General features: G+C 57.1%; 185 protein-coding genes, 7 tRNA genes, 1 other RNA gene and 2 pseudogenes (1 of these 195 running past the window's edge). 131 read left to right on the forward strand and 64 right to left on the reverse strand.

Features of this window, described 5'->3' with window-relative positions; translation table 11 throughout:
- Positions 1–1,429, forward strand: the 3' portion of a protein-coding gene (locus QP400_RS04055; protein WP_004807346.1) for a S1C family serine protease. The gene continues 56 nt to the left of window position 1, outside the view; the window shows 1,429 of its 1,485 coding nt (coding positions 57–1,485); its start codon lies off the left edge, out of view; it ends in the stop codon at positions 1,427–1,429.
- Here the strand turns inward: QP400_RS04055 and QP400_RS04060 are convergent.
- Positions 1,426–2,682, reverse strand: a complete 1,257-nt coding sequence (locus QP400_RS04060; protein ID WP_004807347.1) for an isochorismate synthase — start codon at positions 2,680–2,682, stop codon at positions 1,426–1,428. The two genes, QP400_RS04055 and QP400_RS04060, sit on opposite strands and share 4 nt — an antisense overlap.
- 52 nt (positions 2,683–2,734) lie before the next feature.
- Here QP400_RS04060 and QP400_RS04065 point away from each other — a divergent pair, with 52 nt between their 5' ends.
- From QP400_RS04065 to QP400_RS04165, 21 genes are all read left to right on the forward strand, one after another.
- Positions 2,735–3,520 carry a demethylmenaquinone methyltransferase gene (locus QP400_RS04065; protein WP_004807349.1) on the forward strand — a complete coding sequence of 262 codons (786 nt, stop codon included), beginning with the start codon at positions 2,735–2,737 and terminating at the stop codon, positions 3,518–3,520.
- Positions 3,521–3,748: 228 nt separating this feature from the next.
- Complete coding sequence (locus QP400_RS04070) at positions 3,749–5,149, forward strand: FAD-dependent oxidoreductase (RefSeq protein ID WP_004807350.1); 1,401 nt, start codon at positions 3,749–3,751, stop codon at positions 5,147–5,149.
- Positions 5,150–5,240: 91 nt separating this feature from the next.
- Positions 5,241–5,621 (forward strand): NADH-quinone oxidoreductase subunit A, encoded by a 381-nt coding sequence (gene ndhC, locus QP400_RS04075; RefSeq protein ID WP_004807352.1) that lies wholly within the window; start codon positions 5,241–5,243, stop codon positions 5,619–5,621.
- A gap of 13 nt (positions 5,622–5,634) precedes the next feature.
- On the forward strand, positions 5,635–6,219 hold the full coding sequence (locus QP400_RS04080) for an NADH-quinone oxidoreductase subunit B (RefSeq protein WP_004807354.1): 585 nt from the start codon (positions 5,635–5,637) through the stop codon (positions 6,217–6,219).
- A complete protein-coding gene (locus QP400_RS04085; RefSeq protein WP_004807356.1) occupies positions 6,216–6,938 on the forward strand; it encodes an NADH-quinone oxidoreductase subunit C in 723 nt (240 codons plus the stop codon). Before QP400_RS04080 ends, QP400_RS04085 begins: the two co-directional genes overlap by 4 nt.
- A complete protein-coding gene (locus tag QP400_RS04090; RefSeq protein ID WP_004807357.1) occupies positions 6,938–8,305 on the forward strand; it encodes an NADH-quinone oxidoreductase subunit D in 1,368 nt (455 codons plus the stop codon). Before QP400_RS04085 ends, QP400_RS04090 begins: the two co-directional genes overlap by 1 nt.
- Positions 8,305–9,036, forward strand: a complete 732-nt coding sequence (nuoE, locus tag QP400_RS04095) for an NADH-quinone oxidoreductase subunit NuoE (RefSeq protein ID WP_004807359.1) — start codon at positions 8,305–8,307, stop codon at positions 9,034–9,036. The genes QP400_RS04090 and nuoE overlap by 1 nt, the downstream gene beginning before the upstream one ends.
- On the forward strand, positions 9,033–10,331 hold the full coding sequence (nuoF, locus tag QP400_RS04100; RefSeq protein WP_004807360.1) for an NADH-quinone oxidoreductase subunit NuoF: 1,299 nt from the start codon (positions 9,033–9,035) through the stop codon (positions 10,329–10,331). Before nuoE ends, nuoF begins: the two co-directional genes overlap by 4 nt.
- Entirely contained in the window at positions 10,328–12,892 is a 2,565-nt protein-coding gene (locus tag QP400_RS04105) for an NADH-quinone oxidoreductase subunit G (protein WP_004807362.1), read from the forward strand. Before nuoF ends, QP400_RS04105 begins: the two co-directional genes overlap by 4 nt.
- Before the next feature lie 11 nt (positions 12,893–12,903).
- Complete coding sequence (gene nuoH / locus QP400_RS04110) at positions 12,904–14,211, forward strand: NADH-quinone oxidoreductase subunit NuoH (RefSeq protein ID WP_040315340.1); 1,308 nt, start codon at positions 12,904–12,906, stop codon at positions 14,209–14,211.
- On the forward strand, positions 14,195–14,860 hold the full coding sequence (nuoI, locus tag QP400_RS04115) for an NADH-quinone oxidoreductase subunit NuoI (RefSeq protein ID WP_004807365.1): 666 nt from the start codon (positions 14,195–14,197) through the stop codon (positions 14,858–14,860). The genes nuoH and nuoI overlap by 17 nt, the downstream gene beginning before the upstream one ends.
- Entirely contained in the window at positions 14,857–15,828 is a 972-nt protein-coding gene (locus QP400_RS04120) for an NADH-quinone oxidoreductase subunit J (protein WP_004807368.1), read from the forward strand. The genes nuoI and QP400_RS04120 overlap by 4 nt, the downstream gene beginning before the upstream one ends.
- Positions 15,825–16,124, forward strand: a complete 300-nt coding sequence (gene nuoK / locus QP400_RS04125; RefSeq protein WP_004807370.1) for an NADH-quinone oxidoreductase subunit NuoK — start codon at positions 15,825–15,827, stop codon at positions 16,122–16,124. The genes QP400_RS04120 and nuoK overlap by 4 nt, the downstream gene beginning before the upstream one ends.
- A 13-nt stretch (positions 16,125–16,137) precedes the next feature.
- Positions 16,138–18,084, forward strand: a complete 1,947-nt coding sequence (nuoL, locus tag QP400_RS04130) for an NADH-quinone oxidoreductase subunit L (RefSeq protein ID WP_004807371.1) — start codon at positions 16,138–16,140, stop codon at positions 18,082–18,084.
- A 15-nt stretch (positions 18,085–18,099) separates the two neighbouring features.
- Positions 18,100–19,635, forward strand: a complete 1,536-nt coding sequence (locus QP400_RS04135; RefSeq protein ID WP_004807373.1) for an NADH-quinone oxidoreductase subunit M — start codon at positions 18,100–18,102, stop codon at positions 19,633–19,635.
- 1 nt (position 19,636) lies between these two features.
- Complete coding sequence (gene nuoN / locus QP400_RS04140) at positions 19,637–21,196, forward strand: NADH-quinone oxidoreductase subunit NuoN (protein WP_004807375.1); 1,560 nt, start codon at positions 19,637–19,639, stop codon at positions 21,194–21,196.
- Positions 21,193–22,206 (forward strand): polyprenyl synthetase family protein, encoded by a 1,014-nt coding sequence (locus tag QP400_RS04145; RefSeq protein ID WP_004807377.1) that lies wholly within the window; start codon positions 21,193–21,195, stop codon positions 22,204–22,206. The genes nuoN and QP400_RS04145 overlap by 4 nt, the downstream gene beginning before the upstream one ends.
- Positions 22,207–22,320: 114 nt before the next feature.
- Positions 22,321–23,517: an MFS transporter gene (locus QP400_RS04150; RefSeq protein ID WP_082149271.1), complete on the forward strand. Its 1,197-nt coding sequence runs from the start codon at positions 22,321–22,323 to the stop codon at positions 23,515–23,517.
- A gap of 16 nt (positions 23,518–23,533) precedes the next feature.
- Complete coding sequence (gene rarD / locus QP400_RS04155; protein ID WP_004807380.1) at positions 23,534–24,532, forward strand: EamA family transporter RarD; 999 nt, start codon at positions 23,534–23,536, stop codon at positions 24,530–24,532.
- A gap of 27 nt (positions 24,533–24,559) precedes the next feature.
- The gene (locus QP400_RS04160; protein ID WP_004807382.1) at positions 24,560–24,775 is read left to right on the forward strand and encodes a hypothetical protein; all 216 of its coding nucleotides are present in this window, start codon (positions 24,560–24,562) and stop codon (positions 24,773–24,775) included.
- A gap of 86 nt (positions 24,776–24,861) precedes the next feature.
- Positions 24,862–26,304, forward strand: coding sequence for an FAD-dependent oxidoreductase (locus QP400_RS04165; protein WP_004807383.1), 1,443 nt, complete (start codon positions 24,862–24,864; stop codon positions 26,302–26,304).
- Between the two features lie 52 nt (positions 26,305–26,356).
- Here the strand turns inward: QP400_RS04165 and QP400_RS04170 are convergent, their stop codons facing one another.
- A complete protein-coding gene (locus QP400_RS04170; RefSeq protein ID WP_004807386.1) occupies positions 26,357–26,854 on the reverse strand; it encodes a YajQ family cyclic di-GMP-binding protein in 498 nt (165 codons plus the stop codon).
- Between the two features lie 166 nt (positions 26,855–27,020).
- On the opposite strand from QP400_RS04170, the gene QP400_RS04175 reads away from it, so the two are divergent.
- From QP400_RS04175 to QP400_RS04195, 5 genes are all read left to right on the forward strand, one after another.
- Positions 27,021–27,103 (forward strand) — tRNA-Tyr (locus tag QP400_RS04175).
- 91 nt (positions 27,104–27,194) lie between these two features.
- Positions 27,195–27,267, forward strand: a tRNA-Thr gene (locus QP400_RS04180).
- A gap of 21 nt (positions 27,268–27,288) precedes the next feature.
- Positions 27,289–27,362 (forward strand) — tRNA-Met (locus QP400_RS04185).
- 52 nt (positions 27,363–27,414) lie between these two features.
- Positions 27,415–27,585 (forward strand): 50S ribosomal protein L33, encoded by a 171-nt coding sequence (gene rpmG, locus QP400_RS04190; protein WP_004807388.1) that lies wholly within the window; start codon positions 27,415–27,417, stop codon positions 27,583–27,585.
- Positions 27,586–27,694: 109 nt separating this feature from the next.
- Complete coding sequence (locus QP400_RS04195; protein ID WP_004807389.1) at positions 27,695–28,927, forward strand: UDP-N-acetylmuramate dehydrogenase; 1,233 nt, start codon at positions 27,695–27,697, stop codon at positions 28,925–28,927.
- Positions 28,928–28,929: 2 nt separating this feature from the next.
- Here QP400_RS04195 and QP400_RS04200 read toward each other — a convergent pair whose 3' ends face one another.
- From QP400_RS04200 to QP400_RS04220, 5 genes are read right to left on the reverse strand one after another with little or no spacing between them, the layout of a single operon-like run.
- Entirely contained in the window at positions 28,930–30,597 is a 1,668-nt protein-coding gene (locus QP400_RS04200; RefSeq protein ID WP_004807391.1) for an alpha/beta hydrolase, read from the reverse strand.
- A gap of 41 nt (positions 30,598–30,638) precedes the next feature.
- A complete protein-coding gene (locus QP400_RS04205) occupies positions 30,639–31,310 on the reverse strand; it encodes a response regulator transcription factor (RefSeq protein ID WP_004807393.1) in 672 nt (223 codons plus the stop codon).
- Positions 31,307–32,857, reverse strand: coding sequence for a sensor histidine kinase (locus QP400_RS04210; protein WP_004807395.1), 1,551 nt, complete (start codon positions 32,855–32,857; stop codon positions 31,307–31,309). Before QP400_RS04210 ends, QP400_RS04205 begins: the two co-directional genes overlap by 4 nt.
- 3 nt (positions 32,858–32,860) lie before the next feature.
- Positions 32,861–33,001, reverse strand: coding sequence for a hypothetical protein (locus QP400_RS04215; protein WP_004807396.1), 141 nt, complete (start codon positions 32,999–33,001; stop codon positions 32,861–32,863).
- Between the two features lie 8 nt (positions 33,002–33,009).
- The gene (locus QP400_RS04220; RefSeq protein WP_004807398.1) at positions 33,010–34,218 is read right to left on the reverse strand and encodes a pyridoxal phosphate-dependent aminotransferase; all 1,209 of its coding nucleotides are present in this window, start codon (positions 34,216–34,218) and stop codon (positions 33,010–33,012) included.
- A 204-nt stretch (positions 34,219–34,422) separates the two neighbouring features.
- On the opposite strand from QP400_RS04220, the gene QP400_RS04225 reads away from it, so the two are divergent.
- The 11 genes from QP400_RS04225 (at position 34,423) to QP400_RS04275 (ending at position 42,957) form a co-directional block, all read left to right on the forward strand.
- A tRNA-Trp gene (locus QP400_RS04225) sits at positions 34,423–34,498 on the forward strand.
- A gap of 91 nt (positions 34,499–34,589) precedes the next feature.
- Positions 34,590–34,814, forward strand: coding sequence for a preprotein translocase subunit SecE (gene secE / locus QP400_RS04230; protein WP_004807399.1), 225 nt, complete (start codon positions 34,590–34,592; stop codon positions 34,812–34,814).
- A 19-nt stretch (positions 34,815–34,833) separates the two neighbouring features.
- The gene (gene nusG / locus QP400_RS04235; RefSeq protein ID WP_004807400.1) at positions 34,834–35,685 is read left to right on the forward strand and encodes a transcription termination/antitermination protein NusG; all 852 of its coding nucleotides are present in this window, start codon (positions 34,834–34,836) and stop codon (positions 35,683–35,685) included.
- A gap of 151 nt (positions 35,686–35,836) precedes the next feature.
- Positions 35,837–36,271, forward strand: coding sequence for a 50S ribosomal protein L11 (rplK, locus tag QP400_RS04240; protein ID WP_004807402.1), 435 nt, complete (start codon positions 35,837–35,839; stop codon positions 36,269–36,271).
- Between the two features lie 76 nt (positions 36,272–36,347).
- The gene (rplA, locus tag QP400_RS04245; protein ID WP_004807404.1) at positions 36,348–37,058 is read left to right on the forward strand and encodes a 50S ribosomal protein L1; all 711 of its coding nucleotides are present in this window, start codon (positions 36,348–36,350) and stop codon (positions 37,056–37,058) included.
- 141 nt (positions 37,059–37,199) lie between these two features.
- Complete coding sequence (locus QP400_RS04250) at positions 37,200–37,970, forward strand: TSUP family transporter (protein ID WP_196793462.1); 771 nt, start codon at positions 37,200–37,202, stop codon at positions 37,968–37,970.
- Between the two features lie 231 nt (positions 37,971–38,201).
- On the forward strand, positions 38,202–38,723 hold the full coding sequence (gene rplJ, locus QP400_RS04255; protein WP_004807409.1) for a 50S ribosomal protein L10: 522 nt from the start codon (positions 38,202–38,204) through the stop codon (positions 38,721–38,723).
- A 78-nt stretch (positions 38,724–38,801) separates the two neighbouring features.
- Complete coding sequence (gene rplL, locus QP400_RS04260; RefSeq protein WP_004807411.1) at positions 38,802–39,185, forward strand: 50S ribosomal protein L7/L12; 384 nt, start codon at positions 38,802–38,804, stop codon at positions 39,183–39,185.
- 104 nt (positions 39,186–39,289) lie between these two features.
- Complete coding sequence (gene rsmA, locus QP400_RS04265; protein ID WP_004807413.1) at positions 39,290–40,201, forward strand: 16S rRNA (adenine(1518)-N(6)/adenine(1519)-N(6))-dimethyltransferase RsmA; 912 nt, start codon at positions 39,290–39,292, stop codon at positions 40,199–40,201.
- Positions 40,198–41,136 (forward strand): GHMP family kinase ATP-binding protein, encoded by a 939-nt coding sequence (locus QP400_RS04270; RefSeq protein WP_004807415.1) that lies wholly within the window; start codon positions 40,198–40,200, stop codon positions 41,134–41,136. The genes rsmA and QP400_RS04270 overlap by 4 nt, the downstream gene beginning before the upstream one ends.
- Positions 41,137–42,957, forward strand: a complete 1,821-nt coding sequence (locus tag QP400_RS04275) for an ABC-F family ATP-binding cassette domain-containing protein (RefSeq protein WP_004807416.1) — start codon at positions 41,137–41,139, stop codon at positions 42,955–42,957.
- Here the strand turns inward: QP400_RS04275 and QP400_RS04280 are convergent.
- Positions 42,954–43,562, reverse strand: a complete 609-nt coding sequence (locus tag QP400_RS04280; protein WP_040315344.1) for a TetR/AcrR family transcriptional regulator — start codon at positions 43,560–43,562, stop codon at positions 42,954–42,956. The genes QP400_RS04275 and QP400_RS04280 overlap by 4 nt on opposite strands.
- A 94-nt stretch (positions 43,563–43,656) precedes the next feature.
- Between QP400_RS04280 and QP400_RS04285 the strand changes: the two genes are divergently transcribed.
- From QP400_RS04285 to QP400_RS04380, 21 genes and pseudogenes are all read left to right on the forward strand, one after another.
- Positions 43,657–43,727 (forward strand) — tRNA-Gln (locus tag QP400_RS04285).
- Between the two features lie 16 nt (positions 43,728–43,743).
- Entirely contained in the window at positions 43,744–44,532 is a 789-nt protein-coding gene (locus tag QP400_RS04290; protein ID WP_419636448.1) for a sugar phosphate nucleotidyltransferase, read from the forward strand.
- A 38-nt stretch (positions 44,533–44,570) separates the two neighbouring features.
- Entirely contained in the window at positions 44,571–45,560 is a 990-nt protein-coding gene (locus QP400_RS04295; protein WP_004807422.1) for a ribose-phosphate diphosphokinase, read from the forward strand.
- A 199-nt stretch (positions 45,561–45,759) separates the two neighbouring features.
- Positions 45,760–46,395, forward strand: a complete 636-nt coding sequence (locus QP400_RS04300; protein WP_004807424.1) for a 50S ribosomal protein L25/general stress protein Ctc — start codon at positions 45,760–45,762, stop codon at positions 46,393–46,395.
- A gap of 66 nt (positions 46,396–46,461) precedes the next feature.
- Entirely contained in the window at positions 46,462–47,052 is a 591-nt protein-coding gene (pth, locus tag QP400_RS04305; RefSeq protein WP_004807426.1) for an aminoacyl-tRNA hydrolase, read from the forward strand.
- A gap of 5 nt (positions 47,053–47,057) precedes the next feature.
- A complete protein-coding gene (gene mfd / locus QP400_RS04310; protein ID WP_004807427.1) occupies positions 47,058–50,624 on the forward strand; it encodes a transcription-repair coupling factor in 3,567 nt (1,188 codons plus the stop codon).
- 234 nt (positions 50,625–50,858) lie between these two features.
- Positions 50,859–51,155, forward strand: a complete 297-nt coding sequence (locus QP400_RS04315; RefSeq protein WP_141740547.1) for an ammonia-forming cytochrome c nitrite reductase subunit c552 — start codon at positions 50,859–50,861, stop codon at positions 51,153–51,155.
- A 92-nt stretch (positions 51,156–51,247) separates the two neighbouring features.
- Positions 51,248–51,910, forward strand: a complete 663-nt coding sequence (locus QP400_RS04320) for a tetratricopeptide repeat protein (RefSeq protein ID WP_004807432.1) — start codon at positions 51,248–51,250, stop codon at positions 51,908–51,910.
- Positions 51,911–51,917: 7 nt separating this feature from the next.
- A complete protein-coding gene (locus QP400_RS04325) occupies positions 51,918–52,628 on the forward strand; it encodes a cytochrome c biogenesis CcdA family protein (RefSeq protein ID WP_040315285.1) in 711 nt (236 codons plus the stop codon).
- Positions 52,625–52,786: a hypothetical protein gene (locus tag QP400_RS04330; RefSeq protein ID WP_004807436.1), complete on the forward strand. Its 162-nt coding sequence runs from the start codon at positions 52,625–52,627 to the stop codon at positions 52,784–52,786. Before QP400_RS04325 ends, QP400_RS04330 begins: the two co-directional genes overlap by 4 nt.
- Before the next feature lie 133 nt (positions 52,787–52,919).
- A pseudogene (locus QP400_RS10465) lies at positions 52,920–53,153 on the forward strand (cytochrome c biogenesis ResB family protein); the annotation flags it as partial.
- A gap of 56 nt (positions 53,154–53,209) precedes the next feature.
- Positions 53,210–53,437, forward strand: coding sequence for a hypothetical protein (locus QP400_RS04335; protein WP_040315286.1), 228 nt, complete (start codon positions 53,210–53,212; stop codon positions 53,435–53,437).
- Between the two features lie 21 nt (positions 53,438–53,458).
- Positions 53,459–53,782, forward strand: a complete 324-nt coding sequence (locus QP400_RS04340) for a cytochrome c biogenesis ResB family protein (RefSeq protein ID WP_004807440.1) — start codon at positions 53,459–53,461, stop codon at positions 53,780–53,782.
- A complete protein-coding gene (locus QP400_RS04345; RefSeq protein ID WP_004807442.1) occupies positions 53,782–53,970 on the forward strand; it encodes a hypothetical protein in 189 nt (62 codons plus the stop codon). Before QP400_RS04340 ends, QP400_RS04345 begins: the two co-directional genes overlap by 1 nt.
- A 135-nt stretch (positions 53,971–54,105) precedes the next feature.
- A complete protein-coding gene (gene ccsA, locus QP400_RS04350; protein ID WP_004807445.1) occupies positions 54,106–54,615 on the forward strand; it encodes a cytochrome c biogenesis protein CcsA in 510 nt (169 codons plus the stop codon).
- A gap of 58 nt (positions 54,616–54,673) precedes the next feature.
- Positions 54,674–55,291, forward strand: coding sequence for a TlpA family protein disulfide reductase (locus QP400_RS04355; RefSeq protein WP_004807446.1), 618 nt, complete (start codon positions 54,674–54,676; stop codon positions 55,289–55,291).
- A gap of 53 nt (positions 55,292–55,344) precedes the next feature.
- Positions 55,345–55,857: a hypothetical protein gene (locus tag QP400_RS04360; RefSeq protein ID WP_070425068.1), complete on the forward strand. Its 513-nt coding sequence runs from the start codon at positions 55,345–55,347 to the stop codon at positions 55,855–55,857.
- Positions 55,858–56,019: 162 nt separating this feature from the next.
- Entirely contained in the window at positions 56,020–57,300 is a 1,281-nt protein-coding gene (gene eno, locus QP400_RS04365; RefSeq protein ID WP_004807450.1) for a phosphopyruvate hydratase, read from the forward strand.
- 120 nt (positions 57,301–57,420) lie between these two features.
- Positions 57,421–58,263: an FtsB family cell division protein gene (locus tag QP400_RS04370; protein ID WP_081499190.1), complete on the forward strand. Its 843-nt coding sequence runs from the start codon at positions 57,421–57,423 to the stop codon at positions 58,261–58,263.
- On the forward strand, positions 58,260–58,781 hold the full coding sequence (locus QP400_RS04375) for a DUF501 domain-containing protein (RefSeq protein WP_004807453.1): 522 nt from the start codon (positions 58,260–58,262) through the stop codon (positions 58,779–58,781). Before QP400_RS04370 ends, QP400_RS04375 begins: the two co-directional genes overlap by 4 nt.
- Complete coding sequence (locus tag QP400_RS04380; RefSeq protein WP_004807455.1) at positions 58,774–59,703, forward strand: Ppx/GppA phosphatase family protein; 930 nt, start codon at positions 58,774–58,776, stop codon at positions 59,701–59,703. The genes QP400_RS04375 and QP400_RS04380 overlap by 8 nt, the downstream gene beginning before the upstream one ends.
- On the opposite strand, the gene nhaA is transcribed toward QP400_RS04380, so the two are convergent.
- Positions 59,689–60,960, reverse strand: a complete 1,272-nt coding sequence (gene nhaA, locus QP400_RS04385; protein WP_285462540.1) for a Na+/H+ antiporter NhaA — start codon at positions 60,958–60,960, stop codon at positions 59,689–59,691. The genes QP400_RS04380 and nhaA overlap by 15 nt on opposite strands.
- Positions 60,961–61,106: 146 nt before the next feature.
- Here nhaA and QP400_RS04390 point away from each other — a divergent pair.
- Positions 61,107–61,183 (forward strand) — tRNA-Leu (locus QP400_RS04390).
- A 23-nt stretch (positions 61,184–61,206) separates the two neighbouring features.
- On the opposite strand, the gene QP400_RS04395 is transcribed toward QP400_RS04390, so the two are convergent.
- Positions 61,207–62,445, reverse strand: a complete 1,239-nt coding sequence (locus tag QP400_RS04395) for a metal-dependent hydrolase family protein (RefSeq protein ID WP_004807458.1) — start codon at positions 62,443–62,445, stop codon at positions 61,207–61,209.
- Positions 62,446–62,679: 234 nt separating this feature from the next.
- A pseudogene (locus QP400_RS04400) lies at positions 62,680–62,963 on the reverse strand (pyrimidine dimer DNA glycosylase/endonuclease V).
- Between the two features lie 532 nt (positions 62,964–63,495).
- Here QP400_RS04400 and QP400_RS04405 point away from each other — a divergent pair.
- Positions 63,496–64,359, forward strand: coding sequence for a hypothetical protein (locus QP400_RS04405; RefSeq protein ID WP_004807460.1), 864 nt, complete (start codon positions 63,496–63,498; stop codon positions 64,357–64,359).
- A 135-nt stretch (positions 64,360–64,494) separates the two neighbouring features.
- On the opposite strand, the gene QP400_RS04410 is transcribed toward QP400_RS04405, so the two are convergent.
- Entirely contained in the window at positions 64,495–65,004 is a 510-nt protein-coding gene (locus tag QP400_RS04410; RefSeq protein ID WP_004807461.1) for a helix-turn-helix domain-containing protein, read from the reverse strand.
- Between the two features lie 344 nt (positions 65,005–65,348).
- On the opposite strand from QP400_RS04410, the gene QP400_RS04415 reads away from it, so the two are divergent.
- Together QP400_RS04415 and QP400_RS04420 are read left to right on the forward strand one after the other, a co-directional pair.
- A complete protein-coding gene (locus tag QP400_RS04415) occupies positions 65,349–66,221 on the forward strand; it encodes a Bax inhibitor-1/YccA family protein (RefSeq protein WP_004807463.1) in 873 nt (290 codons plus the stop codon).
- Positions 66,222–66,284: 63 nt separating this feature from the next.
- The gene (locus QP400_RS04420) at positions 66,285–66,692 is read left to right on the forward strand and encodes an FKBP-type peptidyl-prolyl cis-trans isomerase (protein ID WP_004807464.1); all 408 of its coding nucleotides are present in this window, start codon (positions 66,285–66,287) and stop codon (positions 66,690–66,692) included.
- Positions 66,693–66,735: 43 nt separating this feature from the next.
- Here QP400_RS04420 and msrA read toward each other — a convergent pair whose 3' ends face one another.
- Complete coding sequence (msrA, locus tag QP400_RS04425) at positions 66,736–67,350, reverse strand: peptide-methionine (S)-S-oxide reductase MsrA (protein ID WP_004807466.1); 615 nt, start codon at positions 67,348–67,350, stop codon at positions 66,736–66,738.
- A 92-nt stretch (positions 67,351–67,442) separates the two neighbouring features.
- On the opposite strand from msrA, the gene QP400_RS04430 reads away from it, so the two are divergent.
- Positions 67,443–68,924 (forward strand): AI-2E family transporter, encoded by a 1,482-nt coding sequence (locus QP400_RS04430; protein WP_141740549.1) that lies wholly within the window; start codon positions 67,443–67,445, stop codon positions 68,922–68,924.
- A 51-nt stretch (positions 68,925–68,975) separates the two neighbouring features.
- Here the strand turns inward: QP400_RS04430 and greA are convergent, their stop codons facing one another.
- A complete protein-coding gene (gene greA / locus QP400_RS04435) occupies positions 68,976–69,455 on the reverse strand; it encodes a transcription elongation factor GreA (protein ID WP_004807469.1) in 480 nt (159 codons plus the stop codon).
- Positions 69,456–69,560: 105 nt separating this feature from the next.
- Entirely contained in the window at positions 69,561–70,193 is a 633-nt protein-coding gene (gene trhA, locus QP400_RS04440; protein WP_051004235.1) for a PAQR family membrane homeostasis protein TrhA, read from the reverse strand.
- Positions 70,194–70,426: 233 nt separating this feature from the next.
- On the opposite strand from trhA, the gene QP400_RS04445 reads away from it, so the two are divergent.
- Complete coding sequence (locus QP400_RS04445) at positions 70,427–71,185, forward strand: isoprenyl transferase (protein WP_004807472.1); 759 nt, start codon at positions 70,427–70,429, stop codon at positions 71,183–71,185.
- Here the strand turns inward: QP400_RS04445 and QP400_RS04450 are convergent.
- Both QP400_RS04450 and xseA read right to left on the reverse strand, forming a co-directional pair.
- Positions 71,182–71,406, reverse strand: coding sequence for an exodeoxyribonuclease VII small subunit (locus QP400_RS04450; RefSeq protein ID WP_196793463.1), 225 nt, complete (start codon positions 71,404–71,406; stop codon positions 71,182–71,184). The two genes, QP400_RS04445 and QP400_RS04450, sit on opposite strands and share 4 nt — an antisense overlap.
- Positions 71,393–72,661, reverse strand: a complete 1,269-nt coding sequence (gene xseA, locus QP400_RS04455; RefSeq protein ID WP_004807475.1) for an exodeoxyribonuclease VII large subunit — start codon at positions 72,659–72,661, stop codon at positions 71,393–71,395. The genes QP400_RS04450 and xseA overlap by 14 nt, the downstream gene beginning before the upstream one ends.
- Before the next feature lie 139 nt (positions 72,662–72,800).
- Between xseA and QP400_RS04460 the strand changes: the two genes are divergently transcribed.
- Entirely contained in the window at positions 72,801–73,808 is a 1,008-nt protein-coding gene (locus tag QP400_RS04460) for a 4-hydroxy-3-methylbut-2-enyl diphosphate reductase (RefSeq protein WP_004807477.1), read from the forward strand.
- Between the two features lie 52 nt (positions 73,809–73,860).
- Positions 73,861–74,946: a redox-regulated ATPase YchF gene (gene ychF, locus QP400_RS04465; protein WP_004807479.1), complete on the forward strand. Its 1,086-nt coding sequence runs from the start codon at positions 73,861–73,863 to the stop codon at positions 74,944–74,946.
- A gap of 53 nt (positions 74,947–74,999) precedes the next feature.
- Here the strand turns inward: ychF and QP400_RS04470 are convergent, their stop codons facing one another.
- From QP400_RS04470 to QP400_RS04485, 4 genes are all read right to left on the reverse strand, one after another.
- The gene (locus QP400_RS04470; RefSeq protein ID WP_048706832.1) at positions 75,000–75,644 is read right to left on the reverse strand and encodes an MOSC domain-containing protein; all 645 of its coding nucleotides are present in this window, start codon (positions 75,642–75,644) and stop codon (positions 75,000–75,002) included.
- 112 nt (positions 75,645–75,756) lie between these two features.
- Positions 75,757–76,203 carry a PACE efflux transporter gene (locus QP400_RS04475; protein WP_004807485.1) on the reverse strand — a complete coding sequence of 149 codons (447 nt, stop codon included), beginning with the start codon at positions 76,201–76,203 and terminating at the stop codon, positions 75,757–75,759.
- A gap of 102 nt (positions 76,204–76,305) precedes the next feature.
- Positions 76,306–76,839 (reverse strand): type 1 glutamine amidotransferase domain-containing protein, encoded by a 534-nt coding sequence (locus QP400_RS04480; RefSeq protein ID WP_004807486.1) that lies wholly within the window; start codon positions 76,837–76,839, stop codon positions 76,306–76,308.
- A 58-nt stretch (positions 76,840–76,897) separates the two neighbouring features.
- Positions 76,898–77,902, reverse strand: coding sequence for an amidohydrolase family protein (locus QP400_RS04485; protein ID WP_004807488.1), 1,005 nt, complete (start codon positions 77,900–77,902; stop codon positions 76,898–76,900).
- Positions 77,903–77,990: 88 nt separating this feature from the next.
- Between QP400_RS04485 and QP400_RS04490 the strand changes: the two genes are divergently transcribed.
- Positions 77,991–80,015 (forward strand): Na+/H+ antiporter, encoded by a 2,025-nt coding sequence (locus QP400_RS04490; protein WP_004807489.1) that lies wholly within the window; start codon positions 77,991–77,993, stop codon positions 80,013–80,015.
- On the opposite strand, the gene QP400_RS04495 is transcribed toward QP400_RS04490, so the two are convergent.
- Both QP400_RS04495 and QP400_RS04500 read right to left on the reverse strand, forming a co-directional pair.
- A complete protein-coding gene (locus QP400_RS04495) occupies positions 80,012–81,130 on the reverse strand; it encodes a glycosyltransferase (RefSeq protein WP_004807492.1) in 1,119 nt (372 codons plus the stop codon). The two genes, QP400_RS04490 and QP400_RS04495, sit on opposite strands and share 4 nt — an antisense overlap.
- Positions 81,131–81,796: a glycosyltransferase family protein gene (locus QP400_RS04500; RefSeq protein WP_231288197.1), complete on the reverse strand. Its 666-nt coding sequence runs from the start codon at positions 81,794–81,796 to the stop codon at positions 81,131–81,133.
- Between the two features lie 538 nt (positions 81,797–82,334).
- On the opposite strand from QP400_RS04500, the gene wecB reads away from it, so the two are divergent.
- Together wecB and QP400_RS04510 are read left to right on the forward strand one after the other, a co-directional pair.
- A complete protein-coding gene (gene wecB / locus QP400_RS04505) occupies positions 82,335–83,417 on the forward strand; it encodes a non-hydrolyzing UDP-N-acetylglucosamine 2-epimerase (protein WP_040315357.1) in 1,083 nt (360 codons plus the stop codon).
- 9 nt (positions 83,418–83,426) lie between these two features.
- Positions 83,427–84,572 carry a glycosyltransferase gene (locus tag QP400_RS04510; RefSeq protein WP_004807499.1) on the forward strand — a complete coding sequence of 382 codons (1,146 nt, stop codon included), beginning with the start codon at positions 83,427–83,429 and terminating at the stop codon, positions 84,570–84,572.
- On the opposite strand, the gene QP400_RS04515 is transcribed toward QP400_RS04510, so the two are convergent.
- Entirely contained in the window at positions 84,569–85,855 is a 1,287-nt protein-coding gene (locus QP400_RS04515) for an oligosaccharide flippase family protein (RefSeq protein ID WP_004807501.1), read from the reverse strand. The genes QP400_RS04510 and QP400_RS04515 overlap by 4 nt on opposite strands.
- Positions 85,856–85,979: 124 nt before the next feature.
- On the opposite strand from QP400_RS04515, the gene QP400_RS04520 reads away from it, so the two are divergent.
- Entirely contained in the window at positions 85,980–87,557 is a 1,578-nt protein-coding gene (locus tag QP400_RS04520; protein ID WP_004807503.1) for an asparagine synthase-related protein, read from the forward strand.
- Here QP400_RS04520 and QP400_RS04525 read toward each other — a convergent pair.
- The 4 genes from QP400_RS04525 to mgtE form a co-directional block, all read right to left on the reverse strand.
- Positions 87,554–88,402, reverse strand: a complete 849-nt coding sequence (locus QP400_RS04525) for a DNA-methyltransferase (protein WP_004807505.1) — start codon at positions 88,400–88,402, stop codon at positions 87,554–87,556. The genes QP400_RS04520 and QP400_RS04525 overlap by 4 nt on opposite strands.
- Before the next feature lie 106 nt (positions 88,403–88,508).
- Entirely contained in the window at positions 88,509–89,903 is a 1,395-nt protein-coding gene (locus QP400_RS04530) for an L-serine ammonia-lyase (RefSeq protein WP_004807507.1), read from the reverse strand.
- A 33-nt stretch (positions 89,904–89,936) separates the two neighbouring features.
- Positions 89,937–91,229: an SLC5/6 family protein gene (locus tag QP400_RS04535; RefSeq protein WP_004807509.1), complete on the reverse strand. Its 1,293-nt coding sequence runs from the start codon at positions 91,227–91,229 to the stop codon at positions 89,937–89,939.
- Between the two features lie 440 nt (positions 91,230–91,669).
- Positions 91,670–93,013 (reverse strand): magnesium transporter, encoded by a 1,344-nt coding sequence (gene mgtE / locus QP400_RS04540; RefSeq protein WP_004807513.1) that lies wholly within the window; start codon positions 93,011–93,013, stop codon positions 91,670–91,672.
- A 59-nt stretch (positions 93,014–93,072) separates the two neighbouring features.
- Between mgtE and QP400_RS04545 the strand changes: the two genes are divergently transcribed.
- Complete coding sequence (locus tag QP400_RS04545; protein ID WP_040315288.1) at positions 93,073–93,843, forward strand: Fpg/Nei family DNA glycosylase; 771 nt, start codon at positions 93,073–93,075, stop codon at positions 93,841–93,843.
- Here the strand turns inward: QP400_RS04545 and QP400_RS04550 are convergent.
- The 3 genes from QP400_RS04550 to QP400_RS04560 form a co-directional block, all read right to left on the reverse strand.
- Entirely contained in the window at positions 93,840–94,442 is a 603-nt protein-coding gene (locus QP400_RS04550; RefSeq protein ID WP_004807517.1) for a lysophospholipid acyltransferase family protein, read from the reverse strand. The two genes, QP400_RS04545 and QP400_RS04550, sit on opposite strands and share 4 nt — an antisense overlap.
- 52 nt (positions 94,443–94,494) lie before the next feature.
- A complete protein-coding gene (gene glpK / locus QP400_RS04555) occupies positions 94,495–96,021 on the reverse strand; it encodes a glycerol kinase GlpK (protein ID WP_004807519.1) in 1,527 nt (508 codons plus the stop codon).
- Between the two features lie 162 nt (positions 96,022–96,183).
- Complete coding sequence (locus tag QP400_RS04560; protein WP_004807522.1) at positions 96,184–97,926, reverse strand: glycerol-3-phosphate dehydrogenase/oxidase; 1,743 nt, start codon at positions 97,924–97,926, stop codon at positions 96,184–96,186.
- A 108-nt stretch (positions 97,927–98,034) separates the two neighbouring features.
- On the opposite strand from QP400_RS04560, the gene QP400_RS04565 reads away from it, so the two are divergent.
- The 6 genes from QP400_RS04565 to QP400_RS04590 all read left to right on the forward strand — a co-directional run bounded on the left by QP400_RS04565 (position 98,035) and on the right by QP400_RS04590 (position 106,333).
- Positions 98,035–99,036 carry a sugar-binding transcriptional regulator gene (locus QP400_RS04565; RefSeq protein ID WP_231288198.1) on the forward strand — a complete coding sequence of 334 codons (1,002 nt, stop codon included), beginning with the start codon at positions 98,035–98,037 and terminating at the stop codon, positions 99,034–99,036.
- A 128-nt stretch (positions 99,037–99,164) separates the two neighbouring features.
- Positions 99,165–100,628 carry an amino acid permease gene (locus tag QP400_RS04570; RefSeq protein WP_004807525.1) on the forward strand — a complete coding sequence of 488 codons (1,464 nt, stop codon included), beginning with the start codon at positions 99,165–99,167 and terminating at the stop codon, positions 100,626–100,628.
- 395 nt (positions 100,629–101,023) lie between these two features.
- Positions 101,024–102,664, forward strand: a complete 1,641-nt coding sequence (locus QP400_RS04575; protein ID WP_004807527.1) for a peptide ABC transporter substrate-binding protein — start codon at positions 101,024–101,026, stop codon at positions 102,662–102,664.
- A 60-nt stretch (positions 102,665–102,724) separates the two neighbouring features.
- Positions 102,725–103,651, forward strand: a complete 927-nt coding sequence (locus tag QP400_RS04580) for an ABC transporter permease (protein WP_040315289.1) — start codon at positions 102,725–102,727, stop codon at positions 103,649–103,651.
- Complete coding sequence (locus tag QP400_RS04585; protein WP_004807531.1) at positions 103,644–104,585, forward strand: ABC transporter permease; 942 nt, start codon at positions 103,644–103,646, stop codon at positions 104,583–104,585. Before QP400_RS04580 ends, QP400_RS04585 begins: the two co-directional genes overlap by 8 nt.
- Positions 104,585–106,333, forward strand: coding sequence for a dipeptide ABC transporter ATP-binding protein (locus tag QP400_RS04590; protein WP_004807533.1), 1,749 nt, complete (start codon positions 104,585–104,587; stop codon positions 106,331–106,333). Before QP400_RS04585 ends, QP400_RS04590 begins: the two co-directional genes overlap by 1 nt.
- A 67-nt stretch (positions 106,334–106,400) precedes the next feature.
- Here the strand turns inward: QP400_RS04590 and QP400_RS04595 are convergent, their stop codons facing one another.
- Positions 106,401–107,981, reverse strand: coding sequence for an aminopeptidase P family protein (locus QP400_RS04595; RefSeq protein ID WP_004807535.1), 1,581 nt, complete (start codon positions 107,979–107,981; stop codon positions 106,401–106,403).
- 50 nt (positions 107,982–108,031) lie between these two features.
- Between QP400_RS04595 and QP400_RS04600 the strand changes: the two genes are divergently transcribed.
- Entirely contained in the window at positions 108,032–108,874 is an 843-nt protein-coding gene (locus QP400_RS04600; protein WP_004807537.1) for a PHP domain-containing protein, read from the forward strand.
- Between the two features lie 17 nt (positions 108,875–108,891).
- Here the strand turns inward: QP400_RS04600 and QP400_RS04605 are convergent, their stop codons facing one another.
- Positions 108,892–110,439 carry a DEAD/DEAH box helicase gene (locus tag QP400_RS04605; protein WP_004807540.1) on the reverse strand — a complete coding sequence of 516 codons (1,548 nt, stop codon included), beginning with the start codon at positions 110,437–110,439 and terminating at the stop codon, positions 108,892–108,894.
- A 170-nt stretch (positions 110,440–110,609) separates the two neighbouring features.
- Here QP400_RS04605 and QP400_RS04610 point away from each other — a divergent pair, with 170 nt between their 5' ends.
- Positions 110,610–111,227, forward strand: coding sequence for a ferritin-like fold-containing protein (locus QP400_RS04610; RefSeq protein ID WP_081499191.1), 618 nt, complete (start codon positions 110,610–110,612; stop codon positions 111,225–111,227).
- Here QP400_RS04610 and QP400_RS04615 read toward each other — a convergent pair.
- A complete protein-coding gene (locus tag QP400_RS04615) occupies positions 111,224–111,445 on the reverse strand; it encodes a DUF3107 domain-containing protein (protein ID WP_004807545.1) in 222 nt (73 codons plus the stop codon). The genes QP400_RS04610 and QP400_RS04615 overlap by 4 nt on opposite strands.
- A 113-nt stretch (positions 111,446–111,558) precedes the next feature.
- Here QP400_RS04615 and QP400_RS04620 point away from each other — a divergent pair, with 113 nt between their 5' ends.
- Both QP400_RS04620 and QP400_RS04625 read left to right on the forward strand, forming a co-directional pair.
- Complete coding sequence (locus QP400_RS04620; RefSeq protein WP_285462543.1) at positions 111,559–114,576, forward strand: PD-(D/E)XK nuclease family protein; 3,018 nt, start codon at positions 111,559–111,561, stop codon at positions 114,574–114,576.
- Complete coding sequence (locus QP400_RS04625; RefSeq protein WP_004807548.1) at positions 114,573–117,725, forward strand: ATP-dependent helicase; 3,153 nt, start codon at positions 114,573–114,575, stop codon at positions 117,723–117,725. Before QP400_RS04620 ends, QP400_RS04625 begins: the two co-directional genes overlap by 4 nt.
- Here the strand turns inward: QP400_RS04625 and QP400_RS04630 are convergent.
- Positions 117,712–117,918, reverse strand: a complete 207-nt coding sequence (locus tag QP400_RS04630; RefSeq protein WP_004807550.1) for a hypothetical protein — start codon at positions 117,916–117,918, stop codon at positions 117,712–117,714. The genes QP400_RS04625 and QP400_RS04630 overlap by 14 nt on opposite strands.
- 132 nt (positions 117,919–118,050) lie before the next feature.
- Positions 118,051–119,124, reverse strand: coding sequence for a phosphotransferase (locus QP400_RS04635; protein ID WP_004807552.1), 1,074 nt, complete (start codon positions 119,122–119,124; stop codon positions 118,051–118,053).
- Between the two features lie 275 nt (positions 119,125–119,399).
- On the opposite strand from QP400_RS04635, the gene QP400_RS04640 reads away from it, so the two are divergent.
- The 17 genes from QP400_RS04640 to QP400_RS04720 all read left to right on the forward strand — a co-directional run bounded on the left by QP400_RS04640 (position 119,400) and on the right by QP400_RS04720 (position 132,950).
- Positions 119,400–120,581 carry a TadA family conjugal transfer-associated ATPase gene (locus QP400_RS04640; RefSeq protein ID WP_040315291.1) on the forward strand — a complete coding sequence of 394 codons (1,182 nt, stop codon included), beginning with the start codon at positions 119,400–119,402 and terminating at the stop codon, positions 120,579–120,581.
- Entirely contained in the window at positions 120,582–121,430 is an 849-nt protein-coding gene (locus QP400_RS04645) for a type II secretion system F family protein (protein WP_004807556.1), read from the forward strand.
- Entirely contained in the window at positions 121,427–122,311 is an 885-nt protein-coding gene (locus QP400_RS04650; RefSeq protein WP_004807557.1) for a type II secretion system F family protein, read from the forward strand. Before QP400_RS04645 ends, QP400_RS04650 begins: the two co-directional genes overlap by 4 nt.
- Before the next feature lie 3 nt (positions 122,312–122,314).
- On the forward strand, positions 122,315–122,491 hold the full coding sequence (locus QP400_RS04655) for a hypothetical protein (RefSeq protein WP_004807559.1): 177 nt from the start codon (positions 122,315–122,317) through the stop codon (positions 122,489–122,491).
- Positions 122,484–122,891 carry a hypothetical protein gene (locus tag QP400_RS04660; RefSeq protein ID WP_040315292.1) on the forward strand — a complete coding sequence of 136 codons (408 nt, stop codon included), beginning with the start codon at positions 122,484–122,486 and terminating at the stop codon, positions 122,889–122,891. The genes QP400_RS04655 and QP400_RS04660 overlap by 8 nt, the downstream gene beginning before the upstream one ends.
- Entirely contained in the window at positions 122,881–123,291 is a 411-nt protein-coding gene (locus QP400_RS04665) for a hypothetical protein (RefSeq protein WP_004807564.1), read from the forward strand. Before QP400_RS04660 ends, QP400_RS04665 begins: the two co-directional genes overlap by 11 nt.
- Positions 123,291–123,737 carry a pilus assembly protein TadG-related protein gene (locus QP400_RS04670; RefSeq protein WP_004807566.1) on the forward strand — a complete coding sequence of 149 codons (447 nt, stop codon included), beginning with the start codon at positions 123,291–123,293 and terminating at the stop codon, positions 123,735–123,737. Before QP400_RS04665 ends, QP400_RS04670 begins: the two co-directional genes overlap by 1 nt.
- A 36-nt stretch (positions 123,738–123,773) precedes the next feature.
- Positions 123,774–124,889 (forward strand): peptide chain release factor 2, encoded by a 1,116-nt coding sequence (prfB, locus tag QP400_RS04675; protein ID WP_040315293.1) that lies wholly within the window; start codon positions 123,774–123,776, stop codon positions 124,887–124,889.
- Between the two features lie 110 nt (positions 124,890–124,999).
- Positions 125,000–125,689, forward strand: coding sequence for a cell division ATP-binding protein FtsE (ftsE, locus tag QP400_RS04680; RefSeq protein ID WP_004807570.1), 690 nt, complete (start codon positions 125,000–125,002; stop codon positions 125,687–125,689).
- 2 nt (positions 125,690–125,691) lie between these two features.
- The gene (gene ftsX, locus QP400_RS04685; protein ID WP_004807572.1) at positions 125,692–126,606 is read left to right on the forward strand and encodes a permease-like cell division protein FtsX; all 915 of its coding nucleotides are present in this window, start codon (positions 125,692–125,694) and stop codon (positions 126,604–126,606) included.
- Positions 126,607–127,857: a murein hydrolase activator EnvC family protein gene (locus QP400_RS04690; RefSeq protein WP_004807574.1), complete on the forward strand. Its 1,251-nt coding sequence runs from the start codon at positions 126,607–126,609 to the stop codon at positions 127,855–127,857. It begins immediately after the preceding gene.
- 41 nt (positions 127,858–127,898) lie between these two features.
- Entirely contained in the window at positions 127,899–128,429 is a 531-nt protein-coding gene (smpB, locus tag QP400_RS04695) for an SsrA-binding protein SmpB (protein ID WP_004807576.1), read from the forward strand.
- A 69-nt stretch (positions 128,430–128,498) separates the two neighbouring features.
- Positions 128,499–128,867: a transfer-messenger RNA gene (gene ssrA, locus QP400_RS04700) on the forward strand.
- 715 nt (positions 128,868–129,582) lie between these two features.
- Positions 129,583–129,867 carry an HU family DNA-binding protein gene (locus QP400_RS04705; RefSeq protein ID WP_004807577.1) on the forward strand — a complete coding sequence of 95 codons (285 nt, stop codon included), beginning with the start codon at positions 129,583–129,585 and terminating at the stop codon, positions 129,865–129,867.
- A 164-nt stretch (positions 129,868–130,031) separates the two neighbouring features.
- The gene (locus QP400_RS04710) at positions 130,032–130,349 is read left to right on the forward strand and encodes a DUF3039 domain-containing protein (protein ID WP_231288199.1); all 318 of its coding nucleotides are present in this window, start codon (positions 130,032–130,034) and stop codon (positions 130,347–130,349) included.
- 35 nt (positions 130,350–130,384) lie between these two features.
- A complete protein-coding gene (locus QP400_RS04715; protein ID WP_048706893.1) occupies positions 130,385–132,148 on the forward strand; it encodes a DEAD/DEAH box helicase in 1,764 nt (587 codons plus the stop codon).
- Positions 132,149–132,203: 55 nt separating this feature from the next.
- The gene (locus tag QP400_RS04720) at positions 132,204–132,950 is read left to right on the forward strand and encodes a sugar phosphate isomerase/epimerase family protein (RefSeq protein WP_004807582.1); all 747 of its coding nucleotides are present in this window, start codon (positions 132,204–132,206) and stop codon (positions 132,948–132,950) included.
- Here the strand turns inward: QP400_RS04720 and QP400_RS04725 are convergent.
- Entirely contained in the window at positions 132,947–134,299 is a 1,353-nt protein-coding gene (locus tag QP400_RS04725) for a nicotinate phosphoribosyltransferase (protein ID WP_004807583.1), read from the reverse strand. The two genes, QP400_RS04720 and QP400_RS04725, sit on opposite strands and share 4 nt — an antisense overlap.
- A gap of 118 nt (positions 134,300–134,417) precedes the next feature.
- Between QP400_RS04725 and QP400_RS04730 the strand changes: the two genes are divergently transcribed.
- From QP400_RS04730 to QP400_RS04745, 4 genes are read left to right on the forward strand one after another with little or no spacing between them, the layout of a single operon-like run.
- Positions 134,418–134,699: an ATP-dependent Clp protease adaptor ClpS gene (locus tag QP400_RS04730; RefSeq protein ID WP_040315294.1), complete on the forward strand. Its 282-nt coding sequence runs from the start codon at positions 134,418–134,420 to the stop codon at positions 134,697–134,699.
- 1 nt (position 134,700) lies between these two features.
- Positions 134,701–135,300 carry a DUF2017 family protein gene (locus tag QP400_RS04735; RefSeq protein WP_004807587.1) on the forward strand — a complete coding sequence of 200 codons (600 nt, stop codon included), beginning with the start codon at positions 134,701–134,703 and terminating at the stop codon, positions 135,298–135,300.
- A gap of 9 nt (positions 135,301–135,309) precedes the next feature.
- Positions 135,310–136,113, forward strand: coding sequence for a glutamate racemase (gene murI / locus QP400_RS04740; RefSeq protein WP_040315295.1), 804 nt, complete (start codon positions 135,310–135,312; stop codon positions 136,111–136,113).
- A 10-nt stretch (positions 136,114–136,123) separates the two neighbouring features.
- Positions 136,124–136,927 carry an MBL fold metallo-hydrolase gene (locus QP400_RS04745; RefSeq protein WP_004807593.1) on the forward strand — a complete coding sequence of 268 codons (804 nt, stop codon included), beginning with the start codon at positions 136,124–136,126 and terminating at the stop codon, positions 136,925–136,927.
- A 3-nt stretch (positions 136,928–136,930) separates the two neighbouring features.
- On the opposite strand, the gene rdgB is transcribed toward QP400_RS04745, so the two are convergent.
- The gene (rdgB, locus tag QP400_RS04750; RefSeq protein ID WP_004807595.1) at positions 136,931–137,554 is read right to left on the reverse strand and encodes an RdgB/HAM1 family non-canonical purine NTP pyrophosphatase; all 624 of its coding nucleotides are present in this window, start codon (positions 137,552–137,554) and stop codon (positions 136,931–136,933) included.
- Positions 137,547–138,281 carry a ribonuclease PH gene (gene rph, locus QP400_RS04755; RefSeq protein ID WP_040315296.1) on the reverse strand — a complete coding sequence of 245 codons (735 nt, stop codon included), beginning with the start codon at positions 138,279–138,281 and terminating at the stop codon, positions 137,547–137,549. Before rph ends, rdgB begins: the two co-directional genes overlap by 8 nt.
- 58 nt (positions 138,282–138,339) lie before the next feature.
- Here rph and nudC point away from each other — a divergent pair, with 58 nt between their 5' ends.
- A complete protein-coding gene (nudC, locus tag QP400_RS04760) occupies positions 138,340–139,290 on the forward strand; it encodes an NAD(+) diphosphatase (protein ID WP_048706849.1) in 951 nt (316 codons plus the stop codon).
- A gap of 20 nt (positions 139,291–139,310) precedes the next feature.
- Positions 139,311–141,371 carry an ATP-dependent helicase gene (locus QP400_RS04765; RefSeq protein WP_004807600.1) on the forward strand — a complete coding sequence of 687 codons (2,061 nt, stop codon included), beginning with the start codon at positions 139,311–139,313 and terminating at the stop codon, positions 141,369–141,371.
- Here QP400_RS04765 and QP400_RS04770 read toward each other — a convergent pair.
- From QP400_RS04770 to QP400_RS04790, 6 genes are all read right to left on the reverse strand, one after another.
- On the reverse strand, positions 141,349–142,302 hold the full coding sequence (locus QP400_RS04770) for a hypothetical protein (protein ID WP_004807601.1): 954 nt from the start codon (positions 142,300–142,302) through the stop codon (positions 141,349–141,351). The genes QP400_RS04765 and QP400_RS04770 overlap by 23 nt on opposite strands.
- An 85-nt stretch (positions 142,303–142,387) precedes the next feature.
- The gene (locus QP400_RS04775) at positions 142,388–143,902 is read right to left on the reverse strand and encodes a zinc-dependent metalloprotease (protein WP_004807603.1); all 1,515 of its coding nucleotides are present in this window, start codon (positions 143,900–143,902) and stop codon (positions 142,388–142,390) included.
- Positions 143,903–144,100: 198 nt separating this feature from the next.
- The gene (locus tag QP400_RS04780) at positions 144,101–144,934 is read right to left on the reverse strand and encodes a hypothetical protein (protein WP_004807605.1); all 834 of its coding nucleotides are present in this window, start codon (positions 144,932–144,934) and stop codon (positions 144,101–144,103) included.
- On the reverse strand, positions 144,921–145,517 hold the full coding sequence (locus tag QP400_RS04785) for a DUF6318 family protein (RefSeq protein WP_004807607.1): 597 nt from the start codon (positions 145,515–145,517) through the stop codon (positions 144,921–144,923). Before QP400_RS04785 ends, QP400_RS04780 begins: the two co-directional genes overlap by 14 nt.
- A gap of 421 nt (positions 145,518–145,938) precedes the next feature.
- Positions 145,939–146,049 (reverse strand): DUF6318 family protein, encoded by a 111-nt coding sequence (locus QP400_RS10470; protein WP_219722209.1) that lies wholly within the window; start codon positions 146,047–146,049, stop codon positions 145,939–145,941.
- Positions 146,050–146,109: 60 nt separating this feature from the next.
- Complete coding sequence (locus tag QP400_RS04790) at positions 146,110–146,811, reverse strand: DUF6318 family protein (RefSeq protein WP_040315297.1); 702 nt, start codon at positions 146,809–146,811, stop codon at positions 146,110–146,112.
- Positions 146,812–146,919: 108 nt separating this feature from the next.
- Between QP400_RS04790 and QP400_RS04795 the strand changes: the two genes are divergently transcribed.
- On the forward strand, positions 146,920–147,996 hold the full coding sequence (locus QP400_RS04795; RefSeq protein WP_004807612.1) for a YlbL family protein: 1,077 nt from the start codon (positions 146,920–146,922) through the stop codon (positions 147,994–147,996).
- A gap of 3 nt (positions 147,997–147,999) precedes the next feature.
- On the opposite strand, the gene QP400_RS04800 is transcribed toward QP400_RS04795, so the two are convergent.
- Positions 148,000–148,539 carry a PPA1309 family protein gene (locus QP400_RS04800; protein ID WP_004807614.1) on the reverse strand — a complete coding sequence of 180 codons (540 nt, stop codon included), beginning with the start codon at positions 148,537–148,539 and terminating at the stop codon, positions 148,000–148,002.
- A gap of 146 nt (positions 148,540–148,685) precedes the next feature.
- Here QP400_RS04800 and QP400_RS04805 point away from each other — a divergent pair, with 146 nt between their 5' ends.
- Entirely contained in the window at positions 148,686–151,679 is a 2,994-nt protein-coding gene (locus QP400_RS04805; protein ID WP_004807616.1) for a UPF0182 family membrane protein, read from the forward strand.
- A 72-nt stretch (positions 151,680–151,751) separates the two neighbouring features.
- On the opposite strand, the gene QP400_RS04810 is transcribed toward QP400_RS04805, so the two are convergent.
- Together QP400_RS04810 and QP400_RS04815 are read right to left on the reverse strand one after the other, a co-directional pair.
- Complete coding sequence (locus QP400_RS04810) at positions 151,752–152,129, reverse strand: fluoride efflux transporter FluC (protein ID WP_004807619.1); 378 nt, start codon at positions 152,127–152,129, stop codon at positions 151,752–151,754.
- 1 nt (position 152,130) lies between these two features.
- Positions 152,131–152,592, reverse strand: coding sequence for a fluoride efflux transporter FluC (locus QP400_RS04815; protein WP_004807622.1), 462 nt, complete (start codon positions 152,590–152,592; stop codon positions 152,131–152,133).
- A gap of 33 nt (positions 152,593–152,625) precedes the next feature.
- Between QP400_RS04815 and aroD the strand changes: the two genes are divergently transcribed.
- The 10 genes from aroD to QP400_RS04865 all read left to right on the forward strand — a co-directional run bounded on the left by aroD (position 152,626) and on the right by QP400_RS04865 (position 169,901).
- Positions 152,626–153,315 carry a type I 3-dehydroquinate dehydratase gene (aroD, locus tag QP400_RS04820; RefSeq protein WP_048706855.1) on the forward strand — a complete coding sequence of 230 codons (690 nt, stop codon included), beginning with the start codon at positions 152,626–152,628 and terminating at the stop codon, positions 153,313–153,315.
- A 47-nt stretch (positions 153,316–153,362) separates the two neighbouring features.
- Complete coding sequence (locus QP400_RS04825; protein ID WP_004807625.1) at positions 153,363–154,199, forward strand: inositol monophosphatase family protein; 837 nt, start codon at positions 153,363–153,365, stop codon at positions 154,197–154,199.
- A 2-nt stretch (positions 154,200–154,201) separates the two neighbouring features.
- The gene (locus tag QP400_RS04830; RefSeq protein WP_004807627.1) at positions 154,202–154,825 is read left to right on the forward strand and encodes a TetR/AcrR family transcriptional regulator; all 624 of its coding nucleotides are present in this window, start codon (positions 154,202–154,204) and stop codon (positions 154,823–154,825) included.
- 82 nt (positions 154,826–154,907) lie between these two features.
- The gene (locus QP400_RS04835) at positions 154,908–155,678 is read left to right on the forward strand and encodes a biotin--[acetyl-CoA-carboxylase] ligase (protein ID WP_146002920.1); all 771 of its coding nucleotides are present in this window, start codon (positions 154,908–154,910) and stop codon (positions 155,676–155,678) included.
- Positions 155,675–157,429: an acetyl/propionyl/methylcrotonyl-CoA carboxylase subunit alpha gene (locus QP400_RS04840; RefSeq protein WP_004807630.1), complete on the forward strand. Its 1,755-nt coding sequence runs from the start codon at positions 155,675–155,677 to the stop codon at positions 157,427–157,429. Before QP400_RS04835 ends, QP400_RS04840 begins: the two co-directional genes overlap by 4 nt.
- A complete protein-coding gene (locus tag QP400_RS04845) occupies positions 157,426–158,985 on the forward strand; it encodes an acyl-CoA carboxylase subunit beta (RefSeq protein ID WP_004807632.1) in 1,560 nt (519 codons plus the stop codon). Before QP400_RS04840 ends, QP400_RS04845 begins: the two co-directional genes overlap by 4 nt.
- A gap of 20 nt (positions 158,986–159,005) precedes the next feature.
- The gene (locus tag QP400_RS04850) at positions 159,006–168,020 is read left to right on the forward strand and encodes a type I polyketide synthase (protein WP_048706857.1); all 9,015 of its coding nucleotides are present in this window, start codon (positions 159,006–159,008) and stop codon (positions 168,018–168,020) included.
- Complete coding sequence (locus QP400_RS04855; RefSeq protein ID WP_004807639.1) at positions 168,020–168,487, forward strand: holo-ACP synthase; 468 nt, start codon at positions 168,020–168,022, stop codon at positions 168,485–168,487. The genes QP400_RS04850 and QP400_RS04855 overlap by 1 nt, the downstream gene beginning before the upstream one ends.
- Positions 168,484–169,083, forward strand: a complete 600-nt coding sequence (locus QP400_RS04860) for a biotin transporter BioY (RefSeq protein ID WP_004807641.1) — start codon at positions 168,484–168,486, stop codon at positions 169,081–169,083. Before QP400_RS04855 ends, QP400_RS04860 begins: the two co-directional genes overlap by 4 nt.
- Positions 169,084–169,133: 50 nt before the next feature.
- A complete protein-coding gene (locus QP400_RS04865; RefSeq protein WP_004807642.1) occupies positions 169,134–169,901 on the forward strand; it encodes a glutathione binding-like protein in 768 nt (255 codons plus the stop codon).
- Positions 169,902–169,955: 54 nt separating this feature from the next.
- Here the strand turns inward: QP400_RS04865 and QP400_RS04870 are convergent, their stop codons facing one another.
- On the reverse strand, positions 169,956–171,446 hold the full coding sequence (locus tag QP400_RS04870) for a DUF1846 domain-containing protein (RefSeq protein ID WP_004807644.1): 1,491 nt from the start codon (positions 171,444–171,446) through the stop codon (positions 169,956–169,958).
- Between the two features lie 295 nt (positions 171,447–171,741).
- On the reverse strand, positions 171,742–172,578 hold the full coding sequence (locus tag QP400_RS04875) for an aldo/keto reductase (RefSeq protein WP_004807646.1): 837 nt from the start codon (positions 172,576–172,578) through the stop codon (positions 171,742–171,744).
- 171 nt (positions 172,579–172,749) lie between these two features.
- On the opposite strand from QP400_RS04875, the gene QP400_RS04880 reads away from it, so the two are divergent.
- A complete protein-coding gene (locus QP400_RS04880) occupies positions 172,750–173,994 on the forward strand; it encodes an EndoS/ChiA family endoglycosidase (RefSeq protein ID WP_004807648.1) in 1,245 nt (414 codons plus the stop codon).
- Here the strand turns inward: QP400_RS04880 and QP400_RS04885 are convergent.
- Positions 173,975–174,973 carry a LacI family DNA-binding transcriptional regulator gene (locus QP400_RS04885; RefSeq protein WP_160309218.1) on the reverse strand — a complete coding sequence of 333 codons (999 nt, stop codon included), beginning with the start codon at positions 174,971–174,973 and terminating at the stop codon, positions 173,975–173,977. The genes QP400_RS04880 and QP400_RS04885 overlap by 20 nt on opposite strands.
- A gap of 181 nt (positions 174,974–175,154) precedes the next feature.
- On the opposite strand from QP400_RS04885, the gene QP400_RS04890 reads away from it, so the two are divergent.
- Genes QP400_RS04890 through QP400_RS04915 form a run of 6 tightly spaced genes read left to right on the forward strand, consistent with a single transcriptional unit; the run spans position 175,155 to position 183,702 of the window.
- Positions 175,155–178,145 (forward strand): alpha-mannosidase, encoded by a 2,991-nt coding sequence (locus QP400_RS04890; protein ID WP_004807651.1) that lies wholly within the window; start codon positions 175,155–175,157, stop codon positions 178,143–178,145.
- Positions 178,145–179,302: a glycoside hydrolase 5 family protein gene (locus QP400_RS04895; RefSeq protein ID WP_004807653.1), complete on the forward strand. Its 1,158-nt coding sequence runs from the start codon at positions 178,145–178,147 to the stop codon at positions 179,300–179,302. The genes QP400_RS04890 and QP400_RS04895 overlap by 1 nt, the downstream gene beginning before the upstream one ends.
- Positions 179,292–180,560, forward strand: a complete 1,269-nt coding sequence (locus tag QP400_RS04900) for a family 20 glycosylhydrolase (protein WP_004807654.1) — start codon at positions 179,292–179,294, stop codon at positions 180,558–180,560. The genes QP400_RS04895 and QP400_RS04900 overlap by 11 nt, the downstream gene beginning before the upstream one ends.
- Positions 180,561–180,580: 20 nt before the next feature.
- A complete protein-coding gene (locus tag QP400_RS04905; protein ID WP_004807655.1) occupies positions 180,581–181,891 on the forward strand; it encodes an ABC transporter substrate-binding protein in 1,311 nt (436 codons plus the stop codon).
- A gap of 18 nt (positions 181,892–181,909) precedes the next feature.
- Positions 181,910–182,830, forward strand: coding sequence for a carbohydrate ABC transporter permease (locus QP400_RS04910; RefSeq protein WP_004807657.1), 921 nt, complete (start codon positions 181,910–181,912; stop codon positions 182,828–182,830).
- Positions 182,827–183,702 carry a carbohydrate ABC transporter permease gene (locus QP400_RS04915; RefSeq protein ID WP_004807658.1) on the forward strand — a complete coding sequence of 292 codons (876 nt, stop codon included), beginning with the start codon at positions 182,827–182,829 and terminating at the stop codon, positions 183,700–183,702. The genes QP400_RS04910 and QP400_RS04915 overlap by 4 nt, the downstream gene beginning before the upstream one ends.
- On the opposite strand, the gene QP400_RS04920 is transcribed toward QP400_RS04915, so the two are convergent.
- Positions 183,699–184,682 (reverse strand): S41 family peptidase, encoded by a 984-nt coding sequence (locus QP400_RS04920; protein ID WP_004807661.1) that lies wholly within the window; start codon positions 184,680–184,682, stop codon positions 183,699–183,701. The two genes, QP400_RS04915 and QP400_RS04920, sit on opposite strands and share 4 nt — an antisense overlap.
- 211 nt (positions 184,683–184,893) lie before the next feature.
- Here QP400_RS04920 and QP400_RS04925 point away from each other — a divergent pair, with 211 nt between their 5' ends.
- Complete coding sequence (locus tag QP400_RS04925; RefSeq protein ID WP_004807662.1) at positions 184,894–186,270, forward strand: NAD-dependent succinate-semialdehyde dehydrogenase; 1,377 nt, start codon at positions 184,894–184,896, stop codon at positions 186,268–186,270.
- A 53-nt stretch (positions 186,271–186,323) separates the two neighbouring features.
- Here QP400_RS04925 and QP400_RS04930 read toward each other — a convergent pair whose 3' ends face one another.
- From QP400_RS04930 to QP400_RS04970, 9 genes are all read right to left on the reverse strand, one after another.
- A complete protein-coding gene (locus QP400_RS04930; RefSeq protein ID WP_004807665.1) occupies positions 186,324–187,841 on the reverse strand; it encodes an MFS transporter in 1,518 nt (505 codons plus the stop codon).
- A gap of 195 nt (positions 187,842–188,036) precedes the next feature.
- Entirely contained in the window at positions 188,037–188,921 is an 885-nt protein-coding gene (locus QP400_RS04935) for a YsnF/AvaK domain-containing protein (RefSeq protein ID WP_048706859.1), read from the reverse strand.
- A gap of 516 nt (positions 188,922–189,437) precedes the next feature.
- A tRNA-Met gene (locus QP400_RS04940) sits at positions 189,438–189,511 on the reverse strand.
- 55 nt (positions 189,512–189,566) lie between these two features.
- The gene (locus tag QP400_RS04945; RefSeq protein ID WP_285462546.1) at positions 189,567–190,088 is read right to left on the reverse strand and encodes a dihydrofolate reductase; all 522 of its coding nucleotides are present in this window, start codon (positions 190,086–190,088) and stop codon (positions 189,567–189,569) included.
- Between the two features lie 5 nt (positions 190,089–190,093).
- A complete protein-coding gene (locus QP400_RS04950) occupies positions 190,094–190,909 on the reverse strand; it encodes a thymidylate synthase (protein WP_004807671.1) in 816 nt (271 codons plus the stop codon).
- A gap of 2 nt (positions 190,910–190,911) precedes the next feature.
- Positions 190,912–191,679: an HMG-box domain-containing protein gene (locus tag QP400_RS04955; RefSeq protein ID WP_004807674.1), complete on the reverse strand. Its 768-nt coding sequence runs from the start codon at positions 191,677–191,679 to the stop codon at positions 190,912–190,914.
- A 2-nt stretch (positions 191,680–191,681) separates the two neighbouring features.
- Complete coding sequence (locus tag QP400_RS04960; protein WP_004807677.1) at positions 191,682–192,092, reverse strand: OsmC family protein; 411 nt, start codon at positions 192,090–192,092, stop codon at positions 191,682–191,684.
- Between the two features lie 27 nt (positions 192,093–192,119).
- Entirely contained in the window at positions 192,120–192,614 is a 495-nt protein-coding gene (locus QP400_RS04965) for a YdcF family protein (protein WP_004807679.1), read from the reverse strand.
- A complete protein-coding gene (locus QP400_RS04970; protein ID WP_040315298.1) occupies positions 192,611–193,099 on the reverse strand; it encodes a DUF2505 domain-containing protein in 489 nt (162 codons plus the stop codon). The genes QP400_RS04965 and QP400_RS04970 overlap by 4 nt, the downstream gene beginning before the upstream one ends.
- A gap of 65 nt (positions 193,100–193,164) precedes the next feature.
- On the opposite strand from QP400_RS04970, the gene QP400_RS04975 reads away from it, so the two are divergent.
- The gene (locus QP400_RS04975) at positions 193,165–194,628 is read left to right on the forward strand and encodes a sensor histidine kinase (RefSeq protein WP_040315299.1); all 1,464 of its coding nucleotides are present in this window, start codon (positions 193,165–193,167) and stop codon (positions 194,626–194,628) included.
- Positions 194,629–194,687: 59 nt separating this feature from the next.
- Here QP400_RS04975 and QP400_RS04980 read toward each other — a convergent pair whose 3' ends face one another.
- Together QP400_RS04980 and QP400_RS04985 are read right to left on the reverse strand one after the other, a co-directional pair.
- A complete protein-coding gene (locus QP400_RS04980; RefSeq protein WP_004807683.1) occupies positions 194,688–194,936 on the reverse strand; it encodes a WhiB family transcriptional regulator in 249 nt (82 codons plus the stop codon).
- 147 nt (positions 194,937–195,083) lie between these two features.
- Positions 195,084–197,876 carry an FtsK/SpoIIIE domain-containing protein gene (locus QP400_RS04985; RefSeq protein WP_004807685.1) on the reverse strand — a complete coding sequence of 931 codons (2,793 nt, stop codon included), beginning with the start codon at positions 197,874–197,876 and terminating at the stop codon, positions 195,084–195,086.
- A 99-nt stretch (positions 197,877–197,975) separates the two neighbouring features.
- Here QP400_RS04985 and ligA point away from each other — a divergent pair, with 99 nt between their 5' ends.
- Positions 197,976–200,375 carry an NAD-dependent DNA ligase LigA gene (ligA, locus tag QP400_RS04990; protein ID WP_004807687.1) on the forward strand — a complete coding sequence of 800 codons (2,400 nt, stop codon included), beginning with the start codon at positions 197,976–197,978 and terminating at the stop codon, positions 200,373–200,375.
- Here the strand turns inward: ligA and QP400_RS04995 are convergent.
- A complete protein-coding gene (locus QP400_RS04995) occupies positions 200,346–201,602 on the reverse strand; it encodes a phospholipase D-like domain-containing protein (protein WP_004807689.1) in 1,257 nt (418 codons plus the stop codon). The genes ligA and QP400_RS04995 overlap by 30 nt on opposite strands.
- A 76-nt stretch (positions 201,603–201,678) precedes the next feature.
- Between QP400_RS04995 and gatC the strand changes: the two genes are divergently transcribed.
- Genes gatC through QP400_RS05015 form a run of 4 tightly spaced genes read left to right on the forward strand, consistent with a single transcriptional unit; the run spans position 201,679 to position 206,401 of the window.
- The gene (gene gatC, locus QP400_RS05000) at positions 201,679–201,975 is read left to right on the forward strand and encodes an Asp-tRNA(Asn)/Glu-tRNA(Gln) amidotransferase subunit GatC (RefSeq protein ID WP_004807690.1); all 297 of its coding nucleotides are present in this window, start codon (positions 201,679–201,681) and stop codon (positions 201,973–201,975) included.
- Positions 201,976–203,478, forward strand: coding sequence for an Asp-tRNA(Asn)/Glu-tRNA(Gln) amidotransferase subunit GatA (gene gatA / locus QP400_RS05005; RefSeq protein WP_004807692.1), 1,503 nt, complete (start codon positions 201,976–201,978; stop codon positions 203,476–203,478).
- Positions 203,475–204,974 (forward strand): Asp-tRNA(Asn)/Glu-tRNA(Gln) amidotransferase subunit GatB, encoded by a 1,500-nt coding sequence (gatB, locus tag QP400_RS05010; protein ID WP_004807693.1) that lies wholly within the window; start codon positions 203,475–203,477, stop codon positions 204,972–204,974. The genes gatA and gatB overlap by 4 nt, the downstream gene beginning before the upstream one ends.
- 2 nt (positions 204,975–204,976) lie before the next feature.
- Positions 204,977–206,401: an NAD-dependent malic enzyme gene (locus tag QP400_RS05015; RefSeq protein WP_004807695.1), complete on the forward strand. Its 1,425-nt coding sequence runs from the start codon at positions 204,977–204,979 to the stop codon at positions 206,399–206,401.
- Positions 206,402–206,738: the final 337 nt, after the last annotated feature.

Raw genomic sequence — 206,738 nt, forward strand, 5'->3', positions numbered from 1 at the left:
GGCCAACTATTCGGCGGGCGAACAGCACCAGAACTACTCCGACGGGCAGCAGACGCGCCGGTACAACTTCGGGACAAACGAGACCCCCGGGCAGGCAGACGCTTCGGCGGAGAGGCCGCAAGAACAGCAAGAGCAGCAGGAGCAGGCTAACTACCAGGGCCAAAGCACCTATGGTTACCAGCAGGGCGCGCAGTACCAGAGCCCCTACCAGCAGCGGCCATACCAGCAGGGCTCCCAGCCTCTTCCAGGCGGAGTGAGCGGCCAATACCAGCCTTCCCAACAGTTTGCCCAACCTGGCGCCGCGGCTAAGCGAAGGTCGTCCCGACCCGGCTGGGGAGCCCTGATTACCACCGGCGTCATCGCCGCGATGGTAGGGGGCATCGGAGCCGTGGGCATCACGCAACTTACCTCCAGCTCGCTGGGAAGCTCGGTAGCAACCCAGGCGCCGGTGACCCAGGCGAAGAACACGAAAGCTACCGACTGGGAGACGGTGGCAAAGAAGGTTACGCCCGCGGTTGTTGCAATCCAGGTATCCGATGGCCAGTCCGCTGCGGATGGCTCTGGCGTGATTTTTGATTCCGCCGGCCACATCCTTACTAACCATCATGTGATTGCTAGTGCCGCCAAGGGCGGGCGGATAGCAATAACCACCGCCTCCGGCGAGATCTTTGAGGCCGAAGTCGTAGGCACCGACCCCACCACCGACCTAGCTGTACTTCGGCCTATCGACCCCCCGAAGAACCTGCAAATGGCGAAACTGGGAGATTCTTCATCGTTGACCGTCGGTTCGCCGGTGGCCGCGATCGGCAACCCGCTCGGCTATTCCTCAACGATGACCACGGGTGTTATTTCCGCCCTCGACAGGCCAGTGTCGGTGCAGCAAGAATCTTCGGGATTCCAGCGCGGCGAACAGGTGGTTACGAACGCTATCCAGGTTGATGCTGCGGTAAATCCGGGTAACTCCGGCGGGCCGCTGTTCAATTCTTCCGGTGAAGTAATCGGCATCAACTCCTCGATTGCCTCCCTGTCCGATGGGGCGGGTGAAAGTACCGGTTCAATTGGCCTAGGGTTTGCCATCCCGATCGATTTGGCTAAGCAGGTGGCCAGCCAGCTGCTGGAAAACGGCAAGGTACGCCACGCCTACATCGGTGTAATGGTGACCAATGGCAGTGCCCGGGTCGACGGAACTATCCGCGCCGGCGCGAAGATCGCCGAAGTGATTAAGGGGGAGGCCGCCTCCAAGGCAGATGTGAAGGCAGGCGACGTTGTAGTGGCGGTAGACGGTAAGTCCGTCTCGTCAGGCAATTCCCTAATCGGGTATGTGCGTCGCTACGCTCCCGGCGACAAGGTGAAGCTGACGCTTGTGCGCGATTCCCAAAAGAAGGATGTCGAGGTAACGCTGGGATCGCAGGATGCCACGCAGCGCTAGCTTATAGAGCGCAAAGCTTGCATCATCGGCTGCATCTTTGCTTCTGTTTCGGCAAGCTCAATTTGTGGTACTGAATCGCCCATGATTCCGGCGCCCGCATAGATTCTTATCTGGCGGGCGTCGGCGCTTATCTGGCCGCCGCGAAGGGCAATGCCGAACGCGCCATTTCCGGCCGCGTCAACCCAGCCGACCGGCCCGGCGTAGCGGCCGCGCTCCATACGTTCTGCCTCGGTCAAAATCTGCCGTGCCACCGGCGTTGGGGTACCACACACCGCGGCGGTGGGGTGAAGCGCGCCGGCAGCTGCCAGCGCCGACCTATCAGTGAGACCATGCACGTCGGTGGCCAGGTGGCACACGTTGGGTAGCCGCAAAATACTGGGCGAGTCGGGTATTTCCAATTCGGTGGTGATAGGGGAAAGAGCTGTCCTGACCGATTCCACCGCAACTTGGTGTTCCCGCTGGTCTTTGGCGGAGTTTAGGAGCTGGCGCGTTTCGGTAGGGCCGGCTGTGCCAGCCAGCACTCGACAAAAGAGGCGGCCACCGCTGGCAGAAGCCAGCAGCTCCGGGGTGGCTCCCACCAGATTTTCTACCGCGTACACCCAGCAGGTGGGGTAGGCAGAAAAGAGGGCGGCACATAGTTTGCGCTGGTCGATCGGATTGAGGCTGGCAATGGTCTTGTCCCTGGCAAGGACCACCTTCTTGGCCTCGCCGTGCCTGATTTGCTCACTAACCCTGCCTACCGCCTCGGCCCACTCGGCTGGAGGCAACGCCCCTTCGCCCTCGGCCAAAGTGCCCAATGCGGGCAACTGCGCCAGGCGAGCCGCCCCTTCCTGTCTAAACTCGGCGGGCGTAGCCGTCCACGGCGCAAAGAGAGGGCGCAGATCCTGCCCCGACAGCGAGATCAGCCAGGTAGCAGTTGGGGTTGCTACCAGCAGGTTCTCGGGAACCTCAAGGACTCCGCCCCGAGCAAAGCCGAACGACCCAAAGGCGACGGGCAGATGAACGGGCAGCTCCTCGGTAGCTACCGCCTCAGCGGTGGCCTCCTGCCAAAGCACGTCAGCATGCTTAAGGGCGTCCTCGCCCTCTTCCGTTACGGAAAAATTTTGCCCCCACCCGAGCAGGGCCAGATCGGCTCCCACCCACGCGCTCAGCCGGGCAGTAGGAATGAAACCAAAAATTTCCGGGCAAATTGGCACCTGCTTTGCCAGCCTTTGCACGTTGGGTTTCGTGTCCGGCAATGTTAGGGGCGCCAATGTTACCTCCGCTTGTTACTAATGTGGTCCGCGAACATACTACGCAGTAAACATGACATTGTCCGCAACGGGTGCCAAAATAAAACCCATGACCTACAGCTTCAAGCGCGCATTTTCGTCCTCTGCCACTACGCCCGAAGGCGAGGTAGCGGCAGACCTAGCCAAAGATCCCAAGACTGTGGCTTCCATGTTTGACCAGGTGGCACGCCGCTACGACATTACTAACGATCTGATGTCGGTGGGTCAGGATCGACTGTGGCGGCTGCAGACGCGTAAGAAGCTAAACCCCAGGGAGGGCGAACAGATTCTGGATTTGGCGGCGGGCACCGGCACGTCCACCGTCGAATATGTAAAGAGCGGTGCGGATGTAGTGGCCTGCGACTTTTCAATCGGCATGGTTACCGAGGGCAAACGCCGTCACCCGGACATAGATTTTGTTGCCGGTGACGCGACCGCGCTGCCTTTTGCGGACAATAGTTTTGACGCGGTGACTATTAGCTTCGGGCTGCGCAATGTCAACGACACGGTCAAGGCGCTGTCCGAGATGCGGCGTGTGACTCGCCCTGGTGGGCGCATCGTGATCTGCGAATTCTCTAGGCCCACCCTTGGAGGGTTCCGCCAGCTCTACAACTGGTATCTGCGGCACGTCCTGGTGCGCATTGCGAAGAGGGCGGGATCGAATAACCCGGCCTATGCCTACCTTGCCGATTCGATTATTGATTGGCACGACCAGCCGACGCTGGCGCGGCTGATGCGCGAGGCCGGATGGGAGAACCCGCAGTGGAAGAACCTCACCCTTGGCATCGTGGCCTTGCATTCAGCTGTAAATCCGGCGTAGTTATTGCTGCTATTTCGCAGTATTTCGAAAATCTAAAAACCTCTAATAAACAACATCGCCCTTGCATAAAGTGGGCAAGTGTGCTGGGGGTGGGCACTCTATCAGGGGCCTGTTAACAGGGCATACGCCCACCCGGGGCGGCCAAAGAAGCTTCCGAGTAATCTGACAGCTGATATTTGCGCATTTTCGCAGATATTGGCTAGGAAAGATTAGACAAAGGAAACTACTTTGGGGTTGAACAAGAACCGCGTCCAAGCTGACGCAGTTGTTGTGGGCGCCGGCCCGGCAGGGGCATCGGCAGCGTTTTATCTCTCGCGCGCCGGCCTTAATGTAATTGTTCTGGAACGCGCGGTATTTCCTCGCGACAAGACCTGTGGTGACGGCCTCACCCCGGCCGCCGTGGTGGAGCTTTTGCGCATGGGCATTAATCCGCGCAAGAGCCCTGGCTATCAAACGAACGAAGGCCTGGTAGTTATAGGGGCCGAAAATAGGGTAGAGCTGCCGTGGCCCGAGCAGGCAAGCAGGCCGGGATTTGGTTCATCGCGGCCGCGCATCTCTTTAGACCAGTCCCTTGCAATGCATGCGCGTACCCAGGGGGCCAAGGTTTGGGAAGGGTGCAACGTCACCGGCCCAATTGTCGAGGGCGGACGCGTAGTGGGCGTGCAGGTTGCCCGAAAGGCGGATCCGCTTGCGGGGCCTACCGCAAAAGATCAGGAACTCTTTGAGGCGCTCACTCCTAAAGAAGCTTGGCCTAGCGAGGGCGAGCGCCAAGCTGCCACTGCTGATCGGGAGCAGGTGAGCCAGCTTCCCACCGAGTTTGAGGTGCGGGCGCGCCTGGTTGTAGATTGCGGTGGCGTCGCTGCGAAACTTGCCACCAGGGCAGGGCGAATCAAACTCGAAAACCGGCCAATGGGGGTTGCCGCGCGTACCTACTACCGCAGTGAGCGCGCCAAAGAAGCCAATATGGAATCCCAACTCGAACTCTGGGATGGCAAGCCGGGCGAATCCAACCTGCTGCCCGGCTACGGGTGGATGTTCCCGCTAGCTGGCGGCGTCGTAAACGTGGGCCTCGGATCCGTGTCATCGACCTCGGCCGCCACGAAGCTGCCCTACAAACAGATCTTTAAATCCTGGACGGCTGCTACGCCCTCGCAGTGGGGCTACAACAGCGAAAACCAGATTGGGCAAATGAAGTCTGCGGCCCTGCCCATGGCGTTCAACCGCAAGCCGCAATATCAAGGTGGGCTGGCCCTGATTGGGGACGCGGCCGGAATGGTAAGTCCATTTAATGGCGAGGGCATCGCCCCTGCTCTTGCTGCCGGACGGATGCTCGCCGACGCGGCAACGCAAGCCTTTGCTCGGACCGGCGAAGCGGCCTTCGATTCGGCCATGGAAGCATTTGTGCAACACATGAGTGACGAATGGGGCGGGTACTACCGTCTCGGAACCGTGTTTGTGAGACTAATTGAACGTCCAAAAATTATGCAGGCGTGTACTCGCTATGGACTGCCCGTAGACCGCCTTATGGTCGCAGTTCACAAGCTTTTGTCTGACGGATACGAACGGCATGGCGGCTCAATCGACGATCGAGTAATTGCTTTTTTGGCAAGGCTGGTGCCGAAAGTATGACGTGTATGATTTACCCTCGAATAAAAGACGCATGCGTACGAGTCTGCGAGCTCGCTGTGCATGAACTGTCGCGAATAAAGATGGAGGCAAGATGTCGCAGTTTCTGATCATGGCTGCCGCTGCGCTAGTACTAGCAATCGGTGGTCTGGTGCTGTCGGCTTTCCTGGGAACGAAGAAGTTTTCGCGCACTAAGGAACAAACGTACGAATGCGGCATCGATCCGATCGCTGCAAAATCAGCCCACGAAGGTAGATTCCCGATTAAGTACTACTTCGTGGCAATGACCTACATCGTGTTCGACATCGAAGTCGTCTTCCTTTACCCGTGGGCAGTTTCGCTGAACAAGTTCGGTGCCCTGCCCGATGGGCAACGCCTGGGGCTGATCTCCCTGGCCGCAATGATGATCTTCCTAATACTGCTCGTGGTTCCCTACATTTACGAATGGCGCCGCGGCGGACTTGACTGGGACTAGGAAAGGGTTGAAAATGGCTGAAATTGGTGGCCGCCGCGAGCAGATGGAAAATGATCTGCCGAACGGTTTCGCAATTACCTCAATGGAGCGCCTGGTAGGCCTAGCCCGGAAAGCATCGGTATGGCCCGTCACTATGGGCCTCGCCTGCTGCGCGATTGAAATGATGTCTGCGGGCACCCCGCGCTACGACATCTCTAGGTTTGGCATGGAGGTCTTCCGTGCTTCGCCCCGCCACGCAGACCTAATGATCGTTTCTGGACGAGTAGCCCACAAGATGGCGCCTATTATTCGCAACGTCTACGATTCGATGCCCGAACCGAAGTGGGTTATCTCTATGGGCGCGTGTGCCTCCACCGGCGGCATGTTCAACAATTACGCGGTAATTCAGGGCTGCGACCACGTGGTTCCCGTGGATGTGTATTTGCCCGGCTGCCCGCCGCGGCCAGAGGCGCTGATCAATGCGATCTTGGTTCTTCACGATCAGATCCACTACCAGGAGCCGCTTACTGAGAAGCGTCGCCGCGAAGTAGCCCGGTTGGCCGAACAGGCCGCCCTCGAAGCTACCCCCACTCACATGCAGAAGGGACTGCTGGCATGAGCGAAAACAATATTGTTCCCTCCTCGGAGCAGGCAGGCGCAGAGCGCGCCAAGCCCGGTCCGGAACTGGTGGGCACCAGGCAGGGGTTATTCCACGTAGCCGACGCCGGCGACACCACCGGCTTTGGGGGCCTGGAACAGAAGATCTTCCTTCCCGGCGAATCTGCTCGGCCCTACGGTGGCTGGTTCGATGCCGCCGTCGACGCCCTTGAAGAAGACATCCGCGAGGCCGGACTGGAAGTTGGCAAGGTTATAGAGCGCGTTGTTGTCGATCGCGACGAACTGACCCTCTTCATCAGCAAGGAACACATCGTCCAGGTGTGCAAGATGTTGCGTGACGACCAGGATCTGCGCTTCGAAATGTGTCTAGGCGTCAACGGAGTGCACTACCCGGCCGATGCTGGCAGGGAACTACACGCCTGCTACATGCTCCTGTCCTTCACCCACGGCAGGCAGCTCCGTCTGGAAGTCACCTGCTCCGAAGAAGATCCGACCATCCCTTCGGTGGTTTCGGTGTACCCCGGCAACGACTGGCACGAGCGCGAAACTTGGGACCTTATGGGCATCGTGTTCACCGGTCACCCGTCTCTTACTCGCACGGCGCTGCCCGATGATTGGGTAGGTCATCCCCAGCGCAAGGATTATCCACTAGGCGGCATCCCGGTTCAGTACAAGGGCGCCACCGTTCCGCCCGCGGACGTACGGAGGTCTTACAACTAATGTCGCATTCAACACCTCTTTACCAGGCTGCTCCTCCCGTCATTGATGACGAGGAACTGCCAGAGTTCACTTCCTCTGGTGGCGACTGGGACGAAGTTACCCAGCAGATTGAACAGCAGTCTTTACACGAGAAGCTGGTAAACGAACGCATCGTTGTGAACCTAGGCCCGGTTCACCCCTCCACCCACGGGGTGCTTCGTCTGATCGTCGAAATTGATGGCGAGATCGTGCGCAAGGTACACGTGGGCACCGGATACCTACACACCGGCATCGAAAAGAACATGGAATACCGCACGTGGGCGCAAGGTTCCACCTTCTGCACGCGTATGGACTATGTGGCGTCGATGCTGAACGAGGCGGCCTATGTGATGGCGGTCGAAAAGCTGATGGGCATCACCGATCAAATTTCGGAGCGCGCCCGGTTAATTCGCGTGCTGATGATGGAGCTCACCCGAGCGGCCTCGCACATCGTGGCCATCGGCACTACCGGTAACGAGCTGGGTGGCACCACGCTAATGACCATCGCTTTCCGTGGCCGCGAAGAGATCTTCCGCATCTTCGAACGCGTCACCGGGTTGCGTATGAACAACGCGTATCTGCGCGTAGGCGGGGTGGCCCAGGACCTGCCCGCTGGTACTACAGAATATGTGCGCGATCAGCTTCCGAAGGTGCGCCGCGATCTTGGCGAGCTGGAAGACTTAATCATGGATAACCCGATTTTCAAGTCGCGTTTCCAGGGCGTTTCTTACATCTCCCCGGAGGCAATCTTCGCTATGGGCCTTACCGGTCCGTCCTTGCGCGCCGCAGGTTTTGCCTATGACGTGCGCAAAATGATGCCTTACAGCGGCTATGAAACGCTCGATTTTGATGTGTGCACGCAGGAAACCTCTGATGCCTACGGTCGTGTGCGCGTGCGTTTCGACGAGTGCTACCAGTCCTTCCGCATCATTGAGCAGGTGCTCGATCGGCTGGATCAGTGCGAGGGCGAGCGCGTGATGGTAGAGGACAAAGCAATTGCTTGGCCGTCGCAGCTCTCGGTGGCAGCCGATGGGCAGGGCAACTCGCTCGAGCACATCCGACACATCATGGGAACCTCCATGGAGGCTCTAATCCATCACTTCAAGCTGGTTACTGAGGGCTTCAAAGTCCCGGCTGGACAGGCCACCCAGATCATTGAACACGCGAAGGGCATCATGGGTTGCCACGTGGTTTCGAATGGCGGCACTCGCCCGTATAGAGTCCACTTCCGCGAACCCTCCTTCTCGAATCTGCAGTCACTTTCGTTGCTTGCCGAGGGCGGCATGATTTCCGACCTCATCGTTTCGCTGGCATCGCTAGATCCGGTATTGGGAGGGGTTGACCGCTAATGAGTAAGTATTCATCCGAGGTCGAAGAAAGGCTGCGGCGTGAGGCCCAGCAGATCATGGACCGTTACCCAAAGGGGCACCAGCAGTCGGCGTTGATCCCGATGCTGCACTTGGTTCAGTCCGAGGACGGGTTTGTTAGTGCCGATGGCATTGCTTTTTGCGCGCAGATGCTAGAGCTCTCGCGCAGCGAGGTTTCGGCGGTTGCCACCTTCTACACGCAGTTCAAGCGTCACCCTGCCGGCAAATATAACGTTGGCATTTGCACTAACGCTCTGTGCGCGGTGCTGGGCGGGGATGCCATTTACGAGGCGGTCTCGTCGCAGCTGGGAATCGGCACTGACGAGACTACTGAAGATGGAAAGATCACGTTGGAAGCAATCGAGTGTAATGCTGCTTGCGATTATGCTCCGGTGGTCATGGTCAATTGGGAGTTCTTCGACAACCAGACACCGCAGTCCGCATTGGACCTGGTTGAAGACATCAAGGCAGATCGACCGCTTCATCCCACTCGCGGCCCGGAGGTGTGCCCGACTTTCAAAGAGAACGAACACCTGTTGGCGGGGTTCTTGGATGGCCACCAGCACGAAGGTCCTTCGGCTGGGGAACCTTCCACGTTGGGCCTTCGCATTGCCCGGCAGAAGGGCTGGAAGGCGCCGGACAATCAGCAGGCAATTGCCGCTGCTGAGGCGGAGCGAGCCAAGGCTGAAAAAGAAGGGGAAGAGGACAAGTGAACGGCATAACCACTGACACTCTGACGCCTATCCTCACCGAACATTGGGGCGAGGACCGGTCGTGGACCCTTGAGCACTACCTGGCTCACGGGGGTTATGAGGGGCTGAAGAAGGCCCGGACAATGAAGCCCGAGGACGTGGTGAGCGCGGTAAAGTCCTCCGGTCTGGCCGGCCGTGGCGGCGCAGGCTTCCCGGCGGGCATGAAGTGGTCCTTCTTGCCTCCTGACGACGGCGGCCCGCGGTACCTAGTAGTAAACGGCGACGAATCGGAGCCGGGCACTTGCAAGGACATGCCGCAGATCATGGCCAATCCGCACTGTCTGGTAGAGGGCATGGCCATTACTTCCCATGCTATTGGGTGTAAGCAGGCCTTCTTGTACTTGCGTGGCGAGGTAGCCCATGTGTACCGGCGCATCCTGTCGGCGATTGCCGAGGCTGAAGCTGCCGGCATTCTTGGGGAGCTGAAGATCGTGGCGCACGCCGGTGCGGGCGCTTACATCTGCGGCGAGGAAACTGCGCTGTTGGATTCTTTGGAAGGAAGACGCGGTCACCCAAGGCTGAAGCCGCCCTTCCCGGCCGTTTCGGGCCTCTACTCGCGCCCGACTGTGGTGAACAATGTCGAGACCATCTCGCAGGTTCCCGGCGTCTTCAAGAACTCGGTTGACTGGTACGCCTGCATGGGCACCGAAAAGTCCCGTGGGCATGGCATCTTCTCGATCTCCGGGCACGTGAAGAACCCGGGCCAGTTTGAGGCTCCGCTGGGTATCACCATGCGCGAGATGCTAGAGATGTGCGGGGGAGTACGCGAGGGCCACGAACTGAAGTTCTGGGCCGTTGGCGGTTCTTCGGCTCCAATTTTCACGCCTGAACAGCTAGACGTGCCGTTGACCTACCAAGATGTGGCGGCTGCTGGTTCGATGCTGGCAACCCGTGCAATTCAGGTCTTTGACGAGACGGTATCTGTGGTTCGCGTAATCGCGCAGTGGATCGATTTCTACCAGCATGAATCTTGCGGTAAGTGCACGCCGTGTCGCGAGGGCACTTACTGGCTGAAGCAGATTATGCACCGCCTGTTGGAAGGCAAGGGGCGCCCCGGCGATATCGAGCTGATGGAAGACATCTGTTCAAACATCGGCGGTAGGTCTTTCTGCGCCCTCGGTGATGCGGCCGCTACCCCAATCCCGAAGTCCCTCAAGTACTTCCGGGAAGAATTCGAGGCCGGCTACCGCACTCCCGCCTGGGAGCTTTTCCCCTACGAAGCATCCACCAAGTTCAGTGAAGGAGGCGCCCGATGAGTGAAGCGAGCGAGTTGATCACTATCCAGATCGACGGGCAGAGCGTCGAAGTCCCCAAGGGGACGCTGATTATCAGGGCTGCTGAAAAACTTGGGATTCACATTCCTCGTTTCTGTGACCATCCGCTGCTAGACCCGGCTGGTGCCTGCCGGCAGTGTCTTGTAGAGGTGGCAATGCCGAACCGGTCTGGCGAAGTTTCAAAGATGCCTAAGCCGCAGCCGGCTTGCACCATGACGGTGGCTCCAAAAATGGAGGTTTTCACCCAGCGCACTTCTGACGTGGCCAAGAAGGCCCAGCACGGAATTATGGAGTTCCTGCTGATCAACCACCCCTTGGACTGTCCAATCTGCGATAAGGGCGGCGAGTGCCCATTGCAGAACCAGGCAATGTCGCATGGGCAAGGAGAATCGCGTTTCGGCGAAGCTAAGCGAACCTTCCCCAAGCCGGTGTCGCTGTCGTCTACTGTGTTGCTAGACCGCGACCGCTGTATTCTGTGCCAGCGCTGCGTCCGGTTCCAGAAGCAGATTGCGGGCGACCCGTTTATTGACTTGCAGGGGCGCGGCGGCGGTTCCTCCCCGCGCGATCACCATGTGTTCATGGGGGAGCAGATCGGCCGCTTTGATACCAAGAGCCTCGGCATCGCTTCCGAGGATTGCTGTGGTTCCACTGCTGCGAATGCTTCCAAGATTTCTGGTCCTAGCGGGCAGGCTGGTGCCGCCCAGGGCTTCCACACGGGTCAGATCGTACCGGCTGACGAAGATCAGTCGGGTCGCCGTTTCTCTAGTTACTTCGCCGGCAACGTCATCCAGATTTGCCCGGTGGGTGCGCTGACTTCTGCCACCTACCGGTTCAGGGCTCGCCCCTTCGACCTGGTTTCCACGCCAGCTGTTACCGAGCACGACGCTTCCGGTGCGGTCATCCGCAACGACGTAAGGCGCGGCAACATCGTCCGCCGCTTGGCGGGGCGCGATATGGACGTAAACGAGGAATGGATTTCTGACAAGGACCGTTTTGCCTACCAGTGGCAGTTTGGCGAGAACCGCCTGTCCATGCCGCTAGTGCGCGAGGACGGAAAGCTAGTTCCGACCTCGTGGGCAGATGCTTTCGACAGGGCCGCCCAAGGTTTGGCTAAGGCAAAGAACCCGGCATTGCTGCCAGGTGGCCGCCTGACCTTCGAGGATGCCTTCGCGTGGAGCAAATTCGCCCGCGTCGCACTGCGCACTAACAACGTTGATGCCCGATTCCGCACTACCGGGGCCGAAGAAGAAGCATTCTTGGCTTCCAGCATTGCGGGCAGCGGCCTGGACGTAACTTACGCCGACATCGACAAGTCCGAACAGGTGCTTCTTGTAGGGCTGGAGCCCGAAGATGAGTGCGCCACCTTGTTCCTGCGCTTGCGCAAGGCATCCCGCAAGGGACTGAAGGTCGCAACCGTGGCGCCGATCTTTACCAATGGCTCGGCCAAGATGGGGGCTGTGCACGTTCCTGCCGCTCCTGGCACGGAACCGGAAGTGCTTGCTTCTATACAGAAGGACGCGGAAGGTGACCAGTCGCATATCGCGGAAGGTCTTACTAATGGCGTCATCTTCGTAGGCGAACGCGCCGCCCAGGTTCCCGGATTGCTAACCGAAACCGTCAAATTGGCCGAACGTACCGGCGCAAAGCTTGCGTGGGTACCTCGCCGAGCCGGGGAAAGGGGCGCTTTGGAGGCTGGACTCGTGCCTTCGATGCTTCCCTTCGGACGCGCAGTCGCCGATCCGGCAGCGCGCGCTTCGCTAGAGCAGCTGTGGGATGAGGTACCGGCAGGTGAAGGCCTTGATTTGGCCGGAATCTTGCAGGGCGCATCGACCGGCGAGGTCGACGCCCTCGTAGTGGGCGGGGTAGATACCCGCGACCTGCCCGGCGATGCTTTGGCAGCCATCAAGAATGCCGGCTTCGTCGTAAGCCTCGAGGTGCTGCAGACTCCTGTTACCCAGATTGCCGACGTGGTTTTGCCCGTGGCACCGGTTGCCGAGAAGGCTGGCACGTTCATCAACTGGGAAGGTCGACTGCGGCCGTTCGGACAGGCACTGTCCACCCCTGCGATGAGCGATAGGGAAGTGCTAGACCAGTTGGCCACCGAGCTGGAACGGCCAATTGCTTTTGCTTCCCTGCGCGACGTGCACGCCGAAGCTAACCAGTTGATGAACTGGGAAGGCAAGAGGGCGCTGCGCCCGCATCAGGCGCCAGCGGCGCTGGCGGCTCCCGGTGCTGGTCAGGCCGTGCTGGCAACGCACAAGCCGCTGCTCGACCACGGTGTGCTGCTAACCGGCAACCCTGCCTTGGCAGGAAGCGCCCGCCGCTCTGTGGCATGGGTACCGAAGTCGTTCGGCATTGCCGAGGGCGCACGGGTAGACATCTCTACCGAAGCGGGAACCATCACCCTGCCAGCGCACGTGTGCGACATGGTTGATCGCGTGGTCTGGTTGCCGCAGTGCTCTGACCGCTCCCACGTATACGAAACCTTAGGCGTCGGAAGCGGCGCTGTAGTAAGCGTTACTGCCTCGGAGGTGACCCGGTGAACGCTCTAACAATGTTCTCGACGGCAGGCCATGAGGTCCAGCCGGCAGATTTTAGCCAAGAGACATGGTGGCTGACTCTTATCAAAGCGGTCTTCATCATTGTGTTCTTGCTGATCACAGTCATTATGGCGCTGTGGGTGGAAAGGCGTGGTCTTGCTCGCATGCAGACTCGTCCTGGCCCAAACGTCCACGGTCCGCTGGGCTTGCTCCAGGCAGTGGCAGACGCGGTGAAACTGCTAGTCAAGGAAGACTTCAATAAGCAGGGCGTGGATCGAATCCTGTATCTGGTTGGTCCGTTGGTTGCGGCATTTAGCGCCTTCATGGTGCTAGCGGTAATCCCGTTCGGCCCCAACGTGAATATTCTTGGCCACTCCACTCCGTTGCAGCTGATGGATCCGTCGATCGGCGGCCTTTACATTCTGGCCATTGCCTCATTGGGGGTGTACGGCATTATTCTGGGCGGCTGGTCTTCTAAGGGCACCCTGCCACTGCTAGGCGCAATGCGTTCGTCGGCTCAGGTCATCAGCTACGAACTAGGCATGGGCATGGCGATGGTGACGGTATTCATCGTCTCTGGTTCCATGCGCACCTCGCAGATCGTGGCGGCCCAATCGCCAGTGTGGTGGATCTTCGCCCTCATTCCGGCAGCATGCATCTATTTCATCTCCTCGGTTGCCGAGATCAACCGTCTGCCGTTCGACCTTCCCGAATGTGAGGGCGAGCTGGTAGCCGGCCACGAAACGGAATATTCCTCGATGAAGTTCGCCTGGTACTACCTGGCCGAATACATCAATATGTTCAACGTCTCGTGCGTGTTTACCACCCTGTTCCTGGGCGGTTGGCGATTCCCGTTCGGCGACCACATTCTTGGCGGCGTACTAAACACCGGCTTCTTCCCAATGATCTGGTTCATCACCAAGATGTGGGCCGTGGCCTTCTGCATCATTTGGGTTCGCGCAACTTTGGTGCGTGTGCGCTACGACCAGCTGATGAATCTGGGTTGGAAGGTGCTTCTGCCCATTTCGCTTGGTTGGCTAGTAATCGTGGCGCTGATGCGCGGAATCAGCTTGTACGCGAACGTCACCCTTACCCAGCTGCTCATCGGTATCGCCGTAATATTCCTGATCGCGCTGGTCATCATCGGATTTACCGGGCGCGAAAAGAGGGCGGATACCGGTCCCGAGAAGCCATTTGATCCGATGGCAGGAGGCTATCCGGTGCCGCCGCGCCTAGGCCAACAAATGCCTGTCAGCCCGCGTGCCGGTCGCGCAGAAGTAGCCCTTGCTACCGCAGGGAAGGAAGATGAACCCAGTGAGTAAACGAAATCCAACCCGCGAGGACATGCGTTACGAGCATGATCCTAAGGGCCCACTAGGGAAGCTGTTTTCGCCATGGGCAGGATTCGGAGTAACCATCTCCTCGTTCTTCCGCCCCACGGTAACGGAACAGTACCCATTCGAGGGACCTTATGTGCAACCTCGTTTCCACGGCAGGCACCGCCTAAATAGGTATGCCGACGGCCTAGAAAAGTGCATCGGTTGTGAATTGTGTGCATGGGCATGCCCAGCCGACGCCATCTTGGTCGAAGCCGCGGTAAACCGGCCCGACGCGCAGTATTCGCCCGGGGAACGCTATGGGCGCGTTTACCAGGTGAACTACCTCAGGTGCATTTTCTGCGGCTACTGCATAGAGGCATGCCCCACTCGAGCACTCACCATGAGTAATGACTTCGAGCTGGCAGAACAGCACCGCGATCGGTTGATCTACGAAAAGGATCAGCTGCTGGCTCCGATGCAGGAAGGCATGCTCGCTGCTCCGCACCCGATGGTCGAAGGTACTACCGACTCGGACTACTACAAGGGAGCCGTCTCCGGTCCGACTCAGGCACAGATCCAGTGGGTAGAGCAGAAGCGCCCTGACGATCCCACACTCAAGACTGCTAAGGCGGTAAAGGAGGAAGCACTGTGAACACGCTCTTACCGCTAGCGGCGCAGTCCATCAGCACCGGCGAGACGGTGATGTTTTGGGTTGCTGCACCACTGCTGGTGCTTGCGGCCCTAGGGGTGGCCCTATGTCGCAAGGCAGTCCACTCGGCAATTTGTATGGTGGCAGCAATGCTGATTCTGGCTTTGCTCTACATCGAGCAGGGCGGACTCTTCCTGGGTGTCGTCCAAGTAGTTGTCTACACGGGCGCAATCATGATGATGATCTTGTTCGTGGTCATGATGGTGGGCGTGTCGGCCTCCGATAACTACCGAAAGTCTACGGCTTCATTGAGGTGGTTCGCATACTTGGCCGGTGCAGTCCTAATTGCGCTACTCACTTGCGCGATCGTCGCCTCGAAACTTCCGGCGGTGGGCCATCTTGCCGATGCTAACGGAGCCGATAATCCGGTCGCGGTTGGCATCTCAATCTTTACCCAGCACACTCACACGTTGGTACTCGCCGACGTGCTGCTGATTACCGCGGTGGTTGGTTCGATGTTGCTGAACCACGCAGATCGACTGGCTCCCAAGGCAGACCAGCGGCACACGTTGGCAGCACGCTGGAACGCATGGCGTACCCGCGGCACCCACATCGGTCAGTTGCCCGCGCCTGGCGTTTACGCCTCCACTAACGCGGTGGACGTACCTGCGATCTCCGGTGAAACCGGCGAGCCCATTGAGGCGTCGGTATCGCGCGTGCTGCGTGCCCGTGGGGAAGCTAGGACCCTTTCAACTGTTGAACCTTCCGCCTCGACCGCGCTGCGCGAACAGCGGCACGGCGACAAGGCAAAGGGTCTGCACGGACGCGAAGCCACTCAGGCCGTGGGTCGCTCTGGAGCCTGGGGGATGCCTGGGCAGTCAGCTCCCACAGGTCTTATGCAGCCCGGTAAGCGCGAGGTCGAAAAGGCCCACTCGCAAACCGTCGAGGGAAAGGAAGGTGAAGACAAGTGAGTCTCACCAACTACATCGTCCTGGCGATAGTCCTATTTGCCATTGGCGCTGTCACCGTGCTTACTCGACGCACCGCACTGATCGCCCTCATGGGGGTCGAACTGATGCTCAATTCGGTGAATCTTATGCTCGTCACTTTTGCGCGCATGCACAACAACATCGAAGGCCAGACAATGGCGTTCTTCGTGATGGTTGTTGCTGCTGCCGAAGTAGTGGTCGGGTTGTCCATTGTCGTATCGATCTTCAAGACCAGGCGCACCACTTCCGTTGATGCGCTGAACTTGATGAAGAACTAGGAGGCTAGCTCAAATGAATGCTATGGCACCTGGGGTAGCCACCGGTGCGGCCGCCTACGCGTGGCTGATGATCGCGCTCCCGCTAGTGAGCGCCGGAGTCCTGCTGCTCCTAGGACGGGCAAGCGACCGCTGGGGGCACTGGATTGGCGTAGTTGCCTCCTGGGCTTCTTTCGTCGTCGGATTGCTCGTCATCTTGCAGCTGTACGGCATGGAACCTGGTTCGAGGGCGTTGCGCACGCACCTGTTTGAATGGGCGGGCCTCGGCTCCGACCACGCGATCGATCTGGGACTGCTTCTCGATCCGCTCTCGATGACCTTCGTAATGCTGGTGACTTTCGTCGGCTCGCTTATCCATGTCTACGCAGTGGCGTACATGGAACACGATGCTGACAGGCGCCGGTTCTTCGCCTACTTGAACTTCTTCATCGCGGCCATGCTCACCCTGGTGCTGGCCGATTCCTACCTGCTGCTGTTCTTCGGTTGGGAAGGCGTAGGCCTTGCCTCCTACTTGCTGATCGGCTTCTGGAACCACGTGCCGGAAAACGCCACTGCTGCGAAGAAGGCATTCGTCATGAACCGTGTTGGCGACATGGGCCTGCTGCTGGCAATGATGGCGATGTTCAAGGTAACCAACTCCTTTGCCTACTCCGACGTGCTGGGGGCTGCGGCCGACGGCTCGATGGGGCGGCACTGGGCAACCATTATCGGAATCTTCCTATTGGTAGCTGCCTGTGGTAAATCCGCGCAGTTCCCGTTGCAAGCATGGCTTGGCGACGCAATGGCCGGTCCGACACCGGTGTCTGCACTGATCCACGCCGCCACCATGGTGACCGCGGGCGTCTACCTGATGGTACGCTCGGGCGGTATTTACTCTGCAGCTCCTACAGCGCAGCTGCTGGTGGCAATCGTCGGGGCAATCACGTTGCTGTTCGGCGCCATCGTCGGTTGTGCCAAGGACGACATGAAGAAGGTGCTGGCCGCATCTACCATGTCCCAGATCGGTTACATGATGCTGGCCGCCGGGCTCGGCCCGATTGGCTGGGCCTTCGCAATCTTGCACCTGGTTGGTCACGGCTTCTTCAAGGCGCTGATGTTCCTGGGAGCCGGCTCGATCATGCACGCAATGAACGAACAGGTGAACATGAGGCGCTTTGGTGCCCTGTCTAAGGTCATGAAGGTAACCTGGCTGACCTTCATGATGGGGTGGCTGGCGATCCTCGGCATCCCGCCATTCACCGGTTTCTTCACCAAGGATCCGATTATCGAATCCGCCTTCGTGCCGGAAGCATTCGGCACCACTGGCGCCTGGATCTTCGGCCTCATTGCGTTGATTGGCGCGGGAATCACCGCCTTCTACATGTCCAGGCTGTTCTTCATGACATTCCACGGCAAGGCCCGGTGGACTACCGTCAACGACGGTGGCCAGGTGCACCCGCACGAATCCGGTCCGCTCATGACTGTGCCGATGATCATCCTGGCAATTTTCGCAATCGGATTTGGTATAGCGGTTGCTCCGACCGGATTCTTCGCCAAGTGGCTGGAACCGGTTACCGGGCACCACGCGCACGGTGAACCGGTAATTCCGGCGCTGGCAATTACCATCTGCACACTGGCAGTAGTACTAATCGGAGCTGTTCTGGCCTGGGTCAGGTACGGGCGCAACTCCGTTCCCAAGATTGCTCCGGCCGCCAACCCGATGGTGGTGGCTGCCCGCAACGATCTGTACCAAGACTCGATCAACGAATCGCTGTTCATGCACCCGGGCATCGCCCTCACCAAGGGCGTCACTCTTGCCGACAAGGGTGGCATCGACGGCATCGTGGGCGGACTCGGCAAGGGCTCGCTCGGGCTTGGCAATTTCATCCGCAGAATCCAAAACGGCCACATCCGCTCTTACGCGGCTTACATCGCCTTCGGTGTGCTGCTCGCGCTTGTCGCTGTGTTCGGAACCAGGCTCTGAGGCGGTAGGTAAGATATGCAAGTTATAAACGCAACGTTCCCGCTACTTACTCTGTTAGTAGCAATCCCCGCGCTCGCAGCCCTGCTGCTGTGGCTGGTGCCCTCCTTGCGAAAGAGCGGCAGACTGATTGGTGTGCTCACCTCCGGTGTAGTACTTATCGGTGCCATAGCCGCAGCCGCCAGTTTCGACTTTGGCAAGTCGGGCGCATACCAGTGGGCAGAAACCTACTCCTGGATTCAACAGCTGGGCGTTTCTTGGGCACTGGGCGTAAATGGGCTCGGCCTGGTAATGGTCCTGCTGTCGGCCCTGCTCACCCTGCTGGTGATCCTCGCTTCCGGCAACGAAGGAGGCTTCTACAACTCCTCCGAATCCTCCGAGGGCGGATACATCGCCCTCATCCTGGCTACGGAAGCTTTCATGGTGCTGATATTCAGCGCTCGCGACGTGTTCCTGTTCTACCTGGCATTCGAGGCCATGCTGATCCCGGTCTACTTCATGATTGGTAGGTATGGTCGGGGCGGACGGGCCGCAGCCCTGAAGTTCCTGCTGTACTCGTTGGCAGGCGGATTGGTCATGCTAGCCGGCGTAATCGGCCTGTACGTGGTGGCTCCGAATGGGCGCGGTACCTTCCTTATCGAGAACCTGGCCGGACAGCTGCACACTAGTGCGGGTGTCGAGATGGCACTATTCTTGAGCTTCTTCGCCGCGTTTGCTGTGAAGGCTCCAATGGTTCCCGTCCACACCTGGCTACCCGATGCAGCAGAAGTGGCCCGCCCGGGCACCTCGACACTGCTAGTTGGCGTCCTGGACAAGATCGGTACCTTCGGAATGATCACCATGTGTCTGGCAATCTTCCCGGGAGCTTCTCACAGAGCAGCGCTACCGATCGTAATCGTTGCGGTCATCTCGGTGCTGTGGGGCGGAATTGCCGCGATCGGGCAAAAGGACCTGATGCGACTGATTTCCTTCACCTCGGTGTCCCACTTCGGGCTGATGGTTATGGCCATCTTCATTGGTAACCAGACCGCCTTAATCGGCGCCATGGTGTACATGGTCGCCCACGGCCTATCTATCGCGGGCATGTTCCTGATCTCGGGCTTCATGACCCAGCAGGCACACACCCAGAAGATCGCCGAATTTGGTGGGTTGCAGCGGATCACCCCCGTGCTCGCAGGCACGTGGCTGATCTCGGCCTTGGCCGCCATCGCGTTGCCCGGCCTATCGGGCTTCCCCGCAGAATTCATGGTCTTCGTAGGCACCTACAAGGTGCAGCCGGTGATTGCCTTCTTCGCAGTATTCGGCGTGATCTTGGCAGTGCTTTACGCGCTGATTCCATACCAGCGAATCTTCACCGGCCCGCCGAACCCGGAACGCAAATCCATGGTCGATCTGACCGGATCGCAAAAGTGCGTAGTCGGTGTTTTGATTGCCGCCATGCTCGTACTTGGGTTCTTCCCCAAGGGCGTTACCACCATGGTCGAACCCACTGCCTCCCAGGTTGTGCCTGCTCCAGTGCAGGTAGGCGCCGGGGCAGATACGGAAGGGAAGTAACATGCAAGCAACCCAGTTCAGTCAGTGGCTAATCTTGTCCCCGCTAATGGTGCTGTTGGCAGGGGCCATTGTTGGTGTGCTTATTGAAGCATTCGTTCCCGCCGGCGCAAGGCGCAAGGTGCAGGTGGTGTGGTCCGTGATCTCGGTCCTAGCGGCTGCAGTAGCCCTAACCATCGTCGGCATCGAAACCTACGGCAAGATGCCCCAGACGGTTGGCGCGGGCGAATACAACGCGGACGGGCTCACCTTCGGCGCCCAGGCCATCATGCTGATTATCGGCCTGCTTTCCATCTTGGTGATGGCCGATCAAACAGAGCACGGGGACGGCTCGTTCGCGGGCCAGCCCGCGGATGTACCCGGTTCCAGGGCAGAAGAGATGACCCAGCACCTTGGCTACCAGCGTTCCGAGATGTTCCCGCTAGCACTGTTCAGCCTCATTGGCCTAATGGTGTTCCCGGCAGCGAACTCGCTGCTCACCCTGTTCATTGCTCTTGAGGCATTCTCGCTGCCGTTCTACATCCTTTGTGCCACCGCAAGGCGCAGGAGGCGTATCAGCCAGGAATCGGCTATCAAGTACTTCGTCTTGGGAGCCTTCTCTTCAGGCTTCTTCCTGATGGGCGAAGCAATGCTCTTCGGCTACTCCGGCACCTTGACACTGAGCGACATTGCCAAGGCGGTCTCCTCTAAGGGAGGCAACCTTGACTGGCTACTTCTTGCCGGCGTAGTGCTGATGACGGTAGGCCTCCTATTCAAGGTCGGAGCGGCTCCGTTCCACGCCTGGACCCCAGACGTCTACCAGGGCGCGCCAACCCCAATCTCGGGATTCATGGCTGCCGGAGTGAAGGCAGCGGCGTTCCTGGCAATGGCACGCTTCTACTTCACTGTGGCAGGGCAGCTGGGATGGAACCTCGTGATCTTCATGTGGATTGTGGCAATCCTGACCATGTTCGTCGGCACCTTCTGGGGCCTGGTACAGGAAGACATCAAGCGGATGCTTGCCTTCTCGTCCATCGCTCACGCAGGCTTTATTTTGATCGCCGTGATTGCAATGGATAACCAGTCCACCTCGGCCATCATGTTCTACCTGCTGTCCTACGCGATCGCGACCGTTGGTGCCTTTGCCGCCATCACGCTCGTTCGCCAGACGGATGCCGAGGGCAACATCCTTGGCGAAGCTAACCAGATCGACGCGTGGGCCGGGCTGGGACGCAAGTCTCCGCTACTGGCAGGGTGCATGTTGGTGTTCCTGCTTTCGTTCGCAGGCATCCCGCTAACTGCCGGATTCATCGGTAAGTTCGTCCTGTTTGCAACCGGCTTGAGGGCCGGGCTGTGGCCACTCGTGGTAATCGCAGTTGCAGCATCCGCAATCACCGCCTTCTACTACTTCAACCTGGCCCGCACCATGTTCATGGACGAGCCAGCCAGCACTTCGAAGGCAGTGAAATCGCAGGGTATTACCATGCCAGTAGTGGTCATCTGTGCCATTTTGACCGTGCTACTTGGCGTTCTCCCCGCGCCGGTCCTGAATTTCCTGACAAATGCGACTATCTTCGTTCCGTGAGCCAAACTGCAGTAACACTAAAATCAGCTGACTTGCAGAGCGAATTAGAAGAAGCTCTGGAAGAGGTCGAGCGTCGCCTCCGCGATTCTGTCGTGGGGGCACGCGGCCTAGTTGACGACCTGACCGCACATCTGATGGCAGCCGGGGGCAAGCGCATGCGCCCGATGCTGGTACTCCTCTGCGCCCAACTAGGGTCGCCTTCGCGCCGCAGCGCGAACGACGTGCTAGACGCAGCAGTAGTGGTAGAGCTGACCCACCTGGCAACGCTGTACCACGACGATGTGATGGACTCGGCGCCCTCAAGAAGGGGAGCGCCTGCGGCACAGCGCATCTGGGGCAACAACCGCGCCATCCTGGCCGGAGACGTGCTCTTCTCCAGGGCATCGCGGCGAGTAGCGAAGCTCGGCCCCGAGGCAGTGGCACAACACGCCACTACCTTTGAGAGACTGTGCATGGGCCAGTTGAACGAAACCTTCGGTCCCGCCGAGGACGAGGACGCGGTTGCGTTCTATCTGCAAGTTCTTGCCGATAAGACCGGGTCACTAGTGGCCCAGTCTGCCCGCTACGGTGCGGAAATGAGTGGGGCAGGACCCGAGGTTGCCAACTATGTTGCCGAGTACGGCGAAAAGGTGGGCGTAGCCTTCCAGATAGCCGATGACGTGATTGATTTGGCCTCTGACCCGAAGACCTCTGGAAAGACGCCCGGTACCGATTTGCGCGAGGGCGTGGACACGCTGCCCACTCTGCTGTTGAAGGCCCAGGCTGCCAACGGTGAGATTGACGAGGCCGGAGAGCGCATTCTGCACCTGCTGGAGCAGGATCTGAGCGACGACGCCGCCCTCGCTGAAGTGGTGTCCGCGCTGCGTGAGCACCCCGTGCTGGAACAGACTCGGCAGATGGCCAGGGAATGGGCGGCCGAAGCAAAACAGATCCTGGACGCGCTTCCCAAATCTGATGCGCATGCAGCGCTGTGCGAGTTTGCCGATCTGCTAGTAGATCGCATGTCGTAGCAGGATAGCTAAACCCGTTAGACAGAGGCGCCGGCAACGGTGCCTCTGTCTGTTAAGCCTCAAATAGCTTCCTCGCCTTGGAATTCATATGTGAATCCCTATACTGGGCAGGGTATGAGTAAATCGAATCTTTCCCCCAGACTATTTACCCCATCGTTCATAGCCCTTACCTTTTCGTCATTCTGTGTAATGTCGACCATGTACTTCCTAATGGCTACGATGGTGGGCTACGCTGCCGCCGAATTTGGGGCAGGTTCCTCGGCTGCTGGACTAACGTCCGGCATTTTTATTTTTGGAGGCTGCTTCGGCCGCATCATTGCGGGTCGAGCCCTGGAGAGATTCGGCGAGCGCGGCCCTGCAGCCGTCTCCTTTGCCCTGTTCGTGCTGAGCGCCGGGGCATATTTTTTGGCGTCCTCGCTAATGTCTTTGCTGATAATTAGGCTGATCCACGGTGTTTGCTTCGGCGTCACCGCTACGATACTTGCCGGCGCTGCCATGCGCACTGTCCCGGCAGCAAGACGCGGCGAAGGTTCGGGCTGGTTTTCTACGGGAACCTCCCTTGCCACAGGTGTCGCCCCGTTCGTAGGGATGCTGCTAGCTAGTATGAAGAACGGGTACCAGATCCAATTCGCCGTATCCACGGGGATCGCTGCAGCCGCGACTATCTTGGCGCTGGGCTGCTGGAAACACCTTTCTGTAGCTGAGCCGCGCAACAAGGTTTCTACAGAGCACGGGATCAACAAGTGGGTAGCACCGAAGGCGCTGCCGATCGCACTGGTGATTTCCTGTTGCTCCGCTCCGTACGGTTTCCTGCTTTCCTTCCTGCAGCCGTATTCCGAGCAGCGCGGCCTGGAAGGGCCGGCCCGCTGGTATTTCGTGGTCTATGCGATCGTGATCCTGCTGTCGCGTCCTATAGGCGGAGTAATGCAAGACTGCCGTGGCGACGACGTGGTAATCATCCCCACCCTGGTGTGCTTTACCTGCGGCTACCTGCTATCTGCCAACGCTACCAGCGGGCTGACGTTGCTGATAGGAGCCGGGCTGCTGGGGCTGGGCTACGGCACCGGCATCTCGGCATGCCAAGCCACCGCGGTGGCAAAGACCGCCCAGCGGCGGGCGGGCATGGCAGTGTCTAGCTATTACCTGCTGGTCGACCTGGCTACGGGCGTCGGCCCCTTTATAATCGGTGGCCTGGTTAGCATACTGGGATACCACCTGACTTTCTCAGTTGCTGGCTTCCTCGCCCTCGTTGGCCTTGCCTTGTACCTAACATGGGCGCGAGGCATCCCAGATGCAAAAAACGTTCTCTAACCGGAAGAAAAGGTAAATGTCCGAGCAAGTTCGGCAAATCGACAAAACAGGCTACCTGGTAGGAATAGCCGCCTACATAATTTGGGGAATGTTCCCCTTGTATTTTATCTGGCTGGCGCAGGCCGATGCTGTAGAGGTCGTATTCTACAGGGCGGTCTGGGGCCTGGTTGCGGTGATGGCATTCCTAGCAGTTACCCGCAAGATGGGGGATTTGCGGAGGACCTTGCGAAATAAGAGGACGGTGCTCACCCTTGCAATTGCCGGTCTGCTGGTAGCAGGAAACTGGACCATCTACGTCTACGCGGTGAATTCCGGTAGAACCGTAGATGCCGCCCTCGGCTACTTCATCAACCCCATCATGACCGTGGCTCTGGGAATTATTGTGCTGCAGGAAAAGGTCTCGAAACTGCAGGGTGCGGCTATCGCCTGCGGCATGCTGTCCATCATCGTGATGGTCGTGGGCATGGGCTACCTACCGTGGATCGCCATTGCCCTGCCACTCTGCTTTGCCTTCTATTCGCTGGCCAAGAAACAGGTAGCTACCTCCGCCCCGCCGGTAGCAGGCATGGTTATAGAGACAGCCGCAATAGTGCCGCCACTGGGACTGTACGTGTGGTACCTGGCAGCGCAGAGCAAAGACGTATTCGCAAAGATTCACGCCGCTGGCGGGGGAGCGACCGAAGTGTGGATCATGATCGCCCTCCTGGCCGGTAGCGGCATCGTCACCATCGTGCCGCAAACCATGTTCGCGTGGGTATCTACCCGCCTGCCCTTAGGCGTGCTGGGGATGATCCAATATTTCTCGCCCGTCATGCAGCTGATCATTGGCGTGTTCATCTTCCATGAGCACATGCCGCTGGCCAGGTGGATCGGTACTGGAATCGTCTGGATTGCCCTGATCTTCCTAACTGCAGACATGATGGTGGCTTCCCGCCGCACCAACCGGATGCTGGCAGCAGCCACGCGGGGAACCGCTCCGGACACTAAAGGTGGGAAGGGCAATCTGGCGCACTGACCGGTAGGGTAGAGCGCGGGAGGAAAAATGGGTAGTTTTGGGCGCAGGCCGGCATTCATACTATTTTGCGTAGCGATAGGGCTGTTCCTACTCGCCAAAATCAGCCAGGCTTACATCAATCACACCCTGGCAGTTGTTTGTGGCGTCGCCGCCCTCGTTGCTGCCGTGGCAGGGTTGCTCATGGCGATCTTCTGGAGACCTCCCACCGATCCAGATCAACTGTGGTGGTCACGTCGTGGCTAAGCCCACTATTGGTACATTCGGCCCCATTAGTGCACTAAACTGACGAATTAGTGAAATAAGCAAGACATATCTATCGAAAGGCTCGTATGAGTGAGCGTCCGCTAAGCGTTGCTGTAATTGGCGCCGGCCCGGCCGGCATCTATGCCTCTGACATCCTGGCCAAGTCCGGGTTAGACGTACAGATCGACTTGTTTGAACGCCTTCCCGCCCCCTACGGGCTGGTTCGCTACGGGGTGGCTCCTGACCACCCGCGCATCAAGCAGATCATCCTGGCTCTGTTCCGGATTCTGCAGCGGGGAGACATTCGCATGTTCGCCAACGTCAACATTGGCGAGGACGTAACCGTGCAGGACCTGCAGGAACACTACGACGCGGTGATCATGGCTACCGGTTCTGACCGCGATCGCCCGCTGGATATTCCCGGCGTGGATCTGCCGCAGTCCTATGGTGCCGCAGATTTTGTGTCCTGGTATGACGGCAATCCGGATTACCCGCGCCAGTGGCCGCTTGAGGCCGAAGAGATCGCGGTCATCGGTGTTGGCAACGTCGCCCTCGACGTGGCTCGCGTGCTTGCCAAGCATGCCGAGGACATGCTGGTAACCGAGATCCCCGAAAATGTTTATGAGGGGCTGAAGAAGAACCCGGTCAAGACTGTGCACGTGTTTGGGCGGCGCGGTCCCGCGCAGGTGAAGTTCACTCCTTTGGAGCTGCGCGAGCTGGGCAAGCAGCCTGACGTGGACGTGATTGTTGACGAGAAGGACTTTGACTTCGACGAGGGCTCGCAGCAGCAGTTGAAGGCCTCTAACCAGGCCCGCCAGGTGGTAAAGACCCTTACTAACTACGCGATGACGGATCCATCGGAGCATACCGCTTCCAGGCGCATCCACATTCACCTGTTCGAAGCCCCCTCCGAGATTCTGGCGGACGAGGACGGCAACGTGAAGGCGTTCCGTACCGAACGTACCAAGTTGAACGGCGACGGCACGGTGTCGGGCACTGGCGAATTCACCGACTGGCCGGTCCAGGCCGTATACCGGGCAGTGGGCTACTTCTCTTCCCCGATCGAGGGGCTGCCCTTCGATCAGGTGCGCGGGATTATTCCGAACGTGGAAGGGCGCGTCATTGGAGCCGACGGGCAGGCGCTGCCGGGCATTTACGCTACCGGTTGGGTAAAGCGTGGCCCGGTTGGGCTGATCGGTTCCACCAAGTCGGATGCGCAACAGACCATCTCGCATCTTGTGGAAGATTTCAACGAGGGCAAGCTGCATGCCGGAGACGAGAAGGCGGTTGGCCATGACGCCATGGTGCACCTGCTCGAGGACCGCAATGTCCGCTTCACCACCTGGCAGGGCTGGGAGCTGCTGAACGCTTACGAGGAGCAGCTAGGCAAGGACTTTGGCGAAGTCGAGGGCGGCAGGGGAGCGCGTGAACGCGTCAAGGTCGTCTCTAGGGAAGCTATGACCCGCATTTCGCGCGATGAGCTCTCGAAGGACGAGGTGCTAGATCTGATCGGCGATATCGACAAGTAACACCAGATAGCGTAAAGAACAGGCCTGGGCAGTGACCCGGGCCTGTTCTGTTTTATCGGTAGTTCACGAACTGCAGTGCAACTTCAACGTCGGCTCCTTTTAGGAGCGCGATGGTTGCCTGGAGGTCGTCACGAGACTTCGAGGAAACGCGAAGCTCGTCACTTTGGATCTGGGCCTTTACGGATTTGGGGCCCTCGTCGCGGATTAGCTTTGACAGCTTCTTAGCAACGTCCTGGGGGATGCCTTCGCGAAGTGAGCCGGTGAGCCGGTAGATCTTTCCGGACGGTTTTGCTTCCTTGTCGCCAAAGTCGACTGCCTTGAGCGAGACGCCGCGGCGGAACAGCTTCGACTCTAGAATGTCGATGATCGCAGCTACTCGCTCGGCGGTATTTGCTTCCAGGGTGATCGTGTCCCCATTCAGCTTCACGAGGGCGTCCACGCCCCTAAAGTCGTAGCGGTTTGCCACCTCTTTTGCGCACTGGTTGACCGCGTTATCTACTTCCTGTCGGTCTACCTTTGAGACCACATCAAATGAGGACTGACCAGCCATAACTTCCTCCTAATCTAGCTGTAAGATAAGCCTAGTTTTGAACTGCAAATTACCCTTTTATTTCGACAGTGGCAACTGTCACGTCCTGGAGATTAGCGTTTAGGGGTTTAACTTTGCTATTCTTTCGGGGCACCGTTCGTTACGGCGCAAGCGTGAAAATCGCTTCGGCGGGTTACCAAAGCGGCCAAATGGACCTGACTGTAAATCAGATGGCTTTCGCCTTCGGGGGTTCGAATCCCTCACCCGCCACGGTCAGTAGCTAGCTGCTGATTTGTGTGACGAGCCTCGCAAGGCCCGGTCTTGCTCTTGCAAGGTTGGCAGGCTAAGCTTGTTCACTGTTGCCCCGATAGCTCAGGCGGTAGAGCGCATCCTTGGTAAGGATGAGGTCACGAGTTCAAATCTCGTTCGGGGCTCAGGTTCTTTTTAGAACCAGTGGCGAGGTAGCTCAGCCGGTCAGAGCGCACGACTCATAATCGTGAGGTCGGGAGTTCGAGTCTCCCCCTCGCTACTATAAAAGTTAGCCATCCGCTCCGGCGGTCAAGCGAAAAGAGGAATGAATCGTGGCAAGCAAGTCATCGGACGTGCGCCCTAAGATCACTCTGGCCTGCACGGAGTGTAAAGAGCGCAACTACATCACCAAGAAGAACCGTCGTAACACGCCGGATCGCCTAGAACTTTCCAAGTTCTGCCCGCGTTGCCGCAAGGCCACTACGCACCGCGAAACGCGCTAAGTAAAAAGCTTTTCAGAAACTCCTCGCCGATTCGGCGAGGAGTTTTTGCATTGGTGAGCAGGCGCCCATGGGGTGCGATGCTGCCGGTTTATCCCTGTAAGGTTGAAGCATGGAATTTGTTGATTCGTGTGGCCCCATCCCATCTGTTCAAGAAACGGAGCGCCCTGCTCCTGTGCCATGGTGCGCAGCTGGTAGGCAGAAGGCGGTTGAGGCGGGCAGTGCTGCCCTAGCAGACCTAACGACAATGGGCGTTGGCGGGCCTATCGCCGAACTGGTGGTCGCGGACACCGAAGAACAGATAATAGACACTGTGCAGGCGGCTGACGCTGCCGAACAGCCGTTGCTCGTTGTTGGGGGCGGTTCGAATATTGTTGCCGGCGATGAGCCCTTTGAGGGAGTTGTCCTGATTGATGATCGCCGTGGCATTACCGTGCCGGACGAATCTGCTTGCGGTGGTGCCACCGTTTCGGTGGTCGGCGGTCACCCGTGGGACGACTTTGTCTGCGAGGCCGTTTCGCGGGGTTGGGCTGGCGCAGAAGCCATGTCGGGCATCCCCGGCTCAGTAGGAGCAGCTCCAGTGCAAAATATTGGCGCCTACGGGGCAGAGGCAGCGGACATCCTGGCCTTGGTAACCGTGTGGGATCGTGCCCGCAGTGTCCGCCGGGTGCTGCCGCTAGCTGACCTAAAGTTGGGCTACCGTACTTCGGTGCTGAAGCGTTCCCTAACCGATCCTGAGGCCGGAGGAGGGCGCACCTGGGGCCCCACTGGCCGGTACGTGGTCTTAGAGGTGCAATTCCAGATGCAGCATGCCACCCGTTCCGCGCCGATCCGCTATGGCCAGCTTGCTGGACACCTGGGGGTCGAGGTCGGAGACCGGGTGCCGGCGATTCGCTTGCGGGAAGCAGTGCTGGAGTTGCGCCGTTCCAAGGGGATGGTGCTAGATCCTGCGGACCCGGATTCCGTAAGTGCAGGGTCGTTCTTTACCAACCCGATTATGTCTGCCGAGCAGGCGAAGACGCTGCCAGAAGAAGCGCCGCGTTTTGCTGTGCAGGACCATTCTTTGATTAGCCCTGTCAGCGGGCAGGGGCCAACTGTGGAAGGGCTGGTCAAGTCCTCGGCGGCTTGGCTCATTGACCACGCTGGAGTGGCGAAGGGAAGTGTAGCCCCCGGTTCTAATGGCAGGGCAGCTATCTCTAGCAAACACGTATTGGCCCTAACTAACCGCGGGGGCGCGACGGGAGCAGATATTGCCCGTCTCAGCGAGTACGTGCGCGACCAGGTCCGCAAGACCTACGGCGTTAACTTGGTGCCGGAACCGGTTGCTGTTGGAGTAGACCTGTAGTTTCAGCTGCGCGGGGTAGCGATGCCGGTGAGCACTTTCATGAGCATCGCCCTCGAATCCTCGGATGTTAGCAGGCGCATATGTCCCACAGCTTTTGAGACGAGGTTGTGGGCGCCAGCCAGCTTCGTGCGGGGCACGTGTTCGTCCCACCGGGCGCTGATGGTAGTGATGCGTTCATCTACCTGGGGGAGTCGCTGGCTTTGCCATTCTGCTTCGGCAGCGCTTGGCCGCAGGTCGGAGGTGTGGGAAGCCCTCCCAAGTATCCCGTTTGCCAGGGGACTGCCTTCGAAAGGTGTCCCAAGGGTGACCATGGCTTTTACGCGGTGCCCCTGCGGGCCTGCCATGACCCGCCTACCTACCAGGCCACCTTTAGAGTGAGCAACCAGCACCACGTCTTTAGCATCCCGCTCCTCTAACCGGTCCTCGACGATTTTGGCGAGCTCTGGTACGGGCCCCATCATGTTTCCCAGTCTGGGTAGCATCCTCACTCCGCCGCCGCGGGCCACAATGTCTTCCGCAATTGCGGACATGGCCATGGGCTGTTCCCACACGCCCGGAATCGTCCAGCATTCCAGCCCTGACAAGGGTCCGCGCAAAGGGATCTTGGAGGTGGTTTTGGCTACCTCGTCATCATCCGAAAAATCGGCTGCAATGGCCCTTGGCACGGCAATGAAGGCTCCCAGCGTGTAGTCGGTGATCATCTCGATTGCCTGGCGGAGCCGGTGCAGGGGTGGTAGTTCCCCGTCCTCGGTAATCTCGTATTCACCTACGCGCAGCTGGATCCAGGGCGAGGGCGAATCTGTGGCCCACTTGTCCGCCCTCTTCTTGACCTTTCCCAGTTGGGCAAGCTCGTCGGCAACTACGTCCGCATACTTGTAGATGACAGAGTGGGCTCCACCGGAGACCTCTACCAACCGAGTGCGTCCGTCCTGCCCCCGGGAAGTACACAGTTCTGCGAGCCACCTGCGCGGGGCAATGGAATCGTATTCGCCTCTAGAGATGACCAGGTCGCCCCTATATTCTTCGATTCGGTCCTCTATGGCGAAGTGCATCATGGCCGGCAGGGTCTCTAAGAACCAGGCCACCCCGCTGAGCAGGTAGGCGCGGGCAGCAATGAGGCCCAGTTTGATTGGCTCGTGAGCGCTGGACTGAAGGAAGCGCAGTGCCGCCTCGTGCAGAGACCGTTCGCGCGCATTGACCGGAGCCCCCTGAAGCATGACCCCATCGATCAGTGTCGGTTCGATGTGCGCCAGTTCCATAGCCACCTGCGCGCCCATCGAATGGCCCAGCACAATGACCTGCCCGGACAAGCGGCCCTCTTTAGCCAGAGTCGTAAGCGTCCGCGCGACCGTGCGCGCGAACGCCTTGATATTCATAGGTTCGTTCGGCTTGGGCAGACCACCAAATCCGGGAAGATCAAACAGGATCGCGTCCCCATACTTGGACAGCTCATGTGCAAGCGGCACAAAATACCTGGCAGACACGCCAATTCCGTGAATAAGCACGAAGGTAGGCAATCCCACCTTGCGTTCCTTAGCAGCAATTAGGTGGTAGCGGACGAATACTCCGTCGATGCGGCGCACAGAAACCATAGAGGTGCCCGCCTGCTCGTTGGCATGGTCTACTACCCACGAATCAAGTACTACTTTATGGCGACGCTTGCTTATCATTTTTCCAGCCTACCCAACTAATGCAGGCTGTAGCTAACTTCTTAGATAGTCGCGAGTCGGTAGCCCATCCCGCGGACGGTAACAATGCGCTTCGCACCGATCTTGCGGCGCAGATAGCGAACGTAGACGTCAATCACGTTGGAACCCGGGTCAAACCCGTAGCCCCACACCATTTCTAAGAGTTGACTGCGCGAAAGCACCTGGTCGGGGTGTTCCATGAATGCGCGCAGCATGGTGAATTCGCGTGAGGAGAGCTCCACCGGCTTGGAATCGACCACAGCCTGCCGCCGCCTGGTATCCAATTCCAGGTTGCCCACCTGAATAATGTGGGAAGGCTTATCCGAACCGCCCCCGGACTGCTTGATGCGCAGTTTGATGCGGGCCACCAGCTCCTCGAAGCGGAAAGGCTTCGGCATGTAGTCGTCTGCCCCGCCCTCGAGCCCAGCAACCGTATCTTCTACCGAGGAACGGGCGGTCAGAATGATTACGGGCATAGAGGCACCCTGCCCGCGGATCTGTTTGAGTACCTCGAAGCCGTCCATATCGGGCAGGCCGATGTCGAGGATGACCAGGTCGAATTCAGATTCCAGTACCTGCTCCACGGCAGCGCTGCCGGTTGCGGCGACTACGGCCTCCATGCCCTCTTCGGCAAGGCCCTGGGCGATGAAGGAAGAAATGCCTGCTTCATCTTCTACAACGAGTATTTTGCTCACTCGTCCTCGTTCCCTTCAATGTCGGCGGTTGACGTGTCGGTAGGCAATGCGATTGCAAAGACTGACCCGGCCCCTTCCCTGGAGCGAAGCTCAAGGAAGCCCCCGTGTGCAGTAGCAATAGCAGTTACGACGGCTAGCCCGAGCCCAGATCCTGGCCTCGACGAATCGGCTCGCATGTAGCGTTCGAAAACGCGGCTCTGCGAGTCTTCTGGGATGCCGATGCCATTATCACGGACCCAAAGTCGCATTATTCCACAATTTTCGTGCACATGTGTCGGCCAGGTGGGGTTTGCCCCGTTCTTGGAATTCGAACGCCTTATGACCTTAGTGGAGATTTCCTGGCCTGATTCATCCAAAAGTGGGGGGCAAGAGGAAGTGGTGAGACCGATTTCTATGGTGGAGCTGTCTTCGGAGTACTTCACCGCGTTCGATACCAGAGCCATCCATGCCTGCTGGATGCGTTGCCCGTCGCCGATGTAGACCAAGGGGGTGATTTCGCCAAGCTTCCACTTGCGTTTTCCGAGCACTTTGGCGCCCTGATAGACGTTCATAGCCAGGTCGAACATGTCTATTGGTTCGGATTTGAAATAGCCCGTCCGCCCGGCTGCGGCCATGGTGGTCACGTCGTTAGTCAGGCGCTCCATGCGGGATAGTTCTTCGAGGGCGAGCTCCTTCACCCGCTCGATCTGCGCCGGGTCGTGCGAATTCATAACTTGCAGGTGTCCCGAAACAACGGTGATGGGGGTACGCAATTCATGGCCCACGTCGTCCATCAGGTTGCGCTGCGATTCCAGCGAGGTCTCGAGTCGGTCAAGCATCTGGTTGAACGAGGAGGCCACGATGGACAGTTCGGTGGTTGAAGAGACGGGCATGCGCTGGGTCAGGTCGTCCTTGTCTGTTGCCTGCGAGACCTTCACCATCTGTTCCAGCGAACCCAGCATGACCCCGGCCATGATTCTGGTGCCGATATAGAGCAGGATGATCGAAAGAGCTGCGAAGCCACAGTACAACCAGAGGAATTTGAGGGATTCCCACAGGCGAGCGTTGCGGTCTTGGACCAGCACGAGGGCGCCGGGCTGGTCGCCTTTTACCTGCAGCGGCAGCACGGTAACTAGGTACTGGGTGCGAGTGGTCTTTACGACTTGCGTGGTGCCGCGCCGGGCGGGCAGGTAGTCGTGAAGAGCTGCCAGCAACTGTTTGTCGGTGTAGGCGGGGATACCCCATTTGCCTTGGTGAGCGTCCAAGGCGCCGTTGTAAAAGCCCAAGTAGGCAGAGTAGTCGAAGGGGTTTCGCCTAGAGAGGTAGCCGTAGACGGCATTGGAAGTGCCCGGGAATTTGGCGTCGTCTAGGAAGGTGTGGACTGATTCGCTGAAGGTGTCGGCGTTTTGGAATTCCCGCGAGGACGCGGTGGCCATAGCCGAAAGCATCAGGGTTAGCCCAAGAAATGCCACGCACACCGTTGCCACTGACACGGTCAGGGTGGTGATGCGGGAGCGGAAGTTACTTAGAGGGCGGGGAGGGCGCAGCGTGCGGGGCTTGTGGCTCACTTACTATTCCGCCCGGTCGATGACGATGATCTGGCCCTCGTCGCGCGGGTCAGGGTTGCGAATATCTGCGTAGGTGAATCCGAGTACGCACAGCGCGACCGTCACCAGGATGGTGGCGATCGCCGCTGCAGTGCGTACCCTCAAGAGTTTCCTTACTTAGTGCCGATCAGCTTTTGCACTCTAGAAATGCCTTCTACCAGGTCCTCGTCGCCGAGGGCGTAGGAGAAGCGCAGGTAGCCGGAGGGGCCAAAGGCTTCGCCGGGAACGGCGGCTACTTCAGCCTCGTGCAAAATAATCTGGGCGAGTTCGGCGGAGGTGTGGGCCACCTGGCCAGCAATCTCGCGACCCAACACGTCTTTAACGGAGGCGTAGACGTAGAAGGCTCCCTGCGGGGTGGGCACGGTGAAGCCGTCGATCTGGTTCAGCATCTTCACCATGGTGCGCCGGCGCCTATCAAATGCCTCCCGCATCTCTTCGACCGCGGTAAGTGGTCCAGAAACCGCTTCGAGGGCGGCGCGCTGAGCCACGTTGCACACGTTTGAGGTCAGGTGCGACTGCAGGTTGGCTGCGGCGGTGATTACATCCTTGGGGCCAATCATCCAGCCGACGCGCCATCCGGTCATCGCGTAGGTCTTGGCGACGCCGTTGATCACTACCGTTTGGTCGGCGAGCTCGGGCACCTCTTTTACGATGTGTGCCGGTTCGGCGCCGTCGTAGAGCAGGTGTTCGTAGATCTCGTCTGCGATTACCCATACTCCCTTTTCGAGCGCCCACTGGCCGATTTTACGCAGTTCGGCAGGAGTGTAGACAGCGCCGGTCGGGTTGGTTGGGCTACATATCAGTACGGCTTTGGTTTTGTCTGTCCGCTTTTCTTCCAGCTGGGCAACGGTGATCTTGAAGTTCTGCTCAGCATCTGCGAACACGGGAACAGTGACGCCCCCGGAAAGACTGATTACTTCGGGGTAGGTCGTCCAGTAGGGAGTGGGCATTAGCACTTCGTCGCCCGGGTCCAGCAGGGTGGCGAAGGTTTGGGTGACGGCCTGTTTGGCGCCGTTGGTGACTAGAACGTTTGCCGGGTCCACCTCGTATCCAGAGTCGCGCAAGGTCTTTTTCGCAATAGCTTCCCTGAGCTCTGGAAGGCCGCGGCCGGGCGAGTACTTGTGGTTTTCGGGATCCTTAGCGGCAGCCACAGCCGCTTCGACAATGTAGTCGGGGGTGGGGAAATCTGGTTCGCCAGCGCCGAAGCCGATGACGGGCTTGCCCTGGGCCTTTAGTTCTTTCGCCTTGTTAGATACTGCCAAGGTGGCAGAGGTGGCGATGGCGCCAATCCGTTTGGAGACGCGGGAGGTTACGTTTGCCATGTCCCTCATTCTGCCACGAATCTAATCTGTCCACCTGGTGCGCAATATTGGTCTTTGCGTTCTCAGTGAGAATATTTTGGGCAAAATTTACTTTTGCGCTGCCGCCTGGTAGGGGAAAGGTCACAGTTTACCGTAGGGATTTTGAATAGAGGCTACCACTCAGCTAGAGTAAACGAGCTAGTTAGTTACGTAAGGCTGACTAATAGGGCAGTGGCGCAATTGGTAGCGCACCGGTCTCCAAAACCGGCGGTTGTGGGTTCGAGTCCCTCCTGCCCTGCCACTCAGGCAGGTTCCCGGGTAAGCTGGGAGCAGTTGGAAAGTGAAAATCCGGCTCCCACCTGTATAGCGGAGTCGATACCAGTGAGGTGAACGTGGCCGAAACAGCTAAGGGGACCGAGCAGCAGAAGACGGGAATCTTCGCCCGTATTGCGCTGTTCCTTCGCCAGGTTATTGCAGAACTCAAGAAGGTTGTCTACCCCTCTCGCGAGGAGCTGTGGACGTACTTCCTGGTAGTAATCATCTTCGTCGTCTCGATTATGGCGTTCATTGCCCTGGTAGACTTCGGATTTTCCGCCCTCGTAAAGCTTATCTTTTAGCGTCTAGGAGTGTAATTTCGTGTCAGTAGAAAACGAAGTTCCCGAAGAGGAGACCGTTTCGCAGGTAGACCAGGTCGAGCAGGCCCCGGCAGAAGAAGCTCAGGTGGAAGCTCCGGTCCAGGCCGAAGAGGACGCGCCAGCTCCTGCCGCAGAGGGCGAAGAAGAGGCTCCGGTTTCGGAAGAGGTCGAAGAGGCTCCTGCTCAGGCTGAAGAGCAGGCTCCTGCCGACGCCAGCCAGGATGCAGCCGAGGCTGCCAAGCAGCTGCGTGAAGAGCTCGAATTCCTGCCCGGTTACTGGTACGTGCTGCACACCTACTCCGGTTACGAACGCCGCGTGAAGGCAAACCTGGAGCAGCGTATCCAGACTTTCAACATGGAAGATTTCATCTACCAGGTGGAAGTACCCATGGAGAAGGTCATCGAGATCAAGAACACCAACCGCAAGGTGGTTGACCGGGTTCGTATCCCGGGCTACGCCCTCGTGCGTATGGAATTGGTCGAGGAAAACCCCGACGCATGGCGCGTAGTTAAAGACACTCCGGCCGTTACTGGATTCGTGGGGGATCGCCAGGCTCCGGTGCCGCTCATGCTTGACGAGGCCGTGAACCTGCTCGCGCCTACACCCGAGTCCCAGGCTGCCGCCGAATTCGAGGCCGGCCAGGCCAAGCCTAAGAAGGAAGAACCCCTTCCCATCAAGGTCGACTACGAAGTTGGCGAATCCGTCACCGTTATCGACGGGCCATTCGCCACCATGCAGGGCACTATTTCCGAGATCATGCCCGAAAACCAGAAGCTCAAGGTGCTCGTTGTAATCTTCGAACGCGAGACCCCTGTCGAGCTTGGCTTCAACCAGGTAATGAAGTCGGCCTAACCCAAGTCTTTGCGTGAACTCACTCACGCAAGTCGCATTTTGGCGCCCTCGGGCGCTAAGATCGGTGTTTGTGCCCATCGCCAGGGCACGAATTGTAATCACATGAAGCGGGGCAACCCGCTTTACGCAATCAGATTGAGAAGGACCCAAAATGGCACCTAAGAAGAAGGTTGTCGGCCTGATCAAACTGCAGATCCAGGCAGGCGCCGCAAACCCGGCTCCTCCCGTCGGCCCGGCCCTAGGCCAGCACGGCGTGAACATCATGGAATTCTGCAAGGCCTATAACGCCGCTACTGAATCTCTCCGTGGCAACATCGTTCCCGTCGAAATCACCGTTTACGAGGATCGCTCGTTCACGTTCATCACCAAGACCCCGCCGGCTTCCCAGATGATCAAGAAGGCTGCGGGCCTCGACAAGGGTTCGGGCACCCCGAACACTGTCAAGGTGGGCAAGGTCACCATGGATCAGATCCGGGAAATTGCCCAGACCAAGAAGGAAGACCTGAACGCAAACGATCTGGATGCCGCATGCAAGATCATTGCTGGCACCGCTCGTTCCATGGGCATCACCGTCGAAGGTAAGTAGCCCCACTGAAAGATCCCGTAAAGGGGAGTGGAAGAGGTAGAGCACCTCGTTCACCACAACTGCAAGGAGAAGCAGAATGAAACGCTCTAAGAGCTACCGTTCCGCAGCTGAGAAGGTCCACAAGGGAGAGCTGTACGCCCCCCTCGAGGCCATGAAGCTGGCTAAAGAAACGTCCACCACTAAGTTCGATGCGACCGTCGAAGTTGTCATGCGTTTAGGTGTTGACCCGCGCAAGGCTGACCAGGCGGTTCGCGGCACTGTGTCCCTGCCGCACGGCACTGGCAAGACCCAGCGGGTCCTGGTCTTTGCTGCTGGCGAGCGTGCGCAGCAGGCTATCGATGCCGGCGCCGACGAAGTTGGCGCAGAAGAACTTATCGAAAAGGTTCAGAAGGGCTACACCGATTTTGACGTCGCTGTTGCCACTCCCGACATGATGGGCAAGGTCGGCCGCCTAGGCCGCGTGCTTGGTCCGCGTGGGCTCATGCCTAACCCGAAGACCGGCACTGTCACCATGAATGTCGAGAAGGCTGTCAAGGAAATTAAGGCTGGCCGTATCGAATACCGCGTTGACAAGCACTCCAACCTGGCATTCGCAATCGGCAAGGTCTCCTTCACCGCCGAGCAGCTGACCGAGAACTACGCGACCGTGCTGGATGAAATCCTGCGCGCGAAGCCGGCCTCCTCCAAGGGCCGTTACATCATCAAGGCCACCGTGTCCACCACCATGGGCCCCGGTATCCCGCTTGATGCTTCGCTAACTCGCGACCTGCTAGGCGACGCTCACTGAGCCTAACTAGCTGAAGAATGCCCCGGAGCTAGCCTCCGGGGCATTCGTATATCTATGGGTTCTTCTATCTATCGAATCTGCCGAGAGCTCTTACCGGGTAGGGTTTCCCCTAAGTTAGGTACTGCCGTATGATGTGTGGCCGTGAGTATTTCGCTGTGGGCCCTTATGTTGGCAGGATCGGCTGTAGCCGGTTGGATAGACGCGCTAATCGGTGGCGGTGGGCTGGTGCTGATACCGCTGATCATGTCTGCCATGCCGCAGCTGGCACCGGCGGTGGCATTGGCGTCGAATAAGCTGGCGGCCGTGTGCGGCACCGCCTCGGCGGCGGTGTCCCTGACGCGCAACGTGGGGGTTTCCAGGCAGCAGTTGATCAAATACGTGCCGATTGCCCTGATTTGCTCTGGGATTGGGGCGGCCGCAGCTTCCGCTATCAACTCCGACTACATGCGGCCCATAGTTATTGTGCTATTGCTGGCTTCAGGCACTTTCGTGGCACTGAAGCCCTCCTTCGGAAAAGAGATAGAAGGCGCTAGGAAGGCGAGCAAGAAAGGTCGCGTCCTCGCCCTAGTGCTGGTAGGCGTAGTAGGCGCCTACGACGGGCTTTTTGGTCCCGGAACCGGCATGTTCCTAATCATGGGTTTCACCGCTCTGCTCAGCCAGAGCTTCCTGAAGTCTGCCGCGCTAGCTAAGGTTGTAAACACCTGCACCAACATCGGGGGACTAATCGTTTTTGCCCTCGCCGGGCACATCTGGTGGACGCTGGGGCTCACCTTGGCCGTGGCCAACGTCATCGGCGCCCAAATTGGCGCGCGCACGGTAGTGAAAGGCGGCACCAGGCTGATCCGTTTTGCGCTGCTAACCATGGTCATAGTCATGTCCTGCTATCTCGGCTACCAACAGTGGCTAATGTAGCCTTGCGCACAAAGAAGCCCTACTCCTTGGAAGAGGTAGGTCAAGCTGCTACCCTAATAACTGCCCAAGACCGCAGGTGTCCGCAAAGCGTGGACTCAAATCCGGATGGAGCCGGCGTAGGTGACCTAGAAGCAACATAGCTTACTGCAGTTATTTGCCCCCGGCGCCTATGCCCGGGGTTTTTCTTTTACCCCCGAACTCCGGCCTGTGGCACGATCGGAAGGAGGGCCTATGGCAAGGCCTGAAAAGTCTGCGGCAATCGCCGAACTAGAGGAACTGTTCCGTTCCTCTAACGCGGTGCTGCTGACGGAATACCGTGGGCTTTCCGTGGAGCAGCTCAAGACGCTGCGCCGCTCGCTTACTGGTATTGCTACCTACTCCGTCGTGAAGAACACGCTTGCCCGTATCGCAGCCAAGAATGCTGGCGTGGAAGGCCTTAGCGAGGATCTGGTTGGTCCGACCGCTATTGCTTTCGTCAGCGGTGAAGCCGTAGATGCGGCAAAGGCACTGCGTGACTTCGCGAAGGAAAACGAAGCACTCGTAATCAAGAACGGTGTCATGGATGGCGCTGCTCTTACTGTTGAAGACGTCAAGAAGCTCGCTGACCTCGAGTCTCGCGAGGTTCTGCTGGCCAAGGCTGCCGGGGTCCTCAAGGCTCCTATCGCCAAGGCTGCGCAAGTCTTCAACGCGCCCGCCCTCAAGACGGTGCGCACCATCGATGCCCTGCGCGAGAAGCAGGAAAAGGCAGCCTAGTCTGCTACACCCCGACCTGAATAGGTCAAAAAAGAAAACCTCTGCTCGCGAAGCAGGACAAACCGAAAGGATGCCAAAATGGCTAAGCTCACTACCGACGAGCTACTCGATGCTTTCAAGGAAATGACCCTCATCGAAATCTCCGAATTCGTCAAGAAGTTCGAAGAAGAATTCGATGTTGAAGCTGCTGCTCCGGCCGCCGTTGCCGTTGCTGCTCCGGGTGCAGGCGATGCCCCCGCAGCCGAAGAGAAGACCGAATTCGACGTCGTCCTCGAATCCGCTGGCGACAAGAAGATCGCCGTCATCAAGGCTGTTCGCGCCGCTACTTCGCTCGGCCTGAAGGAAGCCAAGGACCTGGTTGACTCCGCTCCTAAGGCCATCCTGGAAGGCGCCCCGAAGGACAAGGCTGAAGAGCTCAAGGCTGCTCTGGAAGAGGCTGGCGGCACCGTCACCCTGAAGTAGTTTTCCTAAAAACTGCAAGCGTTCTGGTTGGCACCCTGCTTTGGCAGGGTGCCGCCTTGCGTTAACCGTGACTTTTCTTTGCTGGTAAGGCGGCGTGTAACCTTATGCATGTGAACAACTCTTCCCTAGAAGCCGGCCTGCTGGGGCCCGCAGAAGTACGTGACATCTGTGCCGCCTTGGGCGTGCAACCAACCAAAGTGTTGGGACAAAATTTTGTTCACGATGCCTCCACCGTACGTAAGATCGTGCGTGCGGCAGGTGACGTAGCTGGGATGCACGTGCTCGAGGTTGGTCCGGGCCTGGGCTCCTTGACACTGGCGCTGCTCGAGGCCGGAGCCGCGGTTACAGCAGTGGAAATCGATGCCCGCCTTGCTACCGCGTTGCCGCAGACGGTCTTGGCCCGGCAAAAGGAGGCGGCTGACAGGCTGCGCATCCTGCGCTCGGATGCCATGGAAGTAACCGAGCCACAGAAACTGTCGGCGGCTGTGCCGGTGGGGGATGCGCCCTCGGAAATATTTGATGAGCCGCCCACGTACATCGTGGCGAACCTGCCCTATAACGTGGCGGTGCCTGTACTGCTCACGCTGCTTGAAGCGTTGCCGACGGTGCAGACCGTGTTGGTAATGGTCCAGGCAGAGGTTGCAGATAGACTCGCTGCCGGGCCGGGAAGCCGCACCTACGGGGTGCCCTCGGTGAAGGCTGCCTGGTATGGGGACGTGGAGCGTGCCGGAACAGTCGGCCGCGGCGTATTTTGGCCCGTGCCGAACGTGGATTCTGCCCTTGTGCGGATCAGCCGCAAGCCCAGTCCAAAGGCGGATCGCTCGGCAGTGTTTGCACTGGTAGATGCCGCCTTCAACCAGCGGCGCAAGACACTGCGCCAAGCGCTCAAAAACTACTTCGGATCGGCAGCTAAGGCGGCAGAGGTATTAGAGAAGACGGGCATAGACCCGTCCCGGCGCGGAGAGACCCTGACCGTTGCCGATTTTGTGAAGATCTCGCAAGAGGCGGATTCGTGAAGGCTTCCGCACCCGGAAAACTAAACGTCACCCTTGCCTGCTCCAGCCCCGACGAGCGGGGCTACCATCCGCTGCGCACAGTGTTCATGGCAGTGGGCCTTCGCGAGGAAGTTGAGGTTATTCCTGCAGATAGGTGGAGCCTGCAGACCACCATGGTGGACAGTGCTGGAAATGAAATGCCGCTGCCCGCGGAACTATCCGCCCTCGCCCCGCAGGAAAACCTTGCTGTCAGGGCTGCTTCGGCCCTCTTGCAAAAAGCGGGCATCCGTGGGGCGGCACAGCTGCGGATCACCAAACGAGTGCCAGTCGCCGGGGGAATGGCCGGCGGTTCAGCCGATGCTGCCGCCGCGCTCGTGGCAACGGCAGCTACCTTTGCCATTGACCAGGATTACTCGGACCTAGCCCGGCAGCTGGGAGCCGATGTGCCCTTTGCGCTGGCTGGGAATGTCGCCCTCGGCACCGGCTATGGGGATCGGCTACAACCGATTGGGCAGGCGGCCGCGCGACATTGGGTGTTTGCGTCCGCGGCGGGGCAGGGGCTGTCCACGCCCACGGTGTTCCGCCGTTTTGACATGATGGGCCAGCCGCACACCCCGCCGTGGGCGCTGCCGGGAACCGCGGCAGGTCCCCTCGAAGAACAGTTGGCGAGCGCGCTAGCGGATCCGGATCCCCGCCCACTCGGGCAGCTGATGTTCAACGATCTACAGCCGGCCGCATTGGCGGAACGGCCCGCGCTGGCTCAGGTGATTGAGGTAGCCCGCGATAGCGGCGCACTGGGGGCGCAGGTATCCGGTTCCGGCCCAACAGTAGTGGCCCTGGCAGAAAATGGGGAGCAAGCCCGCAAGATTGGTTCAGCTTTAGAATCTTTGCCCCAGGTGGGACGCGTGGTCGTGATTACTGGTCCGGCTGGCGGCGCAAGGATTGAAAGGGAGTAGATGGCTCACTTATTAGGAGTGCAAGACGCAGGAACGCTAGCGGGGTCCCGCAAGATCCTCGCCGATTTTACGGCTGGAATTGCCGATGGGGACCGCATCGGCGTGCTGGGCCCGAACGGCGCTGGAAAATCTACGCTGCTGCGCTTGCTTGCCGGAACCCAGGAACTGGAGCAGGGGCTGCGCACCGTTACCGAGGGCGTCGACTTGCGCCTAGTAGGCCAGGTCGACCAGCCCGACCCGCAGGCGAGCGTTCGTGAGGTATTGCATGGCGATAGCCCGGAATATAAGTGGGCTTCTGATCCCGATGTGCGCTCGATCCATGAGGGGCTACTTTCTGGGATTTCGCTGCAGGCCCGCACCGGGGAGCTTTCTGGCGGGCAAAGGCGCCGGGTATGCCTAGCGGCCGCCCTCGTAGCGAAGCCTACGATTTTGCTGCTGGACGAGCCGACCAACCATTTGGATGTCGAGGGCGTAGCTTGGCTGGCCCAGTACTTGCGCAACCATCGTTCCAATACCGGAGCACTGGTGGTAGTCACCCACGATAGGTGGTTCCTAGACGCTGTCTGCTCCTACATTTGGGAGGTCGTTCCCGGCGTCGATCCGGGCTACGGTAAACCGCAGATCCCCGGGCACGTAGAAATCTACGAGGGCTCCTATGCCGCCTACATTTTGGCCAGGGAGGAACGTGCTCACTCGGCGCAGGTTGCCGCTGAAAAGAGGCAGAACGCCTTGCGCAAGGAGCTGGCATGGTTGCGCCGAGGAGCCCCGGCCCGCACTTCCAAACCGAAATTTCGCATTGAGGCTGCCGAGGCACTGATCGCGAACGTCCCGCCGCCCCGCGACAAGGTGGAGCTGGTATCCATGGCCACCTCCCGCCTGGGCAAGCGGGTCATCGATCTAGAGGACGTGTCGTTCGCCTACCCGGATTCCGAACCGATCATCAAAGATGTCACCTGGCGGCTGGCTCCAGGGGAGCGCGTAGGGATCGTTGGCGTGAACGGCGCCGGGAAGACCACTTTGCTGCGGCTACTTAGAGGCGAATTGGAACCTACCAGTGGGCACATTCGCCGCGGGAAAACAGTCCAGCTTGCCACGTTGTCGCAGGCCACCCACGAACTGGATGCGTTGGCGGAGCGGCGCGTGGTCGAAGCAGTAGCGGATGTAAAACAGTCCATTCAAGTGGCAGGCAAGGAAGTAACCGCCACCCAGCTAGTAGAGCGACTGGGCTTTACCAGGGAACGGGCTTGGACGCGCATCGCAGAAATTTCAGGTGGGGAGCGCCGCCGCCTGCAGCTGATGCGACTACTGATGGCCGAACCGAATGTGCTGCTACTGGACGAGCCCACTAACGACTTGGATACTGACACGCTCGCCCAGATGGAGGACCTGCTGGACTCCTTCCCGGGCACCCTAGTAGTGGTTTCCCACGATCGCTACCTGCTCGAGCGAGCCACCGACCACCAGATGGCACTCCTACCTTCGGGAGCGCTCGCGGATCTGCCAGGGGGAGTGGAACAGTATTTGGCGATGCGCGAGGGGCAGGTGGAAAAGCAGGCGCCCGCGCCGAAGAAGCAGAATACGGATGCGGCAGCCCAGTACGCGGCACGCAAACAGGCGCGTTCGCTAGAGCGAAAACTGGATAAGTCCCGCGCACAAATAGCCAAGGTGGAGCAGGAAATGGCTGCCTTGTCGGCCTCTCTGTCCCCGCAGGACGTGGCAAAGCTAGCCGAGCTCAACAAGAAGTTGCAGCAGATGCAGGCGGGCCAGGATCAGCTGGAAGAAGAGTGGTTGGAGGCTGCCGAGAAGGCCGAAGGTAACTAGTCCGTTTCAGTTACCGTCACCAGCTTCGGGTCGGGGCGCATCCCGCGCAACCCATACCAGGCCAGGTTGATGACGTGCGCGGCGACGGTCTGTTTGTCGGCGCTGCGCTCTTCTAACCACCACTGGCCGACCTGCGAGACGATTCCGACCAGCATTTGCGCGTACATTGGCGAGGGTGTGGGGTCTAGTCCCACCGCCTCTAGGGTTTGCGCCAGCAGGTACTCGGCCTTTACCGCAACGTCTCCCATGATCGAAGAATAGGGTCCGGTCGACTGCGACACTGGTGAGTCGCGCATCAGCAGGCGGAATCCGTCCTCGTTGTCTTCAATGTAGGTGAGTAGGGCGATGGTGGAAGATTCGACCATGGCCCGCGGCGAGGTAGCAGACTCTAGCGCCCCAATGATTGCTTTGGTTAAAGAGGAGACCTCGCGGTCAACGATCACCGCGTACAGCCCTTCTTTGCCGCCGAAGTGCTCGTAGATAACTGGTTTGGAGACCTTAGCCGCGGCAGCGACCTCTTCTACCGAGGTGGCCTGAAAGCCGCGCGAGGCGAAAATGGGGCGGGCGATAGAGATAAGTTGTTCGCGCCTTTCCAGACCGGTCATGCGCGCCTTCGACACCAAAATTCCGCCCTCCCAAGAGTGTGACTTTAGTCCAGCAGTTTTTACTATAGAGAAAAACATGGCATGCTTGAACCATTCCGCCCTAGTGTAATGGCAGCACGCGGGTTTTTGGTACCTACAGTCCGGGTTCGAGTCCTGGGGGCGGAGCTGCCAGCAAATGCTGGTGCTGCAAAGCAAAAAATCGGGGGACAACGTGGAACGCACGGTAATCATTTTGGCCGCCGGCCAGGGCAAACGAATGCGCTCAGCCCTACCAAAAGTTCTCCACGAAATGGGTGACAAAACACTGCTGGGACATGCCGTAGCCGCAGCCCAGGGAATCAATCCAGATCGACTTTGTGTGGTGGTACGCCACGAGCGCGACCAGGTAGTCGCACACATCAACCAGATTGCACCCGAGGCCGTAGTAGCCGACCAAGACGAAATCCCAGGCACCGGTCGAGCCGTGGCCTGCGCCCTCGAAAAACTTGCTGAAACCAAACCTGTCACCGGTACCTGCGTGGTCACCTCGGGGGACGTGCCCCTCTTAGAATCGCAGACGCTTTCCGCTTTGGTTGCCGCCCATGAAGAGGCCGGCGCAGCGGTTACCCTGCTTTCCACAAAAGTCGCAGACCCCACCGGATACGGACGCATCCTGCGCGATGCAGACGGCAATGTGAAGGGAATCGTAGAACACCGCGATGCCAGCTCCGCGCAGCTGGTAATAAACGAGATAAATGCGGGAATATACGCTTTTGATGCCGAATTCCTTCAGGCCGCATTACAGAACTTGGACACGGATAACGACCAGGGCGAGGTTTACTTGACGGATACCGTCGCAATCGCCGTGAAAGACGGATTGGGGGCGGCGGCCCACATCCTTGCAGATTCGGTCCAAGCAGAAGGCGTCAATACACCCGAACAGCTGGGTGCTTTGGCTAAGATTTATGCGGAGCGGCGTTCGCGCCGCTAGGCAGGGCAAGGCAACAAAACTTTAGAAGGGACCAGTCGATGACAGGCATCATCTCCTCCGGCGAGAAACGACTAGTAGTTGTTTCAGGACGGGCTTACCCGGAATTGGCGGAGGCAGTGGCAAAGGAGCTGAAAACTGAACTGCTTCCCACCACGGCATACGACTTCGCGAACGGGGAAATTTACGTTCGTTTCAACGAATCGGTGCGCGGTGCGGACGCGTTCGTAATTCAGTCCTACACCCAGGATTTGAACAAGTGGCTGGTTGAGCAGCTGATCATGGTTGACGCCCTTAAGCGTGCTTCCGCGAAGCGCATTACCGTGGTGGCGCCCTCTTACCCCTATGCCCGCCAGGACAAGAAGCATCAGGGCCGCGAACCTATTTCCGCCCGCCTGGTCGCTGACCTGTTCAAGACGGCAGGCGCCGACCGCATCATGTCGGTGGATCTGCACGCCTCGCAGTCGCAGGGCTTCTTCAACGGCCCGCTGGACCACCTCTATGCCATGCCCGTACTGGTCGACTACGTGAAGACTCGCGTTGGCGCCGACAAGGATAAGATCACCGTTGTGTCCCCGGATGCCGGCCGCGTTCGCGTTGCCGAGAAGTGGGCAAATCGCCTGGGCGGTTGCTCGTTGGCGTTCGTGCACAAGACTCGCGACACCACCAAGCCGAATCATGCAGTAGCTAACCGAGTTGTAGGCGAGGTCGAAGGCAAGCACTGCGTGCTGGTCGACGACATGATCGATACCGGCGGCACCATCGCCGAGGCGGTCAAGGTGCTGCTGGCCTCCGGTGCAGCAGATGTGATCGTTGCTGCTACGCACGGCATCCTGTCGGATCCGGCTACGCAGCGGCTATCTGAGTGCGGCGCCCGCGAAGTGGTAGTTACCAACACCCTGCCGATCGAGGGCTCCAAGCGTTTCGACAAGCTCACTGTCCTGTCGATTGCCCCGTTGCTGGCGCGTGCGATCAAGGAAGTTTTCGACGACGGTTCGGTCACCTCGTTGTTCGACGGCCCCGTAGCTTAGTTTTAGGTTGCTGCCCTCCCCGCCAAGGGGAGGGCAGCGGCGTTTAATGTGAGACTGCCCGCGCTCGTTGCTTCGGTGGCCACCAGCAAGTTAGACTATGTGAGTTGCCTCGGCGAGGGAGGTCAGTTGACACTCCGTTATCGACGCGGCCGCAGGAAACCCTGCGTCCTCCGGGGCCACTACTACCCGAAAGGACATCATGGCTGAAAACAAGCTTGAAGCTACCGTTCGCTCTGACTTTGGTAAGGGCTACGCCCGCCGCGCCCGTGCAGCCGGCCGTATTCCCGCCGTCATCTACGGTGGCAAGGATAAGAAGACCACTCACGTGAGCCTGCCGGCACACGAGACCTTCCTGATCGTGAAGGACAACGCCAACGCTCTGGTCGAACTCGATATCGATGGCACCGAGCAGCTGGCACTGGTTAAGGACATTCAGCGTCACCCGGTTCGCTGGGATATCCTTCACCTGGATCTGCTCGCCGTTACCCGCGACGAGAAGGTTAACGTTGAGGTTCCGCTCGAAGTCGAGGGCGAGCCGGCTCCCGGCCTCACCCACGTGCAGGAAACCTTCGAACTGCCCGTCATTGCTCCGGCTATCGCAATTCCGGAGTACTTGGTTGTCAACATCGAGGGCCTGGAAGCCGACGTCACTGTTCGCGCAGAAGACATCAAGCTGCCCGAGGGCGTCGAGCTTGACATTGAACCTGATGCCGAGATCCTGACCGTTCGCGAGCCCGAGGAAGTTGACATTCCCGAGCCCGAGGCCGGCGAGGAGTCCGAAGGCGAAGCTGAGGGCGAGTCCGAAGGCGAAGCTGAGGGCGAATCCGAAGAATAAGAATCGCGATAGAATCCGGGGCGGGGGACTGCCCCGGATTTTTGTTGCCCTGGGAGGGAAAGAATTATGACTTGGTTGGTTGTTGGGCTTGGCAATCCCGGGCAAAAGTATGAGCGGACGCGCCATTCTGTTGGCCACATGGTGATAAATGCGGCAGCTGAAAAGTTTGGCGGCACTTTGAAGAAGCATCGCGCCGGCGCATTCTTGGCTGAGCCGCGCGTGGGCACTATGCCCGGGGGCGCGCCCGGTCCGAAGACGATGCTGGCTACCCTTACCTGTTTCATGAACGTGTCGGGCGGGCCGGTGGCTCAGCTATGCAAGTACTACGATGTGCCGGCGGACAAGCTGCTTGTGGTACATGACGATCTGGACTTGCCGGATGGGCAGTTGCGTCTGAAGGTTGGCGGTGGCGAGGGCGGCCACAACGGCCTGCGTTCTATTTCGAAATCTTTGGGAACGAAGCACTATGCCAGGTTGCGCGTTGGTATTGGCCGGCCGCAGGGCAGGCAAGATCCTGCCGACTACGTGTTGGCTCCCGTAGCGGGGAAGGCTCTTACGGAGCTCGAGGTGACGGTCGCTCGGGCTGTTGATGTAATAGAAGATATTGTGACCACTGATTTTTTGGGGGCGCAGATGCGTCTTCACTCTAATGGCTAGGTTTTATGAGTATTTCTAAGTCGCGTCTTGCAGGGGTTCGTCAGCAGGTAGCCGGGCTTGTTCCGGAGTTGGATACTAACTACCCGCATTTTGTGCTAACCGCGCCTAAGGGGGTCCGTCCTCCGTTGGTGGATTTGTTAGCGCGGCGCAATGAGTCTTTGACCGTGGTGGTTACCGCTTCGGGCAGGGATGCCGAGGTACTTGAGGCACAGCTGGGCAACTACACCGATGGGGTGGCGGTGTTTCCATCCTGGGAGACTTTGCCACACGAACAGCTCTCTCCTAGATCTGACACTATGGCCAAGAGGGCGCAGGTGTTGCGGCGGCTGCTGCACCCGATCCAGGGCGACCCGCACACCCCGCCGGTGAAGATTTTGTTGCTGCCGGTGCGGGCGCTGCTGCAGCCGCTCACTAAGAGCCTTGCCGAGGTGGAACCGGTTGTGGTGCACGAGGGCGATAGCGTTTCCCCGGCAGCTTTGGTGGCACGGCTGCTGGAGCTGGGCTATACCCGCACTGATCTGGTGGAACGTCGCGGCGAGGTGGCCGTGCGCGGCGGTTTGGTAGACGTTTTTCCTCCTACCGAATCACATCCGCTGCGACTGGAGTTTTTTGGCGACGACGTAGACGAGATCCGCACTTTCGCGGTGTCGGATCAGCGCACTATCGAGAAGGCTGCATCAGGGTTATGGGCACCGCCGTGCCGCGAATTGCTGTTGACTGAATCGGTACGGGAGCGGGCGGCATCGCTGCAGAATTCGCTGCCGGGTTTCGCCGAGATGTTGGAGCGGCTGAGCCAGGGCACCGCAACTGAGGGCATGGAAGTACTTATGCCCGTGTTGAAGGATGACATGACGCCGCTGGCCAAGTTGTTGCCAGAAGATGCACTATTTATTGCGGACGATCCGGAGCGCATTGAGGCGCGTAGTACGGACCTGCTGAAGATGACTGCCGAATTCATGGAGGCAGCCTGGTCCTCGGCGGCGGCGGGCGGCAAGGTGCCGTTTTCGGTTCGCGAGCTTCCATTCGAAAATATCGAGGACACGAAGGAATTGATCCTGCAGCGAGGCATGCGCTGGTGGGAGCTCACTTCGCTGCGCGCTTCCGGAGACGATGGGATCCCTACCGCCGAGGTCGCAGCTACAGAACCAGCTGCGTATCGGGGCGATGCGCGCAAGCTGGGTAAGGATTTGAAGGAATGGATCTCTAGTGGGTGGCAGGTAGTGTGTGCCACTCCGGGCGCTGGCGGTGCCGCTAGGTTGCAGGCGCGCCTTGCCGAGATCCAGATCCCGGCGCGCATGGTAGAGCAGATTGATGCCGAGCCGTTTACCGAACCTGTGGTTCGGGTGATCCCCGCCGCGGTGCAAAATGGTTTCGTTTCGGAAAAAGCCCATTTCGTGCTGCTTTCCGAGGCCGACATCACGGGTAAGTCCCGGGCGAATGTAGGGGTAAAGAACAAGGTTCCGGCCCGCCGAAAGAAGGGTGTGGATCCGCTTGCGCTGCAGGCAGGCGACTACATTGTGCACGAGCAGCACGGAGTGGGCCGCTTCATCGAATTGGCAACGCGCACAATGGGCCGGGGCAAGGATCAGGTTACGCGCGAATACCTGGTAGTCGAGTATGCGCCCTCGAAAAAGGGAAGGCCCACAGACCGCCTGTGGGTGCCTACTGATTCGCTGGATCTGGTTAGTAAGTACACCGGAGGCGAGACCCCGCAGCTGTCCAAGATGGGCGGCTCTGATTGGGCCAAGACCAAGGCGAAGGCGCGGAAGGCAACGCGCAAGATTGCTGCGGAGCTGATTCGTCTCTACGCTGCTAGGCAGGCTACGAAGGGGCACGCATTTGCTCCGGATACGCCGTGGCAGCATCAGCTCGAAGATTCTTTCGAATATGTTGAAACCCCTGATCAGCTGACGGTGATTGACGAGATAAAGGCCGACATGGAAAAGCCTGCGCCGATGGACAGGTTGCTGTCCGGAGACGTGGGCTACGGCAAAACTGAGATTGCTATTAGGGCGGCTTTCAAGGCGGTACAGGATTCGAAGCAGGTGGCGGTGCTGGTGCCCACCACCTTACTGGTGCAGCAGCATTTCGAGACTTTTTCAGAACGCTATGCGGGCTTCCCGGTGAAGGTGGCTGCGCTGTCGCGGTTTACGTCGAAGAAAGAGGCCGAACATATTAAGGATGACCTGCTTGCGGGCAAGATTGACGTGGTGATCGGCACGCATTCGCTGGTTACCGGCCAGGTGCGTTTCAAGGACCTGGGGCTGGTGATCATCGACGAGGAACAGCGCTTTGGTGTCGAACACAAAGAGACTCTGAAGCAGCTGCGCACTAACGTGGATGTGCTGTCTATGTCGGCAACTCCGATTCCGCGCACGCTAGAAATGGCGGTCACCGGGATCCGCGAGATGTCTACCCTTGCTACTCCTCCCGAGGAACGCCACCCGGTGCTTACCTATGTTGGGCGGTATACCAATAGCCAGGTGAAGGCCGCGATTAGACGCGAGATGTTGCGTGACGGGCAGACTTTCTTTGTGCATAATCGAGTGGATTCCATTTCTAAGGTGGCTGCCGATATTGCCGAGTTGGTGCCTGAGGCACGGGTTGGCATTGCCCACGGCAAGATGTCAGAGAGCCAGCTGGAATCGGTCATCATGGACTTTTGGAATCGCGATTTGGATGTGCTGGTTTGCACTACGATTGTCGAAACCGGGCTGGATATTTCTAACGCCAACACGCTGATTGTGGACCGTGCTGACCGGATGGGACTGTCGCAATTGCACCAGCTGCGCGGCCGCGTAGGACGAGGGCGGGAACGCGCTTACGCCTACTTCTTGTATCCGGGGGATAAGCCGCTTACAGAGACGGCGCATCAGCGGCTTTCTACTATTGCGGCTAACACGGACCTGGGTGCCGGTACGGCAGTGGCAATGAAGGATTTGGAGATCCGAGGTGCGGGCAACCTGTTGGGTGGGGAGCAGTCTGGCCATATTGCCGGCATTGGTTTTGACCTGTACGTGCGGATGGTTTCCGAGGCTGTTGCGGAATTCCGCGGAGAGGAGAGCGCTCCGAAGGAAGAGGTCAAGATCGAGGTGCCGATCGACGCTCACGTGCCCGAGGATTACGTGCAGGGCGAGCGGCTGCGCATGGAGATCTATGCCAAGCTTGCCTCTGCGCAGAACGCGGAGGAGCGGCAGAGCGTGCGGGCCGAATTGGAAGACCGCTATGGTCCGCTGCCGGCTCCCGTACTTCGGCTGTTTGCCGTGGCGCAGCTTCGCGAGAAGGCACGCCAGGCGGGCGTCAGCGATATTGCCATGCAGGGCAAGTACGTGCGGTTCGCCCCGGTAGAGCTGGCAGATTCGCAGATGATGCGGCTTCGCCGAATCCATCCGGGGACGGTCATGAAGCCCGCTGTCCGGCAGGTGTTAGTGCCCGCTCCGACCGACGGCAAGATTGGCGGTTCCAAGATCGTGGGCTTGCAGTTGCTCGAATGGATTGAGCAGGTGCTGGTGTTGGTATCGACCAAGGTCTCGACGCTGAATGCTGACCCGAACACGGGAGCAAAAGACTGACGGAAATTAGGTACACGATCCTTTTGTGATTAGGGCGTGCATCTATGCTGTTTTGGTTCTTTTGCGAAATTACGAGGGCGAATTTTTCGGGTTCACTATGCCCGAAACACAATTTTTGTGACAATATGTCTCAAAAAAATTGCCCGCTCTGAAGAAGCTGAAAGTGTAGGGCATAAATCCCGGTTCTACTGTGTGGTCGGGCAGACACTTGGCTCGTAACCATGTATTCGAGCAATGGATTCGTTGGTGACTTTGATTCACGGTATGGAGAAGTTGAAGGCAGAGGATCCGGAGTCGCCTCAGCTGGCCCTTGCTGGAAAGTATCAGCGCAAAGCCAGCATCTACTTGTACTACATCTATTCCGAGAACTCGCACGGTGCTCACGCTCCTTACTATGCCCAAGAAATCTTGAATAAGTCCTTGGATGCATCCGGGAAGGGGCAGCTGGCACTGAATAGGGCAAGCGAATCCCACCTAGCAGCTTCCGAGGTTGCTCAACGCCATAGCAAGGAAATAGCTAATCGTAAATGAACAGTCAGGACGACGCGTCGCGAGCATCTTTGAAACTCGATCCTGAACAAAGACAGGATTTACAGGAACTGATGGAGTAGGCCCCGCCCTCGTTGGAAGGGTGGGTACGCCAGCAGAGGAGGCAGTATCTGAACCCGGCCCCTAGGAAGGTTGAGCAAGCTCCCGAGGATTTTGCGGCCGCGGAGCTTGGCGAAGATATAGATAAGCCGGTGCTGCGGCGGAAGAACAAGCCCAAGAGCGCTACCCGCAAGGTGGGTGCTGTACCCAAGGTGCTTCTTTCCCTGATCCTTGTAGCAGGGATAGTAACGGGAGTGTACTGGATAGGCCATCCAGGCTCTTCCACGCAGACCCCGCACGCCGGCATGTCGAATGTTCATGCGCAAAGCCAAGGCAAGAGCGAAGCGCAAAAGAAGGCCGACCTGGATCGAGTACAGCAGCTAAAGGTGGGCCTACTCGACAAGCCGAATGACGCGGACGCACTGCTGGAACTCGGAGTGCTGCAGCTCGGATTGAACGACCCCGATGGGGCCCGAGAAGCATGGAAGAAGGTGTTGAAGATAGACCCGAACCGGGTCGAGGCTTTCTATAATTTGGGCTTCTATTACATGTTGCAAACTCCGCCGCAGACTATCAAGGCAGAGCAGATGTGGCAAAAGGTAATCCAGAAGGCGCCGGATTTTGACATGGCGGCTACCATCAAGATGCACAGGAAATACCTGGGGCAAAATGGTTCGCAATCTATTAAAGAAAACTAAGCCTTACATGGACGTATCAATTCCCGCCGCATTGCTAGCTGGCATGCTCGCCTTTGTATCCCCTTGTTTTTTGCCGATAGTGCCGGTGTTCGCCGCTTACATGACTGGCATGGAAGTAGAACGAGGCCGCCGCCAACGGATTAGGGCCGCCTCTCATGCAGTGGTGTTCGTAAGCTGCTTTTCAGCGGTATTCATTTTGGTGTGGGTGCTCATAGGAACCCTGGGGTATGTAGTTGCTGACTACCGCAACATTGTCCGGATTGCCGGAGGGGCAATCCTGATCTTCTTGGGGCTGCAGGTAGCGGGGCTAATTAGAATCCCGGTCCTGGAACGGACCATCCGCATGCGGGTAGACGCAGATGTTTCGCAGGCCCCCTCTTATCGCCGGTCAGCTGTATTGGGACTGGCCTTTGGAGCTGGGTGGACCCCCTGCATTGGGCCGATCCTAGGGGCAGTTATAGGGCTGGCTTCATTTTCTGGAACCCTCGCCAGGGGAATCTTACTGATGGTCATCTTCTGTATCGGACTGGGCACGCCAATCGTGCTGGTAGCCGTTGGCTCCGCCATGATCAGTCGGCAGATCGACTGGTTTAAGAATCATTACCGCCTTACCACCGGGGTAGCAGGCGGGGGCCTGGTCATTGTCGGATTCTTGATGATCATGAATCTTTTTGCACGCATAGGTGGATTATTTCCTGAGTTAGTTGGTGGATTATGACGCAGTCGGGCTCAACGGCATCCCAAGAAGAACCGGTAGAGGTGGGGCTGAAAGATTTCCTCGCCAGGATCTACCGCCTGTTCTACAACAAGTCCTTTGGGCTGGTCCCCATCATGGTGATGGCAGCGCTCACCATGATGGGAACACTGATTGAGTAGGCTCCTCCGGGAGCAATGGCGGACCCTGCCAGCAAAGAACAGTTTCTTGCCAGCGCGCGGCAAACCTATGGCGGCTGGGTCTCAGTATTCTCGGCGCTGGGCGTGTTCAATATGTTCTCCTCGCCGCTTCGAAATGACTACCTATGCCGGAGTCGAAGAGGCGCACAAGTCCGCGAAAGGCGTGTTTGTTCGGCGCCGCTATCGCGTACTCAATGATGAGGCCGCTCCGCACAGTTTTTATGCGGGCCATTTCGCATGGGGCCCCTTCGGCACCGTGATTGCCCACCTCGCATTTGTGCTCATATTGATGGCGTTAGTAGTGAGCACTTACACCTCTTTCGAGCAAAACGTGAACATTGGGGTAGGGGACAAAGCGGGCGCGTCAACGAACTGCTGCGGTATGACGGCTATCGCTTCCACCAAATGTCATTCGGAATCGCCGCGCGGATCAAAGTCACTTACCAGAGCGGAAAAGCACTCTTTGCCGGGGCAGTACCACTGCGGTGGAAATCTGCCGACGAAACCAACAGTATTGGTAAAATTACCCCGCCAAAGACAGGCAAAGAAAACTTGATCGTGGCTCCCGCCTCGGGCGCGCAATCAGAAATTCCCGCCGGCAGCGTGCAGGTGGAAGTCTATGCCAACGGGTAGGACCAACCTTCCCAAGTCTTCATGCTCGATCCCGGCAAGAGCGGTAAGGCAGAAGGGCTCACCGTACTTTTTGGTCGCGAGATGCAATACGCCGGCGTGAGCGTTCGCAAAGACCCGGGGGCCGTGCTCATCTGGATCGGGACCGCTCTAATCATGGTGGGACTAATCATGACCTTTGCCTACATACATCGGCGGATGTGGGGGCGAGTGGATGAAACCGAAGAGGGCACCAGGAATCGCGTTGCCTTCGCCGATAAAACTTCCAGCTTGTCCACTGCGCCCTTCGCGAAGATGGCTAGGGCGCTGTACAACGACCCCAACAATGACGTTAGAAAGGCAGACTGATGCTGCAAACGCTTGAATACATTCTGATTGGTGCCATTGTGGTGCTCGCACTGGCACTTATCTGCTACGTTGTGGTTGTGACTGCGCGAAAGCGGGGTGTGCCCGTAAACGAGCGTGCCAGGAAGCACGAAGCTGACCACTCTGCGGTGAAGGTGTCGACCGTGGCATTGGAATCCAAAGGACCATAGCAGAAGCGGATGGCCCTCTACGGAACCGCCCTCACCCTAACTGCCTTCGTTCTTACTACCTTGTACTTGGCAATGCGCTGATACCTGTCCGGGCACGGTCCCTTCGAAAACCAACATGAGATCGCAGTCTCGTTCGTGTGGGGAGCCCTGCTGGCTTACCTAGTCTTCGAATGGCGCTTCTCGGTACGCATGCTTACCCTGGTCGTGCTGCTTTTTTCGCTGACAATGCTGCTGTACGCCATGAGCCAGCAATCGGGTATTGAACCACTTATCCCGGCGTTGCAGAACAATCTGCTACTGCCTCTTCACGTCACCTTCGCAATTCTTGTCTACGGCGCCGCCTGCGTCTCTTTTGCTGTCGCCGTGCTGTACCTGCTTCGCCCTCTGCTAGGCGACCGCATCCGCGCCTACCCGTCGGCACGCGTGCTGGACGAACTGGGCTACAAGGCTGGCGTCATCCCACTACTAACCCTGATGATTTTGCTGGGCGCAATGTGGGCGAACGTGGCCTGGGGCAGGTACTGGAGCTGGGATCCGAAGGAAACCGCAGCCCTGGTAACTTGGTTGGCCTACGGAGCAAACCTACACGCGCGAGTCGTAGCTAAGTGGCGCGGAAAGCGCGCCGCCTGGCTGCTGGTTATATGATTCATTACGATCCTTATTGCCTACTTCGGCAACCACTTCTTTGGGGGGCTACATTCCTATGGCGTCTGAACATCCAATTGATCGGATTCGCAACTCTTCCATGGGCAACCTTGTGGTTATTGCAATAGCGGCCGTTGCCATTGTGGGGGCGGTAGTGTTCTTCGCTACCGGATTCGGCAGCGACAAGGCCCAGGAAAATAAGGCAGGCTCCAACATGGCCCAGGTGCAGGCAAAGAAAAAGCCTCTCGGTCCCGCACCCAAGCTGAACGAACAAGCTCCGAAGTTCCAAGCTAAAGATCTGGACGGCAAGGACATTTCCTTGGCTGAACTGCGTGGCAAACCCGTATGGCTGGTATTTGGTGCCAGCTGGTGTGCTGCCTGCAGGGCGGAAGCTCCCGATATAAACGAGGCCGCCAAACGCTACGGCAATAAAGTCAATTTCGTTTCCATCAATGCTGAAAGCGCAAAAGATGCCAGTGACTACGCGAAGAAGCTGGGCCTGGCCTACCCGGTGATTGCGGACGAGGATACACAGCTATCGGCCAGCTACAGGGTCTCGGGAATCCCCGCGCATTTCGTTATTGATGCGCAGGGGAAACTGGTTGCCACCCCAATCGGCGCGGTGGGGCCGGAACAGATTGCCCGAAACGTCGCCCTCGCCCAGGGAGCCCGGTGAAGGCACATTTAGATACACTGAAGTAGATTACGCGAGGAAGGTAGAAACTAGCAGTGAAGTTATCGAAGTTTTTAGCCCTGGGAGCCGGTGCCGCCCTGGCACTGTCCGCCTGCTCGGCTCACCCAGGAGCAGCCCTAACCATTGATGGCAAGCAGTACTCTGACGCGCAGATCTCGCAGACTGCGCAGCAGCTGTCAGAGCTGACCGGGCAGAAGCTGAACAATCTTTACGTAGCTCAGTTCCTGTCCATCTCGCCCGGCGTGCAAGATGTAGTCAAGCAGCAGAAGCTGCCCGCTACGGATTCGCAGATTCGCTCGCAGATCGCTAAACAGCAGCAGGCTGGCCAGCTGAAGAAGATGGATGTTTCTGACCTGTCCGTGCGGTTCTTGCAAACCATGACGGTGATGAATGGGCTGGGGCAGAAGTCGGGGCTGGTTTTTGACAGCAATGCCAAGCACGATGTCTCGCTCAGCCCCCGCTACGGGAAGATGCGCTCTGACGGCAGGCCGGGAAATGCCCTGCCGGCCAACGTGGTTACCGCGCCTAACATGGGGGCGGCTCAGTAGCGTAGACCACAATTTCGCTGGGACTTATGTCAGCGCCTTCTACCATGTTGGCGCCCTGTAAGCTCCCAGCGATCTTTTTTGTGGGATCGTTAATGCAACTTGGCTCACTTCCAGACTAGGCTAGAGGTGTATTAGCGGCCAACAGAATGATTGGAGTATCACGTGGCAAGCATCATTAACGTAAGCGCACGCGAGATCTTGGATTCGCGCGGCAATCCCACCGTCGAGGTAGACGTTCTTCTCGAGGACGGGGTTTCTGCCCGTGCAGCGGTTCCATCCGGAGCTTCTACCGGCGCTTTCGAAGCCGTGGAGCGTCGCGATGACGACGAGAAGCGCTACCAGGGCAAGGGCGTGCAGGATGCCGTCGAGGCCGTTGTAGATGTGATTGGCCCCGAGATCCGTGGCGAGGATGCTGAGGACCAGCGCCGTATTGACCAGATCATGCTGGATCTGGACGGCACTGACAACAAGGGTAAGCTGGGCGCCAACGCCATCCTGGGTGTTTCCCTAGCCGTTGCGAAGGCTGCTGCCGAATCCGCAATGTTGCCCCTGTACCGTTACATTGGTGGGCCGAACGCGCACGTTCTGCCCGTCCCCATGATGAACATCCTGAACGGTGGTTCCCACGCGGATTCCAACGTCGACATTCAGGAATTCATGATTGCTCCTATTGGGGCTTCTTCCTTCGCTGAAGCACTGCGTTGGGGCGCCGAGACTTACCACACCCTGAAGAAGGTCATCAAGGACCGCGGTCTTTCCACCGGTCTTGGTGACGAGGGCGGCTTCGCACCGAACCTGGAATCCAACGCTGCTGCGCTGGATCTAATTGTCGAGGCAATCGAGAAGGCTGGCTTCAAGCCCGGCCAGGATATTGCTCTGGCACTGGACGTTGCTTCCTCTGAGTTCTTCGAGAACGGCAAGTACAACTTCGAAGGCGAAGCACGCGACACCGAGTACATGGTCAACTACTACGATCAGCTGATCGACAAGTACCCGCTCGTGTCCATCGAGGATCCACTTTCCGAGGACGAATGGGAAGACTGGGCGAAGCTGACCAAGCATGTCGGTGACAAGGTGCAGCTGGTTGGCGATGACCTGTTCGTCACCAACCCCGAGCGTCTGGCCAGGGGCATCAAGCAGGGCGTTGCTAACGCACTGCTGGTGAAGGTAAACCAGATCGGTACTCTAACCGAGACCCTGGATGCTGTAGAGAACGCTCACCGCAGCGGCTACGCCACCATGACTTCGCACCGCAGTGGCGAGACGGAAGACACCACTATTGCTGATCTGGCAGTTGCTACCAACTCCGGTCAGATCAAGACTGGTGCACCGGCTCGTTCTGAGCGCGTTGCCAAGTACAATCAGCTGCTGCGCATCGAGTCGCAGCTGGGCGACGCAGCCGTATATGCAGGCCGCAACGCTTTCCCGCGTTTCCAGGCCTAAGGGCTAACTGAAGACTGGGCTTACCCGAAATAGGTAAGCCCAGTTTTATTTTTGTCTCAACTGGGCGGCAGGCCCGCAGTGAAGAACGAAAGTTTGTCACTTTGCTGGCATGATTGAACCATGGGAACTAGACGGCCGCCGCAACGAGCGCAAAGGCGCTCTTCAGCTGCGCCTACCCGCGAACCGCATAGCCCAACTGCTGCGGCAGCATCTTCTAAAACTGTGCGTAGCGGAAAACCACAGCCGAGGCCGCCAAAGTTCGTGCGCAGGAGCGCTGCGGCAGCGAAACCGGCAAAGAGCGGGCGCGCTGGCAGGTCGACCTCCCGGCAGGCTGAAAGCGGTAGGGGAAGCAAGGTTGCTGCTAAGCCGTCAGCAGTTAAACGCCCGGGAAAGTCGCCCTCAAGATTTCGGCGGACCTCGTCCTCGGCGGTAGAAGAAGCGAAGCAGACAGGGGCAAAAAAGGCAAGGAACGCCCACGTCCTCTCGCTAGGATTCAAGCGCGGACCGCGTCTGCGCGTGTCGGTGGTGGCCCTCCTTGGAATCATTGCACTGGTGGGGGCTTTTATTGTCCCGCCCGTGTTTAACCTGTTGGATCAGATTGGGCAGGCTCGGGCGTTGCATTCGAAACTAGAGCAGGCAAAGGATGAAAATGTAGACCTGCGGCGGCAGGTGAAAAGGTGGTCTGATCCGGCTTTTATGGCTTCGCAGGCCCGCGAACGCCTGGGTTATGTGAAGAAGGGCGAAACCCAGTACGTGGTAATGGATCCGGGCAAGAAGTACCAGCAGAAGGCACAGATCGAGTCCCATAAGGGGCCGAAGGAACCGTGGTTTATGATCATGTCTCAGACCACGAAAACTGCAGGGAAGGCCTCTAAAGCTAAGGCCGGAAAGCAAAGCAGTAAGGGAAGTCCGCAAGAGGGCGCCACGCAAGTGCCAAAGGAAAAAGAGGAACAGGACAATTGAACATTACCAAGGCAACTGAGGCAGATCTGGAAGAACTGGAACGGCAGCTAGGGCGCATTCCCCGAGGCGTGGTGGGAATTGCGGCACGTTGTGTGTGCTCGAAGCCGCTGGTGGTTGCTACCGCGCCAGTACTAGAGAACGGGGAACCGTTTCCCACTGTCTTCTACCTGTCCCACCCGGCAATTGTGAAAGCTGCTTCCAGGCTCGAGGCAGACAAGCAGATGGAAACCTACCAGGACATGCTGGCTGATCTAGACTTCGCTGCCCGCTACAAGAAGGCTTATGAAACTTACTTGCGCCAGCGCGAACAGGTGGCGCTTCAAGCTGGCGTCGAGGTGCCAGAGGCCATCGCGAAAGTGGCCGCTGGGGGACTACCTACCAGGGTCAAGTGCTTGCATGCCTTGATCGGGCATTCCTTGGCTTCCGGGCCGGGCGTGAATCCGGTGGGGGATTTGGCATTGGAGCAGATAGCCCAGAGCGGCGAGTGGGACGCTAAGAAGTGCTACTGCAATGCGTAAAGTTGCGGGAATTGATTGTGGGACCAATTCCATCCGCCTGATATTAGCCGAGGGCGAGGACGGCAAGATCTTCCGTTCTACGAAGACCATGAAGGTGATCCGGCTAGGCGAGAATCTGGATGCGACTGGCCAAATCAGTGAGGCTGCCCTGCAACGGGCCTTCGCGGCAACACAAGAATATGCGAAAAAAATAGCGGATTTCGGAGCCGAGAAAGTTCGTTTTGTGGCCACGTCGGCCTCGCGCGATGCAAAGAACGCGGAAGTTTTTGTGGGCGGCATTAAGCAGATTCTGGGCCAGAGCCCGCAGGTGATTCCGGGAAGTGTAGAGGCGAGCCTGTCCTTCCAGGGCGCCCTCAGTGGCAATGTGCCACCTTTGCCCGCGCTGATCGTCGACATTGGCGGTGGCTCCACCGAATTTATTTTGGGTGATGAACAAGAGCAGAAATGCCTCTCGACCCCTATGGGCTCGGTACGTTTTACTGAAAGGTATTTTCCGGGCGAGGACGGGATCGACCTTGCATCGCCGGCGAACGCGCGCGCTAGCGAACAGGCGCGGAAGCTGATTGCTCAGGCTGATGCCGCCGTCAGCTTGAAGAATACAAAGGCTCTGGTGGGGGTTGCCGGCACCTCGAACACGGTAATGGCTATGGCCTTGGGACTCAGCTATGACAACCAGCAGGCCTTAGACAGCGCCGTCCTTAGCTGCGAGGAGATGATCGCAGCATGCGAAAAGATGGCCACCATGACGGTCGCGGAGCGGGCCCGATTGCCCTACATGCCCAGTGGGCGCGAGGACGTAATTGGTGCGGGCGCCCTCATCTGGAAAGAAATTGTCGCGGCCGTAGCGGACGCTTCAGGCATTAGCCAGGTGCGTTGCTCCAGCCGCGACATTTTGGATGGGATCGCGCTAAGCCTTCTGTGAGCCGCGGGTCGGATTAGAAACCCGGCGCCGCAGTAACAGGGCCCCGATCAGCGCGGATATGGCAGTGCCCAGTACTACGCCCAACCGGCCGGCCTCGGTGAATTCCCCGCTGGCGGAGAATGCTAGCGACGCAATCAGTAGAGCCACGGTGAAGCCGATGCCCGCCACAAAGGCGATGGGCAGTATGTCCGCATAATCCACGCCGCCTCCCAGGCGCAGCGGCGTCAGCTTCGTAAGGGCAAGCACGGACCCGAAAATTCCGAGGCATTTGCCCAGCGGGAGCGCAATCATCACGGCGACTGCTACAGGGTGGGTAAGCATGGCTGCAGCCCCGCCCTCAGTATCCACAATGTTTACCCCCGCGGCGAAGAACGCAAAGATGGGTACGGCCACTCCAGCTGAATAAGGAGTGACCTTCTTTTCCATGCTGTGCGTGAGCGATTCTTCCTCACCTGCCCGACGTTTTGCGGGCACTACCATGCCCAGGCCAACCCCAGCGATGGTGGCGTGGATGCCGGAGCGATACATGAAATACCAGGCTAAGACTGCGAGCGGAAGCAGCAAATACCATCTGCCGAGCCGCAGCTGGGCCAAGGCCCCGAAGGCCGCGATTGCCAGCAAACACAGACCGAGGTCGACAAAGCTTAGGGCGCCCTGCGGATAGAAAATGGCAATGACTAGTATTCCCAGCAGATCGTCAACGACTGCCAAAGTCAGTAGAAAGGTGCGGGCGGCAGGCGGTAGCCCCTTCCCGAATATCGCCAGAATAGCCATGGCGAAAGCGATATCAGTAGCTGCCGGTATTGCCCACCCACTGGCAGCGGTGGGGGCTCCCTGCAGGAATACCAGCGTAGTGTAAAGCGCAGCAGGCCCAACCATCCCAAAGATGGCAGCCAGCATTGGCAGCGCGGCCTGTTTAGGCTCACGCAGTGAACCTGTTACAAATTCCTGCTTTAGTTCCAGGCCAACCACAAAGAAGAAAACAGTTAGCAGACCATCTTGGGCCCAATGCGTCACCGACATGTTTAGCCCGAGGTTAGCTGGCCCCAGATGGGCCTCACTTATCGCCTCATATAGGTGCCGAAGAGGGGAATTAGCCCAGGCCAGTGCCAATGCGGCAGCAGCCATCAAGAGTAACCCAGCTGCGGAATCATTTTGCAGTTTGTGGGCGATTGTTCGTAGTCGGGAAAGATTAGAGTTCGTCTTTTGCACGGACATCCTGTCCTTTGGTAAATCGTTGCGCTCGCGGTTTGCCATGTGCCACTTTGTAGGTGGCGCGAACATTCCTAGTTGTCTGTCCCGGTCAGTGTAACCATAAGAACGGGAAACATCCACGTTGGAACTTTGTGACAATGCGCGGATGATTTAGAGAATGCGCCCAGATAGGCTAATCTGTACTAGCTGCCCCCATAGCCCAATTGGCAGAGGCAATCGACTTAAAATCGATGTGTTGTGGGTTCGAGTCCCACTGGGGGCACCACTCGCGGCAGCGCCCAGACCTTTCTATTTTTGGGTTACTACCTCGCCCTCTTTCATGATCAGTTCCATGTTGGCAACGTTCAAGTTGCGAATGTCTTGCAGTGGATCGGCAGTAAGTACTAGCAGATCGGCACTCTTGCCGGCCTCGAGTGTGCCGGTCACATCGTCAACTCCCAGCATTTGGGCGCCATTTTTCGTGGCGCAGGTGAGGGCGAAGAGCGGATCGAATCCCACTTTCTCTACAAAGGAATAGACCTCGCCGATCAGCGTAGTGCCGTACGGGGTAAGGGAAGAGCAAAATGAGTCCGAACCAGTGGTAAGCACGATGCCCTTGTCGCGGGCCTTTCGAAGATTGTCGTAGACGCGGGCTAGTTCCCGTTCGGTACGGGTCTGCCCCGGATAGTTGTCCTGCTGCGGATTGTATTCCGGCGGGTAGGTCTTAAACCACTGCTCTAGGAACTGAATAGTGGGGCAGAAGTAGATGCCTTTTTCTGCCATTATGTCCAAAGTTTCCTCGTTCAAAGTCTGCCCATGGATGATCAGGTGTACCCCGGCTTTAGCAGCGGCTAGTGCCCCTTCGTATCCCTCGCAGTGAGCCCATACCGGCACGTGCACCATGTTGCCTTCATCCACTACGGCCTGGATTTCCTCGTCCGTGTAGTGCTGCAGCAGCTTGTCGTCGTGACGCCAGATGCCGCCCCCAGTGGCCCAGATCTTGATTGCATCGACGTCTTCACGCAACCTAGTTCGAACAGCCTTTCGGAGCGGCCACGGCCCGTCGACGCGCTGTGCCCAGGGATGGGAACAGTTGTTGTATTCCAGCGGCAGCTTGTGGGAATCGCCATGGCCGCCAGTGCGGCAAAAGCCCATGCCGGTGCACACCATGCGCGGCCCCTGCATAATGCCCGCATTGATAGCGTTGCGAATCTGCACCCCCGCACGCGATATTTCTGCAACGGTCGTTAGCCCTGATTCGAGTGCGTCGCGAGCTTGCTGAACTGCTACCACCGTCTTGTAGATGGGATCGTCTAGAACCCACTGTGTATCGTCATCAGATTCGTTGCCGGTGAAGTGGAGGTGCGAATCTACCAATCCGGGCATGACGGTCTTCCCGGAGCAATCGACCACCGGATAGCCGTCGGGGATATCTGTGGCGGGGCCGGCGTAGGTGATTTTGCCTTCGGAAATAAGAAGGGTGGCATCATCCAGTACGGATCCGGTGCCGTCAATTAGGTGGCTACCTGTCAGGGCGAGGGTACTCATGTGAGCTCTGTTCTTCCTTGGTAATAGAAGGGGGACTGCTTTGTCTTAGCTCATGCTAACGCGTATGGGCTAAGAGTGTGCCTTATTTCTTGGTTTGTTCCCAGTTAGCAACAGGGCCGGAGACTGCAGCAAATAGTGGGTGGCAGGGAGCAATCGGAGGAGTCAAGCTAAGCCTGTACATCTCTTCGGGAGCGCGGGCGGCAACCTTGGCGCGCAAGTGTTCTAACTCGAAGGTTAGCTGCCCGACGCGAGTGGGATGGTTTCTTCGGTTGGGGGAGCCAGAATGAGTGTGGTGTTGAAGGTGTAACCGCGCTTAGTTGCCTCTTCCGCTAGTCCGTTAAGAAAAGCAGCAATTGCGCTAGGTGGGGCGGAGCGGTTGCGGAATCGCTGTAATTGTGGGTGGTTTCTATATCCCTTTGTTCTTACCGCAAGCACTTTTGCGCTAATAATGCTTCTCTCCAGCAGGCTACCAGTGCCCTCCGGTCCAGTAGAGAGGGCGAGAGCGACCAGAGTCTCATAAACACCACCTTTTCTACTGCGAATAGCTTGCAATCTACCAGTGATGATGCGCGGACGCAGGAGCAGCGCTGCCTGGGAAAACAAGATGTGAGGCGCAGTAAATACCGGCGAGTAGCTAATAAATTCTTTCTATAAAAAAATCCTTGCCGTATTTAATGTGCTTAAATAGCAAAAAATTAACATTGCTCCTCTATTGCTTTTATGTGCGAGCTTTAGTTGCGTGAAACAGAAATTGCTGACTCCTAGAACTAAGACATGCTGGAGAGTTGGAGCGTGCTGGGGAGGTTGGAGGGGAAAATGTGGGTAAAACTGCGCCATATTGTGGGTTTTGGGGCAACGAAGCTGTTGAATTGTGAACGTAGATGACAATAAATGGCAAATTACGTATTTAGTAAAAATAATTTGACGAAAAATTATTGACGGTGGGCGCTAGTAAATAATTTTTCGCAGTTACTGGAGTTTGGAAAATGTGCTAAATTAAATCCAACGCGCGTGAGTTCTCAACAATATAAATCTCGAAAAGAGGATAAAATGCGGAAAACTACTAAAGTGTGCGCAACTGGTGTTCTAGCGCTGATGCTAGGCGGCATGGTGCAGCTGCCAGCTATGGCAGCAGATGCTCCGGCCACCGACGCCGCCCACAATCACACTGCGCCTGCGCCGGCTACTCACAATGCTGGTACCGGACACGAAGGTGACCACGCCAATCACGCTGCCACTCCGACCCCTGCCGAGACTAAGCCTGCCGAGAAGGCTGAGGAAAACGACTACGGCCACACTGGCAATGTAGATAAGAAGATGCGGGAAACTCGTGAGAAGCTGGAAAACTACAAGAACGCGCTTACTGATAAGGTTCCGGCTGGTTATGAGGAGTGGGCAAAGAGCAAGGATGTTCAGGATGCTCGTGCCAAGGCTAAGAAGGAATACAGCGACGCGCTAAGTCCAGAAAAGTTGTCTCGTGACGACATGAAGCTTGTTGTCGCCTACAACGAGGGTAAGGTTAAGTACCTGCCTAAGAAGCTGTGGAAGTACTCCCAGAAGGCTCAGCTGGAGAAGCCTGCTGAGGCTCCCGCAAAGCCGGCACCTGCTAAGAAGGCTGAGAAGCAGAAGTCTCCAGCAGCTCATCTGACTGCAGCTAACAAGGCGGGCGCTAAGAAGACTGCCAAGACCGACGGCAAGAAGGTCGTCGTCAAGAAGGTCGTCGTGAAGAAGACCGCCAAGACTGGTGTGGCTGATAAGGCCACCAAGAAGGGTGCTTCTGGTGCGACTGTTTCGGCCAAGAGCGATACCGCATTGGCTCACACCGGTACCACCGCTGGAGTGGTCGGGGGAGTTTCCCTTGCCCTGCTGCTAGCGGGCGGCGGCGTATGCCTCGCTACGCGTAAGCGCGCCTAGTTTTAGGCAATAAACAAGTTGGGGGGATGGCTCTTCGGAGCCTCCCCCCAATTGTTTAAGCGGCCTGTGGGGCGGACCGGCCGTGCCTATAAAAAACTGGCACCTTCTTAGAAGGTGCCAGCAAACGGTGTGAAGCTAGTCGTCCTGTCTGTTCTGCCGAACTAGATCGGAAGCCTTCTGGGGATCTTCTTCAAAAGCTCGCACTAAATTTATGGCATCCACTTTGGGGGCTGTGAGCCGATGCTCTTCTTTTAAGGATTTATTCAGATAGTCGATCACATCGGCTAAATATAGCTTACGGTATTTATTTACGACATGGTAGGGCAATTCGCCTTTTTTGCAAAGCTCTGCCACCGTGTAGCGTGATACGCCAAGTAAATCAGCAGCGTCCTGAAAAGAGATCAATTTTTCGTGAGGGCAGATTGTCACTGGTTGCCATGTAGCTAGTATTGTCGCCGCATTTATGAGGATTTCTCCAAGAGGGGAAGGGAGGTCTACCACTTCGGAGTTTACTACCAGCTCAGCTTTGCATCTGCCAGTAAAATTCTCGACAGTGCGGGCAACATGTCGATAGCTATTCTCCATTTCTTCCCGGTTGTGATTGTCGTCGGGGAAAAACGTCTTGTTCTGTGCTTGTAAACTCATGTCCCTTCTTTCGCTGCAAAAGTTGCGTCAAGTGGAGAATGTAATTCCCGGAGCCTCTCCATGTAGTGAGGAGCGCGCTATTGCTGTTGGAGCATGCTTTCCTACGATGACGTCGTTGTTCGTTTTTCTCTGCTACTAGATAATAATATTTTTTGAAGAAGTAAAACTAATTTACAAAAGAATGATTTTAGATTTATATAGCTTATAGTTATCGTAGGCGAACGCTACTTCAGGGAGCGGAGTAGATATTGCTTTGCGTGAAAACCTTGGTATCCACAGTGCATTCTTAGACTCAGGCAATACAATGGCGGTGAAACGCAACTCATACGTTAAGGAAGAAACTGATGGCAAACCCTGTAATCAACGGCGTTGAACAGGACCTGAGCAAGGGGCGCGTCGCTCAACAAGGCTACGTTCCGCCTCAGCAGGGCCAGTTCACGCAGCACTCTGGCTACGGCACACAATCGGGCCATTTTTCTCAGCAGGCTCCCTATGGCACTGGCCAGGGCCAGTACGTTGGTGCACCCGATCGCGCTATCACTTACGAGGACGTCATAAACAAGTCGGGCATCATGCTGGGGCTGCTGTTCCTGGCAGGATTGGGTACGGCCGTGGCCAGCCAGTACATCCCGCAACTAGGGGGAATGGCAGCCTCCATTGGTGCCATTGGCGCCTTAATTGTGTCCATGTTCTGCATCTTCAAGCGCACGGTTAGCCCCGGGCTCTTCGTCGCCTACTCTCTGCTAGAGGGCGCGGCCCTAGGTGGAATCTCATATTCCTTTGAGTATTCGTTCCCCGGTGTTGTAATGCAGGCCCTAGTGGGTACCGCCGCCATCTTTGGGGTCACCTTGGTCCTGTTCCGTTCGGGCTACGTGCGCGGCAGCTCCAAGATGATGAAGTTCGCCCTCATTTCGCTGATCGGCATCCTGGTGTATTCGATCGCCTCCTGGCTGCTCACAATGTTCGGGGTCATTTCGAACCCGGTGGGCCTTGACTCCGTAAGGGTCATGGGCATTCCGTTGGGCGTCCTGGTAGGGCTGTTCGCGGTGATCGTCGGCGCTATTTGCCTAATTCTGGACTTTGAGGTTGCCCGTCAGGCAGTAGAAACTGGCGCGCAGCGCTCCCTAGCCTGGAGGATTGCTTTCGGTATCGTCCTCGACACTGTGTACATATACATTCACCTGCTCCGCGTTTTAGCATCCATGCGAAATGACTAGCAGGACAGCATAAACGCTAATAGAAAACGCGCCCTCGGGCGCGTTTTCTATTACCCTAAGACCATGAGTGAACAAGAACTGCCACAGGTGCAAGGTAGCTTTGGCCAGAAGCCGAAGCTAGTCTTTTCCGGCCAGCAGGCTCCTGCCGAGCTGGAAGTTTCCGTAATCAAGGAAGGCGATGGGCAAGTCGTTGAAGAAGGCGACTACATCGCCTGTAACTATCTAGGTCAGGTTTGGGACGGCAACGTCTTCGACAATTCCTACGACCGGGGCCAGGCGCTCAGCTTCCAAGTGGGCGTCGGCCAGGTTATTGCGGGATGGGATAGTGCACTGGTGGGGCTGAAGGTCGGTACCCGCGTGCTGCTGTCCATCCCGCCGGAACTGGGATACGGCGAGCGAGGCGTACCGCAGGCAGGAATTAAGGGTGGCGACACCCTAGTCTTCGTAACTGACGTACTTGGAATTCTTTAGCCCAAACTAAAAGTGGCCCGGCGCTGCCGGGCCACTTTTACATTTACAGGACTCCCGTCGGACACGAGAAGCCGTTAGGTCCGTGCATGCAATATCCATCCGGATTCTTGAATAGGTACGCCTGATGTTCTTCCTCGGCAGGGTAGAACACCAGGTCCTCGCTGGGCTCGTGAATCTCGGTTACAATCTGGCCTTTTCCGGCTTCGGCAAGTACTTTCCCGAAGGCTTCTTTGGTAGCGACAGCTGCGCTGTACTGCCCGTCTGTAGTAGTAAAAATCGCGCTTCGGTATTGCCTACCGCGATCGTTACCCTGGCGGTTTAACGTGGTCGGGTCATGGTTTTCCCAGAAAACCTTTAGTACGCCCTCGTCAGAGATGGCGGTAGGATCGTAGATCACCTTGACTGTTTCGGCGTGGCCAGTGGTGTTAGTGCAAACCAGTTTGTAAGACGGGTTGGCAACCGTGCCTCCCTGAAAACCAACGGAGGTGTTGAGCACTCCGGGAGTATTCCAGAAGATCCTTTCGGCGCCCCAGAAACATCCCATCGCTAGATAGATCGTGCGGACGTTCTTGTCGAATGGCCCGTCTGGCGAGGTACCTAGTACAGGGTGACGTCCGGCCACAGTGGGAACTGTGTTAGCGGTAGGGAAGAAAACCATAATACCTCCAGTAATGAAAGAGTATTCAGGCACTATTTTAGGGTAGATGTTCTATAGCCGATAAGGTTGATCCAGAACTCGAACAAGGAAGAATGATGGCTACAGAGGAAAGTAAACGTGTCCCGGATTTTGCCGGTGCGGTTAGACGAGCATTAGACAAGATCAAGGATGCTCGCCAGGATAAGCAGACAACAAGGTGGAAGCCGCGCAAGCATGTGGCGGAGGCGCCCGTCGAACTCGAGGACGCAGCCCAGGCTGTGTCGCCAACGTTGCGGGTGGTAGCCGCATGGTCTTGGCGGTTGCTGCTGGTTGGCATCGCTACTGCAGCTGTGCTTTGGCTGCTATCGAAACTGACTGTGGTGGTTATTCCGCTGTTGATTGCGCTGCTGCTAACGGTACTGCTCGAACCGATTGTGAGGCTGTTCCCGGCGACGCCGCTATGGCGCACGGTGGGTACGGTAGTAGCCCTCTTAGTTGGACTGGGCCTGGTAGGTGGTCTGCTTTATCTATCTTCTAGCCAAATTGTGGCCAATATCGGTCCTCTCGCCGCTAAAGCTAGAGGTGGCCTGGATGACGCAGTAGATTGGATTGCGAATGGCCCGCTGAAACTGGATCAGGGGCAGATAGAAGAGTATGTGCGCAAGATGCAAAACGAGATCGGTTCGTTTGTGCAGTCTAATGGTTCGCGTATTGCCTCCGGGGCGCTCGCTATCACCTCTTCCATTACCAATATTGTTACCTCGGCTTTAATGGTGCTGTTCTGCGTGTTCTTCTTCCTAAAGGACGGCCGGAAGATCTGGCAGTTCTTTGTTCGGTGCATGCCGAAGGCTGCTCGTAACCCCGCGAACGAGGCCTCGATCCGCGGTTGGGTAACTATTTCTTCTTACGCCCGTGCCCAGATGGAAGTTGCTGCGATCGACGCGGTCGGCATCGGCATCTCGGCGGCGGTGCTTGGGGTTCCGCTTGCCCTGCCCATTGCGGTGCTCGTGTTCTTGGGCGCGTTCATTCCGATTGTTGGTGCTATTGCCACGGGCGCCATTGCCGTGTTGGTCGCGCTGGTGGACCAGGGCCTAACAGTTGCATTGCTTATGTTGGTCGCCATTTTGGTAGTGCAGCAGATCGAATCGAACTTGTTGCAGCCCCTGCTTATGTCGAACGCGGTCTCGCTGCACCCGCTCGCGGTGTTATTGGCTGTTGCTGCAGGCGGGTTCACCATGGGGATCGCTGGAGCCATGTTCTCGGTTCCGCTCATGGCGTTTGTCAACACCGTGGTCATGTACCTGCACGGCTACGATCCGTTCCTGCGGTTGGTCTACGACCCGAAGCGACCTGGGGGAGCTCCCGGCACGCTGGATGAGGAAATTGCCAGGTCGCTAGAGCCGAAGGCTAATAACTTGAAGCAGGCGGCCGAAGCGCGCAATAAGTACCAAGGCGGCCCAGGTGCGCCCAAGGACGTAGATATAGAGGTCGTGGCCGCTGCGGAAGCCCAAAAGGCAGTTGGCGAGGACGATGAGGCTAGCATCACCCAGCGCGCTCAGGTTGAGCAGGCTGTGCGCAGCCAGCTAGACGATTAGCTTAAAATCTGTGGGGGCAGCAATCGCCGCCCCCACAAATTTATATACGCCTTAGGCAGTGTACGGCTTTACTTCTCCAATCTGGACTTTGATGTCCTTGCCGTTAGGAGCCGTGTAGGTTACGGTTTCGCCGCTCTTGTGCCCCATGAGGGCCTTGCCGATGGGTGCATCAGGAGAGAATACCTCGATTCCGAGGCCTTCAGAGGCTTCGCGGGTACCTAGCAGGAATTTGATGTCGCGTCCTGCCATCTTCACGTTCACGATCATGCCGGGTTCTACGATCCCGTCGTCGGCAGGGGTTTCTCCGACTTCGGCGTTTTCGAGCAGTTCTTCAAGTTGGGCGATGCGCGTTTCGTTCATTGACTGCGCTTCGCGGGCTGCGTGGTATCCGCCGTTTTCTTTCAGGTCGCCCTCTTGGCGAGCCAGGTCAATGCGCCTGACGATATCTGGACGCTGCACGTCGCGGCGATCGTTCAGCTCCTCGACGAGCTTGTCATAAGCTTCCTTCGTAAGCCAGGTAGTGTCTGCCATAGCATCCTCCATTACTAAAACATGGTGCCCGGGATGGCCCGGGCACATATGCCGCCTAGAATACCAGCTTCGCCACCCCAGCTACAGTTAGGGGCGGCAAAGTCACTAACCTAATAGCGCAAAATAGGCGGCAATGCAGTGGCATACCCAACCGGCCAGGGTGAAGGCGTGGAATAGTTCGTGGAAGCCAAAGTAGCGGGGCGAGAAGTCGGGCCACTTGAAGCCGTAGACGATTGCGCCGATCGTGTAACAGATGCCACCGGCTGCTAGTAGCCAGGTGAATGCTAGCCCGCCGAAGTGGGCTAGTTCTGGTAGGTACCAGACGGCCACCCAGCCCAACACCACGTAGATAGGGGTGTAAACCCAGCGAGGGGCAGAGGGCCACAGCCATTGCAGTGCAATACCTGCCCCTGCTCCAATCCATACAACTAGTAGCAGCACTAGGATGTCGTGGGTTGGCAGCACCCCAACCGCCATTGGTGTGTAGGTGCCTGCTATCAGCAGGAAGATGTTTGAGTGATCCCAGTTCCGCAAGAACTTATCTGCCAGGCGCCCCCAGTAATGGCGGTGGTAGAAACCGGATATACCGAACAGCATGAGCGAGGTAAGCAGGAATACCGAGGCTGCGGCGCGCCCTGCCACTGTGGGGGTGAGGACGATGAGTACCAGTAGCGCAGCCATTGAAACTGGGGTGGCTACCGTGTGGAACCAACCTCGCAGCAGAGGCTTTTTCACCACGGATTCTAGATGCCGCGGATCTAACCGGTGCCATGAAGAACGTTCGCTCGCGTGCAAGGGGCCCCCTAACCGTACGTGTCCGTAACTTATGTTAGCGTAGGTTTAATGCTTTGGCCAGAATGAAAAGGCTCGTGCCACTAACAACATTTGTTACCAATCGCAAAATGTCTGCCAGATAAGTTTTACTGCAGACAAGGCCCGGCATGTGCATTACATTATTTAGAGGAGGTGCCATGGCCTACAACGTTTTATATGAGGTATACGAACGGCGACTAGTCGGCGAGATCGATACCGCCAACATGCCCCGCCACATAGGTGTCATTCTTGATGGCAACCGGCGTTGGGCAAAATCTGTTGGTATTGAAGCCAGTGCCGGTCACAGGCGAGGCGCCTCGAAGATTGAAGAATTCCTTGGTTGGGCGGACGAAGTAGGCACTGAGGTAGTTACCTTGTGGATGCTTTCTACTGACAACCTAAAACGCGACCCGGAAGAACTGGCAGCTCTTTTCGAGATCATCGCTGACGCGGTGGAGCACATTGCCCAGGTCGGCAAATGGCAGATTCGCGTAGTAGGAGCGAAAGACGTACTCCCAGAGAAATTTGCTGCCCGCCTACGTGCCACCGAAGCACAGACCGCCAGCTGCAGAGGGATGCAGGTAAATGTTGCCATAGGCTACGGGGGCCGCGAAGAGATAGCCGACGCTGTGCGGGCAATCCTCCGCGAACAAGCCCAAGCAGGCAAGAGCTTAGAAGAGGTAGCTGACGGCCTCACCGTGCGCGACATTACCGAGCACTTGTACACCAAGGGACAACCGGATCCTGACCTGGTCATCCGCACCTCAGGCGAACAGCGGCTATCAGGTTTTCTGCTGTGGCAAAGTGCCCATTCAGAATTCTATTTCTGCGAAGCTTACTGGCCCGATTTTCGCCGCGTCGACTTCCTGCGTGCCCTGCGCGATTACTCCCAACGCGAGCGGCGCCTGGGACGCTAATCCTGCGGCTGTTGCGGAGCAGCCGCGTCTAGCCGCTGCTTGGCCGAATCCAAGAAGGCCTGGCAGTGCTTTGCCAGCTCCTCGCCTCGTTCCCACATCTTGAGGGCGTCCTCGAGCGGCACCTGCCCGCCCTCAAGCTGACGAACAGTGGCCACCAGCTGATCGCGGGCCTGTTCGTAGCTTAGTTCCTGAACCGGGGGTAGATTGTCAGTCATTTTCATCCTTCTTTGTTGGCAAAGTGGCGCCCACAACCTGGGTTACCATCCGGCCTTCTGCTAGTAGGCCTTCAAGTAGATCGCCCTTCTTAATCTGGCTGGCGGAGGTAATAATTTGCCCGCTGGGACCTCGCAACACGCTGAAGCCGCGTTCCAAGATTCCCTGCGGCGAAAGTGCCCTAAGAGTTTGGCGGGCGCTATCTACCTGACCCTGCGCCATATCCACTAGGGAGCGGGTGCGCAGCCGCAGGCGCTCGCGGGCGCCACTGAGCCTTTCGGCCTCGACATCGAACATGGCCGAGGGGCGAGACATGACGGGGCGGGCGCGCAGATTCGAAAGGCCGGTGAGCTCAGTGTTGATGCGCTGGCGCAGCAGGTGCTGCATCCGCGTGCGCGCATCGGTGAGCAAGACTTCCTGCTCGGCCACATCGGGCACAATCTTGCGGGCAGCATCTGTGGGGGTGGAGGCGCGGTAATCCGAAACCAGATCCAGTAGGGGAGCATCGGTTTCGTGGCCGATAGCTGAAACCAAGGGGGTAGTAGCATCCGCTGCTGCTCGCACTATTGCCTCGTCGCTGAACGGCAATAGGTCTTCTACCGACCCGCCGCCGCGTGCAATCACTATCACGTCTACTTGGGCAAGCTGATCCAATTCTGCGAGGGCGGCAGCCACCTCGGGAACGCAGCGTTTGCCCTGGACTGCTACCTCGCGGATCTCGAAACGCGTGGAAGGCCAGCGGGCCTGCGCATTTACTATCACGTCGTGTTTTGCTTTTGCATTGCGCCCGCAAATCAACCCCACGACGCGGGGGAGGAATGGCAGTGGCTTTTTGCGTTCGGATGCAAATAATCCCTCTGCCGCTAGTCGTTTGCGCAGCATTTCAATCTGCGCCAGTAGATCGCCCAAGCCGGAAGTGTGAATGTCGTGGGCGAATAGTGACAGCGAGCCATTGACCTCGTAGTAATCCGGCTTCGCGTTGACTACAACGCGGGCGCCCTCGTCAAAACCGGGACCTGCCTTGTCTACTACTCCGGCGAACGCCTTCACTGTCATCGACACGTTCTGGTGAAGATCGCGGATGGTGAAGAACGCCATGCGGGTGCCGGGGCGGCGCTTGTATTCGACTACCTGCCCCTCGACCCAAAGGGCGGACATGCGGTCGACATATTTCTTGATGTTGGTCGACAGTAACGCCAGCGGCCACGGGTTATCGCGGGTAGTAAGAGAGGCTCGCGGAGCCAAGTTCGAATTCGCGTTCACCCCCTAAGCTTTACATATTTTGCGCGAAGGCTGTTTTATATCCACAGCTTTGCCGCCGGCTTGGGGCGCAAGGCTAGCCCAAAGCGAAATATTTCTCACGAACGGGGCGGGAACAATAAAGAGTAGGTACATTAGGGGCGTGAGCGAAAAGAAGAAGATCCTGCTGGCCGCACCTCGCGGCTACTGCGCCGGGGTAGACCGGGCGGTAGACGCTGTCGAAAAAGCTCTGGAACTTTATGGGGCTCCCATATACGTTCGCAAAGAGATCGTGCACAACAAGTATGTCGTCGAAACCCTAAGCAAGCGGGGAGCAATCTTCGTTTCAGAAACAGACGAGGTACCTGCCGGCGCTCGCGTGGTCTTTTCTGCTCACGGGGTGTCCCCTGCAGTACACGCATCGGCCGAGGCACGGCAGTTGCAAACCATCGATGCCACCTGTCCGCTAGTTACCAAGGTGCACCGGCAGGCGGTCCGCTTCGCGAAGGACGATTACGACATTGTGCTCGTAGGCCACGAAGGCCACGAAGAGGTCGAAGGTACCCAGGGGGAGGCCCCCGACCACATCCAGGTCATCGACGGGCCAGACGAGATTGACCAGTTGCAAGTGCGCGACCCCGACAAGGTCGTGTGGCTATCTCAGACCACCCTGTCGGTAGACGAAACTAAAGCGACCGTAGAAAAACTGAGGGAAAAGTTCCCGAATCTAATCGACCCGCCCTCGGGCGACATTTGCTATGCCACCCAGAACCGCCAGGGCGCGGTAAAACAGATTGGCAAGCAGGCTGACGTCATGATCGTGGTGGGGTCTGCCAACTCCTCAAACTCAGTGCGCTTAGTAGAGGTCGCCCTCGAAGCGGGCGCCGGGGCTGCCCATCGCATCGACAAGGCGGATGAACTGCAAGAAGAATGGTTCGAGGGCGCCACCACAGTGGGGCTTACCTCCGGGGCATCTGTGCCGGACATCCTGGTTCGAGACGTAATTACGTGGCTAGGCCAGCGCGGCTTCGACACGGTAGAAAAGGTGCGCACGGTAGAAGAATCCGTTACCTTCTCGCTGCCGAAGAACCTTCGGGCCGACCTGATGCAGGCGGGCAAGCTAGACCCGAAAGACCGCAAACGCAGGCCGGGCCCAGATCACACCTGCTAACAGAACATCCCTACAGATTTGGTTAGTACTGCCAAGCAGCTAGACTGTATGCGTGGCTTTGACAATTGGTATCGCAGGACTGCCCAACGTAGGCAAATCGACTCTGTTCAACGCACTTACCCGCGCGACCGTACTGGCAGCGAACTACCCGTTCGCCACCATTGAACCGAACGTGGGGGTCGTGCCCCTACCAGATTCGCGGCTAAACGAGCTGGCCAAGCTGTACGATTCTCAGAAGATCGTGCCCGCCACCGTATCTTTCGTGGACATTGCGGGGATTGTGCGTGGCGCTTCCGAGGGAGAAGGGCTGGGCAACCAGTTCCTTGCGAACATTCGCGAAGCCGATGCTATCTGCCAGGTGACCCGCGCATTCGAAGACCCTGACGTGGTGCACGTGGACGGCAAGGTCGATCCGGCCTCGGACATCGATACGATCACCACCGAATTGGTGTTGGCAGACTTGCAGACGCTGGAAAAGATGATTCCGCGTCTGGAAAAGGAAGTGCGCGGCAAGAAGACCGAGCAGGTAGTGCTCGACACCGCGCTGGAAGCACAGAAGATCCTCGAGGACGGCAAGACCATCTCTTCCGTGTCGGGCGATCGCGACCTGGATCCGGACGTGCTGAAGTCCTTCCAGCTGATGACTTCCAAGCCGTTCATCTATGTGTTCAACATGGACAGCGCCGGCATGGAGGATAAAGACAAGCAGGCCGAGCTAGCCAAGATTGTGGCCCCCGCTGAAGCAGTGTTCCTTGACGCTGGGTTCGAGGCCGAATTGGTTGAGCTTGACGAGGACGAGGCCCGCGAGATGCTGCAGGAAGCAGGCCAGGAGGAATCCGGCCTGGACAAGCTGGCCCGCGTTGGCTTTGACACTCTTGGGCTGCAGACCTTCCTTACTGCCGGAGAGAAGGAGTCGCGGGCGTGGACTATCCACAAGGGTGATACTGCCCCGCAGGCGGCAGGCGTAATTCACACCGACTTTGAACGCGGGTTCATTAAGGCAGAGATCATCAGCTACGACGAACTGATGGAATACGGTTCCATGCACGAGGCGCGCGAACACGGCAAGGTGCGCATGGAAGGCAAGGACTACGTCATGCAGGATGGCGACATCGTAGACTTCAAGTTCAACGTCTAAGATTTTTTACCGGTGGGCGCGGGCAGTTTTTCCTGCTCGCGCCCTAAGTTTATCTAGCCCAGCAGTTTTACCAGCTTATTGTGGTGGTGTGCTGGCAGGCAGGCGGCGGCAACCACTTTCGCTGCGGCCTCTTTGTTGCCCATTTTTGCTGCGAATGCTTGCCCCATTGTAATGCCATGGGTAGGGGAGGGCTCGAAATGGATCTGATCTCCGGGGCAGATTGTGCCCGCCGTTAGGACACGGAAGTAGCAGCCACAGTCGCCGCGTTCGGTAAAGGTTTTCACCCAGCCGCGCTCGTTGAGCCATACCGCGAAAGTGCGGCAGGGCGTGCGCGGCACCGACACCTGCAAAAGGGCGGATCCCACCCGCAGTTTTTGGTTGATTATCGCGCGGGCCCAGCAGATGCCTTCGGTGGTCAGGTTTTCCCCGAAGTATCCGTCGGGCAGCGTCCGGCCGAGGCGCCTTCCCCAAAAGTCCAACTCTTCGCGCGCGTAGGCGTAGACAGCTTTATCGGCGCCGCCATGATGCTTGTCATCGCCAATAAAATCGCCGGTAACTCCGGAACCATCCCCGTAATTTGGGCCGGGCGCAAACACGTCTATGCTCTGGCGCGGTAGCTTCTCGATTCCGGTGCGGGAACCCTTCCTTGCGGGATTGTCATGAGGGCGGGCAACACAGGTAGACAGGACAATTGGCATGGTTCAAGCCTACCTGCCCTGGTTCCGGCCCCTTTGAGTGGGAGCAGATTTGTACGCCGCCGCGCTGCCGAGGGCGCCGCTCTTTTTCCGCCTGCCGGTGGCGCTAAGGGGTTCAGTGAATACTTGCGGAGGCTTTCTGTTCCACCGGCGGGGCACACACGTAGTGGTCGAATACCCAAGAGAAGGCGTAGGTGTAGAACAGGAAGAAGACTAGTTGTCCGGCCTCTAAGGCCAGAGCCGTTAGCAGGGAAACGTTCAGTATCCAGGCCTCGATGGGGGTAAGCCACAGTGCCAGTCCGCCCTCGAAACCTATGGCCTGGACCGCGCGGCGCAGGGGGGTGCGCGGGCCGGCATCTGTACGCTCTTCCCACGTTTCTAAAAGCAGATTCCACAGGAAATTCCAGATGACTGCTACGGTCGAAGAAATGACGCCCATCAGTAAGGAGCCGGAGGCGCCGAAGTTGAAAACTAAAAGGAAGGCGGCAGTTGCAAAGACGGCTATGACCTCGTAACTGAGCGAATAAACGATTCGTCGCCGTCTTGGAGTTAGGTTGAGCATTTGCCCCCTTCCACCTGTCACGATACTTACCTGGACCTTCGCTGGGCAAATTACAAAAAGGTGGCTGGGGAATTTCTCCCCAGCCACCGGAAAAACGATTGCTCAGTGCTTGCCCTCGGCAAACTCTTCTACCAGCTTGGCGTTGAAAGCGGGCAGATCATCTGGAGTCCTGGAGGAAACTAGACCCTGGTCGCAGACCACCTCCTGGTCAGTCCAAATGGCACCTGCGTTGATCAGGTCGGTCTTTAGAGACGGGTAGGAGGTGAGAGTGCGCTCTTCTAGCACTTCGGCATCGGTCAGGATCCACGCGCCGTGGCAGATAGCTCCGAGCGGCATGCCGGCCTCGACGTGCTTCTTCACAATTGTGACGGCGGCTTCGTCCATGCGAATGTGGTCGGCGTTAGTGGTGCCGCCGGGCAGAATAATGCCGTCGAAGCTTGCTTCCACCGAGTCTGCGGTGGTGGCGTCCACGTCTACCTTGGTGCCCTTCTTGCCTTCGATCTGGCCCGCTTCGGGAGCTAGAACGACAACCTCGGCGCCGGCCTCTTTTACGGCCTGTGCGGGGGAGGTCAGCTCGGAATCTTCAAAACCGTCAGTAGCGATGACGGCGATCTTCTTTCCAGTCAGTTCACTCATGTCGATCCTTTCTAAGGCTCGTCTATAACGCTAACAAGATGCCCGGACCGCTTCTAGGTCACAGTCCCAAAAGCGTCTCGGCGTTGCGGTGGGCAATCTTTTCCCGATCGCCCTCATTGAGGTCCGCCTCATCGAGGAAAGTGCGAATGTTCTTGCACTTGATGTAGGGGATGTCTTCGCTCCACAGAATGTGGTCGGCACCTACTTGGGCAATAGCCAGATTTAGTTGCGCAGGCGTCAGTATTCCCGAGGGCGTAATCCACACTTGCTCGCGGTAGGTCTGCGAGAAGGGGCGCTCTAGGTAGGTGGCAGCAATCCCGATCTGGTCGTCGAACCGCTCCAGGTAGGCGGGAAGGGTTTCGCCCCAGTGCCCCGAGAGGATCCTGAGGTTAGGCAGTTCGTCAAACACGCCGGCGGCGATAAGGCGCAGTACCTGTACCCCCGCGTCCACGTGCCAGCCAAAGCCGGAAGAGGCAAGCATGTAGTCGACCTTGGCGGGCCAGGTGCCGCCCGAATAGTAGGCGTTCGCCACCGAATCCATGATCGGGCCGGGGTGAATGTACAGGGGGACGTTCAGCTCCGCGTGTGCCTTCAAGATGGGCCTAAATCGCGGGTGATCTAAGAACAGGTCCTGGTAGCGCCCTAATACTAGGGAACCGTGGAATCCCAGTTCGCTAACGCAGCGGTGCAATTCGTCTACTGCGGCCGCGGGATCGATAAGAGGCAGCGTGGCAAAACCTGCAAACCGGTCGGGTACCTCGCTGATCATCTTTGCAAGCCGGTCGTTTACCTCCTTACACATGTCCACTGCGGCGGGGTGGGCTAGCTGGCCGGGAGAGCCGTGCCCGTGCGAGACGACTTGGACGTCCACGCCCTCTTCATCCATCAGTTCTAGACGGCGGCCGGTCAGCGAATCCCAGCCTTGCACACCCTCGAAATAGCCGCCAAGGAATTCTTGCAGTTCCGGGTCCATCCGCTTGGGACGGGCAGGATCCAACTCGCGTACCTTGGCGAAGATGTCCTCGTAAGTGATGTGTTCTTCGACGGTGATCAGCTTGTCCATGATTCTCCTAACGCTGCTCCATTCCATCCTAGAGTGAATGTGCCGTCCTGTCTGAGTAGAATCTGGGTGGCTACCTGGAAGGAACAACGTGCAGACTCTCCATTTCGTTATCCTGCTCGCAACCATCGTGTTGCTATCGTCCGTGTTCGATCAGTTCCTGCCCCGACTAGCTTTGCCGCTAGTACAGATCGTCCTAGGCGCAGTGGGGGCACTTTTCCTTTCCCAACCGCTTAGCTTGGGGCTGGACCCCGACCTGTTCTTGGTCCTGTTTATTGCGCCGCTACTATTCGACGAATCGAAGCATGTTTCGAAAAGGGCTTTAGCAAAGAACATGGGCGGCATCTTGTCACTTGCGATCGCCCTGGTCTTCGCCTCCGTACTGGCGGTGGGATTCCTGCTGCACTGGGCCTCGCCCTCGGTCCCCTTGGCGGCAGCCTTCGCGTTGGGGGCCGCGCTTGGGCCCACCGATGCGGTTGCCACCTCGGCGCTGTCTCCCTCAGTGGCACTGGACGAAAGGCAGAACGCGCTCCTTTCGGGCGAGGCACTGATCAACGACGCCTCTGGAATCGTGTCTTTCCAATTCGCGGTGGCCGCCGCGGTAACCGGTCTCTTTTCGGTGGCGGACGCCTCTAGCGCCTTCGCGAAGACTTTCCTAGGCGGGTTGGGAATCGGCATAGTGCTGGGAATTGTCTCGCTGATCCTATTGGGGATAGTCCGTCTGATCGGGCTTGAATCTACCGTTTTCCACGTGACCTTCGAACTGCTCAGCCCCTTCGTGATCTACCTGCTGGCCGAATCTTTGCACGTGAGCGGCATCCTGGCGGTAGTTGCCGCAGGGCTTACCACCACGTTATTCACCCCGCGGGTAGGCACCTCTTACTCCGCCAGGGTTAGGCTGGTGTCGTCCTCGGTGTGGGAAGTGCTCACTTTCGTGCTGAACGGGGTTGTGTTCGTCTTGCTGGGCACCCAATTCCCCTCGGTCATGCGTAGTTCATGGCGCCGCGAAGGAAGTGGCCTGACCATGGTGGGGCTCGTCTTCTTGTTGTCCTTCGCCCTCATCGTCCTGCGTTTCGTGTGGATTTACGTGATGGAAGCACTCCGAGGGCGAACATGGCGCGTTCCGCTGCGCAAGGCTGCCACCACAACGCTTGCAGGCCCTAAGGGGGCCGTGACGCTGTCGATCATGTTCACGCTGCCCCAAATGGCCTCTAACGCCAAACCGTTTCCGGCTAGGGACGAACTAATCTTTCTAGCCTCTGGGATCATTCTGGTTACCTTGCTGCTAGCGAATTTTCTGCTACCGGTGCTGTCCCCGAAGAAGGGGGATGCGAAAGAAGAATCGCGAATGCGCTGGGGAGAGGCGGAAGTGCTTCGCCGCACCATCAGTGCGTTGCGCAGTAGGCACGGCACCTCTGCGCCCCTCGCTGTTGCGGCGCTGACCAGGCGGTACAATCGCGAAATTAGGGAATTGGAAGAGGCCGGCACCTACGCCGAGCAGATTCGCCAGGCCCGGCTCCAAGTTGTCACTGGCCAGCTGAATCATGCCGCCGCCTTGCGGGAAGAAGAAAAGATCACCGAAGCAACATTTAGGCAGTTGCAGATGATCCTGTCGCGCACGAAGGAAGGGCTAATTCGCCGGGGCAAAACAAAACGCAGGCTGCTAAAAACGCTGCCGCGCCTGTTCCAGCGTTTGCTACTTGGCTTCCAGCGGCGAAACCGCGCCGGAAGTGAGCAGATAGATCCGCATCAAATCCTGGCTGCCCGGGTATTGCTGGAAAAGAAAACTCTGGCTGAACTGGCCGAGCGCAAAGCTAACGGGGACGAGGCCGCAGCCCACCTGGTAGGGGAACATCAAGAACTGGCAGACCTGCTCAGGGAACGCCTAGAGGCATACCAGATGCGTACGCAGCGCCGGCCGATGGACGGAGACCGCACAAAGCAAAAGCAGGAGCTGTCGGCTTCGATGGAAGCTTTAGAAGCAGAGGCCCTGCGGCTGCGCCTGGGCTACGTCGGGGAGCTGCGCGAGGAAGGCCGCATCACCGACCAAATAGCAAATGCCTTGCGTGATGACGTGTACCTGCTGCAGATGAACCTTTCAGGGGCAACTCTCTAGTTTGCAGTAAGGGCCTGGTAGATCTCTTCGAGCTGCGCGCACGAACGGGCGAGGCTGCGTTCTTTTACTACGAAGTTCCGCCCTCGGGTGCCCATGTCTGCCCGCTCGGCAGCGCTCATAGACAGCAGCACCCGTAGCTGCGCTGCCATGTCAGAAGCGTTGCCCCGTTGCGCGGTGAGGCCTGTTTCGCCATCTACCAGCATCTCTGGGGCACCCCCGGATCGGTTCACAAGTACGGGAGTAGCGCAGGCTTGCGCCTCCAGCGTCACTAGTCCTGCTGCTTCCTCCCGATTACCATTCTTTTCGGTTGCGAGGACGAAAATATCTGCCGCCCGCATGGCCTCGCGCACGCCGAGGCGACTCTGGCTGCCCAGGTAGTGCACTTGGGGGTGAGAACGGGCAAAGTCCTTCACGAAGCCAACCAGTGGGCCGGCCCCCACCAGCTGTAATTGGTGGGGGAATTCGTCCTCGATAAGTGCCGATGCCGCAAGTAGGCGGGGGATGCCTTTTGCCTCGCTGATGGCGCCCACGTGCAAAATAGTGGGAACTTCATTTTCAACAGGTTGTGAGGGCGGGGTGAAGAAATCCGTGTTGATGCCCTGGTAGTGGACGTGAATCTTCTTCTTTTTCACGCCGGCCTGGGCAGCCTTGTCAGCTAGGAACTTACTGACCGGCAATACCTTAGCGGCAGTGGAAGTGGCCGTATCGAAGTTCAGGTGGTGCCACCTTTGCATAAGGGTGCTAGGTGGGGCTAACCGCAGGAAAACATCAAAACCGTGCAGGGTTACCACCATAGGGATGCCAGACTTCCGGGCGGCTCTGGCAGCAGGCCGAGACCACACCCCGAAGTGCTGGTGGATGATATCTGGGTGCCACCTTCGAATCATGTTGGAAAGATGAGGCAAAAAGGCGGGCTCTAAATATTCGCGCATTCGGAAAGGAAGACGCCCACCTATCGATGGAACAGCCGCCTTGAATGGGATAGAAATCGAAGCGTCGTGTTTTTCGAGTACCAACCCAAATAGAGCAGCATCATTGTCCATCAACTCCGCGTGCTGGACAGTGAAGTAAGTCGGAGGGCACTTACTGATGCCCACGGTGTAGGCGACGCGCATCTACTTACTCTTCCCGGTTAGCGTATCGGCTACCGTGCGAGCCCGGTCAGCCCAGGTATTTACCTTCGCAGCCGAGACCGCGTTGGCTGCCTTGGCTTGAACCTCGGCACGATTACCCTGCAACCGCCGCAAAGTAGCGGCAATAGCCTCCGCCGTGTACGGGACAACCCAGCCGGCATTAAAACTACTAACTATCCGGGCAGCTTCGGTTCCCTCCGTCACCAGGATCGGTCGGCCCCTGGAAAGGTACTCGAAGAGCTTTAGAGGCACTGCGAAGCGGCGATAGTCCGAAGGCTCAACCGCCAACACTCCAATGTGGCTTTGTGCGTAAAGATCATCTAGCTCGTTGGCGTTTAGGTGATATGGATGAATTTGGGGCGACTGGAAGGTGGGGTAGGAAGCTATGGCTTCGTCCCATTGCTTCTTTCTGGTGACAAGATTTACCCGAATTTGCGGTATCGACCTTGCCGCATCTATGAATGCATTCAGCTTGTAGTGTGCGCCGATACCGCCTACATAGAAGAGTGTCAGAGCGGAGTCTGGCAACGGTAAGACTTGGTTGGAGTCCCCGGCCGGAGGCAGCGCGGAATAGCTAGTTTTTTCCGGCAGATCCAGGTACTCCGCCATTTGCTCTGAGGGCAGGAAGAAATGCGTGTGTGCTTTCAAGTACCCTTTCATGTCTAGCTTGTGGAAGGTAGGGGATAGCCGGGCGAGCAGGCCGTTTTTTTCTGATGAGAATTTCCAATAAATATCTCGATAAAACATTCCGACCGGGATTTTCGAGTTATTGGCCATCCGCATTATGCGGGTGTCCAATGTGGGGGCGAAGCCGTCCCGAATCGTTGTGGAAAAAACATTCGGTTGTGTAGAATTTTCGCTATATAAAAAGTCCGGCTTTTTTCCTGATCTCAATAGCTCCTTTAGGTGCTTCATGCTGGCTTTCCGTTGTGGGGTGCTGCCGGAAAGATCTACCACGTCATAGCCTATTTGCTTGAAAGCTTCACGCATTCGCAGAGGGCGCAATCTGGATGCTGAAGTTGGGTTAAGCTCCATGGGGTATGGAGCGTGGAATATCATCGATGCGCTCAAAATAAACCTCTTTGAATGGAAAATTAATATAGTAATTGCAACAGGTGAATTATACCTATTTGGGTGTTAAAAACAGTCAATAAGTAAGTACTGAGGAGCATTGTATTATGTGATTATGCGAGTTGTTTCAGTTGTAGGGGCAAGGCCGCAGTTCGTGAAGCTTGCGCCCATTGCTCACGCCTTCGCTAAGGCGGGAATAGAACATCAAATAATTCATACAGGACAGCATTATGATCCGATGCTTTCCGACGTATTCTTTGCCGATTTAAATATCCCGGCTCCGGATATTCATCTGGGAGTTGGTTCTGGTTCTCATGGGGTGCAAACTGGGCGCATCCTTGCTGCAATGGATGACGCATATGCAAGACTGAAGCCGGATTGGGTGCTAGTTTACGGTGATACAAATTCCACCCTGGCTGGTGCGCTAAGTGCTGTAAAACTGCACTACAAGGTTGCTCACTTAGAGGCCGGGCTGCGTTCTTACAACCGCGCTATGCCCGAGGAAATAAATCGGATAATGACCGACCACGCGGCCGACCTCCTGCTTACCCCGACCGCCGAGGGCGCCGCGCACCTAAAGGAAGAAGGACTGGCAGATAGGACGCGTATCGTCGGCGACGTGATGGGCGACATTCTCCTGCAAGTGCGCGACCAGGTAGCAGGCTCGCCCTCGCCCGTGATGCAGGAGTTTGCAATAGCGGAAAAGTCGTATTCGCTCGCAACTATTCATCGTGCGGAAAACACGGACGATCCGGCAAGGTTGCGAGCCATTCTGACTTCCCTGTCCCAGGTGTCCCACAAGGTGGTGCTGCTGGCTCATCCGCGACTCGTCGCAAAGTGCGAGGAGCACGGGATTGACCTGTATGGCATTGGAGGCAACCTGGCCTTGCATAAGCCCCTTGCCTACCCAGAGCTAATAGCTTCGGCGCTACACGCTAGGGGAGTGCTCACGGATTCGGGTGGGTTGCAGAAGGAAGCATTCATGCTCAGGGTGCCCTGTACTACTGTTCGCCCCCAAACGGAATGGGTCGAGACGGTAAAGCTGGGATGGAACGTCCTGGTAGAGCCGGGCGAAGAACTAGTGCGGGCAGCGCAGCGGGAACTACCTGCCGAACCGCCGGCAGAATTGGCTCACCCATATGGGGATGGCGCCGCTGCCGAAAAGGTGGCGCAGGTACTGCTCGCCGAGCAAAGGTAGGACAAGAGCATGCAGAAACGGTTGCACGTATTGTGGGTTCCTTCTTGGTATCCGAACGAAAAGAGCCCCTTCAACGGCTCTTTCTTCCGGGAACAGGTGGCCATGCTGCGGGCAGCCGGAATGAAGGTTGGGGTGCTGGCTCTGGACGCGGTTAAGCCGTGGGAGGTCGACCTGACGCTGCGGCCAACTATCGAGGACGGAATTCGGGTCATCCGGGGAGCCGTTGCAGGCATGCCTCACGAGCGGCTGCCGCTAGAATCCGCGATGTTCAAAGTCCAGTGTCAGCGGGCATTGCGTGAGTATGAGCGATTGGAAGGCGTGCCGGACATAGTCCATGCGCACTCGGTGTACCCGGCTATTACCATTGCCGCTAGCGCCTCCCGCAAGTGGGCGGTTCCTTACTGCCTCACCGAGCATCGCCCGTCCTCGACCAACCGGAATGTGCGGGTAGGGCGCGGCAAACATATCTACAAAGAGGTGCGGGCGGCCGGTGCGCGGGCGACGGTGTCCCAGCCCTTTGCCGACGTGTTGGCAGAGTACTACCGCACTGCTCCGTGGCAGGTCATTGCCCTGCCCGTGCCGCAGGAAGCTTTTGATGCCCCCATGCAATCGGGGGAGGGCTTCACCCTCTTGCACGTTTCCCACTTGGGCGAAAACAAAAGGCCCAAGCTGCTTCTTTCAACCTTTGCGAAAGCGCGCGAGCAACTGCCGGAACTTCGCCTGCGGATTGGCGGCAAGGGGCAGCCCGGCGAAATCGACCAGCTACAGGATTACGCCCGGACCCTGGGCGTGGACGCCGCGGTGGAGTTCCTAGGTGCCGTAGAGCGCGACCAGGTATTTGCGCTGATGGGTAGCGCTGACGCCTTCGTGCTTGCCAGTGCTGTGGAGGCCGGCGGCACAGTTCTGGCTGAGGCACAAGCTTGCGGCCTGCCATGCATTGCCACGCGCACCTGGGCGGGCAAGTTCATGGTGCCACCGGAGGCAGGGATAACCGTGCCTATCGACAACGCGGAGGCACTCGCGCACGCCATGGTGCAAGTGGCCGAGGCCGGCAGGTTCGACCGGCAGCAGATTCGCTCCCACGCCCACGAACGTTTCAGCGAAGCCGCTTTTACCAGGGCGAACCTCGCCCTCTACAAAGAGGCGCTCGGCTAGGCGCGCTTGTCGTAGCGGGCGGCGCAGCACCAGGCCATAACCAGCTGTACGACCAGTAAGAATGCCATCAGGGCGCCCAAGACAAATATAGACGGCAGCAGAGCTAGCGGTGAGAACCAGAGCCACGCTAGCGGCACCACGCAGTAGAAAATGGCGAATACCAGCATTTGTTTCTGGTTCTCGGTGACCACAAAGATGTTAGAAATGGGCGAAGTCAGCACCGTCATGTAGAGCCAAGGCGTGAGCGCCTGGGCGAAGTAGCCCGCCTGATCCCACTGCGCGCCAAATAGGAACGGGAACAGCCAGGGGGCTACCACGAAGAGGGCGGCGAAAGGCACTACCGCCACCATCGCGGCCCGGACCAGCGTAAAACGTACTAGGGTGCGCATCTTGCCGGGTTCGGTCACCGCCAACTTTTTCAGGAAGACCTGCGAGACTGACCCAGCGATGAGCGCAATTGGCACCTGCATGATTGCCCAGGCCAGCTGGAACTGGCCCAACGCGGCAACCGCAACGGAGCCGATGAGCAGGTTGATGCCCATGTTCCTAATCGAATCGACAAGCACGTTCGGGCCGTTTAGCAGAGGCATGTTCTTGTAGCGCACTAACATCGAGCGCATCGAGGGCGCGTCTTCGGGAAGCGGGCGGCGCAGCTCCGGAGTGCGAATGTGGATGGCGATGAATGCAATAAGCTGGCCGGCCATTGTGCCAATTACCAAGCCGGTCAAAGACCCGTGTAGCACCAACCCCATGACAAGCTGCAAAACTACGATAGAGACGGTCTGTAGCACCCTGTTAGAGGCCAGCTCTCCGAAGCGCTCCTGGCGCGTAAGCCAATATTGGATATTGGTTATTTCGGCTAGCAAGAACACGGTAATGCCACTTACCATAAGCCATTTAGCTAGCTCAGGGGAATGGTGATAGTGATCCGTTAGCGCCTTCGAAAAGACAATGCAGAATAGGGAAGTAAGTAAGGAACTAACTACGATAGATCGCGTAGCAAGTTTCTTAAGCACTCTTGCAGAAACATTGTCTTTCGGCAGTATTAAGGTGATATCGAAACGCAAGGCAGCCACGGCGATCACAAAAGTAGTGATTGTGCCGTAGATTCCGAATAGGCCCTTTTCATAGTCGGTATAGATCCGGTTAATAAAGATCTGGAAGATGAAGGTTACAACCTGCGACAACATGGTGCCGGACATCAGAGTAAGGATAGCGGCAAGAATGGGACTCTTCTTTTTTTGAATCTGTACCCATTTTGCAGTGCGCTCGCGGAAATTCATTGGGGCGCCCTTTCCTTCTGCCTAGTTCTGGACTAGTTTATACCAGCCAGTTTTCATTCCCCCACTGCGGCGAAGGATAGAATACACGCAGATATCACTTCTACAATGCAGCCAGTGAGGGAAAATGGGCTATGAATTGGCGTTAACTAGCGGGAATTGGGTTAGTGACGAAAGTGGAAAATTACATTTGTGGACTCCGCTATCGACCTCGGCTGAAACTCTTAAACTCCTTCGCGGCGACCTGACGGACGAGGCGCTTTCCGCTATTGCCGGGCAGTGGATGGTAGTAGATCGGCGTGCGGACAAGCTCGTGGTGGCCAGCGACAGAGTGCGTTCGCATCCGCTTCTATACGCCTGGGATGGGCGCAAGTGGATCATTACTGACGATGTAGAGCTATTTCGGAGCCGAAACCTGTGGCACCTGAGTAGGGCGGACGCGCAGCTGTTTGCGCACATGGCGTTTGTGCTCGCCGATCGCACTTTGCTAGACGGGGTGTATTCCTTGCAAGCGGGCACCAAGGTGACCTTAGAAGAGAACGGAGAGCGTCGCGTCAGCCCGTACTTCACCTACGCCTTCGATCCAGAACCGATCACTGACGAGGGCGAATACCACGCACTCTTTGAAGAGGCGCTGACCACCTCGCTGCAGCGAGTATTGGACCAGGCTGGTTCCCGGCAGTTGGTGGTGCCACTTTCCGGTGGGCTGGATTCTAGGCTTATGGCAGCGTTGCTAAAAAAGCTTGGTGCTGCCAATATCCTCACCTTCACCTATGGTAAGGAAAACTCCCCAGAAAGTGGCATATCGAAGGCGGTAGCCGATGATCTAGGGCTGCCATGGATATATGTGCCCATGCCGGTGGAAGAGGTGCAGCAGGCATGGCATTCGGAAGAAGGACACCGCTTCGTCGCGCAGACGTGGAAGGGAACGTCGCTGCCGCACGTGCAGGACTTCTTTGCCCTGACCCAGATGCGCGAGCAGGAACTGGTCGCCCCTGATGCCGTCTTCTTGCCCGGGCATACCATCGTGGGAAACATGCACGATGAACAGATCCTTGAGCATCGTCCTAGCGGCCAGGAGCTGAATCTAATCTTGGCTAGCCATCACGCCTCCCAGCAGGGGAGGGCTAGAAGTGTATGCGCGAACCCGCTCTGGCTGGAATCTGTCCGCGCAGTCGCCAGCCAGGTAGGCCTCGGCCACGCCAACCGGGATTTGCAGGCATATTTGGAATGGTTCAACCTGATCGAGCGGCAGGCAAAATACATCAACAATTCCATGTGTGGCTATGAGTTCTTCGGCTACAGCTGGGCGCTGCCGATGCTTGACCTTCCCATGTGGCAGGCGTGGCTAGCTGGCAGCGAAGCACTGACTGCAACCAGAGCGTGGTATGCGCGTTTTACTGCCGATATCTACTATCAGATAACGGGCAAAGAGATGGGGCTGTTTGCCCCAAGGTCCACACAAATGAACGCCTCGCTAAAGGCTAGGCTATTGGCAGGTATGCGGCTGGTAGGAGCCGACAAGGCGCTCTCTAAGTACCGGTCAATCCGCACGATGCTCAACCATCCCATGTCTTTTGAGGCGTTTGCCAGCACAGATAAGGTGCACCAGTTGGGAAGCTACCTAGCCGGCGCAACGCAGATGGGCCTTTGGGCAGATGAATTCCTGACCGGGCGTTGGGGGGATGTGCTTCCCCGCAGCTAGCGGAAATCTACCTGCTGGTCCGCAAACCTGGTCTGCATCGTTTCTATGGCAGCCGGGTTTTGGTCGACCAGTACGAAATGGCGTCCCAGTTCGCTGGCTGCAGCCCCTGTTGTACCCGAGCCGGCGAAGAAATCCAGCACCCAATCGTCCTTTGCCGAAGAGGCCGCCACTATCCGCCGAAGTACCCCCAAGGGCTTTTGGGTGGCATAGCCAGTTTTCTCTTTGCCAGTAGGGGACACGATCGTATGCCACCACACGTCGGTGGGGAGTTTGCCGCGCTCGCGCTTTTCCGGGGTAACCAGGCCGGGAGCCATGTAAGGTTCGCGGTCGACCTCGGCATTGTTGAAATAGTAGGCCGTTGGGTCTTTTACGTACACCAAAATGTTGTCGTGCTTGGCCGGCCACTTTCGTTTAGCACGGGCACCGTAGTCGTAAGCCCAAATAATTTCGTTCAGGAAGCAGGAGCGCCCAAAGAGGGCATCCAACAGCACTTTTGCGTAGTGGACTTCCCGAAAATCTAGGTGAAGATACAGGGTGCCGGAGGGTTTTAATAGCCGCCAGGCTTCCTGCAGCCTGGGGTAGAGGAACTCCCAGTAGTCCGCAAAGGAATCGTTGTAGGAATAGATCCTGCCGCGCACTTCCTTATAGCTTTGCCCCTTGAAACCGATGCGCCCACCATCTTCTGCCGCGACGGTCTTTAGAGACTGGCGTTTTTGCACCTTGCCAGTATTGAATGGGGGATCTATGTAGATGAGTTGGAAAGACTCGGAGGGCAGATGGCCCAGCACGTCCATATTGTCCGCATGAAAGACGGTATCGGCTGTGACGGTCCAAGTGTGTTCCATGCCAATAGCTTATAGGCACGCACGTACCGAAGGAAAAGCAGCCGGGCATTTCCCATTAAAAGAAGATGTCCCCGGCACAGGCCGGGGACATCTAAAAGCTAGCGTCCTAACATTCGACTACCGTCACAGCAAGACCGCCAAGGGCAGTCTCTTTGTACTTGTTCGACATGTCGGCACCCGTTTCCTTCATGGTCTTCACAACGGCGTCCAAGGAAACCATTGCCGAATCGCCATCATCGAACAGGGCCATGCGGGCCGCATTCACAGCCGTGGCGGCTGCAATAGCGTTGCGCTCGATGCACGGAACCTGTACCAGACCACCAACGGGATCGCAGGTGAGCCCCAAGTGGTGTTCCATCGCGATTTCGCCCGCATTCATCACCTGGGTGGGGGTTCCGCCCATCACCTCGGCAAGTCCGGCAGCAGCCATCGAAGACGCAGATCCGACCTCGCCTTGGCAGCCGACCTCGGCACCCGAGATGGAGGACTGTTCCTTGATCACGGAACCTACCGCGCCAGCAGCAAGAAGGAAGTCGCAGATGATGGAACGACGCGCCTCGTCAGTGTCCTCTTTCGCCCGGTCCGTGTAGTGCAGGGCGTAGAACAGTACAGCTGGGATAATCCCCGCAGCACCGTTAGTAGGAGCGGTGACAATGCGTCCGCCCGAGGCGTTTTCTTCGTTGACTGCAAGCGCAATCAAGTTGACCCATTCGAGCCAGTGGCCCACGTCGTGGTTCGGGTCGATGCGCTTCAGCCGCTCGTACCACTTGGGGGCACGCCGTTGGGTCTTTAGCCCGCCAGGCAGAACGCCCTTACGGGTGAGGGAGTGCTTGGCGCATTCGTCCATGACGCTCGCGATCTCTAGAAGACGCTCGACAACCTCTTCCTTCGAAGAGCGCGCAGACTCGTTAGCCATGCCGACCTCAGAGATGCGCATGCCCGTCTCTTTGCAGTGGCGAGCCAGATCTTCCCCCGAAGTGTATTCGTAGGGCAGCTTGGCGCCATCTTGCACAATGGCAGTGGCATCCTCGCCATCGTGTACTACGAACCCGCCGCCGATTGAATACGAGTAGCGGTCGAACAGGTTGTTTCCGGCGGCATCAAAGGCCTGGAAGCGCATGCCGTTGGCGTGCCTAGGAAGCACGGTCAACGGCCGCTTGATCAGGTCGTCAATCCCGTATTTGATCGACGGGCCGTCCCCACCCAGACGAAGTGGGGACCCGTCCGCGATCTCGGCTAGGCGACCGTCGACCTCGTCGGGGCCAATCTTTTGAGGGCGGTTGCCCTCTAGCCCTAGCAGCACGGCACCGAAAGTGCCGTGGCCAAGGCCGGTGGCAGCAAGTGAACCAAACAAGTCGACCTGGATATTCGCCACCTTGTGCAAATAGCCGTCCTCGCGAAGTTTGTCAATGAAATCGGCAGCGGCCGCCATTGGACCCACGGTGTGGGAAGAGGAGGGGCCGATCCCGATGCTGAACAGATCAAAAACGCTAACCGTCATGATTCTACTTTCTGCCGTTGGCCTTGATGGAACTTATGCGACGAGCTTGAAGATAATCGCGCTTACCGCAAGGAGTCCCATCACGATAACAAAGATGTTGGATGCGCGATGGCGATACTTCTTGAGCGAGGGAACCGTGTAGAAGGCAACCATCGGCATCAGGTACAGGATCGAAGCGATGACCGGGCCGGACAGCGATTCGATGAGGTCCAAGATGGATGGGTTGAAGATCGCAACGATCCAGGTGAACAGGAATACGAACACGGCTACGTAACCGTAGATGCGGCGTTCGCCGACCCTGCCTACGTAGGAAGGAGCAACCTGACGGACGATGCCGACAGCGCCCTCAGCAGCGCCTAGGTAGTGGCCGAAGAAGGAAGAAACAATTGCCGCAATAGCGATTGCTGGGCCGAGGTATTCAATTACTGGGGTGTGCAGCACGTTCGCCAAGTAAGACAGCACCGGAAGGTTGGTGGAACGAGCCTTTGACAGGCCGTCCTCGCCAAGAGTGAGCACGCAAGACCACACGAACAGCATGGTGAAGACCACCAGCATACACGTGGTGTACAGCAGTACGCGCGAAGCCTTCTTTGTTGCCTTCTCGCCGTAAATACGCTGCATAGCTAGCGAGAACTGCGAAATGGCGGGGGAGTGGTTGAATGCGAAAACCAGTACGGGGATCGAAATCCAGATGTACTTCAAAAGGTTTCCGAACGAAGGGAACTCACCTAGACCACCCGAGAAATTCCAGTGCGGAATCAGGTATAGCGAAATGCCGAACAGGCACAGGATCAGCGGGTAAACCAGGGCAGAAGTGACGATGAGCATCAGCTTTTGGCCCAAAACCATAACCAGCATCATGGCGCCAATTAGCACGCCGGAAAGGAGCCAGCGCGGCCACGGGGACATGTGCAGCTGGTTTACCATCAGCGAATCTACCGCGTTGGTGATGGAGACGCCGTAAATCAAAACGATGGGGAAAATTGCAAGGAAGTATAGGGCAGTAATGAAACGGCCCCAGCCAAGCCCAAAGTAGCCTTCTGCCACCTTGGTGATGTCCTCGCCCTTGCGGGGAGAATCACAAACAAAGTGGGACAAGGCCCTGTGAGCGAAATAGGTCATTGGCCCAATCAGGATCGTGACGATCAGCAAGGGCCAGAGGCCGTTTGCACCAGCGTTGATGGGGAGGAACAAAATGCCTGCGCCCACCGCGGTGCCGAAGAGGCTAATTGCCCAAGTGATATCGGTGCCGGTACCAGGCTTCTGCACATCCTTACTGGAGCCGGGATCGGAAGTCGGTTTCTTCTCAACTCTTGAATTGGACATCGGTGTCCTTTGCTAGGCGGATACGGAACTTACGAGGCTCACCCGAAGGTGAGCGTACCTATGGAGGGTACCTTGAATCTGACAAAAATCGCAGTTTGTAAAAGAAAAATGAGTAAAGAGAAAGTAAGGCAATATGTGGCCTAACGCAAAATAATAGTAGGTCTTAACGGTGGGGGAGAGTAGTTTATTAATTTTTCCAGCTTTATTGCATGTGACAGTGGTCTCTGTGGTGCCTAATGGCGCAGAAGTTTTCCGGGGCCCACCGCCTGGTTTGTTTTCGTACGGGGCTTTAGTCCCGCCAAGCTAAGAGGAAATTATCTATAAGGTGCCTAATGTAGGTGTTGTTTACTTTCGCAGCCCCGTGCGGACCGTTTAGAGACGAAGATCTCATTTCAGATTAAAGCGTCCTAAGGTATGTGTGCTAGCTCGCGCTGGCGGGACTAAAGGCCGAGCAGTGTTTTGGCAACCATGAAGTAGACCAGCAGGCCGGTAGCGTCGCAGAACGTAGAGATAAACGGGGTCGAAAAAACTGCCGGATCAACCTTGCAGGCTTTAGCAACCAGTGGAATTACGCCACCGACGGTAGCGGCAATTGGGCAATTCAAGATCAGGGTTAGCCCAATTACGCTGCCAATATCGATGCCGTAAACCAGGGAGGCAATTATTAGTGCCACTACCGCTAACAATGCGCCTACCAGTAGTCCGGTGCGTACTTCCTTGAAGGCCACTTTGCCAACGTCGCGAATGCCGATCTCGCCGGTGGCGAGGGCGCGAGTGACGGTAGTTGCGGCCTGCGAGCCGGTATTGCCCCCAATGCCAATCAGTAGGGGAATAAATAAAGATAGCGCGATCTTCTGAGACAGGGTCGCCTCGAATACCTCTAGTACCTGCACGGTCAAAGTGGCCGAAATGCCCAATACCAGTAGCCATACGATACGGGAGCGAGCCACCTTAAAAACAGAAGTGAGTAAGTAAGGCCTGCGCAGTGGTTCAGCTGCACCTGCGCGAGCGTGGTCCTCTTCGGCTGCCTGGTAGTCAATGCGGGCCGCGTCCAACAGGGGAACGATACCTACCAGTCGCTTCTCGGAATCCACTATGGGGTGGATCAGCTCACCGTGACGCAAAATCTCGCGCGCCACCTTTTCTTCGTCCTCGTAAGTGAAAGAGTAGAACGGGTCGATCACCATCAGATCGCCCACCTGGGTCTCAGGTGGAGCCGACAGCAGCGATTTCAATTCCACTTTGCCTACCAGTTTGCGGTCGGTAGTGAGCACCGGAATTTCAGACAGAATGTCGTTGTCTGCGTCGTGAGCGCCAATGCGCTCCAGCAGGCCCGCGGCAGTTTCGGAAGGATTCGACCGCAATTCCTGGGGCGACATGCGCCGGCCAATAGAATCGCGCCTATAGCCCAGAAGATTCATAGTGTCTTCGACTTCGGCCGGATCCAGGCTGGAAACAATTTGCTTGGCAACCTTAGAAGGCACCTCGTCAAGGAGCCAGGTCTGATCTTCTGGATCCAAAGAGCGGAAGATGTCGAGGACTTGGCTACGCGAGAGTTGGCTGATCAAATCCGCCTGGGTGGGCTGGTCCAATTCCTCGAAGGCCTTCAGCGACATGTTCTTCTCTAGAAGCCGGAAGACAACCGCGGCCTCTTTCAAAGGAAGCTCGGACAGCACCCTAACGGTGCGGTTAGTAGAAAGCCCACGTACCAGCGCCGCCAGCGAGGTGAGGTCGCGATGGTCAATGAGGTCCCGAATCTTGGCGGTGCTTACGTCGTCTTGCAAAGGAGCCTCCTGGTAGGGGAACTGGCCTAAACTAGGATAGTTGACTTTAGGGGGAAAGGGTGCCTGAAGGCCATAAGATTCATCGACAGGCGCGGATGCTCGAGGAACTATTCCGGGGGAGGCCGGTAGCGGCCTCCTCGCCGCAAGGACGCTTCGTCTCCCAGGCAGCACGGATCAACGGGCAGGTGCTGCAGGAGGCCTTCGCCTGGGGAAAACATCTATTTCTGCACTTCAGCGACCTCTACGTGCACGTTCACCTTGGGCTATACGGGGACTGGCGGAGCAGCGGCGGGCCGAATGTGCGGCTGGCGCTTTCAAGTGGATCCAACAGCGCGTACCTGTCTGGTCCGAACACCTGTGAATTATTAGACGAAACAGGCGTGCGTGCCGTGATAGGCCGCCTCGGCCCCGACCCGCTGCGCGCCGATCCGCAGGGCAAAGAGCGTTTTTGCCTGGCGATCAAGAAGAAGGCGGTGCCCATCGGCAAACTGGTCATGGATCAGAAGGTGGTGTCCGGGCCGGGGAACATCTATCGCGCCGAGTGCCTCTTTCGCGTGGGCATTTCGCCGTTTCGAAAAGGCCAGAACGTGGCGGTGCCCAGACTAGAAAGGTTGTGGGATGACCTGGCCTGTGCAATGGGGCAAGGCCTACAAAGCGGAATCATCGACACCTTAGAAAGCAAATACAAGAGGGCGGGCGCCGACGAGGTAGATACCCGCTTCGCCGTCTACCACCGGACTGGGCGGGCCTGCCCGAGGTGTGGGACCACCGTAAAAGAAACCCTGATGGGCGGGCGCAGGCTGTTTTGGTGCCCCGGCTGCCAGCGCTAGTTGGTAAGCAAACTCCTGGCCCGCAACAGGAAAGAAGCAGGCGAGTCCGTGCTCCGCAAGACAAGCGGAGGCAGGAAAGCAACTGTTGCCCTGTGCAAAGACGGAACATGCTGGCCCTTTGGCAGAATCCTAGCAAGATTGCGCAATCGGATAGGAACCACCGGTACGTCCGGGTTCTGCTTCGCCAAGAAATATAACCCGCGGTGGAATCGGCCTAGGGTTCGTCCATCGCCCCGGGTGCCCTCGGGAAAAATGAGGATCGAATCGCCTGCTGCCAGCACCTGACTCATGCCCTTCACCTGGTTTCTTCTGCCCCGACCGCCCCGATCGACCAGGTAGGCGTGAAAAAAGCGAGCGGGTGCCGAGCGGGGAAATACCTGCCAGTAGTCTTTGGCCGCCACGGGATGCAGTTGCCCGCGAAGCGGCAACAGCGTCCAAATCAGCAAGAAATCTAGGTGAGAAGTGTGGTTCGCGTAAAAGATAGTTGGGGAAGAAAAGCTCTTCGGGGAAAGGCTCTCTTCTTCTAGCCGCACCCGACCAATTTTTACGAGGGCGTAGGCTAAGCCGGAACGGAGCGACTTGCTTAGCAGGTTGGCCATAACAAAAGGCTAGCCCAAGGCAAAACCTTGGGCTAGCCGGAACAAACTGGGATTACTCGGTTGCTACGTCCTTGTCAACCCATTCGAAGGTGCGCGTTACAGCCTTCTTCCACAGCCTGTAGGTGCGATCGTATTCTTCGCGATCCTCGCCAGGATTCCATTCGTCCTTCTTGGCCCAGTTGGCTTCCACGTCGGATTCGCCCTCCCAGAAACCAACCGCGATGCCCGCAGCATAGGCCGCACCGAGCGCGGTAGTCTCCATGACCTTCGGGCGCACAATCTTGCATCCGAGCTGATCAGCCTGGAACTGCATGAGCAGGTTGTCATTAGTCATGCCGCCGTCCACACGCAGCTCGGTCAGCTCCACGCCAGAATCAGCATTCATGGCCTCGAGCACCTCGCGCGTCTGGAAAGCCGTAGCCTCCAATGCCGCCCGGGCAATGTGTGCCTTGGTGTTGTACCGAGTCAGGCCCACAATCACGCCGCGAGCATCATCCTTCCAGTACGGGGCAAACAGACCCGAGAAAGCGGGAACGAAGTAGACGCCCCCATTGTCCTCGACGCTGGAAGCCAGCTCTTCGACCTCGGAAGAAGAAGAAATAATTCCCAAATTGTCCCGCAGCCACTGAATCAGCGATCCGGTAACCGCGATCGAACCCTCGAGCGCGTAAGAAGGCTCCTGGTCGCCAATCTTGTAAGCAACGGTGGTCAGCAGACCGTTCTCGGAGAAGACGGGCTCCTTACCCGTATTGATCAGGGTGAAGCAGCCGGTGCCGTAAGTATTCTTAGCCATGCCCTTCTTGAAACACGCCTGCCCGAAAGTAGCCGCCTGCTGATCGCCCAAAATACCCGCAACAGGAGTATCGATCAGCAGACCATTCTTCCTACCGTAGCCGTAAATTTCCGAAGACGAGCAAATCTCGGGAAGCATCTTCATAGGAATGCCGAAATCCTTGCACACGTCCTCGCGCCACTTCAGCGTCCTAATATCCATCAGCATCGTACGCGAAGCGTTAGTGACGTCAGTCTTGTGCACGCCACCGTTGACCCCACCAGTTAGATTCCACAGCACCCAAGTGTCCGTGTTACCAAACAGCAGCTCCCCGGCCTCCGCGCGCTCGCGGGCACCCTCGACATTGTCCAAAATCCACTTCAGCTCCGGGCCGGAATAGTAAGTGGACAGGTCGAGGCCGCAAATGTTGCGGTACTTAGACAGCCCGTCCTCGCCGGCAAGCTCGCGAATAATCTTGGAGGTACGAGTATCCTGCCAGACGATTGCGTTGTAAACGGGCTCGCCAGTGTTCTTATCCCAAACGACTACGGTTTCACGCTGGTTCGTAATGCCTACCGCTGCAATCGCGTGCCTATTGATCTGTGCCTGTTGCAAAGTAGATGCCACGCAGTAACGCACGTTGTCCCAAATCTCGATGGGATTGTGCTCTACCCAGCCTGGCTTCGGGAAGATCTGTTCGTGTTCCTTCTGTGCCGAAGCCACAATGTCGCCACTATGGTTGAACAAAATAGCGCGCGAAGAGGTAGTCCCCTGGTCGATAGCTAGTACATAATCTTTGTCAGTCATCATTGTCCTCCAGATTAATATGCGAGATACAGCCGGCATCTCAATGGCAATCGTACCCTGGCATGCCGGCCCATCTGGGCCGATTCGTCTTTGAACCGACCGAAGTATAAAGATCCCCCGCCGGGAGAACCAACCAGTTCCCGAAGCGGCGGGGGAAAATGTTTAGTTTTCGCTCTTCAGCGGGTAGAAGTCAGTCACGTCGCCAATGTGGTCGCGAATTGCCTGCGAGGAGGCATCGTCGGTGGCGGTGCGTGCCTTTTCTTCGGACTGCACCCGAGCGGTGTAGGAATCGATCTCGAACTTCTTCTTCTTGTCGTCCCAGCCGAGCAGCTGCGCCATGATCGAGGCGATCTCCTCGAGGGCGGACAAGCCGTGATCCCTATGCTCATAGGTGAGGCGGATGCGGTGGCACAGCACGTCCTCGAGGTGCATGGCGCCCTCGTGGGTGACTGCGAAAGCAACTTCGGCGCGCAGATATTCAGGAGCGCCCTGCAGTTCCTTAGCCAGCGATTCGTCTTCCTTGATCGAAGCCAGAACCAGCTCGATATCCGAGCCGTAGCGGTCCAGCATATCTTCGATGTGCTCTACCGACAGTCCAGAGTCGGATGCCAATGCGCGCCTGCGGTTCCACAGTGCGTGGTAGCCCTCGGCGCCACGAAGCGGGGTAGTGGCCGTCAGCGACTTCAGCGACTTGGCACGATCGCCAAGGGCAAAGTCAACTGCATCCTCCGCCATCGGGCGGTAGGTGGTCAGCTTGCCACCGGCAATGACAACCAGGCCGGGGGCTGCCTCGGTCACGGTGTGCTCGCGCGAAACCTTTGTGGACTTAGCAGAATCGCCGTCCTTGGTGCCCGGCTGCAGCAGCGGGCGCAGGCCTGCGTAGACGCCAATAATGTCGTCGTGGGTGAGCGGGTCGTTCAGAACCTTGTTCGCCTGGTCCAGTACATAGTCGATATCGGTCTTGTTGGCGACCGGGTTGCGCAGGTCCTCGACGTACTTGGTGTCGGTGGTGCCGATGATCCAGTAGCGCTTCCACGGGATGATGAACAGCACGGACTTTTCAGTACGCACGAACATGCCGGTCTTGCCCTTGATACGTTCCTTGGGAACAACGATGTGAATGCCCTTGGAGGCCAGTACCTTCAGGCCGCCCTCGGTGCCGCCCATTGCCTCGGTCTTTTCGGTCCAGACGCCGGAAGCGTTGATGATGGTGCGGGCGCGAACCTGGTATTCCTTGTCATTTTCCAGATCGCGGATGGTGGCGCCAGTGACGCGTCCGGTTGCATCCTTGGACATGTCAGTGACCATGGTGCGCGAAGCGGCAAGTGCGCCGTAGTCGACCGCGGAACGGACCAGGTTTACAACCAGGCGAGCGTCGTCAACGCGAGCGTCGTAGTAAACCATTGCGCCGATCAGGGAATCGCGCCTTAGGTCGGGGACCAGCTCGAGGGCGCCCTTGCGGGTGACGTGCCGCTGGATTGGTACGGAGCCGCGGTGGGCCATCTGGGCCATTGCGTCGTACATGCCGACACCGACGGTGGAGTAGGCGCGCTCGATAACGGGAGTCTTGAAAGGCCACAGTAGCGGAAGCTTCTTCACCAAGTGCGGAGCGGTGGTTTCGAGCAGCAGGCCACGTTCGGTCAGTGCTTCGTGGACCAGCTTGAAATCAAGCTGGTAGAGGTAACGGAGACCGCCGTGAACCAGCTTGGAAGAACGGGAGGACGTGCCGGATGCCCAGTCCTGTGCCTCAACGATGCCGACGCGCAGGCCGCGCAGCGCCGCGTCATAAGCAATGCCCGCGCCAGTTACGCCGCCGCCGAGAACGAGGATGTCCAGCTCTTCACCATTTGCCATTTCTTCAAGTGCCTGTTGGCGGTGCTGAAGATTTAGCGCACCTTCTGTCATTACTAACTCCTTTGTTGGGTGAGTCACTGTTGCAGCTTTTTTCCATTGTTTCGGACCTAGGTCATATGTGCAATCTATTTGCACATATGTGCAGCTATACTTTGAAGTATGAATAAAATGTCTGGTCAGCATGCGTTGGTGACTGAGGGGAAGGCCAAGGCCGAGGCTGCGCGCAAGGCGGCAGTGTTGTACTATGCCGAATCTCAGACAATGGCGGCTATTTCTAAGAAGTTGGGTGTTTCTCGCTCTACCGTCTCCAGGCTGCTTGCCTATGCCCGAAAGAGCGGGATTGTACAGATTACGATTCGCCCTCCTTTTTCCTCCGAATCGGTTTTGACAATGAAACTCAAGCAACGCTTCCACGTAGACGTGCAAATCGTCGACGTGGAATCCACTCTTAGCCAGAATCGCCTGCTGCAAGTGGTTTCTAAGGTGGCCGCGGGCGCGCTAGACCAGATGGTGCAAAGTGGGGACACGGTGGGGATTGCCTGGGGCAACACCACCTCGGAAGTGGTCCAGCACCTGCCCTCGCGCGACCTCGGGGGTGTATCCGTGGTGCAGCTGAATGGTGCGGTCTCCACTACTAGTTCCGGCAGTGCCCATGTTGGCTTCATCCTGTCGCAGGCGGCTGACCGGTGGAATGCCAACGTAATCCACTTTCCGGTGCCCGCTTTCTTCGACAAAGCAGACACAAAGAAAGCCATGTGGCAGGAAAGCGCCGTCAAGCGCGTGCTTGAGTATCAGCGGAAGACCTCCGTTGCCGTTTTTGGGGTGGGGGCGTTTAAAGGGGAAATGCCTTCCCACGTCTATTCGGCCGGCTACCTTTCGACTAAAGAGGTATACAGCCTTTCAAAAGGCGGGGTAGTAGGGGACGTGTGTACCGTGCTCCTAAAGAAGGATGGCACGTGGCGCAACATAGAACTCAATAAGAGGGCGTCCGGGCCAAACCCTGCGATGCTCGCCCGCATTCCGCGCCGCCTGTGTGTAGTGGCTGGGCCTGCGAAAGCGGAGGCGCTGCTGGCCGCGTTGAATGCTGGAGTGATGACCGACCTGGTTTGTGATCGCCCTACGGCTGAACTGGTATGGAAGCTCGCGAACAGGGCTAAATGATATTTTTGTGGAAGATATGTCTCAGTTTGGCAACGGTATCGACTAAGGCTTTGAATCTGCGGCAGAATGCTCTTATGCTCGATTGGATCTAGCAATTCTAAATCGATAGATGTGTTTTGAGGTGGACTATGGCGGACATTGAAGCAGCTGCAAGCGGCAGCACTGACTTGCAGCGATCCCTCAGAGCTCGACACCTAAATATGATCGCCATTGGCGGGGCTATTGGCACCGGCCTCTTTGTCGCATCTGGTGCAACCATTTCTGACGCGGGCCCGGGAGGGGCTCTGCTGGCCTACGCACTGATCGGGATCATGGTGTACCTGCTCATGCAGTCGCTGGGCGAGATGGCAACGTATATTCCTACAACGGGTTCCTTTGAAGACTATGGAACCCGTTTTATTAGCCCTTCCTTCGGTTTCGCTATCGGGTGGAACTACTGGTACAACTGGGCGATCACGGTGGCCGCTGAGCTCGTCGCAGCGGCGTTGGTGATGAAGTATTGGGCCCCCAATGTGCCGTCCTGGATATGGTCTGCGATCTTCCTAGCGTTGCTTGTAGTACTGAATTCTGTCTCTGCCCGAGCATATGGCGAGGGCGAGTTCTGGTTCGCTACCATCAAGGTGGTTACCGTCTGCGTGTTCTTAGTGCTCGGACTGGGGATGATTTTGGGCATTATGGGATCGCCCTCCCCAGGTTTTAAGAACTGGACAGTTGGAGATGCGCCCTTCGTTAACGGGGGAATGGGCGTGCTCTCGGTATTCATGATTGCCGGCTTTTCGTTTCAAGGCACTGAACTGGTCGGGGTCGCGGCGGGGGAGGCCGAAAACCCCAGCGAAACGATTCCGCGTGCAATCCGTTCTATTTTTTGGCGAATCTTGCTGTTTTACATTGGCGCCATTGCAGTAATCGGCTTCCTTATTCCGTATACCAACCCGGATCTCTTGAACGCCGACGTCGACAACTTGTCAGTGAGCCCCTTTACCCTCGTATTCCACAACGCCGGTATTGCGGCGGCAGCAGCGGTGATGAACGCCGTCATCTTGACCTCGGTTCTGTCGGCAGGAAACTCCGGGCTCTACGCCTCTACGCGCATGCTCTACGCGCTAGCCAAGTCTGGCAAGGCTCCGCGCGTATTCGCCTCGACCTCTTCCCATGGGGTACCGGTGCCCGCACTAATTGCAACCACCATGGTGGGAGCGGCATGCTTCCTCACCTCTCTTATCGGAGACGGGGGAGCCTACACCTGGCTCGTTAATGCCTCCGGTCTGGCTGGTTTTATTACTTGGGTGGCGGTTGCATGGTCCCACCTGCGCTTCCGGAAAGCATTCCTAGCGCAGGGGCACTCTCTAGACGAATTGCCGTACAAGTCGTCCTTTTTCCCGCTTGGGCCGATTATTGCCCTCATCATGTGCATCGTCGTGATACTCGGGCAAAACTACGAAGCCTTGCTAGGGCGCGGTGACTTTACGACCCTGCTTACTAGCTACATTGGCTTGCCTATCTTCTTGGCAATTTGGGCAATTCATAAGCTGGTTACTCGGGCGCCAGCGGTGAGTCCCAAGGAGGCTGACCTAAGCAGACCGGAACGCTAAATCAACGAATCAATCTCTAGCGGGGAGGAGCGATGCCTCCCCGCTTTTGTATGCCATATCGGGCGGTACTAGTCGCTGCAACGCTTCTAGGTGGGGAAAGTCCCGCAAAAAGGGGTTTGCCCGACTAAAAGTTCTAGAAATGGGACTTTTGTGAGTTCTTGAAATACTCATTAGGAAATTCTTTAGGAACTTTGTGTCCATACTGTGAGATATCGCAAAAGCCTTGATCGGCGCGGAAAAGGAGCGGCCAAGGAGGGGATACATTGGAGAAATCTAATCTGGATTTGGAAAAGCCTTTACCTTCGTTAGTAGAATAAACCAACGGAGACCTCCGGTGGAGTAAAAATCCCTTTACCCCACTTGCAGGGGCGCTCCGGCCTATCCCGGAGGAAATAGTGAAAAATAAGCGCATTCTTGCCCTAGTTTCCGCCGCCGCGTTAACGCTGACCCTTTCCGCATGTGGCGGGTCAGGTTCCGGTTCAAACGCAGGTGGCGACGGGGCGCAGGTCGTTACTGCAAACATTTCTGAACCCCAGAATCCTCTCATCCCCTCCGCAACAAACGAAGTAGGTGGCGGCCGAGTCTTGACGAACATTAACGCGGGACTGGTCTACTACACCAAGGACGGGAAGACCGAAAACGAACTAGCCGATTCTATTGAACACAACGGTGACTTCACCAAGTTCACTTTCAAACTAAAGAAGGGGCTCAAGTTCTCTGACGGCTCGGATCTGAAGGCGAAGAACTTCGTCGACGCGTGGAACTGGTCGGCCAATCCGAAGAATGCGCAGACGCAAGCCCCCTTCTTTGAAGCAATCAAGGGCTACACTGCGGCTCCCGAAAAAGAAGGTGCCCAAGCCCCAGACGTTCCAAAAATGGACGGCTTGAAAGTAGTAGATGACACTACCTTTACTGCGGAACTAAATGGGTCGACGCCTGACTTTGCCGACCGACTCGGCTACCAGGCATTTGCCCCGCTTCCTGATGTGGCTTACAAGGACATGAAGGCGTTCGGCCAGAATCCGGTCTGCTCAGGCCCCTATAAGTTGGCCGAAAAAGATGGGTGGGTACACAACGAAAAGATTGATTTGGTACCCAACGAAAACTACGACGGACCGCGCAAGCCTAAGAACAAGGGCATCAGCTTCCAGGTATTCGCTCAGCAGGATGCTGCATACCAGAAGTTGCTGAGCGATGAAATCGACGTCATCGACGCTATTCCGGATTCCGCCTTCGAGTCGTACCAGAAGGATCTTGGAGATCGAGCTGTAAACCAGCCCGCCGCCGTGTTCCAGAACTTCACAATTGATGTGAACGCTCCGCACTTCGGCATGGATGAGGAAGGCCGCCTGCGCCGAGCAGCACTTTCTAAAGCTATCGACCGTGAAGAAATCACCAAGACTATCTTCAAATCCACCCGCACCCCGGCCAAGGACTTCACCTCTCCGACTGTTGACGGCTACAATGAAAACCTACCTGGCAACGACGTACTGAAATTCGACGCCAAGGCCGCTAAGGATCTGTGGCAGAAGGCAGATGCCATCAAGAAGTACGACGGCACATTCGAACTCGCCTACAACTCTGACGGCGGACACCAGGCATGGGTAGATGCAGTCTGCAACCAGCTGAAGAACAACCTCGGCATCAATGCCCAGGGCAAGGCATACCCCGACTTCAAGTCCATGCGTGACGACGTTACCAACCACGCCTTGCAGTCCGGTTTCCGTGCCGGCTGGCAGGCCGACTACCCGGGGGTGTTCAACTTCCTGGCCCCGGTCTTCAAGACTGGCGCTCCCTCGAACGACGCTCGCTACTCCAACAAGGATTTTGACCGTCTAGTCACCGAAGGCTCGCTACAGTCCGATAAGGCCAAGGCCAACAAGAAGTATGATGAGGCTCAGGGGATCCTGCTCAAGGATCTTCCAGCCATCCCGCTCTGGTACTCGAACGTCAACGGCGGCTACTCCACGAAGGTTACAAACGTCGAATTTGGTTGGGACTCCTTCCCGCTGTACTACCAGATCGAAAAGAAGTAACTATCAGTAGGTTTGATGCGGGGCCCGGTGGCCCCGCATCGTCCTGTCATGAGGAACAGAATGGGAAAATACATACTTAGGCGCCTCCTCCAGGCAATTCCGGTATTCTTCGGCGCCACACTCTTGATATATGCGATGGTCTTCCTTATGCCTGGTGACCCGGTTGCCGCCCTTGGCGGAGACCGAGGCCTAAACCCGGCCATTGCAGCGCAAATCCGAGCTGAATACAACCTCGACAAGCCCTTAATCGTGCAATACCTGCTGTACTTGAAGGGCATCCTCACCCTAGACTTCGGCACCACCTTCTCGGGACGTCCCGTCCTCGACGTGATGGCCGGTGCCTTTCCGGTAACAATCCAACTTGCCGTTATGGCACTGATCTTCGAAGCCGTCCTCGGCATAGGCTTCGGTGTATTCGCTGGCATACGCCGCGGCGGCATCTTCGACTCGACCGTCCTGGTCATGTCCCTGATTGTTATCTCGGTCCCCACCTTCGTAATCGGCTTCGTGCTGCAGTTCCTCTTCGGTGTAAAACTCGGAGTGCTTCCAATCACTGTTGGCTCAAACGTCACCTTCACCTCCCTACTGCTACCCGCTATCGTGCTGGGGGCAGTATCGTTCGCCTACGTGCTGCGACTAACCCGCCAGTCTGTCAGCGAACACCTAAGCAGGGACTACGTCCGCACCGCCCGGGCTAAGGGCCTAGATAATGGCGCAGTAATGCGACGCCACATCCTACGCAATTCACTCATCCCTGTCATAACGTTCCTCGGTGCAGACCTCGGATCGCTGATGGGCGGCGCAATTGTCACCGAAGGTATCTTTGCCATCAACGGTGTCGGTGGCACGCTCTACCAGGCAATTATCAAAGGCGAACCATCCACCGTGGTTTCATTCACCACCGTGCTCGTCCTGGTGTACATTGTGGCCAACCTGCTAGTTGACCTCCTCTACGCAGCTCTAGACCCAAGGATTCGCTATGTCTAACATCTACCCCGAACAGGCACACCAAGTAAGCGAAATAGACGAAACTGGTCTGGGCGCCGTGGACGCAGTAGCAGACGAGAGCGCGCCCTCGTCCATGTGGGGCGAAGCATGGCGCTACCTCCGTAGGCGCCCGCTGTTCTGGGTGTCGGCAGTCATCATCGCAATTGTGCTGATCGTAGCCGCCTTCCCTGGACTCTTCTCGTCCGTCGACCCAAACTTCTGCGAACTCTCCAAGTCCTCGGCCGCCTCCGCGCCGGGGCACCCCTTCGGCTTCGATCGGCAGGGTTGTGACGTATACTCGCGCGTCATCCACGGCGCCCGCACCTCGGTGCTGGTCGGTGTGCTCACCACCATAGTCGTGTCCGTCCTCGGCGTTATCTTTGGCGCCCTTGCCGGTTACTTCGGCGGCTGGATTGACACCCTCCTCTCCCGCGTCACCGACATCTTCTTCGCGATCCCGTTCATCCTGGCAGCCATCGTAATCATGCAGCTGTTTAAAGAACACCGCACAGTGTGGATGGTCGTAATGATCCTGGCGGCCTTCGGCTGGCCACAAATTGCGCGCATCACCCGCGGTAGCGTGATGACTGTCAAGAACGAAGAATTCGTAACCGCCGCCAGAGCCCTTGGGGTGTCCGGCTGGAAGATTCTGACCAAGCATATCCTGCCCAACTCCGCAGCCCCAGTGATCGTATATGCGACCGTGGCACTCGGTACCTTCATCGTTACCGAAGCAACCCTGTCCTTCCTGGGAGTGGGTCTGCCCACCAACGTGGTCTCCTGGGGCGGAGACATTGCAAAGGCACAGATGTCGCTGCGCACCAACCCAATGATCCTGTTCTACCCGTCCATCGCGCTGGCAATTACCGTACTGTCCTTCATCATGATGGGCGACGTAGTGCGTGATGCTCTGGATCCGAAGGCGAGGAAGTAATGAGTAACTCCAAAGTTCAATTCACGCCCACCACCGGCGGGCCGGGACAGCCGCTACTTCGAGTCACCGACCTAGAGGTCGCCTTCCGATCCTCCACGGGAATGGTACCTGCCGTCCGCAAAGCCAACCTGACCATCTACCCCGGTCAGTCGATCGCAATCGTGGGCGAGTCGGGATCCGGGAAATCCACCACCGCGGCAGCGCTCATCGGGTTACTTCCCGGCACCGGCAAGGTAACCGGCGGCACCATCGAGTTCGATGGCAGGGACATCACCAACCTGTCCGAAAAAGAACTGATCAAGCTGCGTGGCAGCCAGATCGGCATGGTGCCCCAAGATCCCATGAGCAACCTAAACCCGGTATGGCGAATTGGCACCCAGGTTGCCGAAGGTCTGCACGCCAACAAGACGGTACCGGACAAAGACATAAAGAAGCGGACCGTCGAGATCTTGGAAGAGGCTGGCTTGCCGGACGCCGACCGGCGCGCCGGACAGTTCCCGCACGAATTCTCAGGCGGCATGCGCCAGCGCGCACTGATCGGCATAGGCCTTTCCTCAGAACCTAAGCTGCTGATCGCTGACGAACCTACTTCCGCCCTCGACGTGACCGTACAGGCACGCATCCTGGATCACCTAGAGAAGCTGACCAAGGAATACGGCACCGCTGTACTATTCATCACCCACGACCTCGGCCTAGCAGCCGAGCGGGCATCACACCTTGTAGTAATGCACCGTGGGCGCGTGGTCGAGTCTGGTCCGTCAAAGGAAATTCTGACCAACCCGACCCACCCCTACACGCAGCGACTAGTAAAGGCAGCGCCCTCGCTGGCATCGCACCGCATTCAAAGTGCGCACGCAGCCGGACACGACTCGGAAGAGGAACTGCTTGGCGCCCACGCCGGCTCAAAGGCAAAAGAAGAAGTTATCCGCGTCGAAAACCTAACCAAGATCTTCGACGTGCGCGGCGCCAAGGGAGAAGACAAGATACTGAAGGCCGTAGACAACGTGTCCTTCGCCGTCCGACGCGGCACCACCACCGCCGTGGTAGGCGAGTCCGGCTCCGGTAAGTCCACGGTCGCCAACATCATCCTGAACCTGATCGATCCCACCGAAGGCAAGGTCTACTACAAGGGGACCGACCTATCGACCCTGGGGCGCAAGGAACTGTTCGACATGCGGCGCAAGCTTGCCGTCGTCTTCCAGAACCCCTACGGATCTTTGGACCCGATGTATTCGGTCTACCGCTGCATCGAAGAGCCACTGATCACCCACAAGCTGGGGAACAGGAAAGAACGTGAAGCCCGCGTAGCAAGACTGCTAGACCTAGTAGCCCTACCGAAGTCGGCAATGCGTAGGTACCCCAACGAGCTCTCTGGCGGACAGCGCCAGCGCGTAGCCATCGCTAGGGCACTCGCGTTGCAGCCCGAAGTGGTCGTCCTCGACGAGGCCGTATCCGCCCTCGACGTGTTGGTACAGGATCAGATCCTGCACCTACTAAACGATCTGCAGGCACAGATGAACCTAACCTACCTGTTCATCACCCACGACCTTGCTGTAGTGCGCGAAAACGCCGACGACATCGTGGTGATGGAATCGGGCAAGGTTGTCGAGCAGGGGCCTGCCGACAACATCTTCGACAACCCCTCCACGCAGTACACCCGCGAGCTGATCGAAGCCGTCCCAGGCGGTTCGCTGTTGGCCGGCCGTACCGACTACGTGGAAGCAATCATGGGTAACAAAACCAAATAGGCTAGGCAAGAAGATGGCCCCCAAGGAATCCTTGGGGGCCATTTCTATATCGGCTTACTTGCCTGGGCTACTTGCCTTGCACATCGGCTATCCAGGCCTCTACGGCCTCGACTGTGCGGGGAATGTCCTCGCTTAGCCGCTGCGCCTTGCCGTCGGCGGTAATGACAATGTCGTCCTCAATGCGCACGCCAATGCCTCGTAGCTCTTCAGGAACTGCCAGATCGTCCTGGTTGAAGTAGAGGCCAGGTTCGATCGTGAACACCATGCCGGGCTTCAGCTCGGCATCCAAGTACAATTCCTTCTTCGCCTGGGCGCAATCGTGGACGTCCAGTCCAAGGTGGTGACTAGTGCCGTGAGGCATCCACCTGCGGTGCTGCTGGCCTTCTTCCGAGATCGCCTCCTCGACAGAGACCGGCAACATGCCCCATTCGTCTAGGTGGTGAGCCAAGACCTCCATGGCGGCGTCATGGACGTCGCGGAACAGCGCGCCGGGTTCGTTAGCCTTGGCCAGAGCGGCCTCGCAGGCATCCAGTACCGCGTTGTAAACCTTGGCCTGCTCGGGCGAGAACTTGCCCGAGATAGGTAGGGTACGCGTGATGTCGGCGGTGTACAAAGAATCAGCTTCGATGCCTGCGTCCACAAGCACAAGTTCGCCCTCGTTCACCTTGCCGTCGTTGTCGATCCAGTGCAAGGTATTGGCGTGGTTGCCGGCTGCAGCGATGGTGTCGTAGCCGAGGCCGTTGCCTTCTTCGCGAGCAACCGCACCGAAAGCGCCCTCAATCACGCGCTCGCCGCGCCAGTGCTTGGTGGCTCGGGGAAGGGACTTGATGATCTCTTCAAAACCGCGCTTGGTCATTGCAATGGAGTGGCGCAGCTCGTCCAGTTCGTAATCATCTTTTTGCAGGCGGATCGTGGAAGTAGCCTCTTCAAGGGCGTCATCGAGCGACTTCGCCTCGGCTCCATGAGCCAGGCCGGCGCTCTGGCGAACCTGATTCACCTGGGCGTCCACGTTCGTGTCCTGGCCCGCGATGACTCGCAGCGAGATCTGGCCTGCATCCTTTGCAAGCGCGTCCGCAAAGGAGTCGATATGTGCACACTGCAGACCGGTAGCTGCTTCCATGTCTTCCAGCGACGGGCGGGCCCCAACCCAGAATTCGCCGTAGCGCGAATCGGCGTAGAACTCTTCAGAGCTACGCGGTGCCCTGGGCTTGAAGTAGAGGACGCCGACGTGAGTGGCATCTTCCGGGTAGCCCTCAGGAATTTCCCTACCGGCAAGCAGATTGCCCTCTTTGTCGGTCAGTGGTTCCAATACCAGCACTGCGTCGGGTTCCTGCTCGCCACCAAGGCCAGTCAGGTGTGCAAACGCCGAGTGAGCACGGAACCGGTAGTCGCAATCGTTATTGCGGACCTTGTACTGGCCGGCCGGAATGACTAGGCGTTCGCCCCTGAATTCCTTGCCAAGCTTCGTGTGGCGGGCAGGCAGATAATCGGCTGCCCCGCCCCTTTCCGGTTTCTGAGTTGAACGCGGTGCCCACTGGGTTCCAATGAACTCCCGAAAAGCAATGGAATCTGCGCGCCTGGACCTATTGTTGACGCGGTCGGACAATTCCTGTTTATCTTCGTTAATTACGTCTTCTTTTTCGGTCATAACCTCATTGTGCCACGCACAATAATTTTGGTGAACTGTATTCTGAAAGTATGAAAATCGATCCGCATACCCATTCCCTTCGTTCCGATGGCACGGATAAGCCAGCTGAACTGATGCGCAAAGGCGCCGCGTGCGGAATTGATGTGCTCGGTTTGACCGACCATGACACGCAAGCTGGTTGGGAGGAAGCAGCAGACTGCGTAGCCGAAACAGGGGTGGCACTGTTGCGGGGGACCGAGATAAGTTGCGCGGCATCAGGGCGCACAGTTCATCTGTTGGCTTATTTATTTGACCCCGCAGATGCCACCTTGCAGGGGTTCTTTAAGAAGTGCCGCGACTCGCGGCTTCACCGGGCAGAACGGATCGTACAGAATCTGGCTGCGGACTTTCCTATTACCTGGCAGCAGGTGGCCGCGCTTGCCCCCGAGGGCGGAGTCGTGGGGCGTCCTCACATTGCCGATGCGCTGGTGGCTATAGGAGCTTTTGCAAATCGAACGGAAGCTTTCCAAAAGGTACTGCACCCAAGCCACAAGTACTACGTCCAGCACTGGGCCCCGGATCCAGTAGAGGCAACTGCGGCCATCCGGCGGGCAGGGGGAGTGCCGGTATGGGCGCACCCGCGCGCCACCTCCAGGCAGAAGCTGGTGCCAACCACGGTATTAGCCAACATGGTAGAGGCCGGCCTATTTGCTTTGGAAGCCAACCATCGCGACCACACTCCAGAGATGCGGCAAGCAGTAATCACAATGGCGCAGCACTACGGGTTGGAAATAACCGGTTCCTCTGACTACCACGGCACCGGCAAGCCTAATCAGCTAGCGGAAAATACTACCGCCGAAGCGGTGCTGGAAAAGATAGAGGCGCAGGGGGTACTACCCATCCTGCGCCCCTAACCGTCCGGCTCTAAAAGCTAGTCTTCGCTGCGGCGCGAACGTGAGCGATTGCGGCGCCGGCGAGCCCGCTTTGGCTTTTCCCCAGTGCTCTTTTCCGAGCGCTTTTGATTCTTGGAACGACCGGTAGAGCGGCGACGCGAGCCAGAGCTGCGCCTCGACCGCCTGCGGCCGCGCCCGCCGGAACGTTGCCCGGTTTCGCCTAGGTCTTCGACCTCTTCCGCATCCAACCCGGCTCGCGTGCGCTGCGACCGAGGAAGACGACCGGTAACCTCGGGATCGATGTCCAGGTCGGTGTAGAGGTGCGGCGAGGTGTGGTAGGTCTCGAGCGGCGTATCGACGCCCAAGTTCAGGGCCTTTGAAATTAGCTTCCACCTGGGAACATCATCCCAGTCGACAAAGGTGATTGCGGTGCCCGAAGCACCTGCGCGGCCAGTCCTGCCGATGCGGTGTAGGTAGATCTTCTCGTCTTCCGGGCACTGGTAGTTGATCACGTGGGTAACGTCATCGACGTCAATGCCACGGGCTGCCACATCGGTAGCCACCAGGACGTCCACCTTGCCTTTGCGGAAGGCGCGCATGGCCTGTTCGCGCGCCCCCTGCCCCAAATCTCCGTGTAGCGCTGCGGCAGCAAAACCGCGATCGGACAAATCATCCGCCAACCGGGCGGCAGTGCGCTTAGTGCGAGTAAAGATGATGGACAGGCCGCGTCCCTTTGCCTGCAGGATGCGCGAGACCACTTCCAATTTATTCATTGCGTGGCAGCGGTAGACTACCTGCTTAACAGAATTGACCGTGGCGTTCTGATCTGCGGGATCCTGCGCCCTGATATGGGTCGGGTGGCTCATGTAACGCCTAGCAAGCGCAATTACCTCGCCTGGCATGGTGGCACTAAACAACATCGTGTGCCGGCCCGCCGGCGTGCGCGACAGAAGAGTCTCCACATCTGGCAGGAAGCCCAGATCTAGCATCTCGTCGGCCTCGTCAAGTACCACTACTTTGACGCCAGAAAGCTTCAGCTTTCCGTGCTTCAGCAGATCGATTAGGCGCCCGGGAGTGCCCACCACCAGATCCGTGCCCTTCTCAAGAGCCTTCAGCTGCGGTTCAAAGGCAACCCCGCCGTAGATCTGAGTGATCCTTACCGAGCGATTCTTTGCCGCCACCTTCAAATCGCGCGCGACCTGCTTAGCCAGCTCCCTTGTAGGCAGGATGATCAGTGCCTGGGGGCAGCCGGCGTTCAGCAGCTTCTCGTAGCCGTCCTCTTGTGGGCCAACGATCTGTTCCAGCGCCGGAATGCCAAAGCCTAAAGTCTTGCCTGTGCCGGTCTTTGCCTGCCCGATAATGTCGTTGCCTTTGAGGGCGACCGGGAGCGTTAGCGCCTGAATCGGGAAAGGATGGGTGATGCCTTCTTCAGCCAGTGCCTGGCAGATCGAGGCAGAAACGCCAAAATCGGCGAAAGTCTTTTTGTGCAGTTCTAACGCTTCGCCCTCGTCAGTAATGTCAGCTTGCACGTCTTCTTTGGGGGCGATTGCGTTTTCAATTTTTACTACTGCAGCAGAGTCAGTCATATTAGCCTTTCTATGCGGCGGAGACGGACGTCTCGACGCCGACTAGCCGATCGTGATGAGGAGCGGAACCCTTCCGCGAAACTTACTAACGTGACGACCGGGCTGTACTTAGTCTAACTGTTGAGAGTTCGCGCGCATACTTTAGTCCCGTACGCGATAGAGTGGGATTCATGACTACCTCTGATCCCCGCATTGTTTCGTTGCTCGGTTCCCTCTGCCTTTCCAGGCAAGGGCGGTTAGGAAAAGACATGACGCTCGCCCCGAATATGGAGCAGAAAGTGGCACTGGCTGCTATGAGCGCGCAGGGCTACGCCATGTTCCGGCGGATCGAGGAAGTATGTGGAATGAGCGACGAGCAGATGGCTCAGCTCATGGAGCCCACCATTTCGATAGTCGACGATCTGGAGGCAAGGCTGCGTCCAGGCGATTGGTGGGAGCGCCTAGTAAAGTCATTCATCCTGATCGGAGTTCTTTCGGACCTGTCAATCGAGATCTCTAGGTTGCATGCTAGTGAGCTACTGGATCAGATCGGCCCAGAAAACTATGACGGCGGCCATGGCAAGTGGGCTGCAGCCATCATCAAACAGGGAGCTGAGGCCGATCCACAGCTGGAATCCCGCCTGTCGCTGTGGGGCAGGCGCGTGGTCGGTGAGGCTTTAGGCGTGGCCCGGAAAGTCGCGCGTATTTACGATGAACAGCTGGATTTGGACATTGCCAGTGCCGTGGGCCTACACCCTCTGTTGGCCCGCCATGGCCAGCGGATGGCCAAGGCGGGATTGAAAGCTTAGAGGCCGAAGCCAACCTTGCGGGGTTCTTCGGTCACAACCTGTACGTAGGCAATCCCGGTTGCGGGCAGGATAACCGTGTCCTGCTTTTCGGCTTCGAAAACGAGGGCGCGCGCTTCTTTTGCCGCCGCCGAAATCTCTTGGGCTAAGGCCTGGGCGTCCAAGTCGGTTTTTACAATTAGTTCCCGTGAATTTTCGCGTAGGCCAATCTTGATCTTCATACCGCTCCTTTATAGCTATGTAGTAGAAACAATAGCGGCTTTAGAAGCGGAGGTGGGTTCAAGCTTCGGGAGTTCGCCATCAGATGACAGAGGTCGCCTATATGGTATTTGGTATGGAACAAACCCCTATGCTGGTCCTGCCCGAGCCACTTCTGGATAGCTATCACCCCACCGCGGAACAGGCGCGGGTGCTTACGGCTTTGGCAGCCGGAAACAGCGTGGGTGTCCTGGGGGCAGCAGGAACCGGAAAATCTAGGGTGGCGCTGCAGGCGCTAGCTGATTTTGATGGGGAAGGGCAAGCCGTATTCCTTACTCCTACCAGAGCTCGCGCCGATCAGCTGCTAGATGAGGCTACTGCAATCAGCGCGCGCGGTATTAGGCCGGTGCGTACCCCCGCATCGCTGGCTTTCGCTATTTTGGCTGGCCATGGCGCTCCCACCTTGCTTACGGGATCCGACGAACAAGCTTTGGTGGCCGAACTAATAGCGCACACGGACTGGCCAGATATCGTGCCTGCCGAATCGCTAGCCCTAGAGGCCTTCCAAAATGAAGTACGCAGTTTCCTAGCGCGCGCTGGCGAATTCGACATTTCTGCCGAACAGGTGCGGCAGTGGAACGCGAATCCGCTGTGGGAAACTCTGGCTGGGCTGCTCCAGGAATACCAGGATCGGTTGGATCAGTTGGGACTTGTTGACTCCGCTAGGGCGCAACGCAAAGCGGCTGACGTGCTCGCCAAAGCAGGCTCGCCATACTCACTTGTGCTAATCGACGACTGCCAGGACATGACGCACGCAAGTGGCGCCCTCATCAGGGCCCTGGCCCAAGGCGGGGCTACCGTGGGGCTATTTGCCAACCCGGACGTGGCAGTGGAATCCTACCGCGGCGGGGACCACCTCTTGCCTGCCCGACTCATGGAAGAATTATCGTTGCGTCCCTGCCAGCTCACGCGCCAGCAGCGCAGTGCAGCGCAGGTAGTGCAGGTAAGTCAGCGTTTTGTTCAGGGCATCGGCACCTCGGGCATAAGTAGCAGAGAAAATGAGGCCCAGCCGTATAAAAAGGACCTGCCCTGCGGAGTACGCCTTAGGGTGTCGGCGTCTTTCACAGACGAAGTCTTGCAGGTAGCCAATATGCTTCGTACTGAACACCTGTTACACGGCACCCCGTGGCAAGAAATGGCGGTAATCTGCCGTTCTGAGGCTCTGGCTGATTCCTGGAGGCAAATGCTGTCCGGTAGGGGCGTGCCGTTGGCTGCTACCTCGCGTCCCCTGGCGCTGGGGCTGGATCCGATTACTTCAAATCTTGCCCGCCTCCTGCAAGTAGAAGCGCAACTGCAAGATATGCCGGAAGCTCCGGCCGCCCTGGGGCTGATCGGGCAGAAATGCCTGCAGATTCTTCGCTCCCCACTGATGGGGGTGGATTCTCTTGCCTGGATTGCGCTGTCACGCCATTTTCAAGGCGACCCGCACCAGGAACTAGCCAAGCTGGTCAGCGATCCGCTGCTGGCCAAGTCCTTTTCCACCGCGTTGAAAGATTTTGCTGCTCACCGCTACTGCGAGCCTCTGCTCCGGCTGGCGCATGCCATTGCCCAAGTGCGCGCTGAACAGGGTATTTCTACTAGATTGTGGGCTGCGTGGCAGGGCATTGGAGTAGCGGATGAGTGGGCCAAGGCAGCCTTAGCCGATTCGAAATACGACGACTATTTGGATGCGGCATTGGCGCTTTTCCGTTTCGCTGACGTTTACACGCAACGCAACCCGGAAGCATCTGAAAGCCAGTTCTTGCAAGAGGTACTGGAACAGACCCTTCCTACCGACCACTTAGCAGTAGCTGGGCAGCGCCCGGCCGGGGTAAGGGTGGCCACTGCTGCCGCCCTCGCTGGCATGCACTATCAGGTGGTAGCGATTGTGGGGGTAAATCAGGACGTTTGGCCAGACATGAGGATGCGCGATTCCTTCCTTGGGGCAGGTCTGCTGGCCGACCTAGCCAAGGGACGAGCCAGCTTTGGAAACGATGGCAAGGTCATGGCCGATCCGGATCCTTTTACTTCGATTCGATACGACGAGGCACGCATGTTTGCCTGCGCGCTCAGCCGCGCAAGTCGGTTTGTGCTAGTTACTGCCACCTCTGATACGGATGCTGGCCCGTCTGCATTTATGACCACGCTGCTTTCAGCAGGCGCACAGGGCAGCGTCGATCCAGAGGGGAACCTGGTTACTGATCCGGGGGCCAGTGCGCTGGATTTGCGAGGCTACGTGGGCACACTCCGCCACGACGCCATAGAAGGGGACCAGGATGCCGTAGCACTGCTGGGTTATTTAGCAGCCCAGGGAGTCCCTGCCGCCAACCCGCAGTACTGGTCGGCAGGACCCATTTCTACAGACAGTCCACTGGTTCTACCAGGGCAATTGGTAACGGTAAGCCCCTCGTCTTTGGAAGCCGCCCTGGATTGCCCCCTGAAGTGGCTCCTGACCCAACATGGTGGCAATCCGCCCTCTTCTGGGGAACAGCAGCTAGGCACTCTTATCCACCAGATTGCCTATGAGCATCCAGAGGCAGATCTGCAAACGCTAGAGGCGGCCCTCGCTGCCAAGATTGACTCTCTTGAACTACCAGACACGTTTTGGGGGCGGCTCGAGGTCGAGCGCGCCTATCAGATGGTCCGCAAGCTAGCTATGTGGTTTGCCGATGGAAGGGAACTAGTCAAGGAAGAAGCCGAATTTAGGCAGGTAGTCGGCGAAGTCAGACTGCGGGGATCAATCGACCGGGTAGAGCGCACAGAGGACGGCAATATTGCAATTGTCGATTTTAAGACTGGGCGTACTCCCAAATCCGCTAAAGAGGTAAAAGAAAATCCGCAACTAGCTGCTTATCAGGTGGCCTACCAGGCCATGACCGGCAAGGCAATAGAGACCGCGCAGCTGGTGTACCTAGGCGCCGATGGCGATAAATATAAGGCTCGTTCACAAGATGGGATCGGGGAAGATACCGCCAGCTTTGCCCACGAATTGGTTGCAATGGGGGCAACTGCCATGCGCGGCCCTGCCTATCAGGCAGTGGAAGGAACAGGGTGTAGAACCTGCCCGGTAAAGTCCTCTTGTCCTGCAATGACCGAAGGGAAAAAGTTGCTATGAGCTATACCCCAGCCCAGGTTGCGGAACTCTCGGGTATGGATTTTGCTCCGGGACCGCAGCAGGAATCCATCATTGCCCATCCCATGTCACCACTGCTAGTGGTAGCTGGTGCGGGAGCCGGCAAAACCGCCACTATCGCTGCCAGGGCAGTGTACTTGGCAGTAAATCAGCAGGTTGAGCCCGGCCGCATCCTGGGGCTTACCTTTACCCGCAAGGCCGCCCTCGAGATGAGGCAGCGGATTATCGCCAATCTAGCAACAGCTATCAAAGCGGGCGCTAGCACCGATAGCGACGTTAAGGTTGCGCTGCAAAAGCTGCAGGCGGCCCCGCCCACCGTCACCACTTACAACGCCTTTGCCGGGCAGATATGCCGTGATTACGGGTTGCGGATTGGGATAGATCCCCAGGCCAGGCTCATCACCGAAGCGGAGCGCTGGCAGATCATGAACCAGATCGTAATGGACTGGAAAGAGGACCTGAATACTACTAAGAGGCCCTCTTCGGTGGTCAGCTACGCACTCTCGTTAGCCGGAAAACTGATTGATAATTCCCTGTCGGTTTCGCAAGCCAAGGAAGAACTGCTAGTCGATGCTGCCGATATTTTGGACTCGGTTCCGGCCCCTAGGAAGAAGACTCCTTACAAAAGTGCCTTGGATTTGGCCGAATCATTGCGAGTTCGCGCTGGCTACATGGATTTGGTGCAGGCATATGAGGATTTCAAGAAAGCCAATTCTTTGATGGATTTTGCCGACCAGATTGGGGGAGCCCGCAGAATCGTTAGTAGCTGTCCTGATGTGCGCGACCTCTTAAGACTGCAATACCAGAAGGTTTTTCTAGACGAATTCCAGGATACTTCCGCCAATCAGATCGATTTCCTAAGTGACCTGTTTGCCGGCCATCCCGTTACCGCCGTCGGTGATCCAAACCAGGCAATTTACGAATGGCGCGGAGCCTCCCGACTAGCGTTGGATTCTTTTGCCGCAAGATTTGCGCCCACGCAAGGGGCACAGGTGAAGCCGCTGACCACTGCGTGGCGTAATCCCACCCAGGTGCTGCAGGCGGCAAATATATCGGTAGATAGATTGGCCGTTCCCGCCCAGTACTTGCCCAAAACTGATTTTGAACCGGTCAACCTGCCAAAGTTGACTGCTGCGCCGGGAGCAAAAACGGGGGCTGTGCTCGGCGCCTATTTTGCTACGGACCAGCAAGAGGCCGAGGCACTAGCGGAATGGTTCGCAAAACACTGGAATCAGACCAGCACAGCGGCGGTCCTATGCCGAAACCGAGCTTCGATGCCCCTGATTTACCAGGAACTTACTAAGGCAGGTGTACAGGCAGCAATCATTGGTGCTGGTGGACTAATTGAATCAGCAGGGGTAGCGGACTTGATCGCGGCGTTGGCGGTGGCTCATGACGGTGCTCGAGGCGACGCGATGATGCGGCTCCTTAACGCCAACAATCTAGGGGCCACCGACATTAGCGCGCTGTGGGCTGCGGCTAGGAGCATCGCCCGGGAGGTAAACAAGGAAGGCCACCCCGATGCGTATTTAGCCGAGGCCGTAGAGGCGCTTCGCCTAGGCAGGAAAATTCCCGATCTGTCTGCAACAGGGCAGCAGCGGGTGCTACGACTTGCTCAGCGGCTGGCGGCAATCCGTGCGCTCCTGGGCGGGTCGCTGAACTCGTTATTGCATCAGAGCATCCAGATCATGGATTTGGATTTGGACGTTGCCCTGCACGGAGAAGACTCGATGGGAGCACTCTCTCTGTCGCAATTCTTGGCGATAGGTGCCGAGTTCGCCTCACGCGGAGGAACACTGGAAGATTTTCTTTCCTGGCTCGAAGCTGCTGCCACTGAAGAACGCGGCATTTCGATGCCCGAAGTGCCGGCTCAGGAGGGAGTCGTCCAGATTCTTACCATCCACGCCGCTAAGGGGCTGGAATGGGACAGTGTTGCCGTTGTGGCATTAAGCGAGGGCGTGCTGCCCGGCACAGCCCCACGCAAAGACGGTTCTCGCGCCTCCTCCCGCTGGCTTACCGACCAAGGAGAGCTGCCCGCTTCGATGCGGGCTGACGCAGTAACCCTGCCGAACCTGCAGCTGTTCGCAGGAGCAACACATAAAGATGTGGACGAAGCAATCGCAGAGCTGAAGAAGAATAATGGCGAAGCTGATCTGATCGAAGACCGTAGGCTTGTATACGTGGCCTTCACCAGGGCGAAACAGAACCTGTTAGTAACCGGGGCGGCTTTGCGCGGAAGCAACATAAAACCAGCGCCGCCCTCGATGTTCTTCACGGAACTGGTAAAAGCAGAAGCAATAAAGCCGCTGCCGGGCGTGGAGGTGCCTTTCCCAAGTCCAGCACAGTTAGATGAATTGGTTGAGGAATCCCCACGGGTAGAAACCGAGGTGCTCTGGCCGCCAGAGCAAAGCAAACTGAACGTAGAGCTACAGAGGCTAGGCAAACAGGTCGCCTCCCTCTCGCAGAGCAAAGATCCTGCTCAGGGCATCAGTGAAAAGGCACTGCATTGGGCAAAACTACTCGTTGCCGAATCGCGTCAGGAAGTGGTCACCGAAGTGAAGCTGCCGCGACACATGGCAGCCACCACCGTGCAGAAGCTGGGACCCGATCTGGCTATGCAATTGCGCCGGCCCGTACCCACCCAGCCCTCTGACTCTGCATACTTGGGCACTCTTTTCCACGCCTGGGTAGAGGCACTACTATCGAACCGCAGCGAGCCTCCAGTAGCTGACCTGGATGAAGATGCCCTAAAGAAATTGCATAAGTGGCAACACAACTGGAAGAACTTTGACTTCCTTCGTAACTACCAGGTCATAGAGGCAGAAGCCGAACGAGACATCATCGTGTCAGGGGTGCGCATCATTGCCCGTATCGACGCCGTCATGCAGGCAAAGGACAGCGGGCGAGTACACATCATGGACTGGAAAACAGGCCGCGTCCCAGTCGGTGAAAACCTAGACGCGGCCAAAGTGCAACTTGAACTGTATCGCCTAGCCTGGGCCAAATCAGAAGGAATCGATCCGGCTGACATAGACGCATCATTGGTCTATGTAAACAGCGGCAAGATCGTTTCTTTGCAGAGTGCGGCCTGGACTAGCGAACAGGTTGCAAGGATCTTTAAGCGGCTTTAGAAAGCTGCAGACCCAGGTAAGACAGGGCGGCCTCGCGCTTAGATTCGTCAGTCAGGTGCGCAATCGCCCTCATAGTCTTTGCATCTGCGGTTTCGGCGAACCAAGGCCGAACCGCCTCGGCAAGGTTATCTAGGCGCAGGTAGTTGGCCTGGCGGGAACCTTGCAGATCACGAATGTTGTAGAACTTATTCAATTTAGATACTCCTCTTTCCTATATTCGGAAGGGGCCTCGTTGTTTGGGCCGGGACTTCCTGGTTGAACCCATGTCCAACCACAAGCAGTCTACTATAGTTCTATTGAGGGCGCAGCGTCAAGGGAGACTGGTTTAGTCTTGGTCACTTTCGGGTTCTATGTGGCCCTCTTCAACTAGCTGTTCAAAGGGGATCACGGTGGTATCGGCGCCGGCTTCCTTCGGTGCCTCCTCCTCAACGACAGGCGTGCCGATTACGGGGGAAGCGTCCTCGAAAGCTGCCGAAACTGATTCGCGCGGGTCAGGATTGTCCAGCACCAAATCGGCAAGGTCGCGAAGCATCTGCCGAGCGTCCTCAATTACCTGGATATCCTTCCTGTGCATGCCATGGAGCAACCACCGCACCAACGCCAGCTCGGAATCTAAGTCTGCGCGCTCGCGGAAGTGCGGGTCAGGGGTGGCGCCTCGGTATGCGGCAAGAGCTACCTCGTTTTGCTGTTCCGAAGCTATGGCGCTAAGCCAGGAAAAGTCACGCGCCGGGTCCCCGACATGGGCGGCGGAGAGATCTTGCATGGCGCTAATGCGGCCGCCCTCGAAAAGAAGGGAATCAGGACCGAGTGAGCCATGCACGAAGCGGGGAGTGAAGCGCCACCAAGAAACGTTCTCTAGCATCTCTTCCCAGCGGTGCCAGAGTCGTTTTGGCACGACTCTGGCGGGGGCTGCTTCGTCGAGGTCGGCAAGTAGCCGATTGCGGCATTCCTCAGCCGTGAAAGTTGGTAACCCCTGCGCCGTGAACAGGCTTGTCGGCAGCTGATGAAGCTGCGCGATGGCGTCTCCGAAGGCTTTCGCCTGCTCGTCAGAAAGATTGGCTTCGTCCAGGTGGGCGCCCTCGAAAGCAGGGTAAATGACTGCTTTCCCGCCGCTTAGTAGCGGTGCCCATCCGGCTGGAGCGGGGACGGCAAAAGATATCTTTCCTTCTTTTTTCGCCTCGAGTAGAAGCTGTAAGACCGAGAGTTGGCCAATGATTTCTGCGCCTGCGGCCTCGGTGTCCGGGCGAGCCAGAGTCCACTTGGCGCCGGTGGAGTCAACGACGTTGACCCTAGTTATGTCGCCACTGGATACAGCTTGCCCGCTTACCGCCACAAAATCGCGGTCGGGCAAGGCAGCCGTAGCAAGGGCAGCCAGGGTAAGTCGTACTCGCTCGTTCACGGCTTCTACCTTACGCGAAGGCGCCTTCCAAAGCAGCGATTGAAACGGCTAATGAAAGAGGTTGTGCCTGCAAAGGTTGCGATAAATGTTAAAGCAAAATGAAAAATTTGTGAAGATAAAATTAGAAGTACATATGCGCGTTATCGGGCAAAATAAAAAGTTATCCACAGATTTTGTCATCTCTCGTGAAAAATCATAATGTGTAAAGTATTCTCTGAACGTAAAGCAATTCCTACAGGAATGAGTTTGTGGTGACAACGGTGCCAACTGCTCTCATGAAGCAGGTGCAACAGGCCCTCTCAGATTCTGCGGTCGATCCTGCTGCGGATTTCGAGGGCGCCCGCAAGATCATCGAAATCCAGGTTGATAATTGTGAAAACGTTCTTCCGGAAGACCATGACGACCTGGTAGAACAGCTAATAGATAAGTTCTGCGGAATTGGGCCACTACAAAAATTCTTAGATGATCCAACTGTCGAAGAAATATGGATTGACTCGCCCTCTAGAGTGTTTGTGGCTAAGGACGGAAAGTCCGAACTAACAACGGTAATTCTTACGGACGCAGAAGTACGTGAACTGGTAGAACGAATGCTCCGCGCTTCTGGGCGTCGCCTGGATCTGTCTTCCCCGTTTGTGGATGCGCAGCTTTCATCTGGGGAAAGGCTGCACGCAGTGATCCCGCCGGTTGCGGCGCATCACTGGTCGGTGAACATCCGTAAACACGTAGCCAAAGCGCGCCGAATCAACGAATTGGTAAAACTAGGGATGCTCACCCCGCAGGTGGCCCAGTTTCTAGACGCAGCTGTCTTGTCCGGCATGAACATCCTCGTCTCGGGTGCGGTGGGCGCGGGTAAAACCACGGTACTTCGAGCGTTGGCTGGCGGCATGCCTGCGACCGCGCGGGTAGTTACCTGCGAAGAAGTTTTTGAGTTGGACCTGTCAGCCCGAGACTGCGTTGCCATGCAAACTCGCCCAGCAAACTTGGATGGCTCTGGCGAGGTCACGCTACGGCACCTAGTAAAAGAGGCGCTGCGTATGCGCCCCACGAATTTAATCATTGGCGAGGTGCGCTCTGCGGAAGCCCTCGACTTGCTAATCGCCCTCAATTCCGGCATTCCCGGCATGTGTACGATCCACGCCAACTCTGCTCGCGAAGCCCTGTCGAAACTAACGGTTCTGCCACTGCTGGCGGGCCCTAACGTTACCGAAGGATTCGTGGTGCCCACAGTTGCCAAGGCTTTGGACTTGGTGGTGCACGTAGCAATGGACCACAAAGGAGTCCGCCGAATCGACCACATCGATGCCGTTACCGGTCGTGTTGAGGGCGGCGTCGTAGAAGCAAACACGCTCTTTGCCTTGCGTGGCGGGCGCCTTAGCCGCGCAAACGGTACTTTAGATGCACACGAGCGATTTGCTGCCGCAGGTTTAGACCTCTCTTCGCTATTGGCGGTGGCGTAGATGGGAGTGGTGGTTGGCTTCTTTCTAGGGGTAGGCATAATCCTGGTCTATCTATCGCAAACTACTGCATTGCCGAAGAGGCAGAAACATAACGGGAAAGTCGCACAACTACTCAAGGCTGCCGAAATAAGAAACGTCAGCTCCACCCAATACATTCTTGCCTGCCTCGGCGCTGGCCTTGCAGTCTTGATCCTGGTTGCGGCCCTGACTCAGACGTGGATCGTAGCGCTCATCATTGCGCTCGGCGTTGGCGGGCTTCCCACGTTCTTGCTGCGATTGCGTAGCAAGCGGATTCAAGCTGCGCGTCGCGCGGTGTGGCCGGACGTTATCGACGACATGATCTCGGGCATCAGTGCCGGAATGGCGCTGCCTGATACCTTGATCGCCCTCGGGAGCAAGGGCCCCGAAGTGCTGCGTCCCTACATGGAAGCTTTTGCTTCTGACCTGGCCGCGAGCGGCAAATTCGACGAGGCGCTGACCCTGCTAAAAGAGCGGTTGGCAGATCCGGTTGGGGATCGAATCGTCGAGGCCTTGCGCATATCCCACACAGTTGGCGGATCTGACCTATCTGAATTGTTGCGGTCACTGGCCCACCTGCTTCGCGAGGACTCGCGAACCCGTGGCGAACTAGAGGCACGGCAATCATGGACGGTTAATGGGGCTCGATTAGCCGTAGTGGCGCCCTGGATAGTGGTCGCCCTCATGTGCTTAGAACCGAGCGCTGCGCACGCCTATCAAAGCGCTAAAGGGGCAGCGGTGCTGGTCGCCGGTGCGCTCATGTCGGCGTTGGCGTATTGGGCCATGGTAAAGATCGCGGCACTGCCAAAAGATCAGAGGACGCTCGCATGAGCTCGGGGGTAGCAGTAGGCATCGCATTTGCCTTGGGAACCATCTGCCTGTGGTGGTGGTACGAGGCCGGAAGGGCCACGCTGATGTCTCGGGTCAGTGCCTACCTGTCGCCCTCAAAGAAGAATGCCAGCTTCCTTACACAGCTTCTCTACGCAGCCGGGGAGTGGGCTAAATCCCTACTGAACAGCGCCGGCTCCACCAACCAGTCGGTGACGCGGCGGCTGAGGCAGCTCGGAGGCCGTCAGACGTTGGCATCTTTTCGACGCAGCCAAGGCCTTTGGGCAGGGTGCGGGGCAGCGCTGGGTATGGGTGTCGCGATCGCGGCGGTCACCCTTCGCAGGGTTCCCATTCCGTTTTCAATATTGTTTATAGCCTTGGGCGCGATCGGCGGAGGACTAGCCCGGGACCGATACCTGACTAGCCAGGCGAAAAACTACCAGCGCCTGCTCAACATGCAGCTGCCCGATGCTGCCGAGCTGCTTGCCCTTGCCGTAGGAGCAGGGGAGGGGTTGGCTGCGGCGCTAGAGAGGGTAGCTGCTTCCGCCTCCGGCATCGTCGGCCAGGAATTTGGGCGGGCAACGCGAGCCGTGAAGGCGGGCCTACCCATGTCGAGGGCGCTCTCTCAGATCTCAGCAGCCAATGACTCGCAGCCGCTTTCCAGACTGGTTGACGCCACCATTACCGCGGTAGAACGTGGCACTCCACTTGCTCCTGTGTTGCGCGCGCAGGCGGCAGATTGCCGTGCTCAGTCCAGAAAAATGCTTCTGGAAGAGGGCGGAAAACGAGAGATCGCAATGCTGCTCCCCGTGGTGTTTGTGATCCTTCCCCAAGTTGTCCTATTTGCCCTTTACCCGGGGCTACTAGCACTCAGATTGGAATAGAAAATGGGAACTAGAAAATTCAAGAACTTGCGCCCGTGGCGGAGCGAGCGAGGCGACGTGCCCGGCTGGGTTATGGTCACCGTGATGACTGCCGGATTAGTCATGATGATCTGGGGGCTGGCTGGACCGCAGCTAAAGGCCCTCTTTGAGCGCGCCATTTCTATGATCACAATTGGCTAGTTTCCCAACGGATCGTGAGCAAGGGTCAGCTATTGCTTCCTTTGTGATGATCAGCGCCTTACTACTCGCAGTTGTCTTTGCGCTGTTGCAATTGGCACTCGTATTGCACGTCCGTGCAATTGGTATAGATGCGGCGGGCGAAGGGGCACGGAGGGCGGCCCTGTACGGTGCTTCTTCCGCTGAAGGCGAGATGCGGGTGCGGCAAATGCTCCAAATGGGAGCACCTGGAGTGCGCGTCTCAAAGGTTTCTTTTTCGAAGCAGGCCGCTCCAGTTGCGGGCAGACGGATGATAGTGGCTAAGGTGCGGGTCGCTTTGCCGCTGATTGGCCCCTGGGGACCATCCGCTGGCATGACCCTCACCGGGCGCTCACTGGTAGAGGAGCCCGTGCATGTGTTCTGAAAGAGGAGACGTAACAATCGAGTTCATTGGGGTCACGCTCGTATTGCTGCTGCCGCTCATCCAATTGATCTTGATCGTTGCCACGCTGGAAAGCGCGTCTTTTGCTGCGGAATCTTCGGTCCGGGAAGTTTCGCGCGCCCTGGCAGTAGGCGCTGGCAAGGCGGGTGAGCTCGAGGCAGTAGCGAAGATGGCATTCGGGGATCAGGGATTGAAGGCTCGTCCTCAGGTAGTTGTTGCCTGCGAGGACGGGCAGTGTCGCCCAGGAAAGACAGCCAGTGTGAAGGTGAGCGCCCGCGTAACACTGCCTGGGGTCCCCGCCATTATTGGGAAGGCAATCGATACCAGTGTGCCGGTCTCGGCCGGTGGCAGCGTGTCAATCCCTAGGGATGGGTACGAATAATGCGTCGGCAACGCGAAGAGGGACGCATCCTTGTGCTGTCGATAGGCTTTGCGGTTCTGATCATGCTGGTAATTTTTGGAACGGCCTCCGTCTCTACCCTGTACTTGCAGCAAAAACAGCTGGTAGCCGCGGCCGACACGTTGGCTTCCAGTTCTACCCAGAGCGTTTCCGCCTCGGAGTACTACCAGGGACGCAACCCAGGGCGTCCTGTATTGTCGCGACAGCTAGTGCGGGCACGAGTGATGAGGCAGGCAAAGGCAGAGTTTGCGCTGCGCACCCGCCTACGTCGCCCTCGGGTTCTAGATGTAGACCTGCCAGAACCAGAGCTAGCCCGAGTGCACCTATCAGCCCAAGGCGAGTTGAGGTTTTTACCACCTGCGCTTAGAAATATTGCCCCGACAGTCAGGCTAAATGCCACTTCGACTGCGAGGATTGTTTCTGATTGATGCGGCTTTTTGGCAGTTGTGCTTTACCCTGGAGGGGTGGCTATTGATTATTCTGAAGAACTAGAGAAACTGCGGCACAAGCTTGGCGAGATCGAGGCGGTTACCGACCTCGACGCGTTGCGTGCCAAAATAGCCAAGCTTTCCGAGGAAGCGGCGGCTCCGGATCTTTGGGATGACCAAGAGAAGGCGCAGGCAGTCACTTCGAAGCTGTCGCATGCGCAGTCAGAATTGGAGCGGGTGCAAAAGATGGAACACCGGCTCGAAGATACTCAGGCAATGTTCGAACTTGCCGAAGAATCCGAGGGCGAAGAACGCCAGCTGCTCCACGAGGAGGCCCAGGCAGATCTTGCCGCCTTGGATAAGGACCTTAGCGAGCTGGAAATCCGCACGCTCATGTCTGGCGAATACGACGAACGTTCGGCGGTGGTAACCATCCGCTCTGGTGCGGGCGGTGTTGACGCTGCTGATTTTGCTCAGATGCTGCTACGCATGTACACCCGGTGGGCGGAACGGCACGGCTATTCCTACAAGGTGATGGATACTTCCTACGCCGAAGAAGCTGGCATTAAGTCCGCTACCTTCCAAGTCAATGAGCCATACGCGTACGGGCGTCTTTCTGTTGAGGGCGGCACCCACCGCCTGGTGCGCATTAGCCCCTTTGACAACCAAGGCAGGCGGCAGACCTCGTTTGCTGCGGTGGAAGTCATTCCTTTGATTGAATCTACTGACCACATTGACATTCCTGATTCGGACTTGAAGGTGGATGTCTTCCGCTCCTCCGGGCCGGGCGGCCAGTCGGTGAACACTACTGACTCAGCGGTCCGCATGACGCACTTGCCGACGGGCATCGTCGTGTCAATGCAAGACGAGAAATCGCAGATTCAGAATAGGGCTTCGGCTTTGCGGGTGTTGCAGTCCCGCCTGCTAGCGCTACGCCAGGAAGAGGAAAAGGCGAAACGCGATGAATTGAAGGGGGATGTGAAGGCTTCCTGGGGCGACCAGATGCGTTCCTACGTTTTGCAGCCCTTCCAGATGGTCAAGGATCTGCGCACCAACTACGAGTCGGGTAATCCCACCAGCGTCTTTGACGGAGACCTAGATGGTTTCATCGATGCGGGGATTCGCTGGCGTAAAGGACAGAAGTCCGAATAATCATCCTGTTAGATCTGCTTCGGAATCTGCGATACCTGCGTGTCTAAGGCATAAAGCGAGACTTGCGCTTTAGCCTAGATGCGTCAGTGCCGTCAACGAACCGGAGACCAATGATTACCTTCGACAATGTCTCGATGGTCTATAAGCGTGGTGCAAGGCCAGCTTTGGATGACATTTCGGTGCAGATCGACAAGGGCGAGTTTGTCTTTCTTGTGGGCCAGTCCGGCTCTGGCAAATCTACGTTCCTGAACCTGGTTCTGCGTTCTTTGCGCCCCACTTCGGGGCACCTGTTCGTGGCAGGTAAGGATGTTACTACTCTTTCTAGCTGGCGGGTGCCGCAGTTGCGCCGCCAGATCGGCACGGTGTTCCAGGATTTCGCCCTCTTGGATAACAAGACCGTCTTCGACAATGTTGCGCTTGCACTGCAGGTGATTGGCAAGCCGCGCCACACCGTTAAGACCGAGGTCCCCGAAGTGCTAGAGATGGTTGGCTTGGAAGGTAAAGGCAAGCGGTATCCGCACCAGCTTTCCGGTGGCGAACAGCAGCGTGTGGCTATAGCGAGGGCGATGGTCAACCGTCCGCTGCTACTGCTAGCAGACGAGCCCACGGGCAACCTGGATCCGACTACGTCCATTGGAATTATGCGATTGCTGGATCGCATCAACCGCACGGGCACCACGGTAGTGATGGCAACCCACGACGACGAGATCGTGGACGCGCTGCGTAAACGAGTAATCGAATTGGTCGATGGGAAGATTGTGCGCGATCAGCTCCACGGCGTTTACGGAGCTACGAGGTAAAAATGCGTTTCTGGTTAGTAGTTTCTGAGGCTTTCAAAGGTATTTTCCGCAACTGGGTTATGACTGTTTCGGTCATCCTGGTCACGTTCGTGTCGCTGCTGTTCGTAGGCGCTGGGGCGCTGTCCCAGGTGCAGGTAAACCGCATGTCGAAGCAGTGGTATTCAAAGGTTGAGGTCACCGTTTCGATGTGTGCCCAGTCTGATACCGCTGAGGGGTGCGGCGGGCAGGCGGCTTCTACTGAGCAGATCGACAAGGTGAAAGAACGGCTGAACTCTGCCGAAATGCAGAAGCTCATCCAGCATGTTGACTACGTCGATCAGCAGCAGGCGTTGAAGGAATTCCGCCAGCAGCTTGGGGATACCCCGCTTGGCGAGGCAACTACCGCCGATATGCTGCCCGTTTCCTTCCGAGTCAAGCTGAAGGATCCACGCCAGTACCAGGTTATTGCTGACGAACTTACCGGTCAGCCGGGGGTACAGTCGGTTCAGGACCAGCGCCAGGTGGTAGAGCCACTGTTCAACGTTCTAAACAAGGCGACCATCTTGTCGTGGGGGCTAGCTGGCATCATGTCGTTGGCGGCTGTACTGCTCATTGCCACCACGATTCGAGTAAGCGCGTTGCTGCGGCAAAAACGCACCGAGATCATGCGTTTGGTTGGCGCATCTAACCTGTTCATCCAGTTGCCGTTCATGCTCGAGGGCGCGATCGCTGCCATCATCGGTGCGATCTTGGCTGTGGGAGCTCTGGCAGCTGGCGTGCAATTCTTCATCCAGGGATGGCTCCGTGAGTCCTTCCGCTGGGTAGACCTAATTACAACTCACGATGTGCTGTGGATTTCCCCCTGGCTGCTACTGTCGGCCATCGTGGTCACCGCGCTCGCATCGCTCGGTTCGCTTGCTAGGTACACGAGGATCTAAATGAAGAAATTTCTTGCGGCATCTTTGGCTATTGCTCTGAGCGCGGGAGCAACCACTTTTGCTATGGCCGATGAGCGCGATGATGCTGTGCATGGACGCGACAGTGCGGCTCAGCGCGAAGCGAAGGCCCGCAGCGCCCTCGAAGGCATCAATGCGGATCTGTCAAAGTCCGCCCTCGAGCTGGATAAGGTGAATTCGCAGCTGCCCGGAGCGCAAAAGCAACTAGCTTCCGCCCAGGCAGAATATGGTGCTGCACAGCGTAAATACCAGCAGGTATCGGATCAGCTGGAAGTGGCCAAGGCGGAACAGCGTCGGCTCGCCGACAAGATCACTTCCTCGAAGGAGGAGGCAGAGCAGACGGCTGGAAAGATTGCTGCAGTGGCTGCAAAGGCATACCGCCAAAATGGACATTCGGCAACGTTGAAGTTGGCTATGACTTCGGCAACCACCGAACAGTTCTCGAAGGCTAGTGCTGCGGCTGATCAGGTGTCCAGGGCCGAGTCAGCCAATCTTGCCAAAGTACAGGCCGAGCTTGCCAGTACCCGCAATGCTCAGGACCGTCAGAACGCGCTGACAGACCAGATTGCCGGTCTTGAGGCGGAGGCGAAGAAGACCGCCGATTCGGCGGAGGCAGCGCAAAAAGCACAGCAGAAGCGGCTAAGCGACTTGAATGCGCTGAAGGCCAAGAATGAGGCTCTTAGCAAGGAGCTGTCTTCGCGCAAGGGCGAGGCGCAGAAGGATCTGGATGCCGCGTCTAAGGATGTGGCTAAATATCAAGGCAAGATCGACAAGCTAGATCAGAAGAATCGGGCCGCCGGTGGCGGGGGAGTGCCAGCTCCCGCGAAGGGAATCTTTGCCCACCCTGTTTCCGGGCCTTTGGTAGTTACTTCTCCTTGGGGTTACCGGACCCACCCAATTCTTGGTACGGCTATCCTGCACGAGGGCGTCGATCTGGGTAACGCCTGTGGCACACCGCAGTACGCCACCGCCAATGGCACTGTTGCTGAGGTCGGAGATTACGTTACCGGCGGCAATGGCGTCATGATCAACCATGGCGTCATCGGGGGCAGCTCGTGGGTGACCATGCACTTGCATCTGCAGCAGTACGTGGTGTCTCCGGGCCAGCAGGTAAAGCAGGGGCAGCTAATTGGTTACACCGGAGCGACGGGCCGCGTCACCGGATGCCACGTTCACTATGAGGTGCACCAGAACGGGCAGACCATTGATCCGATGTCTCTACCCGGTTTTTAGCAACCGTGTACAATAGCTAGCGCACTTTTTGGGGGTGAGTTATGGCTAAGGAATGGAAGAAGCAGAAGCAGAGCGCGGCACAAAAGGCTAAGGCGGAAGCTGACGCGGTGAAGGTGATTGCGCGTAATAAGAAGGCGCGTCACGATTATTTCATTGAAGACACGTACGAAGCGGGCCTTTCTCTTATGGGAACTGAGGTAAAGGCACTTCGCATGGGCCGAGCCTCCATTGGCGAGGCGTGGGTAGAACTGGACCGCGGGGAAGCATGGCTGCAGGGAGCGATGATTCCCGAATATCTGTCGGGGTCGTGGACGAATCATTCTCCGCGTAGGAAGCGGAAGTTGCTTTTGCATAAGCGGCAGATAGAAAAGCTGGCCATGGACGTGCAGGCAAAGGGATACACGGTAGTCCCGTTGGAACTGTACTTCGTCCGAGGGCGGGTAAAAGTGCAGATAGCACTGGCTCGCGGTAAACAGGACTGGGATAAGCGACAGGCCCTGCGGGAGGCACAGGATAAGAGAGAATCGTTGCGGGCCATGCGTGAATACGAGCGCACTGGCAACTGGGATTAACTCTTGCCTGGCCTGAACGGGCGATGCTAATATGTTTTCTTGCAGTTTTTGCTGTTTGAAAACTACATAGGGGATGATCGGTTTCGACGGTGGTCGTCGGTTTAGAGGAAGCGGGCCGAGGATGTGAAGTCCACTCGCTAACGCTCTTCACAAAACAATAGGTGCCGAACACAATCGCACCGATTTCGCTCTCGCTGCCTAAGCACGAAGCGAATCCGTCAGCCCAGGGAGTGCCTTCGACCTGGACCTGGCGTCGTCTAGAGGGCCACTGGTTGCGTAGCACGCCATCGGCTGCGTAACGACACTTAGATGGCTGGGCCTGTTACACATCTTGTCTGTGTGAATGTGTAAGGCCAAGAAAATCATTAGCAGACTGCGCCCGGAGAAGCTCTAAGGGCCGGCCGCCGGACCGGGGTTCGATTCCCCGCATCTCCACTATTACCCCGCCATTCTGTTGGAATGGCGGGGTTTTTCGTTGCAATAGTGTGGAAAAGGCTGAAGGGGCAATGTGCGTCGATGTGCGTCTATAGTCGCTAGTGTGCAACAAAATAGACCTAAAATAGACCCAGCTATATAAAGGGGAACCGCGGTAGTAACAGTCTTCGCCCGCCTCGAAGCCGGTAACGGCAAACCTGAAACTGCCCAGGCTCGACGTGGTGAAGGTCGGCATGGCTCGATCTCTGTGATGCCCCTGGGTAAGTATGTTCGGGATGCTGAAACCGCCTCGCCCTCTAAAATATGCACTACTGTTTATAAATATATTTTTCCACCTGTAAGAAATAGTGAACAAACATATCTATTTTCTAAATGAGTGGATAATTTCAGAGTTGAGTTCAGAAAATGTCGAATTATTTCAGCCTCACTATACTGACAAGTGTGTAGAAAATGCCACCTCCGAAGTTCGGAGGGCGGCTTATCTGGCAAAAGATTCCAGGTCTCTTGCGAAATAATGCCTTAAAGGGGGTAGTATGGTGCCCTGTACGACTGGTTCTGTCAATCTGATCCTACAATCCGGAAACAATAGTGAGAAACAGTGCATTTGGGCCGATTTTTCGGGCCAAAGTGGCTGTAATAGCTATACGATAAGGGCGGAACTTGTTGAACAAGTAGGCCCTGCGGGTGCCTAACTCTTTATCTACACGAGAGGAAAATAATGTCCGTAAATCGTACCGAGCTCGTCGCGAGCATTGCTGACCGCGCATCCTTGACCAAGGCTCAGGCCGATTCCGCTCTGGCCGCCTTCCAGGAAATCCTTATTGAAAACCTGTCCAAGGGCGAACCGGTAAAGATCACTGGCCTGATGTCGGTTGAGCGCGTCGAGCGTGCAGCACGCACCGGCCGTAACCCCCGCACCAAGGAAGAAATCCAGATTCCTGCTGGCTACGGCGTTCGCATCTCCGCTGGCTCCACCCTGAAGAAGGCAGTTGGCAAGAAGTAAATAAAACTTCGCTAAGACTTTGAAGAGGACGGGGTAACCCGTCCTCTTCTTTATGTTCGGGGGCAAGTGAGGACGAGATACACAAAACCTTGCTAACTGCGAAAATGGGTAAAAGTGGGCAATGGTGGCAAGCCAAGGGCAAATCAAATAGTTAGACTGGGGGCATGATCATTTCTGGAATACGGAACATGTCCGGCGCGCAAGGTGACCCGGGCTCGTCTACGTCGGTGCTTGAGCGCACAGAAACAGAAGTGAAACCAAGCAAGGGCGATGGGGACAACGAGCGCTTCGCGCATTACGTACGTAAGGACAAGGCCACGGCCTCTGCCGTTACCGGTTCGCCCGTAGTCGCCCTCTGCGGCAAAGTGTGGGTACCGTTGCGGGACCCTAGCGGCTTCCCAGTGTGTCCCAAGTGCAAGGCCATCCATGAACAGATGAAGAACTTCGGACCAAACTGGCCTTTCGGGGCGGACGGCGAGTGAGCGCCGAACACCAGCGCCAACCCCAACAAGTTTCAATATTTGCAGCAGAGCAGCTGCCTCCTGCATACCCGAAGAGGGCGGCATGGGGTACTGCGGGGTCGTTGCGTGCTTGGCAGGCTGCTGCGCTGAAACAATACTTGACCACCGCGCCGCAGGATTTTCTGGCAGTTGCTACTCCCGGCGCAGGTAAAACCACGTTTGCGTTGCGTGTTGCTACTGAACTTATCGGTTCGGGCGTGGTAGACAAGATGACTGTCGTATGCCCGACCGAGCACCTGAAGGTGCAGTGGGCCGATGCCGCAGCGCGAGTCGGTATTCACATCGATCCCTCCTTCCAGAACTCTCAGGGGCGGGCAGGATCCCACTTTGATGGGGTAGCGGTTACCTACGCGCAGGTTGCGGCCAATCCCCGAGTGCACCAGCAGCGTACGGGCGAATTCCGAACCCTGGTGATTCTTGACGAGATCCACCATGCCGGCGACGCGAAGTCTTGGGGAGATGGGATTCGCACCGCTTTCGAGGGAGCTACTCGCAGGTTGGCTCTTACAGGTACCCCGTTCCGCTCGGATACCTCTGCGATTCCCTTCGTGCGTTACGCCGAGGACGAGCAGGGTATCAAGCGGTCGAAAGCAGACTTCACCTACGGGTACGGCAACGCACTACGCGACGGGGTAGTGCGCCCGGTCATCTTCTTGTCCTATTCCGGGTCGATGCATTGGCGCACTAGCGCGGGAGACGAGATTTCGGCGCGGCTAGGCGAACCGCTGACCAAAGACATGACTAAGCAGGCGTGGCGTACCGCTCTGGACCCGAACGGAAAGTGGATCCAGGAGGTGCTCTCTGCTGCCAACCAGCGCCTCGATCTGGTGCGTCGACAAATTCCGGACGCAGCGGGGCTGGTTATTGCCTCCGACCAGACTAAGGCCCGTGCCTACGCCGGGCACCTGGCGCGCATCACAGGGAAGTCGCCAGTAGTCGTGTTGTCGGATGATGACGGCGCTTCGGAACTGATTGATAAGTTCCAAGATTCCAAGGACCGCTGGATGGTTGCGGTGCGCATGGTGTCCGAGGGCGTAGACGTACCTCGCCTAGCAGTTGGCGTTTATGCAACTTCGGCATCCACGCCGCTGTACTTTGCGCAGGCTATCGGTAGGTTTGTGCGTGCGCGCAAACGTGGGGAGACGGCCTCGGTATTCTTGCCTTCTGTAGCCCCGCTACTGGATCTTGCCGCGTCCTTGGAAGTGGAGCGCGACCATGCTTTGAATAAGCCAGAGGCAGAAGAAGACGGCCAGATGAGTGCCGAAGAACGCGCTCTGGCAATGGCGAATAGAAACGAGAGTGCTTCTTCAGATTTGCTGGGCGGATTTGAAGCAATAGATTCGGGTGCAGAATTTGCTGGGGTTCTTTTTGATGGCTCCGATTTTGGCACCATCGCCGAAGTGGGATCTGTAGAAGAACAGGAATTCTTGGGCATTCCTGGCCTCTTAGAACCGGATCAGGTAGTCACTTTGCTTCACGATCGGCAAACTAAGCAGATGGCTCAGCAGCGCAAGGCGCAGGCCGCAGCCATGACCAGGTCAAAGAACGCCGGAATTGCCGATCACAGAGCTAGAGCGCAGATGCGGAAGGAACTGTCCAAGCTGGTGGCAAAGTGGGCGCGTTCATCCGGGGAAGCACATTCGACAATCCACGCTAAATTGCGACGCATTTGCGGGGGGCCGCCGGTAGCTCAGGCGACCACTGAACAAATTCAGTCTCGCATATCTAAACTTCAGGATTGGTTCGTCGGAAGACGGTAGAATGAGCAGCGGAAACGCCATCTTGTAGCGGCGTTTCGTGGAAGAAGGAACTCTCATGTGGCGTGTTGCTGGCCTGTTGACCGATAGCCCTGAAGACCAACTAGGTAGGCTGAATTCGCTCGGCGTCGCCGGGGTCGAACTTCGAAGCGCATTTGGGAGAACCATCCTAGACTTGCCCGATCGGCAGGTCCAGCAGATTCGCGACCTGCTCGACAAATACGACATGCAGGCCTACGCATTGGGCACAGACTTGGCAACCATGCCGGTAGATGCCGACTACTCGATGGAGCGGGTGCACCGGGCTGTGGAAGTGGCAACCCGTCTTGGCTGTGAAGAGATCTGTGGCTATTCGTTCAAAATCCCGGCACGGACCAATCCGGACCGCTTCAAAGGCGAGGTAGTTGAGCGCATTGGCCAAATAATAGAGGTCGTTTCGAAAGCCCAGATGGTCTATTTACACGAGAACGCGCTGGGATACTACGGGGATGTACCCACGCGAGTACTGGACCTGGCCGAATGCTTCACCGAAGAAAGTTTTTCGCTGGTATTTGACCCGCTCAGCTATTTAACCTGCGGCGTGCACCCGATAGAGGCAGCCTACCCGCAGATAGCTGATCGCGTCAGCTACGTGCGGTTGCATAGAGACGTGAAGATCTCTCCGCGCCAGAGGCAAGCCTACGTGGAAGACCTGCTAGTACACTTGCAAAAAGACGACTTCGCAGGGGTCATTGCCCTTGACGGCATTTCTGATCAGCAGGGCGACAAAGAACGCGAATCCTTCGCCGCCCTGCTTCAGGGTTAGCACTTCGTTGAAATATCGACGTATGTGGTGGTTATTGCCGGGTCGCCCTCGGACAACCGCCATGCCTGGTAGGGAAGTTCGTTGCGCGAGGCTATATGCCTTTCTGCGGCATCTTGCAGGGCCTGTGCGCCCATGAAGGATTCGTCGATAACGCCATCTTTTACGTAGGTCACCTGCAGAGGGCGAGCGCCCCGCTCCTTGAGTTCGGCCAGGGCGTCCTCTTCACAGTCGGCCATTACGAGTACTTCTTCGGAAGAATATCCTTCTTCGTTTCGGATGCGGCCTGCCCACTTCTTGCCGCCCACGGTAGCCTTTGACGAGGACTTCTTAGCTACCGGCACTCGGCAGCCATCAGGCCCTTCGTGCTCTACCAGTTTGTAGACCAGGGCTGCGGTGGGAATACCCGAACCGGTAACCAGACGGGTACCAACGCCGTAGGAATCAACCGGTGCCGCCCCCAGTGCAGCAATCTGATATTCGTCCAGGTCAGAGGTGACAGTGACCTTCGTGTCAGTGGCGCCCAAAGAGTCGAGCTGCCCGCGCACGGTAAAGGCCTGGGCCACCAGGTCACCAGAGTCCAGGCGAACTGTGCCGAGCTCGCCGCCAGCGTCCCTTGCGGCCTGGACTGCCTTTTCGACCCCCTTGGCAACATTGAAGGTGTCGACTAGCAGGGTGGTGTTGGTTCCCAGCGACTCAATCTGCGCCGCGAAGGCATCTTCTTCAGTGTCGTGAATCAAGGTAAAGGAGTGGGCTGCGGTACCAATTGCAGGGATGCCGTAACGTTTAGCTGCTTCCAAATCGGAGGTGCCCTTGAACCCACCAATGATGGCTGCGCGAGCAGCAGAAATAGCGGCCCGCTCGTGGGTGCGGCGGGCACCCATATCCATGCAGGGGCGACCGTGTGCCGCGATCGTCATTCGGGAAGCTGCTGAAGCCACCGCGCAGTCGTGATTCAAAATAGACAGGGCTAAGGTCTCCAGTACCACGGCCTCGGCAAAAGTGGATTCGACGGTAAGTAGCGGCGACCCCGAAAAGTAACATTCGCCCTCGGGGTAGCCAATTATGTCACCGGAAAAATGAAAATTCTTCAGAAAGTCAAGGCAATCGTCAGAGACAATTTTTTCCTTAGCCAAGTAGTCGATTTGCTCGTCTTGAAACTCGAAGCGTTGCAGTGCTTCCAGGATGCGAGCGGTACCCGCAACTACGCCAAAGCGCCTCTTCGAAGGCAGTTTTCGGCCGAAAAGTTCGAACACTGAGCGCCGTTGCGCAATGCCACTTTTCAAAGTCGCGTCGATCATTGTCAGTTCGTACATATCCGTCAAAAGTGACGTTACTGGTGAGGCAGTCATATGCACAGTGTACTTTCATCGCTTCGAAGAGTCCTGAAATAGGACAGAAATGGCTCCAAGACATCTTTGACTGTCTCATTTGCCAATATTTGAGCCGAAACCTGTTTACTCTAGTGGCATGAGTCAGAGTTCACCTCAGATGCGGCCCAAGCTAGCGGCGCAGCATGTCTGGTCGGTCCAGATCTGGGATGATCCGGTGAATCTAGATCCGTATTTACAGCGGGTGTTAGTGAAACAGTTTGGGCTCAGTCTTGAAGCTGCTACTGAAAGAGTTGCCCTATTACGAACCCGGGGGAAGGTCTCGGTAGCCACCGGCCCGCGCGAGCGTGCCGAGGCGATTGCCGCTGCGCTACACGAATACGGTATTTCTGCCACCGTTTCGCAGCAGTTCGGGGACTAACATGCAGGCCTTTACCAGTGCCGAGGGCGGCTATCTTGCGGGGGTGAGCAGGGAAGAACGGGAAATCCTCTTGCAGGCAATCGCCGAGGTTGTGCGCGCCCTGGACGCGCCTTTGCCCAGAGGTGAACTGTTACAGGCACTGCGCGCTTTGGAACCGGAAGAGGAACGCGAACAACCCAATTCGTTGTCGCTTCGTCGACTATTGCCCCCACTGTCCGAGAATCCTAGAATCGCGGCCCAGCTGCGTGCCTTAACCGAGGATTCGCTGCGTTCGGTCAAATCGGAGCGGTTGCAGGTTCTTGAAAAGGAACTGGCCGAACCTTCGGGTCCCGACGGGCAAATCTTCGTTCCCGAAGAGCAAGTGTGGCAATGGCTTGCTGGCATAAACGATCTGCGCCTTTCCATCTCGGGCGCTTTGGGAATACCTGCCGAGACACCCGGCGGGGTGGGGGTGGCTGACGTGCAAGAGCACTTTGGTCCCCAAAAATGTGATCCGACAGAAGAACAACGCAATGTTTTTGTGGCCTCCGTCTATTCTGCGTTGGGGTGGTGGCAGACTTCACTGATAGAGCGCATGGAGGCAAGCACTCAACCAACGTAGTCTGGAACTGTGAATGATGCGCCGATTGGGATATTTGACTCTGGGTTAGGTGGGCTAACTGTGGCCCGCTCTGTTATCGACCAGTTGCCGCATGAATCCGTGTACTACGTCGGAGACACTGCAAACACCCCATACGGAGAGAAGTCGATTCCGCAGGTGCGCGAACTCGCCCTGGCGGTGATGGACGATCTGGTGTCTAAACGCGGCGTGAAGATGCTTGTCATTGCCTGTAACACTGCTACGGCGGCGGTACTACACGACGCTCGCGAGCGCTACACCGCTAAGGCGGGAATCCCCGTTGTAGAGGTAATTCGCCCGGCGGCTAGGCGCGCAGTTGAGGCAACTCGTAACAATCGCATCGGAATTATTGGGACGAAGGCAACGGTTCGCTCAGGCGCTTATGCGGATGCTCTGGCTGCTGTGCCGGGATTGCACGTTACGCAGCAGGCATGCCCACGGTTCGTGGAATTTGTAGAATCTGGTATCACTACTGGCGACGAGGTGCTCAAGGTCGCTAGAGAATACTTGCAACCGGTAAAAGAAGCCGGGGTGGACACGCTGATCTTAGGATGTACCCACTATCCGCTACTGCAGGGGGCCATCAGTTACGTTATGGGTCCGAAGGTGACGTTGGTGTCCTCCTCGGATGAAACGGCAGCTGATGTTTACCGCGAACTCATGGTTCGCGACCTTGAGGCGACGCGAGGCGAGCCTGCACACCGTTTTACTTGCACGGGTCCCACCGAACCGTTCATGTCATTGGCAAAACGGATTATGGGACCGGGCATCCCGGTAATTCCAGAAAGCACTTAGGAGTGACGAAGTGAAGCTCACTGTTCTTGGCGCATCAGGATCCATGTCTGGTCCGAATTCTGCAGCTTCCAGCTACTTGGTTTCAGCTGGGAGTACTCAGATCGTTATGGACATGGGGCCCGGCTCATTCGGGGCTTTGCTGCGTAACACCGATCCGGCGGACCTAGACGCGATCTTCCTTTCCCACTTGCATGCTGATCACTGCACCGACATTTTGTCGATGCAGGTTTACCGCCGCTGGCATCCCAAAGGAAAGCTGAGGCCGGTACCCGTTTATGCGCCCTCGGGGATCGTAGAGCGGGTGCGCGGTATTGAGGGCAACTCTGACACTTCTGAAACTTACGCGGACGTGTTTGATTTTCGCCCTCTACCGGCGGATGTGCAGATAGGCGATCTGCACGTTCGTTCCACCGCCGTGTACCACTCGGTAGAGGCATACGCGCTCACCGTTGAAGGGCCAAGTGAGGGCGGCGGTTCGGCGTCCCTTTGCTACAGCGGCGACACTGACGAATGCGACGGCGTAGTAGAAGCATGCGCCGGGGTGGACCTGTTCCTGTGCGAATGCGGTTTCACTAGCGAAGACACCGCCGAAGGGATACACCTGAACGGTATCAAGGCTGCCCGCGTTGCAGCCAAGGGGCAAGCCTGCAAACTGCTGCTAACCCACATCCAACCGTGGACTGAGGCAAGCGTATGCCTGAACGAAGCCGAAGGGTTCCTAAAGAGCCCAGAGGGCGAACAGCTGGCAGGAACTGCGGGGCTCCTTAACGCCAAAGTAGGCCTTGCCGAAGACGGCAAGACCTACCTGCTGTAGCAGCTACAAGAGCGGGGCAATGTCCTTTGCCAAGGCCCTAAAAGAGATGCCACGGTGACTGATCTGGTTCTTCTGTTCGGGGCTCATCTGTGCGGTAGTTACCTCGTAGCCGTCAGGACGGAAGATCGGGTCGTAACCAAACCCGCCCTCGCCGTGGCGTTCGTGCAATAACTGGCCAGATACCTTACCCATGCGTACAACCTCGGTGCCATCGGGCAGAACCAAGGCCGCAGCGGACACGAAGGCGGCACCGCGATACTTATCGGGCACGTCAGCTAGTTGACCTAAAAGCAGGTCCAAGTTAGCGGCGTCATCGCCGTGGCGTCCCGCCCACCGGGCCGAGAAGATCCCCGGGGCTCCACCTAAAACGTCCACGCAGATACCCGAATCGTCCGCAATCGCAGGCAGCCCGGTGGCATCAGTTAGTGCGTGAGCCTTCAGCAGCGCATTCTGTTCGAAAGTCACCCCATCTTCTTTGGGCTCAGGTGCACCCAGCCCAGCCGCAGATACGACGGCGTCAGGATCAAAATTATTCAATTCCTCGGCCAAGATCTGGTGCAGTTCAAACAACTTGTGCTGGTTGTGCGTGGCAAGTACCAGCTTCACCTTGTCAGAGAGCTTATTCATCCAGGGCAGCCTTCTGTAGTTGGGCCAGATTAGCGCATCCGGCCTCAGCCAGATCTAGCAGCTTGCCCAATTCGGAACGATCAAACGGAGCGCCCTCTGCGGTGCCCTGGACCTCTACGAACTTGCCGGAACCAGTCATTACCACGTTCATGTCAGTTTCGGCGCGCACGTCCTCTTCGTAAGGCAAATCTAGCCTGGGTTCTCCGTCAATGATGCCGACCGAAATGGCACTAACCGAATCTGTCAGCACGGGGTTCTTCCCATCGGCGCGGATCAGCCCCTGCTTCTGGCCATAACGCACCGCATCCACGAGGGCGACATAAGCGCCAGTAATAGAAGCGGTACGGGTGCCCCCGTCCGCCTGTAACACGTCACAGTCAAGCACAATAGTGTTCTCGCCAAGTGCCTCAGTGTCGATGATGGCGCGCAACGAACGGCCGATCAGTCGAGAGATCTCGTGGGTGCGGCCGCCAATCTTGCCCTTCCTAGACTCGCGCTGGGAGCGCGTCGAAGTGGCGCGGGGCAGCATCGAATATTCGGCAGTTACCCAACCGCGTCCCTGTCCCTTGAGCCACCTGGGCACCCCTTCTGTCAGAGAAGCCACGCACAGCACAGTGGTATTACCAAAGGAAATCAGTACGTTCCCTTCGCCCTCATTTAGCCAATTGCGTTTGATTTCTACCTTACGAAGCTCATCTACTTCGCGTCCGTCTGCTCTACTAGTCATACCTTTACCATACAGGCGCGCGCAGGCAGAGCCAGCCCGGAAGCAATAGTGTAAAGGCATGGTGCAAAAACTTCCCCTAGCCCGCGGTGGCATAGATGCAGCCAGTCAAGACCGAGCAAATGTTGACCTAGCAGCCCTTGCGGCTGCAGCCCCCGTAATAGCGGTAGACATGCGGCGGCGCGTCCTGTTGCGACAAGAGGACAAACCCGCTTTAGCTGCCCTGACGCCCTCGGAAATAAGGCGGGAATTCTCCAGCCTCACCCAAGCTATTGCACAGGGGCGGATCTTCTTTCTGGGCAAAGTCGAAGGCAAGCCGGTACTTGGCTGCCACGTTTCGGATCTAGATTCCTTTAGGGGGCGGCGGATCAGCTCAATCCGCCAGGTAGGAGCATTACTAAGCCCGGCAGATTCTTCGCTCGCATCGGCAGCCATTGCGCTCGCGGTGTGGCACTCGGGGGCCGCATACTGCCCAGTGTGTGGGGCCAATACCGTTGCGCAAGCAGGCGGGTGGGAACGTAAATGTTCCGGATGCGGCAAAATAAGCTATCCGCGCACTGACCCATCAATTATCTGTTCGGTCATTGATGAGCAGGATCGGCTCCTAATCGCACACAATATTGCCTGGCAGGAGGGCCGTATTTCTGTTCTGGCCGGTTACGTAGAAGCAGGTGAAGCTGCAGAAGAGACGGTGCACCGCGAGATTGCCGAAGAGGTGGGATTGAGCGTTTGTAACGTGCAGTATTTATATTCGCAAGCCTGGCCATACCCACGCTCTTTGATGCTGGCATTTACTGCGACCACAGCCGCGACGGACGCGGACATAGTGTGCCAGGAGGACGAAATCGGGTGGGCCAAGTTCGTCACCAGAGAAGAATTTATTTCGCTTGCTAAGAAGCAACAGATAATTGTTCCCTCCGATACCACAATCGCTGCTAGCATGATCGAGCGCTGGCTAGGCCAGCCGCTTCCCAGACCTGAAGGGGAGGGCGCTAGTCTCATCTGTCAGTAGTAGGAGGCACAATCTAGACCATGGAACCTGCCAAATTGCTTGACGCCCTCGATCCGGAACAACGCAGGGTAGCCCAGCAGGTGACGGGGCCGTTAGTGGTAAGGGCCGGTGCCGGTACTGGCAAGACTCGGGCTATCACTTACAAGATTGCCTACGCGGTTGCCAGCGGTGTCTACGACACTCATGACGTGCTGGCAGTTACTTTCACTACCAGGGCGGCATCAGAGATGTCTGCCAGGCTGCGCGCCCTAGGAGTGCCGGGGGTGCAGGCGCGCACTTTCCACTCGGCAGCCCTGCGGCAGCTGCGGTATTTCTGGCCCACAGCGGTCGGCGGCCCCCCACCAAATCTTGTTGACCACAAGGCGCCGCTCGTAGCGGCGGCTGCTTCCAGGTTGGGCCTGCGCGCGGATAAAACTACGGTGCGCGATTTGGCATCCGAAATTGAGTGGGCCAAAGTGTCTTTGATCAGTCCGTCTGATTACGTGCAGACGGTTACAGAGCTAGGGCGGGACATGCCTGCCGAGCTTACGGCGGAGCAGACCGCTCGGTTGCTTACGGTATACCAGAGCGTGAAGAGCGAACGCGGCGTCATCGATTTTGAGGACGTGCTTCTGCTAACCGTGGGGATGCTTGCCGAGCGGGGGGACATAGCCGCAAAAGTGCGGGCGCAATACAAACACTTCGTGGTAGACGAATATCAGGACGTGTCCCCGCTGCAACAAGAACTGCTCAACCAGTGGGTCGGTTCGCGCAACAACCTATGCGTAGTTGGCGATGTTGCCCAGACCATCTACTCCTTTACCGGGGCTACTTCAAAATATCTGGTGGATTTTCCCAAGCGTTTTCCGGGGGCCGGAGAAGTTGAGCTAGTTCGCAACTATCGGTCGTCGCCGCAGGTGGTGTCTCTGGCCAACCGGATTGTGCGCAACATGGGCAGGGGCACCAGTAAGTTGCAGGGCGCAGTGCAGCTACAAACCCAACGGGAAATTGGAAAGGCTGTGCAATACTACGTCTACAGTGATGACGAGGCCGAAGCGCGGGCGGTCGTGCAGCAAATTATTAAGTTGCGTGATAGTGGGGTAAATCTGGCTGACCAGGCCATCTTGTATCGCATTAACGCCCAATCTCAGGCTTTTGAACAGGCATTGTCTGAAGCTGGGATTGGCTACTTGGTGCGCGGAGCCGAAAAATATTTCAATCGGCAAGAGATCCGCAAGGCAATGGTCCTTATTCGATCTATGGCCAAGGCTGGCTCCCCAATTCCGCTTACCCAAGCTGTAGCCGATGCTGCCTCCTCTGTGGGGTGGACGGCGTCTCCGCCGGCAGGCACGGGCGCGGTGCGGGAACGCTGGGACGCGCTGGACGCCCTCGTAAAGTTGGGCGAAGACCGGGCCCAAAAGGGGCTAAGCCTGCGCGATTTTGCGGCGGAACTGGAAGAGCGGGCCGCCTCGGCGAACGCGCCGCAAATAAATGGCGTAACCCTGTCCTCAGTGCATGCTGCCAAGGGCCTTGAGTGGGATGCTGTTTTCTTTGTGGGGGTATCCGAGGGGTTATTCCCCATTTCGCAGGCGCAGACTCCGCAACAAATTGCTGAAGAACAACGCTTGGCATATGTGGCAGTCACCCGGGCTCGCAGCCATCTGCACGTTTCTTACGCCAAGGCTCGTTCCGAGGGGCGGCGGGCCACCAGGAAGCCTTCCCGCTTCTTTGATGGGATTTGGCCTCGGGAAGTATCCCGGACGCCTGCGCTCAGCAAAGCAACAGGGAGGGCGGCAGCGAAGGAATTTGAAGAGGAAGCCAGCCCAGCAGAGAAGGAGCTCTTCGAAAAATTACGCACATGGCGTGCGGCAGTAGCGAAGGGGATATCTAAGCCTGCTTTTACTGTGCTTACAGACGTGACCTTACGAGATACCGCCACTGTGCGCCCGGCTACGGTCAAGCAACTGTCACTGATACGAGGGATTGGCAGGGTAAAACTTGACCAGTATGGGGCAGCAATACTGGCGGTAGTGCGCGGCGAGGATCCGGCGCGCATCGCAAAGAAAACTTTGGCTAATTTTACTGACTTGGCTGCAGACTAGCCCCGCACCCGCATCGCGGTTCAACCTGCCAATGCTGGTAGGTTGGAATTGGACTGTCAGTTGTGAACGTCCAGGTCGCACCCACGGTGTCAGGGATGCGGCCCCGCGCTAAATCGGCTGCTTGACGCACGATAAACGCGCCTACAGCAAAAGTGAGGATAGATTCGGCCCGTTGGGGAAGGGTCTTGCCTAACATGCATTTTAAGTTGGCCCACAGCGGATCTTTTCGTTGTTTGGCAATGTCAACGCAGTTGATACACGGTGAAGCTGAAGGCATGACTAACGGTCCCACCTCTATAGAAGTGTCCAATACGGTTACCAGTAGATGAGGGATTCCGTCGAACATGTAAGGAAGCGCTCGGCTCGCGTCCGCTGTCGGACTAGAGATCAAGATGGCAAAATTGGCCGGACCTCGAAAGGGCATTGTGGTGGGGGATATCTTCTGCCGTACTAGCTGCGCGCGTGGGGAGCCCACGTCCTCGGAGCGGTAAAACAGTCCAACATCTTGGTCACTCACTGGGGCAGGATCCTTCGGATCGATGCGGAGGAACCCGGCTTTCGACAACAGTACTGCGGTGTGTGCACCTAAAGGATCAAGGCCTTCGATTCTGGTGCGCAAGTAGGCGCGGGCCTGCACCCCTTTTGCTGATCCTTCTTGCCGCACCCACCACTCTTGATCCGTCCCGGCCGGCCTGGTTCGCCCGTGCCAGACCATGTTGGCTTCCGACAGGAGGCCCCAGATCTGCTGATAGTCCTCTTGGGGAAGGGCACGCCTGCGTTTTGTTCCAGTCTTCGCCCTTCCGAGGGCGTGGATGTAGTTGCGCTGCTGCCTAGTTAGCCCTTCTAACCTGCAGGCGAGTGGTGGTGCGGTACCAAGCTGTATCGCTCCGCCGGGAAGCGAAACGATTGGAACTCCGGGCTTCAATCTCATAATTCCCCCTAACAGGTCAAGGGTTTCATGAGTTTGTAGCTGCTACGGCAGAAGCAAAAATGCTGTGGAAAAGCCTGTGGATAACCTACTCGTTGGGGTCGTCAGAGTCACCGGAGTCTGCAGAGTCCTCGTCTTGGGATTCCTTGATCTGCTGCTGTCCGGCCGATTCGTCGCCAGCATCTAGGCCTTTCGCGTATCCCAAGGTGCCGTCTAGTAACGCTTCGAGTTCGGCATCTACCTGGGCGTCGGCCTCGGCTGCTTCTTGGCGCCCCTCCAGGAATGAGTCCGGGTTGTCCAGCTCTTCTGCTGTGGGCATCACGTCGGGGTGGGACCAGTACTTGTCCCGCTCGGCTTGGCCTACTTTATCGCCGAGAACGCGCCAGAGTTTAGCTGCATCTCGGACACGTTTCGGCCGTAGTTCTAGACCCATTAGCTGGGCTAGTACTTGCTCAGCGGGGCCCCCCTGAGAACGTCGCCTCCGCATCATCTCTTGTAGTGGGGCAGCCGCGGGAAGATAGGCGCTGCACGCCTTGGCGGTTACTTCTTCGACCCACCCTTCGACTACTGCGAGGATAGTTTCGACCTCTTTTTTGGCCTGTTCTTGTGCCTCGGAGGAAGTGGGGGAGAGCATGCCGGAAGACATGGCTTCTTGGATGTGTGCCGGATCCATGGAATCTAGATCGCGAACCGCCTGCTCAATGTGGTCGAAGTCTATTTGGATCTGAGCGGAGTACTTGCTTATGGCGCGGAGTAGGTAGGAGCGCAGCCACGGGGCAGCATTGTAAAGGCGAGCGGAAGCTGCCTCGCGTACTGCTAGGTACTGCAGCACGGCGTCAGCTCCGATTCCCAGGTCAGTTCCAAAATCATACACATTTGAAACGACTAAGGCAGTAAGGGAGTCATCAGAGAGGGGCAGCCCCACATCGGTAGAGCCTAGGGCTTGGCCTGCTAGAGTACCAATGGCCTGCCCGATCTGCATGGCGAACACCGATCCGGACATTCGTCGAACCATGTCCGCTGGGTTCATCTTTCCTAGGGCTCCAGAGATGCCGAGGCCCGGAATTGCGAAGGAGCCTTCCGCCTGGTCGAGTCCCATTCGTCCGAGCTGCTGAGAGAGGGCATCGGTCATGGCGTCAGCGGCGTGGGTGGCAACTGGCATGCACATGACTTTCCAGGTTGGCAGTGTCTGTCTGATCCATTCGGCCCGCGACCATGCGTGCCTATTTGCTTTTCCGGGGGTCAACACCGTCACTGAATCGAGCCACAGGTCAGCTATTGACAGCGCATCACGTGCTCTGGCGGCCTGCGCGGCGGTTGGGGCCGGATCCGGTTTTGTGGAGCTGGTTTGGATAGCAATCTGCGAGACCATATCCCAATCCAGGGCTTCAGATGAGCCAGAGAACAACTGGGTTACAGACTGTATTAGGTGTTGTATCTGGGTGGGATCCTTCGGTAGGTTCATACCTCCGGTAATTGCCTGAGGATCCAGCCCGCTTTGCCGCATCTGCTCTAGCATGCGTTCAGCGGCCTCGTCGCCCAGTAGCTGGCGTAGCATCTGCTCAATGCCAGATAGGTCGTCGTTGCTGTTAGAGTCGGCCATTTTCGATTCCCCCACTTGTCGGTTGCGACCAGTTTACAGGGCAAGGCATTTGACCTCGCTACGGGGATAGGAGTTATCGCCATCGGAGGAAGTGAGCATTGCCCGGGGCAGGCCTATTGGCGCGGCAGGGGCGATTAGGCAGTTCCGGGTGCACCTGCCGATGCTGTGCAGATGAGCTCTTTTCTTTTAGAGGGCGGGTTAGTGCCCTTGTTGTTTCTCGGCGTCATCTGTGAGGACGGTGCTGGTATTGCGGACGCGAAATGGGGTGGAAGTTGAGGTAGTGGTCATTAGCTCGTCTACTTTTTGATAGGGGTGACCGGCTGCCTGGTAGTAGACCTCCCAGGTGGTGGTTAGTGTTATTTGCCGCTGCTCGGCTGGGGCGTACAGGTGGGTGATGTTTTGGTTTGGGTAGGGCAATCCTGGGGAAGTGGTTGTGGTAGTTTTTCCGTCTGCCCAGTCCCATTCGTATTTAATGGGGCGAGCTTTGAGAGTCACTGCTATTGGCCCCACATTGATGGTTTGGACTTGGGATTTTGCCGTCGTATAGGCGATTACCGGGGGATCGCCTGGCAGCACTGCATCGGTGTCCGGCTGACGGCGCACCGCGGGTGCCTGCAGGTCGGCGCTTTGTATCCATCTGTGTACTTGGGCTGGTACGGCTGCTAGAGCCTGTTGAACTGGGCTAGGCGCCTGCGCAGTAGAGGTGGGCGCAGGCGGACACAGTGGGAGGAGAGCCTGATAATACACGGCAAATGGGTAAAATAAGCCTGATGTGTCGCGGCAGGGGAGGGGATCCTGAGAATGGGTAGCAGGCGTCGCGGTCGCGCCCACCTGGGGCTGATAGCTCTGATTCGAGTATCCTGTAGAACCACCGTTGCCAGGAGTCGACTGTGAAAGCTCAAGAATTATTGATTGTGAGCTGTTCTTAGCTCCTAATATGACCGGGCTCTTGTCATCGGCTACAGCGGCCCCAGGGGTGAAAAATGCGAAAGCTATGCATATGGCAATGCAGGCGATCTTATTTTTGAGCATTTTCGCGAAGAGCCTCTTCAAGTCGTTGGGAGCGGAAATCTCTTACTTCCCACATATTGTCGCGATAGATGAGGTTTATGCCGTATAGAAAGATGCCGCCGCTGATTCGATCTTCTGGCTCTTTGATGGAGGTATAAGTCGGAAATGAGACCTTAAACTGCGTATAAAAAATGTCGCCTTCTTTGGGATGGGCTACATCCGGACTAACAGACGCTTTCTTACCGGTCCACTTACCGTCTGCTTTTAGCTTAGTTTCAATTTCTGTAAACGTTTCTTGTGCGCTGCCTTCTTTTGCGAGTACTTGCTGCATCGGTCGGGTATTGCCGGACTGGATGGCGTAGTCATGGGCTTCTATAAAGTATTTGCCGGTGGCGATGGCGCCTTCCTGAGTGTTGCGCTGGGCCTCAAGGGGAAGAATTGGCGGTCCGTCTTCCCACCCTGACTTTGGGGTTGGTTTTTGTGAGCGGCTTTGGGAACTGGTCGGGGATTGCTTGGGGGAGGAATCTGCTTGGGTGGTGCAGCCGCTACAGAGGAGGGCGCCAACTATTGCGACAGCAGTAAGATGCTTCGTTGCATGTTTCACGTTTTCAAAGTTACCGGATGCTTTTCTGTCCCCGCAACAGGTGTTGCCGCCCCTGTGGAAAACTGCTTTTTCTGGAAGTGATCGGGGGCGGCAGAATGGTTAGTGGTGGCGCCTGGGTTGACTCAGCTTTCCCTATTCTTCTATCCGCACGGAGGCCAAATTTTGCGTTCCAGGCTCCATCTTGATTAGAGAAAGCTGATCCCGCAATTGAGCATCTCTACACTGTTCTTCTTTATGGGGTATCGACTGAGGTGGGCGGAAAGAGGCGTACAAGGTATGGGGCGTAGAATACTCCACCGTCCCTGGGCTCCGCTGCTACGAATTTCGTGGATATCTTGTCCTTGACCCACAAACCTGTTTTGTTGATATTGGCTCTTATGTAGGGGTCCTTCAGGGCAAGTCTTTTCCTGGCGAGGGCCTGTTACACTTGCTCGGTATTTCCGGTCTGTACGGCATAGTCGTGGGTATCTATAAAGTATTCGCCGGAGGCAACTGCGCCTTCTCTTGTGTCGGGCTGCGCCTCGATGGGAATGAGGCGGACAGACCTCTATCCTGATTTTTGGGAAGGGGGCCGCCTGGGCAGCAAGAGCGGCTACTGGATGTTAGTTGCCGATGCTTGCTTGTGGCCTATCTTGTATGGATCCTGACTGTCGCGGGAAGGCGTGCGTCTTCCGTTGACGTCGTGTATCTGCCACCTGCCAGACTTGAAAGTAGCGTGCACGATATATTCTCCGGTAGACCGAGAACCTGTAATGGCTATGGTGACGACATACCTGCTGTCGCTGAGCCGCTGTACGTTTGCGACCTCGCCGTAAGTTGCGGCCCCTTTTACTGGCCCGTATTCCGTTAGCGTTTTGCGGATTGCCTGCAATTTCTGTTGTATGGGGGCACCCGTCTCGGCGACTCTGTCCAGCGGCTCCATATTTCCAGTACTCATTGCGTAATAGTGTGCCTCTAAGAAGTATTTAGCGGCGGCAATAGCACCTGTCTTGCTTTTCTCATGTAAATTCGCCGGCAGTTTGGGAGCGGTGCGCGCTGTCGGATCAGAGCTTGGCGAACTATTTCCGTATTCTTCGGACTCCTGGTCTTCTTGACGCTCTTCCTCTGAGTAGTCCCCGTCCCCTTCGTCGCTGTCTGAGAAGTTGTGGTCGTGGTCGCTACTCGACCGGTTGGTTGATTCCTCTGTTGGGGAAGAGTCGTCGCTGTCGGAGCTAAAAGGCGTGATGATGCACCCTGTGCATAGCAGGGTTATGGCGGTTGCGATAGCTAAAAAATGTGATGTTGTATGTCTCACACTTTATAGATATTGCGCCGCTGTCTCCGCTGCAACAGTAACGCGCAGAATGTCCAGTACATAGGCTCTTTTTAGGTAAGGGATAAGAAATCTTGGCACAATGGGGCCGTGGAAGAAAAACGTCCTTGGTATCGCAAGAAGTCTGCTCTAGGTGTAGCTGCTGTGGCGGTTGCTGCAATCGCTGCGGTGGCAGTGCCGTTACCGTACGTGATCGAGAGTCCCGGGCCCACTTTTAACGTGTTGGAAAAGCAGGGAGACAAAAAGGTGATTTCCGTGTCGGGGGCGACAACGTATCCCACCTCCGGGTCGCTGCGGATGGTAACCGTGTCGATGCGTGGGGGACCTGGCGCTAACGTGTCTCTGGCCGAATTAGTGGCGGCGTACTTGCGCGGGCACAGCCAGATAACTCCGGAAGAGGAAGTGTTTCCCAAGAATGTTACCCGCGAGCAGATCGAACAGGCCGCGGCGGCGCAGATGCAGGGCTCCCAGCAGAATGCGGAGGCTGCGGCTCTTGCCGAGCTCGGTTACAAGGTGCCCGCCATCTTCGAGATCATGCATGTTGCCAAAGGTACCGATGCTGACGGCAAGCTGAAAAAGGGCGATAAGATTCTTAGAATTTCCGAGGGCGGTAATTCTGTAACCACTGATACTGCCGGCTCCCTGTTCGCTTTTCTGAAGAAGGTGCCGCCTAAGAAAGTGGTGACGGTTAAGGTGCGTCGCGCTGGTAGGGACCAGGATGTTGCTGTGCGCACTTCCAAGGCCGAAGGTAGACGAGGCTCCGTTATGGGGGTCGTCCTAAAGCCCGATGTGAAACTGCCGGTAAAGGTGAATATTGCCCTGGCTGACGTTGGTGGACCCAGCGCCGGAACTATGTTCGCCCTCGGGATTATTGATCAGCTGACCCCGGGCGCGATGACTGGCGGCAAGCAGATTGCCGGCACGGGAGCCATTCGCATGGATGGCGAGGTCGAAGCTATTTCTGGTGTGCCCCAGAAGATGGCTGGTGCCTACGCAGATGGGGCAAGGTACTTCCTGGTCCCAAGACAGAACTGTGCGGACACTAATGGGGCGATACCCAAAGGAATGCGAGTAGTTCGCATAGATACTTTGACCGATGCTCGCGCGGCGGTGGAAAGCATTGGGAAGGGCAAGGTTGATGCGCTCCCAACCTGCTCCACGAAGTAGCCGCTATGCAGAGGGTGCGAAAGTGGCTAGCAGCGCCTTCTCTAGATCTGGTACCAACCCGGAGGAAGCTACTACCTGATCCTCGCTGTCGTGAGAGCGGGTGCGCACAGCAGTAAAAGAGGCGCCGGAGCGAAGCGCGCCAGCTACCATGCGGACCTCGTCTCGATCCGGGTGGGACATCAAGAACTCGGTGCGCTCCTGCGGATCTTCAGGAGCTTCGGCCTCGACCTGTGGGGGAACGATGATGCGCTCCATAGCCACTGCTGCGCCCTCGACCATCGGCGGCCATTCAATGCGTGCAAGCATGTCCCCAATATCTTCAGACACGTTCTCTTGTAAGACAGCCGTCAGGTTATCTGGCGAGGACTCCAGGAGCATGGTCAGCTTCTGTTTTGAGTCGTCATCCAACGCCTCGCCCTGCTCCAGAACAAAGCGGGTAGGAACGAGGGCGAAGAGGGAAGGGGCCTGGTTCCAGCCGAGGCCGGCGAGTTCCCGCTCAATGTCGTAGATTGCTGCAGCTAGTGCTTCTGGGGCTATATCCATGCCTAAATAGTGCCACTATCTAACATTCCTGCCCAATTCGTTAAGCCTGGTGTGAACGTAGCGGGCCCAGCTCCAACTAGTTGGAGGACAGGGAACAAAACGTGAAACAATAGGAGTGATTTTAACCCCTACGCACTAGGAAAGCTGTGAGTTCTAACAATCAGTTTCCCGGCTTCCCGGATTTTGGGAATTTTGGTAAAGGGCGGGCAGGCCGCTCCAGTGCGGCAAAACCGCAGTTGCCAAAGTTCAAGAAACCGGGACCGCTTGGTATTACCGTAATAATTTTGGCAGCGTTGTTGCTGTTCATCGTCCTGATGGCAGGGCTCTGGACCGAGGTCTTGTGGTACAAGCAGCTCGGGTATTTGCAGATCCTGTTCACCCAGTGGGGCTCGGCGGCCCTGATGGGATTGGTCGGCTTTGTGCTGGCGTTTGTGATCGTCGTAGTGAATATTTTCTTGGCGGTGCGCTCTATGAAACCGGGGCGCTCTGCCGCGTCGGTATCTGAGTATTCACGCCAGATCATCTCTCACCCGAAAATATTTACCTTCGGCATCGCTGCGCTAGTGGGCATCTATTCCGTGCTGAAATTGGCTCCTTCGTGGAGCGTGCTGCAGGTGGCGTTGAATTCCACCCCCTTCGGCAAGAAGGATCCTATTTGGGGATTTGACCTATCCTTCTTCACATTCCAGTTGCCGCTTCTAGACTTGTTGTCCTCGGCAACTCTTGCAATGGTCGCAACTGCGGCCGTGGCGACCGCGGTCATCTACTACTTGGGTGGGGCAATTCAAGTAACCCCGAAGGTGCACGTGCGGCGTGGTGCTCGTATTCACCTGGGCATCCTCGCTGGCATCTTGTCGCTGCTGGTGGGACTGCGCTACATCGTTGGGCGTTTTAACATGCTGGCGCAGCAAGGTGGGCCTACAGATGGCGCAATGTACACGGACATTAACGCGGCGCTGCCGGCGAATACCATCCTGGCCGTGATCAGTGCGCTGATCGCCATTCTGTTCTTTGTGGCGGCATTCAAAGGCACCTGGCGCCTTCCCGTTGCGGGCCTGGTCGTTCTAGTGGTGTCCTCACTGGTAATTGGCTTCGGCTACCCGATGCTGATGCAACGTTTCAAGGTGGATCCGAACGCGAAGGCACTGGAATCTACCTACATTCAGCACAACATCGACGCTACTTTAGCGGCGTTCGGCATGGACGATCTGGAATACAAGACCACCTCGGCAACAACAAAGGCCGAGGCCGGACAGTTGGCGGAAGACCAGGCTTCGACCTCGCAAATCCGTCTGCTAGACCCCGAGATCATTTCCCCGACCGTGCGGCAATTACAGCAGTCACGCCCCTATTACACCTTCCCAGAGCAGTTCGCCGTCGACCGCTATAAGGTAGATGGCGAAAAGGCAGACACGGTGATCGCGGTTCGCGATATAAACCAGGAAGGTCTCTCGCAAGGGCAGCGTACGTGGGTTAACGATCACACGGTCTACACTCACGGCTTCGGCGCAGTGGCAGCTTTCGGCAACAAGGTCACCCCGGACGGGCTACCGGCTTACTGGGAACATTCGATTCCTTCCCGCGGCAAGATGGGCGACTATGAACCGCGCATCTACTTCTCGCCGCAAAGCCCGCAGTATTCCGTCGTGGGGGCGCCCAAGGGCAGTGCCCCGCAGGAACTCGACTATCCAGACGACAATGCGGAATCAGGCCAGGTAAACAACACCTTCCAGGGCAATGGTGGTCCTTCGCTTGGAAACTTCTGGAACAAGTTCCTGTATGCTCTGCGATTCCAGTCCACTGACCTGTTCTTCAGTGACCAGGTAAACGAGAAGTCGCAGATCCTCTACGATCGCGATCCGTCCTTGCGCGTGGCAAAGGCCGCCCCATACCTGACGCTGGACCGCAAGCCGTACCCGGCAGTGGTTGACGTGGATGGGGACCCGAAGACGCCGAAGCGTCTGGTTTGGATCGTGGACGGGTACACAACCTCGAACGCGTATCCGTACGCAGAACACGTATCGGTAGATTCTGTCACTGACGATTCGCGTACTAACGACGAGGAGCAGTTCACTCCGCGCAGCCAGATCAACTACATGCGCAACTCGGTGAAGGCCGTGGTGGATGCCTACGACGGCTCCGTCTCGCTGTACCAGTGGGACAAGCAGGATCCGGTGCTGCGCACCTGGCAAAAGGTTTTCCCCGGAAAGATCAAGCCGATCTCAGAGATCTCCGGCGACCTTATGGCACACCTGCGCTACCCAGAGGACCTATTCAAGGTGCAGCGCAAACTGCTAGAGACCTATCACGTCACCCAAGCTGAAAAGTTCTACACCGGTGGCGACCAGTGGAAGCTGTCTGAAGATCCCACGGTGTCGGTACCAAAGAACGAGTCTGCTCCGGTGCAGCCGCCGTACTACCTGACCATGAAGATGCCTTCGCAGCCCAGCGCTGAATTCTCGCTCACCTCGGTGTTTATTCCCGGTGGCGGATCGAAGCGTGCAGCAATGGCAGGATTCCTGGCAGTGGATTCCGAAACCGGTTCTGAGGCCGGCAAGGTCCGAGAAGGATATGGCAAGCTGCGTCTGATGGCGCTGCCGTCCTCGACTACGGTCCCTGGGCCCGGGCAGGTACAGAACAACTTCAACTCGGATCAACGGGTATCGAAGGAATTGAACTTGCAGGACCAGCAGGGCACCAAGGTTTTGCGTGGCAACCTGCTGACTTTGCCAGTTGGTGGCGGCCTGCTGTACATCCAACCGGTCTACGTGCAGTCAACAGGTACCACTTCCTACCCGCAGCTGCGTTCCGTCCTGACCTCGTTCGGTGACAAGGTAGGCTTCGCGTCTACGCTGGAAGAATCTCTGAACCAGGTCTTTGGCGGTGACGCCGCAGCGTCGACCTCATCGGTAATTGGCGGCGAGGGTGCAAAGAAGCCCACTGCCGAAAAGGTTGAGCAGAGTGCAGACCAGAAGCTGCAAAGCGCCTTGCAGGATGCCAAGGCTGCCCTGGACTCGGGCGGAAAGGCCCTGTCTAACCAGAATTGGAGCGAATACGGCAAGTCGCAAGAAGCGCTCAAGAAGGCTCTTGAGGAGGCCGTAAAGGCTGACCAGGAGCGGGCAAAAGCTAAAACCAAGTAGCCGGCGCGTACAATAAAATAAGGATCCGGGCTTCGGCTCGGATCCTTATTTTATTGCGAAAAAACTACAGAACTACAGCCAAGTATTGGCCAGTGCGATGCCCGCAGCACACAGTGCCATCCCTAGGATCACCGGCAAGATTGCCAGCGCCAACCCGCGGGCGACTTTGCCTCCTCTTATGGCATTGACCGCCTCTAACATGGCAGTTGAAAAAGTGGTGAAACCACCTAGAAAACCGGTGGCAAGCAGGTAGTGTCCCGAGGCCCCAAGTGGCCCATCAGCCGAGAGCGCAGCAACGATGCCTATCAGAAAGCAGCCGACCATGTTAACAAGGACTGTTCCTGCCATAGACCAAAATACTTTGGTGAGCGCATCAATGCAGTAGCGGCAGACCGCTCCTAGCGCGCCCGCCAGAGAGGCGCCGAGTAGAAGTATGACGGAAGGTATCATGCTAATCCCTTACCCTGATCAACCAGGACAAACCGATCTGCCCACAAAGAAGGCCGGAGATCGCCGCAGCCAGTCCCAGCGAAATTATGGCCCCGCCCTCAACAATTGCAGACAGTGATGGCCCTTGCGCGGAATTGGACATGGCAAGGGCGAAAGAAGAAAAGGTAGTGAAAGATCCCATGAACCCAGTGCCGAACAGCAAATAGTACTTGTCGAAGACACTGGAGATGCGGTTCTCGCGGGCACGAGCTGCCCGCCCGGCAATAAAGCCGAGCAGAAAAGCCCCAAGTACATTGACAATGGCTGTCGACCAGGGAACCACTAGCCAATCTAGGGGAAGGTTCTGTTCCAACAGGTCAAAGAGTGCCCTGGCTAGTGTTCCGAAAAAACCGCCAGTTGCCACTAGCGCGATATTTTTCAGGCTCCACACGTGCCAGAGCGCAGGATTTTTTCCAAAGCGCATAAACTCAGGTTATCGCAATGCAATATAGGGGGAATGGTGAGGGAAGTTTACCTGGCAGACGTCGCGTTGGGCAGTGGGCGAGCCAAAATTATCGTGGCTGTGGCATCTGCCGAGGACGTGCGCCTAGCACTCGAATCAGAATGCGACATTGTAGAGGTGCGCGCCGACCTGGCCCCCACCGAATGGGAGGAACTGCTGCAAGCAGTGCGCGGCAGGCGCCCAATTTTGGCCACCGTGCGTTCTGAATCCGAGGGCGGCAAATGCCCCGACGCCCTTTACGAAGAAACAGTCACCCGCTTGCTAGCGCAAAGTCCTGAGGCCATCGATGTACAAGTAGACCATCCCGCGGCGGCCACCCTGGTGCAACGCGCGCACGAAGTGGGGTGCAAGGTAGTGGGCTCGTTCCACGATTTTGCGGCTACGCCCTCGGTAGAAAAGATCTGCGAAAAATTTGCGGACGCCAGCGAGCTGGGCGCCGACGTGTGCAAGGTTGCACTCATGCCACATGGTGGAAAGGACGTGCTTACCGTCCTAGAAGCGCTCCGCCTAACAGCCGCCGAAATAAATAGGCCCCTTATAGGTATTGCCATGGGGAAGGTGGGGCAGCTATCTAGGCTGGCCGGGCCCGATTTCGGCAATTGTGCCACCTTCGCTGCAGCTGGAAATGCTTCCGCTCCAGGGCAGCTGCGGGTAGATCAACTCCGGCAGATTATTTGTGACTAAGCCGCATTTTGCGCAAAAAAATGTTTTTGATGTGGGAACCTTAACACATGGAATCCTATTCGTTGCCAATTTCGGAAGCTACCAGGGACGGGCTGTGGGCGCACGCCAAAGACGTTGCTATTCAGGCCGCCCAGTTGGCAGCAAAACGCGCAAGTGAGGGCAAGAATGTTCTTGCCCAGACCAAGTCTTCGCCGGTGGATCCGGTAACCCAGGTCGATCGCGAGGTCGAATCCCTAATTAGGCAGCGCCTCAAGCAGGTCCGTCCCGATGACGGCCTCATGGGCGAGGAAGCGGGGATCGAAGGCGGCAATACGGGCCTGTTCTGGATCATAGATCCGATCGATGGCACTGTGAATTTCATTCGCGAAGTCGCCCCCGCGGCAGTATCTATTTCTTGCGTGTACGGTTCCGTAGATCCGACTACCTGGGTGCCCGTAGTAGGAGTGGTAGCCGAGATCGGTACGGGCAGGCTGTACCATGCTGGCGCCGGCGCGGGAGCCTACTTGGGTGACACCCCAATTCATGTCTCCTCCCTGCAGGATCTAGACCTGGCTCTGGTGGCTACCGGGTTCGCTTACGATGCGCAGGTGAGGGCCAGGCAAGGCAAGTTTCTTGCGACGGTGACCGCAGATGTCGCAGATGTCTACAGAAGGGGGAGCGCCGCCCTCGACCTGTGCGCCCTTGCCTCCGGCGCGGTAGACATTTTCTACGAAGAAACGTTGCAACCGTGGGATCTAGCGGCGGGCAGCTTGATCTGTAAGGAAGCGGGTGCCCTCGTGAGCGACGGGCAAGGCGGTCCGGCATGCGAACATATGCTTACGGCTGCAAACCCCACGTTGGCTAATATTTTTAACCAGAGAATTTCGTCTACTTACTGGGAGTAAAAGTGGCATCAGAGTTTGAGACTGCGAACAAACTGATCGATGCCACAAGGCAGATAGTAGTTTCCCAGGGCATAGAAGGGTGTTCACTCGAGAAGATCTGCTCCAAGGCAGGCTTTACCAGGGGTGCCTTTTATTCGAATTTCTCCACTAAAGATGAACTGTTCGAAGCCCTTGCCGAGGACGAATACGCCCGCCTCATAGATGGGCTTACCGAGACCGTGGAAGGCTGGCGGCAGCAGGATCCCAGTGAGGCAACTATGGAGAAGTTGCTCGACGAGGTTTTGCAGGTACTACAGCTTGATCGTGATTTTTACGTGCTGCATTCCGAATTGCTGAACCGTTCGGTACGCGACCCGAAGTGGGGGATGCGCCTGGCCTACATAAATGCCGAGTTCATCCAGAAGATTGCAGCCGTGTTGCAGACTATTGCCAAAGCTACCCACCGGCATTTGGTCGTCGACGCTATTCCGCTAGCGCATGCGGTTGTTGGGGTGGCGCTTCGCGCTGCCAACATTGGGGCCATGCGCACTGCGTTGAAAGGTGAACCGCTAGTGCACACGGAGCCAGCGGCTGATGTGATCAACATGTTGCTGACTTTAATTTATGCCGCTACCGAGGGCCACTAGGTCGTACAAAACAGCTTAAAACTGCCGCAAACCAGCCATGGGCAGCGGTAATGATGGACCACAGATACCGAATGGTATTTGAGTGAAGCAGCTTCCTTCCGAAGAATGTCTAGCGATAAGACACCGGAAGGAAGAAGCATTGAGCTCCAAGATTACTTTTCTGTCTGAGGTAGGCTCCACGCAAGATGTGATGGCGGAGCGCATTGACGAGGGCGCAGAACCGTTTGAAATGTTGGTTGCCCATTCTCAGACTGCTGGTCGTGGGCGCATGGGACGGACTTGGGTGTCCGGCAGGGACCGCGGTCTTTACGCGTCTACGTACCTTCATCTTCCCGAATACAGTGTGGACGAATACGGCTGGGTTACGCTGCTTGCCGGTATTGCTACCCAGGAAGCGATCTGGCAGTACGGTGTGAGGCCAACACTGAAGTGGCCGAACGATCTGCTGCTAGACGGTGGGAAGGTATGCGGCATTCTTACTGAGCTGCACGGGCCCGGACAGTTCGTAGTGGGCGTCGGACTGAACCTTACGCAGGCCCCCGACGTTGATCGGCCCACGGCTTCTCTTTCCCAGGTCATTGCCCCTCCCAGCGTCGAGGAAATGGCGCGAACACTGAGCGAGAGTCTGAAGAAGATCTTTACTACCGTAAAACCTGGCCCAGAAGCGGCCGCCCTATACCGCCAGCGTGCCCTGTTTGGCGTGCGCATCCAAGTACACACCCCGGCAGGATTGATTGCCCCTGCTATTGCAACGGACATTACCGATTCTGGCGCCTTGGTGCTGGTAGAAGACCAGGGCAAGGAAAAGCTCATTACCTGCGGTGATGCCGAGATCGTAAAGGGCCTGAAATGAAAAAATTAGAGAAGATCCTTATTGCCAACCGCGGTGAAATCGCCCTCAGAGTGGTTCGCACGGTCAGGGAAATGGGCCTGAAATCAGTGGCCTGTTACGCGGATGAAGACATCAATACCCTTGCTGTCAGAGAAGCTGACGAAGCATATGCCCTGGGCGGACTCCGCGCAGGAGACACCTACTTAAACCACGACGCCGTCCTTGAGGTAGCTCGCAAATCCGGTGCTGACGCTATTCACCCCGGCTACGGGTTCCTTTCCGAGAACGCTGAGTTTGCACGCAAAGTCGCGGAAGCGGGCATCACCTGGATCGGGCCGAAAGCGGAGGTAATCCACGCCCTCGGCGATAAGATTGATGCGCGTGCACTAGCGAAAGATGCCAATGTGCCCACAATTCCAGGTTCGGCAGGCCCCGTGCGCACCGAGGCCGAAGCGGCCGCCCTAGCCGAACAGATCGGGTATCCGGTGCTGCTCAAGCGAGCCGACGGCGGTGGTGGGCGCGGAATTATCCGCATCCGGTCCCGGAAAGATCTAACCGATTACTACTCGGTCAGTTCCCCAGAAGCACTGGAACTTACTTTCTTAGAAAAGATTTGCGAGCACGCCCGCCACGTCGAGACACAGTGCATGCGGGACGTAGAAGGAAACTTCGCCGTAGTTTCCACCCGCGACTGCTCGGTACAGCGCCGAAATCAGAAGCTGGTTGAAGAGGCCCCCGCGCCCTTGCTACCGGAAGGAATCGAACAGAACCTCACCGACTGGTCGAAGCGACTGTTTGAACAGGCCGGCTACGTCGGGGTGGGGACGTGCGAATTCCTGGTCTGCGACGGACAGGCCTATTTCCTGGAAGTCAACCCCAGGTTGCAGGTAGAGCACACGGTATCCGAAGAAGTCACCGGGCTCGATTTAGTGGCCGAGCAGATTCGGATCGCCCGCCACGAAACCCTAAGCGAAGTTCCTGCCGTGCGCGGTCACGCAATCGAAATTCGCATTACCGCGGAAGACCCGGGAGCAGACCTGGCCCCCGCAACTGGGCGAGTGCATTCGCTTTCCTGGCCAGGAGGCGCCGGTGTTCGTATCGACTCATTCCTAGAGCCAGGTTCGGTAATTGGCCAAAACTTCGATTCGCTCATCGGCAAAATTACCGTCCATGCGCCCACCCGCGACCAGGCGATCGCGCGTCTGCTCCGAGCCCTCGCCGAGACCCGCGTTGAAGGGGTACCCACCTCTAAACCGGTATTCGAAAAGGTACTCAGTTCCGCAATATTTGCGAACGTACACCACTACACCTCGTGGTTCGACGAGAACCACGTAGTCGATTCTTTGGGGCTGGAGCCCTTCAAAGCAAGCGATGCAAAGACAGTGGCGCCGGTAAAGATGGCCCTCGAAATTGACGGGCGGCGCCACAGCGTCGTCCTCGACGAAAAAGCGCTCGCGGTCTTTGGATCCGCCGGCCCGGCAGGGCCAGTGCGCCCTCGCCAGCCGCTGCGCGGAGCACGCAAGACCACTGCGGTGGCAACTACCAGCGATGACTCGGGTGCGGTCGTTTCACCAATGCAGGCCACCGTTGTCAGGGTGGCGGTAGAGGACGGCCAGAAGGTCGAAGAGGGCGACCTGGTAGCTGTCATTGAAGCAATGAAAATGGAGAAATACCTGTACGCGCCGGCGGCTGGGATCGCGCGGTGCTTGGTCAGCCAGGGGGACACCGTGGCTTCCGGACAGGTCATCGTAAGAGTGGGAGAGGAAGAATGAACCCCACCGTTGATATCGATCGCAACAAGGTTGCCAAGCGCGTCGAACAGCTGACGGATAAGGCTGAGGAGCGTGCCCGCGAGCGCCAGCATGCGAAGGGGCGGGGAACTGCCCGCGAGCGCATCAATCAGCTGGTAGACGAGGGGAGTTTCCAAGAGATTCACACCTTTGCGGGCGGCAATATTGATGCCTCCTACTTGGGGTGTGCCGTGATCACTGGGTTTGGTCAGATTAGCGGGCGTCCCGTCGCGGTGTATTCGCAGGACTTTTCCGTGAAGGGAGGTACGCTGGGCGAGGTTGAAGGGCGCAAGATTTGTCATCTTATTGATGAGGCGTTGCGCCTTCGCATCCCCGTGTTCGCGCTGCTGGATTCTGGTGGTGCGCGCATTCAGGAGGGCGTTGCGGCCCTGGCGCAGTACGGCAACATTTTTAAAAAGATTTCTGAAGCCTCTGGGATTGTGCCCCAGATTTCGGTGATTTTGGGGCCGTGTGCTGGCGGCGCTGTTTATGGGCCTGCCCTTACCGACTTCATCATTATGACGAAGCGGTCTTCCTATATGTTTGTTACTGGTCCGAAGGTTGTGCGAGCGGTCACTGGCGAGGACGTCTCTTCAGAGGATTTAGGTGGGGGCGACTTGCATAACACCGTTTCTGGGGTGGCCCACTACCTCGCTGAGGACGAAGAGGATGCGTTGCAATTCGCCCGTTCTGTCTTCACCTATTTGCCGTTGCACTGTGAAGAAGAGGTCCCTAGGTATGACTATGAGCCTGATCTTGAGGGCGAGGCACTAGCAGCCCGCGTCGGAGACTTGGTGCCGTCCTCGGCGAAGCAGCCCTACGACATTATCGAAGTCATCGAGGCGTTGGCTGACTACGGCGAATTTGTGGAAATACAGGAACTATTTGGCCGTTCCATAGTGGTGGGATTCGCCTGCTTTGATGGCCGTTCGGTTGGCATAGTGGCAAATCAGCCGGCCTTTGACGCGGGCACATTGGACGTGAATGCGTCCGAGAAAGCCGCTCGTTTCGTGCGTTTTTGTGATGCCTTCGGCCTGCCGGTAGTTACGTTGGTTGACGTTCCGGGGTACCGTCCCGGTACCGAGCAGGAACGGGCCGGCATCATTAGGCGTGGCGCAAAGCTAATCACCGCCTACGCTACGGCAACTGTCCCACTGGTAACGGTCATTTTGCGGAAAGCTTACGGGGGAGCCTACATCGTCATGGGGTCCAAGTCGTTAGGCGCTGACTTCAATTTCTCATGGCCGCAAACCGAGATTGCGGTGATGGGATCCGAGGGCGCGGTAGACATCATTTTCCGCAAGCAGCTGCGCGCTGCCGGACAAGAGGGAATAGACGTTGCTGAGCAGCGGCGCCTCTACCAGGAGCAGTACCAGCGCGAGGCAATCGGACCGAATCTGTCGTTGGAAAAGGGAGAGTTAGATTCCCTAATCAACCCCAAGAACACAAGATCCACAATTATCCGCTCCCTGTCCGTACTAGAGCGGAAAGCCCGGTCGTATCAGACCTCTAAGTATCACGACAACGCGCCCCTGTAGGGCATAGGAATGGATTGTAAATGAAATCGTTTTTTGAAGATTTGAACGCACCCTACGCCCTAATTTTCGGCGGTCAGGGAAGTGCGTGGGGACCTCAGCTATCTGCCCTGTTGCACAGCTCTTCCATTGCGAAGGAAGTGGGCGCTTCTTGGCAGAAGGCGAAGGAAAAGGTTTCGCCTCTTGCATTGCAGATTGCAACGGCTGCTCCGGGTGCGCTAGACCGTCTGGAAGCTCTCTTTGGGGGCGAGGGTGTTAGCGCGGACAAGAAGTACATTGACGCCCCCCTTTCGGTACCCGGCATCACTTTGACCCAGTACGGTGCGGTAGTCGCGCTGGCACAATCTTCGCTGGCATTGCGCGAGAAGGCACCGCTTGCCTTTCTCGGCCACTCCCAGGGCGTGTTGGGTGCCGAGCTCGCCCGCGCATACGCCGCCGGCAAGCAGGAAGAAGTAGTCGACGTGTTGGCACTGTCCCTGCTCGTTGGCACCGCTGCTGCCCGAGCCACTGCTCTGAAGGGGGCTCTTGGGACAGCCGATACCACCCCCATGATGTCCCTGCGAGGGGTAGACCTGCGTTTTGTCGAGGAAGTATGCACCGACTCGGTCTCGCTTGCCGTCTACAACGGTGACAAGGCATGCGTGCTTTCGGGGCGTCCTCGTGACCTGGAAGTAGCTCTGGCCCGGCTGGAAAACAAGGTAGAGGAATTCAATGCCTCCATTACCCAGCACCGCAGCGGCGGCAACCTGATCAATCTACAGGTGGATCAGCTCGAAGTGGCCGTCCCATTCCACAATAAACTCCTTGTAGAAGCGGTCGAAGAAGTAAGCGAATGGGCGGCCAAGTGCGGCATTGACACCGACTTCGCCCGTCGTCTGGCACATGCCATTCTGGTCGCGCCCACCAAGTGGCCGCAAGTCCTTGAAGAGGCCCACAACCAGGGTGCAAAGTGGTTCATCAACGTTGGCCCCGGCCCCGTCCTCGCGCAAATCACCGCCCCTCTTCTGGCCGGTTCCGGCAGTGGAGTAGTAGACGCCGGCGAGGAGAGCGCCCGCCAGGATCTAGACACGCCTGGCTTCGTCGTGCCCGCCCCGCTCGATTACACCGATTTCGCCCCGAGGCTGAACCAGCTTCCGGACGGCAAAGTGAGCGTTTCGACTAAGTTCACTCGCCTGACCGGCTACAGCCCAATCATGCTTCCGGCAATGACCCCCACCACGGTCGATGCCGGAATTGTTGCCGCAGCCGCGAACGGCGGTTACTGGGCGGAACTTGCTGGTGGCGGCCAGTATTCGCCAGAAGTGCTAGAAAGCAACTTGAACAAGCTCTCTGCTTTGCTTCAGCCCGGCCGCGCCGCACAATTCAACTCCATGTTCTTCGACCGCTACATGTGGAACCTCCAGTTTGGGGTTCAGCGGATTGTCCCGAAAGCCCGCGCGAACGGAGCCGCAGTCAACGGCGTAACTATCTCGGCGGGTATTCCGGAAGTCGAAGAAGCAACCAAGCTACTCGAAACTCTAGGCGCAGAAGGCTTCTCTTACGTCTGCTTCAAGCCTGGTACCGTGGAACAAATCCGCCAGGTGCTCGCCATTGCGAAGGCCGCGCCGGAGCGCGACATCATCATGCAGGTCGAGGACGGAGCTGCCGGCGGACACCACTCCTGGCAGTCCCTAGACGAACTGCTGCTCGCTACCTACCATGACATCCGCAAGGCAGGGCGCGTAGTGCTAGCCGTCGGCGGAGGCATCGGCACCCCGGAGAAGGCCGCTGAATACATTTGCGGCAAGTGGTCTCTGGCCTACGGCCGTCCGCCGATGCCAGTGGATGCCGTGATGGTTGGTACCGCAGCCATGACCGTGAAGGAAGCTACGACCTCGGCCGCTGTGAAGCAATTGCTGAAAGACACCCCCGGTATTTCTGAAGGGTGGATTGGTCGCGGCGAGGAACGCGGCGGCATCACCTCCGGGCTGTCCCACCTGGACGCGGACATGTACGAGATTGAAAACTCCTCTGCTAAGGCATCGCGTCTAATTCACCAGATTGGCACCGACGCCGTCGAACTCGAAAAGCGGCGCGATGAGGTAATCGAAGCGATCAACAAGACCGCCAAGCCCTACTTCGGGGATTTGGAAAAGATGACCTATGCGCAGTGGGCAAGCCGCACTATCGAATTGTGCTACCCCTGGGCAGACCCCACCTGGAATGACCGCGTCTGGGACCTGTTCCGGCACATCGAGGCTCGCCTAACCGAAGCCGATCACGGCGAAGTCGAAACCCTATTCCCGAATCTAGAAGACATCGAGGACGGGCCTGCCGCCCTCGAAAAGCTTCTGGCAGCATATCCGTCGGCACGCGACATCAAGGTCATCGCTACAGATGCGGCATGGTTTATTGATCTGTGCCGCAAGTACGTCAAGCCGATGCCTTTCGTGCCGGTGATCGACACCCAGATCGCCCGCTGGTGGGGGAGGGACACTCTTTGGCAGTCCCACGACGAGCGCTTCTCTGCCGACGCCGTCCGCATCATCCCCGGCCCGCTGTCTGTGGGCGCAATCGATCGCATCGACGAACCGATTGCAGACATGTTTGCCCGCTACGAACAGGGCGTGCTTTCACAGATTGAGGGCCAAGCCCGCCCCATCTACGCACGTCTGGCTGAAGCAGCTGACGTGCGCGCGTTCCTGGCCGCAACTCCGCTGCTCGAATGGAACGGCAACTTGGTAGAAAACCCGTTCCGGCACTCTCCATCCCAGTGTTCCCTGCGGGAAGACGAGGACGGCCTGACCCTGGTTATTGCCTGCGATAGCATCTGGGACGGCATGGACAATCCGCCTTACGCGGTGCCCGCCCTCGAACTGCCCCTGTCGCTGCCGGAGAGCTGCGCTCGTGGCGGTTACCCGGTCGTGGACATGGAACGCATGTCTACTACCGCCTTCAAGCTGCTGGCTGGGGCTGCGGGCGTTGGTTCTATCGCTACCTCCGGCGAAGCAATTGAGCAGATGCCGCAGATCGTTGCTGGAGCGGGCTTTGGCGAAGTACGCGATGAATTCCTGCTTGGCCAGAACCTGGGCGCTGCCCATAGTGCGGTTACCGGTGCCGCGCTTGAGGGCGAGCTGGCCCCCTGGGTGCCGGACGCACTGGTTGGTCCTTGCTGGCCCACTATTTACGGCGCGCTGGGTACTGCAACCTACGGTGATTACCCGGTTATTGAGGGCCTCATTAACGCAGTTCACCTAGACCACACGGTTCGCTTGAAGGCAGAGGTGCCATTTGGCAAGCGCGTTCACACAGTAGGCCGGTGTGCAGCGGTAGAGGAATCTTCTTCCGGTCGTCTGGTCCGCGTGGAAGTGTCCCTCTTCGATGGTGATAAAGAATTTGCTCAGCTCATCGAACGCTTTGCCATCAGAGGGCGAGTCTCCACTTCGGATCCGGCAAGCCCGGCTCCGCTGCCATACGACACTGAGGTGGACGATACCCCGCGCCTGCTGCTGCGGCGCGTGCAGGTACAGGCTCCTGCCGAGATGACCCCGTTTGCTAATGTTTCTGGCGACTTCAACCCGATTCATACTTCTTATTCCGCAGCGCGGATGGCTGGGCTGAAGGCTCCGCTCGTGCACGGCATGTGGCTGTCGGCTACTTCCCAGCACGTCATCGAGGCAGAACTGGATAAGCAGGCTGGGCACACGATCACTTCGTGGACCTACGAGATGTTCGGCATGGTCAATTTGAACGACCAGATCTCTATCTCGGTTGAGCGCGTTGGCCGGGTCCGTTCCGGCGGCCTGATTTTGGAAGCCACTTGCAAGATTGGTGACGAGCTCGTCTCTCGAGGTACCGCTGTCACTAAGGCTCCGGTTACCGCCTATGTTTACCCAGGTCAGGGTATTCAGAAGCAGGGGATGGGCCAGGACGATCGGTTGCAGTCGAAGAGTGCCCGGCAGGTATGGCAGCGGGCGGATCGTTTCACTCGCACCAGGCTCGGCTTCTCGATTCTGACTATTGCCCAGGAGAATCCGACTGAACTGAAGGTAGCTGGCGAAACTTATCGCCACCCGCGTGGGGTCATGAACCTGACTCAGTTCACCCAGGTTGCCCTTGCCACTTTGGCATACGCGCAGACTGAGCGGCTCAAGGAAGAGGGCGTATTCCTCGAGGGGGCTAAGTATGCTGGTCACTCGCTAGGCGAATACAACGCGCTTGCTGCCTGTGCGGATATTTTCCCGCTCGAGAAGGTAATCGAGATTGTTTACCAGCGTGGTTCTGCAATGCATCACCTGGTGGAGCGCGATTCGCAGGGGCGGTCTAACTACGCAATGGGCGCATTGCGCCCGAACCAGTTTGGTGTCACTGACGAGGGCATCCGCGACTACGTGGCTTCGGTTGCGAAGAAGAGCGGGCAGTTCCTTGAAATCGTGAACTACAACCTGGCTGGTGCGCAGTACGCCGTCGCAGGCACCCTGGCAGGGCTCGCAGCTTTGGAAGAAGATGCCACTGCAAGGGCGAAGGCATGGGGTGGAAAGCCGCCGTTCATGCTGATCCCCGGTATTGACGTTCCGTTCCATTCTTCGGTGCTGCGCCCCGGGGTAAATGAGTTCCGGCAGAAGCTAGACGACGCAATTCCGCAGGTCATTGACGTTGAGAAGCTGGTAGGGCGGTACATTCCGAACCTGGTGGCTCGCCCCTTCGAAGTGACCGAAGACTTTGCCAAGGAGATCCTGGAAGTAGTGCCTTCCGAGGCCGTAGCTCAGCTGCTTTCTGACGGTTTCACTGACTCCAATGCCGCCGCCCGCACACTTCTTATTGAACTGTTGGCGTGGCAGTTTGCTTCTCCTGTCCGCTGGATCGAGACCCAGCAGCTGCTGCTTTCTGCGCCCGAGGATGGAGGCCTTGGCGTACAGCAGTATGTCGAGGTGGGTCTTTCCTCTTCCCCGACACTAGCGAACCTTGCGGATAAGACTCTGAAGCTGCCGGCACTGTCTGACAGGCATGTCGACATCTTGAACGTGGAACGCGACGCGCAGCGGGTATACCAGAAAGACACCGTGTCTTCGGTGGCTCCGGCCGTGCCGGCTGCCCCTGCCAAGGCACCCGTTGAAACGAAGAGCCCAGAGGCAGCGCCCGTCGCTGAGCCTGCTGCGCCCTCGAGCCCCGCGCCAGCTCCTGCTGGAGCAGCTGCCGCACCGGAGCTCTCCTTTGACGCCGGCGATGGCATCACGTTCCTGTTGGCCTATTCGAACAAGCTCAACCTGGATCAGGTTGAGGATGCTGACACGGTAGAAACTCTGACCAACGGCATCTCCTCGAAGCGAAATCAGCTGCTCATGGATATCGCTGCGGAACTGTCGCTTCCTGGCGTGGATGGGGCAGAAGAAGCAGACGTGAAGACGCTGCGGCAGAAGGTACGTACCCTGGCGTCCTCCTACGCGCCATTCGGGCCTGTCCTCTCTGACATCGTGGCTGCAAAGCTGCGTGCCCTTCTAGGGGGCGCCGGCCTCGACGTGGATTACGTGGGCACTCGCCTGTCCAGCTACTGGGCGCTACCTGCAGGCTGGGAGCCGAAGGTTATCGAGGCGCTTGTCTTAGGAACTAGGGAGGGCGACTCCGTCCGCGGTGGTTCCCTGTCTAGTTTGGCGGCGACGGTTTCCTCTAAGGCACAGGCAGATGAAGTCATCGATGCTGCGGTGCAGCTGGTGGCTGCTGCCGAGGGCGTCACTGTTGCTCCGGCTACGGCTGGCGGCGCCGGCGGAGGCGGGGTAGTAGACTCCGCCGAGCTGAATGCGCTGCGCGAGGACGTGCTGGGTGCTGACGGTATTTTGGCTTCGCTCGCAAAGAGCGTGCTGGACCAGCTCGGTACAACTGCGGCAACTGCCTTAGTTCCCACCAGCGATACCGAGCTACTTGGCGCGGTAGAAGCCGAGTTGGGCACCGACTGGCAGAAGTTCGTTCGACCCGCCTTTGACGCCAATAAGGCGGTCCTACTGGATGATCGATGGGCGCTGTACCGCGAAGATTTAGCACGAGCCGCAGCAGCAATTGAGCGAGGCGAACAGCGCGATGCAGACGATCGCTGGGACGGCGCCGGCGCTACCATCGCTGCGCAGGCCCGTTGGTATGCTCGTCATTCCAAAACACCTGAGTTCTTTGAAGCGGTAGCCGAGCGGGCGGAACGCACTGCTAACTTCGAATTTGCCCAGGACGTCGCCCTCGTTACGGGGGCAGCGCCGAAGGCCATTGCGGCCCAGGTAGTAGCGCGTCTGCTACATGGGGGCGCAACGGTCGTGATGACGGCTTCGCGAGTCAGCGATGCCCGTCTGAAGTGGGCCAAGGAACTATACCGCGAACACGCTCGAGGTGAAGCTGCACTGTGGCTCGTCCCCGCGAACATGGCATGTCTGCGCGACGTGACCGCTCTTGTGCAGTGGGTTGGCAGCGAACGCCGAGAATCCGTAGGCGGCAAGACCACCGTCACTAAGCCAGCACTCCTGCCAACACTGGCCTTCCCGTTTGCTGCTCCGTCCGTGCTCGGTCGCCTGGGCGAAGATCCTCGCAAGGGATTGAATGAATTCAGGCTTCTGGTCACCAGCGTGGAAGCTACGATTTTCGAACTGGCTCAGCTGGGCGCCGACACTGCCATTGGGCATAAGGTGCACGTGGTTCTGCCCGGTTCGCCGAACCGGGGTACCTTCGGTGGTGACGGTATGTACGGCGAGGCCAAGGCCGCTTTGGACGCCATCTGCAACAAGTGGAAGGTGGAAACTGGTTGGCCCGATCGCATCACGTTGGCTCACCCCCGAATTGGGTGGGTGAAGGGCACCAACCTGATGGGTGGCAACGACGCAATCGTCCCCGCTGCCGAGAAGGCTGGCATCCATGTATACGACACTGCCGAAATTGCTGACGAACTGGTTCGCCTAGCAGGGGCGCAGGTGCGTGCGCAGGCCGAACAGGCCCCCGTAGATGCAGATCTTACGGGCGGCCTGGCAGATGCCAAGGTATCTTTGCCGGAACTGGCCGCTCAGGTGGAACGAGTCTCGTCTGCTCCGGAGCCGGAGGCCGCTGCGGTGACCATCCCTGCTCTGCCGAGCCCGCGTTTGCCGCGCCAGGCAGTAACCGAGTGGGAAAAGGTAGAGACCTCTCTGGACGATATGGTCGTCATCGTCGGCGCCGGCGAAGTCGGCGCCTGGGGTTCTGCACGCACCCGTCTAGAAGCTGAGCGAGGCATTGAGCCCGCCAACCTCTCGACTAACGCAGTCATCGAGCTGGCATGGATGATGGGCCTGCTCACCTGGAAGGATGCTCCCGCATACGGCTGGTACGACCAGGATGACGAACTGGTGCAAGAAGAGCAGATCCACGAGCGTTTCGCGGCCGAGGTCGTGGCCCGCTGTGGCATCCGTCCGTTTGCGAATGATTCCATTCTTCGCGAGGGCGGCTCTAACGACGTGACTACCATGTTCTTGCCGAACCCGGTCACCTTTGCGGTTGATTCTAGGCAGGTGGCGGACGCCTACAAGCAGGCCGACCCGTCCCATACGGAGGTCTTCTTCGATGGCAAGTGGCAGGTGCGCAAGTCTGCCGGTTCTAAGGTCCTCGTGCCTACCTTCGTGCCTCTTACGCGTACGGTTGGCGGGCAGCTGCCTGAAGGATTCGATCCTTCCCGCTGGGGAATTCCTGCGGGAATGGTGGAAGCCCTGGATCGCATTGCCGTGTGGAACCTGGTTACCGCCATCGACGCGTTCACCTCTGCTGGCTTTACGCCCGAGGAACTGCTGAATGTCGTCCACCCCGCCGACGTCGCTTCGACTCAGGGCACTGGTATTGGCGGTATGGAATCCCTGCGTGAGGTCTTCCTCTCGCGCTACCTAGGCGCAGAGAGGCCACAGGATATCCTGCAGGAAGCACTGCCAAACGTGGTGGCGGCTCACACGATGCAGTCTTACGTGGGCGGTTATGGTTCCATGATCCATCCGGTAGGGGCGTGTGCTACTGCGGCTGTTTCGGTAGAAGAAGCGGTGGACAAGATCGCCCTCGGCAAGGCCGACTTCGTTATCGCAGGCGGTATAGACGACATCTCGGTTGAATCCCTAACGGGCTTCGGCGACATGAATGCGACCGCCAACTCGCAGGAGATGGCCGACAAGGGGATTGCTCCCAGGTTCTTCTCGAGGGCGGGCGACCGTCGCCGTGGCGGTTTTGTGGAAGCTGCCGGTGGTGGCACGCTACTCCTTGCTCGCGGTTCCGTAGCAGCGAAGATGGGCTTGCCAGTACTGGGCGTCCTTGCCTACGCCAGGTCGTTTGCCGACGGCGCACACACCTCTATCCCGGCTCCGGGATTGGGCGCGCTCGCCGCTGGCCGCGGAGGAACCGAAGGCCACTTGGCTAACGTCCTTTCTAAGCTTGGCTTGTCCGAGGACGACATTGCGATCGTGTCTAAGCACGACACCTCCACAAACGCGAACGACCCGAACGAGGCGGAACTGCACTCGCGGCTCGCTAAGGCTCTGGGGCGTTCGGCTGGTAACCCGCTCTACGTGGTATCTCAGAAGTCACTGACTGGGCACGCGAAGGGAGGGGCTGCACTGTTCCAGGCCGTCGGTCTTACCCAAATCATAGCTTCTGGCATAATTCCGGCAAACCAGTCTCTGGACTGCATCGATCCGGTAATGCGCCAGTGGGAAGAACTCGTCTGGCTGCGGGAACCGTTGGCCCTTGGCCGGCCCATCAAGGCTGGGGTACTCACCTCGCTTGGCTTTGGACACGTATCCGCTCTGGTGGTTATTGCCCATCCTGGTGCGTTCTACGAACGCCTCACCAGCGAGCAGGGGGCGCAAGCCGCCGCCTTGTGGCTGGAGCGCGCCAACGAGCGACTCGCCGCCGGTGAGTCTGCACTGCAGCGCAACATGCGTGGGCAGGCAAGGCTGTTTGCCGCTCCTGTGGCAAGGCGTTTCAGCGGCGACGAACAGGTAGATCACGAGGCCGAAGCAGCTTTGCTGCTAGACCCGACAGCGCGACTCAAGCTGAACGGAAAATACCTGTAATGACCCATGTGGTGGGGCTCGGCTGCGACGTGGTGGATATTGATTCCTTCGCGTCGCAGCTGAGCGAGCCCGGCTCCCTACCAGGAGCATTCTCCGCTGCCGAACACGCAGTGGTGACTAAACGTTCAGCAGCATTCGCGCCCCAGGTGCGAGCGCAGCTGGAAACTGCCTCTTATGCAGCCCGCTGGGCAGCTAAAGAGGCAGTAGTAAAAGCGTGGTCGACGGCGCTCCTTGGATGCGCCCCCGTTCTCGCCGATACGGCCGAGATATGGCCGCAAATAGAAATTTTGAATGACCGGTGGCGGCGCCCCTATGTGCGCCTAAGTAGGCAACTTGAAAGAGCTATAGCGCAATCGCTTTGCTGTGCCATCGAAGAAATGACCTGGCTAATTTCAATAAGCCACGATGGTCCAACCGCCTATGCCACCGCAATTTTGCAAGTAACTAGCAGTGAGGAAAAACGATGAAAACTGTAGCTGTGAAACCAACCGTACTAGTTGACTATCTATCGGCAAGAAAGAGCTGGGTCGCAGACTGCGCCCTGGCTCTTCTAGGCGCCGCGGTAGTGGGCCTGTCGGCACAACTATCCGTACCCATGTGGCCGGTACCTATTACGGCACAAACACTTGCTGTGCTGCTCGTTGGAGCTGCACTGGGAGCCCGCCGGGGAGCTTTGTCCATCACGTTCTATCTACTGATTGGTGTGGCAGGTGTGCCCTGGTTCGCCGGCATGACTGGCGGTCCGGCCTCCTTCATGAAGCCGTCCTTCGGATATATCATCGCCTTCATCGGTTCCGCCTGGGTTAGCGGTCGTATGGCCGAACGACGCTGGGATCGGAGCTTCGGCAAGACGCTCGGAGCCTTTGCCGCAGCGGCCGTCATTCCTTACACCATCGGTGTGCCATACATGGCCATGGTGCTGGCCGCCCTCGGGAAGCCGCTGTCTTTTGCCGAGGCAATCAATCTTGGCGTCACCCCCTTCCTAATCGGGGACACGGTCAAGTGCATAATCGCCGCAGCTATCATGCCCGCCGCGTGGAAGCTGCTAAGTAAACTTTCGTAGGTTGCCTCCTCCTTGCCTCGCATCTGTTTTAATCGGGGCAAGGAGGAACAATGATTCAATCTTTGCGTTTCGGTGAAGAACTAATCCCTGAAGCGGGCCGCTACCACCTAGTAGTTTCGCCCACCTGCCCATGGTGTCGCCGGGTAGCAATAGCTCGGCGTATTTTGGGCCTGACAGATGCGATCGCCATCTCGGAGTCTGTTGGCACTGGCGCCGACGGCTTTATTTTTGATTCGGGGTGTGGCTTCGACGAAACATTACGGGTGCGCACGGCCCGTGAACTCTACCGGCGCCAACAGGATTGGAATCCCGGCGATTCAACCACGGTGCCGGCGCTTGTAGACCTAACAACGTCCAAGATCGTTGCCAATGAGTCTGCCGACCTACTTATTGACCTGGCAACCCAGTGGAAGCAGTTCCACAAAGAGGGCGCACCAGACCTATACCCCGCCTCGATGCGGGATCAGCTAGCCGACCTCGACCAGGAAATTCACCAGAAGGTAAACAGCAAAGCCTATCCGATCAACCATTCTGAGGATCCAGACGAGGTAGCTGCGGCTAAAGAATCGATCGTGTCGTATCTGCAAAAGATCGATCTGAGGTTGCAAGAGAACACGTATCTGACCGGTGAAGAGGTGCGGGGAAGCGACATTAGGTTGTTCACGACTTTAGAGATGGTCGCGACGATGGGCCCGTTTGCTTCCTCGATCCATGGGGCATTTGCCGATACGCCGGGAGTGGCCCGCTACTTCAAGCAGCTTTGTTCACTTGAGGGATGGGTCAGCGAGGCCGAGGCAAAAGTTCTTCACCTGAGCTGAAATATTAACCAAAAGGTGCGGGAGCCCCGTAGGACTCCCGCATCTTTTCATGCCTTATCGCTTCTGGTAAAGCGCCTTCTTCTGGTATTCAGGTTCGGAGGTCACCTGAATATCCAAGTTGCGGAAGATACCTTCGTCGACCGTCCCCAAAATGGTGGTGGTGTGAACCTGACAGCCGCGCAGTTCCTTCAGCTTTCCCAGTGCTGCAGCAGCATTGGGATCAGAAGCCGCTGACACGGAAAGGGCGATGAGCACCTCGTCTGTGTGTAGGCGGGGGTTGCGCGAGCCTAGGTGCTCGGTCTTCAGCGTCTGGATAGGAGTAATAGAGGAGGGAGCAAGCAGGTCTACTGACTTGTCAATGCCTGCCAGCAGCTTGAGTGCGTTCAGCAGCATAGCCGCGGAGCACCCTAGCAAGGCAGAGGTCTTGCCGGTGACGATGGTTCCGTCGTGCAGTTCTAATGCCGAGGCCGGAGCGCCAGTTTTGGCTGCCAATTCCACGGCTGGAGGCACTACTGGCCGATCGGATTTGCCAATGCCGAGCTTGGACATGACGATCGCAATGCGCTTGGACTCAAGTGGTTCGCGCTCTTCCCTGCGCTCGGCTACTAGCGCCTTGTAGTAGCGCCGGATTACCTCTTGTTTTGCAGCATAGCGGCATACCTCGTCGTCGCTAATGCAGTTGCCTGCCATATTGACTCCCATGTCGGTGGGGGACTGGTATGGGCATTCCCCCGTCAGCTGGGTAAGCAACTGGTGCAGGAGCGGGTAAACTTCCACATCGCGGTTGTAATTTACTGCCTGCTTGCCGTAAGCCTGCAGGTGATAGGGGTCAATCATGTTCACGTCGTCGAGGTCGGCGGTAGCGGCCTCGTAAGCCAGGTTGACCGGGTGATCTAGAGGAATATTCCAAATGGGGAAGGTTTCAAACTTCGCGTATCCTGCCTTGGTGCCGCGCTTGTATTCATGGAAGATCTGAGATAGGCAGGTAGCCATTTTCCCGGATCCGGGACCTGGAGCAGTGACGATTACCAAATCCCTTGAAGTCTGCACAAAGTCGTTCTTGCCAAGACCTTCATCCGAAACAACGTGGGCGATGTCGGCCGGGTAACCCTTGATTGTGCGGTGGCGGGCTACCTTCAACCCCAGCTTTTCTAGACGCTGCTTGAATGCATGAGCAGGTTTGTTGTCGTCCTCCATCTGCGTCATTACCACGTTTTCGGCTAGGAAGCCGCGTTCGCGGAACACGTCGATCAGGCGCAGCACGTCCTCTTCATAAGGGATGTTTAGATCCGCTCGCACTTTGCCGCGGGCCACGTCTTTGGCGTTGATAACGACCAGAATCTCCAGGTCGTCTTTGAGCTGCTCAAGCATGGCAATCTTGTTGTCAGGCGTAAACCCTGGAAGCACTCGCGACGCATGCATGTCGTCAAAGAGCTTGCCGCCCATTTCCAGGTACAGCTTGCCCCCAATTTCATTGCGCCTCTTGGCAATGTGCTGAGATTGTAGAGAAATGTACTTGCTACGGTCGAATCCTATTTGACTCAACTGTCCTCCAATAGATCGTCACTATGGGGCCTCAGTTGAGCCCTAACAAGTATACAAATGGATTTTGGGTAAGCGGTAGCTCAGCTAGCGTGTTCTTAACGACTTCTACGGTTTTGTATCTTTGCGCTCTTTTCGGCCTAATTTAGCCAAATCTGCCAGTGCTATCAGCTCGAATATTATGCCTGCTATAAGTAGTACCCAAGAACTAAAAGTGGAGCCGCGGCAAAGCCTGACGATGCTCACCACAATGAGGGCGGCGAACACCGTCAGCCTTAGCGCCAGGAACCACCTCGAATTAGTCAACATCGACTTCGTCGGGATGAGCGGCAACGCGGTTACCACGTTCCAGGTCGTGGATCTTCAAAAATTCTTCGTCGGTCAGCTCGAAATCGAAGATGTCCATGTTTTCGACCATGCGTTCTTTATGAGAGGTCTTCGGGAAGATGATGTTGCCTTCCTGAATGTGCCAACGCAGCACCACCTGGGCAGGAGTCTTGCCGTGGGCCTTGGCGGCCTGGGCGATGGGCTCTTCGTTGAACAGATCGTACTTGCCCTGTCCGAGTGGGCCCCACGCCTCAATCTCGATCCCGCGGGAACGGCAGTACTCGGTTACTTCGCGCTGCTGGTAGGTGGGGTGCAGTTCGATCTGGTTTACCACCGGGACAATTGGCTCCCCACCGGGGCTGAGTAGGTTGTCCAGGTGCTTGGGCAGGAAGTTGCACACGCCGATGGACTTTACAAGGCCCGCTTCCCGCTGCTTGCCTAGTTCCTCCCAAGCATCTACATAGGCGCCCTGCTTTTCACATGGCCAGTGGATTAGGTAGAGGTCTACATAGTCAAGGCCTAGGCGTTCCAGCGACGCATCCAGTGCGTCCTTTGGATTCTTCTGATCGTCGTTCCACAGCTTGGTAGTGATGAATAGTTCGGAGCGGTCGATGCCAGACTTCTCGATGGCGCGTCCTACGCCCTCTTCGTTGCCGTAGATCTTCGCGGTATCAATGTGGCGGTAGCCGGCTTCTAAAGCTTCGGAGACTACGCGCTCTGCGTCGTTTTCGTCCACTTTGAAAACGCCGAATCCTAGTTGGGGGATCAAATTGCCGTCGTTTAGTTTGATGTTTGGAATTTCGCTCATGTGCCCAGTCTTTCATCTGTGATGGGCATCTCGCTTGGTGACGGAAGAGGTTTTCGCCAGCAGACGAAGTGTCGCTCCAAAATAGCCGTACTGAAAAGGAAAATTAGATAGATTTACTTAACCGGTTTAGTAAACGTTGTGGCGCAATGGTGCGCCCAGAAACAGGTAACAATGAAAATTGCAAACAAATTAGCCCTAGCCTGCGTTCTTGCTGTGGGGGCCAGTCTCGTTCCCGCTGGCGCTTACGGCGCCGAAGCACCTCGCCCGGTGGGGGCGCAGCAGAATTGTCCGGCGCCAGTGTTTATGGCCTACTACCGTACGTGGCGGGACAAGGCAATGCCCTCTAATGCCAACTCGGATTTGCCGGACCCGAACGTCATCTCCATGACTGATCTTCCCAAGGGAGTCGATATTGTTTCGCTCTTCCACTATGTGAATCCAGCGTCCGGGGTAGATCAGCGCCCATTTTGGAACCAGGTGAAGAACGAATACGTGCCTCGGCTGCACGAGCGGGGCATGAAGATCATCCGCTCTGTGGGTGTTGATCAGATCTACAAGTACGGACTTACGGCAGATTCTTCAGAAGCGGAGTACCGGCAGGCTGGCGCCGAAATTGTGCGGGAATTTGTAACCGACACTGGCATCGACGGCTTTGACATAGATATGGAAACGACACTCAGCCAACAGGAGCAGGTAATTCTGGGGAAGGCTTTCAAGGCTCTGCGCGCCGAACTTGGCCCTGACAAGCTCCTTATTTACGACACGAATCGAGGCGCCGAGGGGGCTTACGTTTCGCAGGTTGCTCCTTATATTGACTACTTGTTCTTGCAAACTTATGGGCGTTCTATAGATTCCATCTCCAGATCCTGGGATTCGTATGCCCCCTACATCTCGTCTTGCCAGTTCCTGCCTGGGTATACCAGTCCTGAAGAGGGCGACTTGTACAACCGCTGGTATGACACGGTGGGTCCTGTAGAGCAGTCGAATGCGGTAAAGATGGCCAAATGGAATCCGGAAGGTGGTCGCAAGGGTGGCGTTTTCGCGTATGCAATTGATCGCGACGGAATGACTTATTCCGAGGCCGATTTGAAGCGGATAGCGCCTAGCGAATTCCTGTATGCGAAGGCCGTGATCAAGACATTGAAACCCGATCTGGATCAGTCTGGCCCAGCACAACCGCAGGAACCATCTACAGAACCATCAGTACCGCCTACTTCCGAACAGCCAGAACCCGTACCGGATTCCCCTAAGAGGCACCGCACTGCTGCGGGCCAGAAAGATGTAGCCAAGCCGGTAAAGGTTGCAAAGGGACACGAGCGGTTAGCTAATGCCGGTGTTCCCGGTAGCCTCGCCGGCGTAGGCCTGGCAAGCGTTGGGGTGGGGCTCTTGGTGCGCTCTAGTCGAAAACGGTCTTAGTGGAATCACGTTCTATCAGGCGAGGAGAAAGATCGAAAGGCTCCGTCTCCTCGCCTGCTAGAAGGGTATCTGCCACCGCTTCCCCGAACCGGTAGGTATCGCGGTGGATAGCGGTAATGGGTGGCGACATAGCCTCGCATGTGAGCGAGTCTTCCAGGGAAGCGACCGCCACGTCACGCCCGATTTGTGCTCCCGCTTCCCGGAGCGTCTGCACCCCTGCAATCGTCAGCGCTTCATTGTCGAAAACGTAGGCGGTAGGGCCTGTCCCAGTTAGCTGCTTGCGCACCGCTGCCGCGGCCTGCTCGGCTGTGTAGTCGGTGTATTCGACCTCGACCTTCGGCCCCCGCCGCTTTAAAGCAACTTGCGCGCGCTGGGATACGTGGCGCAACTGCTTATTGCCGGCTACGTAGGTGACATGTTTATGGCCGCGCTCTTCTAGATGAGTCAGCATCTGCTCCATTACAACCTTGTCGTCGATATACACCGAAGGGAGCAGGGAGCTCTTTTCGCCAGCAATGACCGCTTTGAGTCCCAACTCCTTCAATAGCCGAGGGCGGGGATCGTCGCGGTGTAGGTCAACTACCGCTACCGCATCGACACGGTGTTGATCGGCCCACTGCTCGTAGATAGCGCATTCGCGTTCCAAAGAAGTCGCTACCTGAAATAGGAGGCCGTAGCCCCGTTGGGACAGTTTCGCCTGCATACCGGTCATGAATTGCATGAAGAATGCTTCTGATCCGACCGCTTTGGGGGAGCGGGCTATAACGAGTCCAATTGTGGAAGTGCGCCCGTCCGACAGGGCCCTGGCGGCGTAATGGGGTGACCAGTTGATTTCTGCTATTGCTGCGAGGATGCGCTCGCGGGTTTTCGTGGATATTCCCGGTTTGTCGTTCAGGGCAAACGAGACGGCAGTAGGCGAGACGCCAAGCGCTTTGGCGATGTCGCTAACTCTGGATTGCCGGTTTAATTTGGGACTCATCTTTTTCCTTTGCATCTGCTGGAAGGATACTCCACGTAGTAGCATTTTTCGGCATGTAGGTGCGCTTTTAGCATTCCAAGAAAAATATTAGAGATTGTAATGAAAGTAGTTGCATCTTTAACTAAAGCGGTTTAGTCTGTTGGGTGGAACGCAATGACGCTGGCCCGCAGGAGCAACTCAAATGCACGATACTCACCAACTTTTGGAAGCGCGTTTTTCTAGGGTTCTAAAAGAACGTGTCCGTCCTGCCGAACATGAAGTCCTTTCCCCACTATCCATTGCGGCTTTTGCCGTAACTGATCCGAATGGGGTTGAAGGGCAGGGCGAACCGATCAGCTTCCAGCAGGCCATGGAAGGCAATTTTGTCCCCTTCGAGGTGGGGCAAAGTTGGGGACCAGCCTGGGGGACTACCTGGTTTCGTTTCCAGGTGCGCTTGCCGGAAGAGACTGAAGGACTACAGTGCATCGTAGATTTGGGCTGGGAAGACCACTCGCCGGGTTTTCAGTGCGAGGGCCTGGTCTATACGCCGGATGCAGAAATCCTGAAGGCCATAAACCCAAAGAATCAGTGGATCCCTGTTAGCGGTAAGGCTGGCGAAACTCTTACCTTCTTTGTTGAGGCTGCCGCAAATCCGCTGCTTTTGGCAGTGCCACCCTTCCAGGTGACTTATGACGGGGATAAGCAGACGGCTAGCACCGAGCCGATTTACAGGCTGAAGAGGGCGGAGCTCGTTAGAGTGCGTCCGGACGTGCGCGCCCTCGCTTACGACTTAGAGATGGCCTCCACCCTGGCACTAACCTTGGGCGAGGCGGAGAGACTGCGTTTTGACCAGCAGATCAATAAGGCAGTAGACCAGTTAGATCTGGCTAATGTCGCTGGTACCGCCCGCGCCGCGCGGGAGCAGCTAGCACCGCTGCTGAACAATGGTTCTCTTCCCGGGGCACACCAACTCACCGCAGTAGGACACGCGCACATCGATTCGGCGTGGCTGTGGCCTGTTCGGGAAACCCGCAGGAAGGTAGCGCGTACCTTGGCAAACGTTCTGCGCTTACTTGACGACGGAGAAGAGATGTACTTCGCCCTGCCTGCAGCGCAGCACGTGGCGTGGCTCGAAGCAGATTACCCGCAACTGTTTGAGCGAGTGGTTCAGTGGACTAAGAAGGGCCGTATTGTCCCGGTAGGCGGAATGTGGGTGGAACCTGATGCTGTTCAGCCCTGTGGGGAATCGATGTGTCGGCAAATGCTATATGGCCAGCAGTATTTCCAAAATAAGCTTGGCAAACGGTGCCAGGGGGTCTGGCTTCCTGACTCCTTTGGCTACTCTGCGGCATTGCCACAAATAGCTAAATTGGGTGGGGCAAAATGGTTCCTCACGCAGAAGATTTCTTGGAATCAGACGGACGTCTTCCCGCATCACACGTTGAATTGGGAAGGGATAGATGGCACCCGCATTTTCACTCACTTCCCTCCGGTGGATACCTACGGAGCCGAGATGAGTGCCCAGCAGGTTCAGTACGCGGCTGCTAACTTCAAGGACAAGGCGAAAGCTAGCATGTCGCTGGTTCCATACGGATACGGCGACGGCGGCGGCGGCCCCACCCGTGACATGCTGGAACGCACAAAACGATTGGCCAATACTGCCGGATCTGCCGCCATAGTTCACGATAGTCCCGATTCCTTCTTTACCAAGGCGCTCGCGGATTATCCCGACGCGCCTGTGTGGGTAGGGGAGCTGTACCTGGAAATGCACAGGGGAACATTTACCTCGCAAGCAAATATCAAGCTTGGAAACAAGCAGGCTGAGGCGGCTCTGTTCCAGGCGGAACTGTGGGCGGTCAACGCTCGAGTTGCTGGATTGATGGACTATCCCACCGCCAAGTTTGAACAGTTGTGGAAGTCGGTTCTGCTTTGCCAGTTCCACGATATTCTGCCCGGCTCGTCTATCGCCTGGGCTTGTCAGGACGCGGTAACAACGCAACGACGGGTCATTGAAGAGGCTCGCGAAATCTCGGAAGAAGCACGCTGCCTGCTAGCTGGCAACGCCCAGAATTATTTCAATGCGGCCCCGCAGAACGTTGGCGAAGTGGCACCGTATTCTTTTGGTGCCAATGCGGCCCCGCCTCAGAAGGGCAAGGTAGAACGCGGTCAGGATGGGTTTGTACTGACCGGTTCCGGAATTACCGCGCACATCAATGCCCAGGGGCTAGTTGACTCATTGGTAGGAACCGATGGGCGGGAAACGATTCCATCCGTAGAGCCGCTGGGACAGCTCTGCCTATATCAAGATTTCCCAAATATGTGGGATGCCTGGGATATTGACGAGTTCTATTCCGCATCCGAAAAGACTTTGCAGCCGGTGCGAGTCTGTTCCGATGCCGAACGTGTAGTTGTGAAATATGCTTTCGGATCTTCTCAAATACAGGTGAGCTATTCGATTTCCGACGCACTGTGCGTGGACGTAGATGCTACTTGGCATGAGTCCGAGAAGCTGGTGAAGCTGAACTTCCCAGTGGACGTGCATACTGACCATGCCCTATATGACACTCAGATGGGCCATATCAGTCGGCCGATTCACCAGAACACCACTTGGGAATCGAACAAGTTCGAAGTTTCTACGCAAAAGTGGATTTACGCTCCCGAGGGCGAATTCGGGGTGGGCATCGTAAATGAGGCTACTGCCGGCTGGTCTGTGCGTCGCAAGGCCCACGAATGTGGTGGCACATACGCGGTATTTGGTGCCTCTCTACTCCGAAGCCCGAAGTTCCCTGATCCGCAGACCGACCACGGCAGCCACTCCCGCTCGTTCCAAGTCCTTCCCGGAGCAAGCCTTCGCCAAACGGTAGAGCGCGGATACGCCCTCGCCCAACCGCTGACTGCAGCAACTGGCGAAGGGGAGGGCGCAATCCCGTTGCTGCGCAGTGTTGAGGGGATTGTCATCGAGGCCGTCAAATGGGCTGAAGATGGCAGCGGATTTATAGTGCGCGGCTACGAGCCACTCGGCCAACGGGCAGGCATGTCGCTGGAATTTGGCTATGACGTTGAAAGCGTAAAGGTAGTGAACGTGTTGGAAGAGGACGCAGCTGATCTAGCACAGATCGAGGTAGTAGGTAACCGAGTGAGCGCCACCCTTCGCCCGTTCCAGATTCTAACCTTGAAAGTTGGCTGTAACTGATGAAGGTCGGGGTAAATTACGTGCCTCGGAAAGGCTGGTTCTACCAGTGGGCACACTTAGATAAAGCTGCTGTACACGACGACTTTCAGGCAATTAGGCAGATCGGATTAGACCACGTTCGAATTTTTCCGTTGTGGCCACTGCTGCAACCCAATCGGACTTTGATCTCTAATTCGGCTCTCGATGACGTGCAGTGGATGGCAGAAGAGGCCGTCCAGTGCGGATTAGAGGTAAGCGTAGACGTTCTGCAAGGTCACCTTTCCAGCTACGACTTCCTCCCGTCTTGGGTTCTGTCCTGGCATAAGCGCAATATCTTCACTGATCCGCAAGTAGTGCAGGCGCAGCGGGAATTGGTCGGGCGCATATGTGAAAGGCTTGCCCCCTTACAAGGAGCAAGTGGGATTTGCTTGGGCAACGAGATAGTGCAGTTTGCTGCCAACAGACACCCGCATCCCTGTGAACTCAATTCGGACCAGGCCGCGAAATGGGTAGATTCCCTTTTAGAGGAGGCCCAGCGAGCATGGCCGCAGGGAACGCACACCTTCTGCTTTGATGACGACGTGCTTTTTGACCCAACTCAGCCTTTTACCCCACGGGAGGCCGCCAAGGGCGGAGCGATGACAGTCCATGCGTGGATATTTGGCAGATTGGGGCCGAAGCTCGGGAAGGATCATCCTTGGCTAAACCTGTTTGCCCGCTATCTGTTGGAGCTGCTACGTGCTTGGGGGCCGCGCAAACCTCTGTGGCTGCAAGAGGTAGGGGCGCCACTGAACTATTTGAGTGCAGAACGTGCCCCCGAATTTGTTACCGAATCACTAAAGCACGCAGCTGTTGTTGAGGAGTTGGAACAGGTTACCTGGTGGTGCTCGCATGATTTGGACCCGAGCTTGGCTGACTTCCCCCAGGTTGAATACGCCCTCGGCATATTTGACTACAAAGGGAATCTGAAGCCAACCGGGCAGGCCCTAGCCGACTTCAAGCAGGGCTATGCCGATGGCACTGTTACGCCTTATCGGGCCGGCAAAGAAACCTTGCCCATAGAAGCTCCTGACAGTGGACGGATTTCTACTCGTCCCGATGGGCAACTATTTGCTACTTGGGCACAGGCAATCGAGGACGGCACCCCGTTGCGTTTGGAGGTACAACATGTCCGATAATCCGCTCAATCTTGAAGTGCCCGCACGCCAGGGCGGCCCCGAAAAAGGTTACTTAGTGAGGCGCGTCCCTGCGGATCCTACGACACCGGGTTCGCCGCAGGTTGGCAAGCATTCCTTCGAGGTAGTAGCACGCACCGATGTCCAGCGCCTTGCTGGCCAGGTTCAAGTGGCATTAGAGCAGGCTGCAGATCAGGTAGTAACCGTGGGGGTGCACGAGGCCCCGATTGGTCATCGTTCGCTCCACCTGGACGCCGGTAGACACTATTTCTCGCCCTCCCATATAAAACAGATTCTTCACCTGATGGCCTGGTGCCGCTTGAATGTGCTGGATCTACACATCTCAGATACACACGGTTATCGGGTGGCATCTGCGTTGCACCCAGAAATTGTTTCGAAACACCACCTCAGCAAAGACGAGATTGAGCAAATCGTTGCTTATGCGGCCGAACTAGGCATCGAGGTCGTGCCCTCTTTCGATATGCCTGGGCACTTGCATAAAGTTCTTGGCCCCAATCAGTGGGCAGGCTTGCGTGACGATTGCGGGCAGTTAATTCCAGGCGCCCTGAACATCTTGGATCCGCAAGCGAAAGAGCTAGTGTGGGATTTGATGGACGAAGTAGTCCAGATGTTCTCCGCAACCTCGTTCACAGTGGGGGCCGATGAATTCCTGGAATACGGCACTCGGGTGGATTCTCTGGAGAGGCAAGCAGTTGCACAGTTTGGGCCCGGCGCTCATGGCAACGACGTGTGGATAGATTTCGCCAACCAGTGTGTGCAACGCCTAGCAGAGCAGGGGATCGCGGTAAACCTATTCAACGATGGGGTCCATGTAGACGCGAAGGTATTTCCAGATAAGCGCGCCAACATTTTCTATTGGACCCGGTGGGGAGCACATATGGCGCCTCCGCAACGCTTTGCCGAGTTGGGATACAAGTTGCACAACTGGGACGGAGAGAGTCTCTATTTCATCTTGCGCGAGGAAGGCAATTGTAAGATCCCCACTTTCCAGAGTGTCTGGCGGGATTTCGATCCTTACGTTTTTCCCGACAAAGCCGGTGCAGTTCGGCTGCGCCCGGATGGTGCCAACTTCTCGGTGTGGTGCGATCAGCCTGAAACCATGACATCGGACCAGATAATAGCCAAGCTTATTGATCCACTTTTCGCATTTGGGCAGCTCTTGTGGCCACTCGGCAGACGTCGGGACGAGGCTCAGACTAGAAAACTACTGAGCCAACTACACACTTTCCAAAATCAATAAATAGTATGAAAGGAAATGCAATGAGGCATTCACTGAAAACGCTAGCCTCTGTGCTCGCAGTGGGAGCGTTCGCAGCTACCGGTCTTGCCGGGTGCGCTGGCGGAGGCTCCTCCGAGTCTGGGGTAGATGCGTCGAAAGTAAAGGACCAGGAGGTTTCTGGCAACATAACCTTCCAAACATGGTCTTTGAAAAACGAGAAGTTCACCCCCTATTTTGAGAAGTTGATCGCCGATTTTCAGAAAGAGAATCCGAAGGTCAAAGTTAAGTGGATGGATCAGCCTGGTGACGGGTATGAAGAAAAGATCCTCCAGCAGGCTAACTCTGAACAGCTACCGGATGTAGTCAATCTGCCGCCGGAGTATGGCGCTCCGCTAGCCAAGGCCGGAAAGCTACTGGATCTAGCTAAGGCTGACAAGAAAACCTTGGAAGGCTATGTAGACGGCGGTGTCGAGGCCTACCAGTACCACGGCGTAGACGGCTCCTTCGGATACCCCTGGTACCTGGGAGTTGCCTTCAACTACTGGAACACCGATGCGTTGCAGAAGGCCGGACTCAGTAAAGACAAGCTTCCCACCAGCGATGACGAGCTGTACGCCGCAGCCGAGAAAGCTGCGCAGCAGGGAGTAACTCTGATGAATACCCGTCCTGACCTGGGCTACTTGGCCTCGCGCGGCGTCAAGGTATGGGACCCCTCCTCGCGTAAGTTTGTGTTTAACAACAAGGACGCCCAGAAGCTACTACAGCGATACGCAGACCTGTACAAGAAGCATGGCGTTGCCCCCGAGATGATCGGCAAGGCTGATGACGGCGCCCAGCTAAACGAGGCGTTCTACAAAGGCACTCTAGGTGGCCTCAACTCCACCCCGTCCTTTGCCTCCGACATCAAGAAGGATGCGCCCTCCGTGGCGGACAAAGTGGTTGTAAATGAGCCGTGGGAGACTCCGAACCTCCTAGTCCAGGGCATTTCAGTGTCGGCCAATTCCAAGAATCCGGCAGCTGCGCTTGCTTTCGCTCAGTACGTCACCAACAACGCAAACCAGGAAGCTTTCGTAAAGATTGCCAAGGGATTCCTGCCCGGAACGAAGGAAGGCAACAACGATCCGAACTCCTTCATCTCGGACGAGGATACGCCCCTGGTAAAGGAAGCAATTAAGACTGCAGCCAGCACGGCCAAGAAGGCTAAGAGGCTCACTCCGATCGAGCTAAGTGAAGAGATGAAGACTGCCTACTTGCAGCAGATCACTGCCGCTATGCAAGGAGACATCTCGGTGAGCGATGCCTTGGATAAGGCAGTCGAGGAATGTAACAAGCTCGTAGAAGACAACGAGTAACCCCGGGAAGTGCGGATCATGAAGACTCATAAATGGTTTACCCCGTATTTGCTGGTGGGGCCTGCCGCCCTCTGGGTCGTGGTGTTCTCTCTTTGGCCCTTCCTTAATACGGTGGTGTTGTCCTTCACCAACGCCAAGCCTTTGCGGGCTTATAAGTTTGTTGGGCTACAAAATTACCTGGAGCTTTTTCATGATCCGCACTTCGGGGCGGCCATCTTAGTGAGCATAGTCTACGTGCTAGTGTGCGTGCCGCTGCTTACTATCTTGCCGTTGTTGCTAGCGGTACTGGTTCGGAAGAAGATTCCAGGCATTGGATTCTTCCGAACCTCCTACTACTTTCCCGTTGTCGCTTCCGTAGTAGTCGTAGGCATCATCTGGGCCTGGATGTTCAACTCGCGGGGCATCGTAAATGAAGCATTGAAGATGGCAGGGCTGATTGACCAGCCAATAAACTTCATGATCGATCGGTGGAAGCTGCTTGCTTGCGCAATTTTGCTAACGGTATGGAAGGGGCTCGGGTACTACATGGTGGTGTACCTGGCGGCGCTGGCAAATGCCTCGAAAGACGTCTACGAGGCGGCCACCTTAGACGGTGCAGGATGGTGGCATCGCTTCAGATCTGTCACTATTCCGGCAGTACGAGGCGCAATGCTACTGGTAAGTGCTCTAGTGTGCGTCTCTGCTATCCGAGTCTTCTCAGAACTGTACATACTCTCCAACGGAACTGGCGGACCCGGCGGCAAAGACCAGTCCATTGTGATGCTCATTCAACGCACTGGATCTGGCCTAAACGGCAACCTAGGGTACGCCTCTGCCCTGTCAATAGCGCTATTTTTCCTCACTGTTGGGCCACTTCTCTTAGTCGCCTATTTGAACTACGGCAAGGATGCCTTGAAAAACTCTAAGAAGAGGCCGAAAGCAAAGGTGCAGAGCAAATGAGTAAGGCAAAAGAAAAGTGGTATCAGCGTGGCTCGGCGCCGTACGAACATGTAACGCCCGCCCTCACCATTGCCAAATACGTCCTGCTAGTTCTAATTTTCATTGTTTCAGTAGGTCCATTCCTTTGGCAGCTCTCTACCGCCTTCAAAGGGGCTAGCGAAGATATCTACAAATTTCCGCCGGATCTGATGCCTTCTGCGCCCACATTGGCCAACTTTGCTGAAGTAGCGCGCCGCATCCCCATCTGGGATTACGGCATGCACTCACTAATAGTTGCGGTGGCATCGGTTATTACCAACGCCATCTTTGCAACGATGGCAGGCTATGCCTTGGCATGCATGAACTTTCGCTTCAAGAAGGTAATCATGGGCCTGTTCTTATCGACCCTGCTGCTGCCAGGCGAAGTCACCCTTACCAGCCAGTTCCTGACTGTTCGGGGATTGGGACTCGACAATACACTTGCGGGAGTTTGGCTGCCCGGAGCAATCGGGGCCATGAACGTTCTGCTCATGGCTGTGTCCTGCCGGATGATTCCTCGAGACATTTTGGATGCGGCCGTAATCGACGGCGCATCCACCTACCAGCGGCTGCGGTATGTGGTGTGGCCGAACGTGCGAGGCATGGTATCTGTAGTCGCCCTTTTCAGTTTCATTGGCGCCTGGGACGATTTCCTGTGGCCGCTGGTCGTTCTGAACGATCCCGAAAAGTACACGCTAACAGTGGGCATGCAGTATCTGCAGTCCAACTTCGGGCAGAACCCGCGCGTGGTGGCTGCAGGTACCGTGATCGCGCTGGTGCCGATCATCATCATCTTCGCCACCATGCAACGGTATTTCTTCAAGGGCGTTGAAGAGGGCGCTGTAAAGGGCTAGCGGCATCCCATTTTGGCAAGCCACTCAGTTGCTGCTTTTGGCGCCTGCTCAGCTGTAGTCGGAACGTCTGCCTTGATGGGCTGCTCTTTGTATAGATTGCCTGTGCGATCTTTGGTAAACCCGTTTGTTAGCTGCATGAGTGATCCCGTGGGAAGCTTATAAGACGAGTTTACGGAGGCATATCCTGCGGTCGGCTCGCCAAAGGTGCGCGTGTAATCTAGCCCTTTGAAAGCGATTAGCGTCTGTTCTGCAGAGCTTGCAGTGTGACCATCGGTGAGGATGGCAACGGGCACCTTGAGTTTGCGGGTAGGGATTTTGAAGTTTGTGGGGGAGTTGCCGTCTTTTGCACCTAGGTGAATGTTTCCATCTACCAGGTATAGGTCCATGGTCGCAGCGCCCGTGAAGCTAGAGAGTTTTCCTTCAGGCAAAAGAGCACTGACGCCTGAAATCATGGGGTACATGGTCCCGCCAAAGTTGTTGCGTAGATCCACTACCGCGCCGCAAATATTTTGTGCGGATGCTAACCCAGTTGCCAATTTCTTAGTGTAATCGGTCGCCTGCTCTGGGGTGCCCATCGTCTCGGGAAGAGTCGCTGTGGCAATTTTTCCTTCTACCTTTACGGTGGGAGCGGCGTAGCTGTTTTCCGATTTTTTCTGCATGTCCTTGGTGAGAATGAAGGAATGCTTGCCGCCTGCTACCTTCAAAGCCTTATTTATAACAGTCTCGGTCTCCTGCAGGGATTTTGCATCTTTGATTCCTTTGGCGGCAGCTCGTTTGGCCTCGGCCCATTTTGGTCCGTCTGCGTAGACCCCCGATTCCATCCAGCTAAGGAGCTCGTTACCGTATCGCTCCGGGGAGGGCGATGGGAACCAGATGCCGAGCTTTGGTCCGTACTTATAGATCCCAAACCCTGCCAAAGTTACCGAAGCTAGAATGATTAGCCCCAGTGCCACTAAGATGCTTTTTCCTACTTTTCCCATTGTTACTCGACTGACCCTTGCTGCTTCTCCGTCGTGCATTCATCAGTGTCTCACCGGGACTTAGCCCAGGCTATAGGGGGAAAACGAAAGTAGAGGTAGTGCTAGCACTACCTAACATAGGCTTGAGTAAAAATTTTCTATTTAACAGGCAAAAACCATTCTCACGCGTTAGGGTGGGCATTAAGTCCTACTGATTCAAAGGAGAATTCTGATGGCTAAGGAAGACGCCAAAGGCTACAGGACGCAGAACCCTGCCACCGGGGAAGTTCTGCAAACTTACGACCAAATTTCTGATGCCGAATTAGCAAAGGTGCTAGATTCCGGGCAGCAGGCAGCGGCAGAGTGGGCAGCCACGTCGGTTGAAGAGCGTGCGCAGATTGCCCATAAGGTGGGTGATCTTTTCATCCAGAAGAAGGAAGAACTAGGGCGAATTATTGCCGAAGAGATGGGCAAACCCCTGGAAGAATCGGTGGGGGAAGCCGAATTCTCTGGCGAGATTTTCAACTATTACGCGCAAAATGGCCCAGAGTTGCTGGCAGATCAAGCCAACGAGGAGGCGGTTATCCAGCGGCGGCCGCTAGGAATGTTGCTGGGGATCATGCCGTGGAACTACCCCTACTATCAGGTTGCCAGGTTTGTGGCTCCAAACTTGGTAACTGGAAATACGATCATCCTGAAGCATGCCGAGATCTGCGCCCACTCAGCGCGGACTATAGAAGAGATTTTTGAGGAGGCCGGAGTACCAAGTGGCGTGTTCCAAGTGGTGTTCGCTTCGCATGAGCAGGTTTCTACGATTATCGAGGACAAGCGAGTCCAGGGGATCTCGCTAACGGGGTCTGAGCGCGCTGGCGCCATTGTCGCAGAACAGGCCGGACGCAATCTCAAGAAGGTCGTACTAGAGCTGGGCGGTTCTGATCCTTTTGTAGTGCTTTCCTCTGACGATCCTCGCCAGATTGCCCGGGACGCGCTTGCCATTCGTCTTGAGAACACGGGGCAGGCATGCAATTCCAACAAGCGGCTCATTGTCATGGAGGACATTTACGACGAATTTGTAGATGAGCTTGTCAAGGGAGTGAAGGATCTGCAGCCGGGCGATCCGCAGCAGCTACAGGAGGGGGAGTACTCAGCACTGTCCTCGTATTCGGCAAGGGATACCTTGCTTGCACAGTTGGATCAGCTCGTTGCTGATGGCGCTAGAGTTCTGGTCGGGGGTAAGGCTCCCGATGCCGAGGGCGCCTATGTTGCCCCTGCAGTGTTGGTAGACATCAACCGCGAGGCCGACTCGTATTACCAGGAGCTGTTTGGCCCTGTTGTGAGCGTGTACAAAGTATCTTCTGCGGAGGAAGCGTTGGAGCTGGCCAATGACACGCAATTTGGTCTAGGCTCTTCTGTTTATTCGACTGACCCTGAAGAGGCCTTGCAGGTCGGTGAGAAACTGCAGGCAGGGATGGTCGGTGTGAATGGACAAGCCCCAGAGACGGCGCACTCGCCTTTCGGTGGGGTGAAACGTTCCGGTTATGGTCGCGAACTCGGCCCCTTGGGCATCGACGAGTTCGTGAATAAGCGACTGTTCTACGTGAATAAGTAGGAAGAAACAACTAGGGGTTCCTGAAGCAGGTTTGCTTCAGGAACCCCTAAGTCTTATCTAGGTCGCTTTTGGTAGTAGACGATTGCTATGACCGTGGCTAGGGCTGCGAAGGCAATTATCAGCAGATTGGCAACCGCGAAGCCGTCAAACCAGGCGGCCTTGCTTGCTCCGAAATTTGCTCCGGAAGCGAATAAGACGGCGGTTACTACTGAGTTACCGATAGCGGTCGAGATGCGCTGTGAGGTTTGCGCAATACCACCTGCCGTGCCGCCGTGGGCAACAGGTACTTCCAGCATTGCCTGCGTGGTGTTTACAGACCCCATGATGCCTAGGCCTATTCCAAGCGGGGTGATGGGAATACAAATCCAGGCAGGTGCCAGGTCGAACTTAACAATCAGGTAGGCGGTGCCGATCGTCGCAGATATCGCAACGATAGTTATTAGGAGCGCCCACACCTGCAAGAGGCGGCCGTGCGAAATGGCCTTCTTTGCGGACCAGAGCGAGGCATATCCCGAAACTGCAGCGTTGGGCAGACCAATTAGGCCGGTGAACAGTGCGCTCTGCCCCAATCCTTGTTGCACGAACAGGGCTAATAGAACGAATATCGAGGTCGAACCTAGAAACAAGACGGCGCATAGGGTAGTGCAGTAGCTGAACGACGAGATCTTGAACAGTTTTAGTTCCACCATGGGGATGTGTCCGGATCGCTCGTAATAGTATTCCCACCAGAACCAGGCAGCTAGTACTACTACTGCGGTAGGTAGTAGTAAGTAGCGGTAGGGGAAAGAGGCTGTAAAAGGAATCATGATTAGGAAGATTCCAATGCTGAGGCCGATCATTCCGATTGGATCTAGATCTAGTTTGGAGCCGCGTTTTCTGCTCGGTTTCCTTCCCGCGGCTATCTCCTGTTCCCGATAGGCCTTGGCTGCCGAGGCTTTGTCGGGGCCAATGGTGCGACGTTCTCGAGCAAAGGGGAGCCAGCGCAATGCGAAACCGATACCTATGAGTCCAAGGGGAGCATTTACTGCAAACGCATAGCGCCATCCGGGATCCTGCCCAAAAGCAGCAACCATAAGTCCCGATATTAGCGGTCCGGCAGCAACAGAGGCGGATATGGTGACGCCCATTAGGCCGTAAGCGCGGGCTCGGGTATGGCCATCAAAATATTGCTGAATCATGCCTGTGACTTGCGGCGAGAAGACGCCAGCTCCAACGGCTTGGATTACTCGCATGACGTTTAGGGCGCCGATTGAATTAACTGAAGCGCAACCTACGCAGCCGGCGCAGAAGATCAGCAACCCAATTACGAACATCAGGGAACGGCCGACTAGATCTCCGATGCGGCCTGCCGGTACTAGCACTATGCCGTAGACCAGAGCGTAGCCTGCGAGCACCCACTGAATGCCAGAGGGCGAAGCCGCAAGGCTATCCTGGACGGCGGGAAGAAGGGTGTTTACTGAAGAAACCTGCAGAAGCGCCATTACCAGCGGGAGAAGCGTGGCTGCAAGGATCTTGTCCAAATCGTACTGCCGGTTAGAACCGGGAACAGTGAAATAACGGGGGGTAGACATTTCTATCTCCGATAAATAAATAAAAAGTAAAATTCGAAATCGTTGAAGGTATGTTATGCCCCCGCAAGGTTGCGTTCCAATTCCCCAGAGGAAAAGGTAATGAGCCTTACACCAGCGATTATGAGATAGAAATTAATAGAATTAAATGCATTTGGGGGATCCGCCGGCCGGCGGATCCCCCAAACTTAGAGGAAGTTACTTCTTCAAGCCATCATCGAAGTTGGTCTCGATCTGTTCCTTCTTCAGATCCTCAGAGACAGTCTTGGAGTCCTTGACGGTCTCCTTGCCCAGCGAGATCTTCTCGACAGGTACGGATTCCTTAGTGACGTTTACGCGGTCCTCGTGCAGGGTGACGGAGGCTTCGCCCTCGGAAATGCCCTGGTCGCCAATCTTCTTGGCGTCTTCTTCGCTGATCGGGGTACGTACTAGACGGACCTCTTCGCGCTCTACGGGGACCTCAACGGTCTCGGTCTCGGTGACAATGTTCTTGCGCAGCTGGGCCTGGCCGGTGGCAACGCGTTCCTTGGCAACGTTTAGCTGCTCTTCGGAGCGGATGATCTCGCCGTCATCGGCGATGTCCTTGCGCGGTTCTTCAACGCGCTCGGTCTCTTCTGCGCGGTGGCGGCCAGCTGCCTCGCGATCCTTGGTGTGGCCTGCACCTGCGACACCAGCGGCGGTGCCGGCGGCAACAGGAGCGCCTGCTGCTGCTTCGCGGTGCTCTTCAACGTGGCCAGCCTGCTTGTTGTCGTAGGTGGTTTCAGCATCGGTTAGCTGGTCAACGCCGTAGTGGCGGTACAGAGCGTCCTGATCCTCGGGGGTCAGGTGGCCGGCATCGGCGAGGTCCGGAGCATCCTTGATGCGGTCCTTGGAGAATGCCAGGTGTAGGCCCTCGTCGTCCAGGCGGTGTCCGCGTAGCGGTACCAAGCTGGAGCCCAAGCCGAAGAGGCCGTGTGCTACCTCAATGAAGTCAGGCTGGCCGGTCGCATCGTTGGTAAAAACCTGCTTGACATCACCGAGCTTGTCACCGTCTTTGTCAAAAGCGGTTGCAGCGGCAAGTTCCTCAATAGAGTGTGTAGTCATTTATTGTCCTCTCACAATATGTTCTAGCAGGGGTGTGACGTAGGCCCCAGCTATAAAAAGACTAGCACCCATATTCAAGGCTGTCGCTTTATAAGAAGAAGTTATGTGTGGCGGGTATGCAGGGGCGTTTGAAGGGTGATTAGTTATAATTAAAAGAATTTAATATATTCGCTTCTTGGGTTTGCCTGCGAGTGTGATATGGGCTTGTTTTGTGGCGTCGCAGGGATAGTAAATAGCCGTGACTAGCGAGTATGCCGTGCCGCGACGCTTGCTGGTTGGCTGCTGTAATAATTGGGCTATTGGGGGAAAGTTAGCAAATCTCTGGTGGGAAAGAGGAAAGCCTGCTGCCGAATACTCAGATGATTTCCTGGGCAGGCGTTATATCGGATAAATATCCAAGTGAAGAAAAACCGGGCATGCGTCCCTGCCGCGCCACCTCTCTGGTCTATGTGGGCAAAGGGGCATAAAAAAGACCCCCCCGATCACGCTTTCGCCTAATCAGGGGGCCTTTTATAGTAGCGGGGATAGGATTTGAACCTACGACCTCCGGGTTATGAGCCCGGCGAGCTACCGAACTGCTCCACCCCGCGTCGGTGACTCCAGTGTATTGAACGATGCCCCTTTAGAGCAAATGCTGCAGGGGTGTCATTGCTCACCATGGAGGCGGCGATAGATCTCAACCTTCCGCCTGGCATCTCCAGAAGCTTCTCGCCAGCTGGAATCGGACCTGGATTGGTCCAAGACGAACTCCGGCCCAATGCGCGGTGCGTATACAGCCGCGGGCCACTGGGCTATCTTGTCACTGACATCCAGATCTAGCTTGGTTACCACCAGCTCTTCTGCAAGATCCAATGCGGCGGTATAGACCTGTCCGCCTCCCGTGATCCAGATCTGCTCACCGCCGGGGCATTGGCGGGCCTTGTGTAGCGCCGCTTGCAGACTGGGGCAGACTATGGCGCCCCCTGCCTCGAAGGAGGGGTTGGAAGTAATGACGATATTGGTTCGACCAGGCAGGGGCCGACTCCCAATGGACTGCCACGACTTCCTACCCATCACAATCGGGTGCGACATAGTTGTCGCCTTGAAGTGCTTGAAGTCTGCGGGAACATGCCAGAGCATGTTCCCGCCAGCGCCCAAAATCCCGTTGCGATCTTGAGCCCAAATCATCGCGATCAAACTGCCACCGGAGCCTTGATCGTCGGATGGTGCTGGTAGCCTTCAGTCGCGTTGATGTCATCCATCTGGTAGCTGAACAGATCCGGTGCCTTCTTCAAGTACAGCGTGGGGAAGGGATACGGATCTCGGGATACCTGTTCCTTTACCTGCTCAATGTGATTGTTGTAAATGTGGCAATCTCCGCCACTCCAGACGAAGTCTCCGACCTCGAGGCCTGCCTGTTGCGCCATCATGTGAGTTAGCAGCGAATATGAGGCGATGTTGAACGGTACGCCCAGGAACAGGTCGCAAGAGCGCTGATAGAGCTGGCAAGAGAGTTTTCCATCGGCAACATAGAACTGGAAGAAGGCGTGACACGGCGCCAACGCCATTTTGTCTAGCTCTGCCACGTTCCACGCGGAGACAATCATCCTCCTAGAGGAGGGGTCAGTCTTCAGCGTCTCCAGAACCTGCGAGATCTGGTCAATGTGTTCTCCGGAAGGCGTGGGCCAGCTGCGCCACTGGTAACCGTAGACGGGTCCAAGTTCGCCCTCTGCATCAGCCCACTCATCCCAAATGGTGATGCCGTGATCTTGCAACCACCGAACGTTAGTGTCGCCGTTCAGGAACCAGAGCAACTCGCCCTTTACGGCCTTCATTGCCACAAATTTGGTGGTGATTCGGGGGAATCCCTCTTCGGCCAGGTTGTAGCGAAGTTGCCGGCCAAATACCGAACGGGTGCCTACACCGGTGCGGTCGCTCTTTGCGGTGCCATTCTCTAAAACGTCTAACAGCAGATCCTCATACTGCCTATTGATTGGGCGTTCTGCCATTGTTACCTCTGTTCTTCCAGAATCTCAGATTCAACGTTAATGGGGCCACGGAATGGTCCGAGGGCGGCTTGTGCGCCTTCGATTACGTTGGAGGCGAGCGAACGTCCGCCGATCCATCCGAGCGCAGCGCCGACTCCGAATGGGATGAAGCGGCCAAGGGACCGCCCTGCCCATCGCTTTCCTAGGCGTTTGCCCAAAGACTTTACCAACCGGGCGTTCACTGACTTCATAGCTGGGTTCGAGGCGCTCATAAAGGTCTTGCGAGCCCAGTTCAGTCCGGACAGCCCCATCTGGTCGGCTACTAGTTTGGCGCCCTCGTCGCCCATCATTGAGGACATCACTAGGGTGCGACGGGCTTCTTTGCCGTCCACGGAGATTCCGGCTAGTTCTGCCAGGCCTAGTACGTAGTAAGCAGTTTCGGTAAGGAAAGCTAACAGCTCTGCCCCCGTCAGTCCGACAGCAGCAACGGTGCCAACGCCGGGTAGGACAGCACCGGCGCCCACGGCTGCCGAAGAAGTGGCTGCCCAATTGCGGTAACGCTTGCCCAGGATCTTCGCGAGTTCCTCATTCGAAGCTCCGGGATTGGCAGTCTTCAGCGCGGCGACACGGCGTTTGATGTCAGCGGCAGGTAGCTCGAGCGCTGCATCCAGCACGCCGGTCCAGTCCATTTGGACGGCAGACGAGGCTGCTTTGGAGGCCGAGGTGACGACTGTACCTAAGTTTGCTCCTTTCGGTAGGGAGGTCTTGTCAACTTTGCTCTTACCTAGCATTACTATTCCTCAACTATCGTGGTTTTGTAGGTTGCCCCGTCTTCAACGGTGTGGCCTACGGTGCAGTGCTTTTCGATTGCCCTGTGTGCCCGCTCGATTAGTTTTGCCTTGGCGTCCTGGTCCAGGCTGGACATGTCCGTGACGATCTCTACCCGGAAGTGCTTGTAGGAGTTGCGCTCTGAATCCTTGTCAGTTTCAACCCCTACGCTGGCCTGAAAATCATCGCCGAGTTCCCTGGCCAGAGTGTGGTCGGCGGACAGGGTATTACACGTTGCTAGCGCCAGCTTCATCAGTTCTCCGGGAGAGAACTGTCCTTCACCAGTACCGATTTCTACAGTGGCGCCGTTGGCGTTGTGTCCAACGTAGTAGCGTTCACCTTTTCGTTCTGCCCACAGTGCATCATTTTGAGTCATGTCTTAATGGTGCCATGAATATTGCCTTTAGTCGGGCCTGATTGGGAAGTTTGGCTGAGCGCGCAGAATTTTGGGCAAAGTAATGATGAGCGCGGCTACCTCGCGGAGAGTCCACTTCACGAAAGATAGTGGCGGGGCAGAGGCTCCCACCCCCGTGGCGTCCAAGCCTACGGCTTTAGCCCACGCTAATGCTCGGGGGAGGTGGAAGGTAGAAGTTACTAGGAAGATTTTTTTGTCGGCAGTCGGCAACAGGGCGCTGCTAAAGCGGAGGTTTTCCTCGGTGCTGGTAGATTCTGCCTCTAAGATCAGGAACGCTGGGTGTATTCCACGGGCAACGGCATATCTTGCCATTGCTGCAGCTTCACTGATCTTTTCATCCGGCCCCTGCCCGCCCGACAAGATAAGGACATCCTTCTTCCCACGTCTATTCCACAAAGAAATTGCGCTGTCTAGTCTGCGGGCCAGAACAGGGGAGGGGGAGGTGCCTCGCAACCCAGCACCTAGGACTACTATGGCTGTCATTGCGCAAGGTAGGTCGCTGCGGCCTTCTCTTCGTAGGCTTGCGCCCGGCCAAGCTGCTCGCTGACTTTTTGCTCGATCATCTTGCCAACGAAGGGGATCTTCACACTAATCTCGCCTTCCACGACTCGCTTGGTCTGTCCTGATTGCTCAGTCAGGGTAGAGGTGGCACTGACCATTACGGGAACACCGGAAACGGCAACGGACAACGAACCGGGGCGCGAACCGCTGGAAGTGGGACCCCACGCCTCTACAACAGTTACCTGTAACTTGTCGGGGATAAAACGACGAATCTTAGCGGGTGCCTCGCCGCTCGCCACTGAGACGGTAGAGCTGGCCTGAATGCGCCCAGACCTGCACGTTAGATCAATGTCTTCCAGCGCCACACCGATGGTTTTCGCCCTCGTCCTATAAAAATTTTCGTTGCTTAGCATCTCTTCGGTTTTGGCGAATGGGGCCGGGTAGGTGATGGTGAGTTCGAATTTCAACGGGTCCTCCGAAAAACGTCGAGGCATTGGCGCCGGTCGGTAATTTATACGTTTACTCTATATGTATGAGGCAAATGACAAAGATGGGGGAGCGCTTCAACCTCCTGCCGGTTTCCGCTTCTGAAGCCGACCGCTTACATGTCTTGATGGCAGATTGGCAGATTCTGGCTGACTTGGCAATGGCAGATTTGGTGCTCTGGATGCCTACTAAAGACGACAGGTTTGTTGCCGTGGCACAGTGTCGCCCCGCTACTGGACAGACAGTGCATCTGGACGATGTGGTAGGCAAGCACGCTTCTCCGATGCGGCGGGAGCGACTGCGGCAGACCTACGCCGAAGGAAAGATCATCAGTGCAGATTCGCCTAGGTGGGCGGGTACTTACTCGGTTATGGAAACGTTCATACCAGTAGTAGTTGACGGCCACACATGCGCAGTGATGAGTCGCGAGTCCGGTTCTGGACTTTCCCGGATTGCTAATATGCAGGCTCAATGGTCAGCGAGCGCGGCCGATTTGCTCTGCCAGATGATGACGCGCGGGGAATACCCTTACGACGTGGCGCCTACAGTGGGAACGCTTGGGGCGCCTCGCGTCAGTGATGGAATCATGCTGGTCGACGGTGAAGGGCGTCTTAGCGAGATCTCTCCGAATGCTTTTTCTTGTCTTCGACGTATTGGGCTGCCTCAGGATCTAAAGGGCCAGGTGCTAGCCGAAACCATCACCGATCTTATTAGCAAGGAGGCAGATCCGGTCGAGGAAACTTTGGCCGTAGTTGTGATGGGACGAGCCTCCTGGGTTACTGAGGTGGAAACCCGTTTGGGCACCATCACCTTGAGGGCTTTGCCCCTTACAAACGGAAAGCAGCGGTTGGGCGCGATCCTACTGTGTCGTGACGTGACCGAGATGCGTCGGCGCGAACGCGAAATGATGTCCAAAGATGCCACTATTCGCGAGATCCACCATAGGGTGAAGAATAATTTGCAGACTGTGCATGCGCTGTTGCGAATGCAGACGCGGCGATCGGATAACCCCGAGGTGAAGAGCGCGCTACAAGAAGCCGGCAGGCGAGTGGGCACGATTGCAAAGGTGCACGACGTGCTTTCACAGACGCTTGATGAGACGGTCGATTTCGACAAGCTTGCTAAAGAAGTGCTTGCCTTGGCTGCCTCCATGGCTTCTTTTGAGGGCGATGCCACGGCCAAGATAGAGGGCTCTTTTGGCACGGTAGGCGCTGATGCGGCTTCTGCCCTGTCTGTGGTGCTTTCAGAGCTGGTAACTAATGCGGTCGAACATGGCCTTGAGGGGGAGCGGGGAACGATTCTTGTGCGGGCCAACCGCGATGGCGCCAAGCTCCACGTTGAGGTCATAAATGACGGCAAATCAATCCCCGAAGGAGCCACTATGACTGGGCTTGGAACTCGGATTGTGCAGACTTTGGTTCGGGGTGAACTCGGAGGCGCCGTCGAATGGTCTAACTTGCCGCACGGTGGAACAGTAGCAACTGTGAACGCTGTAGTAGATGACGTATAAATGAGTCGTTAACTATTTCAGGCGGGGCATTGCCCCGCCTGAAATCATTTTTACTGCGCCTAGCTAGCCCGGCGCGCGCGAGCGGCGCGGCGTCGCATGGATCGCCTTTCGTCCTCGCTCTTACCGCCCCAAACGCCAGAATCCTGATGGTTCTCGATCGCCCATTTTAGACAGGTTTCTTGCACGTTGCACTTAGCGCAAACTAGCTTTGCCTCTTCTGCCTGAGCGATAGCTGGCCCGGTATTTCCGATAGGAAAAAACAGTTCGGGATCGACTGTCAGGCAGGCAGCACGGCTACGCCAATCCATTGGGCACTCCTTCGATTGGGAACATTAGGTGTCCCAGAGATGACTTCTGCGTTAACGCAGATTGGAACGTGTATCCATTTTTCTTATGTATGAAAGGTTTTGCAAGGGTTTTGAGGGGCATATCTGCTGGTTGGGGGGTGGGAATAGTCACAGCGGTCCCTTTGCGGTGGCCTGTATCACCGTGGCGGTGCAACCGTCTAGGTAAACGCCACGGCCCGGACGAGCGGCCCCTGGAAGAGGCATCATTCCCGTTAGGTTGTACTCGCGAGCCCATGACCGGAAGGTGGGGGATGGTTGCAAGACCACGATCTTTGCCTTCTGTGCAAACTCGTGTAAGGGGCCAGCAAAGCTTGTAGTCAGTTCTGCTATGGAACAGGTGAGGATGCGAATTGTTGCAGAACCGTTGTAGGCGGGACCGTCTCCATCCATCACATGCTCAGCAGGTACCTTCAGGAATTCTGCTAGGGCCCGAGCAAGGGTGGTCTTTCCGGAACCGCTCGAACCGGCAATTAGCCACCTTTCTCCTTGGGGTATCCATGGAGTAGCAAGGGGGCCTATCCAACCGATGCCTACCGTGGCAACTGTGCCTGGCTCTGGCAGACTGCTGACCAAAGGGATACCGGTTGCCACGAGTACTTCAGGTAAAGCAACCTGGACTATGGTGCGTTCCCCCGCCACGACTAGCGCTCGCCCCGGACACGTAAGTTGACTTGTCTCCTTGGAACGAAGACCGACCCTAGCGCTGTCTGCCTCTTCAGATAGTCCGAGGTAGATGCGTGTTGCAAAGTTGCTGGCCCACCTGGCTCCTGCACTGGTAGGCCGAATGGTGACAATTAGGTTAATGCCGTCAACCCTGCAGACCTGTTCCAGCAAATCCACTCCTGATCCGGCTCCTTCTGCCAGGTCCAGGTTTGCTATGAGGGAATCTGCGCCGTCAATGACTACGAGCGAACCTTTTGCATTGCCTGCAAGCAAAAGACGTATTCCTAGCGCCTGCTCGGAAGCAGTATTCAGAATGGAGCAAGCTCCGCTCCATTCCCCTGGACGATTGGTGAAGACATGAACTGCTCCGGCGGCATATTGGCAGGCTATTGTCTTCGCCGTCGTGGTTGCGCCCATCCGGGTGGGGGCGCACAGAAGTGTTTTCCCTATGCTCGGTAGACAAAAAGTAGTGGTGCACTGCCTTTTTGGATAGTCCGCTATGCCGAGGACGGTACCGTCGCCACCTCCTGCTGCCGCTTCGGCCAGAGAAATGCTCTGTGGCAGAGGCTCGGCCCAGGGCGCAGGTGCTCTAAAAGTTGTACTTGCGCAGATCTTGTTTACTGCCGATGCAACCATCTCTGGTTTGGCCCAGGCTATCTGCACCTCCCGGCGGTTGCCAGCTGCATCAAGTATTGCTCTGCCAGGTATCGGCGGCAGGTTCGCAGCTGTCGAATCGCCGAGCACATCGAGCGAATCACCTGCTTCTAGTACGCGAAGGCATAGCCGCAAACTGGCATTTGCTCGAATATGAGAGTCCACTACTCCGCCCGGCCTTTGCGTGGCGAGTATGAGCGATACCCCAAGTGAACGCCCCAAGGCTGCAATGCGCGTAAGGTCTTCCATGATTTTGGGGTGGGTCAGTGATAGCTCTCGAAATTCGTCGACGACTATTACCAGCCGGGGTCCAATATCGCCGCCTTGGCCCGCTACGCGTTCGCGCCTATGCAACTCCGCTAGCAAGGAGGACAGCGCCCTCTCAGTAGCGCCTGAGTCTAAATTAGTCAGCATTCCCGCCACATGAGGTAACTGTGCCAAGGGGGCAAAGGCCGCACCGCCTTTGTAATCGACCAGTATGAAGTTGACCTGCCAGGGTGGCATCGCCAATGCCAGCCCCAATAGCCATGTGGTGAGTGCTTCAGACTTGCCCGCCCCGGTAGTCCCAGCAACCAGCGCGTGAGGCCCATCTGCTAGGTCTATATAGACCGGTCCAGAAGCATCGGCGCCTATCTGGACTCTGGTAGCTGGCTTTACCCACAATTCGGTATTGCCTGAATAAGCGGGCAAAGCATCTTCGGCATAGAGCAAAGCGGGCATCTGGCTGTTGGTTTCCAAAAATGCCTCAAACCACCGCTGTGATACTCCGACTGCCTGATCGACGGCTAGGATCCGACTAGCGCTCGCGGGCACGTCCTCTTCGTGAGGTACTGCTGCCATAGTCGCGCTGCCGTCTTTCCACGAGACTCGATATTTACCGTCAAGGGGAGTTATTTTTGCGTCACATTGGGCTAGCCACCACCACAGGCTGGTTTTTGCGCCGCTTCCAACTAGGTATACGGATTCGCCATGCTCAACTTTCAAAATCCCGCCTCTTTGCGAGGCCGATAGCCAGGCCATGAGGGGACCTGTAGATTTACCTTTTTGGGTCTTTCCGGTGGCCGCAAGATATAAACCCCACGGTGTTGGGAAGGGCAATTTCTTCTCTGCAGTTGCCCGATACTGCCAGATTGCTGCTACTAGTGCCGATATTAAAATCGCTCCCAGCGCGATGGCTGCCCATTTGTTTGCGGTTAAGGACCTCCACATTAGTAACGGCATTATCAGCATGGGGATTAGGAACAGCGCTTTAGAGAAGCTTCTCTTTTGCTTACCTGGACGGCGAAAGCGTAGGTCTGGTGGGCGTCTTGCTACTCGCACTGGTGTCTGCCCAAACATAATTCGTTGGCCGTGGCGCACGAAGATTTTCTTGCGAACCGGCCACCAATAACCCACCCGAAGTCGGATGGGGTTATGGGGGGCCACGCTCTGGGCTATGAAGCCCTTTCTATGGCGAGATATTTTGACCTGCGCTCTAGAGGCCGTAGGGTCGCCAACTAGAGCTCGGCCGAGCACGCCCTCTTCTAGACGATTTGGGCATCCTGCGTACGGGCCGGATTCAGGCGTCAGCAGTAGTTGGTTCATGCCCTCACGGTAGGGTGTAAGGGTAAAAATGGCCCGGGCTTATCCACACTGGCTGTACTTAAATAGACCTTCGAAGCGCTGTGGATAACAATAGGGGACATGAGTGAGCACGAGCGCGAAGAACAAGAATCTGCCCAGCAGCTGCATGCAGAGCTGACAGACCAGATTGAAGCTGCGAGGTACCAGTATTACAACCAAGAAGCCCCTGAGCTTTCGGATGCTCGGTACGACGAATTATTCGCGCGCCTTACACGACTGGAGGAACAGCATCCTGAACTCGTGGACGCGAATTCCCCGACCCAGTCGGTAGGGGGTAGCCCTGAGGCAGCGTTTACTCCCTTTACTCACCTGGAGCGCATGTTGTCTCTGGACGACGTATTTTCACTCGATGAAGTTTCACTGTGGTACCAACGCATGCAGAAGGCTGCGGGCACTAGTGAAGTGCCGGTTACGTGTGAAGTGAAGGTAGATGGGCTTGCCATCTCGTTGCTATACGAGGACGGCGAACTCACGCGTGCCACCACCCGTGGAGATGGCACGGTTGGCGAAGACGTGACTGCGAATATCGCTACTATCAAGCAGATTCCTAAACGGTTGCACGGAGAGGATCTGCCGAGGCAGATCGAGATTCGCGGAGAGATTTTTCTGCCGTTGAAGGCCTTCGCTGACATGAACCAGAAGGCCGCTCTGTTCAATAAGGAGCAAGAGGATCTGAAAGCCGCTGGTAAGAAGGCAAGGCCTAAACAGAAGATTTTTGTGAATGCCCGGAATGCTGCTGCCGGGTCACTAAGGCAGAAGGATCCAAAAGTTACTGCTTCTCGCCCGTTGCGGATGATTACGCACGGCTTGGGGTTTGTGGACTGGGCAAATGGACCACAGACTCAGCACGGCTGGTATTCCCAGTTGAAGGAATGGGGATTGCCAGTTTCTGAGGAGACTGAGCGGGTTTACTCTTTGCAACAGATTTATGACTACATCGACCGGATTGGGAAGAAGCGGCCGCAGATTTCGCACGGTATTGATGGAGTGGTCGTAAAGGTCGACCAAATATCGCTCCAAAAGCAATTGGGGCAGACCTCCCGTACGCCGCGATGGGCTACCGCGTATAAGTTTCCTCCGGTAGAGGTCCATACCCGTCTACTTGATATAAGAGTGCACGTGGGGCGCACAGGCAGGGTCACCCCGTATGGACTTATGGAAGAGGCTTTTGTTGACGGTTCTAACGTGTCTCGGGCAACCCTTCACAATGCGGAGGAGGTAGTTCGCAAGGGGGTACTTATAGGAGACACTGTGGTGCTTCGTAAGGCGGGTGATGTTATTCCCGAGATCGTTGGCCCGGTAGTGGCAGCGAGAGATGGTTCCGAACGTGAATTTGTCATGCCTGATACCTGTCCGTCCTGCGGAGCTAAGATCGCGGCGCAGAAGGATGGGGACGTGGATCTTCGGTGCCCTAACCAGGCCTACTGTCCTGCTCAGATCACAGAGCGGATATCGCATTTAGGTTCTAGGGGAGCATTTGACATTGAAGGGCTAGGAGACGAATCAGCGCTTGCGCTTACCCAGCCGGAAGCCAATAGGGACGAGGTGGCGGCTTCGCTAGTGCAGGGACAGAAGGTGTTACTGGAGGACGGCAACGTATTGCAATTGCGGGAGGCGGAGGATCTTCCGCATGCCGAGCAGATCTTGAAGGCCGAGGCCCTGCTGCCTGCCCCCGCTGCTCCCATCTTGTCCAATGAGGCTCCGATTTTTAGTCTTACTTCGGAAGACTTGCGGGACGTGATGACTTGGCGGAAGAAGAAGGATTGCTGGGTCCAAGTGCGCTATTTCTGGTCGAAGGGGGAAAAGCTGTCGGCCGCTGCGGCGCAGCAAGCCGGCTCTGTCTTCGGGCCGCCGAAGGAAGGGAAAACTGTCAAATCACTGATGGCAGAGCTCGAGGCTGCCAAAGCGCAACCGCTGTGGCGGGTGCTAGTGGGGTTGTCGATTCGTCATCTAGGTCCTACTGCTTCGCGAGCATTAGCTAGCCATTTCGGTTCTATGGATGCCTTGCGTTCCGCTTCTGTTGAAGAAATTGCCCAGGTCGAGGGCGTAGGTGCGGTTATCGCGCAGTCGGTCAAGGACTGGTTTAGCGAACCTTGGCATGTAGAGATCGTGCAGGCCTGGGAAGAGGCTGGGGTCCGGATGGCAGACGAAGTCGAGGCTAGCCGTCCTCAACAAACCCTGGCGGGGATGACCGTTGTTGTTTCGGGCAAGATGCCGGGTTATACCCGTGAGTCTGCTAAGGAAGCGATCGAGTCGCGGGGCGGTAAGGCCGCCGGATCGGTGTCGAAAAAGACTAGCGTTGTGGTAGCCGGTGATGGGGCAGGATCGAAGGCTACAAAGGCAGAGTCTTTAGGGATTCCAGTGCTTTCGGATGAAGACTTCGATAGCTTATTGCAGTCGGGGCGTGAGCTTCTTGTAAGTCGCGGTTTACTAGAGGATGTATCGGAGGGGACGGACTAACCGTTCGGTCATCCGAACGAAGGCTCCGCGTGATTCCCATTCTAGGAGGCTCATTTCTCTGGCGTTGGTTAGGTCTTCTAGGAAAACCTTCTCTAGATAGGCTGCCTGTTCTCGATCGGTGATCTGCAGGTTTATCTCGTAGTTGCCAGTCATGGATAGCTGGTCAATGTTGGCGGTGCCGATGGTTGACCAGCGTCCGTCTACCGTCATGGTCTTCGCATGGATCATGACGTCCTGGTATAGCCACAGTTGGGCGCCGGATTCAAGTAGTTCGGCGTAGAAGGAACGGGCTGCCCAGTCGGCAATTAGGTGATTGGATTTTTCCGGCACCAGGATGCGGACGTCCACCCCGCGGTGTGCTGCTGCGAGGAGGGCATCTTGGATCTGCGAGTCGGGAATGAAGTATGCGGAGGTAATCCACACGCGTTTGGAGGCCCGTTCGATGGCGTTGATGTAGCTGCCGCGGACGGGGAACAAGAGTTTTCGTGGGGTGTTCAGCGCAGCGGTTATCTTGTTGTCCCAGCTGCGTGCTCCGCGGTCGAAGAGGTGTTTTTGGGATCCTTTGCAGTGCTCGTTCCAGAAGTCAACAAAGGCATTGTCTAGCTCCCACACGCCGGGGCCTTCAATGCGAAGGTGGGTGTCGCGCCATTGGTCGATGTAGATTTCGCCAATGTTATATCCCCCTACGAACCCGATCTTGCCGTCGGCTACGACGATCTTGCGGTGGTCTCTGCCCATTGCCCGCAGTCCCCGTTTGAAGATGCCGAATTTGAGGATTGGAAATTGCAATACGTGAAGGTGTTCCAGTTTGGGGAAGCGCTTGAACCGTGGGGGCACGACTAGGTTGCCGAAACCGTCGTAGATTATGAAGACGTCTACGCCACGGCGCGCTGCAGCGATGAGGGCGTCTTTGAAGCGTTGGCCGGTGTTGTCACCTTTCCAGATAAATGATTCAAAGAAGACATAGGATTTGGCGTTCGAGATGGCATAGATCATGTCGTCATACAGTTCGCGCGCATCCATGTACGTGGTCAATTGGTTGTCCGAGACGGCTAGGTCTTTTGGTGCCAGGGCGGGAAATGACAAAGGCCCGGATGGGCTGCGGCGTTTCCTCCACTCGTCAACCGCCACTAGTCCCGCGGCAGCAACCGCCTGAGCTGTGAGTATGCCTCCCGCAGTATATTTGGTTACTTTCTTTGCTGTTGCGATCCTGGAACGTTTTGCCATGGATTTACTCTATCGCGAAGGGCTTATTTACTGAGCCACTTACGCCTTAGCGGTAGCTAACAGGTACCATCGAAGCATGTCGACTATTTCCACTGAAGAGGTCGCCCGGCTTGCTGGGCTGGCCCGTATTGCACTTACTGATTCGGAGATTACGCGACTTGCTGGCGAGCTTGACCAGATTGCAGATGCGGTTTCGCGCGTGTCTGAGGTTGCGACTCCTGATGTTCCGGCTACTTCCCACCCGATTGCGTTGCAGAACGTTATGCGCGAGGACGAGGTAGGTCCAACTTTGGATCGCGACGAGGTGTTGGCTGCTGCGCCCGCATCGGAGCGGGGTCAATTCAAGGTTGCGCAGATTTTGGGGGAGGAATAAATGAATAGCATTTTGCAGCTTTCCGCGCTCGAGTTGGCGCAGAAGCTTTCTGCTGGCGAGCTCACCTCTGTGGAGCTGACTCAGGCCTGTTTAGACCGGATTGCCGCGGTGGATGACAAGGTGCACGCGTTCTTGCACGTTGATGCCGAGGGCGCCCTGGAGACGGCACACAAAGTTGATGAAGCGCGCAGCCAGGGACAGGAATTGCACCCGCTGGCGGGTATTCCGATTGCGGTAAAAGACAATATTGTTACTCGTGGCATTCCTACTACCTGCGCGTCGAAGATCCTTGAAGGATGGCTTCCTCCGTACGACGCTACTGTGGTTACTACTCTGAAGAAGGCAATGCTGCCGATCGTGGGTAAGACCAACATGGACGAGTTCGCGATGGGCTCTTCTACCGAGCACTCCGCTTTCGGCCCTACCCATAACCCGTGGGACTTGGATCGTATCCCAGGCGGATCTGGTGGCGGCAGCGCAGCGGCTGTTGGCTCCTTCATGGTCCCACTTGCTCTGGGGTCTGATACGGGCGGTTCTATTCGCCAGCCGGCCGCGGTTACTGGCACTGTTGGCGTGAAGCCGACTTACGGCGCGGTCTCTCGTTATGGCCTGGTTGCCATGGCTTCTTCTTTGGATCAGATTGGTCCGGTTACCAGGACTCTGGCGGATGCGGCAGCTCTGCAGGAGCTGATCGGCGGGCACGATCCGGCCGATTCGACCTCGCTGGATGAACCTGTTGCCGATCTGCTAGAGGCAGTTCGCTCGGGCAAGGCTGAGGGGTTGCGCGTTGGCATTGTGAAGCAGCTGCAGGGCGAGGGCTACCAGGACGGAGTCGTCTCCACCTTCAACCGTGTCATCGATTCTTTGCGTGAAGCTGGCGCAGAAATTGTAGAGGTCGACTGTCCGTCCTTCGAATATGCCCTCTCGGCTTACTACTTGATTATGCCTGCAGAGGTCAGTTCCAACCTGGCCCGTTTTGACGGCGTTCGCTACGGCCTCCGCGTGGAGCCTGCTGAAGGCCACGCCACCGCAGAGCGAGTAATGGCAGCTACCCGTGAGGCAGGCTTTGGTGACGAGGTAAAGCGCCGCATTATCTTGGGCACGCACGTACTTTCCGCGGGCTATTACGATGCTTACTACGGCAGCGCACAGAAGGTGCGTACGCTCGTTCAGCGCGATTTGGATCGTGTCTTTGAACAGGTTGATGTGTTGATGTCTCCTACTGCTCCCACCACCGCGTGGAAGCTGGGGCAGAAACTGGATGATCCGCTCGCCATGTACCTGGGCGACGTTACGACTATCCCGTCGAACTTGGCCGGCATCCCTGGCGTGTCGGTGCCGATCGGACTGGATCCGCAAGAGGGACTTCCTGTTGGCCTGCAGGTTTTGGCTCCCGCTAGGGAAGACAAGCGGATGTACGCGGCTGCGGCTGCGGTCTCGAATGTCGTAGAGGCTAATCTGCCGGAGTTTTGCCCGGCTAAGACGTGGAAGGAAGACAAGTGAGCACACTTATGAAGTACGAGGACGTCGTAGCGAACTTCGACCCCGTCCTCGGCATTGAGGTACACGTGGAGCTTGGTACCAAGACCAAGATGTTTGATGCTGCTCCGAACGCCTTTGGTGGGGAACCGAACACGCAGATCACTCCCGTCTCTCTGGGCTTGCCCGGATCGCTTCCGGTGGTAAACCACAAGGCAGTTGAGTATGCGATCAAGATCGGCTTGGCACTGAATTGCAATATCGCTGAGTTCTGCCGGTTTGCTAGGAAGAACTACTTCTATCCGGACTTGGTAAAGGCATTCCAGACTTCCCAGTATGACGAGCCGATCGCTTATGACGGCTACGTTGACGTAGAGCTGGATGACGGCACGATGTTCCGTGTTGACATTGAGCGAGCCCACATGGAAGAAGACGCTGGCAAGAACACCCACATTGGTGGTGCGGAAGGCCGTATTCAGGGCGCGTCTTACTCGCTGGTGGACTATAACCGTGCCGGTGTTCCCCTAGTAGAGATTGTTACCCGTCCGATCGAGGGCGCCGGTGAGCGGGCTCCTGAAGTTGCTGCCAAGTACGTGCAGACTCTGCGCGATATTTTCAGGGCGCTAGACGTTTCTGAGGCTCGCATGGAGCGGGGCAATGTGCGTGCGGATGTGAACGTGTCGTTGCGGAAGGATCCTTCTGCTCCGCTGGGTACTCGTACCGAGACCAAGAACGTGAACTCGTTCAGGGCCATCGACAAGACCGTGCGCTACGAGATGCGTCGCCAGGGAGCGATTCTGTCGAGGGGCGGAAAGGTCATTCAGGAAACTAGGCACTGGCACGAAGAGGATTCGACTACTTCTTCTGGCCGCGAGAAGTCTGATGCTGAGGACTACCGCTACTTCCCAGAACCGGATCTTGTTCCGGTTGCGCCTTCCCGGGAATGGGTTGAGCAGTTGCGCCAGTCTCTGCCTGAGCTGCCTGTGGTTCGCCGCCGCAGGTTGCGCGAGGAATATGGCTTCACCGACATGGAGATGCGGGACGTTGTAAACGCAGGTGCTTTGGATCTGATCGTACAGACGGTGGAAGCTGGCACGAAGCCTGTGGCCGCTAGGAAGTGGTGGATGACCGAGCTCTCGCGTGCAGCGAAGGATAGGCAGGTGGATCTTGTGGATCTGCCGGTCGCCCCAGAGCAGATCGCCCAGCTGCAGAAGCTGGTTGACGACGGCAAGATGACCGACAAGCTTGCTCGTAAGTGTCTAGAGGGCGTGCTTGAAGGCGAGGGCGATCCCGCCGAGGTCATGTCCAAGCGAGGACTTGAACTAGTGCAGGACGATGGGGCGCTGGATGCGGCTGTAGCAAAGGTCGTGGATGCGAACCCGGATATCGTGGCTAAGGTTCAAAGCGGCAAGACCAAGGCGGTTGGCGCTCTGGTCGGTCAGGTAATGAAAGAAATGCGTGGCAAGGCTGATGCAGCCAAGGCCAGCCAACTCCTTCTAAAGGCATGTCAAGAAAAGTAAATATGAGGACTTCACCTTCTTACACGGTCCAGCTGCGGCTGGTCCTTTCTCAGCAGCGGATCTCTGCTGGCCAGGTGGTTGACCTGGTAACTGGTACCGGTGCCGAGATCACCGGCTTGGATGTTGCCCATTCCGAGGGCGCCGGCCTTACCGTCGACCTCACTTGCGATACTCGCGACAGTGAACATCGCAGGCAGGTTGCCAAGCTACTAGCGGAAACTCCCGGAGTGCAGGTTCAGGCGGTTTCTGATGCCACCTTCCTCGCACATATTGGGGGCAAGCTGGATGTGGAGCCGAAGACTCCAATCCGCAACCGCGACGACCTGTCTCGCGTGTATACGCCAGGGGTAGCCCGGGTGTGTACTGCGATCCACGACGAGCCTTCCAAGGCTTGGTCTTTGACAGTCAAGAAGAACACCGTTGCCGTGGTTACCGACGGCACTGCGGTTCTTGGGCTCGGCGATATTGGTCCGGAGGCTGCAATGCCCGTTATGGAAGGCAAGGCATGTCTGTTCAAGCAATTTGGCGGGGTGGATGCCTGGCCGGTTGCTTTGGATACGAAGGACACTGACCAGATCGTCGAAATCGTGAAGGCTATTGCGCCTGCTTATGGTGGCATTAACCTGGAGGACATTTCTGCGCCCAGGTGCTTCGAGATCGAGGAGCGGCTGAGGGAAGAATTGGATATTCCGGTCTTCCATGATGACCAGCACGGCACTGCCATTGTCTGCCTAGCAGCCTTGTTGAACGCGTTGAAGCTCGTCGACAAGAAGATTGAGGACATTCGGATCGTGGTTTCCGGTGTCGGCGCCGCGGGATCAGCCATCATCAAGTTGTTGATGGCCCAGGGTGCGAAAGACATTGTTGGGTACGGCCGCAGTGGAGCACTTGTGTCTGACGATGTGGAGGGCATGCACCCATCCCGTAGGTGGCTTGCCGAACACACCAACCCTCGCAAAGTGAAGGGGTCTTTGAAGGAAGGCCTGAAGGACGCCGATGTGTTCATTGGAGTCTCGCACGGTGACATCCTGACCGGGGAAGACATCGCCCAGATGGCACCAGATGCCATCGTATTCGCGATGGCAAACCCGATTCCTGAAGTGGATCCGATGGAGGCAAGCAAATACGCGAAGATCGTGGCGACGGGGCGTTCTGATTTCCCGAACCAGATCAACAATGTGTTGGCATTCCCAGGTCTCTTCCGTGGATTGCTAGATGCTCGCGTCTCGCAGATAACCACGGAGGTGCTACGGGTAGCAGCAGTCGCAATCGCCGAAGTGATTTCCGAGGACGAATTGGCACCTGAATACATCATTCCTGGTGTGTTCCATCCTCGAGTGGCTGATGCTGTTTCCACCGCGGTAAAGGAAGCTGTGGCGGACTTGCCCCACCACGAAGTAGCCGTGCAAGAGCACGTAAATTACTAAAAACGCAGTTCAGCGGCTAGTGTGCGCAGGCTCACTGGCCGCTGATTTGTATCTTAGGGTCGTTGTCTGGTTATATATTTTCCTGTCGCCCGGCGATACGGAGCGGCGGAAACAACTAAATAGCATTGCTGAGAGGCAAGTCACTCGAACTGAAGTTGACATCCTGGAAGCAAATGTTTTAGAGTTGATTTCTGTTGCGCTGGTGATTGGCCGACGCGGCAAGAACCCCTGGGGGTACTGGTAGAAACCAGGTTCCTGGTGTGGTGTGGTTGTTTTTGTTCTCGATAGTGTGTTTTTGTTTTTGCTCTTTTTTGTGTGTGGGCTTTGCGCAACTGTT

Source organism: Winkia sp. UMB3158, from assembly GCF_030217145.1.
Classification (GTDB): Bacteria; Actinomycetota; Actinomycetes; order Actinomycetales; family Actinomycetaceae; genus Winkia; species Winkia anitrata.

Excerpts from the sequence above, each read along its gene's own strand:
- QP400_RS04065 (WP_004807349.1), top strand. The coding sequence starts at position 2,735 with ATGACATTGTCCGCAACGGGTGCCAAAATAAAACCCATGACCTACAGC.
- ndhC (WP_004807352.1), top strand. The coding sequence starts at position 5,241 with ATGTCGCAGTTTCTGATCATGGCTGCCGCTGCGCTAGTACTAGCAATC.
- QP400_RS04080 (WP_004807354.1), top strand. The coding sequence starts at position 5,635 with ATGGCTGAAATTGGTGGCCGCCGCGAGCAGATGGAAAATGATCTGCCG.
- QP400_RS04085 (WP_004807356.1), top strand. The coding sequence starts at position 6,216 with ATGAGCGAAAACAATATTGTTCCCTCCTCGGAGCAGGCAGGCGCAGAG.
- QP400_RS04090 (WP_004807357.1), top strand. The coding sequence starts at position 6,938 with ATGTCGCATTCAACACCTCTTTACCAGGCTGCTCCTCCCGTCATTGAT.
- nuoE (WP_004807359.1), top strand. The coding sequence starts at position 8,305 with ATGAGTAAGTATTCATCCGAGGTCGAAGAAAGGCTGCGGCGTGAGGCC.
- QP400_RS04105 (WP_004807362.1), top strand. The coding sequence starts at position 10,328 with ATGAGTGAAGCGAGCGAGTTGATCACTATCCAGATCGACGGGCAGAGC.
- nuoH (WP_040315340.1), top strand. The coding sequence starts at position 12,904 with ATGTTCTCGACGGCAGGCCATGAGGTCCAGCCGGCAGATTTTAGCCAA.
- nuoI (WP_004807365.1), top strand. The coding sequence starts at position 14,195 with ATGAACCCAGTGAGTAAACGAAATCCAACCCGCGAGGACATGCGTTAC.
- nuoL (WP_004807371.1), top strand. The coding sequence starts at position 16,138 with ATGAATGCTATGGCACCTGGGGTAGCCACCGGTGCGGCCGCCTACGCG.
- QP400_RS04135 (WP_004807373.1), top strand. The coding sequence starts at position 18,100 with ATGCAAGTTATAAACGCAACGTTCCCGCTACTTACTCTGTTAGTAGCA.
- nuoN (WP_004807375.1), top strand. The coding sequence starts at position 19,637 with ATGCAAGCAACCCAGTTCAGTCAGTGGCTAATCTTGTCCCCGCTAATG.
- QP400_RS04150 (WP_082149271.1), top strand. The coding sequence starts at position 22,321 with ATGAGTAAATCGAATCTTTCCCCCAGACTATTTACCCCATCGTTCATA.
- rarD (WP_004807380.1), top strand. The coding sequence starts at position 23,534 with ATGTCCGAGCAAGTTCGGCAAATCGACAAAACAGGCTACCTGGTAGGA.
- QP400_RS04160 (WP_004807382.1), top strand. The coding sequence starts at position 24,560 with ATGGGTAGTTTTGGGCGCAGGCCGGCATTCATACTATTTTGCGTAGCG.
- QP400_RS04165 (WP_004807383.1), top strand. The coding sequence starts at position 24,862 with ATGAGTGAGCGTCCGCTAAGCGTTGCTGTAATTGGCGCCGGCCCGGCC.
- QP400_RS04170 (WP_004807386.1), bottom strand. The coding sequence starts at position 26,854 with ATGGCTGGTCAGTCCTCATTTGATGTGGTCTCAAAGGTAGACCGACAG.
- QP400_RS04195 (WP_004807389.1), top strand. The coding sequence starts at position 27,695 with ATGGAATTTGTTGATTCGTGTGGCCCCATCCCATCTGTTCAAGAAACG.
- QP400_RS04200 (WP_004807391.1), bottom strand. The coding sequence starts at position 30,597 with ATGATAAGCAAGCGTCGCCATAAAGTAGTACTTGATTCGTGGGTAGTA.
- QP400_RS04220 (WP_004807398.1), bottom strand. The coding sequence starts at position 34,218 with ATGGCAAACGTAACCTCCCGCGTCTCCAAACGGATTGGCGCCATCGCC.
- rplK (WP_004807402.1), top strand. The coding sequence starts at position 35,837 with ATGGCACCTAAGAAGAAGGTTGTCGGCCTGATCAAACTGCAGATCCAG.
- rplA (WP_004807404.1), top strand. The coding sequence starts at position 36,348 with ATGAAACGCTCTAAGAGCTACCGTTCCGCAGCTGAGAAGGTCCACAAG.
- rplJ (WP_004807409.1), top strand. The coding sequence starts at position 38,202 with ATGGCAAGGCCTGAAAAGTCTGCGGCAATCGCCGAACTAGAGGAACTG.
- rplL (WP_004807411.1), top strand. The coding sequence starts at position 38,802 with ATGGCTAAGCTCACTACCGACGAGCTACTCGATGCTTTCAAGGAAATG.
- rsmA (WP_004807413.1), top strand. The coding sequence starts at position 39,290 with ATGCATGTGAACAACTCTTCCCTAGAAGCCGGCCTGCTGGGGCCCGCA.
- QP400_RS04275 (WP_004807416.1), top strand. The coding sequence starts at position 41,137 with ATGGCTCACTTATTAGGAGTGCAAGACGCAGGAACGCTAGCGGGGTCC.
- QP400_RS04280 (WP_040315344.1), bottom strand. The coding sequence starts at position 43,562 with ATGACCGGTCTGGAAAGGCGCGAACAACTTATCTCTATCGCCCGCCCC.
- QP400_RS04295 (WP_004807422.1), top strand. The coding sequence starts at position 44,571 with ATGACAGGCATCATCTCCTCCGGCGAGAAACGACTAGTAGTTGTTTCA.
- QP400_RS04300 (WP_004807424.1), top strand. The coding sequence starts at position 45,760 with ATGGCTGAAAACAAGCTTGAAGCTACCGTTCGCTCTGACTTTGGTAAG.
- pth (WP_004807426.1), top strand. The coding sequence starts at position 46,462 with ATGACTTGGTTGGTTGTTGGGCTTGGCAATCCCGGGCAAAAGTATGAG.
- mfd (WP_004807427.1), top strand. The coding sequence starts at position 47,058 with ATGAGTATTTCTAAGTCGCGTCTTGCAGGGGTTCGTCAGCAGGTAGCC.
- QP400_RS04315 (WP_141740547.1), top strand. The coding sequence starts at position 50,859 with ATGGATTCGTTGGTGACTTTGATTCACGGTATGGAGAAGTTGAAGGCA.
- QP400_RS04325 (WP_040315285.1), top strand. The coding sequence starts at position 51,918 with ATGGACGTATCAATTCCCGCCGCATTGCTAGCTGGCATGCTCGCCTTT.
- QP400_RS04330 (WP_004807436.1), top strand. The coding sequence starts at position 52,625 with ATGACGCAGTCGGGCTCAACGGCATCCCAAGAAGAACCGGTAGAGGTG.
- QP400_RS04335 (WP_040315286.1), top strand. The coding sequence starts at position 53,210 with ATGTCATTCGGAATCGCCGCGCGGATCAAAGTCACTTACCAGAGCGGA.
- QP400_RS04340 (WP_004807440.1), top strand. The coding sequence starts at position 53,459 with ATGCTCGATCCCGGCAAGAGCGGTAAGGCAGAAGGGCTCACCGTACTT.
- QP400_RS04345 (WP_004807442.1), top strand. The coding sequence starts at position 53,782 with ATGCTGCAAACGCTTGAATACATTCTGATTGGTGCCATTGTGGTGCTC.
- QP400_RS04355 (WP_004807446.1), top strand. The coding sequence starts at position 54,674 with ATGGCGTCTGAACATCCAATTGATCGGATTCGCAACTCTTCCATGGGC.
- QP400_RS04370 (WP_081499190.1), top strand. The coding sequence starts at position 57,421 with ATGGGAACTAGACGGCCGCCGCAACGAGCGCAAAGGCGCTCTTCAGCT.
- QP400_RS04380 (WP_004807455.1), top strand. The coding sequence starts at position 58,774 with ATGCGTAAAGTTGCGGGAATTGATTGTGGGACCAATTCCATCCGCCTG.
- nhaA (WP_285462540.1), bottom strand. The coding sequence starts at position 60,960 with ATGGCAAACCGCGAGCGCAACGATTTACCAAAGGACAGGATGTCCGTG.
- QP400_RS04395 (WP_004807458.1), bottom strand. The coding sequence starts at position 62,445 with ATGAGTACCCTCGCCCTGACAGGTAGCCACCTAATTGACGGCACCGGA.
- QP400_RS04405 (WP_004807460.1), top strand. The coding sequence starts at position 63,496 with ATGCGGAAAACTACTAAAGTGTGCGCAACTGGTGTTCTAGCGCTGATG.
- QP400_RS04410 (WP_004807461.1), bottom strand. The coding sequence starts at position 65,004 with ATGAGTTTACAAGCACAGAACAAGACGTTTTTCCCCGACGACAATCAC.
- QP400_RS04415 (WP_004807463.1), top strand. The coding sequence starts at position 65,349 with ATGGCAAACCCTGTAATCAACGGCGTTGAACAGGACCTGAGCAAGGGG.
- QP400_RS04420 (WP_004807464.1), top strand. The coding sequence starts at position 66,285 with ATGAGTGAACAAGAACTGCCACAGGTGCAAGGTAGCTTTGGCCAGAAG.
- msrA (WP_004807466.1), bottom strand. The coding sequence starts at position 67,350 with ATGGTTTTCTTCCCTACCGCTAACACAGTTCCCACTGTGGCCGGACGT.
- QP400_RS04430 (WP_141740549.1), top strand. The coding sequence starts at position 67,443 with ATGATGGCTACAGAGGAAAGTAAACGTGTCCCGGATTTTGCCGGTGCG.
- greA (WP_004807469.1), bottom strand. The coding sequence starts at position 69,455 with ATGGCAGACACTACCTGGCTTACGAAGGAAGCTTATGACAAGCTCGTC.
- QP400_RS04445 (WP_004807472.1), top strand. The coding sequence starts at position 70,427 with ATGGCCTACAACGTTTTATATGAGGTATACGAACGGCGACTAGTCGGC.
- QP400_RS04450 (WP_196793463.1), bottom strand. The coding sequence starts at position 71,406 with ATGAAAATGACTGACAATCTACCCCCGGTTCAGGAACTAAGCTACGAA.
- QP400_RS04470 (WP_048706832.1), bottom strand. The coding sequence starts at position 75,644 with ATGCCAATTGTCCTGTCTACCTGTGTTGCCCGCCCTCATGACAATCCC.
- QP400_RS04475 (WP_004807485.1), bottom strand. The coding sequence starts at position 76,203 with ATGCTCAACCTAACTCCAAGACGGCGACGAATCGTTTATTCGCTCAGT.
- QP400_RS04480 (WP_004807486.1), bottom strand. The coding sequence starts at position 76,839 with ATGAGTGAACTGACTGGAAAGAAGATCGCCGTCATCGCTACTGACGGT.
- QP400_RS04485 (WP_004807488.1), bottom strand. The coding sequence starts at position 77,902 with ATGGACAAGCTGATCACCGTCGAAGAACACATCACTTACGAGGACATC.
- QP400_RS04495 (WP_004807492.1), bottom strand. The coding sequence starts at position 81,130 with ATGCGCGTCGCCTACACCGTGGGCATCAGTAAGTGCCCTCCGACTTAC.
- wecB (WP_040315357.1), top strand. The coding sequence starts at position 82,335 with ATGCGAGTTGTTTCAGTTGTAGGGGCAAGGCCGCAGTTCGTGAAGCTT.
- QP400_RS04510 (WP_004807499.1), top strand. The coding sequence starts at position 83,427 with ATGCAGAAACGGTTGCACGTATTGTGGGTTCCTTCTTGGTATCCGAAC.
- QP400_RS04515 (WP_004807501.1), bottom strand. The coding sequence starts at position 85,855 with ATGAATTTCCGCGAGCGCACTGCAAAATGGGTACAGATTCAAAAAAAG.
- QP400_RS04520 (WP_004807503.1), top strand. The coding sequence starts at position 85,980 with ATGGGCTATGAATTGGCGTTAACTAGCGGGAATTGGGTTAGTGACGAA.
- QP400_RS04525 (WP_004807505.1), bottom strand. The coding sequence starts at position 88,402 with ATGGAACACACTTGGACCGTCACAGCCGATACCGTCTTTCATGCGGAC.
- QP400_RS04530 (WP_004807507.1), bottom strand. The coding sequence starts at position 89,903 with ATGACGGTTAGCGTTTTTGATCTGTTCAGCATCGGGATCGGCCCCTCC.
- QP400_RS04535 (WP_004807509.1), bottom strand. The coding sequence starts at position 91,229 with ATGTCCAATTCAAGAGTTGAGAAGAAACCGACTTCCGATCCCGGCTCC.
- QP400_RS04550 (WP_004807517.1), bottom strand. The coding sequence starts at position 94,442 with ATGGCCAACCTGCTAAGCAAGTCGCTCCGTTCCGGCTTAGCCTACGCC.
- glpK (WP_004807519.1), bottom strand. The coding sequence starts at position 96,021 with ATGACTGACAAAGATTATGTACTAGCTATCGACCAGGGGACTACCTCT.
- QP400_RS04560 (WP_004807522.1), bottom strand. The coding sequence starts at position 97,926 with ATGACAGAAGGTGCGCTAAATCTTCAGCACCGCCAACAGGCACTTGAA.
- QP400_RS04565 (WP_231288198.1), top strand. The coding sequence starts at position 98,035 with ATGAATAAAATGTCTGGTCAGCATGCGTTGGTGACTGAGGGGAAGGCC.
- QP400_RS04570 (WP_004807525.1), top strand. The coding sequence starts at position 99,165 with ATGGCGGACATTGAAGCAGCTGCAAGCGGCAGCACTGACTTGCAGCGA.
- QP400_RS04580 (WP_040315289.1), top strand. The coding sequence starts at position 102,725 with ATGGGAAAATACATACTTAGGCGCCTCCTCCAGGCAATTCCGGTATTC.
- QP400_RS04585 (WP_004807531.1), top strand. The coding sequence starts at position 103,644 with ATGTCTAACATCTACCCCGAACAGGCACACCAAGTAAGCGAAATAGAC.
- QP400_RS04590 (WP_004807533.1), top strand. The coding sequence starts at position 104,585 with ATGAGTAACTCCAAAGTTCAATTCACGCCCACCACCGGCGGGCCGGGA.
- QP400_RS04595 (WP_004807535.1), bottom strand. The coding sequence starts at position 107,981 with ATGACCGAAAAAGAAGACGTAATTAACGAAGATAAACAGGAATTGTCC.
- QP400_RS04600 (WP_004807537.1), top strand. The coding sequence starts at position 108,032 with ATGAAAATCGATCCGCATACCCATTCCCTTCGTTCCGATGGCACGGAT.
- QP400_RS04605 (WP_004807540.1), bottom strand. The coding sequence starts at position 110,439 with ATGACTGACTCTGCTGCAGTAGTAAAAATTGAAAACGCAATCGCCCCC.
- QP400_RS04610 (WP_081499191.1), top strand. The coding sequence starts at position 110,610 with ATGACTACCTCTGATCCCCGCATTGTTTCGTTGCTCGGTTCCCTCTGC.
- QP400_RS04615 (WP_004807545.1), bottom strand. The coding sequence starts at position 111,445 with ATGAAGATCAAGATTGGCCTACGCGAAAATTCACGGGAACTAATTGTA.
- QP400_RS04620 (WP_285462543.1), top strand. The coding sequence starts at position 111,559 with ATGGAACAAACCCCTATGCTGGTCCTGCCCGAGCCACTTCTGGATAGC.
- QP400_RS04625 (WP_004807548.1), top strand. The coding sequence starts at position 114,573 with ATGAGCTATACCCCAGCCCAGGTTGCGGAACTCTCGGGTATGGATTTT.
- QP400_RS04640 (WP_040315291.1), top strand. The coding sequence starts at position 119,400 with ATGAAGCAGGTGCAACAGGCCCTCTCAGATTCTGCGGTCGATCCTGCT.
- QP400_RS04645 (WP_004807556.1), top strand. The coding sequence starts at position 120,582 with ATGGGAGTGGTGGTTGGCTTCTTTCTAGGGGTAGGCATAATCCTGGTC.
- QP400_RS04650 (WP_004807557.1), top strand. The coding sequence starts at position 121,427 with ATGAGCTCGGGGGTAGCAGTAGGCATCGCATTTGCCTTGGGAACCATC.
- QP400_RS04655 (WP_004807559.1), top strand. The coding sequence starts at position 122,315 with ATGGGAACTAGAAAATTCAAGAACTTGCGCCCGTGGCGGAGCGAGCGA.
- QP400_RS04665 (WP_004807564.1), top strand. The coding sequence starts at position 122,881 with ATGTGTTCTGAAAGAGGAGACGTAACAATCGAGTTCATTGGGGTCACG.
- QP400_RS04670 (WP_004807566.1), top strand. The coding sequence starts at position 123,291 with ATGCGTCGGCAACGCGAAGAGGGACGCATCCTTGTGCTGTCGATAGGC.
- ftsE (WP_004807570.1), top strand. The coding sequence starts at position 125,000 with ATGATTACCTTCGACAATGTCTCGATGGTCTATAAGCGTGGTGCAAGG.
- ftsX (WP_004807572.1), top strand. The coding sequence starts at position 125,692 with ATGCGTTTCTGGTTAGTAGTTTCTGAGGCTTTCAAAGGTATTTTCCGC.
- QP400_RS04690 (WP_004807574.1), top strand. The coding sequence starts at position 126,607 with ATGAAGAAATTTCTTGCGGCATCTTTGGCTATTGCTCTGAGCGCGGGA.
- smpB (WP_004807576.1), top strand. The coding sequence starts at position 127,899 with ATGGCTAAGGAATGGAAGAAGCAGAAGCAGAGCGCGGCACAAAAGGCT.
- QP400_RS04705 (WP_004807577.1), top strand. The coding sequence starts at position 129,583 with ATGTCCGTAAATCGTACCGAGCTCGTCGCGAGCATTGCTGACCGCGCA.
- QP400_RS04710 (WP_231288199.1), top strand. The coding sequence starts at position 130,032 with ATGATCATTTCTGGAATACGGAACATGTCCGGCGCGCAAGGTGACCCG.
- QP400_RS04720 (WP_004807582.1), top strand. The coding sequence starts at position 132,204 with ATGTGGCGTGTTGCTGGCCTGTTGACCGATAGCCCTGAAGACCAACTA.
- QP400_RS04725 (WP_004807583.1), bottom strand. The coding sequence starts at position 134,299 with ATGACTGCCTCACCAGTAACGTCACTTTTGACGGATATGTACGAACTG.
- QP400_RS04730 (WP_040315294.1), top strand. The coding sequence starts at position 134,418 with ATGAGTCAGAGTTCACCTCAGATGCGGCCCAAGCTAGCGGCGCAGCAT.
- QP400_RS04735 (WP_004807587.1), top strand. The coding sequence starts at position 134,701 with ATGCAGGCCTTTACCAGTGCCGAGGGCGGCTATCTTGCGGGGGTGAGC.
- rdgB (WP_004807595.1), bottom strand. The coding sequence starts at position 137,554 with ATGAATAAGCTCTCTGACAAGGTGAAGCTGGTACTTGCCACGCACAAC.
- rph (WP_040315296.1), bottom strand. The coding sequence starts at position 138,281 with ATGACTAGTAGAGCAGACGGACGCGAAGTAGATGAGCTTCGTAAGGTA.
- nudC (WP_048706849.1), top strand. The coding sequence starts at position 138,340 with ATGGTGCAAAAACTTCCCCTAGCCCGCGGTGGCATAGATGCAGCCAGT.
- QP400_RS04765 (WP_004807600.1), top strand. The coding sequence starts at position 139,311 with ATGGAACCTGCCAAATTGCTTGACGCCCTCGATCCGGAACAACGCAGG.
- QP400_RS04770 (WP_004807601.1), bottom strand. The coding sequence starts at position 142,302 with ATGAGATTGAAGCCCGGAGTTCCAATCGTTTCGCTTCCCGGCGGAGCG.
- QP400_RS04775 (WP_004807603.1), bottom strand. The coding sequence starts at position 143,902 with ATGGCCGACTCTAACAGCAACGACGACCTATCTGGCATTGAGCAGATG.
- QP400_RS04780 (WP_004807605.1), bottom strand. The coding sequence starts at position 144,934 with ATGCTCAAAAATAAGATCGCCTGCATTGCCATATGCATAGCTTTCGCA.
- QP400_RS04800 (WP_004807614.1), bottom strand. The coding sequence starts at position 148,539 with ATGGATATAGCCCCAGAAGCACTAGCTGCAGCAATCTACGACATTGAG.
- QP400_RS04810 (WP_004807619.1), bottom strand. The coding sequence starts at position 152,129 with ATGATACCTTCCGTCATACTTCTACTCGGCGCCTCTCTGGCGGGCGCG.
- QP400_RS04815 (WP_004807622.1), bottom strand. The coding sequence starts at position 152,592 with ATGCGCTTTGGAAAAAATCCTGCGCTCTGGCACGTGTGGAGCCTGAAA.
- aroD (WP_048706855.1), top strand. The coding sequence starts at position 152,626 with ATGGTGAGGGAAGTTTACCTGGCAGACGTCGCGTTGGGCAGTGGGCGA.
- QP400_RS04825 (WP_004807625.1), top strand. The coding sequence starts at position 153,363 with ATGGAATCCTATTCGTTGCCAATTTCGGAAGCTACCAGGGACGGGCTG.
- QP400_RS04840 (WP_004807630.1), top strand. The coding sequence starts at position 155,675 with ATGAAAAAATTAGAGAAGATCCTTATTGCCAACCGCGGTGAAATCGCC.
- QP400_RS04845 (WP_004807632.1), top strand. The coding sequence starts at position 157,426 with ATGAACCCCACCGTTGATATCGATCGCAACAAGGTTGCCAAGCGCGTC.
- QP400_RS04850 (WP_048706857.1), top strand. The coding sequence starts at position 159,006 with ATGAAATCGTTTTTTGAAGATTTGAACGCACCCTACGCCCTAATTTTC.
- QP400_RS04855 (WP_004807639.1), top strand. The coding sequence starts at position 168,020 with ATGACCCATGTGGTGGGGCTCGGCTGCGACGTGGTGGATATTGATTCC.
- QP400_RS04860 (WP_004807641.1), top strand. The coding sequence starts at position 168,484 with ATGAAAACTGTAGCTGTGAAACCAACCGTACTAGTTGACTATCTATCG.
- QP400_RS04865 (WP_004807642.1), top strand. The coding sequence starts at position 169,134 with ATGATTCAATCTTTGCGTTTCGGTGAAGAACTAATCCCTGAAGCGGGC.
- QP400_RS04875 (WP_004807646.1), bottom strand. The coding sequence starts at position 172,578 with ATGAGCGAAATTCCAAACATCAAACTAAACGACGGCAATTTGATCCCC.
- QP400_RS04880 (WP_004807648.1), top strand. The coding sequence starts at position 172,750 with ATGAAAATTGCAAACAAATTAGCCCTAGCCTGCGTTCTTGCTGTGGGG.
- QP400_RS04885 (WP_160309218.1), bottom strand. The coding sequence starts at position 174,973 with ATGAGTCCCAAATTAAACCGGCAATCCAGAGTTAGCGACATCGCCAAA.
- QP400_RS04890 (WP_004807651.1), top strand. The coding sequence starts at position 175,155 with ATGCACGATACTCACCAACTTTTGGAAGCGCGTTTTTCTAGGGTTCTA.
- QP400_RS04895 (WP_004807653.1), top strand. The coding sequence starts at position 178,145 with ATGAAGGTCGGGGTAAATTACGTGCCTCGGAAAGGCTGGTTCTACCAG.
- QP400_RS04900 (WP_004807654.1), top strand. The coding sequence starts at position 179,292 with ATGTCCGATAATCCGCTCAATCTTGAAGTGCCCGCACGCCAGGGCGGC.
- QP400_RS04905 (WP_004807655.1), top strand. The coding sequence starts at position 180,581 with ATGAGGCATTCACTGAAAACGCTAGCCTCTGTGCTCGCAGTGGGAGCG.
- QP400_RS04910 (WP_004807657.1), top strand. The coding sequence starts at position 181,910 with ATGAAGACTCATAAATGGTTTACCCCGTATTTGCTGGTGGGGCCTGCC.
- QP400_RS04915 (WP_004807658.1), top strand. The coding sequence starts at position 182,827 with ATGAGTAAGGCAAAAGAAAAGTGGTATCAGCGTGGCTCGGCGCCGTAC.
- QP400_RS04920 (WP_004807661.1), bottom strand. The coding sequence starts at position 184,682 with ATGGGAAAAGTAGGAAAAAGCATCTTAGTGGCACTGGGGCTAATCATT.
- QP400_RS04925 (WP_004807662.1), top strand. The coding sequence starts at position 184,894 with ATGGCTAAGGAAGACGCCAAAGGCTACAGGACGCAGAACCCTGCCACC.
- QP400_RS04930 (WP_004807665.1), bottom strand. The coding sequence starts at position 187,841 with ATGTCTACCCCCCGTTATTTCACTGTTCCCGGTTCTAACCGGCAGTAC.
- QP400_RS04935 (WP_048706859.1), bottom strand. The coding sequence starts at position 188,921 with ATGACTACACACTCTATTGAGGAACTTGCCGCTGCAACCGCTTTTGAC.
- QP400_RS04945 (WP_285462546.1), bottom strand. The coding sequence starts at position 190,088 with ATGATTTGGGCTCAAGATCGCAACGGGATTTTGGGCGCTGGCGGGAAC.
- QP400_RS04950 (WP_004807671.1), bottom strand. The coding sequence starts at position 190,909 with ATGGCAGAACGCCCAATCAATAGGCAGTATGAGGATCTGCTGTTAGAC.
- QP400_RS04955 (WP_004807674.1), bottom strand. The coding sequence starts at position 191,679 with ATGCTAGGTAAGAGCAAAGTTGACAAGACCTCCCTACCGAAAGGAGCA.
- QP400_RS04960 (WP_004807677.1), bottom strand. The coding sequence starts at position 192,092 with ATGACTCAAAATGATGCACTGTGGGCAGAACGAAAAGGTGAACGCTAC.
- QP400_RS04965 (WP_004807679.1), bottom strand. The coding sequence starts at position 192,614 with ATGACAGCCATAGTAGTCCTAGGTGCTGGGTTGCGAGGCACCTCCCCC.
- QP400_RS04975 (WP_040315299.1), top strand. The coding sequence starts at position 193,165 with ATGAGGCAAATGACAAAGATGGGGGAGCGCTTCAACCTCCTGCCGGTT.
- QP400_RS04980 (WP_004807683.1), bottom strand. The coding sequence starts at position 194,936 with ATGGATTGGCGTAGCCGTGCTGCCTGCCTGACAGTCGATCCCGAACTG.
- QP400_RS04985 (WP_004807685.1), bottom strand. The coding sequence starts at position 197,876 with ATGAACCAACTACTGCTGACGCCTGAATCCGGCCCGTACGCAGGATGC.
- ligA (WP_004807687.1), top strand. The coding sequence starts at position 197,976 with ATGAGTGAGCACGAGCGCGAAGAACAAGAATCTGCCCAGCAGCTGCAT.
- QP400_RS04995 (WP_004807689.1), bottom strand. The coding sequence starts at position 201,602 with ATGGCAAAACGTTCCAGGATCGCAACAGCAAAGAAAGTAACCAAATAT.
- gatC (WP_004807690.1), top strand. The coding sequence starts at position 201,679 with ATGTCGACTATTTCCACTGAAGAGGTCGCCCGGCTTGCTGGGCTGGCC.
- gatA (WP_004807692.1), top strand. The coding sequence starts at position 201,976 with ATGAATAGCATTTTGCAGCTTTCCGCGCTCGAGTTGGCGCAGAAGCTT.
- QP400_RS05015 (WP_004807695.1), top strand. The coding sequence starts at position 204,977 with ATGAGGACTTCACCTTCTTACACGGTCCAGCTGCGGCTGGTCCTTTCT.